General features: G+C 56.1%; 203 protein-coding genes, 1 tRNA gene and 1 pseudogene (2 of these 205 only partly in view). 113 read left to right on the top strand and 92 right to left on the bottom strand.

The features are described 5' to 3' along the window. On the bottom strand, positions 1–2,986 hold the 5' portion of the coding sequence (locus tag NC979_RS05900) for a YrzE family protein (protein ID WP_190518387.1). It extends 89 nt beyond the left edge of the window; the window shows 2,986 of its 3,075 coding nt (coding positions 1–2,986); the start codon lies at positions 2,984–2,986; its stop codon lies beyond the left edge, outside the window. Positions 2,987–3,629: 643 nt separating this feature from the next. On the opposite strand from NC979_RS05900, the gene NC979_RS05895 reads away from it, so the two are divergent. From NC979_RS05895 to NC979_RS05865, 7 genes are all read left to right on the top strand, one after another. Then, a complete protein-coding gene (locus tag NC979_RS05895; protein ID WP_190518386.1) occupies positions 3,630–3,812 on the top strand; it encodes a CsbD family protein in 183 nt (60 codons plus the stop codon). Between the two features lie 442 nt (positions 3,813–4,254). Next, positions 4,255–5,058: an SDR family NAD(P)-dependent oxidoreductase gene (locus tag NC979_RS05890; protein ID WP_190518385.1), complete on the top strand. Its 804-nt coding sequence runs from the start codon at positions 4,255–4,257 to the stop codon at positions 5,056–5,058. 100 nt (positions 5,059–5,158) lie between these two features. Next, positions 5,159–6,487, top strand: coding sequence for an MFS transporter (locus NC979_RS05885; protein ID WP_190518383.1), 1,329 nt, complete (start codon positions 5,159–5,161; stop codon positions 6,485–6,487). 102 nt (positions 6,488–6,589) lie between these two features. Beyond that, positions 6,590–6,940: a hypothetical protein gene (locus tag NC979_RS05880; RefSeq protein WP_190518381.1), complete on the top strand. Its 351-nt coding sequence runs from the start codon at positions 6,590–6,592 to the stop codon at positions 6,938–6,940. A 143-nt stretch (positions 6,941–7,083) separates the two neighbouring features. Next, entirely contained in the window at positions 7,084–7,359 is a 276-nt protein-coding gene (locus NC979_RS05875; RefSeq protein ID WP_190518378.1) for an AtpZ/AtpI family protein, read from the top strand. 202 nt (positions 7,360–7,561) lie between these two features. Beyond that, a complete protein-coding gene (locus NC979_RS05870; protein ID WP_190518376.1) occupies positions 7,562–8,155 on the top strand; it encodes a DUF3177 family protein in 594 nt (197 codons plus the stop codon). 6 nt (positions 8,156–8,161) lie between these two features. After that, positions 8,162–8,455, top strand: coding sequence for a DUF7734 family protein (locus NC979_RS05865; protein ID WP_190518374.1), 294 nt, complete (start codon positions 8,162–8,164; stop codon positions 8,453–8,455). Positions 8,456–8,576: 121 nt separating this feature from the next. On the opposite strand, the gene glmU is transcribed toward NC979_RS05865, so the two are convergent. The 9 genes and pseudogenes from glmU to NC979_RS05820 all read right to left on the bottom strand — a co-directional run bounded on the left by glmU (position 8,577) and on the right by NC979_RS05820 (position 16,025). Beyond that, positions 8,577–9,950, bottom strand: a complete 1,374-nt coding sequence (gene glmU / locus NC979_RS05860) for a bifunctional UDP-N-acetylglucosamine diphosphorylase/glucosamine-1-phosphate N-acetyltransferase GlmU (protein ID WP_190518372.1) — start codon at positions 9,948–9,950, stop codon at positions 8,577–8,579. Positions 9,951–10,038: 88 nt separating this feature from the next. After that, positions 10,039–10,968 (bottom strand): FTR1 family iron permease, encoded by a 930-nt coding sequence (locus NC979_RS05855; protein ID WP_431191022.1) that lies wholly within the window; start codon positions 10,966–10,968, stop codon positions 10,039–10,041. Between the two features lie 109 nt (positions 10,969–11,077). Further along, complete coding sequence (gene ggt, locus NC979_RS05850) at positions 11,078–12,658, bottom strand: gamma-glutamyltransferase (RefSeq protein ID WP_190518370.1); 1,581 nt, start codon at positions 12,656–12,658, stop codon at positions 11,078–11,080. Positions 12,659–12,684: 26 nt separating this feature from the next. After that, positions 12,685–13,261 (bottom strand): annotated as a pseudogene (locus NC979_RS05845) (Uma2 family endonuclease). Positions 13,262–13,328: 67 nt separating this feature from the next. Next, positions 13,329–13,616, bottom strand: coding sequence for a DUF3288 family protein (locus tag NC979_RS05840; RefSeq protein ID WP_190518369.1), 288 nt, complete (start codon positions 13,614–13,616; stop codon positions 13,329–13,331). A gap of 52 nt (positions 13,617–13,668) precedes the next feature. Next, positions 13,669–14,001: a DUF5615 family PIN-like protein gene (locus NC979_RS05835; protein WP_190518368.1), complete on the bottom strand. Its 333-nt coding sequence runs from the start codon at positions 13,999–14,001 to the stop codon at positions 13,669–13,671. Positions 14,002–14,003: 2 nt separating this feature from the next. Further along, positions 14,004–14,351 (bottom strand): DUF433 domain-containing protein, encoded by a 348-nt coding sequence (locus NC979_RS05830; RefSeq protein ID WP_190518367.1) that lies wholly within the window; start codon positions 14,349–14,351, stop codon positions 14,004–14,006. A gap of 8 nt (positions 14,352–14,359) precedes the next feature. Further along, positions 14,360–15,475: a tRNA 2-thiouridine(34) synthase MnmA gene (mnmA, locus tag NC979_RS05825; RefSeq protein WP_190518366.1), complete on the bottom strand. Its 1,116-nt coding sequence runs from the start codon at positions 15,473–15,475 to the stop codon at positions 14,360–14,362. Positions 15,476–15,602: 127 nt separating this feature from the next. Beyond that, entirely contained in the window at positions 15,603–16,025 is a 423-nt protein-coding gene (locus NC979_RS05820) for a heavy metal-responsive transcriptional regulator (protein ID WP_190518365.1), read from the bottom strand. A gap of 206 nt (positions 16,026–16,231) precedes the next feature. On the opposite strand from NC979_RS05820, the gene NC979_RS05815 reads away from it, so the two are divergent. From NC979_RS05815 to NC979_RS05805, 3 genes are all read left to right on the top strand, one after another. Next, positions 16,232–16,822, top strand: a complete 591-nt coding sequence (locus NC979_RS05815) for a thioredoxin-like domain-containing protein (protein WP_190518362.1) — start codon at positions 16,232–16,234, stop codon at positions 16,820–16,822. 196 nt (positions 16,823–17,018) lie between these two features. Beyond that, the gene (locus NC979_RS05810; protein WP_242023978.1) at positions 17,019–18,920 is read left to right on the top strand and encodes an ArsA family ATPase; all 1,902 of its coding nucleotides are present in this window, start codon (positions 17,019–17,021) and stop codon (positions 18,918–18,920) included. Between the two features lie 230 nt (positions 18,921–19,150). After that, on the top strand, positions 19,151–19,714 hold the full coding sequence (locus tag NC979_RS05805; protein ID WP_190518360.1) for a response regulator: 564 nt from the start codon (positions 19,151–19,153) through the stop codon (positions 19,712–19,714). A gap of 102 nt (positions 19,715–19,816) precedes the next feature. On the opposite strand, the gene NC979_RS05800 is transcribed toward NC979_RS05805, so the two are convergent. From NC979_RS05800 to NC979_RS05785, 4 genes are all read right to left on the bottom strand, one after another. Then, positions 19,817–21,628 carry a mechanosensitive ion channel family protein gene (locus NC979_RS05800; RefSeq protein WP_190518358.1) on the bottom strand — a complete coding sequence of 604 codons (1,812 nt, stop codon included), beginning with the start codon at positions 21,626–21,628 and terminating at the stop codon, positions 19,817–19,819. Positions 21,629–21,868: 240 nt separating this feature from the next. Then, positions 21,869–22,855, bottom strand: coding sequence for a c-type cytochrome biogenesis protein CcsB (gene ccsB, locus NC979_RS05795; protein ID WP_190518356.1), 987 nt, complete (start codon positions 22,853–22,855; stop codon positions 21,869–21,871). An 86-nt stretch (positions 22,856–22,941) separates the two neighbouring features. Beyond that, the gene (locus tag NC979_RS05790) at positions 22,942–24,729 is read right to left on the bottom strand and encodes a DUF3352 domain-containing protein (RefSeq protein WP_190518354.1); all 1,788 of its coding nucleotides are present in this window, start codon (positions 24,727–24,729) and stop codon (positions 22,942–22,944) included. A 74-nt stretch (positions 24,730–24,803) separates the two neighbouring features. Further along, entirely contained in the window at positions 24,804–25,373 is a 570-nt protein-coding gene (locus tag NC979_RS05785; protein WP_190518352.1) for a hypothetical protein, read from the bottom strand. A 370-nt stretch (positions 25,374–25,743) separates the two neighbouring features. Here NC979_RS05785 and NC979_RS05780 point away from each other — a divergent pair, with 370 nt between their 5' ends. After that, a complete protein-coding gene (locus NC979_RS05780; RefSeq protein ID WP_190518350.1) occupies positions 25,744–27,405 on the top strand; it encodes an FAD-binding domain-containing protein in 1,662 nt (553 codons plus the stop codon). Here the strand turns inward: NC979_RS05780 and NC979_RS05775 are convergent. The 3 genes from NC979_RS05775 to NC979_RS05765 all read right to left on the bottom strand — a co-directional run bounded on the left by NC979_RS05775 (position 27,398) and on the right by NC979_RS05765 (position 31,163). Further along, entirely contained in the window at positions 27,398–28,966 is a 1,569-nt protein-coding gene (locus tag NC979_RS05775) for an endo-1,4-beta-xylanase (RefSeq protein ID WP_190518348.1), read from the bottom strand. The two genes, NC979_RS05780 and NC979_RS05775, sit on opposite strands and share 8 nt — an antisense overlap. Continuing rightward, positions 28,963–29,616, bottom strand: a complete 654-nt coding sequence (locus tag NC979_RS05770) for a type I restriction endonuclease subunit R (protein WP_190518346.1) — start codon at positions 29,614–29,616, stop codon at positions 28,963–28,965. Before NC979_RS05770 ends, NC979_RS05775 begins: the two co-directional genes overlap by 4 nt. A gap of 182 nt (positions 29,617–29,798) precedes the next feature. Then, positions 29,799–31,163, bottom strand: a complete 1,365-nt coding sequence (locus NC979_RS05765; protein ID WP_190518343.1) for a GH1 family beta-glucosidase — start codon at positions 31,161–31,163, stop codon at positions 29,799–29,801. Positions 31,164–31,594: 431 nt separating this feature from the next. Between NC979_RS05765 and NC979_RS05760 the strand changes: the two genes are divergently transcribed. The 5 genes from NC979_RS05760 to NC979_RS05740 all read left to right on the top strand — a co-directional run bounded on the left by NC979_RS05760 (position 31,595) and on the right by NC979_RS05740 (position 36,104). Then, a complete protein-coding gene (locus NC979_RS05760; RefSeq protein WP_190518341.1) occupies positions 31,595–33,040 on the top strand; it encodes an acyltransferase family protein in 1,446 nt (481 codons plus the stop codon). A gap of 18 nt (positions 33,041–33,058) precedes the next feature. Then, positions 33,059–34,495, top strand: coding sequence for a glycosyltransferase family 2 protein (locus NC979_RS05755; RefSeq protein WP_190518339.1), 1,437 nt, complete (start codon positions 33,059–33,061; stop codon positions 34,493–34,495). Positions 34,496–34,627: 132 nt separating this feature from the next. Further along, a complete protein-coding gene (locus NC979_RS05750; RefSeq protein ID WP_190518336.1) occupies positions 34,628–35,359 on the top strand; it encodes a nuclease-related domain-containing protein in 732 nt (243 codons plus the stop codon). Next, positions 35,356–35,760 carry a DUF433 domain-containing protein gene (locus NC979_RS05745; RefSeq protein ID WP_431191021.1) on the top strand — a complete coding sequence of 135 codons (405 nt, stop codon included), beginning with the start codon at positions 35,356–35,358 and terminating at the stop codon, positions 35,758–35,760. The genes NC979_RS05750 and NC979_RS05745 overlap by 4 nt, the downstream gene beginning before the upstream one ends. A 2-nt stretch (positions 35,761–35,762) precedes the next feature. Next, positions 35,763–36,104 (top strand): DUF5615 family PIN-like protein, encoded by a 342-nt coding sequence (locus NC979_RS05740; RefSeq protein ID WP_190518334.1) that lies wholly within the window; start codon positions 35,763–35,765, stop codon positions 36,102–36,104. A 29-nt stretch (positions 36,105–36,133) separates the two neighbouring features. On the opposite strand, the gene NC979_RS05735 is transcribed toward NC979_RS05740, so the two are convergent. Beyond that, on the bottom strand, positions 36,134–36,589 hold the full coding sequence (locus NC979_RS05735) for a GNAT family N-acetyltransferase (RefSeq protein WP_190518332.1): 456 nt from the start codon (positions 36,587–36,589) through the stop codon (positions 36,134–36,136). Between the two features lie 37 nt (positions 36,590–36,626). Then, positions 36,627–37,337 (bottom strand): TIGR02466 family protein, encoded by a 711-nt coding sequence (locus NC979_RS05730; protein WP_190518331.1) that lies wholly within the window; start codon positions 37,335–37,337, stop codon positions 36,627–36,629. Positions 37,338–37,504: 167 nt separating this feature from the next. Here NC979_RS05730 and NC979_RS05725 point away from each other — a divergent pair, with 167 nt between their 5' ends. Further along, positions 37,505–38,194: a glycerophosphodiester phosphodiesterase family protein gene (locus NC979_RS05725; protein WP_190518329.1), complete on the top strand. Its 690-nt coding sequence runs from the start codon at positions 37,505–37,507 to the stop codon at positions 38,192–38,194. A 117-nt stretch (positions 38,195–38,311) separates the two neighbouring features. After that, a complete protein-coding gene (locus NC979_RS05720) occupies positions 38,312–39,139 on the top strand; it encodes a TIGR04283 family arsenosugar biosynthesis glycosyltransferase (RefSeq protein ID WP_347403926.1) in 828 nt (275 codons plus the stop codon). 17 nt (positions 39,140–39,156) lie between these two features. On the opposite strand, the gene NC979_RS05715 is transcribed toward NC979_RS05720, so the two are convergent. The 3 genes from NC979_RS05715 to NC979_RS05705 form a co-directional block, all read right to left on the bottom strand. Next, positions 39,157–39,420, bottom strand: a complete 264-nt coding sequence (locus NC979_RS05715) for a hypothetical protein (RefSeq protein WP_431191020.1) — start codon at positions 39,418–39,420, stop codon at positions 39,157–39,159. A 34-nt stretch (positions 39,421–39,454) separates the two neighbouring features. After that, entirely contained in the window at positions 39,455–39,751 is a 297-nt protein-coding gene (locus NC979_RS05710) for a BrnT family toxin (RefSeq protein WP_190518325.1), read from the bottom strand. Between the two features lie 67 nt (positions 39,752–39,818). Then, positions 39,819–40,937: a geranylgeranyl reductase family protein gene (locus tag NC979_RS05705; protein ID WP_190518323.1), complete on the bottom strand. Its 1,119-nt coding sequence runs from the start codon at positions 40,935–40,937 to the stop codon at positions 39,819–39,821. Between the two features lie 213 nt (positions 40,938–41,150). Between NC979_RS05705 and NC979_RS05700 the strand changes: the two genes are divergently transcribed. Genes NC979_RS05700 through NC979_RS05680 form a run of 5 tightly spaced genes read left to right on the top strand, consistent with a single transcriptional unit; the run spans position 41,151 to position 44,774 of the window. After that, positions 41,151–42,032 (top strand): DUF4382 domain-containing protein, encoded by an 882-nt coding sequence (locus NC979_RS05700; protein WP_199308791.1) that lies wholly within the window; start codon positions 41,151–41,153, stop codon positions 42,030–42,032. Beyond that, positions 42,029–42,517 carry a carboxypeptidase-like regulatory domain-containing protein gene (locus NC979_RS05695; RefSeq protein WP_190518320.1) on the top strand — a complete coding sequence of 163 codons (489 nt, stop codon included), beginning with the start codon at positions 42,029–42,031 and terminating at the stop codon, positions 42,515–42,517. The genes NC979_RS05700 and NC979_RS05695 overlap by 4 nt, the downstream gene beginning before the upstream one ends. Next, positions 42,517–43,161 (top strand): cobalt transporter CbiM, encoded by a 645-nt coding sequence (gene cbiM / locus NC979_RS05690; protein ID WP_190518318.1) that lies wholly within the window; start codon positions 42,517–42,519, stop codon positions 43,159–43,161. The genes NC979_RS05695 and cbiM overlap by 1 nt, the downstream gene beginning before the upstream one ends. Before the next feature lie 6 nt (positions 43,162–43,167). Then, complete coding sequence (gene cbiQ, locus NC979_RS05685) at positions 43,168–43,965, top strand: cobalt ECF transporter T component CbiQ (RefSeq protein WP_190518315.1); 798 nt, start codon at positions 43,168–43,170, stop codon at positions 43,963–43,965. Between the two features lie 11 nt (positions 43,966–43,976). Next, positions 43,977–44,774, top strand: coding sequence for an energy-coupling factor ABC transporter ATP-binding protein (locus NC979_RS05680; RefSeq protein ID WP_190518313.1), 798 nt, complete (start codon positions 43,977–43,979; stop codon positions 44,772–44,774). Between the two features lie 258 nt (positions 44,775–45,032). On the opposite strand, the gene nrdJ is transcribed toward NC979_RS05680, so the two are convergent. After that, entirely contained in the window at positions 45,033–47,216 is a 2,184-nt protein-coding gene (gene nrdJ / locus NC979_RS05675; RefSeq protein ID WP_190518311.1) for a ribonucleoside-triphosphate reductase, adenosylcobalamin-dependent, read from the bottom strand. A gap of 334 nt (positions 47,217–47,550) precedes the next feature. Between nrdJ and NC979_RS05670 the strand changes: the two genes are divergently transcribed. Further along, positions 47,551–47,700 (top strand): hypothetical protein, encoded by a 150-nt coding sequence (locus tag NC979_RS05670; RefSeq protein ID WP_190518309.1) that lies wholly within the window; start codon positions 47,551–47,553, stop codon positions 47,698–47,700. Between the two features lie 120 nt (positions 47,701–47,820). Here NC979_RS05670 and NC979_RS05665 read toward each other — a convergent pair whose 3' ends face one another. Both NC979_RS05665 and NC979_RS05660 read right to left on the bottom strand, forming a co-directional pair. After that, positions 47,821–49,440, bottom strand: a complete 1,620-nt coding sequence (locus NC979_RS05665) for a B12-binding domain-containing radical SAM protein (protein ID WP_190518307.1) — start codon at positions 49,438–49,440, stop codon at positions 47,821–47,823. Positions 49,441–49,638: 198 nt separating this feature from the next. Further along, the gene (locus NC979_RS05660) at positions 49,639–50,991 is read right to left on the bottom strand and encodes a RecQ family ATP-dependent DNA helicase (RefSeq protein ID WP_347403925.1); all 1,353 of its coding nucleotides are present in this window, start codon (positions 50,989–50,991) and stop codon (positions 49,639–49,641) included. A 302-nt stretch (positions 50,992–51,293) separates the two neighbouring features. Between NC979_RS05660 and NC979_RS05655 the strand changes: the two genes are divergently transcribed. Further along, entirely contained in the window at positions 51,294–52,070 is a 777-nt protein-coding gene (locus tag NC979_RS05655) for a GAF domain-containing protein (protein WP_190518305.1), read from the top strand. A 120-nt stretch (positions 52,071–52,190) separates the two neighbouring features. On the opposite strand, the gene NC979_RS05650 is transcribed toward NC979_RS05655, so the two are convergent. Beyond that, positions 52,191–52,469: a hypothetical protein gene (locus tag NC979_RS05650; protein WP_190518303.1), complete on the bottom strand. Its 279-nt coding sequence runs from the start codon at positions 52,467–52,469 to the stop codon at positions 52,191–52,193. A gap of 1,648 nt (positions 52,470–54,117) precedes the next feature. On the opposite strand from NC979_RS05650, the gene NC979_RS05645 reads away from it, so the two are divergent. Together NC979_RS05645 and NC979_RS05640 are read left to right on the top strand one after the other, a co-directional pair. Continuing rightward, the gene (locus tag NC979_RS05645; protein WP_190518301.1) at positions 54,118–55,488 is read left to right on the top strand and encodes a hypothetical protein; all 1,371 of its coding nucleotides are present in this window, start codon (positions 54,118–54,120) and stop codon (positions 55,486–55,488) included. Further along, positions 55,485–55,694 (top strand): hypothetical protein, encoded by a 210-nt coding sequence (locus tag NC979_RS05640; protein WP_190518299.1) that lies wholly within the window; start codon positions 55,485–55,487, stop codon positions 55,692–55,694. The genes NC979_RS05645 and NC979_RS05640 overlap by 4 nt, the downstream gene beginning before the upstream one ends. Before the next feature lie 310 nt (positions 55,695–56,004). On the opposite strand, the gene NC979_RS05635 is transcribed toward NC979_RS05640, so the two are convergent. The 7 genes from NC979_RS05635 to NC979_RS05605 all read right to left on the bottom strand — a co-directional run bounded on the left by NC979_RS05635 (position 56,005) and on the right by NC979_RS05605 (position 63,268). Next, complete coding sequence (locus tag NC979_RS05635) at positions 56,005–57,054, bottom strand: P63C domain-containing protein (protein WP_190518297.1); 1,050 nt, start codon at positions 57,052–57,054, stop codon at positions 56,005–56,007. 199 nt (positions 57,055–57,253) lie between these two features. Next, the gene (locus tag NC979_RS05630; RefSeq protein WP_190518295.1) at positions 57,254–58,096 is read right to left on the bottom strand and encodes a DUF6262 family protein; all 843 of its coding nucleotides are present in this window, start codon (positions 58,094–58,096) and stop codon (positions 57,254–57,256) included. After that, entirely contained in the window at positions 58,080–59,684 is a 1,605-nt protein-coding gene (locus NC979_RS05625; RefSeq protein WP_190518293.1) for a tyrosine-type recombinase/integrase, read from the bottom strand. Before NC979_RS05625 ends, NC979_RS05630 begins: the two co-directional genes overlap by 17 nt. Next, positions 59,635–60,777 (bottom strand): tyrosine-type recombinase/integrase, encoded by a 1,143-nt coding sequence (locus NC979_RS05620; RefSeq protein WP_190518291.1) that lies wholly within the window; start codon positions 60,775–60,777, stop codon positions 59,635–59,637. The genes NC979_RS05625 and NC979_RS05620 overlap by 50 nt, the downstream gene beginning before the upstream one ends. Before the next feature lie 95 nt (positions 60,778–60,872). After that, positions 60,873–61,040, bottom strand: coding sequence for a hypothetical protein (locus tag NC979_RS05615; RefSeq protein WP_190519043.1), 168 nt, complete (start codon positions 61,038–61,040; stop codon positions 60,873–60,875). A gap of 171 nt (positions 61,041–61,211) precedes the next feature. Then, complete coding sequence (locus NC979_RS05610) at positions 61,212–62,039, bottom strand: porin family protein (protein ID WP_190518289.1); 828 nt, start codon at positions 62,037–62,039, stop codon at positions 61,212–61,214. 293 nt (positions 62,040–62,332) lie between these two features. Further along, positions 62,333–63,268 (bottom strand): serine hydrolase, encoded by a 936-nt coding sequence (locus tag NC979_RS05605; RefSeq protein WP_190518286.1) that lies wholly within the window; start codon positions 63,266–63,268, stop codon positions 62,333–62,335. A 233-nt stretch (positions 63,269–63,501) separates the two neighbouring features. Here NC979_RS05605 and NC979_RS05600 point away from each other — a divergent pair, with 233 nt between their 5' ends. The 7 genes from NC979_RS05600 (at position 63,502) to NC979_RS05570 (ending at position 70,675) form a co-directional block, all read left to right on the top strand. Further along, positions 63,502–64,257, top strand: a complete 756-nt coding sequence (locus tag NC979_RS05600; protein ID WP_190518284.1) for a dienelactone hydrolase family protein — start codon at positions 63,502–63,504, stop codon at positions 64,255–64,257. Positions 64,258–64,517: 260 nt separating this feature from the next. Continuing rightward, positions 64,518–67,085: a GAF domain-containing protein gene (locus tag NC979_RS05595; protein ID WP_190518282.1), complete on the top strand. Its 2,568-nt coding sequence runs from the start codon at positions 64,518–64,520 to the stop codon at positions 67,083–67,085. Between the two features lie 192 nt (positions 67,086–67,277). Then, positions 67,278–68,222: an acetyl-CoA carboxylase, carboxyltransferase subunit beta gene (accD, locus tag NC979_RS05590; protein WP_190518280.1), complete on the top strand. Its 945-nt coding sequence runs from the start codon at positions 67,278–67,280 to the stop codon at positions 68,220–68,222. Between the two features lie 199 nt (positions 68,223–68,421). Further along, complete coding sequence (gene psbV, locus NC979_RS05585; protein WP_190518277.1) at positions 68,422–68,928, top strand: photosystem II cytochrome c-550; 507 nt, start codon at positions 68,422–68,424, stop codon at positions 68,926–68,928. A gap of 221 nt (positions 68,929–69,149) precedes the next feature. Continuing rightward, positions 69,150–69,566 carry a plastocyanin gene (gene petE, locus NC979_RS05580; RefSeq protein ID WP_073606532.1) on the top strand — a complete coding sequence of 139 codons (417 nt, stop codon included), beginning with the start codon at positions 69,150–69,152 and terminating at the stop codon, positions 69,564–69,566. Positions 69,567–69,719: 153 nt separating this feature from the next. Further along, on the top strand, positions 69,720–70,169 hold the full coding sequence (locus NC979_RS05575; RefSeq protein WP_190518275.1) for a GNAT family N-acetyltransferase: 450 nt from the start codon (positions 69,720–69,722) through the stop codon (positions 70,167–70,169). A gap of 26 nt (positions 70,170–70,195) precedes the next feature. Further along, positions 70,196–70,675, top strand: a complete 480-nt coding sequence (locus NC979_RS05570) for an OsmC family protein (RefSeq protein WP_190518273.1) — start codon at positions 70,196–70,198, stop codon at positions 70,673–70,675. A 33-nt stretch (positions 70,676–70,708) separates the two neighbouring features. On the opposite strand, the gene NC979_RS05565 is transcribed toward NC979_RS05570, so the two are convergent. Both NC979_RS05565 and NC979_RS05560 read right to left on the bottom strand, forming a co-directional pair. Continuing rightward, positions 70,709–71,722: an alpha/beta fold hydrolase gene (locus NC979_RS05565; RefSeq protein WP_431191019.1), complete on the bottom strand. Its 1,014-nt coding sequence runs from the start codon at positions 71,720–71,722 to the stop codon at positions 70,709–70,711. After that, positions 71,722–72,657, bottom strand: a complete 936-nt coding sequence (locus tag NC979_RS05560) for a fatty acid desaturase (RefSeq protein WP_190518271.1) — start codon at positions 72,655–72,657, stop codon at positions 71,722–71,724. Before NC979_RS05560 ends, NC979_RS05565 begins: the two co-directional genes overlap by 1 nt. A 237-nt stretch (positions 72,658–72,894) precedes the next feature. Here NC979_RS05560 and NC979_RS05555 point away from each other — a divergent pair, with 237 nt between their 5' ends. Together NC979_RS05555 and NC979_RS05550 are read left to right on the top strand one after the other, a co-directional pair. Next, positions 72,895–73,611, top strand: coding sequence for a GntR family transcriptional regulator (locus NC979_RS05555; protein WP_190518268.1), 717 nt, complete (start codon positions 72,895–72,897; stop codon positions 73,609–73,611). Between the two features lie 149 nt (positions 73,612–73,760). Then, positions 73,761–74,288 (top strand): alpha/beta hydrolase, encoded by a 528-nt coding sequence (locus NC979_RS05550; RefSeq protein ID WP_190518266.1) that lies wholly within the window; start codon positions 73,761–73,763, stop codon positions 74,286–74,288. Positions 74,289–74,313: 25 nt separating this feature from the next. Here the strand turns inward: NC979_RS05550 and NC979_RS05545 are convergent, their stop codons facing one another. Next, positions 74,314–74,475 carry a hypothetical protein gene (locus NC979_RS05545; protein WP_190518264.1) on the bottom strand — a complete coding sequence of 54 codons (162 nt, stop codon included), beginning with the start codon at positions 74,473–74,475 and terminating at the stop codon, positions 74,314–74,316. Between the two features lie 342 nt (positions 74,476–74,817). Between NC979_RS05545 and gap the strand changes: the two genes are divergently transcribed. Continuing rightward, on the top strand, positions 74,818–75,870 hold the full coding sequence (gene gap / locus NC979_RS05540) for a type I glyceraldehyde-3-phosphate dehydrogenase (RefSeq protein WP_190518261.1): 1,053 nt from the start codon (positions 74,818–74,820) through the stop codon (positions 75,868–75,870). A gap of 195 nt (positions 75,871–76,065) precedes the next feature. On the opposite strand, the gene NC979_RS05535 is transcribed toward gap, so the two are convergent. Next, positions 76,066–76,827 (bottom strand): metallophosphoesterase family protein, encoded by a 762-nt coding sequence (locus NC979_RS05535; RefSeq protein WP_190518259.1) that lies wholly within the window; start codon positions 76,825–76,827, stop codon positions 76,066–76,068. Positions 76,828–77,096: 269 nt separating this feature from the next. Between NC979_RS05535 and NC979_RS05530 the strand changes: the two genes are divergently transcribed. After that, positions 77,097–77,432, top strand: coding sequence for a slr1601 family putative cell division protein (locus NC979_RS05530; RefSeq protein WP_190518257.1), 336 nt, complete (start codon positions 77,097–77,099; stop codon positions 77,430–77,432). A gap of 230 nt (positions 77,433–77,662) precedes the next feature. Here NC979_RS05530 and NC979_RS05525 read toward each other — a convergent pair whose 3' ends face one another. After that, positions 77,663–77,995, bottom strand: a complete 333-nt coding sequence (locus tag NC979_RS05525; protein WP_190518255.1) for a hypothetical protein — start codon at positions 77,993–77,995, stop codon at positions 77,663–77,665. 381 nt (positions 77,996–78,376) lie between these two features. Between NC979_RS05525 and NC979_RS05520 the strand changes: the two genes are divergently transcribed. Both NC979_RS05520 and NC979_RS05515 read left to right on the top strand, forming a co-directional pair. Next, positions 78,377–85,129, top strand: coding sequence for a HAMP domain-containing protein (locus NC979_RS05520; RefSeq protein WP_190518252.1), 6,753 nt, complete (start codon positions 78,377–78,379; stop codon positions 85,127–85,129). 89 nt (positions 85,130–85,218) lie between these two features. After that, entirely contained in the window at positions 85,219–86,922 is a 1,704-nt protein-coding gene (locus NC979_RS05515) for a response regulator (RefSeq protein WP_190518249.1), read from the top strand. Positions 86,923–87,083: 161 nt separating this feature from the next. Here the strand turns inward: NC979_RS05515 and argC are convergent, their stop codons facing one another. Next, on the bottom strand, positions 87,084–88,148 hold the full coding sequence (gene argC / locus NC979_RS05510; RefSeq protein WP_190518247.1) for an N-acetyl-gamma-glutamyl-phosphate reductase: 1,065 nt from the start codon (positions 88,146–88,148) through the stop codon (positions 87,084–87,086). Between the two features lie 285 nt (positions 88,149–88,433). Here argC and ribBA point away from each other — a divergent pair, with 285 nt between their 5' ends. Continuing rightward, complete coding sequence (ribBA, locus tag NC979_RS05505) at positions 88,434–90,200, top strand: bifunctional 3,4-dihydroxy-2-butanone-4-phosphate synthase/GTP cyclohydrolase II (protein ID WP_431191018.1); 1,767 nt, start codon at positions 88,434–88,436, stop codon at positions 90,198–90,200. 215 nt (positions 90,201–90,415) lie between these two features. Beyond that, on the top strand, positions 90,416–92,062 hold the full coding sequence (locus tag NC979_RS05500; protein WP_190518245.1) for a tetratricopeptide repeat protein: 1,647 nt from the start codon (positions 90,416–90,418) through the stop codon (positions 92,060–92,062). A 121-nt stretch (positions 92,063–92,183) separates the two neighbouring features. Here the strand turns inward: NC979_RS05500 and NC979_RS05495 are convergent, their stop codons facing one another. Both NC979_RS05495 and NC979_RS05490 read right to left on the bottom strand, forming a co-directional pair. Beyond that, on the bottom strand, positions 92,184–94,847 hold the full coding sequence (locus NC979_RS05495; RefSeq protein ID WP_190518242.1) for a DUF3536 domain-containing protein: 2,664 nt from the start codon (positions 94,845–94,847) through the stop codon (positions 92,184–92,186). Positions 94,848–95,258: 411 nt separating this feature from the next. Further along, a complete protein-coding gene (locus tag NC979_RS05490; RefSeq protein ID WP_190518240.1) occupies positions 95,259–96,650 on the bottom strand; it encodes a sensor histidine kinase in 1,392 nt (463 codons plus the stop codon). Between the two features lie 420 nt (positions 96,651–97,070). Here NC979_RS05490 and NC979_RS05485 point away from each other — a divergent pair, with 420 nt between their 5' ends. From NC979_RS05485 to NC979_RS05470, 4 genes are all read left to right on the top strand, one after another. Next, entirely contained in the window at positions 97,071–98,129 is a 1,059-nt protein-coding gene (locus NC979_RS05485; protein WP_347403924.1) for an MBL fold metallo-hydrolase, read from the top strand. 174 nt (positions 98,130–98,303) lie between these two features. Further along, a complete protein-coding gene (gene hpsL, locus NC979_RS05480; protein WP_190518237.1) occupies positions 98,304–99,992 on the top strand; it encodes a hormogonium polysaccharide biosynthesis protein HpsL in 1,689 nt (562 codons plus the stop codon). Positions 99,993–100,165: 173 nt separating this feature from the next. Then, the gene (locus tag NC979_RS05475; RefSeq protein WP_190518235.1) at positions 100,166–100,552 is read left to right on the top strand and encodes a hypothetical protein; all 387 of its coding nucleotides are present in this window, start codon (positions 100,166–100,168) and stop codon (positions 100,550–100,552) included. 84 nt (positions 100,553–100,636) lie between these two features. Further along, positions 100,637–101,557 (top strand): aminoglycoside phosphotransferase family protein, encoded by a 921-nt coding sequence (locus NC979_RS05470; RefSeq protein WP_190518233.1) that lies wholly within the window; start codon positions 100,637–100,639, stop codon positions 101,555–101,557. A 41-nt stretch (positions 101,558–101,598) separates the two neighbouring features. Here the strand turns inward: NC979_RS05470 and NC979_RS05465 are convergent, their stop codons facing one another. Together NC979_RS05465 and purT are read right to left on the bottom strand one after the other, a co-directional pair. Then, positions 101,599–102,882: an ABC transporter substrate-binding protein gene (locus tag NC979_RS05465; RefSeq protein WP_190518231.1), complete on the bottom strand. Its 1,284-nt coding sequence runs from the start codon at positions 102,880–102,882 to the stop codon at positions 101,599–101,601. Between the two features lie 92 nt (positions 102,883–102,974). Beyond that, a complete protein-coding gene (gene purT, locus NC979_RS05460) occupies positions 102,975–104,192 on the bottom strand; it encodes a formate-dependent phosphoribosylglycinamide formyltransferase (RefSeq protein ID WP_190518229.1) in 1,218 nt (405 codons plus the stop codon). Positions 104,193–104,621: 429 nt separating this feature from the next. Here purT and pilM point away from each other — a divergent pair, with 429 nt between their 5' ends. The 4 genes from pilM to NC979_RS05440 all read left to right on the top strand — a co-directional run bounded on the left by pilM (position 104,622) and on the right by NC979_RS05440 (position 109,724). After that, complete coding sequence (pilM, locus tag NC979_RS05455; RefSeq protein WP_190518226.1) at positions 104,622–105,722, top strand: type IV pilus assembly protein PilM; 1,101 nt, start codon at positions 104,622–104,624, stop codon at positions 105,720–105,722. Positions 105,723–105,724: 2 nt separating this feature from the next. After that, positions 105,725–106,504 carry a PilN domain-containing protein gene (locus tag NC979_RS05450; protein ID WP_190518224.1) on the top strand — a complete coding sequence of 260 codons (780 nt, stop codon included), beginning with the start codon at positions 105,725–105,727 and terminating at the stop codon, positions 106,502–106,504. After that, complete coding sequence (locus NC979_RS05445) at positions 106,501–107,406, top strand: hypothetical protein (RefSeq protein ID WP_190518222.1); 906 nt, start codon at positions 106,501–106,503, stop codon at positions 107,404–107,406. The genes NC979_RS05450 and NC979_RS05445 overlap by 4 nt, the downstream gene beginning before the upstream one ends. A 110-nt stretch (positions 107,407–107,516) precedes the next feature. Then, on the top strand, positions 107,517–109,724 hold the full coding sequence (locus tag NC979_RS05440) for an AMIN domain-containing protein (protein WP_347403923.1): 2,208 nt from the start codon (positions 107,517–107,519) through the stop codon (positions 109,722–109,724). A gap of 261 nt (positions 109,725–109,985) precedes the next feature. Here NC979_RS05440 and NC979_RS05435 read toward each other — a convergent pair whose 3' ends face one another. Continuing rightward, positions 109,986–110,543: a hypothetical protein gene (locus NC979_RS05435; RefSeq protein ID WP_190518220.1), complete on the bottom strand. Its 558-nt coding sequence runs from the start codon at positions 110,541–110,543 to the stop codon at positions 109,986–109,988. Between the two features lie 250 nt (positions 110,544–110,793). Here NC979_RS05435 and NC979_RS05430 point away from each other — a divergent pair, with 250 nt between their 5' ends. From NC979_RS05430 to NC979_RS05410, 5 genes are all read left to right on the top strand, one after another. Next, positions 110,794–111,912, top strand: coding sequence for an ABC transporter ATP-binding protein (locus tag NC979_RS05430; protein WP_190518218.1), 1,119 nt, complete (start codon positions 110,794–110,796; stop codon positions 111,910–111,912). A gap of 149 nt (positions 111,913–112,061) precedes the next feature. Beyond that, on the top strand, positions 112,062–113,198 hold the full coding sequence (locus NC979_RS05425) for a polyamine ABC transporter substrate-binding protein (RefSeq protein WP_190518216.1): 1,137 nt from the start codon (positions 112,062–112,064) through the stop codon (positions 113,196–113,198). Between the two features lie 157 nt (positions 113,199–113,355). Beyond that, positions 113,356–114,258, top strand: coding sequence for an ABC transporter permease (locus NC979_RS05420; RefSeq protein ID WP_190518214.1), 903 nt, complete (start codon positions 113,356–113,358; stop codon positions 114,256–114,258). A gap of 51 nt (positions 114,259–114,309) precedes the next feature. Next, entirely contained in the window at positions 114,310–115,104 is a 795-nt protein-coding gene (locus tag NC979_RS05415; RefSeq protein ID WP_190518212.1) for an ABC transporter permease, read from the top strand. Between the two features lie 294 nt (positions 115,105–115,398). After that, positions 115,399–115,593: a hypothetical protein gene (locus tag NC979_RS05410; protein ID WP_190518210.1), complete on the top strand. Its 195-nt coding sequence runs from the start codon at positions 115,399–115,401 to the stop codon at positions 115,591–115,593. Positions 115,594–115,757: 164 nt separating this feature from the next. Here NC979_RS05410 and psb35 read toward each other — a convergent pair whose 3' ends face one another. The 5 genes from psb35 to petP form a co-directional block, all read right to left on the bottom strand. After that, on the bottom strand, positions 115,758–115,961 hold the full coding sequence (gene psb35 / locus NC979_RS05405; RefSeq protein WP_190518208.1) for a photosystem II assembly protein Psb35: 204 nt from the start codon (positions 115,959–115,961) through the stop codon (positions 115,758–115,760). A 129-nt stretch (positions 115,962–116,090) separates the two neighbouring features. Next, positions 116,091–118,394, bottom strand: coding sequence for a transglycosylase domain-containing protein (locus tag NC979_RS05400; protein WP_347403922.1), 2,304 nt, complete (start codon positions 118,392–118,394; stop codon positions 116,091–116,093). A gap of 168 nt (positions 118,395–118,562) precedes the next feature. Continuing rightward, the gene (chlG, locus tag NC979_RS05395; RefSeq protein WP_190518203.1) at positions 118,563–119,600 is read right to left on the bottom strand and encodes a chlorophyll synthase ChlG; all 1,038 of its coding nucleotides are present in this window, start codon (positions 119,598–119,600) and stop codon (positions 118,563–118,565) included. Between the two features lie 196 nt (positions 119,601–119,796). Continuing rightward, positions 119,797–120,897: a Get3/ArsA fold putative tail anchor-mediating ATPase NosAFP gene (locus NC979_RS05390; RefSeq protein WP_190518201.1), complete on the bottom strand. Its 1,101-nt coding sequence runs from the start codon at positions 120,895–120,897 to the stop codon at positions 119,797–119,799. A gap of 295 nt (positions 120,898–121,192) precedes the next feature. Next, positions 121,193–121,393, bottom strand: a complete 201-nt coding sequence (gene petP, locus NC979_RS05385; protein WP_073606570.1) for a cytochrome b6f subunit PetP — start codon at positions 121,391–121,393, stop codon at positions 121,193–121,195. 140 nt (positions 121,394–121,533) lie between these two features. On the opposite strand from petP, the gene hisF reads away from it, so the two are divergent. Together hisF and NC979_RS05375 are read left to right on the top strand one after the other, a co-directional pair. Then, positions 121,534–122,304 carry an imidazole glycerol phosphate synthase subunit HisF gene (gene hisF, locus NC979_RS05380; protein WP_190518198.1) on the top strand — a complete coding sequence of 257 codons (771 nt, stop codon included), beginning with the start codon at positions 121,534–121,536 and terminating at the stop codon, positions 122,302–122,304. A 136-nt stretch (positions 122,305–122,440) separates the two neighbouring features. Further along, positions 122,441–122,740, top strand: coding sequence for a hypothetical protein (locus tag NC979_RS05375; RefSeq protein ID WP_190518196.1), 300 nt, complete (start codon positions 122,441–122,443; stop codon positions 122,738–122,740). A gap of 208 nt (positions 122,741–122,948) precedes the next feature. On the opposite strand, the gene NC979_RS05370 is transcribed toward NC979_RS05375, so the two are convergent. Further along, complete coding sequence (locus tag NC979_RS05370; RefSeq protein ID WP_190518194.1) at positions 122,949–123,731, bottom strand: peptidoglycan-binding domain-containing protein; 783 nt, start codon at positions 123,729–123,731, stop codon at positions 122,949–122,951. Between the two features lie 120 nt (positions 123,732–123,851). Between NC979_RS05370 and NC979_RS05365 the strand changes: the two genes are divergently transcribed. The 5 genes from NC979_RS05365 to NC979_RS05345 all read left to right on the top strand — a co-directional run bounded on the left by NC979_RS05365 (position 123,852) and on the right by NC979_RS05345 (position 130,164). Then, a complete protein-coding gene (locus NC979_RS05365; RefSeq protein WP_190518193.1) occupies positions 123,852–124,610 on the top strand; it encodes a hypothetical protein in 759 nt (252 codons plus the stop codon). 148 nt (positions 124,611–124,758) lie between these two features. Next, positions 124,759–127,287, top strand: coding sequence for an HD family phosphohydrolase (locus NC979_RS05360; RefSeq protein ID WP_242023976.1), 2,529 nt, complete (start codon positions 124,759–124,761; stop codon positions 127,285–127,287). A gap of 205 nt (positions 127,288–127,492) precedes the next feature. Continuing rightward, positions 127,493–128,455 (top strand): ABC transporter permease, encoded by a 963-nt coding sequence (locus NC979_RS05355; RefSeq protein WP_190518192.1) that lies wholly within the window; start codon positions 127,493–127,495, stop codon positions 128,453–128,455. Beyond that, positions 128,445–129,356, top strand: coding sequence for an ABC transporter permease (locus NC979_RS05350; protein ID WP_190518191.1), 912 nt, complete (start codon positions 128,445–128,447; stop codon positions 129,354–129,356). Before NC979_RS05355 ends, NC979_RS05350 begins: the two co-directional genes overlap by 11 nt. A 4-nt stretch (positions 129,357–129,360) precedes the next feature. Then, positions 129,361–130,164: a polysaccharide deacetylase family protein gene (locus tag NC979_RS05345; RefSeq protein WP_190518190.1), complete on the top strand. Its 804-nt coding sequence runs from the start codon at positions 129,361–129,363 to the stop codon at positions 130,162–130,164. On the opposite strand, the gene NC979_RS05340 is transcribed toward NC979_RS05345, so the two are convergent. After that, positions 130,085–130,918 (bottom strand): Cof-type HAD-IIB family hydrolase, encoded by an 834-nt coding sequence (locus NC979_RS05340; protein ID WP_190518188.1) that lies wholly within the window; start codon positions 130,916–130,918, stop codon positions 130,085–130,087. The two genes, NC979_RS05345 and NC979_RS05340, sit on opposite strands and share 80 nt — an antisense overlap. Before the next feature lie 180 nt (positions 130,919–131,098). Here NC979_RS05340 and NC979_RS05335 point away from each other — a divergent pair, with 180 nt between their 5' ends. Further along, a complete protein-coding gene (locus NC979_RS05335) occupies positions 131,099–131,476 on the top strand; it encodes a nuclear transport factor 2 family protein (protein WP_190518186.1) in 378 nt (125 codons plus the stop codon). Positions 131,477–131,675: 199 nt separating this feature from the next. Here NC979_RS05335 and NC979_RS05330 read toward each other — a convergent pair whose 3' ends face one another. Continuing rightward, the gene (locus NC979_RS05330) at positions 131,676–132,317 is read right to left on the bottom strand and encodes a TenA family protein (RefSeq protein ID WP_190518184.1); all 642 of its coding nucleotides are present in this window, start codon (positions 132,315–132,317) and stop codon (positions 131,676–131,678) included. Positions 132,318–132,441: 124 nt separating this feature from the next. Continuing rightward, the gene (locus NC979_RS05325) at positions 132,442–133,215 is read right to left on the bottom strand and encodes an HAD-IA family hydrolase (RefSeq protein WP_190518183.1); all 774 of its coding nucleotides are present in this window, start codon (positions 133,213–133,215) and stop codon (positions 132,442–132,444) included. Positions 133,216–133,504: 289 nt separating this feature from the next. Here NC979_RS05325 and NC979_RS05320 point away from each other — a divergent pair, with 289 nt between their 5' ends. The 7 genes from NC979_RS05320 to gorA all read left to right on the top strand — a co-directional run bounded on the left by NC979_RS05320 (position 133,505) and on the right by gorA (position 141,336). After that, positions 133,505–134,500 (top strand): cysteine synthase A, encoded by a 996-nt coding sequence (locus NC979_RS05320; RefSeq protein WP_190518182.1) that lies wholly within the window; start codon positions 133,505–133,507, stop codon positions 134,498–134,500. Between the two features lie 181 nt (positions 134,501–134,681). Beyond that, on the top strand, positions 134,682–135,290 hold the full coding sequence (gene lepB, locus NC979_RS05315; protein WP_431191017.1) for a signal peptidase I: 609 nt from the start codon (positions 134,682–134,684) through the stop codon (positions 135,288–135,290). Between the two features lie 253 nt (positions 135,291–135,543). Beyond that, positions 135,544–137,151, top strand: a complete 1,608-nt coding sequence (gene metG, locus NC979_RS05310; protein ID WP_190518180.1) for a methionine--tRNA ligase — start codon at positions 135,544–135,546, stop codon at positions 137,149–137,151. 80 nt (positions 137,152–137,231) lie between these two features. Further along, a complete protein-coding gene (locus NC979_RS05305; protein ID WP_190518178.1) occupies positions 137,232–137,897 on the top strand; it encodes a LabA-like NYN domain-containing protein in 666 nt (221 codons plus the stop codon). 19 nt (positions 137,898–137,916) lie between these two features. Beyond that, the gene (gene lptC / locus NC979_RS05300) at positions 137,917–139,065 is read left to right on the top strand and encodes an LPS export ABC transporter periplasmic protein LptC (RefSeq protein WP_242023975.1); all 1,149 of its coding nucleotides are present in this window, start codon (positions 137,917–137,919) and stop codon (positions 139,063–139,065) included. Positions 139,066–139,192: 127 nt separating this feature from the next. Further along, entirely contained in the window at positions 139,193–139,828 is a 636-nt protein-coding gene (locus NC979_RS05295) for a TenA family protein (RefSeq protein ID WP_190518176.1), read from the top strand. 152 nt (positions 139,829–139,980) lie between these two features. Beyond that, positions 139,981–141,336: a glutathione-disulfide reductase gene (gene gorA / locus NC979_RS05290; RefSeq protein ID WP_190518174.1), complete on the top strand. Its 1,356-nt coding sequence runs from the start codon at positions 139,981–139,983 to the stop codon at positions 141,334–141,336. Positions 141,337–141,448: 112 nt separating this feature from the next. Here gorA and NC979_RS05285 read toward each other — a convergent pair whose 3' ends face one another. Together NC979_RS05285 and NC979_RS05280 are read right to left on the bottom strand one after the other, a co-directional pair. Further along, complete coding sequence (locus NC979_RS05285; RefSeq protein ID WP_190518172.1) at positions 141,449–141,757, bottom strand: DUF3593 domain-containing protein; 309 nt, start codon at positions 141,755–141,757, stop codon at positions 141,449–141,451. A gap of 217 nt (positions 141,758–141,974) precedes the next feature. Then, positions 141,975–142,289, bottom strand: a complete 315-nt coding sequence (locus NC979_RS05280) for a DUF2499 domain-containing protein (protein WP_190518170.1) — start codon at positions 142,287–142,289, stop codon at positions 141,975–141,977. A 92-nt stretch (positions 142,290–142,381) separates the two neighbouring features. Here NC979_RS05280 and csaB point away from each other — a divergent pair, with 92 nt between their 5' ends. Continuing rightward, the gene (gene csaB, locus NC979_RS05275) at positions 142,382–143,440 is read left to right on the top strand and encodes a polysaccharide pyruvyl transferase CsaB (protein WP_190518168.1); all 1,059 of its coding nucleotides are present in this window, start codon (positions 142,382–142,384) and stop codon (positions 143,438–143,440) included. A 146-nt stretch (positions 143,441–143,586) separates the two neighbouring features. Here the strand turns inward: csaB and NC979_RS05270 are convergent, their stop codons facing one another. After that, positions 143,587–144,051 (bottom strand): glutathione peroxidase, encoded by a 465-nt coding sequence (locus NC979_RS05270; protein WP_190518166.1) that lies wholly within the window; start codon positions 144,049–144,051, stop codon positions 143,587–143,589. Between the two features lie 144 nt (positions 144,052–144,195). Then, positions 144,196–146,565, bottom strand: coding sequence for a putative PEP-binding protein (locus NC979_RS05265; RefSeq protein WP_190518165.1), 2,370 nt, complete (start codon positions 146,563–146,565; stop codon positions 144,196–144,198). A 335-nt stretch (positions 146,566–146,900) separates the two neighbouring features. Here NC979_RS05265 and NC979_RS05260 point away from each other — a divergent pair, with 335 nt between their 5' ends. From NC979_RS05260 to NC979_RS05220, 9 genes are all read left to right on the top strand, one after another. Further along, entirely contained in the window at positions 146,901–147,644 is a 744-nt protein-coding gene (locus NC979_RS05260; protein ID WP_190518164.1) for a ComF family protein, read from the top strand. 104 nt (positions 147,645–147,748) lie between these two features. Then, positions 147,749–147,958 (top strand): hypothetical protein, encoded by a 210-nt coding sequence (locus NC979_RS05255; RefSeq protein ID WP_190518163.1) that lies wholly within the window; start codon positions 147,749–147,751, stop codon positions 147,956–147,958. A 200-nt stretch (positions 147,959–148,158) separates the two neighbouring features. Next, on the top strand, positions 148,159–149,214 hold the full coding sequence (locus NC979_RS05250) for an amino acid ABC transporter substrate-binding protein (RefSeq protein WP_190518162.1): 1,056 nt from the start codon (positions 148,159–148,161) through the stop codon (positions 149,212–149,214). 187 nt (positions 149,215–149,401) lie between these two features. Then, a complete protein-coding gene (locus NC979_RS05245) occupies positions 149,402–150,580 on the top strand; it encodes an amino acid ABC transporter permease (protein WP_190518160.1) in 1,179 nt (392 codons plus the stop codon). A gap of 3 nt (positions 150,581–150,583) precedes the next feature. Continuing rightward, positions 150,584–151,801 (top strand): amino acid ABC transporter permease, encoded by a 1,218-nt coding sequence (locus tag NC979_RS05240; protein WP_190518158.1) that lies wholly within the window; start codon positions 150,584–150,586, stop codon positions 151,799–151,801. Between the two features lie 184 nt (positions 151,802–151,985). Beyond that, positions 151,986–152,765: an amino acid ABC transporter ATP-binding protein gene (locus NC979_RS05235; protein ID WP_190518157.1), complete on the top strand. Its 780-nt coding sequence runs from the start codon at positions 151,986–151,988 to the stop codon at positions 152,763–152,765. A gap of 104 nt (positions 152,766–152,869) precedes the next feature. Further along, positions 152,870–153,256: a C6orf136 family protein gene (locus NC979_RS05230; protein WP_190518156.1), complete on the top strand. Its 387-nt coding sequence runs from the start codon at positions 152,870–152,872 to the stop codon at positions 153,254–153,256. A gap of 141 nt (positions 153,257–153,397) precedes the next feature. Further along, positions 153,398–153,811: a hypothetical protein gene (locus NC979_RS05225; RefSeq protein ID WP_190518155.1), complete on the top strand. Its 414-nt coding sequence runs from the start codon at positions 153,398–153,400 to the stop codon at positions 153,809–153,811. A 188-nt stretch (positions 153,812–153,999) separates the two neighbouring features. Beyond that, a complete protein-coding gene (locus NC979_RS05220; RefSeq protein ID WP_190518154.1) occupies positions 154,000–154,413 on the top strand; it encodes a hypothetical protein in 414 nt (137 codons plus the stop codon). 4 nt (positions 154,414–154,417) lie between these two features. On the opposite strand, the gene serS is transcribed toward NC979_RS05220, so the two are convergent. After that, entirely contained in the window at positions 154,418–155,695 is a 1,278-nt protein-coding gene (gene serS / locus NC979_RS05215) for a serine--tRNA ligase (protein ID WP_190518153.1), read from the bottom strand. Positions 155,696–155,769: 74 nt separating this feature from the next. Then, positions 155,770–156,009: a NifU family protein gene (locus tag NC979_RS05210; RefSeq protein WP_017299982.1), complete on the bottom strand. Its 240-nt coding sequence runs from the start codon at positions 156,007–156,009 to the stop codon at positions 155,770–155,772. 127 nt (positions 156,010–156,136) lie between these two features. Here NC979_RS05210 and NC979_RS05205 point away from each other — a divergent pair, with 127 nt between their 5' ends. Next, positions 156,137–156,541, top strand: a complete 405-nt coding sequence (locus NC979_RS05205; RefSeq protein WP_242021296.1) for a ketosteroid isomerase family protein — start codon at positions 156,137–156,139, stop codon at positions 156,539–156,541. A 494-nt stretch (positions 156,542–157,035) separates the two neighbouring features. Continuing rightward, complete coding sequence (locus NC979_RS05200; RefSeq protein WP_190518942.1) at positions 157,036–157,308, top strand: hypothetical protein; 273 nt, start codon at positions 157,036–157,038, stop codon at positions 157,306–157,308. A gap of 135 nt (positions 157,309–157,443) precedes the next feature. Here NC979_RS05200 and NC979_RS05195 read toward each other — a convergent pair whose 3' ends face one another. Beyond that, complete coding sequence (locus tag NC979_RS05195) at positions 157,444–157,587, bottom strand: chlorophyll a/b-binding protein (RefSeq protein WP_190518150.1); 144 nt, start codon at positions 157,585–157,587, stop codon at positions 157,444–157,446. Positions 157,588–157,764: 177 nt separating this feature from the next. Then, positions 157,765–157,962 carry a chlorophyll a/b-binding protein gene (locus NC979_RS05190; RefSeq protein WP_190518148.1) on the bottom strand — a complete coding sequence of 66 codons (198 nt, stop codon included), beginning with the start codon at positions 157,960–157,962 and terminating at the stop codon, positions 157,765–157,767. Positions 157,963–158,142: 180 nt separating this feature from the next. Here NC979_RS05190 and NC979_RS05185 point away from each other — a divergent pair, with 180 nt between their 5' ends. Beyond that, the gene (locus NC979_RS05185; RefSeq protein WP_190518147.1) at positions 158,143–158,907 is read left to right on the top strand and encodes an SDR family NAD(P)-dependent oxidoreductase; all 765 of its coding nucleotides are present in this window, start codon (positions 158,143–158,145) and stop codon (positions 158,905–158,907) included. Between the two features lie 117 nt (positions 158,908–159,024). Here the strand turns inward: NC979_RS05185 and NC979_RS05180 are convergent, their stop codons facing one another. From NC979_RS05180 to NC979_RS05170, 3 genes are all read right to left on the bottom strand, one after another. Beyond that, entirely contained in the window at positions 159,025–159,561 is a 537-nt protein-coding gene (locus NC979_RS05180) for a CAP domain-containing protein (RefSeq protein WP_242023974.1), read from the bottom strand. A gap of 220 nt (positions 159,562–159,781) precedes the next feature. Continuing rightward, on the bottom strand, positions 159,782–161,017 hold the full coding sequence (gene codA / locus NC979_RS05175; RefSeq protein WP_190518146.1) for a cytosine deaminase: 1,236 nt from the start codon (positions 161,015–161,017) through the stop codon (positions 159,782–159,784). A gap of 201 nt (positions 161,018–161,218) precedes the next feature. Then, a complete protein-coding gene (locus NC979_RS05170; RefSeq protein WP_190518145.1) occupies positions 161,219–161,407 on the bottom strand; it encodes a replication restart DNA helicase PriA in 189 nt (62 codons plus the stop codon). Positions 161,408–161,899: 492 nt separating this feature from the next. Here NC979_RS05170 and NC979_RS05165 point away from each other — a divergent pair, with 492 nt between their 5' ends. Then, positions 161,900–162,763 carry a transglutaminase family protein gene (locus NC979_RS05165; RefSeq protein ID WP_190518144.1) on the top strand — a complete coding sequence of 288 codons (864 nt, stop codon included), beginning with the start codon at positions 161,900–161,902 and terminating at the stop codon, positions 162,761–162,763. Between the two features lie 98 nt (positions 162,764–162,861). Here the strand turns inward: NC979_RS05165 and NC979_RS05160 are convergent, their stop codons facing one another. After that, positions 162,862–164,736 (bottom strand): protein kinase domain-containing protein, encoded by a 1,875-nt coding sequence (locus NC979_RS05160; RefSeq protein ID WP_190518141.1) that lies wholly within the window; start codon positions 164,734–164,736, stop codon positions 162,862–162,864. Positions 164,737–165,125: 389 nt separating this feature from the next. Here NC979_RS05160 and NC979_RS05155 point away from each other — a divergent pair, with 389 nt between their 5' ends. From NC979_RS05155 to NC979_RS05125, 7 genes are all read left to right on the top strand, one after another. After that, entirely contained in the window at positions 165,126–166,859 is a 1,734-nt protein-coding gene (locus NC979_RS05155; RefSeq protein WP_190518139.1) for a putative bifunctional diguanylate cyclase/phosphodiesterase, read from the top strand. Between the two features lie 41 nt (positions 166,860–166,900). Then, the gene (locus tag NC979_RS05150) at positions 166,901–167,269 is read left to right on the top strand and encodes a cupin domain-containing protein (protein WP_190518137.1); all 369 of its coding nucleotides are present in this window, start codon (positions 166,901–166,903) and stop codon (positions 167,267–167,269) included. Between the two features lie 496 nt (positions 167,270–167,765). Next, positions 167,766–169,736, top strand: coding sequence for a long-chain fatty acid--CoA ligase (locus NC979_RS05145; protein ID WP_190518136.1), 1,971 nt, complete (start codon positions 167,766–167,768; stop codon positions 169,734–169,736). Positions 169,737–169,850: 114 nt separating this feature from the next. Next, entirely contained in the window at positions 169,851–170,300 is a 450-nt protein-coding gene (locus NC979_RS05140; protein WP_190518135.1) for a YlqD family protein, read from the top strand. A 129-nt stretch (positions 170,301–170,429) separates the two neighbouring features. Next, complete coding sequence (locus NC979_RS05135) at positions 170,430–171,749, top strand: dihydrolipoamide acetyltransferase family protein (RefSeq protein WP_190518134.1); 1,320 nt, start codon at positions 170,430–170,432, stop codon at positions 171,747–171,749. 2 nt (positions 171,750–171,751) lie between these two features. Then, complete coding sequence (locus tag NC979_RS05130) at positions 171,752–173,203, top strand: amidase (protein ID WP_190518133.1); 1,452 nt, start codon at positions 171,752–171,754, stop codon at positions 173,201–173,203. A 285-nt stretch (positions 173,204–173,488) separates the two neighbouring features. Then, the gene (locus NC979_RS05125; protein WP_190518132.1) at positions 173,489–175,414 is read left to right on the top strand and encodes an SLC13 family permease; all 1,926 of its coding nucleotides are present in this window, start codon (positions 173,489–173,491) and stop codon (positions 175,412–175,414) included. Between the two features lie 101 nt (positions 175,415–175,515). Here the strand turns inward: NC979_RS05125 and NC979_RS05120 are convergent, their stop codons facing one another. Both NC979_RS05120 and NC979_RS05115 read right to left on the bottom strand, forming a co-directional pair. Next, on the bottom strand, positions 175,516–176,061 hold the full coding sequence (locus NC979_RS05120) for a late competence development ComFB family protein (RefSeq protein ID WP_190518130.1): 546 nt from the start codon (positions 176,059–176,061) through the stop codon (positions 175,516–175,518). A gap of 162 nt (positions 176,062–176,223) precedes the next feature. Next, positions 176,224–176,436 carry an Hfq-related RNA-binding protein gene (locus NC979_RS05115; protein WP_190518127.1) on the bottom strand — a complete coding sequence of 71 codons (213 nt, stop codon included), beginning with the start codon at positions 176,434–176,436 and terminating at the stop codon, positions 176,224–176,226. A gap of 261 nt (positions 176,437–176,697) precedes the next feature. Here NC979_RS05115 and dapF point away from each other — a divergent pair, with 261 nt between their 5' ends. After that, complete coding sequence (gene dapF, locus NC979_RS05110; RefSeq protein ID WP_190518125.1) at positions 176,698–177,546, top strand: diaminopimelate epimerase; 849 nt, start codon at positions 176,698–176,700, stop codon at positions 177,544–177,546. A gap of 55 nt (positions 177,547–177,601) precedes the next feature. Here the strand turns inward: dapF and NC979_RS05105 are convergent, their stop codons facing one another. From NC979_RS05105 to NC979_RS05090, 4 genes are all read right to left on the bottom strand, one after another. Beyond that, positions 177,602–178,270: an HAD-IA family hydrolase gene (locus tag NC979_RS05105; protein ID WP_190518123.1), complete on the bottom strand. Its 669-nt coding sequence runs from the start codon at positions 178,268–178,270 to the stop codon at positions 177,602–177,604. Between the two features lie 92 nt (positions 178,271–178,362). After that, positions 178,363–181,299 (bottom strand): aminomethyl-transferring glycine dehydrogenase, encoded by a 2,937-nt coding sequence (gene gcvP, locus NC979_RS05100; protein ID WP_190518120.1) that lies wholly within the window; start codon positions 181,297–181,299, stop codon positions 178,363–178,365. 143 nt (positions 181,300–181,442) lie between these two features. Next, a complete protein-coding gene (locus tag NC979_RS05095) occupies positions 181,443–182,342 on the bottom strand; it encodes an alpha/beta fold hydrolase (protein ID WP_190518118.1) in 900 nt (299 codons plus the stop codon). A 79-nt stretch (positions 182,343–182,421) separates the two neighbouring features. Then, positions 182,422–183,279 (bottom strand): retropepsin-like aspartic protease family protein, encoded by an 858-nt coding sequence (locus NC979_RS05090; RefSeq protein WP_242023973.1) that lies wholly within the window; start codon positions 183,277–183,279, stop codon positions 182,422–182,424. A 215-nt stretch (positions 183,280–183,494) separates the two neighbouring features. On the opposite strand from NC979_RS05090, the gene carA reads away from it, so the two are divergent. From carA to NC979_RS05075, 3 genes are all read left to right on the top strand, one after another. Continuing rightward, on the top strand, positions 183,495–184,658 hold the full coding sequence (carA, locus tag NC979_RS05085; protein ID WP_190518115.1) for a glutamine-hydrolyzing carbamoyl-phosphate synthase small subunit: 1,164 nt from the start codon (positions 183,495–183,497) through the stop codon (positions 184,656–184,658). Between the two features lie 142 nt (positions 184,659–184,800). Next, positions 184,801–185,259 (top strand): STAS domain-containing protein, encoded by a 459-nt coding sequence (locus NC979_RS05080; RefSeq protein ID WP_255524799.1) that lies wholly within the window; start codon positions 184,801–184,803, stop codon positions 185,257–185,259. A 34-nt stretch (positions 185,260–185,293) separates the two neighbouring features. After that, complete coding sequence (locus tag NC979_RS05075) at positions 185,294–185,785, top strand: Mini-ribonuclease 3 (RefSeq protein ID WP_347403921.1); 492 nt, start codon at positions 185,294–185,296, stop codon at positions 185,783–185,785. An 11-nt stretch (positions 185,786–185,796) separates the two neighbouring features. On the opposite strand, the gene recQ is transcribed toward NC979_RS05075, so the two are convergent. Next, entirely contained in the window at positions 185,797–188,013 is a 2,217-nt protein-coding gene (gene recQ, locus NC979_RS05070) for a DNA helicase RecQ (protein WP_190518113.1), read from the bottom strand. Between the two features lie 81 nt (positions 188,014–188,094). Next, on the bottom strand, positions 188,095–188,472 hold the full coding sequence (locus NC979_RS05065) for a tetratricopeptide repeat protein (RefSeq protein WP_190518112.1): 378 nt from the start codon (positions 188,470–188,472) through the stop codon (positions 188,095–188,097). A gap of 443 nt (positions 188,473–188,915) precedes the next feature. Here NC979_RS05065 and NC979_RS05060 point away from each other — a divergent pair, with 443 nt between their 5' ends. The 6 genes from NC979_RS05060 to NC979_RS05035 all read left to right on the top strand — a co-directional run bounded on the left by NC979_RS05060 (position 188,916) and on the right by NC979_RS05035 (position 193,849). Beyond that, positions 188,916–189,272, top strand: coding sequence for a slr0373 family blue light stress response protein (locus NC979_RS05060; protein ID WP_190518110.1), 357 nt, complete (start codon positions 188,916–188,918; stop codon positions 189,270–189,272). Between the two features lie 78 nt (positions 189,273–189,350). After that, a complete protein-coding gene (gene ycf46 / locus NC979_RS05055; protein ID WP_190518108.1) occupies positions 189,351–190,883 on the top strand; it encodes a stress-responsive protein Ycf46 in 1,533 nt (510 codons plus the stop codon). Between the two features lie 136 nt (positions 190,884–191,019). After that, complete coding sequence (locus NC979_RS05050; protein ID WP_073606628.1) at positions 191,020–191,370, top strand: DUF1257 domain-containing protein; 351 nt, start codon at positions 191,020–191,022, stop codon at positions 191,368–191,370. Positions 191,371–191,558: 188 nt separating this feature from the next. Beyond that, the gene (locus NC979_RS05045; RefSeq protein WP_190518106.1) at positions 191,559–192,449 is read left to right on the top strand and encodes a 3'(2'),5'-bisphosphate nucleotidase CysQ family protein; all 891 of its coding nucleotides are present in this window, start codon (positions 191,559–191,561) and stop codon (positions 192,447–192,449) included. 97 nt (positions 192,450–192,546) lie between these two features. Continuing rightward, positions 192,547–193,239 carry a Crp/Fnr family transcriptional regulator gene (locus NC979_RS05040; protein WP_199308788.1) on the top strand — a complete coding sequence of 231 codons (693 nt, stop codon included), beginning with the start codon at positions 192,547–192,549 and terminating at the stop codon, positions 193,237–193,239. Between the two features lie 121 nt (positions 193,240–193,360). Beyond that, entirely contained in the window at positions 193,361–193,849 is a 489-nt protein-coding gene (locus tag NC979_RS05035; protein WP_190518104.1) for a tellurite resistance TerB family protein, read from the top strand. An 11-nt stretch (positions 193,850–193,860) separates the two neighbouring features. Here NC979_RS05035 and nadA read toward each other — a convergent pair whose 3' ends face one another. Beyond that, positions 193,861–194,823, bottom strand: coding sequence for a quinolinate synthase NadA (gene nadA, locus NC979_RS05030; protein ID WP_190518101.1), 963 nt, complete (start codon positions 194,821–194,823; stop codon positions 193,861–193,863). Between the two features lie 225 nt (positions 194,824–195,048). Beyond that, positions 195,049–195,798 carry a response regulator gene (locus NC979_RS05025; RefSeq protein ID WP_190518099.1) on the bottom strand — a complete coding sequence of 250 codons (750 nt, stop codon included), beginning with the start codon at positions 195,796–195,798 and terminating at the stop codon, positions 195,049–195,051. A 378-nt stretch (positions 195,799–196,176) separates the two neighbouring features. Here NC979_RS05025 and NC979_RS05020 point away from each other — a divergent pair, with 378 nt between their 5' ends. Both NC979_RS05020 and NC979_RS05015 read left to right on the top strand, forming a co-directional pair. Continuing rightward, the gene (locus tag NC979_RS05020; protein WP_190518097.1) at positions 196,177–196,566 is read left to right on the top strand and encodes a DNA-binding transcriptional response regulator; all 390 of its coding nucleotides are present in this window, start codon (positions 196,177–196,179) and stop codon (positions 196,564–196,566) included. Between the two features lie 100 nt (positions 196,567–196,666). Then, entirely contained in the window at positions 196,667–196,963 is a 297-nt protein-coding gene (locus tag NC979_RS05015; protein WP_190518094.1) for a hypothetical protein, read from the top strand. On the opposite strand, the gene nagA is transcribed toward NC979_RS05015, so the two are convergent. Continuing rightward, positions 196,943–198,202, bottom strand: coding sequence for an N-acetylglucosamine-6-phosphate deacetylase (gene nagA / locus NC979_RS05010; protein WP_190518092.1), 1,260 nt, complete (start codon positions 198,200–198,202; stop codon positions 196,943–196,945). The genes NC979_RS05015 and nagA overlap by 21 nt on opposite strands. A 4-nt stretch (positions 198,203–198,206) precedes the next feature. Here nagA and NC979_RS05005 point away from each other — a divergent pair, with 4 nt between their 5' ends. After that, entirely contained in the window at positions 198,207–198,632 is a 426-nt protein-coding gene (locus NC979_RS05005) for a VOC family protein (protein ID WP_242023972.1), read from the top strand. Between the two features lie 33 nt (positions 198,633–198,665). Here the strand turns inward: NC979_RS05005 and NC979_RS05000 are convergent, their stop codons facing one another. The 4 genes from NC979_RS05000 to NC979_RS04985 form a co-directional block, all read right to left on the bottom strand. Then, complete coding sequence (locus tag NC979_RS05000; protein ID WP_190518088.1) at positions 198,666–199,061, bottom strand: hypothetical protein; 396 nt, start codon at positions 199,059–199,061, stop codon at positions 198,666–198,668. A gap of 150 nt (positions 199,062–199,211) precedes the next feature. Further along, positions 199,212–199,284 (bottom strand) — tRNA-Glu (locus NC979_RS04995). 129 nt (positions 199,285–199,413) lie between these two features. Continuing rightward, complete coding sequence (locus NC979_RS04990) at positions 199,414–200,376, bottom strand: sensor domain-containing diguanylate cyclase (protein WP_190518086.1); 963 nt, start codon at positions 200,374–200,376, stop codon at positions 199,414–199,416. A gap of 555 nt (positions 200,377–200,931) precedes the next feature. After that, on the bottom strand, positions 200,932–206,196 hold the full coding sequence (locus tag NC979_RS04985; protein WP_190518084.1) for a choice-of-anchor I family protein: 5,265 nt from the start codon (positions 206,194–206,196) through the stop codon (positions 200,932–200,934). 409 nt (positions 206,197–206,605) lie between these two features. Between NC979_RS04985 and galE the strand changes: the two genes are divergently transcribed. After that, the gene (gene galE / locus NC979_RS04980; protein WP_190518082.1) at positions 206,606–207,604 is read left to right on the top strand and encodes a UDP-glucose 4-epimerase GalE; all 999 of its coding nucleotides are present in this window, start codon (positions 206,606–206,608) and stop codon (positions 207,602–207,604) included. A gap of 130 nt (positions 207,605–207,734) precedes the next feature. Here galE and NC979_RS04975 read toward each other — a convergent pair whose 3' ends face one another. From NC979_RS04975 to NC979_RS04935, 9 genes are all read right to left on the bottom strand, one after another. After that, positions 207,735–208,685, bottom strand: coding sequence for a F0F1 ATP synthase subunit gamma (locus NC979_RS04975; protein WP_190518080.1), 951 nt, complete (start codon positions 208,683–208,685; stop codon positions 207,735–207,737). 69 nt (positions 208,686–208,754) lie between these two features. Beyond that, positions 208,755–210,272, bottom strand: a complete 1,518-nt coding sequence (atpA, locus tag NC979_RS04970; protein ID WP_190518078.1) for a F0F1 ATP synthase subunit alpha — start codon at positions 210,270–210,272, stop codon at positions 208,755–208,757. Positions 210,273–210,345: 73 nt separating this feature from the next. Further along, positions 210,346–210,903 carry an ATP synthase F1 subunit delta gene (gene atpH / locus NC979_RS04965; protein ID WP_190518075.1) on the bottom strand — a complete coding sequence of 186 codons (558 nt, stop codon included), beginning with the start codon at positions 210,901–210,903 and terminating at the stop codon, positions 210,346–210,348. A 2-nt stretch (positions 210,904–210,905) separates the two neighbouring features. After that, positions 210,906–211,427: a F0F1 ATP synthase subunit B gene (locus NC979_RS04960; RefSeq protein WP_190518073.1), complete on the bottom strand. Its 522-nt coding sequence runs from the start codon at positions 211,425–211,427 to the stop codon at positions 210,906–210,908. A gap of 66 nt (positions 211,428–211,493) precedes the next feature. Next, positions 211,494–211,985 carry a F0F1 ATP synthase subunit B' gene (locus NC979_RS04955; RefSeq protein WP_190518071.1) on the bottom strand — a complete coding sequence of 164 codons (492 nt, stop codon included), beginning with the start codon at positions 211,983–211,985 and terminating at the stop codon, positions 211,494–211,496. Positions 211,986–212,100: 115 nt separating this feature from the next. After that, the gene (gene atpE / locus NC979_RS04950; protein ID WP_190518068.1) at positions 212,101–212,346 is read right to left on the bottom strand and encodes an ATP synthase F0 subunit C; all 246 of its coding nucleotides are present in this window, start codon (positions 212,344–212,346) and stop codon (positions 212,101–212,103) included. A gap of 161 nt (positions 212,347–212,507) precedes the next feature. Continuing rightward, positions 212,508–213,257 (bottom strand): F0F1 ATP synthase subunit A, encoded by a 750-nt coding sequence (gene atpB / locus NC979_RS04945; protein ID WP_190518066.1) that lies wholly within the window; start codon positions 213,255–213,257, stop codon positions 212,508–212,510. 70 nt (positions 213,258–213,327) lie between these two features. After that, positions 213,328–213,813: an ATP synthase subunit I gene (locus tag NC979_RS04940; protein ID WP_347403919.1), complete on the bottom strand. Its 486-nt coding sequence runs from the start codon at positions 213,811–213,813 to the stop codon at positions 213,328–213,330. 128 nt (positions 213,814–213,941) lie between these two features. After that, entirely contained in the window at positions 213,942–215,168 is a 1,227-nt protein-coding gene (locus tag NC979_RS04935) for a class I SAM-dependent methyltransferase (RefSeq protein WP_190518063.1), read from the bottom strand. 543 nt (positions 215,169–215,711) lie between these two features. Between NC979_RS04935 and NC979_RS04930 the strand changes: the two genes are divergently transcribed. The 7 genes from NC979_RS04930 (at position 215,712) to NC979_RS04900 (ending at position 224,511) form a co-directional block, all read left to right on the top strand. After that, positions 215,712–218,930 carry a phycobilisome rod-core linker polypeptide gene (locus NC979_RS04930; protein ID WP_190518061.1) on the top strand — a complete coding sequence of 1,073 codons (3,219 nt, stop codon included), beginning with the start codon at positions 215,712–215,714 and terminating at the stop codon, positions 218,928–218,930. Positions 218,931–219,329: 399 nt separating this feature from the next. Further along, positions 219,330–219,815 (top strand): allophycocyanin subunit alpha, encoded by a 486-nt coding sequence (apcA, locus tag NC979_RS04925; protein WP_190518058.1) that lies wholly within the window; start codon positions 219,330–219,332, stop codon positions 219,813–219,815. 64 nt (positions 219,816–219,879) lie between these two features. After that, the gene (gene apcB / locus NC979_RS04920) at positions 219,880–220,365 is read left to right on the top strand and encodes an allophycocyanin subunit beta (protein ID WP_073606651.1); all 486 of its coding nucleotides are present in this window, start codon (positions 219,880–219,882) and stop codon (positions 220,363–220,365) included. Positions 220,366–220,615: 250 nt separating this feature from the next. Further along, positions 220,616–220,819 carry a phycobilisome linker polypeptide gene (locus NC979_RS04915; RefSeq protein ID WP_035986291.1) on the top strand — a complete coding sequence of 68 codons (204 nt, stop codon included), beginning with the start codon at positions 220,616–220,618 and terminating at the stop codon, positions 220,817–220,819. A gap of 236 nt (positions 220,820–221,055) precedes the next feature. Beyond that, a complete protein-coding gene (locus tag NC979_RS04910) occupies positions 221,056–222,246 on the top strand; it encodes an FtsW/RodA/SpoVE family cell cycle protein (RefSeq protein WP_190518057.1) in 1,191 nt (396 codons plus the stop codon). A 79-nt stretch (positions 222,247–222,325) separates the two neighbouring features. After that, the gene (locus NC979_RS04905) at positions 222,326–223,090 is read left to right on the top strand and encodes a cytochrome c biogenesis protein CcdA (protein WP_431191016.1); all 765 of its coding nucleotides are present in this window, start codon (positions 222,326–222,328) and stop codon (positions 223,088–223,090) included. A 38-nt stretch (positions 223,091–223,128) separates the two neighbouring features. Beyond that, complete coding sequence (locus NC979_RS04900) at positions 223,129–224,511, top strand: cytochrome c biogenesis protein (RefSeq protein ID WP_190518056.1); 1,383 nt, start codon at positions 223,129–223,131, stop codon at positions 224,509–224,511. Here NC979_RS04900 and NC979_RS04895 read toward each other — a convergent pair. Together NC979_RS04895 and NC979_RS04890 are read right to left on the bottom strand one after the other, a co-directional pair. Beyond that, positions 224,504–225,631: a DUF1517 domain-containing protein gene (locus tag NC979_RS04895; RefSeq protein WP_190518055.1), complete on the bottom strand. Its 1,128-nt coding sequence runs from the start codon at positions 225,629–225,631 to the stop codon at positions 224,504–224,506. The genes NC979_RS04900 and NC979_RS04895 overlap by 8 nt on opposite strands. Positions 225,632–225,873: 242 nt before the next feature. Further along, complete coding sequence (locus tag NC979_RS04890; protein ID WP_190518054.1) at positions 225,874–227,409, bottom strand: N-acetylmuramoyl-L-alanine amidase; 1,536 nt, start codon at positions 227,407–227,409, stop codon at positions 225,874–225,876. A gap of 368 nt (positions 227,410–227,777) precedes the next feature. On the opposite strand from NC979_RS04890, the gene NC979_RS04885 reads away from it, so the two are divergent. After that, positions 227,778–230,189, top strand: coding sequence for a glycoside hydrolase family 9 protein (locus NC979_RS04885; protein ID WP_242023969.1), 2,412 nt, complete (start codon positions 227,778–227,780; stop codon positions 230,187–230,189). Between the two features lie 226 nt (positions 230,190–230,415). Here NC979_RS04885 and folE read toward each other — a convergent pair whose 3' ends face one another. Continuing rightward, on the bottom strand, positions 230,416–230,686 hold the end of the coding sequence (folE, locus tag NC979_RS04880; protein ID WP_190518053.1) for a GTP cyclohydrolase I FolE. It continues 452 nt past the right edge of the window; 271 of the gene's 723 nt are visible here — the last part of the coding sequence; the start codon falls outside the window, past its right edge; the stop codon is at positions 230,416–230,418.

Raw genomic sequence — 230,686 nt, 5'->3', positions numbered from 1 at the left:
CGGTTTTACGGGTGTCTTCCACCTGCTGGTAGGCCTGGTGCTTGATCTCGCTCAAGCGGCTCTCAACCGCATGTTCGAGCTGTTCGGCTTTGCTTAGAGCACTGTTACGGACATCTTCGATCTGGTCGATGATGCGGTTGGCATCGGTCTCTGAGATCGCATCGTGGGAACTCATGAGCGCCACTAGGGTGCCGCGATCGACCTGACCAAGGCGCACTTTAAGAGACTCAAAACCTGCTTGAGGGTCATCTAAAAGCTGCTGTAAGTCGCGGCGGATGCCGTAGTAGTTGAGTTCGGGGCGACCTAGGGAGTCGAGATAGTTGCGAACTCGGGACATAATGCCGCTCACAACCGACGTAACCCGCGCCTGCACATTGCGAATTTGGGTGACGACCTGGTTCCGCACCGACAGCACCTGGTCGACAGCGGCCTCAGCTTCAGCCTGGGTCATATCGGGGCGCTGGGCCAGTAGAGCCACAACGGTATCGCGGTCGATTCTCGACAGGCGAGCTTGCAGACGCTCGGCCCCTAGGCGGGGATCGTTGAGCAGCAGCTTAAGATCGCGCTTAATGTCATCAGGATTCAGCGCTGCTTTATCGGTGTTGCGCAGGTAGTCTTCCAAAGCCGTCTCGAAGGAGACAACCTGGGCCTGGGCCCGACGAGCTAGCCGCTGAGGCATGTGCAGAATATCGCGAACGGTACCCAGCACATCGTCAATAATGCGATTGGCTTCTGCCTCGCTGAGGTCTTCACGCTGGCTGAGCAACTGCACCAAGGTGTCGCGGTCCATGGCCGACAGGCGATCGCGCATGGCCCCCATCCCCGCCTGAGGATTGTTCACCAGCAACTCTAGGTCGCGCTTAATGCCCTCGGGGTTGAGCTCGGGCTTGCCGGTTTCGAGCAGATAGCGCTCGATCGCACTGGTGGCTTCGTCGTACTTAGCCTTGGCCTGGGCCGTTAGTGCGCCGGGCGCATTAACCGTCTTGTACCAGGTCGATTCAACTTGGTCGAGGGTGCGGTTGATCTCAGCTTCGGAGAGGTCTTGACGCTGGTTGAGCAATTGCACTAGGGTGTCGCGATCGAACTGGGCCAGGCGCTGACGCAGGCGATGCACGCCAGCATCGGGTTCGTGCAGCAGGGTAGCAATGTCGGCCTTGATGCCCTCAGGGTTAAGCTCAGCTTTGTTGGTGTTTTGCAGATAGTGCTGCAACCCCATCCATTGGTTCTCAACTCGGGATTTGGCCGCAGATTGCAGCCCAGCGGCATCAGCCCGCACGTTGTTCATCACCCCTTCTAAACGGCTGGCAACAGCCTGTATCTCTGCCTCACTCAGGTCGCCACGGGTGCTCAGGGTCTGAGTAAGAGCCTCATAAGTAAAGGGGGAGAACCGCTCTTGCAGGTCATCAGCATCGGCGTAGGGATCGTCTAGCAGGATGCTAAAGGCGCTGGCACCCGTTTCAGATAGCAGCTCTTCGCGCGGAGTTTGACGCAGGAAAGTATAGACCTTGGTCTGTGCATCCTTAGCCGCTTCGAGACGATAGCGCTCAGAAACTTCGCCCAGGGCTTGGGTCCGCACGACTTCGAGCTGGCGCGAGACCTCGGCAATTTCGCTCTTAGTTAGCAGCCCCCGCGAAGCCAAAAGCTCGGCGAAGAATGATTGATCCAAGTTCATTAGCTCTTGGCGCATCAGACCGGGGTCGGCAAAGGGATCGTAGATGACATCCCAAAACTCTTTCTGCATGCGCTGGGTATTGAGCTGCCATGGGTAGGCGTTGAGCAGGTAGGTCTCAACGTCGGCTCTGACCACACTGTAGCGATCGCTGCCGCTTACCTCGCTGGTGACCGTGTCAACCTGGCTGGTGACCTCGTTCTTAAGCTGCTTGAAGCGATCGCTAATTTTTTGCACGTCTAGGTCAGAGAGGTCGGCTCGACCCATCACAACACCCATCAAGGTGGTTAGCCCCTGGTTGAGCGGGTTAGTCTTAGCCTCCTTACCCTTACGCTGCTGGCGCATTTCGCCAAGAAACTCGTCTAGGCGGCTGCCCAGTGATTCGGCCAACAGTTCCTCTGGGTGGGCTGACTTGAGGTAGTTGACCAGTTCACCCAAGCTGTCGCCGCCGGAAGCTTTACCCAGGGCCTTGCTCCAGGTTCCATAGAGGCGATCGGCAATGCGGCTGGCTTCTTTGCGGGAGAGGTCGGTGCGGCTGCTGACCAGCTTCTCGAAGCTGTCGCGGTTGAGCTGAGATAGGGTGTCGCGATCGGCAATCGAAGTCAGATCAGACTCGCGGAGCAGGCGCTCAAACTCAGCTTCTAACCCTTCGATATCTAAAGAAGGGGAGGCGAGAGAAGTAACGTACTCTTGCAGAGTGTCTTTGATATCTTTACCTGACCAACCGGCAGTGAGTTCGCGGCGCACAGCGGCAGCGGTGGCTTCGGCGGTCTCGATCAGCTGGTTGCTAGCCATCTTGGCACCCATGGCCCCGGTAGCAGCCCCCATCAGCGACTGAAAACTAGAGGTGGCAGTCTTAACCACCGACCCAATTAGCGACCCAACGGTGGTTGAGCTGAACCAAAACAGCAGGCAAAAGTAGGTGCCCCACACCACCAAACCGGTAATGGCCCCAAGCAGCGCACTGCTGTAAAGGCTGAGCTTGACGGCTAAAAAGCAGGCAAAAAAGAGGGCCAAACTAACCGTGATTAAGGTCCAAAGGCCAAATTTGGTGGCAATTTTTTTGTCACCGCTACCAGAGCTGCTGCTACTGCTGCTACTCGATGAAGACTGGCCGATGTAGGTGAGGCCAGCGGCGACCGACAGGTTGGTTAGCAAAAGTTGGAAGCCAAAGGCCAAAATCACGCCCGAAAGTAGGGCGATAAAAAACTGGGGGCCAGAAAAAATTAGGGAGGCCTCTTCAGGGGTGGTAACTCCTGGAGCCACTACCTGGGCCAGAGGGCCACTTAATAGGTTTAATCCAATGTGCTCAATCACGGTACTGTTCCTTTGAGAATTGCAACTGTCTCGATGCCGCTTGGTCTACTCGTTTCTAGTAACTGTTAGTGGAGATACTGAGAATGCAGTTTGGTCTGCCAAAGACTAGAAGGCTATGTGTGAGAATCAGCTTGGGCGATCGCTCCTAGTTCTTCGGAATATAAAACCGATGGAACAAGGCCAGGCTGAAGCCACACAAAAAATAGAGTTATAAATGAAAAAATCTGAGTAGTCTGAGTCGCAACTCTAGATATCTCAGGACAACGATACAGCCTCTAGGCTTACATCAAACTCTATTAGTCGACATAAAGCATCTATCCCGCTGCCTAACTCTTTAGGGGGATAATATGTGAGCGTAAGCTTGTCTGGGTCTAGGATATGGCCAATGGTGGGTTAGCCCTGGGGAAGAGCGATCGCCCCCCAACCCAGTCTGGCACCGCAAAAATTTAGAATCCTGACCCTTGCCCAGCAAAGACCTTAGCCTCTGCTAGCTAGCTCGCCCTATCGGACTAGATCACACCATCTTTTCAACAGCACCACGATCCGATGCCGCTGAAGCAAAGTGTTCCTGCTGGCGGATGGTGTCTACCAATTCGGTTCTTAAGCTGTAAAGGTGAAAAGTGAAGAAATAGAGGATTCACCAATGAGCATTCAAGATAGAGCCGAAGCAACCGGCAAAAATATTCAAGGCAAAGCACAGGAAGCCGCTGGCAAGGTAACCGGCAACACTTCTGATGAAGTGGAAGGTAAGTCTAAGCAGGGTGAATCTAGCGCTCAGCATGCCAAAGAGGATGTCAAAGATCAAGTCAAAAAAATCATTGACTAGTTTTGACTGAAAATTTGTTGTAGATCATTGAAGGGAGAGCACTAAAACTGCTCTCCCTTTTTTGTTTGATCAATTTTTTGGAGTTAAGTGTTTTGGAGCCGAGCAATTCGTTTAGCCTCATTTAGTTAGTTTGCGGTGGAGCGCACAAGCAGGCTGCAAACCACAATATTCAGCTTCTTGTCCAAGGATTGTCTGAAAAAAAGACTAGTCGCCGCAACTCTAATCAGCCGATCTTTCCGCCTCCAGTACTCAAACTTAAGCACTTGCTTTAAAGGGGAAAATCGGGAGACTGTAATCTTTTAATGTCAAGTTATGACTTTTTAACTACCCCTTAACGAATGCTGCTTTCTAGCCTGCACTCTGTTGATAGACAGATTTGTTTCTGAGGTTAAAAATTGTAAAGTTCATAAAAATTTATTTGGAATAGGTTGAGGAGATATTAATGGAGCTTGGCATTAAAGACAAAGTGGCTGTCATCACTGGTGGCGATTCTGGCATTGGCCGCGCTACCGCTAAGCTGTTGGCCAATGAAGGGGTAAAAGTTGCCCTGATTGACAAGACAACGACCCAGCTTCAGGACACGGTCGATGAGGTGAGTGCGATCGGTGAAGCCCTGGCGGTGCAGGCCGATCTGCGCAGTCTAGCCGACATCGAAGCCGCCCAGAAGGAAATTTTGAGCCACTTTGGTCAGGTCGATATCTTGGTCAATTGTGCAGGTATTACTGGGGCTACGGGTGACTTTCTCGACATTGGCGATGACGATTGGCAACAGGCGCTAGACATCAATTTGATGGGCGCTGTGCGCGTGTGCCGCACGTTTATCCCCGCGATGCGAGAGGCAGGCTGGGGACGAGTGGTGCTAGTGGCCTCTGAAGATGCGGTGCAGCCCTACATCGATGAAATGCCCTACTGTGCCTCTAAAGCTGGGGTATTAAACTTTGCCAAAAACTTGTCCAAGGCTTATGCCCAAGACGGCGTGCTGGTGAACTCGGTGGCTCCAGCTTTTATTGCCACTCCAATGACCGACACCATGATGGAGCAGCGGGCTGAAAAAATGGGTACTACCCTTGATCAAGCGATCGCCACTTTTCTCGACGAAGAGCGGCCTCACCTAGAGCTTAAGCGCCGGGGCAAAGCCGAAGAGGTTGCGGCGGTAATTGCATTTCTCTGCTCTCAGCAGTCGAGCTTTGTGGTGGGAGCCAATTACCGAGTCGACGGTGGCTCGGTGGCTGGCGTAGGGTCGTAGAGGGCTTGCTCCAGTCGAAATGCGTCTTGTGAAAGATGTGCTCGGTGCTGTGCCCCTAGCAGGATAAACGAGGTTTAACCCTTACTCCCACGCGATCGCCATGGACCTTGAGCCCCCCAGTCTACGTCTGCTGATCACCATGAATTTGGGCTTTTGGGGGGTGCAGATTGGCAACGGTTTGCAAACCGCTCACGCCAGCGCCGTTTTTGAGAGCTTGGGGGCCGAAGCCAGCCAGCTACCCTTGCTGTGGCTGGGGGCACCGCTGATGGGGCTATTGGCCCAGCCGATTGTCGGAGAACTCAGCGATCGCACCGTCAGCCGCTGGGGCAAGCGGCAGCCCTATTTCCTAGGCGGTGCCGTGATTGGGGCGGCGATGCTGCTGGCAATGCCCCTGGCCACCAGTTTGATTCAGGCGGTGGCGCTGTACTGGGTGTTGCAGCTCGCCCTCAACGTCAGCGTTGCCCCCAGTCGCCCCTTTGTGGGCGATTTGCTTTCACCGGCCCACCGTACCCTCGGCTACTCGCTACAGGGGTTTTGCATCGGGCTCGGCACCATCTGCGCGGCGGGGCTGCCCTGGGTATTAGAGCATGTGTTTCAGCTAGAACCAGTCTCCCACATGGGCATTCCAGACGTGATTCGGGGAGCTTACTGGGTGGGGGCAGCCGTCTGCTTGGTGGGTTCCGTGGCCACCTTTTGGGCTGTGAATGAGCCAGCCCCTCAAGCGATCGCGCGGACTGAGGATGAAGATCGTCTACCAATGCTAGGGGCGATCGCCGAGGCAATGGCAGAACTGCCCCCGATGATGCGGCAGCTAGCAGCAGTGCAAGCCCTGAGCTGGGCCGGCATCTACTGCATCTTTTTGTATCTGCCCAATGCGATCGCCCTTAACGTTTTGGCCAGCCCCGATCGCTCCCTGACCAGCTACTCCCACAACGTAGAATGGGCTGGCCTTTGTACGGCCTTCTATAACCTGGTCTGCCTGGGGGTGTCGTGGGTCATCCCCTCCCTGAGCCAGCGCTGGGGACGGGTAACGGTGCATGCCTGCTGCCTGATGGCGGGCTCGGTGGGGCTGCTGTCGCTGCTGCTGGTGCACAGCCGCTACCCGGTGCTGCTTTCGATGGTCGGGCTGGGCATCGCTTGGGCCAGCATCCTGGCCATTCCTTACTCGCTGCTGATGGATGATCTGGCAGAGGGCCAGAGCGGCGTCTACATGGGGATTTTCAATGGCTTTATCACGCTGCCTCAGATCGCCATGTCGCTGGGGTTTGGCTGGGTGATGAAGACCCTGCTGCAAGACAATCGCCTGTGGGCTCTGGCTCTGGGAGGCATCTTGCTAGGGCTGGCGGCGATACTGATGCTGCGCGTGACAGAACCCGTTAGAACAGCTGAAAACGGAGCGGTCAGCGCCTTGGCCCCAGTGACAAAATAGCTACAACGAGAGACTTAGACCTGCCTCCTTTGAGCGATGTGGCTAGTATCTCAAAAGCAGTAGCTTAGGCTCATGCAAACGCTACTCAAAGAGGTAGACTCCATGGATAATCAGAATTCTGAAGAGCGTAAGCCAATCAGTCAGCCCCTCACTCCCGAGGAAGTTTCCCCAGAGCAGCGGGCGGAGATGAAGCGGGCAATGAGAGAAGACGACCTAGTGCTCAACCCAGGCGATTACGTCGATGGCGAGAAAACCCTGGAAGAAAAGTCCAAGCAGGTGGCTGTTGACACGGCCGATATTACCGGCGATCGCATCGTGGTGCCCACCTATTTCGTCGTCGACGACCCCGAGGAAGGCCAGAAAGCCCTGCACCACATCAAAGATGCAGAAGAAATTTCTGACGTTATTCGCCAAGCCCGCATTGACGAAGACGGCAATCGCACCTGGCGCTAAGGTTTGAGCAGGCCCTTGGTGACAGCTCTAGAGGCTTGGGTTTAGGGTTTAAGGTCTGCCTGTGAACCTTAAACCCTGAGTCTATCTAACCGGTCACCTTTAGCTTGGCAGGCTATCACTGTCTACTTTGGCTACGTTTGACCATGAAAAACAATGCCCGTCAGCCCAACCCCTCTAACCTGTCGGTGAGGGCTCAAAACAGCAGCATGCCTGCTTTTGTGACACGGGTTTCGCTGTCGCTTCTAGGGCTGCCACTAGGGGGATACATTCTCGGTAGCATTGTCGACCAGCAGCTACAAGGGGAAATTTCTTGGGCGATCGCCGCCGCTCTCCTGGGCCTAACCGCAGGGCTAATTAACCTCTGGATGTGGATGAAACGCCCTGCACCCGAGGCCGACGTTTCCTCCACGCGGCTCTAGGAATGAGTTTTGCCCTCGCCAGAAAGGGGGTAGGGCAAATGTTACTCTATAGGCTGGTTTGGCGCATCGCTGAACCAGCTAGCTGCTGTGTTTGCCCTCGACGAGTACTAGGCCAAACGGCCTGCTTCAGCGATCGAGGTGTAGCTTTAGGCCTACGCCAAGATGCGGCTAGCTTGATGGACTGTATCGCTACTGCGCCCCTATGTTAGAACCCTCGCTACTGCGCGCCCTAGTCTGGACGGACTATCGACTGGCGGTTTTATTCACCGTATTTTTGCCCCTAGTGCTGTTGATCTGGGCCTTTGTGCAAAAGAACGAATCCATTCAGCACCTGCTCACCATTTATTGGAGGGTGGCAAGCCTGCTGATGATCACCGTCTATCTAATGATTGGCGGCTTTAACATCAGCTTTTTGTCGGGGCTGATGGCGCGCATCCTGATTCCGGTAGGGCTGTGGTTTTGGGTCGACCTCAATGAAGAAATTCGCGAGCAGCCCGATTCGCTGCTCAAGCTGCTGTTTAGCGCCTGGCGTTGGGCCATCACCATTTACAACATCATTGGCGGGGCGATCGTGCTTGGCTTTTTGCCCTGTGCCTTTTCCAACGCCCGCTTCGGCGCGGCCGACTGCCAAACCTGGCTAGAGCCGCCGCTGCTCTACAAAGAATATTTCCACGCGGGCTATACCAATGGTTTCCTGGGGTTCTTCGGCATTCTAGGGCTGGTCATCTACATGGCGTCTTTGGCCTGGTTTGTGTTTGTGCGCCTGGGCAAGCAGGGCCGCCAAGCAATCAACTAACCCGCCATGGTCCCCGGTTTTCGGCTAGAGCAATTTACCCTCAGGCACCCTCAGCTGGTGCTGCTGGTGCGGGCTGTTATTGACAGTGAAGCCGACGAGGTGCTGATTTTTCGCGGCTTCTCTAGCTCGCTGATGCACCCCACCGCCGCTGACCCTGATGTGCCTGTGCTGCCTGAAGATGCCAAGATCACGGCGATCGACATCATGGTTGGTCCCTACAACCCCACCTCCCCCCAATATCTACATCGCGAGCTTCCCTGGGCCGAGATGCTGCCTTTGTTAGAAGCTGCTGGAGTGTAGGGGTTGATTGAAGGAGGGGCAAGGGTATATGGGTAAGAGGGTATAGGGTGCAAGGTATAAGGATGGGAGCCAAGCTCTGCGCCTTACACCTTGTACCCTGCACCTTACAACCTTTACCCCTCTACTCTTCTGTCTTCTCTTCCCTCAGATGCTTCGGCTGCCACCCTTCATGATTTTTCTGAGGGGCGCGGGAAACGACGAGGCAGTTGTCTGGGGCATCCTTACGCACTACTGACCCAGCAGCGATAGTGACGTCGCTGCCAATGGTGATGGGGGCGACGAGTACGCTGTTGCTGCCGGTTTTGGTGCGATCGCCAATCACAGTCGGGTGCTTTTTATATCCGTCGTAGTTCGCCGTGATCGTCCCCGCTCCCACGTTCACCTTGTTGCCCAAGGTGGCGTCGCCTAGGTACGACAGGTGGGCTACATTAGTGCCCATTCCCAGGGTCGATTTCTTAATCTCTACAAAGTTGCCGATGCGACAGTTGTCGCCTACTACCGCTTCGCCCCGCAGGTGAGTGTAGGGGCCAACCCGCGTACCATTGCCTACGGTGCTGTCGCTAACTACCGAAAAGGCGACAGTAGCGTAGGCCCCAATTTGGCTGTTTTCGATCAGGCTGCCGGGGCCGATGCGGCTGCCGGTGCCCACTACGGTTTTGCCCCGTAGATGGGTCTGGGGCTCGATGATCACATCGGGTTCGAGCTGAACTGTGGTGTCAATAGTGGTGCTGTCGGGGTCGATCAGAGTGACTCCTGCCGCCATCCAGTGGTCTTTGATGCGGTCTTGCAGAATGGCGTAGGCCTCGGCCAGCTGCTTGCGGCTGTTGATGCCGAAGATCTCCTGGCAGTCTTCTACATCCACCGCCATGGCCGGGGTCAGGTCTTTGACGACGTCGGTGAGGTAGTACTCCTGCTGGTCGTTGTCGGCGCTGAGGTAGGGCAACACCGTCATCAGCTGGGTCCAGTTAAAGCAGTAGACCCCAGCATTAATGCGCGGGTTTTGGCGCTGGGCAGGGCTGCAGTCGCGATGCTCGACAATCTCGGTAATCAGGTTTTGCTCGGTGCAAAATACCCGTCCATAGCCCGTCGGGTCGGTGAACTGTGCTGTGAGCAGGGTGGCGGCATTGTCCTTGTCCTGGTGGGTTTTGACCAGGGTTTGAATAGTCTCGGGCCGCAGCAAAGGCACATCGCCATTGAGCACCAGCAGATCGCCGTCAAACCCGTCTAGGTGAGGGATCACCTGCTGCACGGCGTGGCCGGTGCCGAGTTGTTCGGCCTGTTCCACAAAGGTGAGATTGGGAATATGAGCCAGGGCCGCTTTCACTTGGTCTTGGCCAAAGCCGACGACGATGATGGTATGGCTAGGGTTGAGATCGGCTAGCCCATCTAGTACGCGCTCGACCATTGATTTACCCCCCACCGAGTGCAGCACCTTGGGCAGGCTCGATTTCATGCGGGTGCCGCGCCCGGCGGCAAGAATGGCGACAGCGACCATGGGTGATTGTCCTCAGTGGGGATGGCTCGAAGGAGTATATCGCGGTTTGGGGAGGGGTGGGGAGGAGGTGGGTGGATGGGTGGATGGGTTAGGGGGTGGGGGATGGGGTAGTTGTGGGTAGAGAGGGAGTGAGGCTGCGGAAGTAGCGGCTGCCGACGAGGGTTAAGAAGCCCAAGTAGGCAATGATTTGCAGTAGATACAGGTGATCGCGGTAGCCGAGCAGGGTTTTGAGGACGATGCCGGGGAATTGGCGATCGGGCAGAATGGCACTGCCATCCCACACCAGCGGGCCGAGGATACAGGAGCTTTGGGCGAAGCAGAGGTCGGCGGTGGGATTGATTTGGCTGATGGCGGCTAGGGCAGCATCTAGATTCTTAAAAACTGAAACCACTAGGCCGCCGACGATGAGCAGCAGCAGTACACCCATCACCTGAAAGAAGCGCTTGAGGTTGATGCGCAGACCCCAGCGAAACAGGGCTAGGCCAATGAGCACGGCACCGAGCAAACCACCCACAGCCCCCGCTATGGCAGACACACTGGTTTCGACGTTGGTGAAAATAAACAGCACCGTTTCAAACCCTTCGCGCAGCACGGCGATGCAGACCAAGCTAAAGACGCTCCAGCCCGCGGTTTGGGCCTCATCGAGGGCCGATCGCACCGTACCTTCAATTTCGCCTTTGAGGCTGCGAGCCTGGCGAGTCATCCACAGCAGCATCCAGCTCAGCATGATGACGGCGATCGCCCCAAACAGCACATTCAACAGCGGCTTGATCACCGTTTGCAGACTGGGCAGCACCTGCTGAATCTGCTGGAGCCCCAACCCTAGGGCAATGCCGAGCATGACGCTACCGGCTAGCCCTGCGGCAATGCCAGCGTAGGCCCAGGGGTTGAGGCTTTGGCGGTTGGCCTTAGCCAGGCAGGCCAGCACAATGCCAACGACCAGGGCGGCTTCAACCCCTTCGCGCAAGGTAATAAAAAACGTGGGCAGGGCAGCGGTGAGATCCATGGTTGGGGCCATGCTTAGGTTGGGAGAGCTATTGGTATTGTGTCAAACAACCTAGCCCTTTGCTGGGAATCTGGGGCTGCAACGGTCAGATGGCGCGTTTGGATAGAGACGAGCGAGTTCCCTAACTATCGACCACAACCCAGGCTCCGCCCCTTCGGCCATCGCCCACGCCCGAGAGAGTGCCATCGGGATCAACTGCCACGGCATGGACGCCGCCAAAAAACATGCTGGGGGCCTGCCACCAGGTGCAAACGTCATCGCCGGTAATGGCTTGGGCAGCGATCGCCGCCTGCTCATAACCCGGCTCTAAATGCAGTGCGCCCCGTTCCCAGTGGAGCCGGGGCGCACTGACGGCGGCTTCGATATCCATGCCAAAGTCGAGCACGTTCGACACCACCTGCAAAATCGCGGTGCGAATCCGGTTAGACCCGCCAGACCCTAGCACGAGGCGGGGCTTGCCGTCTTGCAGTACCAAGCTGGGGGCCATCATCGACGACATTCGCTGGTTCGTCGGCCACTGGTGAAAGCCCTGGGGGTTGAGGTCTTCTTCGCCCAGCATGTTGTTCATCATGATGCCAGTACCGGGAATGACGTAGGCCGAGCCCTCACCGTTGGAGGTGGTGAGGCTGGCGGCGTTGCCCTCGCCATCGACCGCGCTGATGTGGGTGGTGCTGCCCCACTTGCTGCCCCTCTGGTTGAGAACGGCCTGAAACTGCTCCAGGTAGGGGGTTAGGTGGGTCACACCTAAGAATTCTTGAGCGATCTCGCTACGGTAGAGGTGATCGTCGTAGCCCTTTTGGCGAGCCAGGTTGGTGAGGCCCATCACCTCCCGCAGAACGGCCACGTGGCGCGGGCTACCGTGGGCAGTGAGAGCAGGGGAAGCCTTGGCCAACAGGTGCAGGGCAAAGGCAATCAGCGTGCCGCCAGAGCTGGGGGGCGGGTTGGTGAGCAGGGTGGCGCTGCCGTAGGGTACCGCCAACGGTTCGCGCTCGACGACCTGGTAGGTTTGCAGATCTTCCAGGCTGAGGTAGCCGCCGTGGGCCTGACAGTCTTGGGCGATCACATGGGCCAAATCTCCCCGATAAAACAGGTCAGCTCCCTGCTGCACCAGGTCGTCTAAAAATGCGGCAAAGTCGGGTAGATAAAAGCGATCGCCCGCTGTCAGCAACGTGCCCCCCGGCGCATAGATCGCCCTGGCCTCAGCGGTCGCCGTGAGAATGGAGCCCAAAATTTGAAAGCAGCCAGCGCGAAACGGCTCTACCGCAGTCCCCTGGGTAGCCCAATGTTGGGCAGGGGCTACGATCTGCTGAAGCGGCAAGCGACCCAGCTTTTGGTGAACGTGGAGCAACCCGGCGATCGCCCCCGGCACCGCCATCGACCCCAGGCCAATGTGAAACTCTTGGATGGTGTCGCCAAAGTTGGCGTGGATGGGGTAGAAGTCGGGCGATCGCCACATTTCCCTTGACCGAGGCGTTTGGCAAAAAAAGTCGAACAGTCGGTTTTCGCCTGCCGCCGTGTGGGCCAACAAAAATCCGCCCCCTGCTAGGGAGGTCAAAGACGATTCCACTACGCAGGCGGTGAAGGCGGCGGCGATCGCGGCGTCAAAGGCGTTGCCGCCCTGGCGCAGCATCTCGGCTCCAGCTTCGGCGGTGAGGGCGTGGCCTGCCGCGATCGCGCCTCGATTGGTTTTAGGAATACTCATAGCTGAGTAGTATATCCCTCGCGCTGCTAAGGCAGATTGCCCGCCGCCAAAATCTGCTCCACTGACAGCGACAGCTCAGGAAATGTGGGCGACACCAGGAGCTGATCCCCAAAAAATACGGCTTCGTCGTAGAGCCCTTCATTGAAGGTCAGAATCGTTACCTTAAGTTCTAGCGGATCGACAATCCAATATTCGGGAATCTCTAGGGCAGCGTGTTCTGTGCGCTTGTAACGATAGTCGCGGGTAATGGAGTCGGGGCTAACGACTTCTACAGCAAGCAACGGAGGCGTCTGGGCGATCGCCGCTCGATTCACCAGTTCACCAACTTGTTCTGGTGTTAACACATAGACATCCGTCAACCGCGATTTTCGCACCCCAGTACGCACCCCGGCTTCCCGGAAGCAGAACCAACCTAGACCCAAGGCGGGCGATTTCTGCATCCAGGCACTGCTCAATGAACTTGGCAATCAGCATGTGCCGAAAAGTCGGCGGAGTCATGGCAACCAGCTCTCCATCCACCAGTTCATATCGATTTTCAGTGCCGTCATCGTAGGCAATGTAGTCTTCAAAGCTAAGAAGAGCTGCTGTGGTGGAAGGGCTCATGGGGTTGCTCCGCTTTCCCTAATTGTGCCACGGCTCTAAGAAGGGTAAGAATGCCTGATCGCTATCTCTAGCTCCAGTCTTCGCGGCCCCGGCCTAACCCCTTATAGACCTCGCCCTGCTGGTGGATGGCGCGGGTTTTTTCGAACAGTTCGGCTTCGGTGAGCTGCCAGCGGTTGAGAGCCTTTTTGAGGTCGGTCTGAATGTCGCGGGCACCAGGAAAGCCCTCGTAACGAGTCATTAGCCGAGCCAGCTCGACCAGGTTGAAATCGGTGGCTTCTCCAGCCAAGAGCTGGTTTACCACCTGGCGATCGGTCTTGTACTGGGGGTGTTGCTGGTCTTTAGTGATATCAGCCATAGGACAGTAACCTGGTTCGATGTTTTGTAACAACGTCATGTGCCTGAAACCGCTATCCAGGACGACTAACTCGCAGCAGCTTACCTTGGAGCGACGTCTCATTGCAGATAGCATCGTTAACCCGCTGGGCTAGTCCGAGGAAGTCTCTATTCTCGGAGCAAACAATGATTCCGGCATGGTGAGGATTTAGCTGGTGTAGCTTAATAAAATCACGACGGTTTTGAGTTAAAACAGTGAGCTGATTGGCGATCGCATAGACCAAAACGTTAGGATCAGTCGCTCCTGCTTGCCCGGCTTCTTGAACGGTCACGACGTTGTGGCCAAATCTGCGCAGTGCTTCTACGACAGGACGAGGAAACTGCTCATCAGCGTACAGCCCAGCCATAGCTAAAGTTTAGGGGTACCGTCCGCAGCGTTTTCCTGCTCTTGAAGGGCGATCGCGATTTCCTCCGGGTGGGCATCGGCGTAGGCCCAAACATTGACCAAATCTGCAGCTGTTAGGTGAGGGTAAGACTCTAGCAGTTCTGCATCCGTAGCGCCTTGCTGCCGCAGGCTGATGAATAGCCAAACGGGTAAGCGAGTACTAGCAATGCAAGCGTCACCACCCATTACCTCAGGGATTTTGGTAATGCCCAGGGAAGGCCGACTTAAGGTTTCAGTCAGAATCTGTATGGCGTCTCCCTTTTCTGCAGCGGTGAGGGTTTGAAGCTGGGTTTTCAGCGATTGAGAAGTCATAGGCGCGCTCAATAGCTAAGGGCTTCAGCTTCGGTCACAGGGGCAGATATCTCGGGGACAGCGGCTTCAATTAACCCGCCGCCCAGAACCCGATCGCCGTCGTACCACACCGCCGCCTGACCGGGGGTGACACCAAACTGGGGCTCGTCAAACACAATGCGCACCCGAGCGCCCGTGCCCTCACCCGCCGGTAGCGGCACCAGCGTTGCCTCCACCGCCTCGCTGCGGTAGCGAATCTGCACTGACACCTTCATCGGCTCCTGGGGGGCGGCGATCGACACCCAGTTCACCCGCTGCACAGTGCAGTCGGGCAGGTGGGCATCGCTGCGATCAGCCACAATGACGTGGTTTTTGCCCATGTCAAAGCCCACTACGTAGAGCGGGTTAGCGGCGGCGATGCCCAGGCCCTTGCGCTGGCCGATGGTGTAGTGGTGAATGCCGGTGTGCTGACCGAGAATACGGCCTTCGGTATCGACAATGTCGCCGGGCTTGGGAGCCAAGTATTTATCCAAAAAAGTCTGCATCGAGCCGTGGTGCTCGATCAGGCAAAGGTCTTGGCTATCGGGTTTGGCAGCGGTGTGCAGGCCCAACTCAGTGGCCATACGGCGGGTTTCGGTCTTGGTTTGGTGACCCAGGGGAAAGTCGCAGGCGGCCAACAACTCTTGAGTGAGGTCGTAGAGAAAGTAGGACTGATCTTTGGCCGGGTCGACGGCGCGGCGCAGCTCATAGCGGCCCGTCTCAGTGTTCTGGGTAATGCGGGCGTAGTGACCAGTGGCGATGCGATCGCATCCCAGCTCCTCTTTGGCGTACTGCAACATCGGCCCAAACTTGACCGCCCGGTTGCACTGCGAACAGGGCAGGGGCGTAATGCCGCTGCCGTAGCCTTCTACTAAATAGTTAATAATTTCGCGCTCAAACACCTCGCGGCTATCGACCACGTGGTACTCAATGCCCAAGTCTTCGCAGAGCTTAGCGGCATCGACCATGCCCTCAGAGCAGCACTGGCCCTTGCCCTTCATTAGCCACAAGGTGAGACCCACCACGTCGTACCCCTGCTGGTGCAGGGTTGCCGCTGCTACAGAGCTATCTACGCCGCCGGAGAGCCCAACTACAATCCTTTCCATGGCTGAAATGCTGCGCCTAAATTGCGAGAGAGTGCAGGGGTGAGATCTCACCCGCAAGGGTGATTGATCCAGCTTCCCATTCTAGCTCACGGTCTCTAGCCCTACGGAGAGTTTGCCGTCGCTGAGGCTAAACTGCCAGCGGCACGGTTTCAATCAGCGGGCAAATATCCCCTGGTTGTGGGTGAGGTTGTGACTCGGCCCAGCGATCGCGATATTCCTCTAGGTCGGCCTTAAACGACGTCATCTGCTGAATCTGGTCTTCTAGCTGTTGAATCTTGTCTTGCAGCAGCGATCGCACAAACCCACAGGGCACATCTCCCCGCTGATGCACGTTAAGCACATCTCCCACATCCTCTAGGGAAAAGCCCAGTGCCTGAGCCTTTTTAATGAACTGCACCTGGTGTACCGCTGTGGGTGAATAGTAGCGATAGCCGTTGTCACCGCGCTCCGAGTGCAGCAGGCCTAGACTTTCGTAATAGCGTAGTGCCCCCACCGCGATACCTGTTTGTTTAGCAACATCGCCAATTTTTAGCCGGGTTGCCACAGTCATAGTGAGCCTCCGATATCAACATCCCTATCCTAAACTCTCTAGCTCCCTAGAGGGTCAAGGCTTCCCTTCCCCCCTTACTAATGACTTTCCTCTGTGAAAACGACTAACCGACGCCACTGGCAACTTAGCCATCTCTAGCCCACCCACCGTCTGCCGCCGCTACACTGGTCAACGAGACCTACATTGATAGTTTTGCACTGAGATTTATGACTCGGACTGCACGATCTAAGCGCCGCCGTACCTCTTCTAAAACGCTGTCGTTGATCCTTGGGCCTCTGGGGATCGCGGCGCTCATGGTCGCCCTGCTCGGCGGGCTATGGTACCGCAACCGCCCTCAGTCGGTGGCTTTTGAGCCCAATACCACCGTTGGCGCAGCGGCGATGGCGGCGATCGAGACCTTTCCCGACCAGGGACAGGCTCACGTTAGTCCTGGTCAGGCGGTCAACTACGACAGCGACTTCCCCACCTCTGGCCCCCACGATCCCAATCCTGTTTTGCCGGGGGTCTACACCCAAGAGCAGCGGTTAGAAGAACTGGTGCACTCCATTGAGCATGGCAACATCGTGATCTATGTTGACCAGCCTGGCCAAGCTGCGATGGACACGCTCACGGCTTGGGCCAAAGACTTTCCAGGCCTCTGGGATGGACTGGTAGTGGTGCCCAAGGCCGGTCTGGGCAAAGAAGTCGTGCTCACTGCCTGGACGAAGAAGCTAATTTTGCCCGAATTTGAGCCAGAAGCCGCCGCCACCTTTATCGACGCCTACCGCGGGCGGGGTCCTGAGAACCCAGTGCGGTAGATAGGGGAAGGAGTAAAGATAGGGGAAGTTGCGAACAGAGAAAATCTCCCTTTGATCGGTGATCCCAACGGGAGCAAGCGGTTGTCTGCCCGATGCAGGAGGGTCTTCCCGAGCCACGTCCTTAAGTTTCATGCTGCGGCCAGCGTTGGCCGATGGCCCTGGGCACCCTAGGCTCAATAGTCTGTAAGGTTAGCCAATGCTGACATCATCGCCCCATCAATTGTTTATGGTTAGCGGCAAGGGCGGCGTGGGCAAAACCACTCTTTCCTGTGGGTTCGCGCGGCAGCTGGCCCAGCAGCACCCTGACGAAACGGTGCTGCTGCTCTCCACCGACCCGGCCCACTCCCTTGGGGACGTGTTGCAACTGACGGTGGACAACACCCCTACCCCTCTGCCCGATCTGCCGAACGTACAGGTGCGCGCCCTGGATGCGGCGGCGCTGCTAGAGCAGTTTCGGGCTGACTACGGCACCGTGCTGGAGCTGCTGGTTGAGCGCGGCAGCTTCGTCGAGGGCGATGACCTCAGCCCGGTGTGGGATATGGGCTGGCCCGGCCTCGATGAACTGATGGCCCTACTCGAAATTCAGCGGATTTTGCGCGATCGCGAAGCCGATCGTGTCGTCGTCGATATGGCCCCCAGCGGCCACACCCTCAGCCTGTTTGCCCTGATGGATTTTCTAGATACCCTACTAGAGGCGCTGGGGCAGTTTCAGCAAAAGCACCGCACACTTACCGAAACCCTGGCGGGTCGCTACACCCCTGATCATGCCGACCAGTTCATTGCCGACATGCGCCACGATTTAGAGCAGGGCCGATCGCTGATTCAAGATGGCGATCGCACTGCCTGCTGGGTAATTGGTATTCCTGAGCCGATGAGCTGGGCCGAGAGCGATCGCTTCATCACTGCCTTAGGACGGTTAGGAGTTCCCATCGGGGGACTGGTTATTAACCGCGTGCTGCAAGAATCGGACCAAGTTTTGGACAGCCACCGCCAGGTGCTGGCCGAGTTTGAGGCGATCGCCCAGGGGCAGCCAGTGCTGTGGCTGCCGGCTCAAACCCAGGAACCCTTAGGCGGCATCGCCCTCGATGCTCTCATGCCCCAGCTTATGCCCTTAACCTCAGCGCAGACACTAGCCGATCCTGCTGCCGAGATCTCTCCCATACTCCAATGGCCGCAGCCGATTTCCCCAGGCGTGGAAGACTTTGTCTCAGCAGGGCGACGGCTGATTGTGGTGGGCGGCAAGGGTGGCGTGGGCAAAACCACCGTGTCGGCGGCGCTGAGCTGGGGGCTGGCCGAGCGCCATCCCGAGGCCAACCTGCGGGTCATGTCCATCGACCCGGCCCACTCCTTGGGCGATGCCTTTGGCCAGCCCCTCGGCCACGAACCCACCCTGCTGCTGCCCAACCTCCAGGCCCAGGAAGTCAGCGCCGACATGGTGCTTGACCAGTTTCGCACCGACTACCTGTGGGAACTGGCCGACATGATGGCGGGCGATGGCGACATTGCCAGCGGCATTCAGATGGCCTACGGTCCCGCCGCCTGGCGGCAGATCGTCGCTCAGGCCCTACCTGGCATTGACGAAATGCTCTCGCTGATTACCGTCATGGATTTGCTGGAGCGCAACGAGCAGCAGCTGATTGTGCTCGACACCGCTCCCACTGGCCATCTACTGCGGTTTCTGGAGATGCCTACGGCTTTAGGCGATTGGCTAGGGTGGATCTTCAAGCTCTGGATTAAGTACAAGGATGTAGTGGGCCGGGTGGAGTTTATGGGCCGCCTGCGCACCCTGCGTCAGCGGGTGCTGACTGCCCAAGATAAGCTCAAAGACCCCCAGCACACCGAGTTTATTGGCGTCGTGCAAAATCAATCAGCGATTTTGGCTGAGGCCAGTCGGCTAAACCATACCCTGGGCGGTCGCGGCATTGCCCAGCGCTACATTGTCCATAACCGCTATCAAGTCGGTAGCGACCTGCCCGCTGAGCTATTTCCTCACCAGTGTGTGGTGCGGCTACCGGCGCTAGTGCCCAGCCCTAGCCCGTTTGACCAAGTGAAGCAGGCGGCCCATCTGCTGCTTGCTTCAAAGTCTCCCCAAGCTTAAGGCAGCTAAATTTAGCCCAGCATTTCCAGGCCACCGCTGTCAGTTTTGAAGCCCAGCAGGGCATACTAAAGCCAGTTCTGGGCTAGATTGGGCGGGGCGGTGGCCGGGCATTCAAACCCACACTCGGCGATCGCTATATTCTTCAGCCCTAGCACAGACTTTCCGAAAACCTGAACTATACTTAATGGCACCGCCTACCATGGCCTTCGACACCGCGAGAGGAATCAACTGTGGCAAATCATAGGATTTTGGTCATCGATGATAGCCGGGTGATTCGCATGCGGGTGCGCGACATGCTTCCCCAGGGCAATTTTGAAGTCATTGAAGCCCAAGATGGTGTAGAAGGCATGGATGCCATTCGCAGCCAACGCCCCAACCTGATCATGCTCGACTTCTTGCTGCCCCGCATGAGCGGCTGGGAAGTCTTCCAAGAAATTCAGGCGAATCCAGACCTCCAGAACATTCCCCTGGTGCTGATGTCTGGCCGCAAAGAAGAAGTCACCGAAAAAATTACCGAGCCCTTCGAGTACTTCGAGTTTATTCAAAAGCCCTTTGAGCAAAAAGAACTGATCGAAGCAATCAAAGCGTCGATGGTCAAGGCTCGCAAGCCACGTCGTACCCCCATGACCGCCCCCGCCGCCACGGCTGCAGCGGCGTCATCCGGTGGCGGCGATGTGAGTGCCGCCGAATTCCAAGCTCTTCAGGCTCAGGTGACACAGCTGCAAGGCGAGGTGGCCCAGCTCAAAGGCCAGCTAGGCAAAATGCTGGCCTACATTAAGCAAAAGCTGAAGTAGAGCAGTTAGGGCAGCGGCGATCGCAACAGGCGTTGCGTTGGCGCAGCCGACCGAGACTGGCATTGCACCCTAGGCCTACTCAACTTTCAAGTCATACAACCGTCAGCGGGGTTCAACAGCCCCGCTTTTTGCTGTGCTATGGGCGGCGCCATTGTTGTGGTTATGGTGTTCTGTGTCGTCAGGCAGCTCTGTGAATGCCTGCTGCGGCACCCCGATGGCAATGCCCGCCTTGTCAAAGGCAATACGCAGGCGGCGGCGAAATTCACGCGCCACCAAAAACTGCTTGAGGGGTCGAGTACGGATCCAAATCAAAAGAGTGAGGCCGGCGTGGGTTATGCTCTCAACCCCCAACATTTCGACCGGGTTGAGAATGGCATAGCGCCACTCGGGGTCGCTGGCCATAATCTGGGCAGTTTCGTGTAGAACCCACAGAGCTTCATCGACGTTGGTTCCATAGGCCACATCGACGAGGATGTTGGCCCGCGACCAGCCGCGGCTGAGGTTTTCGACTTGGGCAATGAGGCTGTTGGGCAGGGTGACCAGACGGCCATCTTCGCCGCGAATTTGGGTGATCCGCAGATTCAAGTTTTCCACAATGCCCGTGGTGGTGCCGGTGGTCACCAGGTCGCCGATGGCGTACTGGTCTTCTAGCAAAATCAAAAAGCCGTTGACCAGGTCTTTAACCAAATTCTGAGCGGCAAAGGAAATGGCCAGGGCAGAAATTGCCCCAAAGGCCAGCAGTGACGCTGGGGCAATTCTCAGGGTTTGTAGCACTAGCAGGGTGGCTAGGGCATAGATGACGGCCGTCTTTAGTCCTTTGAGGGCACCAATAATGGTCGAAATGCGCATCGATTTGCGCTGAATGTCGTCCAGATCGCCTAGCTCGTTTTTGCTCCAGGCCTGGGCTACTCGCTCAATGGCCAGGTTGGTCACGCGGTTGAGCAACCCGGTGAAAAACCAGGTCAGCAGCAGCAGCACCGGAATTGAGAACAACCCAAAGGCATAGCTGCGGGTTTGCGGAAAAATGTAGAGCCCGCTGGCGATGCCTGTAACCCACACGAAGGCGATGCCCCAAAACATTAGCCAGCGCAAGAAGGCTACGACCTGAAGCCGCTGGGCCAGGGTGAGCTGGTAGCTAAACACCTGCAAGAGCTGCTGCTCGGGGACATCGGCTCCGGGGGGAATGGGGAGATTATTTTGGTCAGTTTGCTTTTGCTCTAGCTCGCTCTTGCGCCTGCCCAGCACTCGCCAGATGCCGGTTAGCACAAGGGTGAGCAGCAGGCTGGCCAGCAAAATCCAGACGGTGCGGCGAATCTGCCGCCGCCGAGCTTCGGGCAGGCGGCTGTCGACTGCCTGCCGTAGCGAGTCGCGCAGCACGACCTGCCAGCGGTCAGCTAGATCGAGCTGCGACGCCCCGTTGTACTGAGCATCGGTGTCGGTAATGGTGAGCAGGACCCTCGGTTCGACCAAGCCTGCTCCGATCGCAAATAGCACGGGCTGGCCGCTAATGGTTTCAATGCTCACATTAAGGGAGGAGCTATTGACGGCGTTGTCGTCAGATATGGGCGTCAGGGTGCGGTCGACCACCTGGCTGAGATTGGTCTCGATTTGCCGCGCGCGCACTTCAACGGGCACCTCCGCGCCCGATTCGTTGCGGTTAAATACCGCTGGGGAGGCAATATCGAAGAGGGGATCGCCATCGAGGGCGACTACGGTGGTCTCAAGCAGGCCAATGCGCTCGACCCCAGCTGGGGGTAGGGTGCTGTTGCCGCCGAAAGGGTTGGAGATTTGGGCCACGGCTGGGGACAGATCCCAGCTCAGGGTGAGCAGCAGTCCCAGCAGCGCTAGCAGCAGCTGCATCCACCGTTGGGGACGGCTAAACCTAGTCGTCAGTTTAGGTGTGGGTCTGGGCATAGAAGAACGCGATCGCAACGACAGTGCGGGGTAGGTTTACCCCTGGGTTGTTTTAGCATTCTGACAACCTCAGTTGCACAGCCTAGTCCAGAACCCTGTCAAACGTGAACCCCATTTTCCCCGCAGATTCGGATCCAAGATGCAGAAAAGAGGGCTCCAGCGATGCTTGAAACCGTTGGCACGGGGTGCACGATACGATTAAAAAACTGCAGCGGTAAATTCTGCTTGGAAGCGGCGACCTTAGAAAAACCAGCCGTAGCTGTGCAGTCCCTTGCCCAGAATGTTGACCCCCAGGTAGCACACCCACACCACCACAAACCCGGTGGCGGCGAGGATCGCGGGACGACGCCCCTGCCAGCCCTTGGTGATGCGGGCGTGGAGGTAGGCGGCAAACACCAGCCAGGTAATTAGCGCCCAGGTTTCTTTGGGATCCCAGCTCCAGTAGGAGCCCCAGGCTTCGTTGGCCCAAACTGCCCCAGCGATGATGCCGATGGTGAGCAGCGGAAAGCCCAGTCCAATCATGCGGTAGCTGATGTTGTCGAGGGTGTCGGCCAGGGTGAGCCGCTGGGGCGAGAGGGTGACGGTTGCGGGTTTTTCGAGCACCGCCGCGCCCCCGGTGGACATGGTCATCACCGCGGTGGCCTCGGCGGCGTCATCCTCAGCGCGGCGCAGCTTGACGTTGCGAAAGCCGCCGGTGCCGACGGAGCTGCCTTTGAGTTCTACCGCCTGGCCACGGGTGACGAGGAGGAATGCGATCGCCAGCAGGGCCCCTACCAGCAGCGCCGCGTAGCTCAGCAGCATGACGCTGACGTGCATCATCAGCCAGTTCGACTTGAGAGCGGGCACCAGAGGCTCTGAGCCCTGCATGGTGTCGGGCAGGGTCAAAGTGGCAAAGGCGGCGATCGCCATGGCAATCGGCGCGGTGACAGCCCCCACCAAAGAGCTGCGGCTCATGCGCTCGGCCACCAGGTGCATGGCGGTGATACCCCAGGCCAAGGCAAACAGCGATTCGTAAAGGTTGCTCATGGGAAAGTAGCCCCCCTCAATCCATCGGGCACCGAGTAGGGCGGCGATGGTGAGGTTGCCTACGGCCATGGCGGCGGTGCCCAACGATGGCAGAACGGTGACCTTGGGAAACGCCACGCCGCACCAGTAGAGCAGCATTGCCGCAAACAGCACCGCAAAGGATGCATTGTCGAGCCAGCCCTGGAGCGCAATCAAATCCATGTTCGGTAGCCATGAGGAGTCTTTCCTATCGTACCGATTTTTTGGGCCGACTTTTGCCGGTTGAATTGTCGAGACAACGATGGGAGTTATTGGGGAGTGGATGGGGCGGTCTCAGGAGTTGCCTCGGGAGTGGCTTCTGGCGTGGGGGCGGCTTGGGGCTCGGTTCCGCCAGGTAGGGGGCCGGGGCGCTCGCCCCGCTTCAGCGCCGCCGTAACGTCGTAGCGCACCTGGCGATCGCTGAGCACCGTCGCCGTTACCCCGATCGCCTCAATGGCTTCAGAACTCAGCAGTCCATCCTGGGGCAGAGGCGGCAGCAGCAGGTTGTTTTCTACCCCGGTGAGGGTCTCCAAATTGATAAAAAAGTGGCCGTTGTTGGGGCGCGGTGCGTTGCCGGTAGTTACTTGGAAGAGATCATTTTCGCCCAGGCTGCGGTTGGGGGTTGGGGCGACTTGCTCGGCAATGCCCTGACCCACGGTAAAGAAGGCAATGTCGCCGTCGAGCCAGCCGTGGGCCATCACCAACGAGTCGAAGGGGGAGGTCCAACGGGTGACGGGCACACCGCCCAAATCGGTGGTCTCGATCGCAAAGCGGTAGCGGCTCTCCATCACGGCGTCGAGCTGTTCAAAGGTGGCAGTGGCGGCCTCGCGATCGTTGGTCTTGACCATCAGCACCAGCGCTGGATTCGGCAGCGGTGGAGCACTGCCGTCGCCGGCTGGTGGGGGTGGGTTGAGCACCCCCAGGGCAAATTCTCCAGCCATCCAGGGCAGCAGGTTTTCTTGCAGACTTAGGCCAGTAGCGGTTTGCAGCCCTAGGGATAAATCGCTGGCCCGTACTGGCAGCAGGGCTGAGAGCTGCTCGCCAGCCTCAAAGTCTTCCCAAAATTGTTGAAAATCGCCCCCTGACACCGCTACCAGAGTACCCGTGGGCAGTCGCTGGGGCATTTGGTCAGCCTTGTTGCCGGTGGCCAAGGCCTGAGGGCCAGGCTCTAGCCAGCTAATGCCCTGGAGACCAACGCCGCGGCTTTGCAGCGCGATCGCCCCCACCAGCCCCCGTGGAGTCTGAAACGCCCGCAGCCGCTCGGGGGCAATGGGTGGGTCGGCGGCCGCGGCTATGGTTTGCGACAGGGCCGGCACATCCACATAAAAGCGGGCTAGAGGCCGGGTTTCGGTAAGTTGCTCGAAGGCTTTGCCTACTCCAGGGCGAGAGACCAACGACTCGCCCCCCTTGTAGGTGTCGATCGCCCGCTTTAGCAGGGGCAACTGAGGACTGAGCACCGCCGTCTCGGCGTCGAGCACGGCGGCATAGAGGGGGGTGTCTGCTTCACCATTGAGCTGCTGTAGAGTAACGCCGCGGTAGGGGGCGTCTTCTACAGACTCAGCTTTTCCTAGCCGCTCGCCCAGGTCGTTTTGGGCGCGGTTAGCATCGGCAATGGGGATCACCACCAGCAGGTTTGAGGCCAGGGCCAGTTCAGGCGCGGGCAGTGACGGGGGCAAGTCGCTGGGGCTGGTCTCGACGGGCAGCACCGCCAGGCTAATCTCGGGGCCAACCCAGGGCTGAATGTCGCGGGCAAAATCGAGGTCTTGCTCGGCTAGCAGGCGATCGCGCCACTGCACTAGCTGCTGGTCAAACTGGGCCTGGGTAGCCTCGGTACCAAACTGCCGCAGTCGTCGCCACTGAGCTTCATCGCTGCTCAGGGCCACCACCGCCAGCGCATCAGCCGGAATGGCATTGGCACCCGCGGGCAGCGTTTTGGCTAGTTGCCCGTGTCGGGAGGTGGCCCAAAAGGTCAGCGCGCCGCCGCCAATAAAGAGTAGAGCTGCGCCCAGGGGCAACAGCAGCGGAGGCTTTTTCTGCAGCAGCTTAGAATGCAACACGATAGGAGCCTGGCCAATTTGCCTTGCCACTCTAGCAAAGAACTTCGCCAACGAACCACGGATTGCGGCGCGCCCTAGCGAAAGCGAAAGTCGTATCCGGCGTAGCGATCGCCCTCATAGAGCACCACCAGCCAGGTTTGCGGGTCAAACTCCAAGGGGTAGGCCTCGCGCTCAGCGGGTAACCCCGTCTCGGTTTTGCCCGGCGACAGCACGCAGTAGGGCACTTGAAGAAACTCTTGCACCGTAGCCTTGGGCGCTTGTAGCTCGGTTTCTAGCAGCTTTTTGATTTGGTCGCGCGAGACTAGCGCCTTGGGCTGCTCTTGCCGAATGCAGGTAAAGGCCTCGGCCTCTTGCACCTTGGCCTGATCGGGGTTGGGCGAAATCAGCAGGGCGGCCAAAGCGAGCATTGAGCCTCCCGCCATGCCTCCGGCCATGATCACTTGGCGGGGTTGAGGCCGGTCTGCAAAGGTTCCAGGGGCAGTAGTCCGCTGGGGTTGGGGAGCATGGGCATAGGGGCCAGGCTGAGGCCGCACCGATCGCGGCGGCATCGATTGGGGATTCACCGGATGAGGATGCATCGGCTGGGGTTGGGGCTGGGGAGGCTGATAGTGGGCCGACACAGGGTAAGAAGAACGTTGAACCATGGCGTTGACCTTTGCTGTCTACCGTTTGAAATCTAAGGGGGTGCCCAACTTTGCCGAGTGGCCAGAGTAAAGACTCTAGTCATCCCGGCTTCGCTCAATGCGAAACACCAGCACTGGGGATGCTTGAGCACAGCTCTATGCCAGCAATGGGGTGCCATTGAGGCTAGAACGAGATTAGCCGCCGGGGAATATTGCTCCCAAAGGGAGCAGCCGCGAGCAGCGCAAGCGAGTAGGGAATTGCTAAAACCAAGTATAGTACAAGAATACTATTTGGCAAATAGATGGGCCAGTTGTTTTTTGTTACGGTTTGAGAGTTGACTTTTCTTGCTGTCGCTTCCTTGGGGATCGCTGTGGCCGAGTATGGAACGCCATGAACAGAACCATTGTCTGGTTTCGCCGCGACCTGCGCATCTCTGACCATGAACCGCTGCTGCGGGCGGTTGGACGAGGGCTGGTGGTGCCGGTGTTTGTGTTCGATCGCGCCCTGCTGCACCATCCTGAAACCGGCTCGGCTCGGGTGGCGTTTTTGCTGGCCGCTCTGCACGCTCTGGATGCAGACTTGAAAGCCCTGGGCGGACGCCTGATTGTGCGATCGGGCGATCCGGTTCAGGTACTGCCCGCTCTAATTAAAGAAACCGACGCCGACGGCATCTATGCCCACACCGACGTCGAACGCATTTACGGTCGCGTGCGCGATGCTCGCCTCAACCAGGCTCTAGGCCAGCGCGGCATGAAAATTCGCTGGTTTGAGCCCGCCGCCAGCGCCGCCGACCTCATTCCCTATTCCCAATACCGTGAGCTGTGGTATCGAGAGATGGGGCAACCCCTGGTGCCTACACCCCAACAGGTTCCCGTACCGCCAGAGATCCCGAGCGATCCGTTACCTGCCTTGGAAACTCTGGGCCACCGGGCTGACGAAAAGCCGATTCCCCCCGCCAGTACTGCCGCTGCCCGCGCCCTGCTGCAAAGCTTTTTGACCGACAAGGCCGATCGCTACTACTGGCAGCTGTCGTACCCTAGCGCCGAGGCCACTACGGGCCTCAGCCCCCACATTAAATTTGGCGTGATCTCGGTGCGTGAATGTGTGCAGACCATTCGCAACGCGCCCGATTTTGGCGATAACCGAGTGTGCCGCAGTCACCAGCAGCTGATTTCCCGCCTGCGGTGGGGCAACGGATTTACCCAGCGGTTTCGGTATCTGCCGCAGCTAGAGCTGCGATCGCTCTACCGCACTTTTGACGATGATGGCTGGGCCTTTGACCCCGATCTTTACCAGGCTTGGCAGACCGGCCACACCGGCTTCCCGATTGTGGATGCCGCCGCTCGCTGTTTGCATGCGACCGGCGGCTATCTGGCGCTGAACTTTCGCACCCGCGCCATCTATGCCAGCTTTCTCAGCAACCTGGGCGGCATCGACTGGCGCTATGGAGCGCTGCACTTTATGCGTCACTTAATAGATGGTGACTGCCCCATTGACCATTACCAGTGGGCGATGCAGTCGGGGGTGACTCACTGCGTCGATAAAACCTGGACGCGCATCTACAACCCTGGCCAAACGGCGGTCGATCGCTGCGACCCCGAGGGCGAGTTTATCAAGCGCTGGCTGCCAGAGCTGGCGGATGTGCCCCCAGCACAGCTCGGCAACCCGCCGACTCTCTCGGGCTACCCAGCCCCAATTTTGAACTATAAAGCGGCTCGCCAGCGTCGGGTCAAACTGCTCGAAGCCCAGCGGGGTAAGTTTCTCAACGCTAGAAATCTGCTGCCTCACCTGGCGCAGATGCCGAAGGATTTAACGCCCTTTGGTACGGAGGTCTATGGGGGTGAAGTGGCTTGGGCTGAGGATGCGATCGCCGATCTCTTCCCCGCCGCGCTGCCGTTGGCTGATCTGGATGTAGCGCAAGCGGCGGCTCTGCGCACCTGGTTTGTAGCCCGTGTCAATGTGCTACCGCCGAAGTCGCGGCGACGAAAGCCGCAGGCCCCAGCTACAGATCCCAATATTCGCCAGCTCACGTTACTGGGGGACATCAAATAGCCCAGGCTTTTTTGAGCCCTTGGAGTCGGTAATAGGCAGCTTTAGGCTGGTTTTCGCGGTTGAGCAGCCCGCCAAAGGGCCAGAAAACGGCTTGGTCTGACAAATCCCACCAGGAGACCACTTCAATCTCGGGTTTGCTGTAGCCCAGAGTGTAGATTTGCTCGACCCAGTCGGCCTGAACCTGCTCGTTCCAGGGGGCGTGCCACATGCCCAAAGCTTCGCCCATGATGGACGTTTCATCGGTGCCAGTGTTGGAAGAACAGCCCATTTCGGTGATGTGGATGGGCTTGCCTAGGGTGACGAAGCGATCGAGCAGGCGATCGATTTCGAACATATCCTGGTCAGGATAGTAGAGCTGTAGGCCAATCACCTCGAAGTCGATAGCAGCGGCCAGGCAAGCTTTGAGGTACTGATAGGGGCTACGCTGGGGCGGGCCGTAGATCGCCACATTGCGAGCCCACGGGCAGCAGCTGTTGACCACCCGCTTCACGGCGGGATAACCCTCTTTAGCGGCTTCGCAGGCCATGCGGGTGAGGTCGAGAAATTGGTCTTGGTCGTAGCCTAACTCGTTGCCCCAGGGGACGATATGGGCCTCATTGATCACGTCGTAGGTGGGGATTTGGCTGCCGTACCGCCGCGTGATCTCCACGATGCGCTGATGCAGGGCTGCTTTAACTTGCTCGTAGGGCAGTAGACGCACCCATTCAGGTACGCTGACCTCGTGAAACCAGGTAAGTGGGTGACCCTTGGGAGCGATGCCCGCCTGCCGTAGCCAGGCTATCTGGGTATCAACTTCGGTGTAGGTGGGTTGGCCCCGCTCAGGTTCAAAGGGTTTCCAGTAGAAGGGCACCGTGGCAGTGGTGAAAAGGGCCTTAAAGCGGCGATCGTACTCCGCTCCCAGGCCGGGGTGGGCAAAGGCGTTACAGCCCAGTTTGAAATTTTGGCGTGGCGGGGTGCGGGCGATGCGCTGGCGGGCGCGGCTGAGGGCGGCTTCTTCTCCAGCCCACAGCCCTTCCACCAAGGCGTTGTTCCACAAGGGAATTTGGGTTTGCAGATCGGGAACCTGGTCAGCCTGAGCGAGCCAGGCTTGAGCGCGGTGAAGGCGATCGCGCACGCTCTGAGGTATGCCAAAACCCTGACGCTGCCAGCAATCGCACGCTTGGCCAACTCGGTGAAGGCGATCGCGCGCAAATGCCCCATTCAGCACCAGTGGAAAATCTGTTGGCGTGAAGCCGCGCCCCCGATTGTCAGCGTAGAGGGTGACATCGCCAAACCCCTCAATGGGCAACTGAAGGGCGATCGCGAAGGGAATTGGCGGCGGCTGGGAGGTGAGAATGCCGTCTTCTACAGTGCGATCGGGATGAGGGATCGGCTCGTCGTTGAGGTCGAGAAAGTAGAGGCGGTTAAGCTCAAACTCAGGCAGCGGATCACCGTTGGGCAGGTAGGCGCGCAGGCTCAACGGCGGTGGGCTGGCGAGAAGTTTGCCATCCGCTTGGCCAAGCCAGTAGGAGGTGACAAGCGCGCTGGCGCTGGTGTAGCGAATAAAGCGGCGACGTCTCATTGAATTGCCTGACCGAGGTATTTCAAAATTTGTAGAACTCCCTCAAGTTCTTGATAAGAGGTCAAGGCGGCAAAAACCCTCGATAGGTTATATCGTCCACCCTGGTTTGTCTCTAGCTTCACAAAAACTGAGTTATCCCCGTTGGTCATGAGGGCGAACCTAGGTTGCTCATGGTTAGGGGTCGCCATCAAGTAGGCCAGGGTCTGGGGTAAAGCAGACCAGACTGAAATGGCCGTCTTTTTTGATTCGAGCACCACCACCCAAAGCTGGTCTTTTAAGACCAATACATCGAGTCGCCCTTGCAGAATTTCCTCTGGGTCTTGCAGGGTAAGCTGAACCGATTCTTCTGCTTTTACTCTAAAGGGTGGGTCGTAGAACCCAGCCAAAGTGAGCAAGGGAGAGGCAAAGAGCAATAAAACCGTGCTTTCGAGCAGGTGGCCTTGCGTTCGCCCCCAAGGGCGGGTCTTGGACCATCGCTGATACAGATAGCGCCGTCGCAGATCAGCCAGTCCAGCTTTCTCGGTGTCACTAAGGCTGGCCAGATCAGTGCTCCACTCCCAAAAGAATGTTTCATCTTCTGTGCGGGTCAGCTGAAACCGCTGCTCGGCCTCTGCCAAGGTTGTAATCGCCTCTGTGATGGCAACCGACATCGCTTTCACCCGCTAGTGTGCCTCTATTTTACTGGCCTACCGCTACCGGCGCGGCTCAGCAGCTGTCATGACGGGGTTGTGAAATAGCAGTATCAGCTTGTTCCGAGGCATGGTTTTTATCATCTAGGTTTGGCCTCGTTGGAGGTAAGGCCGATCAGATTCAACCTTCTATCTGCAACTGACTACACCACGCGATTTTCTTCAATGCAGCGGGCGTACCAGTGGTAGCTGGCTTTGGGAATGCGCTGCTGGGTGGCAAAATCCACATAAGTGATGCCAAAGCGGCGATCGCGTCCATAGGCCCACTCAAAGTTATCCATAAAGGTCCAGAGGAAATAGCCCATCAGTGGATAGCCCTCTTGCACGGCGCGGTGGGCCGATCGCAGGTACTGTTGCAGATACTGAATGCGATCGAGATCCAGCACTTCTCCGGCGGACGTGAGTTCATCCTGGGCGGCGCAGCCATTCTCGCTGATGAAAACGCGTAGCTCGGGGCGCTGAAGGGTATCGCTGATGTGGCGCACGCCCCAGTAGAGGCTGTCGGGCAAGATATGCAGCCAGGGCATGTGCATGCGCGGGTAGCTCTGGGGAAAGGGCAGGTTTTCAAAGCCCCTGGCATTGTCAGCCGCTCTCACATAGACTCCCGTGTAGACATTAAACCCGAGAGAATCCAGCGGTTGGTGAATGGTGGCTAAGTCGCCGGGCAGAATGTCGGGAGCATTCTTGCCCAAGTCTGCCAGCAGTTGGGGATTGTATTCCCCGGTTAGGGCCGGGTAGAGAATGCCGCCGTTGGTGCCCGTTCGGGGAAAGGCCGCCTGGGCCGCCGCGATATCCGCCGGAGTGTCGGTGAGAGGGACGGTGGCGAGGTAGTTATCCACGAGCGCTACTTGGCAGGGCTGGGGCGAGGCGGCACGAATGGCCTGGCAGCCGAGGCCGTGGGCCAGCAGGGCGTGGTGGGAGGTTTGCCAAACTTCTTTGCTGGTTTTGACCACGGTACCGGGGGCCATTTCGGGAACGTGGCCGACGCCGTAACCGATGTGGGTAAAGCAAAAGATTTCGTTGAGGGTCATCCAGTGGGTGACGCGATCGCCCAGCTTTTTCACCACCACCGTGACGTAGTCGGCAAAGTCTTGCGCCATCTGGCGACTGCGCCACGAGCCGTACTCGTCTTCGAGGGCTTGGGGACTATCCCAGTGAAACAGGGTGGCGTGGGGAGTGATGCCAAACTCCAGCAGGGTGTCGACCAGCTCGCTGTAGAAAGCTAAACCGGCATCATTCACCGCGCCGTGTCCCTGGGGGATGACGCGGGGCCAGGAGATGCTGAAGCGGTAGTGGCGCACACCCAGGTCAGCCATCAGGGCGATGTCGTCGCGGAAGCGGTGGAAATGGTCGCAGGCGATCGCCCCGGTATCACCATAGAGCACCCGCCCTGGGGTTTGGCTAAAGACATCCCACACGCTGAGGCCTCTGGCCTCGGCAGCGCCCTCAATTTGGTATGACGCAGTCGCTACCCCCCACTGAAACCCCGGCGGAAATGTGTATACCATCGCTTTGCCCTAATACTGTTTTTGAATACCGCGTTACTCAACTGAGGGACGCTTTGAAAAGCTTGAATGATGGCTTGTTCCCTATGAATAGAGACATAGAGTTTGTTCTAAAGCAGAAGCGGGAACTAAAACCCTGCAAAAAACGTCGCCTCAAAAACTCTCAAAGCTGGCCTCTTTCGCCTAAGTAAATACTACCTAGGGCTGATTTTCATCAAGTTTTATTGCATGTATTCTGAACGAAATGTTACGCTCGCCGCTGCTTGCGCGATCAGTAGGTTTTTCTCAATTGATGGCTATGCCCGAGCGACAGCTTTCCCATGGGTCGCGCCTGTGGGCATAGCGGTGTTTACTGGTTTAACCCACTCTAGTAACCCTTGTATAGATGAGGGTTCAGAGCGCTTCGAGGCCAAACTTACTGAAGTCGTCGGTCTATGTCTCAATTCAATTCTAAGCATTATCAGCCTTCAAAACAACGGCTTAATTGGCTAGAAGGTATTCGGCTATTAGCAGCCGTTGGCATTTTGCTCTATCATGCCCAGCTGCTGTTTACGAAGTATGCTTACACTCCCCAGCCCACTGGGCTGCGAAGCAACTGGGCCACCATTGCCGAGGCCAACGCTCATCTTGGCCAAAATGCGCTGGCTTCTGCGATCGCGCTACCGGTTTGGTTTGGCTTTCAGGCGGTCGACATCTTTATTTTAATTGCTGGCTTTGTGCTGGTTTTGTCACTGCGCAGCAAAGCCCATGCTGTTGGCGCAGGCGAATTTATTCAAAGTCGCCTGCTGCGAATTCTCTGGCCGTTTTGGACCGTAGCCTGGCTGGCCTATCCCATTCTTTGGCTGATTGGGATTGCCACTAACAGCTACCGACCGTCGCCGTGGGATACCTTTGCTGGGGCTACATTTCCGCTGCTGTTTGGCTTTGACGGCGAGCGTTTGTTGGCGACCAGCGGCCCCTGGTGGTTTATTCCCCTAATTATTAGCTTCACGCTAATTTCTCCCATCCTCTGGCAACTTTTAAACCGCTGGGGAACCCGCAATTTGCTGCTAGTGAGTTTAGTAGTCACGTTGCTCTATCGCTATGCAGCGGTCTACCACTTTGGCGGGCATCTGACCTACTCCATGCTTGACACGCCCAACAACTGGCTGCCCTTTGTCTCATTTGTGGCCAAGCTGAGCACTTTTGTCGTCGGCATGGCCATGGCAGAGGCTTACTGCCAGCACCGTGGCCCCTTATTTTGGCAGCCTCAGCGGCTGCTTTGGATTGGGCTACTGGTCTACGCTGCGGGCTTTGTAGCGCAGTTCTATCGAATGGGCTGGGTGGTCTGCGATCTGCTGTTACCCATCGGTTTTGTCATGATTGCGGCGGTGGTACTGCGATCGCTCAGCAATGTGCCGGCGCTGTCAGCGGCTATGGGGCGGCTGGGTGTCCACAGCTATAGCTACTTCTTAATCCATGGCTTTGTGATCGATCGCACGATCAACCTGTGGGTGCAAGATAGCGTTTGGCGCTACTGGGTTGCTCTACCGCTAATGGTCGTTGGCACCCTAGCGTTGGCCATGATTGCCGATGCGGCGTGCCCCTTCATTCAGCGCAGCGCTGTGCAGCTATGGCGCGACATTGACTATGTGCTGATGCAAGACCCAACGGCTGAAGGTGCTAGCTGGTGTCCGGTGGTGGGCGATCGCGTCAGCTACAAGGGCAGCCGAGACTGGATTGTGCAGAAGATTGAAACTCTGCTCGACGAAGGCGAATCCTATCTTTGCCAAATTTCAGAGGGTCGCCGCACAATCTGGGTCAACGCCAACCATTTAAGCCTGGTTGAAGCTACGTCGAGGGTGCACAGCCCCTACGCGCCAATTAAAACTGTTGTTTAAGCCAGGAGTTGCACTGTAGTGACCAAAACGTGGTCTAGCGAAATTCAAAAGGTCATCTTTACCCACGTGCTGCTGATTGGCCTGCCCACCGTTTTTTATGGATATTTGCTGCTTAGCGGCTGGGGTTTGATGGGGCCACGGGCTGTGGTATTGACGCTTTTTTTGTTCAATGCGGTGATTATCATCGTCGAGTCGAGCAATGCGTTATTTCGCCGGTTTGCAACCCATCGCCATCGGCTTAGCCCTCCGTCAGAGCAGACCCGAAACCAGGTCAAAGCCTGGATGGGAGTGCGAGGGGCTGAGTACCCCTCTCCCCTCGATCCGGTGCCCCGCTGCTCATTTTTAGTGGCCGCCTACTTGCCCAACGAGCAGAACATTATCGTTGAGACTCTGCACCATTTGCTCACTCACATCGAGCGACCGGCGGACGGGTTAGAAATTATTTTGGCCTACAACACGCCTGTGGATTTGCCCATTGAGGCTGAGCTACATCAGCTGGCCAGGCAGCATGATGAGCTGATCATTTTGCGGGTCGAAGGCAGCCGATCTAAGGCCGAAAATATGAATGCCGCCCTCGACATTGCGACGGGAGAAGTCACCTGTGTTCTCGATGCCGATCACCATCCCAGTGCCGACTGTTTTAGGCGGGCGTGGCACTGGATTGCTCAGGGGTACGATGTTATTCAAGGCCGCAACGTCATTCGCAACCATGACGAAAACTTTCTGGCTCAAAACGTGGCGATCGAGTTTGAGCAGATGTACGGCATTAGTCACGCGGCGAAGTCGTTTCTGACTGACACCAGCATCTTTGGTGGCTCGAACGGCTACTGGCGAACCTTGGTGCTCAAACAAATTCGCTTCGACCCCAACCGATTGACTGAAGATATTGACGCCTCTTTGAGAACGCTGCTTAACGGCTACAAAATTTTGCACGATCGCAGTATCGTAACCAGTGAGCTAGCGCCCGCCTCGCTCAAAACACTTTGGTTTCAGCGCAAACGCTGGGCCCACGGCTGGCTAGAAGTGTCGCTGCTCTATCAGCGCCGGTTGTGGCGATCGCCTCACTTCAACAACTGGCAAAAATTCTACTGGACGTATCTGCTCTACTACTGCGAATCTTTCGCCCTAATTTCGCTACAGCTCTTGCCGGTGCTGCTGGCCTTTTTGCTGGTGCCCGGTGCGGTGTCGGGCCAGATGCAAGTTTATTTTTGGGTTGCCGGTGGCCTGTCGCTTTTCAGCGGGGTTTACCAAATTCTAGCAACGGCAAAGGTTGCGTCTAGGCGTTATCCGCTGACTTACTACATTAAGCATGTGCTGTTTTTGCCTTTCTACGTCACCCTCAAAAACTCGATCGCGATCGTCGCTATCTACGACTACCTCAATGGAGAAAATACCTGGGTTGTGACCCCTCGCGATACGCGATCGCAGAAGCGGTATCGCCTTAAGCAGGGGTAAGGGTTTCGGTTGGTTTCGCGCCATGTATCTGGGGCATACTCTCAGCGTGCCTAGCAGCTCGCCCCAGGAAGTTTATCAACTATGAAGCTAAACGCCCGTAGGCAACGGGTATCCCCCCTAAAAGACAAACCTTTGCGGAACCCAGGGCAATCCCTTGATGAAGAGCTACAGCGTTTGTGGGATGAAGACCTCAACACGTGGCTGAGCCTGTTTTTGCTGCCCATCATCTTTACCGCATACGAGTGGTGGCGTGCAGTGAGCAACACCCCGCCGCAGCCTTTAGGAGCCCTCATAGTCACCATCCCAATTTCGAGCTGTGCCTGCTTTCGGCTCTACCGATTGAGACTACAGCTCAGGCGCCTGAGGATGGCGCGAGATGGAGAGAAGGCGGTTGGACAATACCTGTCAGATTTGAGAGAAAAAGGTTACCGAGTCTTTCATGACATTGTGGGAAAGGGATTCAACGTCGATCACGTGGTGATTTGCGATCGCGGCATTTTCACCATCGAGACCAAAACCTACAGCAAACCATCGTCTGGAAAATCCACTATTCACTTCGATGGCGAAACCATTCAAGTTAACGGCCAGCTGATGGAGCGCAATGCGGTTGAGCAAGCTAAGGCACAGGCCTACTGGGTCGCAGAAGTACTGAAGGAAAGTACCGGCAGATCTTTTGCTGTTAAGCCAGTGGTGGTTTTTCCAGGATGGTTTGTGGAGTCGTCTAAGACAAAAGGGCCCTCTGACCTCTGGGTGCTGAACCCCAAAGCGCTGCCCAGTTTTATCGATAACGAACCGCAACGGGTTGCCCCAGAAGATGTCAAGCTCGCGGCTTACCATCTATCTCGCTACATTCGTACCTCTTGAAACTGGAGTTAGTTCAAACTCCAGCGGCTCTCAACCAGCATCTTCTACAATTTGATGATGTAGAGCTAACGATGATGACCCTCGACCAACTCCAAACCGAACTGCTAGCGCTTTCGCCCCAAGAAAAAGCGCAAGTCATTCAACTGCTGGTCTCTAGCCTCAGCGGTACCTGGGTTGGCATTGAGAAAACCCCTGGCGTTATGGGCGGCGATGCCTGCATTCGTCAAACCCGCATTCCTGTCTGGCTGCTAGTTAGCCTTCGCCAGCAGGGCGCAACCGAAGCCTTTCTTTTAGAAGATTATCCCGACCTCACTGCCGCAGACCTCACCAATGCCTGGCTCTACGCCAGCACCCACCAATCCGAAATTGAAGTTGCCCTTCAACGGCAAGCGGCAGCCTGAGCATGGCTCAACTCTACGCCGATGAGGGTTATCCTCGCCAAGTCAGCCGGCTGCTCAAAGACTTAGGGCATGACGTGCTGACCGTTCAAGAGGCAGGACAAGGGAATAAACGCATCCCCGATGAAACAGTGTTAGCTTTCGCTATCAGTCAAAATCGAGCTGTGCTAACCGTTAACCGAGGTGACTTTATTCGGCTGCACAACCAAGATTCTGAGCACGCTGGCATTATCGTTTGTACAGAAGACATCGATCGCCAGGGGCTTGCTAACCGAGTACACCAAGCGATTCTTGAAGCAGGAATTTTGGCAGGACAATTGATTCGCGTAAATCGTCCCAATTCCTGAATTGTGGCTACGACATTCTGACGCTGTGGCTAAAGGCTTTTCTCCATAAAGGAGCTGTTGGGGTCGTTGGTGTAGTCACCAAAAGGACCTCGGTACTCAAAGCCGTAGCGCTCGTACAGGGTGCGGGCCGGGGCAAAAGCAGGGAAAGAGCCCGTTTCTAGATACAGATGGGTGTAGCTCCGATGCCGAGCGACATCAATAATGTGTTCTAAAATGCTAGAGGCGATGCCCTTGCGGCGATGGGCAGCAGGGGTTCGCATCGACTTAACTTCGCCGCTGGTGAGGTCGAGTTCCTTCAGCGCGCCGCAGCCCAGAAGGTCATCACCGTCCCAGGCCGTCCAGAAGGTGATGTTTGGTGCCCTCAGCTTCTCCAAATCCAGCGCGTGAACGCTGCCGGGGGGCGTAATCTCGTGCATGTTTTCCAGATGCTCGCGCAGCAAGGCGATAATCTGCGGCCCGGTCAGATCGTCTTCGCGGATGTGCATTCGGCTCACCTCCCTAACGTGTTGGGAAATTTTACCGTTAGGAAATCTGACCAAACCGTTGCCACTGAACCGGGGGCGGCATGAGAAATTCGTAGGCCCCTGCCGCTTGCCCCGGCGCGGCGGTGAGCACAATGTCAAACGAGAGCGACAGGCGCAGCTCGTCGGTGTGGTTGGGCGTTACCCCGTGGCGCTGTTTGGCGGGGAAGACAATCAGCCGCCCTTCGGTGGGCAGGTAGAGAGCCTGGTCTTGGTTGAGGTAATTCCAGGTAGAAATGATGTCGGTGTTTTCGCTGCCCAAGCCGGGGCTGACCTCGTTGGGGCGGGCATCGTCTAAAAAGGTGAGACAGCCAGCGGCATCAGTGCCCGACTCGGGCACGGCGACGTAATACACAGCGCTGACGTGGGCAGTGTTGTGGCAGTGGGCACCGACCTCCTGCTGGGGACGCGATACCACGGGCCAGGCCCGCTGAATGTAGAGATCGATCTGGCTGAGGTCGAGGCCTAGCTCGGTGAGGTAGTTCAACACATGGGTTCCGACCTGGGCCACCACCCAGCTAAAGCGGGGATCGGTGTGCACTTTTTCGACGCCGTGCAGGTCGCCCGTCCAGGCCATTTCGGGAAAGTTGCGGGGTTCGCTGCCGTTGGCTTCTAGGTCAAGAATGGCCTCGGAGAGAGCCGCTTTGTGCTGGGCTGCATCGGGCAGGTCGCTGTAGTAGACGGCGAGGGGAAACCAAGTATCGACGGGCATTGGGGAGATGGGGGAGTTAGGGAGATGAGGGAGTGGGAAGGGAAGCCTTCAGTGAGGGCAAACGGGGTTGGCGCGGGTCTCTGCTGGATTGTACTGTTTAGTCTTGATATAGCTCGACCGACCAGTTTAGAACATTGCTCAGCTTATCAGCCTAGGAGAGGCCAGCGATGGAGTGGATTACGACCCGACCCATTGCCCACCGGGGCCTGCATCACGGGACAGCAGTGCCAGAGAATTCGCTGGCAGCCTTTGAGGCGGCGATCGCTGCTCACCACCCCATCGAACTTGACGTGCAGCTACTGGCCGATGGCAATCTAGTTGTGTTCCACGATCGCGATCTGAAGCGGCTAACGGGCAAAAAAGTCCGTATTGCTGAGCAAACGTTGGTCACGCTCAAGCGCTATCGCCTCTACGACACAGACCAAACCATTCCTGCGCTGGCTGAGGTTCTGTCTTGTGTTGAGGGGCGAGTGCCGCTGCTAATCGAAATTAAAAACAAAAAGAAAGTTGGCCCGCTGGAGCAAGCTCTAGTCAAAACTCTGGACAGCTACCGGGGGGAGTTTGCGGTGCAGTCGTTTAACCCGCGATCGCTCCAGTGGTTTAAGCGCCACGCTCCCGAAATTATGCGCGGCCAGCTAGCTAGCAAGCCGCAGCAGTTTTTGCGCAGCAACCTATTGCTTACCTGGGCCAGTTCCCCGCAGTTTATTTCCTATAACGTCAAGGCGCTACCGACGTTACCCACCACTCTAGCCCGCCGCTACTTTAACCTGCCCCTGCTGGCCTGGACGGTGCGCAGCCAGGCCGAATGCGATCGCGCCATTCAGTACGCCGACAACTACATTTTTGACCAGTTTTAGCCCAGCCTCGGCAAACATCAACTTACTCCTCATCCCCTCTGAGGGCCAAGCTGGGTAGATTATCGAAACGCTCACTGGTATTGCGGTATGCCCCTCTCGATCAAAGGTTTATGGGCTGTGGCCAAGGTTCAGATGCACCTGGCGCTAGGGTTACTCACGTCTCGTCAAGCCGGCGGCCCCTTAACCCAATCGTCGAGCCTGGCGGAGCACTATCCCGACTCCGTGGCCTCAAGCACCGATGAAACCCCATCGCAGCCCGCAATCTCTGTCGTGATCCCAGCTTTGAATGAGGCGAGACAGTTGCCAGCGGTGCTAAACACGATCCATCCATTCAGCCCTGTGGAGGTGATTGTGGTGGATGGCGGCAGCGCAGATGGTACTGCCGAAGTGGCCGAGGCTCTGGGGGCCAGGGTAGTCAGGTCGGTTCCGGGGCGATCGCACCAGCTCAACTGTGGGGCTGCCGCCGCCACCGGCCCCCTGCTGCTGTTTCTCCATGCCGACACCCGCCTGCCCAAGGGGTTCGATCGCACCATTCGGCAAACCCTGGCTCAGCCTGGGGTGGCTGCCGGAGCCTTTCGCCTCGCCATCGACGGCCCTGGCCGAGGCCTGCGCTGGGTGGAATGGGGGGTGAATTTGCGATCGCGCCTTCTGCAAATGCCCTACGGCGACCAGGCGATCTTTCTCAAAGCCGAGGTCTTTCACAATATGGATGGCTTCCCCGACCTGCCGATGATGGAAGACTTTGAGCTGATGCGGCGGCTGCGCAAAGTGGGGAAGGTGGCGATCGCACCTAGTGCTGTGGTGACGAGCGATCGTCGCTGGCGCACCCTCGGCATTCTCCGTACCACCCTGGCGAATCAGGCAATGATTGCTGGCTACCTACTCGGCGTTGATCCCCACCAGCTCGCCCGCTGGTATCGCCGCTTGGGGAAACCCAGGCACTGAGCGACACAAGTTAAGTCTTAGGAATCGCTCAGCCCATTGGCCACAGGTTTAATCACTTCTTGCAGAGCTGCTTGCAGCACGTCATCACTGACACCATGCCGTCTCAAGCTTGCAACTAGCTCAGATACATGATCCCCTTCAAGTCGCTCTAAATCGACCCGTAACCCTTGACCAATATAGGCCCGAGCTAAAGGTTGATACCCAGAGAAGCCGAGTAGAGGGGCAATCCGTTTAAGGTCTTCAATCACGTCTTCAGGCATGCGAATGGTGATTGTTGTCATAGGCCGATTTCTGTCTAGCCGTTTCTTCAAATCATCAGCTTTCATAGTATTCACGCTCCTGGCGGGTTGCCCTTCGGGCCGAGATAATCCGAATGGTGTCGCTTTCTCGCTCAATGTAGACAACGTATAGAAGGTTCCAATGCGTATCTAAACCGATGACGGCATCACGTGCTTCATCGTTACGGCTGGCATCAACCACCACCAGCAAGGGGTCAAAGAATACTTGCGCAGCCTGCTGAAACGTTACACCGTCGTGCTTTTGAGGGTTGAGCTGAGCCTTTTCATCATTCCAGACAAAGGAGACTCCATTGAGTACGAAGTAAACGTCCATACCTTGAAATTGTAGCTAGTTCGTAATGACAACGTCAATACGTTTTAGTTAAGCAAGCCCCACCCATCTACCCCGATAACAACCCGCCGCTCAGCCGCTTCATCACCCGACCGGCAATATCGGCGTAGCGCACCTCGCCTGCCAAAATCTGCCCCAGCCGCTGGGTGGCTGTAGGTCGCTTAATGCCCACCCGGTAACCAATTCCCGGCACGCGAAAGAATAACCCCGCAATGCGCTTGGCCCAGGGCATATCTTCGCCCCAGGTAGCGTGCATGGTGGCGGTGTAGTCAGCCAGGGCTTGGGAATCGCCGCCCAGGGCTGCATGAATCGCTTCGGCGGCCCGCACGCCGCTAATCATGCCGGGGCGAATGCCTTCGGCACTGAGCGGATCGACAATGGCAGCGGCTTCGCCCACTAGCACTGCCCGATGGGTGTGCAAAGGATGGTTGCCATCCCACAGCTTCAGCGGGTGGCTGTAGACCGTACCCTGATCGAGGCTTGTCCCAAAGGACTGGCTGTATTTTTCCAAGGCTTTTCTGTAGTCTGCCGGGGCTTGGCCCAAGAAGGTCGCCGCCCCAATCGAGTAACCGTCTGCTTTGGGGAAGTTCCAGGCGCAGCCCTGCTTAACGAGGCCAAATTCAAAGTTGATGGCGCAGTCATCCCCCAGGGGGGCAGGCACTTCCAACACGCTGGCGGTGCGCAGCGTTAGCTCAGGGAAGCCCAGCCATTTGGCCATGGGACCGGTAGCGCCGTCGGCCGCCACGAGGTAGGCCGCTTCTAGCGTGCCAGCCGTAGTGGTTACCTGCCAATAGTCGCCTTGGTTGGCGATCGCCGTAACAGCCGTACCATCCTTCAGCTGTGCCCCCAGCTTTTGCGCCTGCTGCACCAAAAAGTGGTCAAAGACTTCGCGCTTCACCATCCAGATTGGGTCGGTGGTCGCGAGTTCGGCCTCAATGGGGTCGCCTAGCTTGTATGTATAGCGCACTCGGCGCATGGGGCGATCGATCGCCGGGGCAAAGTCAAAGTCAAAAAATTCCGCCACGCTGGGTGACACTGCACCGCTACAGGGCTTGTAGCGGGGTAGCGAATCCTTTTCTACGATCAGCACCGAGTGCCCCTGCTTGGCCAGGTGGTAGGCAGTAGATGCTCCGGCGGGGCCGGCCCCTACAACAATAACGTCGTACATCGGGTTCCTAAAACGGTAGATGGGGCACAGGGGGCTTGCCCTCATCCTACCGTTTTAGCGGTTTGGGAAAACCAGCCTTAAAAATAGGTGCCCCCCCTGGGCATTGCGCGTTTAGGAAGCTCGGGGTTAAGTAAACAGGTTGAGACGTAGTGAGATAAAGCCTAACTCTCGACGACTGCCCCCTGGCGCTGAGCCATTTACTTTTTAGGTACTATGCAACGCAATTTCTTTAAAGCTCTCAAGGTTAGTGCGTTGGGCTGTTTGGCCTTAGGCGTGCTGGCTAGCTGCGGTGGCGAAAGCCCCACCGCCACGGCCCCTGAGGCCGAACCCACCGAACCTACCGAAACCGCCAGCACCGAGGGCGAAACCGGCACGTTGGTGATTCGCGCCAATGGCGAAGATTTTGTGCGCCAGGGGTTCACTACTAAAGACGGCTGGAAAATCGAGTTTGACAACCTCTACGTGTCTTTGGCCGATATCACCGCTGCCCAAACCGATCCTCCCTTTGACCCTGAGGTGAACGATACCCTGGAGGCCAAAGCCGAAGTCAAGGTTGACGGTACCCAAGTGGTCGATCTGGCCGAGGGCGATGAAGCGGCTGAGCCCGTGGCCGTGGGTGAAGTAGAGGCTCCGGCGGGGCGCTTTAATGCCCTGGCCTGGCGCATGGTGCCTGCCGAGAGCGGCCCTTCAGAGGGCTACTCCATCTGGATGCAGGGTACAGCCACCAAAGAGGGCGAAGAGATTCCGTTTACCGTCAAGGTGAATGAAGAGCTGGCCTTTACCTGCGGCGATTTCGTGGGCGACGATCGCAAGGGCATTCTCACCGCTGGAGAAGAAGCTGACCTAGAAGCTACCTTCCATTTTGACCACCTGTTTGGCGATGGTAGTGCCCCCGCTGACGACGGCATCAATACTGGTGCCCTGGGCTTTGGGCCCCTGGCGGCCCTGGCCGAAAATGGCGTGGTCGATGTCGATAGCTCGGCCCTCCAAGCGGAGTTATCGGAGGCCGATTACACCGCTTTTCTCTCGATCTTGCCCAGCCTGGGCCACGTGGGCGAAGGCCACTGTGCAGAAACTAAGCTGGCTACCCTATGAAACTAAACCTGACGTTGGCGTTAACTGTAGGCTTGGCTGGCTGGGCGTTGCCGGCGATTGCCCATGGCGTCACGGTGGAGCATCGCCAGATCAGCAGCGTTGAGATCAACGCTCAATTTGAGACTGGAGAGCCGATGGCCAACGCCCAGGTGCTGGTCTATGCTCCAGACCAGCCCGCCGAACCCTGGCAACAGGGCACCACCGACGACCAAGGAAAGTTCAGCTTTACCCCAGACGCAGCCCAGCCTGGCAGTTGGGAAGTCATGGTGCGCCAGGCTGGTCACGGGGTAGTGACCACCATTCCGGTAGGGAATTCCTCTCCTGAGAACTCTACTTCTGACCCTGGGACAGAGGCGGCAGACGAGCCCAATTCTTTAATCTCTCGTAGTACTGGCCTATCTCCAGTGCAGCAGGGTATTACTATTGGCTCTGTAATCTGGGGCTTTATCGGCACCGCTCTATTTTTTGCCAGAGGCAAGCGCTAGTGCACATTCCCGACGGAATCTTACCAGCCCAGGTCTGCGCGGCTGGGTACGCCATGACTGGAGTAGCAACCTGGTATTCCCTGCGACAGATTAACCGGAAGCCCGACCCCGCTGCCGAAATTCCAAAGGCGTCGCTGTTGACGGCGGCGTTTTTTGTGGCCTCTTCTATTTATATTCCGGTGCCGCCCGCTAGCGTCCACCTGATTTTGAACGGGCTACTGGGGGTGGTGCTGGGCTATTTTGCTTTTCCGGCCATTCTGATTGGCCTATTTTTTCAAGCACTGGTCATTGGCCATGGGGGCATCACCACCCTGGGGGTAAATGCGGCGATGATGGGCATTCCGGCATTGCTGGCGTACCACATTTTTCAGGGCCGTAACACGGTGGGCAAGATGCTCAAAGAGCCGACTCGCACGGGGGTGTTTTCTTTTTTGGGCGGTGCCCTAGGCCTGGGGATCGCGGCCCTGATCTTTCTGGCGCTGATTATTTTCAACATTCCCGCCGAGCTCAATGCGGGGGCGGAGCGGGCGGCGGTGCTGACGCTGTCGGTGGGTCACGTGCCCCTGGCCGTTATCGAAGGAATATTTACGACCATGCTGGTGCTGTTTTTGCGTCGGGTAAAGCCCGAGTTGCTGGAGGGTTAGGCCACCATGGGAGCTGCTAGTCTCGATACCTATGTACACCGTGAGTCGGTGATCCACCGCTGGTCGCCCCGACTGAAGCTAGTTAGCTTAGTGGCGCTGATGTTTGCCTTTGCCATGGTGCGTCAGCTCACCCTGGTGCCCTGGATGTTGGGGTTGGCAGCCATGCTCTACGGGCTCTCGGGGCTGCCGGTGTCGTTTTTGCGTCAGCGGCTGAGCTATCCAGGGCTATTTATTCTGTCGCTGGTGGTGGTGCTGCCGCTGACGGTGGGCGATACGGTGCTGGGTCAGTGGGGCTGGCTGACTCTGCGCCAAGAGGGGTTGCAGGCGACGCTGCTAATTGTGGGGCGGTTTTTGTCGATTTTGACCCTGGGGTTTATCTTGCTGGGGACGACGCCGTTTTTGACGCTGCTACACGCGATGCGATCGCTCGGTCTGCCTACCATCTTGGCGGATATGACGCTGCTCTCGTACCGCTACCTATTTGAAATTGCCGCCATGCTGGCTACCATGCAGCAGGCCATGCGGCTGCGGGGCTTTGGCCAGCGGCGGCAGCGCTGGCTGCGGATAAACGGTCAGATGATGCAGCAGCTAGCCATGCTGGCCGGCAATCTGCTGATTCGCAGCTATGAGCAGTCTGATCGAGTCTACCGGGCCATGCGCCTGCGGGGCTACGGCTATGGAGGCAAGGTAGCGGTGGGGCAGAGCGCTGCAGCGCAGCCCAGCACCCTAAGCTGGGGGCTAGCGGCGGTGGTGCTGACGGCAGCGGTCAGCCTAGTAATCGCTGAAGGACTTTTGCGCCTGTGAGGGATACGCCAATGATGAATTCAATTTCGACTGGGTTTGACCCCTTAGCCATGGCTCAAAAGCCTCAACGAGAGGCGCTCGCGGCCCGCGATCTCAGCTTTGGCTACCCTGACCAGCCCGAGGTGCTGGGGAATATTTCGCTGACCATTAGCGAGGGCGATCGCGTCGGCATTATTGGCCACAACGGCTGCGGCAAGACCACTCTATTTATGTTGCTGTGCGGCGTGTTCACCCCCGCCGCCGGGGAAATTTACCTGTTTGGTGAACCGCTCAAGCCTGGTCAGTTTCGCCCTGAAGTCGCTCTGTTGTTCCAAGACCCGGACGACCAGCTGTTTTCTGCCTCGGTGCGCGATGATATTGCCTTTGGCCCTCAGAATATGGGCCTTGACCCGGCAGAGGTAGAGGCGCGGGTTTCCCAAGCTGCTGATATGGCTGGCATCGCCCACCTGCTCGATCGCCTGCCCCACCACCTGTCAGGGGGCGAAAAACAGATGGTGGCGATCGCCGGTCTTTTGGCCATGACCCCCCAGATCATTCTCTACGACGAACCCACCGCTAGCCTCGATCTGCGTACCCGTCGCCGCCTGATTCGCTTTCTGCAAAACTCTACCGAGACCGTGCTGATCTCCTCCCACGATCTGGAGTTTGTGCTGGAGGTGTGCGATCGCGTCATTCTGATCGACGAGGGCCGCATTATTGCCGACGGCTGCCCCCGCCGGATTATGGGCGATCGGGCACTGATGGAAGCCCACGGACTGGAGAAGCCCCACTCGCTGATTCCCCATATTGATCCCCACCATGGGGGGTAGGGAGTAGGAGGGTAGGAGGTAGGGGGTGCAGGTTTTGAATCGTTTTTTCTGCGTTTGGATGTGATACAGCCATATTTGGGGTAAAGCTAGCAAAAGAATGAAAAATGAAAAAAGTGTCGGTTGGGCTTAAATCCTGTTCTTTTGGGCTGTCCTAGCCTAGGCTTCACCTAATGCCCGAACTAAGGAAAAAGGGGTTCCTGACCTGTGCAGGAACCCCTTTCGCTATCTCTCTAGTCTCAACGGGCTAACAGGCTGGATCTAATCCGGCTTTTTCTCCGGCATCATGCACTTGTCGGAGTCGCAGCCAGCGGGGCCAGCTTCGATCAGCTCGCCTGCGTCGTAGCGCGATAGGGCAGCGTGGAAGTTTTCGGTGCCGCGCCGCGCTTCTACCTGCTGTTTGAGGGCCTCGAACGTAGCCTTGTCGATGGGCTCGAAGGGCAGACGGGGGAAAGTTTGCAGGTCGTCGAACCGGGCCAGCAGGGCGGCGGAAATGTAGCCTTCATCGTTTTGAATGGTTTGGTAGATGCGCTCGGCCAGCGACTCTAGCTCCGGTTCGCGAAACTCGATGGTGGCCGAGGTGTTGTGGGTAGTGTAGTGTTTCTGCACCTGCATGTAGAAGTCGAACTGGGCCGCCGCCGAGAATTTCTCAATGGCGATTTCGTCTGCCCCCGGTAGGTTGGCCCAGGGCACCTCGACCGGAATTTCCACCAGCCACTCGGTGCAGCGGGGATCAAAGGGATCGTCGAGCAACCCGCCGTTCTCGTCCTTATCTGACTGGGAGGGCACGATGGAGTAGCCGTAGTCGATACAGGCCATTGCTACGGGATCATTTTTGCGGAAGGTGATGCGGCGAATGAAGCGCTGGGCCTTGGGGGGGTGCCAGCCGGGGCTAGCGCCCGTGAGCAGCGATTTGGTGCCCGCCGGCTGTACTGTGGTGCAGCGGTTGGGGCGAACTAGGTTATGGCGATCGCAATATTCCCCCACCACTCGGTGCACAATATCCTTCCACCGAGTCAGAAATTCTTTCTCTTTGGCCTTGAAGTCAAGTCCCTGCATGGTGTTGGGGCGGCCTGCCTCCCACCAGCGCAGCCACTCGACCCCAAAGGCAATCACGAAGAAGTCAAATAGGCCGGTGAAGGAGACACCGACGATCGGGTCTTCCAGGCGCGACTTTTGGTAGCGGGGTTCCTGGAACTGGTGGTTGAGCAGCACCGCTACAGACAGTGCCGCTGCGGTAAAGGCGTCTTCCTGATCCTTTAAGTTCTTTGGATCGAGCTGGTTGAGGTGTACTTCCGCCAGATTGCAGTGGAAGTTGGCCCCCAGGATCTCACCGCAGGGGTTGAGACCGTAGCGATCGTCGGCTCCGGCCCGGCGCTTCGCTTCCCCAGCCCACTGGATTGCGCCTTCGCCCGAGTAGAACTGCTTGCGAACCGAATCGATGCAGTCTTGCAGACTGGGCTTAGTGTGGAAGACGCGAGTGTGGTTGGCCATGCGCAGCACGTCGCGCTCGGGGTCGATGCGCCAGTTGCCCTCGGCGTCCTGCTGCCAGAGGTTGTCTTTAGCGCTGGCGGCCAACTCGTCGTTGCTGTCGAACTGACGCATACCCGCGCTGCGGCGGATGTTGCCGGCTACTACGCAGGCGGCGGCTTCGTCGATCAGCAGGCAGCACTCAACAGAATTGAGCTGACGGCCCAGAGCCTTGTTGAGAATGTTGGCGCAGCGATCGTAGAGCAGCGATAACCGGACGGGATTGGCCACACCGCCAAAGCCCTTGAGCTTTTCGCCAGCGGGGCGCACGTCGCGCAGGTCGATAGTGACGCTGACATCTCCCGTGAAGCGATCGTCGGTGGACAGCTCCAGCAGGGTTTCGTAGGATTTCACCCAGCCCTGACGGCTGTCGCCGACGCGAATGGCTACCTGGTTGCCCTCAATGGTGACTTCGGTGACTTCGCGGCGCTCACTTACCGGGGTTTCGCCAATGTCGCCGGCCATGGTGACGATCAGCCGGTTGCGAATGACGGGAATTTGGTTGATGTACTTGGGTTCGAGAATTGCCCCGGTGCCGCAGCCCATCATGGCCAGATCCATCATCAGGCCGAAGGCGCGCCAGTCAACCACGTCGGTGCTGGTGCAGTTATAGGCCCCGGAAAAGTTTTCGGGCTGCTTGCTCCAGTCGGTGCCGCCCACCCACAGCCAGCGACCAGAGGGTAGCGCCTTAGCCTGGCGCTGCATGCGGTTGAGTAATGCTGTCTCTTCGGCGGTGAGGTTACCGAGTTCGACCAGACCGGCTAGGGTGCGATCGCATACCTGATCCCAGGTTTCGCGCTGCCCCTCTACCACCTCGCCCCGACGGCTGTAGGTGCGATAAAACACGGGAAACGCCGCCGGAGCTGCCTCAGGGAATGGCCCCTGTAACCGGGTACGGGGAAGTTCTTGAACCATGGGATCAGCCTTTTGCTAGCAAGAGAGTACGTAGATCGGCGCATCGCCCACACCCAGCGGTAGAAACCCACATGCATCGGTAGATTCTCGCCTGAGCCGAGTAAAGCGCCCCAATGGTCGATCATCATACCCGATTATTTTTAGATGTAGCGTTTAACAACTCAATTTCCTCCAGATATAGCGCTAAATCTAGAAGCTCCTGGCTGCATGGAGTTCAATTCATCAGGATCTCAAGTTGTGTTGCAAGGTCAACCCTGATCCCAAGGTTTTTGTCATTATTAAATTAGGATCCAAAACTTTCTATATAAGCCGTTTCTAAACAGTGAGAGGCCCCATGGAAAAAGTTTGCTGGGAGCAGTTTAAGCACCGCTACGAAGGCCCCGACGGCCAGCTTAAAGCCTGGGCTGACTATCAACGGGCCTATCAACAGTGGCGGCGATCGTGCCTGACAGATGCGGCGCCCCTGGGGCCGAGCCATCAGTAACGTCTTCTTCCATTTTTAGAAGTTTCGACTACCCCTTAACCCGTGCCAAAAAATGGCCGAGAGGCTTAAAGTCCCTCGGCCATTTTGCAATGACTTCCTCACGTAGCGCTAGGGCTAAATCTAGCTGACGGGCACCGCCATAGCTTCAGTTTCGGCAGCTGTCGCTGTCTGATCGGTGAATTGCTTGGCTTCTAGATAAGCCGCTAGCTGCTCCTCAATGTTCTGCCGCACGATCTGGCGGAAGTCGATGAAGTGCTCAGCCTGGGCGCACACCGACACGTAGTTAGCTACCACCGCTGGGTAGCGCCACAGCATAATGGCCAGGTTGATCCAAAACCGTAGCCGGGTCTTGCGCATCACGCCCTGCCGCCACACGACAATTAAAAAGGCGCGAATGGTGACCCAGTTGATATCAGGAGTACCAGCGGAGGCGGTGCGGTTTTTGTAGTTGCGCTTTTGGGCCTCGCCCAGCATTAAAAAGTGGCGGAACGTGCGGTTGAGCACCGTCAGCGGGTCGTAGAGATCCCAAAACACCTGAATGTATTCTTCGGTGATTTCTTCGATGGGCCGGGTGGGCACAAAGTTCATCAGGGTGGTTTGGTTGATGTCGGCGCTCTTGCTCAGCAAGCGGCCTTCTTTCTCTAAACGGTGGGACAGGGCTGTGTCGGGCAGGGCTTGCAGCATGCTCACCAGCGCCGTGGGGATAGCGGTCTGCTCAACAAACTCGTAGATGCGCCGACCGGCCCCAGACTTTTCGCCGTCAAAGCCGACGATCAGCCCGGCCATCACCCGCAGCCCCGCCTGGGCGATGGAGATCACCGACTCCGAGAGGGGGTCGCGCATGTTCTGAAATTTTTTGGTCATGTTCAGGCTCTCGTCATCAGGGGTTTCAATTCCTAAAAAGACGGTGCCGAAGTTGCAGTCGACCATCATCTGCATCAGTTCTGGATCTTGGGCCAGGTCTACCGAGGCCTCGGTGGCAAAGGAGAAGGGATAGCCGTGCTCCTCCATCCAGGGTTTCATGGCCTTGAGCAGGAGTTTGACGTTGCGCTTGTTGCCGATGAAGTTGTCGTCGACCATGAAGATGCTGCGCCGCCAGCCCAGGTCGTAGAGGCATTGCAGCTCGGCCAGCAACTGCTCGGGGTCTTTGGTACGGGGCTTGCGGCCGTAGAGCACGATGATGTCGCAAAACTCGCACTGAAAGGGGCAGCCGCGAGAGAACTGCACCGACATCTCGGCGTAGGCGTCCATTTCCAACAGGTCATAGCGGGGCACGGGGGTGCTGGTGACATCGGGCTTCTCGCCGCCGGAGCGGAAGGTGCCGCTGCGATCGCCTCGTTCCACCGCCTCTACAAACATGGGTAGGGTAATTTCCCCTTCATCGAGCACCAGAAAATCAGCTCCGGCAGCTTCAGATTCTTGGGGAATAGCGGTGGGGTAAGGGCCGCCCACCGCTACCAACTTGCCGTAGCGCTTAGCGGTCTGTACGGCGTCTAAAAAGTCTACGCGGTGGACAATCATTGCCGAGATGATGACAATGTCGGCCCAGCGCCACTCGTCGTCGCGCACCTCCCGCACATTGCGGTCTACCAACTTGTAGTCCCAGGTTTGGGGCAAAATCGCCGCTACGGTCACTAGCCCTAAGGGGGGCAACTGCGCTTTCAGCCCAACCAGCTCTAGCGTTTTGTCAAACGACCAAAAGCTTTGAGGAAAGCGTGGATAAACCAAAAGAATATTCATAGAGACCGTATGGGTATCCTCGCCATGCTACGGGAGTTATCTGAAATAATCAAACGCAAAACTTGAGAATGTGATACCTAACGGTAACAAAAACTTTAGAAAAACCTAAGGTATGGATCCTCAACTTGTCAATTTTGCTGACCGTGATCAAATGTGGGTATCGGTTTGTGCATCACTTAAAGACGGGAGAACTCGCGATTAGTTCGCGGACGACCGACGAGTTTTGGCCGGAGAATGACAGTTGTCGCAATGCCCACAACCTCCTAGACGCTGCGCCTCGCTGCGAAAACCAAAGGCTACGAGCAGAGCCTGCCAGCGACAGTGACGGCTGTGGAGGAATTGATGCATCTGCTGGCTGGCTGACTCCTGCGATCGCACCGGTTGCGCCGACCGGTCGATGAGCTGGTACTGAAACGGGCTCATCCACTCCAGCTGGCCAACGCTGTGCAGCCACGATAGGGAAATAGCCCCGTGCTCAAACTGCTGGCTAATGTCGCGCACGTCTCCCTCAGGCGGAATTTGGGTGACTAGGCGCTGGGCTTTTTGCTGTAGAGCCTGGGTTTGAGTCTCAAAGAATTTGGCCCGCTGGCGATCGCCCGGCTCCAGCCAACCCATCGGCTCGCTTACTATAGTTAGCGCCTCGGCGGTGTTACCATCGCGCCCGGCTCTCCCCACCTCCTGCACGTACTCAGTAATGGTGCAGGGGGCTTGGTAGTGGACCACCCAGCGAGTTGACTGTTTGTTAACGCCCATGCCAAAGGCCGAGGTGCAGACCACAAACTGAAGTTTGTCGGCCATCCAGTCAGCCTCAATCTGGCGGCGATCGCGGCTGCTCAACCCGGCGTGGTATGGCGCTACCCGATAGCGATCGCCCAACTGCTGGGCGATCGCCTCGCTATCTTTGCGAGTGCGCACATAGACTAACCCCGCCTGGTTGGAGTGCTGCTGAAGGTAGCGCTTTAACACGCCCTTGCGCTGGCCCTCGCTGACCACAGCCTTCACTCGCAGATTTAAGTTAGGACGGTGGGGATTAAGCCGCACAACCTGGGGCGACTGAAGCTGTAGCACTTCGCGCAGGACGGTTTGGGCCTCGGGATCGGCGGTGGCGGTAAAAGCCGCAATGGGCAGGGTGCTACCAGCTGGGCGGCAGTCCAGCAGCGCTTTTCTCACCGTCCCCAAGCGGCGATAGGCGGGGCGAAAAGTTTCACCCCACTGCACCAGGCAGTGGGCTTCATCCAAAATTAGGCCATTGAGCCGGAGTTTCGGTTGGCAGAGCCGTTCCCAGACGGGCGGACTAAACAAGGTCTCAGGCGAAACGTAGAGCAGCCGCAGTTCTTGACGTTCTAGTGCCCTGAGGGTGCGGTGCCGCACGGGTGGTGGCAGCTGACTGTGGAGGGTGGCAGCGGGCAGGGCTTTGTCTTGCAGCTCTTGCACCTGGTTTTCCATCAACGCCACCAGGGGCGAAACCACCAGCGTCAGGCCCGACTGCAGCAGCGCCGGTAGTTGAAAGCAAACCGATTTTCCGCCCCGTCTTATCTTGAGCCAAATCACTGAAACCCTTATTTCAAGAGTCTTTCAGCTCGTTGATATATATACAAAGTAAACTTGATTCACGCTGAGATTGCCATTGTCTACTGACCAGAGTTTGTCATTATCCTTGCTTAAACTGAGTTATTGACAAACACAGGCGGCAATTGTCTTAGGCATTTTGCCCAATTTTTTTGCGCTAGCAAACTTTATATAGCCTAAATGGATCTACTCAATGGAACAAGCCAATATCTGCTTAACTTAGCTTCTTTATGCGATAATTGCTTAGATTTATTGATTTATAGGCTTTAAAGTACCTGTATGCTATGCGCAGACAGTTAACGCCAACCCTTATATTTGCGGCTTCTGCGGCCGTCACTGGAGTGATTGGTAATAAAGCAGATGTTTTCGTAGACAAAGTCTTACCTTTTCTTGGGAAGTCATTGACATTTGATGTTGGTACGCTTGTATGTATCTTAGTTTTGTTTAGTGGCCCCCTGACATACACGGTCATCAGACATCAAGCGGCTTTGAGATTAGTATCAGACATGCATAGACTAGATGATAGTTTATTCAGACTTATTCCTTCACTATACAAAGCTTCTGAGGCTTCTGAAAAAGAGGATATAAGAAAGAAGTCTGTAAAAAAGTTGATGACAGACCTAGTTAAACTAGAAACTTTTAATACTTGTGGCGTAGCTTTGTACTGCCGAAAAGCTCAAAGTGACTATTTAACAACTTGGCTGCGATACTCTACACCGAACGAAACTGATGATGTAGCTCTTACCTTCTTTATAGGAGATGACAGCTTACAGGGAAGCCCATCTGGGAGTCGTGGAATTGCAGGTTTAACATTTCTTGATAACCAAATACATATAGTTCATTTCGACAAGAATGGCGATGCAGATGATAACCGCTACATAGAATCTCCTGCTGGACGCATCGGCTATCGTTCTCTTATTTGCGCTGCTATCCCCAGTGAAAACGGCAACCTTGGCGTTCTATGCCTTTACAGTAGCCACCAAGATAGCTTTGATCGTCGAGGGATGCGCGATGTAATACAAGGAATTGCTGATAGATTTTCGGTACTAATGGAAGCATGATTCTAGGTAATGATGATACATGAGTCCGTTAAAGCTATTAAAGCTATGCATTTTTACAAACACCAAAAGACCGCTGAATGATTTCACTCAGCGGTCTTTTGGTGTTTGTAATCTTCTAAATCATTTTGAGAGCTTCCTCTCGTTTGGATCTACTAGCTTCTGAAGAGCATTACATAATATAGAAGCTAGGGTAGATATATGGTAGGCAGCTTCACCATAATCTGTTGATAAGTCTTCTTCTATCTTTTCGAGTTCGGCCTTAGTGACTTTACCTTTTAGGTAATCTGATGAAGCCTCTTTTAAAAGATGGCTACGCTGATTAGTAGATAACTCGTTCCGGGAAGTATCTGAAGACTCGTCTTTATTAGAGTATTTTGACCCTTCCTTATCCCGCAGCATATGTAAAGTTCTCACTTGTCAATATTCATGAGCCAATGCCACACCAAAAATAACTGATCTATTTAATCTAGAAACTGAGAGCGAGATAAGGCTACAAACTGGACCCTTTCAAGACCCCATGCACCCTTAAGTTCTTAGTCCCTGCGTGATCAAAAGATCAATTCAAGTAGATTCGCCCATTCTCGACCCTGACAAACCTGTCGTCAATACCTAGAAACGAGGTACGACTAACTACGTTCAGCCTCCTATTATACAAATATCATCACCTCACTCGATTGCTAATGTCTTGATAAAAGTTTTCCCCAAAAACGCCTCTAATGGCGGAAACTCGTGAAAATCTGTGGAAAACATGCAACTCAACTGTGGAAAACCTGTGGATAAGTTCCAACATATTTGACAGGTTTCGCGGAAATTGTTATCAAATCTTAACAAACTGGAAGTAGATTTAAGTCCTAAATCGACAGGAATCTTGAGGAAATCTTAACTTACATAAAATTCTCACTCCATGCGTGACTCATAGGCAAGCATGGAGTGACAGAGTCCTATCTCCACACGAATGCCTTGCCAATGTTCATTGAGATACGGCAACAGATACACTCTCAAATTAACGCTCCTGCACCGGAGAGCCTCTATTGATGGATAGGTTTCTAAAGACTCTGCTTCATCATGTCTACTAGCACGTTCGTGACCTTACTCCGCCACATGGTGCTCTCCCAGGCGTAGACGATGAACATGAGATCGATCAGTAGCAGGCCAATGATGAGCAGCCGAATGGCACGGGAGTTAGGCGCATAAGGGCATATTGAAGGTGAGTCGAAGAGTGAGGCCTATTATGCCCAACGACCCAGAGGCAGTCTATGACGGAGAACAAATCCCTTCTCCTCTGGCACGTCACACACTAGAGCAGCGGCTAGACATGCTTGACTGGCACCCGCTGTTTACAGGTCGCTGTCCTGCTTGCGAGATGCCACTACTTCAGCCAGAGCCGCCCAGGGCTCATTGGGACTGTATATGTGGATGGACTAATAAGATTAAATGTTGACTCTGATAAATAAGCTAGCGTAGACAATCTCTGGATAGTCTTCAGCATTTGCTTCGCTGTTCCGGTGCTCATAAGGGCAAACGCAGCATCGTCTATGTCTAACGAGGTTACGCTAGGAAGGTTACTGAAGTCTTGGCACTGAATAAAATTTACACAGATACCCTCAAAGCCTATGACACCCACACAGAAAGCCAAAGCCCTCAAGAAGCTCAAACGACTACTTCGGAAGAAGACGCACAGGAACGCTCTTCACAGGGGCACCGGCACGGGGGCTATGCCACAGATGGTAACCCTACGACCGGAACCACCCAGGGAGCCGGATGCGTTCTACGGCAGAGAGTAAATCTCTTCTCCTCCAAAGCAACACGCGCCAGAGCAGTGCATAGTAATGCTTGATTGGCATCCTCTCTTCACTGGCCGCTGTCCCCGATGTGAGATGACGCTACTTTAGGTAGAGCCGTCTAAGGTCCACTGGGACTGTGGATGGTAGCTGATTCGGTTTGAGTTTAATATTTTTCACCAATATAAATATATACTTAGCGAGAACATTAGCATCTTGACAGCTTGAATTGTAGTGACGAACATAGTACTTTACTCCTTCATTAAATGACTACTGAAGTTGCCATTATAAATAGACAGGCTATAGCTTTGGCTGCCGATAGTGCGGTAACGATTAGCCTAGTGGTAGGCAACAGACTTGCAGGAGGCACAAAAATTTTCAATACTGCAAATAAACTATTTTCTCTGTCGCGTTTTGAGCCTATAGGGGTAATGGTTTATGGAGATGCAAGTCTTACAGGAGTACCTTGGGAATCTTTAATAAAGGTTTATAGGGCAAAACTTGGCAAAACCTATTTTCCTACCATTAGCGCTTATGCTGAAGATTTTCTCAACTTTTTATCAAATAACACTCATTATTTTCTGCCCGAAGACCAAGAGCGAAGTTTTAGGGCGGTCATCCTTAGCACTTTCTTCAACATCAAGCAAAACATAGAAAAAGAACTACTTGGGATAAAAAAAGAAAGCAAGGATGGGAAAGTGACATCTACTCGCATCAAGACGATAATAGACGAAGCAATAGACGACTGCTTCAATTATCTTGACAAAAAGAAATTTGCGGCGGGATTTGATAAGACCTTTGCGACCAGTTTAATATCTGAAAATGATGCAGTCACTAATGAATTAATGGATCAAGTGTTTGAGGATTTGAAAATCAATAAGTCTAACAAGAGCAAACTTCATAAAATCGCGGGACTTTCTGTATGCAAAGATGATTTTTCGTCCGGTTACTCCGGCATTGTAATAGCCGGATTTGGGAGGGATGAAATGGTTCCAGATCTTAAGCCGTATAAAATACAAGGAGTTTTTCAAGGTAAAGTCAAATACGCTTTTGACAGCTCTAAAGAATACTCAAACCGACCGCATTCGAGTATTATTCCATTTGCCCAAGAGGACGTAATCTATACTTTTGTTGCGGGGCTGTCAAGCCACCTTCTAAACATACAAGTCCAATCTATAGAAAGAATACTGGCGGCTTGGTTCGATAGCTTTACGAGCGCTATGCTGGCTAACTCTCCAGAAAATATGCCTGAAGACACAAAGGAGAGTGTTAAAAATCAGTCTAAGGAGACAAAGAACGCGCTGGTACACGAGTTCGTTGAAGAAATAAGAAAATACCAACACGATAATTTTATTGAACCTGTTATGCAAACCGTCAGCAACCTTCCGAAGGAGGAATTAGCTGAAATGGCTGAAGCGTTAGTTAGCCTAACCTCTTTGAGAAGGAAAGTTTCCACGGATGAAGAAACTGTCGGCGGCCCAACCGATGTTGCTGTTATCTCTAAAGGCGACGGATTTATCTGGTATAAACGAAAACACTATTTTGACCCATCACTTAATTCCGACTTCTTTGCCAGAAGAAGCATAGTAGAGTATAATGAAGGCAAAAACCCTGGGATGGAAGGCGAAGACTTATGAAACAGAGAAGAGTTGAAAATCAGGAAGTTGTAAGCATAGATGAATGGCTGAAAGAAAATTTCCCGAAGTCATATTCAAAAAATGTTGAGAAAGACCTTTATTCAGAAGAGGATAAGATCACTAAAGAGGCAATTAGAATTGCTGATGCAGTTGTCGAAAAGGTCTTCATGACAAAAAATATTTCACCTAGTTCTATGAAGAAATGACGATTCTGATTGGAGGTAGTTGTTACTATATTCGACCTACTCTTTTTTCCAAAAGAAATGTCACTTCTAATTAGCAATTAGGGCTTCTTTTATTCCTTGCTAATTTGCATAGGTCTAGTTTTGTCTTGTTCCGCTCTTTTTTGGGTCAGATGTTTTGAGCCAAAACGTAGAAGTCAAAGGCTTATAATAGATGTGGACCGCAGGGGATTCGGACCCCTCCTCCAGGGGCTTAGGAGGCCAGGAGGGTACCAGACGCGGCCCATAAGAAACCGAGGGGAATGAGCATTCCCTTCGGTTGTTTCTCTATTTTCTACAGCCCACGCCCGGAATCTTCGCTGAAATCTAGGTCTAGAGGCAAGGTTTCGTTGTATTTTGGATGAATCTTGTCTAATTTTCGTTGAAAGTCTGTATAGCTATCACTTAACTTCATTATAGTTACAACTGAAGATAAGTGTTCTCTTAGTTTGGGATGCCCAATATCAGGCGTTAGCTTTTGGAAGAATCGATGCTTGCGATTACCTGATTTGGTTTTGGGAACTGTATCTCTTAGTTCCTCTAATACTCCAGGAGCTAAGCGCTTGTAAACAATATCATTAGTTATCTTTCCGAAATATTGAGGCCGTTTTACGGTGTCGGTAGGATATGAAAGCCCCCTGAGCCTAAACAGCTCCTCGTAATACTCATTAGGAAATGTCTTGACCCATGCTTGCAATTCTTTTGCAATAAAAGCTTCTAGTATTTGAGACAGGGCATCTGAGGCTCTATCTCTCTGGTACCCAGTAGCTTCGTCAACCAAGGCAACGATGCCTACGTGGGCCAGTGCTCTCATCATAAGCCGAGCTTTCTGAGCTACTTGCTTTTGGCGTGAGCCAAGCCTAATCTCATCATCAGCGTCAATCCACACATCGCAAATTTTTGGGATAATTTCAGCTTTAATACCGTGGGCTAGGCTGCCCCTCTCAGTTCTATATTTCACAGCGATAGACTGCAGATCGCCCAAGTGCCTATCTACAAAGGGTTTGAGAGTTTTGAAGGCCAAAAAATGCGGCACTTCTGCAGCGACATTTTCGGGGCTTCTATTGTTTGCGACCCATCCGCTGTAGTACATATTCATGCCTTCCATGAAATCTGATTGAGTAAGGATACGAGTCCCGTCACTTAGCACAGAGCACGGAAATGTCATATCCCCAATAGTTAACTCCCCCGAATAAACGGCCTTTGGGACATCTTTGTTCCACCTAGCTTCAGCACCCCGCTTTGCTATCTCTCTCCGCTGTTCCAAGGAAAGTTTTTCAGCTCGTGCCTTGCCCCCCTTCGAGCGCCCAGAAGACTGCCCTGCCGATGCTGATTTGCTAGCCATAACTTTTGCTTGCTAATTGATGCAGCAAGCATAGCGCAGCAAGCATAAAAATATTACTCAGCAAGCATTCGTATAAGTTTTTGGAATTTATGTCGAGCCAATGTATAAGTGCAGCATATTAAATGGCTTAGTGTTTCAAGTGTATAAATGTCTTGGTTTTTGGGTATTAAAGACGCAAATACATCAAATTGGACTGGAATTAAGAGCCTAGTGGGTATTGCCTCGTTATTTCTTCAAACGAGTACCACTCTCCATCAGCAGACAAAACAAATTGAGTTCCGTCTTGTTGCATGGCTGCTCTAACCAAGCCCTTGTCATAAGCCCACTTCCACCACTGATTGAACTCTTCCATATCAGCCTTCTCCTGGTAAACCTCATTCGGCCTCCAGCAGTCTCTAACAGCGCTATGGAAGAAACCGCCAGGACTTCTTACTGGCCCTTTAGCCAGTGCTTCCTTAAGTGCCTCAATAGCAGTCTCCAAAATACCCACAGGCGTTTCGGTAATCAGCCGCACTAGGGTTGAATTCATTTCTACACCCAGATCGGCCAGAGCAAGCTGGATACTCTTTGGCTCAGGAGGCGTTGCGTCGGCACTGTTCAAGTGCATTTTTTGTTGCAAGCGCTCAACGTGAGCGTTGAGCCGCTGCACCTCCTTTTCCAGATCGCGGGCTTTTAGAACATGGCTGTAGGCCACCTCGTTTTGTCGCCTCAGATCTTTGTTCTCCGCTTCTAAGCGTTTGATGCGCTCCTTCATCGTTCTAAGCAAGGCATCTTTTGAGGCATCTGAAGCCCGCTGGTTGACTGGGGGCTGTTTTTTGGAGCCAGAAGACTGCGCCCGGAGTTGCTCAATACGAGCTTTAACGTCAGCTTCTTTGTAAAGCCACGCTTTGCTCACTCCAGCCGCCTCAGCAACGGTGTTGAAGTTTATAGGGCGTTTATCCTTAACGAGGCTCTGGATACCTTTCTCGACCTTCTCAAGTGCCTCCTGATGCTTTCTCTGGGCGCTTCGACGCAACCCATCAACACTACGTTCGACAGCCATCTTCGGCACCTCCCTCAAGTCCGTTGATGATGTTGTCTAAGCTGATCAGCTTTTTCTCGTTCATCTCAACTATCCGCTGCCAGCCGTTAGCTTTGGCTTTGTCGATAACCTTCAGCGTCTCCTCTCTTTCCTGTTGATGAGTAGGTAGGTGCTCAGAGGTTGTTCGGAAGTGTGTACAGGTTAAGCAAGCGTTTGCGTGAGGACATCCCTTAGAGATAGCTGGCAGAGCACACGAGCCATTTGGTAGTGCCTGAGCCTGAATATTCTTCTTGACCCATTGCAGTTCGTGGTCATCAGCCTCAATGTCATTGGGCTCAACCACCTGGCCTGATATGTTCACCACCTTGCCGCGAAATTTGGCGATTTCCTCCTTCATGGTTTGGTCGTGAATTTGTGCGTAAGTAGCCGTCATCTCAGGTGACTCATGCCCGAGATAACGCTGAATGATGTGCTGCGGCACACCATTGTTGATCATTCGAGTGCCGACGGTGTGCCGAAACTGATGGGTCTGGAAGTGCCAGAGCTTCCCACTTTCATCACAGATGCTGTGCTGCTTAGCAAGCTTGTTAAGGTACTTTGCGAAAGTTATCCGGCTCATTAGCTTGGCTCTTGGCCGGAAGCCAGTGCCACAATAGGTAGTGCAGAATAGGTACTCGTAAGGCTCATTCAAGTGCTCCTGGATGTACTGACGCTGCTCCTGAATGACTCGGACTACCTCCTTAGATACTGGGATGGTGAGTTCCTTCTTGAGCTTGAACTGGTAGTAGCGCAGGAACCAATCACCAGCACGGTCTTGCAGTAAGCAATCCGGCTTCAGGTGGAGCAACTCAGAGATTCGCATCCCACATTCTTGAATTACCAACACCATCCGCATAACCGGATCTGGCAGGTCATCCAGGTGCCGATTGAGCTGCTGCATCACAACTTCCGGGATGTACCGGGGGATTGCTTTAGGGCGCTTAGGATAGTCCTCTCGCCGGATTAAATACCTTGTGACTGGCAACCAATCGTTGTGATAGCACAGTTCTAGAAAGTCTCGTAAATCCCCTATAAGGTGAGCCCGTGTTGTTGCTGCTATTTTTTGACCTGCCAAGTAAGCCAAAAAGTCAATGATAATCTCACGGCTCACCTGAGCTGGCTCGATGGAGGGGTGCCGTTTGGCAAGGAATACAGAAAACTTGTTGACTGCACCCACCTTGTTTAGGGCTGAGGAAAAGCCTACGGTGCTGAGAGACAGCTTGATGAACGCCTTGCCCGCTTGACGCAACCAAGGCTGAGAGATTTTCGTGAATTTGATGGTGTAGGCCTGCTTGCCGACGCTCGGCGAAATTCCTAGACGGCGGCAGTCCCAAATATCCTTCTGGTACTCATCTTCAGGATTTATGTCAAACAGGTTTGGCGGAATGGGCTCGATAAAAGCCCGCTCACAATCCTTGCACCAGTAAGACTGTCGCTGTTTGCTGGTCGTGACACCTTTTTTGATGCAGTTCCCGCCGTTGCAGTGCTTGCAAAGGATTATGACGTCTGAAGGTTGCTTCCTACGCGGATATCGTCGGCCCTTCTTCTGGGGTTCCGGCTGTAGCGTCATGGTCTCGGCTCTCTAAATATTTCTGGTACGCTTCCTTGAGGTCGCCATCTTGTAGATGGACATAAGTATCGATGGTTGTCTGGATGCTTTGATGGCCTAGCCGCTTCTGGACGTAAGCCATCTGCATGCCATCCCGGACTAGCTCTGTAGCGTGGGTATGGCGCAACATGTGGGGATGAATCGCAATCCCGGTTTTCCTCTTGAGCCGCCTGAATAAATCCATCACGTTGTTATAGGTCATGGCTTCTCCGATGGCCCCGTCCCAGAGGTTCACGAAGACGTAGTCGCTGAAATTGCCCTCCAGAATTTCCATGAATTCCTTCTCCAGGTATTCGGTATAGAGCGCCATCAGCTCTTGCGAGACATGCAGGCTATAAGGATCTCGCGATTTAGCGCGGGCATTGTTGGCGTTATCGTCACGAGGCACGACTTTGATGAGATTGTCCATAGAGGCTATGTCCTCGTGTCTAAGCCCTAGAACCTGGCCTATGCGCATTCCGGATTCGTGGAGCAGGCAAATTAGGAATCGGTCTCTAATTCGAGTGCAAGCGCCAACGATAGCTTCAACCTGCTCTGTACTCAAGGCTTTTGGGTGCTTCTTTGGCACCTTCAGCTTGAGTAGCCGGGTCTTGACAGGCTTACCCTTCGTAATGTGGTGCAGGAACCCTTTGTATCGCCTGCCAGCCATGACTTGTGTGCGGTACAGAGGAATGTGTGGAACGTTGCCACATTTCTCGTGGAAGTCGTAGAGCATGCACACTGAGGAGAGAATCACATTGATGGAAGACTCTGACCGTGCGGCCTCCTGCTCCAGCATGGAGACCACACCTCCAGGGTTGGGGCTTCTGAGCCACATCATGAACTCGGCCAGCTCCGGTAGTCCCACGCCAGTCCATTCAAGGTGCTTGCTCTCCAAGTAATCCCAGTAGAGCTTCAGGTGGTAAGCGTACGCTCTCACTGTGTTTGGTGAGCGGTCAATATTTCGGAGGTAGTCTAAAAATTCTTGGACAGGCTCAATTGGCAAAAAGTCGTCACCAATCAGCACCCAACTAGGGACAGTGGAATCCGGGAGTACAACCTTTTGAACTTTCACGCTGTTTACTTCGTGGACGATAACGAACCGCTATTAGTTAGCATTCCACGATTATAGTATACGCGTATTGTTTTGTTGTTGTTTACTTTATAGAATTAAGAAAGAAGGCTGTAGTTTTCACCGGTGGGCAGCACGACCAAAATATCTTGATGATTGAGCAAAGCCTTAACGATCGCATCTTGGGGTGGGCGAAAGTCGCTATAGCCCCAAATCTGCTGAAACGCCTGGAGCACGCTGGCCCAGGCCATGGACTGTTCTGCCATCGTCACACCCTGAATCGTGCCTTCAGAATGCCCGAATCAGCCCCGCGATTTAGCCCACAGTTGGCAGCTTGCATACAAGGAAGGGGATCGCGCCTAAACACGATCCCCTTCCTAATAAGTGGCTACTGTTGCCTCAGATGGCATTGGCAAACGGGTGATTTATCCGTAGTTCTATTCAAAGATGAAGGGGAAGTTGTAGCCCACGCCCAGGGAGATACCGAGAGCAAAGCCGCTGGTGACTCGGAAGTTGCCTACGGCGTTAAAGGTAAAGTCGCGGGAGATGGGTACGTCGGCCCCAGCGTTGATCAGCAGACCCACATCGCCACTGGTGGGAATATCGACCCCAGCCCCAACGTAGGGCTGAGCACGGAACCCGTTGTAGCTCAAGGTGCTGAAGTTGTAGGTCACCGGAATGGTGAAGCTCGACCGGTTGTTGGTGATGGTCGCCCCAGGCCGCAGCGAGAAGCGAGGCCCAAGGGAGATTTTGCTGATGACGTTGAAACCAAAGCTAGACAGCCCGCTGTCGTTGCGACTGCCGATGCCGATGTTGCCGCCCACGCCCAGGTAAGCGGGGCTGATCTCGTAGGCCGGGCGGGTGGTGCCCTGGGCCAGATCAATAGAATCGTTGGCGGCGGGAGCAACCTCAATGGTGGCCGCCGTCAGAGCCGACTCAATACCAGTGGTGTCGAACGAACCTTGATCAGCGGTAAGCGACTCAGCCTCGGGCAAAGCGAGCAGGCTAGCATCAGACTCCGCTGGCTCCACCGGGGCGATCGCTTCAACGACAGGCACTTCAGCCGCAGCGGGCACTTCAGCGGTGGTGGCTTCGTCAGCTACAACAGGTTCAGTGGTTGCTTCAGTAGAGCTTTCGACTGCTTCAGCTAAGGTATTTTGGGTTGGCTCTAGCTCGGCCAGGTGATTGTGGGCCAGGGCCGGGGCAGCCATACCGGCTACGGCCGCTAGGCTGAGAGCTAGGGAAACTTGCTTGAGATACGCCATGATTCGTTCACTCCTCAGATTTTTGACAATCAAGTCTCATTGGCTAAATGCCAACGATTAATCGCTCTTGAAATCGCAATGTCGTAGTGAGATTCAGGAAAGTTAAAACTATTCCTATCGCTACAGATTCACACACCACATGTGCCTCTGAAATTGGCTGAATTGTACCATCTTCAGCCTAGGGACGAGGCTATGTTAACAACATTCTGCACCTACTTTGGATAGGCGCGACTCTACATTAGGGCAGATCAATATCGAAGGGTGACTAGCATTTTGGAACATTTGCCCTAACCCTATGGACTGACCATGTGCTGAACTATGAGACTGGCCAACCGAGGTAAAATTTGTCTGTTTTTGCTGTGCCCAGAGCTTTCGATAAAAGCTACTAGCAAACCAGGTTCGCCGCTGGGTAGCTCAAAGTAGGCGGCGTCGTGGCGCACCTTGCTGGTATACCCTGCCTTTGAATAGAGTCGAGTGCTCTGGGGTAGGCCTTCCCCCAAAAACCCAGTGAACTGGTCTTCTTCACCGGGTGCTGGCGGGGTAATGGGTTGATGGCGCCCCATCAAAGAGAGCATGGTTTGCGATCGCGCCGCCGACACCGCTACTCCGCCAGCAATGCTGTGAATTAACCGGGCTACGGCGTTGGTGGTAAGCCGATTGCGATTTTCGTAGTGCTCGCCTACAAAAGCTCGCTCGCGACCGTAGGGTCCATCGCCCCAAGGCTTTTGATTCATGTTTACCCCCACCAACTCAGGCCACGGCAACGACTGAAAGAAGCGGTTGATAATGTTGCGTTGGTAACACCAGGTTTCAAAGGGGCCAGGGGGCAGCTCCGGGCCACTGGTGGTGCCGCTCAGCAGATCGACAACTAGGGAAGTCGCGTCGTTGCTAGAGCCCACAATCATGTCCTTGAGTGCCCGGTCCAGCTCTGCCGATGGTTGGATCATTCCTTGCTCAACCCATTCATGGGCAGCTACCAGATAAAACAGCTTCACCACGCTGGCTGGGTAAATCTGCTCAACCCCCCGATAACTGGCCCCCCGAGGGCGGTGTTGCCAAAAATCATCGGTACTCAAAGCCCCGCCAGTATTGACGATGTAGGGCGGGTCATAGACCACCCAGGTCACGGCAATTTGAGTAGGCGTCAACGCAAACTCGGCCCGCACCTGCTCTAATACCTGTTCCAAGGTCGCTTGCAGGTCAGGATCAGGTGCAAAAAATGTCGTCATGCCAGTGCTTGTGTTCTGGGTAACCTCTTGTTGATTAAATCATCCTTCACCATAGCGGTAGATAGGTATGGGGGTGGATGGGTACGAGGGCGGAGTGGATGGGTACGAGGGCGGAGTGGATGGGTACGAGGGCGGAGTGGATTGGTGGGCATGCCGAGCGTCTATGCCCTACTCCTTACCTTTCTCAAATTCGTCCTGGCTCAATATATAGATCGTTCTGTTGGAGGTTGGTGGTGCAAATCAAACGCCGTGAGGTGGGGTTGACTGTAGACGACAGCCTGATGCGGCTTTATGTGGTGGAGCCTGTCGTTTCTGGCCAATATCCTGGCATTTTGTTTTACTCAGACATTTACCAACTGGGAGGGCCAATTTTGCGCTTGGCCGATCGCCTAGCTGGATACGGCTACGTGGTGGTGGCTCCAGAGATCTTTCATCGGCTAGAGCCCATTGGCACTGTGATTGAACCGAATGACTTGGGTCGCCTGCGGGGCAACGACGCCGCCAGCCGCACAGAGGTGGCTCAATACGACGCCGATGCAGCGGCAGCGCTGCACTGGCTTCAAACCTCGGACGCCGTCGCCCCCGGTCAGCTGGGTACAGCGGGCTTTTGCATTGGTGGCCATTTGTCCTGTCGCGCGGCGCTAAACCCTATCGTCAAGGCAGCGGTGTGCTGCTATCCGACTGGCATTCACAGCGGCAAGCTTGGGAGAGATAGGGCCAACACCCTAGAGCGCCTGGGCGAAATTACCGCTCGTCTGCTGCTGGTCTTTGGGGATCAAGATCCCCACGTGCCCGCCGAGGGTCGCGATACGATTCTCAATGCCCTGACCACCGCCAGTGTCGACCATAAAACTCTGATCTACCCCGCCAACCACACCTTCATGCGCGACGATGGCTACCGCTATGACCCCGCCGCCACTGACGCGGCCTGGGCGGAGGTGGTAACCTTTTTGGCCCATGGTTTTGGCACCGCTGCGCCACATTCTTGAGGGCCTGGGTATGTTAGGGCATGGCTAGGGGTCGGGCATTCTGTGCAAATCGCAACTTTCTGTCCTACGACCTAAGGTATACGGTTAGAGTAATAGGTGTTTAGCAGGTTCACTAATACCTCGGTGAGAGGGTTTTGCGGGGAAGGGTTTCCCTTTCGATTTGCCGCTTTTAGAAGATGAGCCTGCACAATCCCTCAACTTATCTAGGCGGCTGACTGCGCCCATTGTTTTCCCATCTGCCACGCTTGAATAGGGTTCCCATGGCACCTCAGATCGATGGCCTTTCCGGGCCGGTCTTCAACCAACGCAGCATGATCACCGCGCTGTCTCTGGCTAACCAAACCAGTTCTCTTACCAATCGGGTGCGCGATCTGCCCACCCCGCAGTTCATCAGTCTGCTTGATCAAATCACAGCAGAGTTTGAGCATTTTCTGCGCGCTATCGACATGATCAACAACGAGTCGTTGGAGGTCATGCTGGAGCAGATTTTGGAGGCGTTTACCCTCAAGATCGGCCAGATTCTTCAGGCTGAGCGCACCACTATTTTCATGGTGGATCAGGAAAAGCAGGAGCTGTGGTCGAAGATTGCCCAGGGGGATGGGGAGCGATCGCTCGAAATCCGTGTGCCTATGGGTAAGGGCATCTCGGGCCACGTGGCTACCCACGTGCTGCCGCTGAATATCCCCGACGCCTACGCCGACGATCGCTTTGACCCTACCCACGACAAAAAGACCGGCTACCGCACTCGCAGCATTCTCTGCATGCCGGTGCTCAGCAAAAAGACCGACAACATTGTGGCGGTGGTGCAGCTGCTCAACAAGCTCAACCATGCTCCCTTCGACGAGCAAGACGAGCGCCACTTTAAAGAATTTGCCGAGTCCCTGGGGGTAATTCTCGAAAGCTGCAACTCGTTCTACATCGCTGCCCGCAACCAAAAAGGCGTAGCCGCTTTGCTGAAGGCAATCTCGTCGCTAGAGCAGAGTTTGGATCTAGAGAAGACCCTGCAGTCGGTGATGGGAGAAGCCCGTCAGCTGATGCAGGCCGATCGCAGCACCCTGTGGCTGATCGACGACGAGAGCGGCGATCTGTGGTCAAAGGTAAAATCTGCTGATGGCAAATCGATGATGGAGTTGCGCAATCCTAAAAACAGCGGCATTGTCGGTCATGTCGCCACTACCGGCGAACTCCTCAATATTCCCGATGCTTACCAGGATCCCCGCTTCAACCCCGAACCCGACAAGCGCACCGGCTACCGCACCCGTAATATCCTCTGCATGCCCGTGTTTGACTCAGGCGGCAAGCTGATCGCCGTCACCCAGCTGATCAATAAGGCCCAGGGTACCTTCACCACCTCCGACGAAGCCTTCATGCGGGCCTTCAACATTCAGGCCGGTGTCGCCCTAGAAAATGCCAAGCTGTTTGAGAGTGTCTTGGTCGAAAAGCAGTACCAAAAAGACATTCTGCAAAGCCTTTCCGATGCGGTGATTTCTACCGATATGGAAGGGCGAATCATCACCATCAACGATGCCGCCCTACAGCTGATTGGCTGCCCCGAGGACACCGATCACAGCCGCACGATTCGCGATCGCTGGTGCGCTGCCCTACTCCACCGCCCGGTGTGGGAGGCAATCCCCATTGAGAGCCTGCGGTTTCGCCTCGAAGACAGCCTCGGCAAGGGAGCGCGCCACTACGTGCCGGAGCAGAGTTTGCGGGTGGCGATCGCCCCTGGCCCTGGCACAGAGCTAGACCCGATCTCAACGCTGGCTCTGCCTGACAGCGACAATCCTGCCCTCTACCGACCTTGGGGCGATCCGGCCGCGACCCCGGTACCCCAAGAGGTGGTGCAGATTTTCGAGCGCAGCATCAATCTCACCGTTAATCCCCTCACCAACCCCGAGGGCGGCGTGCTGGGCGGTCTGCTCGTGCTCGAAGACATCAGCCAAGAAAAGCGGATGAAGAGCACCCTCTACCGCTATATGACCCCTGGCGTCGCCGAGCGGGTCATGGCCTTGGGCGACGATCTACTCATGAAAGGCGAGCGCAAAGATGTCACCGTGCTCTTCTCAGATATTCGCGGCTACACTACCCTGACCGAAGACTTGGAAGCCGACAAGGTCGTCGAAATGCTTAACGCCTACTTCGAAACCATGGTCGAGTCGGTGTTCCATTTCGAGGGCACCCTCGATAAGTTTATTGGCGACGCGCTGATGGCGGTGTTTGGTGCGCCTTTGCCCCTGACTAACCACGCCTGGGCCGCTGTGCAAAGCGCCCTCGACATGCGGCGACGGCTAGCCAAATTTAACAACGAGCGCGGGGCTCTAGGGCAACCCAAAATTCGCATTGGCATTGGCGTCAGCTCCGGCGAAGTTGTCTCGGGCAACATCGGCTCCCAGCGCAAAATGGAGTACACCGTGATCGGTGATGGGGTTAACCTCAGCTCCCGCTTAGAGGGGGTGACCAAAGAGTATGGCTGCGACATTGTGATCAGCGAGTACACCTATGCCCTCTGTGCTGACAGAATTTGGGCCCGTGAGCTAGACCGCACCCAGGTTAAGGGCAAACAGCGCGCTGTTGGCATCTACGAACTCATCGACCAGCGCGACGCCCCGCTCACCGCCGATACCGAAGCCTTTCTCGACCTCTACGCCCATGCCCGCAGCGCCTACACCGCCATGCAGTTTGAGCAAGCGCTGCGCCTATTTGAGCAGGCCCAGCAGATGCGCCCCAAGGACAAAGCCGTGACCGTGCACCTGAGCCGCGCCCGACAATACCTAGTGCAGCCGCCCCCGGAAGACTGGGACGGGGTCTATGTCATGACAACAAAGTAGCGAACAGGCCGCAAACTCGGTTTGGCCCTGGTTCTGCCATGGCTCAAATCGGTGCACCAGCGGCCATCACCCAGCATCTGACTCAGCCCATCTATGGGAGCCTATCTATCGAAGAAGGAGCAAACCCGGTAGGATGGGGGTTGTGTTCAAAACGAACACTTTTAGGTCGTTCTGTCGCCGATGAGCCCACGCATGTCTCTGTTCGACTGGTTTGCCAATCGCCGTAAGTCAGGTCCCATTAGCGAAGACCGCCAGGAGCGAGAAATTGCCGATGGTCTCTGGACGAAGTGTGAGCACTGCGACGTCCTCACCTACACCAAAGATTTGCGCACCAACCAGTGGGTCTGTAGCGACTGTGGTCACCACCACCGCATCTTTAGCGACGAGCGCATTCGCCAGCTAATCGACGCCAACACCTGGCAGCCTCTCGACACCCACATTCAGCCTCAAGACCCGCTCAAATTTAAGGATCGCAAGGGTTATGGCGATCGCCTGCGCGATACCCAAGCCAAAACCAAACTCACCGACGCTGTGCAAACCGGCCTAGGCGAGCTAGATGGCCTGCCCATCGCCCTCGGCGTCATGGACTTTCGCTTTATGGGCGGCAGCATGGGCTCGGTAGTCGGCGAAAAACTCACCCGCATGATCGAGCGCGGTACCGCCACTAACCGACCGGTGATCATCGTCTGTGCCTCCGGTGGAGCCCGTATGCAGGAGGGCATGCTCAGTCTGATGCAAATGGCCAAAATTTCGGGCGCGCTCCAGCAGCACCAGGCTGCCAAACTGCTCTACATGCCGGTGCTCACCCACCCCACTACCGGAGGCGTCACCGCCAGCTTCGCCATGCTGGGCGACATCATTTTGGCAGAGCCTAAGGCCACCATTGGCTTTGCTGGTCGCCGCGTCGTCGAGCAAACCCTGCGCGAAAAACTGCCCGACAATTTTCAAACCGCCGAGTACCTGCGCGAACACGGCTTTGTCGACTCGATTGTGCCGCGCACCCAGCTCAAGCAGACCTTGGCTCAGTTGATTCGTCTGCACCAGCCGGTTGCTGCCCCCGCTGCTGTCGAGAACCATACCCCCTGGACCAACGGCCTCAATGCCGCAGAGCCAACTCATATTGGCGTCGATTTATAACGGCGAGCATTGGGAATGGCCCCCTTCGGTGGCATGATAGACATTACGTGAATAATTTAATGGAGAAAACTCCGTTGAATTACATCTAAATCCAAGCCTAGGCGTGGAGTTTTGCCTGATGGGAAACTTCAGAACCTAAGTTGGACTTAACATAGCTGTGTTGATTTCATACCCAAGCCCTATACATTCGAGGAGAACCATGTTGAAGAGATGCATTTGGCTAGTTGCGGTCGCACTCTTCTTTGTCAGCCATCTGGTCATGGGAGACGCTGTCGCGGCTGAGCTAGATGAAGCCACCCGCACCGTACAGCTCAATCCCGACGGAGACACTTATGTGTTGTCTCTAGAGCAGGTGACCCGTGGCCGTCGCCAGTTTAACTACGCCTGTGGCACCTGCCACGTCGGGGGGATCACCAAAACCAACCCCACCGTTGGCCTTGATCCGGACTCCCTAGCCGGTTCCTTGCCTCCCCGCGATAACCTTGAATCCCTGGTGGCCTACCTGAAAGAGCCGATGACCTACGACGGTCTGACCGATATTTCTCAGGTACACCCCAGCAAAAAAAGTGCTGATATCTTCCCCAAAATGCGTAGTTTGACCGAGGAAGATCTCGTGGCGATTTCAGGCCATATTCTGCTTCAGCCCAGGGTAATTGGCGACATGTGGGGAGCTGGTAAAACCCGCTTCTCTGCTCCTCAAGTCTAGGGACGGTTAAGTTATTTGGGAACTTCCCCATCTTTGATGGATTGAACCCTGGAGTTTGCACCTGCGATTTCTGCTCACAGAGTTTCGTAGGTTGCCGGGGACGGCAATTACTCCAGGGCTGAGGCCCCAAGTTACTGCGCAAAGCGGGTAATATGCCATAGGAAGGCTGTTCAACAGCCTCCTGACTGATTGAACTAGAGATACGAGCTTTAGAGGTAGTTATGCAACGTGTATTTCGCGCCGCCCAGCGTTTGGGCTTGGTTATTCTGTCTGCTCTGTTAGTAGTGGGTACTCTCACCCTGGCCTCTGCCCCTGCTGCGGCCACCAACTACGATGTAAAAATGGGTTCTGATGCAGGTCTGCTGGTGTTTGAACCTAGCACCGTCACCGTTAAGCCTGGCGACACCGTGACCTGGGTCAACAACAAAATGGCCCCCCACAACGTCGTGTTTGATGCTGCTGGTGTGCCCGGCGACAAGGCTCTGGCCGACAGCATTTCCCACACCCAGCTGACCTTTGCCCCCGGCGAAAACTACGCTACCACCTTTACCAGCGACATGCCTGCTGGTACCTACACCTACTACTGCGCTCCTCACCGTGGAGCTGGCATGGTAGCCAAGGTTATTCTAGAGAACTAGTCTTCTGACTCTGAGGTGCTTAAAGCCTCAGCTCAATAGTAGTTTTGAAAAAGGGCGTCCCATGGGATGCCTTTTTTTGCTGAGGGATATCCTAATGAGGTTTTCTTCACATTTGCTGTGTACACTACTAGCCCACAAACGCTTGTATAGACTATGCAGGTAAAAGACCTCACCCCAGCAGAATGGCCGTGGCCCCTACTGCTGGATGCCGATCCGTCGCGAGAGCTAGTCGATGCCTACATCCATCAATCGACGGTGATGGGGTTGCTGGAGGGGGATGCTGTAATTGCAGTGGTCGTGCTACTACCGCGCGATCGCCAGGTGATTGAAGTAATGAACATTGCCGTTGCCACCAACCACCAGGGCAAAAAGCTGGGGAAGTTACTGTTGGCGGCAGCCGTGGAGCGATCGCTCCAGCAGGGTGCCAAGCGCATGGTTGTGGGCACCGGCAACTCTGGTATTGCTCAGCTAGCGTTTTACCAAAAGATGGGCTTTCGGCTAGAGTCGATCGATCGTGACTATTTTGTGCGCACCTATCCAGAACCGATTTATGAAAACGGCATTTGGTGCCGCGATCGTGTCATTCTTACCTTAGATTTTTAGCCTGCCTTAATTTCTAGAGGATTAGGATGACCAAATCAAAGCCCCACCTCTATCGGGTAGAAGTAATATGGACGGGCAACACCGGGTCGGGCACCCAGAGCTACGGCACCTACGATCGCGCCCATACCATTACCGCTGACGACAAACCGGCGATCGCGGCCTCTGCCGACCCAGTCTTTCGCGGCGACAAAACCAAATACAATCCCGAAGAGCTGCTGGTTGCCTCGCTGTCGAGCTGCCACATGCTGTGGTATCTGCATTTATGTGCTGAGGCCAAGGTGATTGTCACCCGCTATGTCGACTATCCGATCGGCACGATGATGGAATCGGGGGACGGCGGCGGGCAGTTTTCTAAGGTTTTGCTCAGGCCCATTGTCACCATTACGCCGGAGAGCAACTCAGAGCTGGCAACACAGCTCCACGGGCAGGCTCATCAAAAGTGCTTTATTGCCAATTCGGTCAACTTTCCGGTGCAGTGCGAACCGTCGGTGCAGCTTGAGCCCTAGGTAACTTCTCAATGGCTGCACCTTGGGGAGGGGTTATTGGGTTAGAAGTGCTGCGATCGCCCTCTGAATAAACGCCTCGTCTTCAGGATTCTGGTAGGGGTTACCCGCCCGATGACCCCAAATTGAGGGGATAGGCCGATACTCGGTATTGGGAATCAGCGCTGCCTCGGCTTTGCAATCCTCAGGAGTGAAGTACAGATCGGTGGTGGCAGGCATAACCAACGTTTTGGCGGTGATTGACCCTATCGCTTTGGCATAGTCGCCCTGGTAAACCGGGTTATCGCCCACATCGCAGCGTAGCCAGGTGTCGATCATGGCCAGCAGATTGTGGGGGTTGCGCTGGCGGTAGCCCGCCTCCCAGCCGCGCAGAATGTAGTCTTCGAGGGAGTCGTAGCCCCAGTCTAGGTAGGGCTTAGCTCGGTAATAGGCCTGGGAGGCTGCCCAGCTAGCGTAGATCTGGGCAAAGGTGTGAAAGCCGCGATCGGGAGTGCCCTCAAACCGTTCGCCGTTCCAGGTCGGGTCACTGGTGAGGGCGGCCCGCAGGCTATAGAGAAAGATTTTGTTGTGATCGGTGGTTTTAGCGGTGCCGCAGAGGGCTGCGATGCGCTGCACGCGATCGGGGTAGAGCGCGCCCCAGTGGTAGCCCTGCTGCGCCCCCATCGACCAGCCGTAGACTAGGGCCAGCTGGTCGATGCCCAATTCTTGCGTAACTAGAGCCTGCTGGGCGCGCACGTTGTCGTAGTGGGTGAAGTAGACGCCAGGCTGGGCTACGGCGGGGTAGTTGCTGGGCGAGGTCGAAAGGCCGTTGCCAAACATATTGACCATCACCACGCACCAGCGATTGGGGTCGAGAATGCCGCCGGGACGCACTAACCAGTTAACATCGGTGTGCTGAGCTCCGTAGGAGGTGGGGTAGAGGATGGCGTTGCTGTGACGACTGTTCAGCTCTCCATAAACCTGATACACCACTTCCACTTGGGGCAGTACAACACCGCACTGGAGAGGAAATTCCTGAAGCGTAAACCGCCCCGGTGTGACCATACTCATTAGCTGAAATCCGTCGCAATGCTGCGATGGGCTCGCACATAGCCAGCATCTATGCAGGTGAAGTAGGGCTTGAGCTGTCCGTGGGCCGCTGGCAGCGCCTGAAACGGAATTGATGGGTAGAGGTGGTGCTCAGCGTGGTAGGGCATGTTCCACATCAGCCAACGTAGAGGCCAGAGGGTGAGCGTGGTGCGGGTGTTGATCAGCGGGTTGGCGTCGTTAGGGCAGCCGGTGTGCTCAGCCAGTAGCACAACCCGCAGTAGGGGTTGACCCACCGCCAGCGGTAGCACCCAGTAGGTGAACAAAAACCACGGCTGGCCCAGCAGGGTAGAGACTACCACTACCGCCGCATAGGTCAGCAGCTGAAGTTGCACCGAACGAACCACCTCAGCGTGGGAGCTTTCGGGTAGATAATATAGACCGTCCAGTTGCCCAAAGGCGACTTTGCTGTGGCTGCGCACCTTGCCAATCCACCAGGAAATGCCGCTCATCTGCCAGACGTAGTTGCTTAAGCTGGTAGGCTTGTCGTCTTCTAGCTCAGGGTCTTTGCCGGGGATCTGGGTGTAGCGATGGTGCCACTTGTGGTAGCGCCGGTAAAACGTACTGTTATAAAACGACAGCAGCCCTGCTAGCCAGGCTGCTCCTTCATTGAGACGGGAGTTAGCGAAGGCGGTCCGGTGGCAGCACTCGTGCATGGCACAAAACATTAGCGCTAGGCTGGCCCCGTAGATAACCAGGGCGGGCAGCGCCAGCCCCAAGGGAGCAGTGGCCCAGAGGTAGCCGCTGATGGACATCACTGCTAAGTGGCCCAAAAACTGCCTGGCCCCGGCCCAGTTCGATCGCTGGTTGAGGGTGGCCAAGGCCGCTGCCGATAAGATCTGGCGTGGCTGGCGAGGCAATAGTCTGGCTTCGACGGCAGGGGTAGTATTCGTAAGCATGGTTAACGTTCTGGTAGAAAATGTCTGGGCAACGTCAGATAATTAAGAAATTGGGAAGCAGCCTGTCTGCGAAATGCTCGGTTGCTCAAACCACTATTCCCACAACGACCTACTAACTAAATCGGCCATCACAACGACCCTCTTTCAGCTTGTTATGACAAGTGAGCTTAGCACAATTATTCGGGGTGGCAAAGCCGTTTTGAAGCATGTCTGCCGTTTGTTGATGGTTCCCTGACCATGGCTACTCCGCTACACATCAGCATTTCTGAAAAGCTGCGCCACCAGATCGAATCGGGGGTGTACAAGTCTGGCGATCGCCTGCCCAGTGAGCACCAGCTGATGGAAACCTTTAGCGTCAGCCGCATTACGGCCCGCCAGGCGGTAGCGAATTTGGTGAGTCAGGGGTTGGCGATCGCCTACCGAGGCAAGGGCGTCTTTGTCACCCCGCAAAAAAAGGTTACTTACTCCCTCTCCAGCCCGCTGGTATTTTTAGAGCAAGATATGGCCCGTCAAGGGGTCGCCTTTTCCTTTGAAAACCTGATATTTGAGACTACCCCGGCTCCGGCTGAGGTGGCGACGGTGCTGGGCATTGCTCCTGAATCTCGCGTTTACCAGCAAAAAAAACTCTTCCGCATGGATGGGGTCGCCGGAGCGGTGGATCTGTCGTATCTGATCGCTGATCTGGGCAAGCGGTTAGCCCCCCTGCTCGAACAGCAGATGAGTTTCCCCACCCTCGCCCAAAACGGCATTCCCATCGAGCGTATAGACGGCGTAATTGAGTGCACCCACGCCGACTACGACCTGAGCGGCTACCTGGAAGTGCCCTTGGGCCACGCTCTCATGGTTTACCGCTACACGGCCTACAGCAGTAACCAGCAGCCGGTGCTGCATGGGTCTACCATCTCCCGCGCCGATCGCTTTTGCTATTCTCTCAGCACGCGATCGGGCAGCTAAGGCCGGTGAACTAGCGCTGTATGCCCAGTTTCTGATCTAGCTTAGAGAAACTGGGCGACTCAGTCAGCCTCGTTATACTGATCACACAGGTCAGGCCGCAACCTTTGGGGAAGCCCTGACGTCAGCAGATAAATCGGTAGGAGGTCGCGATGCAACATCGAACCCATCAAGTTATAACGGCAGTGGCGTTAACCGGCCTGGGCTTAGGAGCTTTGGTTGCTCCAGCGGGGGCGGCTGAGTCAGTGCGCCTCAACTACCGAGGGTTTAGCCGCACGGTGCCTGTGGCGTTATTGACTGCCCTAGCTGAAACCGGTGACTCCTCCGGCTCGCTTGGCGGGCTGCTCAACCAGGCAGGGCAGAACCCAGCGGATCTGCGATCGCTGCTAACTCGCCCTCTGCCTGTTAACTCAGTTGTGCTCGATCGCTCCCTCAACAGCGGCCCTGGAGAGTGGGCCCTCGATCAGCTCGGTGACTCTATACATACGAGTAAAGGCGAGGCCGATCGCCAGGCGCTGCGAGCGGCCTTGGTGCTATCCGCTAGCGACGATAGCCATATCACCCTGCTAGAGGTGCTGCAACAGTACCCCACCGAAGAAGTAGTGCTGGAGGGCGATCGCATTCAGGATGCCTACAATAGTCTGGCCAGTTTTCTGCGGCCCCTGTCAATTTTTCTATAACCGCCGCTTGAGAACCCCTAGCAGCTCAACGGTTCAAAAGCGAAACCGCTACCATCCCCACCACAATCGCTACCACCAATAGCGTCAGTGGCTCCAGCTTGAACTCTGAGCTTTTGCTAGAGCCCGTGGCGTAAAAGAATGCGGCAAACACCATCAATATCACAACTAGATCCAGGCCAGTAAACACAATGCATTCTCCTATGGCTGACTGGAACCTAATGCCCAGCGGTAGCGGCAAAAACTGTGCTTGACCACAAGTGCAGATCTGGCTACAGCTGTTTCGTTTTGCTACCGACTTAACTCAGTATTTTAGTCGTCCTAGCAAAAACTGAACTCTGAAATAAAAGCGTAGATCTCGCCCTAACAGAAGTTTTCCCCATAGCATTTCTCCTGTGGGGAGTGCGGGATATTTGTCAAGGGGTCATGAGTTTTTTGGTCACCGTTCACGCCAGCGCCCCTGTTTAAGCAGGATTACAGCTCAATAGCTAACCGTCACTCCCCAGCAATCTACGTAAAGGATATTCCAACTATGACGACCCTAAAAGTTGGCATTAATGGGTTTGGTCGCATTGGTCGCCTGGTACTGCGCGGCGGCATCAAAAACCCCAATCTTGAGTTTGTCGGTATCAACGACCTTGTGCCCCCCGAGAACCTCGCTTACCTACTCAAATATGACTCCACCCACGGCCGTTTCGACGGCACTGTTGAAGCCGTAGCCGACGGTATTGTCGTAGACGGCAAAAAAATTCCCTGCATGGCCATGCGCAACCCAGCCGAACTGCCCTGGGGAGATCTCGGTGCTGACTACGTGGTCGAATCTACCGGCCTGTTTACCACCTTTGATACGGCTCATCAACACATCGACGCTGGTGCCAAGCGGGTGATTCTCTCTGCTCCCACCAAAGACCCCGACCGCGTACATACCCTAGTGGTTGGCGTCAATCACGACACCTTTAATCCTGCCAATGACATCATTGTGTCAAACGCCAGCTGCACCACCAACTGTCTTGCTCCTGTCGCCAAAGTCCTTAACGACGCCTTTGGTCTAACTGAAGGGCTCATGACCACTGTTCATGCGGCTACTGCTAGCCAACCCACCGTCGATGGCCCCTCTAAAAAAGACTTTCGCGGCGGTCGCGGGGCTGGTCAAAATATCATCCCTGCCTCTACCGGGGCGGCCAAGGCCGTGACCCTGGTGCTGCCAGAACTCAAGGGCAAACTCACCGGTATGGCGTTTCGAGTGCCAACCCCCAACGTATCGGTGGTCGACCTTACTTTTAGAACGGAGCGGCCCACTAGCTATGAGGCCATCTGTACAGCGGTCAAAGCCGCCGCCGAAGGCCCCATGAACGGTATTTTGAGCTATACCGAAGACGCTGTAGTCTCTAGCGATTTTATTACTGACCCCCACTCCAGCACCTTTGACGCTGGGGCAGGCATTGGCTTAAGCGAGAATTTCTTTAAGGTAGTGGCTTGGTACGACAACGAGTGGGGCTACTCGATGCGGGTGGTCGATCTCATGCTCTACATGGCTCAAAAAGAAGGCATTCTCTCTGGCATCAAAATCCCCGCCACGGTGTAGACCAACAAAATACAGCAGTGGCCCCTGCGCTTAGGATACAAATCCTGACTACTGGCAAAAACTGGGGCAGCGCCTTGGCAGATTACTATTGCTTCAAGGGGTGAGGACATCTAGCCTCACCCCTTGAAGTGATGGTTATACCTGAGGCAAAGCCCTTTGCCTATCCTGCCTAGGCTGAGGTCGCGCAGTGTCTCCCTAAAACGCGGCGCGGGTGGCCATGTCGCGGGGGCGTTTTTTGATCATCGTGGGGTCGAGGTAGGTGATTGCTTCGGCGCACGATCGCACCCGTTCAATCGGCTCAAACACATTCACCTGGTAGACGATCTGGTTATCCCAGTCGAGGGCAGTAAGCCAGCCGCTGCGGGGGTGGTAAACACCCGTGTCAATATCGAGCCAGCCGCGCCCAGCGACAATTTGGCCAGGGTCTACGCCGGGGAAGGTAAAGGTAATGGTGTGGCCTGTGATGATCAGCTTGTCGGAGAAAAAGGGTGTCAGGCTGCTGTGGAAGGTTTCGCGGATCCAGCACATTTCATAGCTGCTCTGCTCGGCGATAGGCAGCATAGGGTTAACCCCAGCATGAACTAGCCACAGATCGCCTAGGTCAATGTAAAGGGGCAGCTGGCGCAGCCAGTCGAGGTGGTCTTCAAGGGTGGCGGCAGACCCGTGGTAGCTGGTCAGGGTGGCCTGGCCACCGCTAAAGATCCAGCCTTGGAGGGTGGGTGGGTTGATTTTGCCGTCGACAAAGGTGTCGAGAATCAGCTGCTCGTGGTTGCCCCGCACGCAGCCAGCGGCATTACGGCGCACAAAGTCGACCACATCAGCGCTCTTAGGGCCGCGATCGATTAGGTCACCGACACAGTAGACTTTATCGTCGGGTTCTGGGGCGATCGCCTCCCACAGCCGCTGAAGGCCGTCAAAGTGACCGTGAATGTCGCCAATAAAAATGCGTCGGGGCATGGGGTAGGAAATCCATTACCTTTATTATGCCTTAACCCCCAACTCAACTCCTGGTTTTTCGTAATGCTTAGGTGTTTAAAGGCAATTCAACACAGAGTTTCTAACTGAAGTTAGAGATTTAGGATTGTTTAAAGGTAAAACGCTTACTTCTAAGGGCAGATGAGGTTTATTCTCATTGTTCTCAGGCATAATAAAGGCCAGCTTAAAGCACTTACCCCATGCACCAGTCCCGATCTCGTAGCTCGCTGCCTACGTCTTCTGCAAATCGAATGCCTGCTCAGCGGCGACGAGGACGGCGGTCAGCACAACCCTGGCGGCGCTTAGCTCGTCATACTCCAGTCTTTGAGCTGAGTGCTCGGTTAGGAGTGAACTGTTTTTTAGGGTTGGTAGCAGGCGTGTCGCTGGTGCGATTGGTGCCCTATCTTCAAACTCAGGTGCAGCAACTCGAGACAGTGCGCCATGAGCTTGATCAAGCAGAGGTAACCCACGCTCGCCTAAGGGCTGATTTTGATCGCTACTTTGACCCAACCCAAGCCGGTCGGGTAATTCAAGAGCAAACGGGCTATCGCACCAAGTCAGAACGACAGGTGGTCTGGACGGATTAAGCGAGCATAGACGGTAAATGCAAGCTCCCGCTGAATACAATGCTTGCAGTCTTACTTGCTTCACCGATAGTGCCACCTCCTTGGCCTGAACATATTGCGATGCTTAATGTCCAAGCCAAAGAGGTGGCAATGGATGAATACAAATCAGTCTGTTTGATTCAAAACAGCTCTGATTAATAACTCACAACTTTGTAAGAAGCAAAAAAAGCTTGGACTAATCTACAAAAAAATTATTTTTGCTGCGATTGCAAATCTGTCATCAATATGTTGATCCGCTCGGCGACATCGGCTTTTGCATCTGGATCAGAATCATGCAAAAACACGTCTAGCACAAACCAACGACACAGCGGCGGGTCAATAAAAATTAATCTTAGAATCAGTTGATTCAAAACCTCTGTCACGAGCTCATCCGGTAAGCGCCGAATTTCATCTCGAATGGCTAAGGCCGTCTCTAAGTCTCGGCTCTCACCGACTTTTGTTACAGCTTGAACCACAGCCTCAACCAGTTGGGGTAAATTGATTCCCGACTGACTCAATTCGTTAGGTAAAGGTTGATCGTCCAAGGGAATTGCGTGTTAGAAGGTGAGATAGTAGAAAGGCTGGTGTAGGCAATAGCTAACTGACAGTCGGATATGTAATCACATCCATTGCCAACTACTCGCTGTATAGCCTGCAAGCAACTATCGTTTAAATACCAAGCATAATAGATAACTTACCCAAATTGGGCTAAGACTGCTGTATTGGCATCTCTCTTTGGGCTGATCTATGAAAATTTAGCCTTCTATCCAAGGTGTGAAGCCGATTCTATCCTTTGAGGTAGATGATTCATAAGGGGAAGTATGTTTGCCCCTTGGGAAAACCTTTCACCGCAGAAAATTACTACCTCGCTGTCTCAACCGTCATCCTCTAACCACCATCCTTACCAAAAGCAGTCGTAGAAGTTTATGACAACCGCTCAAACCCTCACTGAGACCAATAGCTTCGACCTGAAGCAACTGCTTAAAGTTTTGACTGAAGTGAAGAAAGGAAACTTCTCAGTGCGAATGCCGGTTGATCAGACGGGTATCGCAGGAAAAGTTGCCGATACGCTCAATGACATCATTGACAAGAACGAGCAGATCACCACAGAGCTAGAGCGGATCAGTGGAGTGGTAGGGAAAGAGGGTAAGACGAATGAACGGGCTTCGTTGGGGGGAGCGAAAGGATCGTGGAAAGCCTGTGAAGGGTCAATCAACACGCTGATTGTGGATTTAGTGCAGCCGATGGCGGCGATTACACGGGTGATTCGATCTGTGGCCAATGGTGACCTGTCGCAGGCGATCGCAACCGAGATCGAAGGGCGATCGCTACAGGGGGAGTTTCTGCAAACGGCACAAATCGTTAACACAATGGTGGCCCAGCTGCAGTCCTTTGCTTCTGAGGTGACGCGGGTAGCGCGGGAAGTGGGAACTGAAGGTAAGTTGGGCGTGCAGGCCGAAGTCAAAGGGGTGGCCGGCACCTGGAAGGATTTGACCGATAACGTCAACTCGATGGCGGGGAACCTGACGGCGCAGGTGCGGAACATTGCCGAAGTGACGACGGCAGTGGCAAACGGCGACCTATCCAAGAAAATTACGGTCGATGTCAAAGGCGAAATTCTGGACCTGAAAAGCACCATCAACATCATGGTGGATCAGCTCAACTCCTTTGCTTCGGAAGTAACCCGGGTAGCGCGGGAGGTGGGCACCGAAGGAAAACTGGGTGTACAGGCGCAAGTGCCTGGGGTGGCTGGCACCTGGAAGGATTTGACCGACTCCGTGAACTCCATGGCAGGGAACCTGACGGCGCAGGTGCGGAACATTGCCGAAGTGACGACCGCTGTGGCCAACGGTGATTTGTCCAAGAAAATTACGGTCGATGTTAAAGGTGAAATTCTCGACCTGAAGAGCACCATCAACACCATGGTGGATCAACTCAACTCCTTTGCTTCGGAAGTAACCCGGGTGGCGCGAGAAGTGGGAGCTGAGGGTAAGTTGGGCGGACAGGCCGAGGTGCGCGGCGTGGCTGGCACCTGGAAAGACCTGACCGACTCAGTAAACTTCATGGCGGGCAACCTGACCGGCCAGGTGCGAAACATTGCAGAGGTAGCAACGGCGATCGCCAACGGCGACCTGTCCCGCAAAATCACGGTGGATGTCAAAGGTGAGATTCTGGAGCTGAAAAACACTGTCAACACCATGGTGGATCAGCTGAACTCCTTTGCCTCTGAGGTGACGCGGGTGGCGCGGGAGGTGGGCACCGAAGGCAAACTGGGCGTGCAGGCGGAAGTAAAAGGGGTGGCCGGCACCTGGAAAGACCTGACCGACAACGTAAACCTGATGGCGGGCAATTTGACCGGTCAGGTGCGAAACATTGCTGAGGTGGCAACGGCGATCGCCAACGGCGACCTGTCCCGCAAAATTACGGTCGATGTCAAAGGTGAAATTCTGGAGCTAAAAAACACCGTCAATACGATGGTGGATCAGCTCAACTCCTTTGCCTCTGAGGTAACGCGGGTAGCGCGGGAAGTGGGTGCCGATGGAAAACTGGGCGGGCAGGCGCAAGTGCGTGGTGTTGCCGGCACCTGGAAGGATTTGACCGACTCAGTAAACTTCATGGCGGGTAGTTTGACCGCGCAGGTGCGGAATATTGCCGAAGTGACAACGGCGGTGGCGAACGGTGACCTGTCTAAAAAGATCACGGTCGATGTTAAGGGCGAAATTCTCGACCTGAAAAGCACCATCAACATCATGGTGGATCAGCTCAACTCCTTCGCCTCTGAGGTAACGCGGGTGGCGCGGGAAGTGGGAACTGAAGGAAAACTGGGCGTACAGGCCGAGGTGCGCGGTGTTGCCGGCACCTGGAAGGACTTGACGGACTCCGTGAACTCGATGGCGGGCAACCTGACAGCGCAGGTGCGGAATATTGCCGATGTGACAACGGCGGTGGCCAACGGCGATTTGTCTAAGAAAATCACGGTGGATGTTAAAGGTGAAATTCTGGAACTGAAGAACACGATCAATACGATGGTGGATCAACTCAGTTCCTTTGCCTCTGAGGTAACACGGGTAGCACGGGAAGTGGGAACGGAAGGGAAACTGGGCGTACAGGCGGAAGTTCCTGGCGTTGCCGGCACCTGGAAAGACTTGACCGACAATGTGAACTCGATGGCCGGCAACCTGACCGGGCAGGTGCGAAACATTGCTGACGTGGCAACGGCGATCGCCACCGGCGACCTGTCCAAGAAGATTACCGTGCAGGTGAAAGGTGAAATCTTAGAACTGAAAAACACCATCAACATCATGGTGGATCAGCTCAGCTCCTTTGCCTCAGAGGTAACGCGAGTAGCGCGGGAGGTGGGTGCCGAAGGCAAGCTGGGGGTGCAGGCTGATGTCCGCGGCGTTGCCGGCACCTGGAAAGATCTAACCGATTCAGTAAACTTCATGGCCGGCAGTTTGACGGCGCAGGTGCGGAACATCGCGGCAGTGACGACGGCCGTGGCCAATGGCGACTTGTCCAAGAAAATCACGGTGGATGTCAAGGGCGAAATTTTGGAACTGAAAAATACCGTCAATACGATGGTGGATCAGTTAAATTCCTTTGCCTCGGAAGTAACGCGGGTGGCGCGGGAAGTGGGCGCTGAAGGGAAGTTGGGCGTGCAGGCGCAAGTCCCCGGTGTGGCTGGCACCTGGAAAGATCTGACCGACTCGGTAAACTTCATGGCGGGTAGTTTGACGGCGCAGGTGCGGAACATTGCCGAAGTGACAACGGCGGTGGCAAACGGCGATCTCTCCAAGAAGATCACGGTAGACGTAAAAGGTGAAATTCTCGACCTGAAGAGCACCATCAACATCATGGTGGACCAACTCAACTCCTTCGCCTCTGAGGTAACGCGAGTAGCGCGGGAAGTGGGAACCGAAGGAAAATTGGGTGTACAGGCGCAGGTGTCTGGGGTTGCCGGTACCTGGAAAGATTTGACCGACTCGGTAAACTCAATGGCGGGCAACCTGACGGCGCAGGTGCGCAACATTGCCGAGGTCTCAACCGCGATCGCCAACGGCGACCTGTCTAAGAAAATTACCGTGGATGTGCGCGGTGAGATTTTTGAACTGAAAAATACCGTCAACACGATGGTGGATCAACTGAGTTCCTTTGCCTCCGAGGTAACTCGGGTGGCGCGGGAAGTGGGCACCGAAGGCAAACTGGGCGGTCAAGCCCAGGTGATTGGCGTGGCGGGCATCTGGAAAGACCTGACCGATAACGTGAACTCAATGGCCGGCAATCTGACGGCGCAGGTCCGAGGCATCGCTAAAGTCGTGACAGCCGTCGCCAACGGCAACCTGAAACAGAAGTTGATGTTGGATGCCAAGGGGGAAATTGAAACCCTGGCAGACACGATCAACGAGATGATCGACACGCTGGCAACCTTCGCCGACCAGGTGACAACCGTTGCACGGGAAGTAGGAATCGAAGGAAAACTGGGTGGTCAGGCGAAAGTGCCGGGGGCCTCAGGCACCTGGCGGGATCTGACCGACAACGTAAACGAGCTGGCGGCAAACTTGACGACCCAGGTACGAGCGATTGCCGAAGTGGCCACCGCCGTGACTAAGGGCGATTTGACGCGGGTGATCGCGGTTGAGGCCCAGGGCGAAGTTGCCATCTTGAAAGACAACGTCAACCAGATGATCGCCAACCTGCGCGAAACCACCCAGAAAAACATCGAGCAAGACTGGCTCAAAACCAACCTGGCAAAATTTACGCGGATGCTGCAGGGACAGCGCGATCTGGAAACGGTTTCCAAGCTGATCTTGTCCGAACTGGCTCCCCTGGTATCCGCCCAACACGGCGTCTTCTACCTGCTAGAAACCAGCGAGATCCATCCCCCGTTCCTGAAATTGCTCAGCACCTACGCCTATCGAGAGCGCAAGAGTCTAGCCAATCGCTTCTATCTCGGAGAAGGCTTGGTCGGACAATGTGCCCTAGAAAAAGAGCGCATTCTGGTCACTGAGGTGCCCTCAGACTACATCAGGATCAACTCTGGACTGGGTGAAGCTTCGCCGATGAATGTGGTCGTGTTGCCCGTTCTGTTTGAAGGACAGGTGACGGCCGTAGTCGAACTAGCTTCCTTCAACCACTTCAATGAAATTCACCTCACTTTCTTCGACCAATTGACCGAAAGTATCGCGATCGTCCTCAACACGATCGCCGCCAGCATGCGAACCGAGGAACTGCTGAAACAGTCCCAATCTCTGGCGGAAGAAATGCAAGGTCAGCAAACTGAGCTCACCGACACCAACCGGCGTTTGGAGCAACAGGCCCAATCCTTGAAAGCGTCAGAAGACTTACTCAAGAGTCAGCAAGAGCAGCTACAGCGGACCAACGAAGAACTGCAAGAGAAAGCCGAACTATTGGCGAAGCAGAACAGCGAAGTAGAGCGCAAAAACAGCGAAATCGAGCAGGCACGATTGTCTTTGGAAGAAAAAGCTGAACAGCTAGCGCTCACTTCTAAATACAAATCTGAGTTTCTGGCAAACATGTCCCACGAACTCAGAACTCCGCTGAACAGCTTGCTGATTTTGGCGCGGCTCCTATCTGACAACAGTGAGAGCAACTTGACCCACAAACAGGTGGAATATTCTCAGACTATTTACTCTGCCGGAAATGACTTGCTCGGGCTGATTAACGACATCCTCGATCTAGCGAAGATTGAATCCGGCACAATCTCAGTGAATGCCGAGCCTATCCTGTTTGCCGATCTGCAAGTGCATCTAGAGCGCACCTTCCGTCAGGTTGCCGTCGATCGCAAACTTGATTTTCACATGCACTTCAGCGAGCAACTGCCACGCACACTTTACACCGATGCCAAGCGGCTGCAACAGGTATTAAAAAACTTGCTGGCAAACGCCTTCAAGTTCACAGAGCGGGGACAGGTAGAGTTAGAAGTCAGCGTCGTCACCCAGGGTTGGAGCCTAGAGAAAGCCAGATTAAATCAGGCGGATCAGGTGATTGCCTTTGCGGTGACCGATACGGGCATCGGCATTGCTCCAGAGAAACAGCAGATTATTTTCGAAGCCTTCCAGCAAGAAGATGGGACAACGAGCCGCCGCTATGGAGGCACCGGCTTGGGCTTGTCGATTAGCCGAGAAATCGCCCAACTTTTGGGAGGTGAAATTCGCCTGACGAGTGAACTGGATCAGGGCAGCACGTTCACCCTATATTTGCCAGTGACCTATGTGGATCGCCATGAGAATGGGGAGACAGGCAGACGGGAAGGTCGGGAGCAAAGAACTATTTCGGTAGAAGCCCGCAGAGCGCCAACTCCAAATGGCTCTACGGCTTACTCGGCTAGCTCGGCGACTGCCCTGCGCCCCACAGAAGTCGCGTCACCCGCCCCGTCAGAGGGCATCCGAGCTGCTATTCCGGTCACCGCAACTCAAGTGGGTACCTTTTCAGTTGATCCAACCCTAGAGGACGATCGCGTTTCGATCGAACCCAATGATCGCTCTTTGCTGATCATCGAAGATGACGTTAACTTCGCCCGCATCTTGCTTGATCTGTCGCGGGAACACGGCTTCAAAGGCTTAGTGGCCACCCGGGGAGATGTGGGATTACAGATGGCGCGAGAATTTCAACCCTCTGCCATCATGCTTGACATCCGGTTACCCATTTTGGACGGCTGGACCGTGCTGAACTACCTCAAGCACGACCCTGATACCCGCCACATTCCAGTTCACATTATGACCGTGGAAGATGGGCAAGATCGCAGCCTGCGGCAGGGCGCGATCGCCTACCTCCAAAAACCCGTCAGCAGTGAATCTCTGCTCAATGCCCTGGCCAGCATGAAAGAGTTTGTAGAACGGTTAGTCAAGAGCTTGTTAGTAGTAGAAGACGACGACCAGCAACGCCAAAGCATCGTCGATTTGATTGGAAATAGCGATGTTAGCATCACAGCAGTTGCAACCGCTGCCGAAACCCTAGCCGCTATTCGCGACCAACAGTTTGATTGTGTAGTCCTCGATCTGCTGCTGCCCGATGCTAAGGATTTTGAGCTACTCGAACAAATCAAGCGCGAGCCGAACTTAGGTCGCCTGCCGATCATTGTCTACACGGGCAAAGATCTGACCGCTCAGGAAGAAACAGAATTGCATCGCCTGTCCGACACCTTGATCATCAAGGATGCGCGATCGCCCGAACGTCTGCTCGATGAAACCAGTTTGTTCCTCCATCGGATTCAGGCAAACTTACCTGAGCACCAACGGTTGATGCTAGAACAAGTACGGCGGAACGATCCGATTTTGGCAGACAAAAAAGTGCTGATTGTGGATGATGACGTTCGCAATATCTTCGCCCTTACCAGCCTGCTAGAGCGTCAGCAAATGCAGGTGCTCTACGCCGAAAGCGGCAGAGATGGCATCAATACTTTGCAGGCAAATCCTGATATTGATGTGGTGCTGATGGATATTATGATGCCTGGAATGGACGGTTACGAAACCATGGGGGCAATTCGCCAGATTGGCCAGTTTGCCGATCTACCGATGATTGCCCTCACGGCCAAAGCCATGAAAGGCGATCGCGAAAAATGTCTAGAAGCAGGTGCAAACGATTACATTACTAAACCAGTCGAAATGGAGCAACTGCTGTCTCTACTGCGAGTTTGGCTCTCCCGGTCTAGAGACTAGATGCTAGAGGGTGAGAACTGGGCTGCTCTCACCCTCAATTCAGACTTTGCTTGGCAGTTTATCCTCTCCATCCTCCAATTTTCCACACTATGCCCTTTGAACCCAAAGCCAACATTCTTCTAATTGACGATCGAATAGAAAATTTGATCGCCCTAGAAGAAATTTTGTGCAAATTGGGGCAGAACCTCGTGACCGCCCAGTCCGGAAAAGAAGCGCTGCGCTGCTTGCTGAATCAGGATTTTGCTGCAATTTTATTGGATGTGGAAATGCCAGGAATGGATGGGTTTGAAACCGCATCCATGATTCGGCAACGAGAGCGATCGCAGCATACACCAATCATCTTTGTCACCGCTTTTGGTACTGACGATCAGTTGCAGATGAGAGGTTATGCGTTGGGTGCAGTGGATTATTTACTTAAACCAATTAATCCCGAAATTCTCATTTCTAAAGTCTCTGTATTTGTTGAACTGTTCAAGAAGACCCAGGAGATCCAGCGGCAATCAGCGGAATTGGCCATGCAGAAGGTCGAGATTATCCAAGAACAGCTTGCTCGTCAACAAGCAGAAGCTGCCAACCGCATGAAAGATGAATTCATGGCGATCGTTTCCCATGAATTACGAACCCCGCTCAACGCGATCTTAGGCTGGTCAAAACTGTTGTTAGCAGGCAAACTTGACGAGAGCGCGACCAGCCGTGCGCTCGAAACGATTAATCGCAATGCCCTGTCTCAAGCGCAACTCATCGATGACATCTTGGATGTCGCCCGCCTAACCAGCGGCAGAGTGAAAATTCATCGACAGCCGGTCAACTTACTCAATTTGATTTCAGACGAACTGGAGTCTATTCGTCCTGCGGCCAACGAAAAAGGTATTCAACTGACGGGTGAGTTTACGTCCGATCACTGCATCGTCAGCGGTGACATCCAGCGCCTACAGCAAATTCTTCGCAACTTACTCTCAAACGCCATCAAATTCACGCCAGAAAGTGGGCAAGTTGAGGTGGGGTTAAAGCGAATCATAAGCAATGAGTCAGGGATAATTGGCAGAAACCAAGAGTCACAACAAGCGACCCAACGCCCTTTACCAGTCACTGCATTTGCCCAAATCACTGTAGCTGACACCGGCATCGGCATTGACCCGGATTTTATACCTCAAATTTTTGAGTACTTTCGCCAAGCAGATTCGTCTTCCACCCGCTCTCATGATGGGTTAGGGCTAGGATTGGCGATCGTCCGCCAACTCGTTGAGCTTCACGGCGGCAAAATTGACGCTGCCAGTGAGGGCAAGGACAAAGGCTCGACCTTCACCATCTTTCTGCCGTTGCACAATCCAACCCAACTTGACCCATCTGCCGAGATGCCAAACCCGGAGTCATTGCCTAGCGATTTAGCCCTAGAAAATATCTCTGTTTTAGTGGTAGATGACAATGTTGATAATCGAAACTATTTAATCACTGCGCTGGAGCTAGCGGGTGCTCAAGTCACAGCGGTGGCGAGTGGACAAGAGGTGATAGATTACCTACAACACTCGCATCCCGATGTGTTGTTAAGTGACATTGCCATGCCCGACGAAAATGGTTATGAACTACTGCAACGAGTTCGGATGGTTGAGCAAGAGCGGGGGAGGACAATCCCGGCGATCGCCCTAACGGCCTATGCCAAGCAAGAGGATCGACATCAAGCACTCTCAAGTGGCTTCCAACAATTCCTTGCCAAACCCATTGATCCAGTTCAGTTGATTGAAGTCGTAGCAAAGGCAGCTAGAGCGAAAGTCGGCAAGCTGACAGCCCTCTAAACATGCATTAGATCTCTTTGCTAGTCTTTGACAACTAATACTAAATCCTTTCGGCTAACCCCCGATTCAGAAGGGCGAATGCGATAGAGCCTCCTTGGCTACGCCTACGCCTCTACGGTTTAGCCTCTTGGAAATCGGGGTTATATGATTCGGATTTAGTATTAGGGATAAAAGGTAGTGGTCGGTAGACCAAGAGATTCTTCGAGGCCCATCATCAGGTTGAGGCATTGTACCGCTTGAGATGCCTGGCCTTTCATCAGGTTGTCGATCGCAGACATGACGATCACGCGGCCGGTGCGGGGGTCGGTTTCAAGGCCGATGTAGCAGCGGTTGGTGCCCCAGGCCCACTTGGTTTGAGGGTAGGTGCCGCTGGGCAGCACCGTCACCCAAGGAGAAGAGCGGTAGAAGGCACTGTAGATGGTGAGCAGATCGTCGCGCACCAGGCCGGGGTCTCGCAAGGTGGCGTAGATGGTGGCCAAAATGCCCCGCACCATCGGAATGAGGTGGGGTGTAAACTGCACCATCACTTCTTGACTGGCCAAGCCAGTACATATGGCTTCAATTTCGGGTGTATGACGGTGGCGGGCAACGCCGTAGGCCCCTAAAGAGTTGCTAGCCTCAGCCAACAACATGCCGGTTTTGGCCACTCGACCACCGCCAGAGGTGCCAGATTTGGCATCAATAATGAGAGTTTCGGGCTGGGCAAGCCCCTGCTTGAGCAGCGGAGCAATGCCGAGCAGGCTGGCGGTGGGGTAGCAGCCGGGGCAGCCCACCAGGCGGGCGTTACGAATGCGATCGCGAAATAGCTCAGGCAGCCCATACACGGCTTCTCCCGCAAGGCTCTGGTCGCTGCGATCGCCTCCGTACCACGACTGGTAGGTGTTCAAATTTTCAAAGCGGTAGTCGGCGGAGAGGTCAAGCACCCGACAGCCCCGCTCCAGCAGCGTTGGGGCCATGGTGTGAGCCAGCCCGTTGGGTAACGACAGAAACACAACCTGGCAACGCTGGGCAATTTCGCCCAAATCTACGGCTTCCACCGTCAAATTGACGGAACCTGCTAGATGAGGGTAGATATCGGTGTAGGGCTGTCCGGCGCTGCTGTCGCCCCCCAAGTAGACCAACTCTACCCCTGGATGCTGGGTAAGCAGCCGCACCAACTGCACCCCGCCGTAGCCCGACGCGCCCACAATGCCGACTTTGATTTTTCCGACGGGTGACTCGCTCATGGTTCTGGGGCTGGTTGGTTGAGGAATATATAGAGGGAGTAGGGCAGCTCTGGGGCGCGATCGCTAACCTGGTTAGCCCCTTCCCCTTAGATCAGCACTGTAATAGTAAACCAGTAATCTCCAATTCAACATGGTGGCTTCGGATGCTGTTACTGGTCTGTCAGCTAAGGTCGATGGTGCTAGATTTACCGCTGATCTTAGGGATGCGGCTATTCTCTCTATGAAGCGCAGGTCATAAAGCTAGAATTTTAGAAGCCAACGTTCTTTCTACAGGTTCGCCCCACCGTGCTCAACCCAGAATCGGAGATGCCGCCCGCCCTTCGTCAGTCCCCCTCCGACCTCGAACTGCCCTCCGATTTTCAGTTCGATTCCATTGAGTCGGCGCTCCACGACCTAGCGGCCGGCAAGTCGATTGTGGTAGTGGATGACGAAAACCGCGAGAACGAAGGGGACGTGATCTGCGCCGCCCAGTTTGCCACCCCCGACATCATTAACTTCATGGCAGTGGAAGCGCGGGGGCTAATCTGCCTGGCGATGACCGGCGAACGGCTCGACCAGCTGGATCTTCCTCTGATGGTCAGCCCCAGCGCCTTCGAAGACGAAAACGAGCAGACCGCCTTCACCGTCAGCATCGACGCTGCCCTAAGCTGGGGCGTCACCACGGGCATTTCTGCCGACGATCGCGCCCGCACCATTCAGGTCGCCATCAACCCCAATGCTCGCCCCCAAGACCTGCGCCGTCCAGGGCATATTTTCCCTTTGCGGGCTAAGGATGGCGGCGTGCTGAAGCGAGCCGGTCATACTGAAGCCGGGGTCGATCTGGCTCGGCTGGCGGGGCTCTATCCCGCCGGGGTGATCTGCGAAATTCAAAACCCTGACGGGTCGATGGCGCGATTGCCCGAGTTGGTCAACTATGCCAAAGCCTTTGGCCTCAAGCTGATCAGCATTGCTGATTTAATTCACTACCGCCTTCAGCACGAGCGCTTTGTGCAGCGCGAGGCGGTGGCCAGCATGCCCACCCAGTTTGGCGACTTTGCCATCTACGCCTACCGCAACCTGCTCGATGGCTCTGAGCATGTGGCCATGGTGAAGGGCGACCCGGCCACCTTTGCCGATCAGTCGGTCATGGTGCGCGTCCACTCTGAGTGCCTCACGGGGGACGCTTTTGGCTCTCTGCGCTGCGACTGCCGCATGCAGCTCCAGGCGGCGCTAAAAATGATCGATGCGGCCGGGCGTGGCGTAGTGGTCTACCTGCGCCAGGAGGGGCGCGGCATTGGCCTGGTCAACAAGCTCAAAGCTTACTCTCTGCAAGATATGGGCCTTGATACGGTTGAGGCCAACGAGAAGTTGGGCCTGCCCGTAGACCAGCGCAACTACGGCATTGGGGCACAAATTCTCAATGACATCGGCGTACAGAAATTTTGCCTGATTACCAACAACCCTCGCAAAATTGCGGGTATCAAGGGCTATGGCTTGGATATGGTGAGCCGGGTGCCGCTGATTATTGAGGCTACTGCCTATAATTCGGGCTACTTGGCTACCAAAGCCCAAAAGCTGGGACATCTACTGGTGCAGACATACCTGGCAACGGTGGCTATCCATTGGCGCAGCGGCGACTTGCCGGTGCAGGAGCGCTACCAAAAGTTAGAGCACCTGCGCGAACTAGCCCACAGTCAGGGGCTGTTGCTGCAAGAAGAAGCCCGACCGGTGGCGGCAGCGCTGTTTAGCCAGCCGGATCTGATTGTGAATCTAGGGCTAGATACCTTGCCTGTGGAGGGGTCTGAGGTGTGGTACCACGACTGTGAGCAGCCGCAGATGAATGCGATCGCCACCCTACTCGACAAACTCGCCGCTTGGCCCGAAATTGACCAGCTCGCGTTCTTAATCTCTGGCGGCAGCGACCCCTTCAGCGGCTTGCAGGTGGGTCTCGATCGCCAAGTCTTTCACCACGACGCGGTGCCAACTCCCGAAACCGTTAAACCTTCCGACCTCTGCGGTAGCTTGGAAAGCCAGCGCATCTACGTATTCTCCAGCCATATTCCAGCTGATTAGTTAGGCTAACCCTCATCCTAAATTTGTATAAATATTCTTGGATAATATTCCGGAGATGAGGAAAATGTTTGTGTAATTTCTCCTTGAAAGAAATCACACGAAAAGGGTCGGTGTAGTGAGTTATTAATTGACTCGGTGCAAGCAGCAGACTGTAGCTGCTTGATTGCAGAGTGGGTAATATAGTTTCAAGAATCTAAACTGAATATTACGTACAGATGGATAACAGTGAGCTACAGAAAAGGCACTTTGCTGCCCTTAAAGGGAAATATCAAGTGGGTCAGTACAAAAGTTCTGCGTCTGATGCTTTTCTGTATCTGATCTTAAGGAAAGCTGAACTGAACATTCAGATAACAAGTATTGAGTTTCAATGGTTAGTAGAGAATCGCCTCTTTAAAGCTATTGAAATTATTTCCTTGCAGCAATATCAGGCAGAGGATCTAAAAAGACTAGAAGTTGAATTTTTGTCTCTGCGTCCTAAATATTATGTTCCTGAGGAACTAGCTCTTTCAATTGACAGCCCAGTTTATTCAATAATTTGGAAATTGGATGCTGGCAGTATTCCTGTAAACTCAGAGCTTGAGCTGCTGTCCAGTTGTGGCCTTTCGGTAACAGTTGATTTAATTCAAGATATTATAAATTTCTCAAAATTTAAGGTTAGCTATAGGGCAAGCAAACATCCAGATCATTTTCCTGAAGAACCTCTTTACTCAATTTTGAAGAAACTTGACCTGAGAGAGCAACTATCTGACCTAGAGGCTGATTGGCTTTTAAAGCATGATTTTGACGAAACACTAGAAATCTATTGGCAGCAGGAAGATGAAAGAAAAGCTATAGCTGAGTTCTTAGACTTGAAAGCTAGATACCATATTGATTCTTTCCTAGACGTATCTATTTCTAGTCCGCTCTATTCTATTCTGAAAAAATTAAAGGAAAAACAAGAACTTCAGGATAGTGAATGTGAATGGCTGGAGCAGCAGGCGCTAACTCAGTTGGCCTCGGTTGATCGAAATCGTAAGGACACGAATTTATTCAAAGAACTTAAAGTTAAATATCAAGCAAATCAATACAAGGATTCCGATCCCTCTGGCAAATTATTCCCGCTTCTTAGAGATATAGAATCCAAAACAACTGAAGACGATATTCGATGGTTGCTATCCGAAGGACTTACTGAAACAGCAGAGATTGCTAAAGGGTTTCACTTTAAACTATTGAAAGCGAAGTATCAGATCTTAGGGCAATTAACGATTGATCCCTTTTATGAAATCATGCTTAAACTTGAGCGTCGGGAACGACTCGACCCCAAGCAGGTGATTCAGCTAATTGAAGAAGGTCGTCTTTCTCGACATGGGAAAATAGCAACTGCACACTACGAGCTAGAGGCAATTTTTTATGAAAAAGAATATCAAAGAACTAAAAATATGTGGAACTTGCCGAGTGCGAGTAGTAGTTGGCGTAAGGCAGATGAACCTCAAAATGCACTGAAAGTCACAGAAAAATTGGACTGGCACAAAGTCCAAGAATCTGATTTGAAATCAGCTCTATGGGTGACAAGAGGTGCGGCTTTTCGAGATCTTAGTCGTTTGGATGAGTCGGAACGGTGTGCATCGCAAGCAATGGAATGTCAACCTGACAGTCACCAGCCCTACACCCTGTTGGGTGCGATTTGCTACGACAGGAGTGAATACGAAAAGGGTGATCAGTGGTTTGAGATGGCAGCAGACCGTGGGGCCGACGATACTGACAATGAGATTGAAAGAATTGTCAGAATGACAAAAGACAGAAACAAGCGTCGAGAAATTGCAGAGTATCTTCTTGAAAAGAATCCAGGTCGTTATGGTTGGGCAAGTTCATATCTTAGGTAGGAGAAACTAGTGTTCTGCTACAAGTCTCGGAGCGTGCCTGCTACCTCCATCCTTCTATAAGAACACTTTCCAAACGCTACGTCAAAGTAGACACAATCTACCAATTTCTTCTCAAGGGTTCCTAAGCAGGTCGACCGGGATCGAGGTGATCTAGCGCTTTCAGCACTGCGCCCACATCCATTGACAAGTATTCGCCGAGGCAAAGGATGTCATTGACCTGAGCACGGCTGTCGGATCCGAGAGGTTTTCTCGACACCGCTGCCTGCTTGAGCAGGGCAAATACCTGGCGGTTGAGGTGCTGGTAATACAACTCTTGGGGGCGCTCTAACGAAAGGCCCAAGTTGAGCTGCTGGCCGAGGTTGACTAGGCGCCCTAGCCAGTCCACATCGGCGGCGAGGGATTCTGTCGGTGCCTGGTTGAGAATTTGCCAGACCGATCGCCCGATCAGCCGCTCCAGCATGGGCTTGGCCGCCGCTAGAGACAGGGAGGCATTGCAGGTGCTAGCTTCGGTGGCGATCGCCTCCAGCTCATTCAAATAGTCTTCTCCCTGGCGCAGGGGGCTGGCGGTGGGGTCGCTGGTCTCGCGTTCGAGCGACTGGAGTACTTCCATCGCCCGGTGGCTGAGGGCAATATCGGCGGCCACCTGCAGCTCGCGGGGCACGGGCAGGCCGTCGCGGTGGAAAGCCCGCAGCACGCCGTAGTTGTCGCGGTAGACCTGGGCGTAGAGCTGGTCGAGGCGCAGTAGGGTGTCTTGAGAGAGCAGGCCCATCATGCGGTGGCGCTCTTCGGCAAACAGGTCTTGCAGGCCGTAGGTATGGGGGCCAAAGGCGCTGTTGATGGCAAGAATCACCTGGGCGGCGCTGGCTTGGCTGAGGCTTTCAAACACGGCAGCTTTGGCCTGGGTGTAGTCGAGGCGCGATCGCATGCTTTTGATGCCGCAGTGGAAGTCCCAGCCGCCCAGATGCACAACGGCGAAGGCCAGGTTGAGGCTTTCGCGGGTAATGGTAGAGGTAATTTCGACCTGCCCCACCGCTAGGGAGATGGGCCCCATGCGCTGGCGGCGGTAGTCGTGCTGCTCGACGGTATAGCAGTAAACGGTCTGCTCGCGGTGGTAGTCGGTAAATAGCGACCCCATGGCGTAGTGGGCCACCACCTGCTCTAGCGTGATGCGGGAGGGTTTGACTAGGGCTTCGTAAACGCCGGAGCCGTGGATGAATTCGCTAATGTTGCTGGGGGCTTGACCAAGGCGCTTCACAAATTCGGCTTCTAGAGAGACCCCTGAGACTTCGCCGGCCAGCTCCATGGCGCGGGCGGCGTAGCGCAGAATTTGGGTGCCCTCGGGACGCGAGAGTTCTTCAAAGAACCAGCCGCAGCTGGTGTACATAAACAGGGCATGGCGCTGCATTTCGAGCAGTTGCAGGGCGGTGACCCGCTCGATGGCTGAGAGTTTGTGGGTTTGGTGGGTGGCAAAGAAGGCGTCGAGGGTGTCGGGGCTGCGATCGCCCATTACCGCCACGTAGGCATTGCGCGCCGCCCAGGGATCGCGCAGCAGCTCAGCACTATGCGATTCGTACACAGCCACTAGCTGGTCGCGCAGCCAGTCGAGGGTGTCGCGCAGGGGGCGTCGCCACTGCTGGTGCCATTCGCCGCCGCCGCCACAGCCGCAGTCATCCTGCCAGCGATCGACGCCGTGGGAGCAGCTCCAGGCGGTGACGGGCTTAAGCTCAGCTTCCCATGTGGGTGGGTGGGTGGTCAGGTAGTGGGCGTAGTTAGTCACCGTCCAGCCTTGGCGGGGAAACTCGTCGGTGAGGGCATAGGCGAGAGCTTTTTCGGCCCCGCCCCGGTGGTGGCCAAAGGTTTCGCCATCGGTAGCCACCGAGATCAGCTGAAAGGGCCGGTGATCCCCGTGGATAGCCTGGCCGATGCGCCCGACGAAATGCTGGGACGAACTCAGCACGTCGTTAAAGCCCATGTCGCGAGAGATGGGGCCGTCGTAGAAAAAGATATCGATGTAGCGGCTGGGGTCGGGGCTGCCGTCAGCATTTTTGAGAAAGCAGCGGTAGGGGCGGCTGGGATCAATCTGGCCACCGCCGACCTCTTGCCAGGTGTCGCGCTCGCCGTTGTAGCTGACCATGGGGCGACAGCGCTGCACCTGCGACGGCGCGAGAATTGTGAACTTGATCCCCTCGGCGTGGAGCACGTCCAACGTTGGGTAATCGATCGCAGTTTCGGCCAGCCAAATGCCCTCGGGGTTGCGGCCAAAGCGGCGGCGAAAATCCTCAATGCCCCAGTGCACCTGGGTGACTTTGTCGCGGGGGTTGGCTAGGGGCAAAATGATGTGGTTGTAGACCTGGGCGATCGCATTCCCATGCCCGCTCAGCCGGGCACAACTGTTGCGATCGGCGTCGATAATGCGCTGGTACGTCTCCAGGTCGTGGCGCTCCATCCAGCTCAGCAGGGTGGGGCCAATGTTAAAGCTGATGTACTCAAAGGTGTTGACGATGCGCACGACTTCGCCGCGATCGTTGAGAATGCGGGCGTAGGCGTTGGGCCGATAGCACTCGTGGTGAATGCGCTCATTCCAGTTGTGGAAGGGGGCGGCGCTGGGCTGCTTCTCGATCGCATCGAGGTAGGGATTCTCGCGGGGCGGCTGGTAAAAGTGGCCGTGCACGCAAACAAAAACCCCGGTGCTAACAGCGGGGATCAAGCCATCGTGGGGGCCATCATAGGCCGTAGGGACCGCAGAGCTAGCCTGCAATGCCGAATGCTGGAGTGAATCAGCCATAGGAAAAAAATGAGTGAGGAGTTGGACACAGTGGCCAGCCTAATCATGGGCTGTGCTACCACCGGGGAACGGATTCAAAAAAACTTGGGAAGCCGGGATCAAAGCCCAGAGGACGATGCGGCTGCGTGAGGAAAGGCTAAAAGGCTGCCAATGCCGTAGGGTCACCTGGGGATCAGCAGGAACCAAGCTGGGCATACCGGGGAACTGAGGGCGACAGACGCTGTGGACGTGTTTTCTAACCCAACATTTGCTGATTTTAACCCTCTTTATGAAAGTTAACCGCTCGCGCTTAACCTCCGTTGATGTTTGTCAACTGGGCAAACGAGCTAAACCCCACCGTATAAACTACGGCAATTGGACAGTTGACTCATCCCTCGCGGGAGAGAAGCAGGGCTGTAGAACTGGCTGAGTCTATCCGCCCACGCCTCCTTGGGGCAGCACGACGGTAACTGTAGTTCCCACTTGGGGCTGGCTGTCGAGGTGAATGTGGCCGCGGTGGGTGTCAACAATTACCTTGGCGATCGCCAGCCCCAGACCCGTTCCCTGCTCCCCACTGCGCAACCGCGACGGGTCGGCTCGGTAAAAGCGATCGAAGGCATGGGCGATCGCTTCGCTGTCCATGCCAATGCCCGTATCTTGCACAACTACCTGAACCCCTAGCTGTCCCTGGTGCTTGGTGGGCTTGACCTTGACCGTCACGGTGCCGCCACTGGGGGTGTACTGCACCGCATTGCTGATCAGGTTGGTAAACAGGCGGGTGAGCTGGCCGGGATCGCCCAAAATCGTGGAGCTAGCGGTGGGGGGAGCAGTCAGTAGCGCTGCGTTTTTAGACCGCTGTTTGCCAAAACTTTTACCAAAACCGTCTTCCGCGACTGCCACTTTTAGCGCGATCTGGCGTTCGGTAGCCATCACCTGCTGCTCCTCCAGCACATCCTCCAGCAGCCCCTCCAAACTGACAGAAGCGGGAGCGAAGGCAATCAGCCCACTCTCCTGACGGGCCAAAAACAGCAGGTCATCCACCAGCCGCCCTAGCCGCCGAGTGAGGCGCTCAATCACCTGAAACTGCTTTTGCTGAATATCTACGTCAGGGTTGGGGTCTGACAGCGCTACCTGGGCATTGGTCTGGATCACGGCGATCGGGTTGCGCAACTCGTGGGAGGCGTCGGCGGTGAACTGCTTGAGCTGCTGGTACGAGTCGCGCACAGGGGCGATCGCGATCCCCGACAGCAGCCAGCCGATCGCCGCCACCGCTGCCACCATCAAGCTAGTGCCCAGAGCTAAATCCACAATCAAGCGCCGACTGGGCTTGGTTACCTCAAACCAGGGGTGGCTGACCCGTAGATAACCCAGCACTTGGCCGTCGGCCTGCACTCGCTCAGTAATCTGCCGAAAGAAAGTCTCTTGCCCCACCCGCACCGTTTCGCCTGCTGGGTTGACGTGAAGGGGCACGGGCTGGAGGTCTGCAAAGGTAGACCACAGCAGTTGCCCACCGGGGCCAAACCACTCTAGGTCAATATGGTCGTCTTCGACGGCGCGGGCGTTGTCGCGAAAACTGGCTTCTACGTTGACCCGCAGCGGCGGACCATCGGTATCGATGGTGGCAAAGGTATGATCCCCGGCAGCGTCGGGTTCTATGACCAGCGATCGCTCCACAATCTCCACCACGTGGTTCAGCGTGTCATCCACCCGCTCGACCAGCGTGGTGCGCACGTAGAGATAAAAGCCGCTGGCAAACAGCAGCAGCAGCACCGCCGTCACCGCCGTATACCAAAGCGCAAGCCGCCGCCGAGTCGCCTGAAACATAGACATCTAGGACAATTTTTGAGTGACGAAGTTGAGCATTGATGCAGCTAACTCTATTAACCATAGAGAACTTTGCCCTGCCGAAGTGCTTGGCAGACTAGGGAAGTGACTACGTTCTTTTTGCGCTCGACCTCTTCACGAGTCATGACCAAAATATCTTTGCAGGCGTAGGAGCCAAACAAAATGACCTGCTCTGGTTGAAGGGAGCTACTAGGCGATGAACAATTTGATCGAGCAGATCGGTGGTGAGCGGTTGCACTGGCTACCTGGCCCGAGTGAGATGGGCGGCGATCGATTGCAATCGCTAACCTCATCCTAATCCAGCAGCCTACGACGGCAAATCTCCTGCTTTACCATGGTGAAGATATGTGGGGAAATTCCCTGAGAGGGGCCTGTCATTGAGTATTGAGGAGACGATTCGTGTCCAATTTTTTAGCTGCTGCAAAGCGTTCAAAACGGTGGAGCCTCAAGCGGTTGAGCCTGATGACTCTCGTCGCCACGGCTACTCTTGGCTTTTCTCTCTGGCTGGGTGGGCTGCATTTGCCATCCTCGACTGCCCTGGCCCAAGACGAACCCGCTGTCGAGCGGGCCAACCCCACCAACGCCACGACCTACCGTTTCACGGTGGGCGACTATAGCGCAACGGTCGTGAGCGACGGTACGCTGACGTTCCCGGTAGGATTCTTTGTGCCCAACGCTGATCCTGATGCGGCGGCGGCAGCCCTGACGGACAACTTTTTGCCGACCGACAGTGTCTTAGCCCATCTCAACGTGCTGTATCTAGAAACCGATGAGCATAAGGTGCTGATCGATACTGGGGCAGGCAACACCTTTGGCCCCACCGTGGGCTATTTGGCCAGCAACCTGGCAGCCGCAGGCATTGCCCCCGCCACCATTGACACCGTCATTTTGACCCACGCTCACCCCGACCACATCGGCGGCATTCTCGACGACAGCGGCAACCCGGTATTTGCCAACGCCAGCTACTACATCTCTGAGACCGAGTGGAATTTTTGGACGGCACCAACGGTGGAAATGCCCAACTCGCTGGTGGATGTGGATACCCAGGCAAATACGGTGGCAGTAGCGCAGGAGTGGCTAGGGGCGATCGCCGATCGCACCACCCGCTTTGCCTTAGGTGATGAGATTATTCCCGGCATTGTCTCAGTACCTTCGGTGGGCCACACCCCTGGCCAAGCCTCATACCTGATTACCTCCGGCGACGATAGCCTGCTGGCTACCGGCGATGTGTTCTTTAGCGACCCGCTGAACCTAGAGAACCCCGACTGGGAAGTGGCGTTTGACACCGACCCCACTCAGGGCGTAGCCACGCGGAAACAATTGTTGGAGACGGTTACGGGCGATCGCCGCAAATTACTGGTACCCCACATGCCCTTTCCCGGCCTCGGCCACGTGCGTGCCCAGGGCGATGCCTACGGTTGGGAGCCGATTGTGTGGGATTTTGGCTTTGAGTCGTAGGTTCTAAGTTTGGAACTCGTTCAGATATTTAGACCTCAAGAAAAGTAGTGAGCGGACCCAGATGAAGAATTTGGGTCCGCTTGTGGTTGTGGAATATGTAGCGATAGGACGAGCGCTGCTCAAAGTGTTGAGCTAGAGGCTACCCTGACGTTACAAGCCCCATGGGATCGTGCCGTGGTAGATACTCCCCAGCCCCAAGCAAAAGCACCTCGGCCCCGACGGCGAGGCAAAGGCAAAGAGGATACTGCAGATCAAGTGCCTCCCCTCAGCCGCAAAGAAGAGCGGGCGAAGAAGCGCCAGGCCCAAAAGGCGCGCAAAGAATTAATTCACTACCTGGCGGCGACGCTGTTTGTAGCGGGGCTGATTGGGGTGCTGCTGGCGCTGCTGGGTGAACCTAAGCTGGCGCTGGCGGCGGTTGTGGCGATCGCCTGTCTTGCCCTCTCCTTCAAATATCCTCGCCAGGCAATCTATGGGCTGATCATCTATGTGCCCTTTAGCGGCACCGTCACCTACGCGCTTGGGGGCAGCGGCATTTTGCAGTTGGCTAAAGATGCCATCTACATTCCGGCACTCCTGGGCGTAATTCAGTTTTGCCGCCGTACTCGGCAGCCGCTGATTATTCCACCGCTGATCAAAGTGCCGCTGCTGGTGCTGCTAGGGTTGTGCAGTTTGACTATGCTCGTGGTCAACGGCGGGCAGCAGCTTGATGCAGCTGGGGGCGAGGTGCCGATTTTGATTGGGGTGCTGGGCCTGAAGGTGCTAATCGGCTATGTGCTGATTATTCCGTGCATTTATTATTTGCTTCGCGATCGCGAAGACGTCTACTTCCTTTTGCGCCTGCAAGTGGTGCTGATTTTGGTCTGCTGCGGCCTCGGGTTCATTCAGTACATGATGCTGCGCTTGGGCATTTGCCAGGGCACCATCGGCGAGGGCGAAGACCTGTTCAAGGCATCGCTAGAGTCGCGCTGTTTCGTCGGTGGGTCGCTGTTGTACACCCCGGCGCAGGGGCAAATTCGGCTGCCCGGCACGTTTAACGCCCCCTGGCAGTGGGGCTGGTTTTTGATTTCGAGCGGCTTCTTTGCCTTTGGGACTGCTTTTAGCGATCGCAGTCCCCTATGGCGCATCGTAGGTCTGGGATCATTAGCAGCGGTGGGGGTGATGGCGGTGGTCTCTGGTCAACGCATCGCCCTAGCCCTGGTACCGGTAACCATCGTCGGCCTGCTGATTCTTACGGGTCAGGTGGCCAACCTGAAGCGCTTTCTCCCCATCGGCATCGGTCTGGCGCTGATCTTGAGTGTGTTTATGGCCCAAAACCCGGCGGTGGTTAATGAACGGTGGGCAAGTTTTCAAAGCCGCTGGAGCGCCTCGCCGCCCCATGAGTTTATTGTGCAGCAGTTTGAGTGGGCGCAGAAACAGCAGGAAGGTATCTTAGGCCGAGGGGTGGGTCGCGCCACCAACGCCGCCCGCATCTTTGGCAAAACCGAGCTGGTCGAAACCTACCACCCTAAACTGATGTACGAGATCGGCCCTCTGGGTCTGCTGGCTACCTTAGCGGTGTACCTCACTCTGACCGTCGCCACCTTTAAAGCCTATCGCTCCATCAAAGACCCCAACCTGCGGGGCTACGGCGCTTCCATGTGGGTATTTGTGCTGTTTATTAGCATCTTTCCCTACTACTACCCGCTGGATGTGGATCCGGTAAATGTGTATTACTGGCTGGCGGCGGGCATTGTGCTCAAACTGCCCGAAATCGACCAAAAAGAGCGGTTGCAGCAGCGTCTAGAAGAAGCCAGTCGCCGCCGCAAGCTCACCCCCCGCGAGAAAAAGCAGCTTCAAAAACAGGAAACGATCGTGTTTGAGTAGGTGTGCCTCAATGGGTAGGTTCTCCCCTCAGGGGCCGACGGTTCGCGCAACTTAACGCGCCTCACAGGAGTGAGCGTGGTAAAACTCAGGGAAAGCAGTGAATTAGTCTATAGTACGCTTGAACCAAGCTAGACTATACTCTCCCCATCCACGGTTTCTACGGAGACGGCTCAATGGCACAGGCAAAAGGTAACGGCGCGGTTGCAAAGGCAGACACCGCCACTCTAGATTTAGACACTGCGGCTCCAGCCGCTGACGACGGCAAAGACACCGTTGTTGAATCGGTTGATCATGACCAGATCGACGACCTGTTCAAAGACCTCAAGACCTTGCTGAGCACCGTCGAAAAGCTGCAAAAAGCCCGGCAAGACGTGGGTGATATCAAGCCTCTAATTGTGCGACTGCTCGACGGCGAACTAGTATCTGGAGACGATCTAGAAGAATTGCGCGGCGGCATTAGCGGCCTTTCTAAGCTGTTGAAGCTCTACAGCGATTACCAAGGAGCACTGGAGCGCGCCCAACCGGCCCGAGCGATTCTGGATCAGCTGCTCAAGTCGTAATTATTTGCAGGGTGTCCTTGGCCGGTCTGTAGTCAGGTGGCTAGCTATTCAAATGCTCCACCGTCATGCACCCGGGAACTGGCTATGCTGCCAAAAGATTTTGGGCGTTTAGCTAAAACACCAGACGTTGAAGTCTTCATCGACGACGTTCTCGTTCGACGGTTGCTGCACGACCAGCACCCCGATTTGGCGCGCCTAGACATTGTGCTAGTTGATTCAGGTTGGGATAATGCCATGTTTCGCTTGGGCGACTACCTCGCGGTCCGCCTCCCCCGCCGCCAGATCGCCGCTGCCCTAATCGAGCATGAGCAGACTTGGCTGCCGCGCCTTGCCGCTCAATTGTCGATCGCCGTTCCTGCCTCCTACCGCTTGGGCGTCCCGGCCTGCGGCTACCCCTGGCGGTGGAGTGTCTTGCCCTGGCTAAGCGGTCGCCCCGCCGATCTAGAACCGCCCCATCCCAGCCAGGCAAACTGCTTCGGGGAATTCCTTCGGGCCCTGCACACTCCCGTGCCAGCCGATGCGCCCAAAAATCCCTTTCGTGGCGTGCCGTTGAAGGACCGGGCGGCGGCAGTTGCAGAACGCCTGACCCGCCTAAAGACCAAAACCGATTTGATCACACCTGCCCTCAAAACCCTGTGGCAGTCAGCTTTGGATGCGCCGATCGCCACCCCGGCAACCTGGCTCCACGGCGATCTTCACCCCCGCAATATTCTGGTCGAAAACGGCCTGCTGACCGGCATCATCGACTGGGGCGACATCACCTCGGGCGATCGCGCTACCGACCTGGCGGCGGTGTGGATGCTGTTTGAGGATGGGATGGTTAGACGAAGGGCGATCGCCGCCTATGGCCCCATTTCTGAGGCCACCCTACAGCGAGCCCTGGGATGGGCGATTTTCTTTGGCGTGGTGCTGCTGGATACCGGGCTGGTCGATCACTCGGGATATGCTGCAATCGGTGAGAAAACGCTGCGACGAATTGCCGAAGCTGGAGACAGCGGCATCTAGCCGAGCTTTGGCAAAGGGAACATCGCTGCCCAGAGACATCACTACCGAGCGTTCCACGCTGCGGCTGCATCACTGACCGCCTGGTCTACTGGTTTTTGGCCCAGCATCGCCGCTTGCAGGTTGTCGTAGATGATTGCTTGCAGCTCTTTAACCCCATCCATAGCGGGAATTAGCACCTCGGCCTGGTTCATCTGCTCGGCGCTGACCGATCGCGCCTTCTCTACACCCTTGGTGCCCTCGGCAGCAAAGTAGCCATCCTCAAGCGCTCCAGTGGTGGAAGGCAGGACGTTGGCGGCTTTGGCAAAGCTGAGTTGGTTAGCGTCGTTGGTGACGTACAGCGCAAAATCCAGCGCTGCATCGGGCACGTCGGTACCCGCCGGAATCACCACATTCATCACCGCGACGTTGGTCTTGCCGGTGTCGCCGGTAATCTGGGGTCCGCTGCCGGTGACGGTGGCAATGTCGGGGGCGTTGGCCTCAATGGTGGGGAAAAACTCTGCCCCGGTAGACAGCAGCGCTACTTCCCCAGCCTGAAACAGTTCGATCGCCCGGCGATGGCCTTGGGTCAGTACCTCCTGGGGCAGCAGTTCTTGCTGGTAGAGGTCAGTCCAATACTGAAAGACGGCGCGGCCCGCGTCGGTGTCGAAGGCGGCCTGGCCCTGGTCATCCACCAGCTCGACCCCCATCTGCACAAAGGATTGCAGCACGTCGGCAGAATCTTCGGGCACAAAGGTGGTGAAGTAGGCGTACTTGCCAGTTTTTTCTTTCACCTGGCGAGCTACCTCGGCTAGCTCAGCGTAGGTGGTGGGCGGAGCCACCCCGGCCTCGTCCAAGAGGGCCTGGTTGTGCAGAGTGACGTTGGTAGTCAGATACCAGGGAATGCCAAAGCTCTGGCCGTTAAGCGTGTTGGCCTCCCAAATGTTGGGCAGGTAGACCTGCTTGGCCTCGGCGGGCACTTTGTCATCCAGCGGCATCCAGGCGTTGCGGCTAGCCAGCTGAGCGGCAAAGTCGGGGTTGAGGTTGACCACATCAGGGGCCGTGCCCGCGGTGACGGCGGTCAGAATTTTGCTTTGCATGTCAGCCCAGGGCACATCGACCCAGCGTACGGTGGTGTCGGGATTTTGCGCCTCGTAGTCGGCGATCAGCCCGTTGAAGTAGTCGGTAAAGTCGGGCTGGAGCTGCATCGTCCAAAACTCGACCTCTTGACTGCCGCCCTCAGCAGGGGCAGTAGCGTTGGGCTGCCCACCCCCGCACGCCACGAGCCAGCTCATCATTAGGCCCAGTAGGGCAAACAGACCAAAGCGGGCGTAGAGGCGAAGTCTCATGGCGAAAAAAGAAGGAAGAACGAAGGGGCAAACAGGGCGCACCCAGTTACGGTTGTTCATTTTCGCTTAATTTGTGCAGTTGTGGCGGGGGTTTATAGAATCACCTGGACGGCGCTGGCGCAGGCGATCGCCCGCTCTTTAGCCTCTTCCACCGTCTCGCCCAATGCCAGGGCCACCCCCATGCGGCGGTTGGGGTGAGCGGTGGGCTTGCCAAACAGCCGCACCTTGCTGGTGGGCACTTGTAAGGCTTTATCCAGGCCAGAATACTGAGGATTGTCGCTCTTCCCAGATGCCAAAATCACCGCCGAGGCCCCCGGCTGCATCAGGGTAATCTCGCCGATGGGCAGACCCATAATCGCCCGTACGTGCAGCTCAAACTCCGACTGGTGCTGGCTCACCATCGTCACCATGCCGGTGTCGTGGGGGCGGGGGCTGACCTCGCTAAAGTACACGGTTTGAGGTTGATCCGCTTCTCCAGCAATGAATAGCTCCACCCCAAACAGTCCCCAGCCGCCCAGGGCATCGGTGACCGCTTTCGCCATCTCCTGACAGGCTGCTAAGGTGTCGGGGTGCAGGGCGCAGGGCTGCCAAGACTCGCGGTAGTCGCCCGCCTCCTGGCGGTGGCCGATAGGAGGGCAAAAGTGGGTGCCGTCGATCGCCCGCACCGTCAGCAGCGTGATCTCCGTGTCGAAGGGCACAAAGCCCTCAACAATGACGCGATCGCTCTTGCCCCGACCCGCTTCTCCTGCATAGCTCCACGCCGCCAACACCTCAGATTCCTGACGTACCGTGCTCTGGCCCTTGCCCGACGAACTCATAATCGGCTTGACCACGCAGGGCAGACCGATGGCTTCTATAGCCTCTAAATACTCCGCCTCAGTGCCGGCAAAGCGAAAGGGCGAAGTCTTGAGGCCCAGTTCTTCTGCCGCCAGCCGCCGAATGCCCTCGCGGTTCATAGTCAGCTGGGTGGCGCGGGCGGTGGGGATGACTCGCCAGCCTTCGGCTTCTAGCGCTACTAAAGTATCGGTGGCGATCGCCTCCACCTCCGGCACGATCAGCCCTGGCTGCTCCTGCTCGATCACCTGCCGCAATGCCGCACTATCGAGCATGTCAATCACGTGGCGGCGGTGAGCTACTGTCATCGCTGGGGCTTGGTCGTAGCGATCGACGGCAATTACCTCCAGCCCTAAGCGCACCGCTTCAAGGGCCACCTCACGACCCAGCTCACCCGACCCCAGCAGCATCAACCGCTGGGCATCGTCGTTTAAGGGAGTGCCCAGGGGTGCTAGGGGCGATGGAGGAGTAGTCATAACAAGTTGCTCCAGGCGGATAAGAAAGACAGCGCGTAAAGAAATACAGCGACAGGGCCATAGTTTCTCAATATTAAGTGCTCACTTTTCAGAATTGTGTGTAACATCGCTGGTGATACCAAGCTTTAGTTGGGTGGTATTACCTCAGGAGCAACGGCGAGACCATTAGGTGTGCGGGCAGGAGATACATCATCGGCTATCTCTCAGCCCAGAAAAAGTGCTTAGAAAGAAAAGTGGAAAATCTGAATTAAATTGTGTACCATTCGTTAGCACTTTTCCCCTAGGGATAATTGCTGGGCCGCTGAATCTCTTCTTGAGTACCTGAAAAGGTCTTTTTGGGAAGGAAGAAACGGGCTCGTTTGGGTCTGCTTGGTTGTCACTTTGGCCGGGCAGGTTTTCTATATACCCACCTGTTTTTCGGATACTACCGTGGATAGTCTCAAAGCCATTTTTAGTCGCAAGCCTCGGGGAGTTGGCATTGAGCTAACCCCTGAAAGAGTTAATTTGGCCCGCCTAAAAAAGCAGGGAGCCTCGCTTAAATTAGAAGCCTTGGCCTCGGTAGAACTGGCCGAGGGCATTTACGAGGAAGGCCAAATCTTAGACACCGCCGCCATGGCCGACGCCATTCAAACGGTGCTCGCTGAAAGCAAGCTCAAGGTCAGGCAGGCCACCACTGCTATTCCAGGGCGGGCGATTACCCGCGTCATTCCTGTGCCCGCCGAGCTCGACGACGACGAGCTGCGCGAAATGGTGCTCAACCAAGAGGCCAGTCTCTATCTGCCCTTCCCCCGCGAGGAGGCCGATGTTGACTATCAAAAACTCGGCTATTTTGTCGACGAAGATGGCATTGAGAAGGTGCAGGTGCTGCTGGTAGCGGTGCGTAAAGACCTCACCGATCCATATATTGAAGTGTTTCAGCAGGCGGGGCTGGCGCTCAACGTGCTTGAGACCTCCAGCTTTGCCCTGATTCGCACGATTCGGGAGCAGCTGCGGCAGTTTACGCCCCAGGAGGCCGCCGCCGTAGTCGATATCGAGTTTGAAAACACCGAAATCTCCATTGTGGTTGACGGGGTGCCCCACTTCTCGCGCACCGTACCCATTGGCACTTTTCAAATTCAAAGCGCCCTCAGCCGCGCCATGAATTTACCTCCCTCCCGCAACACGGAGCTGCTCCAGGGCATGACGGTGCCTATTCAAACGATGGATACCGTGGGTGCGCCCCAGATGGGCAACACCAACCCTGGCACTACTGCCATGCTGCGGGTGCTAGGCGAGCTGTCTGACGAACTGCGCCGCTCCATCGACTTCTACCTCAACCAGGGCGAAGACATGGAGGTGGCGCAGCTGCTGCTGGCCGGACCGGGAGCTTCCATTGGTCAGCTCGACGAGTTTCTGGCCCAGCGGCTGAGTCTGCCTGCCAGCCAAATTGACCCGATCTCAGCGCTGTCGTTGGAAGTGGCTGAGGATATTCCCGAGAGTCAGCGGGCAGGGTTGGCAACGGTAATCGGTCTTGGCATGCGGGAGGTGTAGCTATGTACGGTCTCGATATTAATTTTCTCAAGGACCGCGAAGTTCGCGTCTTTGAGGCCAGACCCCGAGCTCGGGGTGGCGGCGGGGTAGCCCCGGGCGATCGCAGACCGCTAGTTTTGGGGTTGGCGGTGGCGCTGATACCCTTGGCGTTGGTGGGGGGCTACTGGGCGGTGACGAAAAGTCAGGTCAACCAGCTTCGGGCTCGTAGTGCCGAACTAGACGCCGAGACGGCTCAGCTACAGAGTCAGCTCCAGGAGATTAGCGGTATTCAGGGGCAGATCGACCTCATTCGATCTGAAATCAACGCTTTCGTGACGGTCTTCAACGATATTCTCCCTTGGTCGGCGCTGCTGCAAGATATTCGCACCCGCACTCCGGCCCGCGTTCAAATCGTTGGCCTCAGCCAGACCACGACCACCCCCGAAGCAACTGATCCCAACGTTGTGCCGGAGTCGTCTGAGGGAATTTCCATCAACGGTGTGGCCTGTTCCTACGACGAGATCAACGATTTTGCCCTGGTACTACAGCGATCGCCCCTGTTGCAGTCCGAGACTGTAGCGATTAGTCAGGCCCAGCAGCAACCCACTCTGCTCGACCCCCAAACCCAGGGCCGCTGCCCAGGCACTGCCGTGGGTGATCCTGACTTTTTGATCGACTACACCATCGGAGCCAACATTACTGATACCCCAGCCTCCCAGCTGGTGGATGAGCTAGAGCGCCAGGGTACTGTCGGTTTAGTAACCCGTATTCAGGCCCTGAGAGAAAAAGGAGTGATCGAATGACCGCATCGGGTGATTTCCTTCCCGCCGACGACCAGGCCTTAGACGTCGGCCCCACTTACCCTACAGCCTTTGGTATTGAGCTCACCCCCAAGGTGCAGGGAATTGGCATAGCAGTATTGGGGTTGATCGGCTCCTTTGTCCTCTATAACTTTGTGGTCAAGCCTGTAGTAGAGCAAAAAACTGCTCTGGAGGGTGAAGTTGCCCAAAAGCAGGCTCAGGTTGACCAGCAACGGGCCAGTCTTCAAGACCGCGCTGCGCTACAGGCTGAACTAAACTCGGCCCTGGAGCAGCGGGTGGGCGTTTACAGCCTGTTGGGTGGCGCTCAAACCCTCGACACTCTGCTGCTCGACATCAATCAGCAGATTCAGAACAGCAACGCTGCGATCGCCGATGTGCTGCGGGCCGACTCAGCTCGCCTCGACAACGCCCAGCTAGCTGCTCTGGGGCTCACCCGAGAACAAATTCAGCGGGTCAAGACCCAGTTTGCCGCTACTCCCCAGGTGCAAAAGCAACTCTTCTCTTCGGAGCTGCTGCGCTTTAATCCCAGCCCGGCGGAGCCGGTTACTGACCTTGGCCCAGAGCTCAACGGCAAGCTAGAGCGCGTCACCGTCGATGTATCGATGCAGGCGTTGTTTCCCCAGACGCTCAGCATCATGCGCAATATTGAGCGCTTAGAGCCGCTGATCATCATTAAAGATGTGCAGCAGAGTATTGCGCCGCCGCCGGCTGATACCACCGAAGAGGAGCTCCTAGGCATTAGCCGACTGCTGCTCACCGACTACACCCTCGAAGTGCTCGTGCCCGTCGGCGACCCGAGCGTACCGCCCGAGCCACCACCGCCGCCTGCCCCCGCCGAGGGTGCAGCCCCCGTCGAAGGTGCGCCTCCACCTGAAGGCGGCTAAACCCAACCTTTCCAGCCCCGTTGCTACTGCTACCCCAGTGGCCTAATCTACCCACCTAGCCCAGTCAAACCCCGCGCGGCCCAGCCGCATCTGTGATGGAGGAGTGAACCGTGAACCGTCTAATGAACCTGCAACCATTTTTGCTTGGCAGCACCCTCGTTGCCCTAGCTGCCCAGCCTGGCCTGGCCTCAGTAACCAGCATTACTAACGTCCGCCTAAACCCCACCGCCACGGGATTAGACCTGGTTTTTGAAACCCAGGGAGGCGATAACAGCAGCGTTTTTACAGTCAGTCAGGGCAATACCCTGCAGGCCGATATTACCCGTGCTCAGCTCAACCTGCCCGATGGAGGCAGCTTCAACCAGGCTAACCCTGCCCCCGGCATCAGTCAGGTATCCGTGGTTCCCCTCGATGCCAACAGCGTTCGCATCACCGTTAGTGGCACCAGCCAGCCCCCCACTGGGGCAGTAGAATCCAGCGATAATCAGGTAGTGCTATCGATCCGCAACGATGGCGAGACCGCCCAAGCCCCTACCCCAGTGCCTGCTGAGATCGAGACTGTGCCTGCTCCGGCTGCTCCCCCCGCTGTGGCCCAAGCCGCTCCAGAGCCATCTCCTGAAGCTGCCCCAGAGCCGGCTCCCGAAGCCGCCCCAGAGGTGCCGACCCCAGCCAGCCCCGATGTGCTGGTACCCAACCCTGAAGTCACCATCGACGGTGCCCCCGTGCCTCGTCCCCAGGTGCAGCAAACACCTCCCTTTTTGCCCCGTGCTGTAGCGCCGCCAATTGGCGACATTGCTGTAGCGGAGGGAGTGCCCTCCTTCAACAACATCAACTTAGGTAGCAACGAGCGGATTCCCAAGCTGCTGCTGCGGGATGCCCCAGCCCGCGAGGTTTTGTCGCTTCTGGCTCGGGCTGCAGGACTCAACCTAGTGTTTACTCCCGCCGGAGGAGGAGCTGAGGCTGGGGCAGAAGGGGCCAGCGCCGATGGTCCGCCCGTCAGTCTAGATATTGAAAATGAGTCTGTGCAGGATGTGTTTAACCACGTTCTGCGAGTCACTGGCTTGCAGGCTAACCGAGTAGGCCGCAGTGTCTATGTTGGCCCCACTCTGCCAGTTTCAGCTCAGAATGTCTCTGCTAGAACCCTACGGCTGAATCAAGTTGACGCCACTGTGGCCACCAACTTTCTGGTAGCCCTAGGTGCGGAGAGCGCCGTCAGCCGAGAGCGCCTAGTCACTAACGTCAATGCTGTGACCGTTGCAGAGGGAACCCCCCCAATTACGGAAACCCAGACTTCAACGGTTGATCAGATTGAGGTGAGCCGAGTTGACTATGAAGATAGCCAAGGAATTCTTCGCGGGTTGCAGGTAGTTGCTGACGAGCGCACTAACTCAGTGACGCTCGTTGGCCGGGCTGATCTGATCGCTATTGCCACCGAGCAGCTCACCCGCATTGACCTGCGTAGACGGCAGGTTGCGGTCAACGTCAGAGTCATTGATATCGATCTCAACTCCCTCGATGCCTTTGGCACCAGCTTCTCGTTCCAGAACGGGCTGTTTGGGGTACTCAGCTCTGGCGGTCTCGGTATTCTCAATATTGGCGATGGTGGTACTCCCAACCCTGCAAGCCAGGCAACCCCCACGGGCACACCTATCCTGCCACGTACGTTAGGTGGCCCCGGTACCAATGCCACCTCCGGCAACTTCTTGGCTCAGCTGCTGGGAACGGTGCAAAACGGCAACGGCAAGATTATTACTGACCCCACTTTGATTGTGCAAGAGGGCCAGACGGCTACGGTTCAGCTAACTCAGGATGTGGTAACTGAGCTGACGCAAACCATCGAGGTGACCGAGACGGGAACCCTGACCACCTTGGATATTGAAACTGAGCCGGCCGGCTTGATTCTGCAAATTGACGTCGATCGCATCGATGACAATGGCTTTGTGTCGCTCTCGGTAGCGCCTAGTATCTCGGCACCAACCGACAGCTTTACCAGTGACGCGGGTACGTTCTTCCTGCTATCAGAGCGCCAAATTAGCTCTGGTCAGGTGCGAATTCGCGATGGTCAAACCCTGCTGCTTTCCGGCATTATCCAAGAGTCGGAGCGCAATAGCGTCAACAAAATTCCCATTTTGGGCGATATTCCCATTTTGGGAGCGCTGTTCCGCAGCACGGTAACCGATAACCAGCGGCGAGAACTAATTGTGCTACTGACGCCGCAAATATTAGACGACTCGGATCAGTCGACCTTTGGGTATCAGTACACCCCCAGTGAGTCTGTGCAAGAGATTCTAGAAAATCGAGGTCGTCAGGAAGAATAAGCTGGTTTCTTCCCGAGGAATGACTATTTCGGTGGGTTAAGGTTCACGGTTCTTTTGTAAAGAAGACGGTTAATTAAAGGGGCAGAAGCACTTATTGTCGCTTTTGCCCCAATTTTTTCTCTGCTTCTATAGCGCTCGCCAAGTTAAGCCATCCTGCATCACCCTCGATCGTAATGGTCCATAGCCATCGCGCTGCCTCCGTTTTATCGGTGGTAATGGCTTATGTCCTCAGAGTCGTCGATTTGCAACAGGGCTGAGTGCCTACTCGGCAAAGTAGCCGCCGTACATAACGTATTCGTCGCTCTGAAGTTGGTCCGCGTTGGTGTAAAAGGCGACCTCAATGGAGTTGGCTGCGTTGGCGTCGGCCTTAGGAATGAGCTTGATGTAGCGGTTTTGGGTGTCGTAAAAGCTGGGGTTGGCCCCCAACTCCAGCAAGTAGCCGTCTTCGGTGCTGACTAAAGTGTAGGGGCTGGTTTGGCCGCTGCCCCACTGCACTTGGTCGGGGGTTAGAGTCATGGGGCCAAAGGCGAGCAGTACGTCGCTGAGGGGCTGCCACTCTTTGATGAGGGAGTTAGGCAGAGTGGCGGTAGGCGTAGTTGCCGGGGCGGCTGGAGTAGCTGTTGGCGGCTCGGTGGGCTGTGCGGCGGGCTCAGGGGCAGAGTCGGTAGGAGCTGCTGGAGCAGGGTTGATAGCTTCGTTCTGGGGTGAGGAGTTGGGCCGGCAGCCGACGATCGCAACCCCAGCGGCGATCGCCATGGCCCACCTTGCTAGGGTAGACCGACGGCGCTGAAGCGGCGAATGGTCAGGTTTCGCGGGCATAACTGTACTCCCGAGCACTATTTGGTGCCATGGTAACGTTTTGCTGACTTGTCGATGCCGTATTTTTGGCGGCTAAGACGCGGAATAATGGCTTTTTTGGGGCAGGATGCGTTGGCGATCGCCAAGGTGGGTAAAGTAGAGGCAGTGCTGCTCTGGCCTCGGTCTGAACTAGGGCGGTGGTTGTGATCGGAGCGATTTGTCTATACCAGGGGCGATCGCTACAGTTGGGGTGAACCCAGGAGACATGGCTATGGCTCAGACGGTGCGTTCTGCGGCGGTGACGGCGACACCAGCAACCCAGGCAGATGTTGAGTTGCGGCGGGTAGTTAAGGCCTTTGGAACAGAGGTAGCCGTGCGCGACCTCGACCTGACGGTGCACCAGGGCGAATTCTTTAGTATCTTGGGCCCTTCAGGCTGCGGCAAAACCACAACCCTGCGTCTAATCGCAGGTTTTGAAACTCCCACCGCTGGCGATGTCCTGATTCAGGGGGCCAATGTGAGCACGGTGCCCGCCCACCGTCGCCCTGTTAATACTGTCTTTCAAAGCTATGCTCTCTTTGACCATATGACGGTTAAAGACAACATTGCCTTTGGCCTCAAAATTCGTCGCATGGGGTCGCTCCAAGTGCGCGATCGCGTTGCCGAAGCCCTGCGCCTGGTGCGTATGGAATCTATGGCTGCCCGTTATCCCGCCCAGCTTTCTGGTGGGCAGCAGCAGCGGGTGGCCCTGGCCCGCGCCTTGGTTAACCATCCAGCGGTGATGCTGCTCGATGAGCCCCTCGGCGCTTTAGATCAAAAGCTGCGCAAGCAGATGCAGGTCGAGCTAGCCAACCTGCACCGTCAGCTGGGCATTTCCTTTATTATGGTCACCCATGACCAAGAGGAGGCCCTGTCGCTCTCTGACCGCATCGCCGTGATGAACAATGGCCAGATCGAGCAAATCGGCACCCCCAGCGATATCTATGATCGTCCTCGCACCGCCTTTGTTGCTGATTTTATTGGCGATACCAATCTGCTGTCCGGGCGCATCGATCAGACCTACCCCAGCCAGGTGCAGGTCACCACTGACAGTGGTTTGCGAGTGCTGGCCTGCTCGGCCGGCAGCAGCGATGCCCAGACCGTGGTTGTGAGCGTGCGACCCGAAAAAATCAACCTCAGTCTCAGCGCGCCGGCCACCGCCAACAACTGCTACCAGGGACACATCACCCATCTGATGTACCTCGGTACGCACCTGCACTGCGTGGTGCGATTGGGCTCAGGCGAGACCCTGATGGTGCGCCAGCCCAACCGGGCCGAATCGCTGGGCGTCGATGCTGCTGTGTATGTGCACTGGGCTGCCGACGATTGCCTAGTGCTCGACCCAGCCTGAGGACATGTTGATCTAGGCAGGCGATCGCAGCGCGCGCGTTACCCCGGGCTGATCGCCATATACTTAGAAGCTAAAGATAAGGTCGCTCCCTCTGAGTGCTAAAGTCGGCGTCGACCACTGCTATTCCTAGCCCCCTAGCCTCCCGGAGAATGCCTGTGCCTGGAACGCGACTACAAACTCCCTCCTTCTCGCGCCTTTCTGCCGTGAGCCGGCGGCGGTTTTTGCAGGGGTCAGCAGCGGTCATGGCAAGCCTAGCGGCGACCAACTGTCGCCAAAACCTGGCGGGGCCACCGGCGGGCGGGGGCGCAAACGACGGCACTCTGCACATTTACACCTGGGCCAACTACACCGATGATGGCCTGGCCCAAGCCTTTACCGAACGCACAGGCATTCCGGTGGTGGTCGATATTTACGATTCTAATGAGGTCATGCTCACCCGCCTGCAAGCGGGGGGCGGCGACGCCTACAGCATCATCTATCCCTCCGACTACATGGTGTCGGAAATGCTGGAGCTAGACCTGCTCACCGAACTCGATCAAAGTCGCCTCACCGGATTAGAAAACCTTAGAGCACAGTGGAGCAACCCCGCCTACGACCCCAACAACGCTCACAGTGTGCCTTTCTGCTGGGGCACCACAGGTCTGCTCTACAACCGTGAGGCCTCCCCCGGCGAACCCACCGACTGGGACTTTCTTTGGGATAACCAGGCCAAGCTCTCCCGCCGCATCACCATGTTGGACGATATGCGCGAAACCCTAGGAGCCACCCTCAAATCGCTGGGCTACTCCTACAACTCCAACAATCTAGCGGAGATTGAAGCGGCTTACAACCGTCTGCTAGAGCTGAGACCCCATATCGCTGCCTTTAAGACCACAGGCTTTGAGAATGAGTTGCTCAGTGGTGACCTGAGTGTGTCGATGGCCTACTCCAGCGATGCGATCGCCCTCACCCTCGAAGATGACCGTATGCAGTACATCATTCCCGCCAGCGGGGCGTCGCTGTGGACCGATACCCTGGCTATCCCCGCCACCGCTCCCAACGTTGATGCCGCCTACCAGTGGATTAACTTCCTGCTGGAGCCAGAGGTGGCCAGTGCCGCCGTGGAGCGCTTGTTCTTTGCCACCGCTAACCAGGCTGCCTTTGACCTGCTGCCTGCCGAAATTCAAAACAACGCTGACCTGTACCCCTCCGATGAGATTTTGGCTAAGAGCGAAGGCATTGTGGCTGTCAATACCGCCAGCACCGATCTCTTTGACCAATTTTGGACTGAAGTGACCAGCGCTTGAGGGGTAGATGGGTAGGTAAGTGGATGGGTAGATGGGTAGATGGGTGGATGGGTGGGTTAAATAAATGATGAACGAAGCAGTAGCAGTTCGAATGCCCTATCTCTACCCATTCATTCCCTGCCCATCCACTCCCTAACCCATCTATCCCCATTCCCCTATGACCCCTGCCCCTTCACCGACTCCCGCTGTAACCTGGGCCGATCGCTTCGCTCCTCGGCGCTGGCTGGGGCCGGTGGCACTGCTGGGGCCAGCGGGGGTGTGGTTACTGGTGCTGCTGGTGCTGCCCACCTTGCTAATTCTTGAGATCAGCCTAGTGCCGGGGCTGCGGTTGGGGCAGCCCAGCGGCGGTTATGGTCTAGGCAACTACCTGCAAATTTTGCAGCCGGTATATCTGCGAGTGATCGGGCGATCGGTGGCGTTTGCGGTGGGCTCCACGGCGCTGTGCCTACTGCTGGGGTTTCCGGTGGCCTACTGGCTGGCGCTGATGTCGCCCCAGCGCTGGCGCAACCTGCTGTTGGTAGCCTTTATTCTGCCCCTGTGGACCTCGTCGCTGCTGCGGGCCTACGCCTGGACGACCATTCTGCGCCCTAGCGGCGTGCTTAACGCGATGCTGACGGCGATCGGGCTACCCGCCCAAAATTGGCTAAACACGCCTACGGCGGTGTTTATTGGCCTGACCTACAGCTTTTTGCCCTATATGGTGCTGATTCTCTACGCATCACTTGAGAAGCTCGACACCCGCTTATTAGAGGCAGCCGCTGACCTGGGGGCCACCCCCCGCCAAAGCTTTTGGAAAATTACCGTACCCCAAACCCTACCCGGCATCGCCGCCGCCAGTCTGCTGGTGTTCATCAGCACCCTCAGCGATTTTGTGGTGCCTACACTGCTTGGGGGCGCCTCATCAATGAATATTTCGCGGCTCATCTACAACCAGTTTCTTGGTCCTACCCGCGCTTGGGGATTTGGCTCAGCCCTCAGCATGGTGCTGATCTTGGCGGTCAGTCTGGCGATCGCCCTCCTCATCCGCTACGGCGATCGCAACACCGTCGCTGAAACCTAAGCTCGCCCCCTACCCATCCACCCTCCTACCCTCCCACCCATCCCCCTCCCCATGCCCTCCCGCTCCGTCACCTGGCCCAGCCTCTTCACCGCGCTGATGTACGCCTTCATGTACTTCCCGATCATTGTGCTGGGGGCGTACAGCTTTAGCGACTCGCGCTACAGCGCCAGCTGGGGAGGCTTTAGCCTGCGGTGGTACCGAGCGCTGTTTAGCGATCGCCGCCTGCTGGCCGCCCTGCAAGATAGTCTGATCATCGCGATCGTAGCAGTGGCCATTTCGGCGGTGCTGGGCACGCTAATGGCGATTGGCCTAGCCCGCCACTGGTTCCCAGGCAAAGGGCTATATCGGGGCATGTCGTATCTGCCGCTGATTATTCCTGATATTGCGATCGCGGTGGCAACCCTAGTTTTTTTGGCATCGGTAGCGGTGCCCCTCAGCCTGGGCACCATCATCGCCGCGCATATGGTATTTTGCCTGGCCTACATTGCGGTGGTGGTGTCTAGCCGCATCCAGCGCCTCGACCCCAACCTCGAAGAAGCTGCCCTAGATCTGGGGGCAACCCATACCCAGGCGATGCTCAAAGTGCTGCTACCCCAGCTAGCACCCGGTATTTTGGCGGGCTGTCTATTGGCCTTTGTGCTCAGCATGGATGACCTGCTGATCTCTAGCTTTACCGCTGGGGGCGGTGCTAACCCTCTGCCCATTGAGATCTTTAGCCGGGTACGCACTGGCGTCAAGCCCGACATCAATGCCCTGAGCGTGATGCTAATTTTGGGCTCAGCTCTGCTGGCCGGAATAGCTGAATATGTGCGCTATTGGGGCGATCGCCAGCGCCAGAAAATCTAGGGCCACAATCGACCTGCCGGTCTGGGGAACCTGCTGGGAGGTTTGAGCTTCTATAGAGGAAATGCAATAGTCAGGCCGCTCACCTCATTGGGTTTGATTAATTTGTGTCGCTCAATTCAGCAGTGGCTCGCTTACTGCATAGAAGCTGTTTTGTGGTGATTTAAACCACAACCAGAGCTGCTTTCTATCACCGTTTGACCAGCTTAGGATCATGCTTGGCAAAAGGCTGTATCACTCTTTAATTGAGAGTTACAGGTGATATTGGGTATAGCCTCAATAGCTCGGGTCGTCACTATGCCTCAAACCACTAGCCAGTCGCTTAAAGCTCTCGTCGATCAAATCTTTGCCGAACGCCGCATAAGTCGCCAAGTGCAGCGAGAGTTGATGGAGATTCTGCTCAGCCAACCCACTCTGAGCAATCAAGACCATGCGACGGCCCAGCGGGTGTTTGATGCGATTCGTCAGGGACGACTACGGGTGGTTGATTAATATTGTCTAGCTGATGACTTGCCCTACCAAAGACAGGCCGCAACAAAAAAGTTAAAACAAACGCCGCCCAAGCTCGTAGCTCAGACGGCAGCGCGATCGCTAGAACGCCATCCCAAATGCCTCTAGCCTACGGTGAGGCCGAAGCTGTAGCGGTTTCGGATGGTCTACTCTTTGCCTTCCTCTGCATCAACAGTAGGAACGAAGTCAGGCTTCTCTTTGTTTTCCCAACCTGCGGGGCGCTTGGAGTTATACCAGGCGACGGAGCCAAGGGTAACTGCGGCGATAAAGCCCACTACATACACCAGCACAAGAGATGAACCTGCACCAGCCTCACCTGCGGTCGCTGCGGTCGCAAAATAGAGTGACATAGCTAACTAAACTCCAAAATCAGTTGTGTATCATCCTACGACGGCAGGTTACTACCAGGGATCACCCCCAGGTCTGACCCTTGGGAGGTCTGTAGGCTTGTGTTAAACCCTAACTCTCTACCCCAAGGCCTATTCCCCACCGGCTGGCGGCGGCGCTTCGAGGGGCGGCGGCGGTGCCACAAGTGGCGGTGGGGCCGGAGCGGGAGCTGGAGCCGGGGGAGCGGGAGCCGGCGGGGCCGGGGCCGGGGCTGGAGCTGGGGCCGGAGCCGGGGCCGGGGGATCTTCTGTCACAACAGGGGCTGCTGGTTCGGGTGCTGCTGGTGGGCTGCTGTTATAGCTTCTGTTAGAAGCGGGTGCCGGGGCCGCCGCTGGTTCACCGCCACCGCCAGAACTACTTTCTGACCGTCGCGATCGGCGGCTTTCCCCGCCACCGGAGCTAGAGGCCGCCTCTGACGATCGCGACGGGCCGTTTTCAGCTACCACCCGACCGGGCTTGACCGGGCTGAGGGTAATGCTGCCCTCACGCCCACCCAGCCGAGGTAGGCTGGGAAACTCCTCGACGGGAATATCGTCGGTGAGCTTAGCCATAAAATTGCGCCACACCCCAGCGGCCATACTACTAGCGCCGCTGGTGGGGGTATTGTCATCGTTGCCCATCCACACGCCAGCCACCAGCTGGGGAATATAACCGACGAACCACAAATCACGATACTCCTCGGAGGTGCCAGTCTTGCCCGCGACTGGCCGCCCTATATAGGCATTGCTGCCGGTGCCGCCCTCCACAACTCCGCGCAGCATCCAGGTCATAATGGCGGCGCTGTCGGCATCGATCGCCTGCTCCGACTCGTTAGGGCGCTCGTAGATCACCTCGCCGCTGCTGTTCAGCACTCGGCGAATGCCGTGGGCGGGGCGATGAATGCCTTTGTTAGCCAGAGTGCCATAGGCGCTGGTGAGCTCTAGCAGGTTGACCTCAGAGGTGCCCAGGGCGAGGGAATAGGCGGGCAGCAGCGGTGACTCAATACCCATGCGCTCTGCTAGCTTCACCACCGGGTCAAAGCCCACATCCACCAGTAGCTTCACCGCGACAATGTTGACCGAGTTGCGCAGGGCCTGGAGCAAATCCATGCTGCCGCTGTAGTTTTTGCCGTAGTTCTTCGGCTCGTAGCCGTCAACTACGTAGCGGGCATCCATGTAGCTTCTGTAGGGTGATATGCCCCCGGCGATCGCCGCTGCATACACAAACGTCTTAAATGTAGAGCCCGGCTGTCGCTGCGCCTGGGTCACCCGGTTGAACTGGTTTTCACTGGTGAAGTCGGTGCCCCCCACCATGGCTTTAATTTCGCCGTTGCGAGGATCCACCGCCACCAGCGATACCTGCCCCACATTCTGCCAACCGCTGTAGTTGGCGACGGCCTCCTCAACGGTTTCCTCAGCCCGGCGTTGCCAAACTACGTTGAGGGTGGTTTCTACCGTCAACCCGCCTGCTTCTAGCTGGTCGGGGGGCAGCAGCGCCTCTAGCTGTTTTTGGACGTAAATCGTGAAGTAGGGGAACTCGCTGTAGAGAAACTTAGGCTGGTTAGGGGCCACCTCCACCTCCGCCGTGATCGCTTCTTCGGCTTCGACGCCACTGATGGCTCCGGTCGCCAACATGCGGCGAATAACTCGGTTGCGCTGGCTGCTGGCAGCTTCAGCATTCACCGTTGGCGAATACAGGCTGGGGGCAGGGGCCATACCGGCAATCATGGCGGCCTCGGCCACAGTGAGCTGGTCAATGGTTTTGCCGAAGTACACCCAGGAGGCGTCGGCTACACCGTAGGCTCCAGAGCCCAAATAGACCAGGTTGAGATAGCGCTCAATAATCTGCTCTTTAGTCAAGCCCTCTTCAAGCTTGGAGGCCATCATGGCCTCTTTGATCTTGCGCTGAAAGCTTCGCTCTTGGTCGAGAAAGACGATGCGAGCCAGCTGCTGGGTAATGGTGCTAGCCCCTTCCACCAGATCGCGGTTTCGCACGTTGGCCCAGACGGCGCGGGCGATGCCCCGGTAGTCAACGCCGCTGTGCTCGTAGAATCGCTGGTCTTCCGAAGCAATGAACGCCTGCACCAGGTGCTTGGGCATGGCGTCGTAGGTGATGGTTTCACGGGAGGCGGGGCCCAGCTTTTGCAAAATCACCCCGTCCGCCGACGTCATGGTGATGGTGCCGTCGCGCTGGTAGGTGAGGGCTTGAGTAGGATCGGGTAGGTTGGCGTTAGTCGCCTCAATGACGCGGTAGGCGCGGGTGCCGCCTCCGGCTATGCTCGCCCCGGCCAGTAGCACTGCCCAGAACAGGGGGCGCAAAAACAGCGGCCGATAGCTACGCGGTGACTCTGGCTTTTCGCCCGATGGCCCAGGTTGAGACTCCACCCGCTGAGGAGAGACTCGCGAACCCTTGACCACACCGCTCCCAGATCTGCTGCGTCCTGAGGGCCGCGACGACTTCCTCGAAGGAAACGGCAGCCGGGTTAACCAAGATCGAGCCATAGCAGCGTTGCCTTTCACATCCTCTGTGAACTGTATGGGGTTTCGGTCATTTCTTCAAGGGTACAGCCGTGATTACGCGGATCCCTAAAGCGTCGTATGCCCCAAGGCCAGCCCTGTTACCAGCATACCTAACACCAAAAAAGGCTGGGCGCTGGCCTGATATTTGACGTCGTTGCCCAGAGGGTCGCGCAGAAAATACATATCTTGGAAGGTGATCTGGGGAATGATCAGCAGCACCAGCAGCACCGCGTAGAGGTTCTGGTGAATCGCCATCAGGTAGGCGGCGACGCCCCCCTGAAAAATGTCGATCGCCAGTACGCAAATCCAGGCGGCAGTGGTGATGCCAAACATCACCGGCAGCGACTTGAGGCCCATCTGGCGATCGCCCTCCACGCTCTTAAAGTCGTTAACCACCGCAATGCCCAAGCCCGCCAGACTGTAGAACAGAGTGAGCACCACAATCTTCCAGGTGAGGGTGCCAAACAGGGCGTGGCCCGCCCACCAGGGCAGCGCGATGTAGCTGGCCCCTAGGGCGTAGTTGCCCAACCAGCCGTTCTGCTTGAGTTTCAGCGGTGGGGCTGAGTAGATATACGATATGAACGAGCCACCAATAGCCAGGGCGGTAATGATTGGGAAGCTATGCCCAGCCCAGCGATCGAGGCTAAAGGCAATGGCGATGCCGGCCACCAGCAGCACCAGAATTTGGGTCACCACCTGGGGAATGGAAATTGCCCCCGAGGGGATGGGGCGGTAGGGCTCGTTGATAGCGTCGATGTCGCGATCGTAGAAATCGTTGAGGGTTTGGGTGTAGCCCGTCAGCAGCGGCCCCGCAAATAGCATGCAGGCGGCGGCGATCAGCACGTGCTCTAAACTCCAGCGGTAGTTGCCCGAGGAGGCCGCCCCGCACACCACGCCCCAAATCAGCGGAATCCAGGTGATCGGCTTCATCAGCTGAAGGCGAATCTTCCAGATCGAGGTTTCGCCCGACTTGGCACCCTTCATACCCAAGAGCTGGCGGGCGGCATTGCCCTGGGCTTCGGGTGCGATTTCAGCAGCAATCTCAGCAGCAGGGGTTTGGTCTGGAGCGTCGTTGACCGGAGTGGAGGACGGTGGTTCAGCCATGGTGATGGAATGCTACGGGTCGATACAACGTCGATCGGAACTTAGGTAAAACTAGGGCGATCGCGCAACCTCCCCATGAGGGGAACGCGATCACTACCCACGGTGCCACATTTTTCGGGTCAGAATCAAACCCTGATCAAGGGGAGGGGAGATTTTCCTCCGAACCTGTGACATTGAGCACTTAGCCGCGAGCGCCCTAGCTAAAGGAAATCACCAGGTGCTGGTCTTGAAACTTGGCTCCGGCCACCGCTTTGCCCTGGAGGGTAGGGGGCAGCAGCAGGTTGCGCCGCTGATCGCCCGCTTCGATGGTGACCTCGGGGCCATACTGGGTGAGCTTGACCTGGGTTTTGTCGAAGCTGGGTAGGAAGAGTCTCACGGTCTTGGCCGCCGCATCTACGCTGACCGGGCGTGGTGCCGATGTCGCCCACTGAGCCGGGTCGGGCAGGGCGGCGATCGCGCTTTCCCAGCCCTGATCGACTACCGAGGGCAGCGCCACCTGGGGCAGGGGGGCAAAGGCTGCGGCCTGCTCATCGCCCAGGTCGCCGCCATTCACCACCACGCCGCCTACGGTAAGGCCAATCTGCTGAGCGCTGCCCCACAGGTAGCGGGCCGTCGCCACCGACCCAGGGGTGGGCGTCGTGACTAAGAAAGCTGCCATGCGACTCGGATCGGTCACTGCTTGGCGACCTTCTTCAAGCTGCGATCGCACCTGTCCAGTGGGCTGATCGAGCACATCCCCTGACCAGTCAACAGCGAGCACCGCTGCGGCCATGGGCTGCAAAAAGGGCGACAGCACCCGCCCTACATCGGACTGCTGAAACACACCGCGAAACCGCCGCAGATACCAATCCAAAATTTCGGGCATGCCCAGCATGCGCAGGGTCGCCAGGGCGTCGCTGCCGTCGTAAATGATCACGTCGTAGCGATCGCTGGCATTGAGCTGCCGCAGGGTGTTTAGAGCCAGGGCACTATCCATGCCCGGCATCACTCCCAGCTCTTGACCATAGACCGCCTTGAGAAAGGGCGTGCGCAGATACTGAGATTCCAGGGCTTTAACCTCATCCCAGCTTTGCTCTAGCAGCGCTGCGCTTTGAAACTGCATGACCCACAGGTTGGACTTTAGCTCCTGGGGTTCCACGCTTAGAGCCTGTTCCAACAGCAGCGCCGGTGCTGGCGTCACATCTTGAATGGCCAGCAGCACCCGCTGTCCAGACCGCGCCCGCTGTTTTGCGGCGGCAATGGCTACAGTCGTACTGCCGCTGCCGCCCTTACCCAAGTAGGTGAGAATTAATGCCATAGAAAAACGGGGCCTTTGCGTTAGTCAGGTCGTCGCTGCTCCCCTGATTGCCAAGGATGCGTTGAAGCAAAACTGCTCTGCATCCAAGTCAAAACCAAGGGAATCAATACCGATCATCTCGGGGCCTGATAGCTGTGGAATCTCTCCAAAAGAGGAGATTGGCTTCAGATTTTCCCCTTTTCGCTTTCAGAACCCCACATTTAGAAGCCTAGCGCCTGCCCCCTTGAGCAAGGGGGCAAACGGTATTATTCAAGGAGCGTAGCAGCCGTAAAAGCCGCCTCAGCGCAGCTGCCCACTACTGAACTGCAGACAGCTCATCTTCAAAGAACCAGGTGGTGTAGCTATCCTCAAACTCGACCACGACGCCAACGTCGCTGCCGTCCACCATTTTGAATTGGCTCACGACGCCGCGCTTGCCGAGGTAAGCTGCCACATTCTTAGAAACCCGATCGCGAAGACGGGATACTTTCACCTTCTGGCCAATCTCTAAAGCCATGCTCAATAAGGGCTCCAACTGCGTTTCCAACGATAAACCAAGAGACAGTGTATCAGCGTCTTGACCCCTGATGATCGTCATAATCCTCTATTGTGGAACCGGGGAATGGGTTAATTTGCCATTAGGGCAAGGAGAACGCAATGCTGGCCAAACGGATTGTGCCCTGTCTCGATGTGAAAGCCGGCCGGGTGGTAAAAGGGGTCAACTTTGTCGACCTGCGCGATGCGGGCGATCCGGTGGAGCTAGCCCAGGCCTATAACCAAGCGGGAGCCGATGAACTGGTGTTTCTCGACATCACCGCCACCCACGAGGACCGCGACATCATCTATGACGTGGTTTACCGCACGGCGGAGCAGGTGTTCATTCCTCTCACGGTGGGTGGGGGCGTACAATCCTTAGAGACCATTAAAAAATTGTTACGGGCCGGAGCCGACAAAGTCAGCATTAACTCGGCGGCGGTGAAGCGGCCTGAGCTGATCAAAGAGGCCAGCGATCGCTTCGGCGCCCAGTGCATTGTGGTGGCGATCGACGCCCGCCGCCGCCTTGATTCCAGCAATCCCGGTTGGGATGTCTATGTGCGCGGCGGTCGCGAGAATACAGGGCTTGATGCCTTAGCTTGGGCTGAGGAAGTCGTCAGCCAAGGAGCAGGCGAATTGTTGGTTACTAGCATGGATGCCGATGGTACCCAGGCGGGTTACGACCTCGATCTCACTCGCGCTATTGCCGATCGCGTACCGGTGCCGGTAATTGCCTCGGGTGGGGCCGGTAACTGCGACCACATTCACCAGGCTCTTACCGAGGGGAAAGCCGAAGCGGCCCTGCTGGCCTCGCTGCTACACTACGGGCAGCTGACGGTGCAGCAGGTGAAGGAGCATTTGCGCGATCGCCAGGTACCCGTGCGTTTGACTTAGTCTTCTCCCTTTACCAGGCAAACCTAAAGACATTCTGTGGATGCTACGCCAGTTTTATGAATGCCTGTTACGATGTGTAACATATAGACTCAGTCATTAATCTGACTATTCATATCGTTACAACAGTTATTGTTCCATGCTGCTGCTCATCCTGACTATTGTTATTGCTTTGGTGGCTTGGGCGCTCCGCCTCATGGAGCAGGCCGTCAAAGGTCAGGAATTTTCCCTGATGTTGGCGGGCTTCTTAGTAGCATCTTCTGCTGCTGCCTTGATGGGGGTCTACTTCCTGATGGGTAACTACATGATCTATATGGATCATGCTGGCCAGCAGATGTCCACTATGGAAGCTCTAGATATTCCCTATTTCACCTACGCCAGCGCTACGCTGCCTGAGTCGGCCAATACTTTAAATGACTGGTTCGTTCAACCAGACTAATATTGCGCCTGCCAGCACTACGCTTAAGCCGCCGAGGAATTTACGTTTTCGGCGGCTTTTTAGTGGCCGTTTGCGGTAGACAACTATGCCTTAGATGCAGCCGTTTTAGCGCTGGCCCACCATGACCTGGTTAAGAATTAGGACCGCTGACCGTTACCCTGAGCCTGCTGTAGCAGGTTCAGGCTCGACTGTAACTCTACAGCACTATTTAATTGAGCGCTCGCCACGTGGCTGGGCCAACAATGCCGTCTACGGTTAGGTTATTGGCGGCCTGGGCAGCACGCACGGCAGCCTCGGTTTGGCTGCCGAACACCCCATCGACGGTACCGTTGTAAAATTTCTTGGTGCGCAGGCGCTGCTGGAGCTGCCGCACGGCGTCTCCTTCCATGCCAGGGCGCAGCACAGGGAGAGCGGCTGGGGTACCGCTGCTAGGGGTTGCGGGAGTGGTCGTGGCTGGGGGAGTAGTTGCCGGTGGGGTTGTACTGCCAGGAGCCGTAGCCGAGGGAGTGGTTGCTGGTGGGGTTGTACTGCTAGGGGCCGTGGCTGTTGGTGGGTTGGCCTCTCCTGGCGGGGTCGGGAATAGGCGACTCCAGGTGGCGGGACCAACAATGCCATCGGCGGTGACGCTCGCAGCGGTTTGAAACCGTCGGGCGGCGGCGGCGGTGTCTTCTTGGTAGACGCCAGTTACCGGGCCGGGGTAGTAGCCTAGCAGTATCAGCATGGACTGTAGTTCTCGTACCGACTCTCCCTGGCTGCCCAGCTGGAGGGTAGGCCGGACAATGCGACCGCCGCTCACCGTGGGTGTAGCGGGTTGGCTAGCCGGGGGCTTTTCCTCAGCTGGGGCTTGAGCCCAGGTGACGGAAGCGGTTAGGCTTACGCCGAGGGCAATGGCGCAGCCTCCCCAAAAGGGAATCGCAGCGACTGCTCCCCAGACGCGCTGGCTGGCCCCCCCTGGAGTCATCCGTTGTATAAAAGGGGAGACGCGGAACATAGACTTGGCTCCAGGCAGGGTAACAGAACGCAAGAGAACCCCAAGGGCTTGACAGCAAGCATTATAGGATTGCTGTCAGCAAATAGACTACTACACCCCTCAAAATTCAACAGGGTCTTCATGGGGATGATTCAAGCCGGTTCACAATACGATCGCCTGATGGCGGCCCTGGAAGCTGTAGTGATTAGCGATCGCAGCGCTCCTCGTCCCAGTGTCACCGAAGATTTGGGGTGGCAGGAGGGCCTGCTACAAGCGACCGCCGTCTGCGCTAGGGGAGAGCGGCTGCTGTCGCAGCGCTGGCAAACCCATTTTCAGTCGCTGACCAGCCCGGCGGTGGTGATTAACGCCCTACCCTATCTGTGGGTAATGGCCGATGTCCATGGCCACCACCGGGGCGCGGTACATCGTTGGGTAGAAGAGCTGGAGCTGTGCCCAACGGCGGCGGTGGCCTGCGAGCAGATGTTTGCCGTCCTGTGCCAACAGATGGGAGCCGCTCACAGCCTCAGTGCTCTAGCCCGCGTTCTGCCCGGTGCAACAAGCTCTTGGGATGACGCTGGCCTTGTAGCACAGGCCCTTAACCTAGTGGTCCAGAGCCAGGGGCAGTTTGCGATCGCCTTAGGACTGGCTCGTCATCGAGAATGGTCGGCGACGGCGATTGCCTTAGTGGGTCTGCTGACGGGGCTGGCTAGCGGTCGTGCTGGGCTAGGTGCTGCGCTGCGCCAGCGCTGGCTACTTGACTACCACCCTGCCCAGCCCGACCCCTGGCGGGAGGTAGATGCCGATGCCTTGGCGGTCCTGGCAACGACGCTGCATCGCCGTTGGGCGGGAATAGCGCCCCCCATCCTATCCTCCACTTTGCCCCTGGGATTGAGGGGCTGACTTGACGGGTGCAGGCGCTGACCACAGCCGCCGCCTATAATAGCTTCTGAGAGGTCCTGATTGAGTTCAAAGCCCTGACGGTTGCAGAGAAGCGGTGCTCTTATAGCTTTAGTCTGGGGTTCCCCCGGCCTCTGCCCGCCCCCTTTAAATGTCTCAATTTATGAAGGCAATTCAGGACATTGTGGCTGCGGTCGAGCGCTGGTGGGCCCTAGAGCAGCAGGCTATGAAGCGGACTACACCACGTTCTACGCTGTCGCCGCGATCGCTAGCCCTGAATGTGGAGGCGGTGGATACGGAGGCGATCGCTACCTCAGCCCAACGCCGTTTTGAGGGCTGGCCTCAGCCCTGTCGCCCCCTGCGTCGACGCAAAAATATCCGCCATCCCCAGTTTGCCTTTGCGATCGCTGCGCTAGGGCTGACGGCCATTCTGGGGCAGCGTTTCTACAATCAGCCAGGATTGCAGGTGGGCAGCATTGCCCCCAATACCGTGCTGGCCCCAAGCACGGTGCGAGTAGAAGACAAAGAAACCACCGAAGAGCGTCGTCGCGATGCCCGCAACGGTGCCCTTCAAGTGCTCCGGGTTGACCCCACCGTTGATGACTCGGTACTGCGATCGCTCAACGCTTTGATGGATCAGGTGGGCGATATTCGCCGCCAGGCTGGTGGGGTGCCCTTTGTGCCCACCAGCAAACTGTCGACTCAGGTGCAGGTTTATCTGCGCCGCTCCGACGATGCTACTTGGCTCAAGCTGCGCAGCCTTATCGACCCCCTGGCTGACGACAGCGCCAGGGGCGAGCAGGTGCCCTTAGCAATGCTGCTGCGCAACCAAACCATCACCCCCGATCAGCAGATAGCCCTGGGGGAACTGTGGGCCTACGGTCAGCGGTCTAGTAGTCAAGAGCTGGCAAAACTGCTGACGGCGGTGGAAAAGTCTCGCCAGAGCTATCAAGAGGCGATGGCCAATTTAACCCTGCTGGCGGCCCAGGCTGAAGGTGTTGCCGAGGCTCCTCCCCTGTTTGATCTGCCACTGCAAGACTGGGTCAACGCTCAAGTCGAGATTCGCAAAGCCGCAGAGCGCATGCTAGCCCAGGGCATTCATGCTGGACTGCCGCCCGAAATGCTCGACCGGGCGGCCTACCTTCAGCTCAAAGACACCTTGCCTCGCCCAATCGAGCCGCTGGCTCGCCAGCTCTTGCTCTCAACCCTAGAGCCAAACCTGGTCGAAGATAGCGATCGCACTCGGCAGCAGGCTGACATGGCCGCAGAGGCCGTGAAGCCGGTAATCATAGAGGTGCAGCAGGGCGAGCTAATTGTCTCGTCTGGAGAACCCATCAGCCAAGAACAGTTTGTGCTGCTCGACAGCTTTAACCTCAGCCAGCGCCGCTTTAACTACTGGGGACTGGCCATGTTTGGCGGGCTAGTGGCGGGTGGGGTGGGTCTGTTTTTGCTGGTTGAGCACTGGGTGCCCCAGCGGCTGCGTCAAAAAGACTATTTGCTGCTGTCGGCGATGGTGGTCAGCACTGGAGTGATGCAAATTTTTGGAGTGGCGGCCTATGGGCTACCGGCCATTGGTCTTTTGGCGGGCAGCTTCTACGGCCCGGTGCTGGGCGGCACGCTGGTGGTGCTGGTGGCAGTGCTGCTGCCGGTGGGGTCGGCAGTAAGCAGCATTTCGTTTATGGCGGGGGCGGCAGGGGCTCTGGTGTGCAGTCTGCTGGCGAGCCGCATGCGATCGCGCGAAGAGCTGGCCCTGCTGGGCGGTGGTGTCGGCCTCACTCAGGGCGTGGTTTACCTGCTGCTGACTCTGGTAGTGAGCCCAGTGTCTTTAATTTCTGCTGGGTCAGTTATGCTCACCGGGGCTGCTCTTCAGGGCATCTATGGCGTGATTTCTAGCATTGCCGCCCAAGGCCTGAGCCCCTACCTAGAGCACCTATTTGACCTAGTTACCCCAATTCGCCTAGCTGAGCTATCGAGCCCCAACCGCCCCATGCTGAAGCGGCTGGCCTCCGAAGCGCCGGGCACCTTTCAGCACACGGTGTTTGTGTCGAGCCTGGCCGAGGCCGCTGCCCGCGCCCTGGGCTGCAACGTCGAGCTGGTGCGGGCCGGTACGCTCTACCACGACATCGGCAAAATGCACGACCCTCAGGGCTTTATCGAAAACCAGATGGGCGGCCCCAACAAGCACGACGAACTCAACGACCCCTGGCTCAGCGCCACCATTATTAAAAAGCACGTTACCGAGGGCATTGTGATGGCCCGCAAATGCCGGCTGCCTAAGGCGGTGCGATCGTTCATCCCCGAGCACCAGGGCACGATGCTGATCAGCTACTTCTACCACCAAGCGCAAGAATTGGCCAAACATGAACCGGCCCTGACGGTGCAAGAATCTGACTTCCGCTACGATGGCCCCATTCCTCAATCGCCTGAGACCGGCATTGTCATGCTGGCTGACTCCTGCGAGGCAGCGCTGCGATCGCTTACCAACGCCACCCCCGACGAGGCTTTAGCCATGGTCAACCGTATTCTCCGCGCCCGCTGGAAAGATAACCAGCTGGTAGAATCGGGCCTCACCCGCGACCACATGACCCTAATCGCTGAGATTTTTGTGCAGGTGTGGCAGCAGTATAACCACAAGCGGATTGCCTACCCGAAGGCGGCACTGGCTCCGAGGGCGGGGTAGGGGAGTGGATGGGTGGGAGAGTGGGAGGGTGGATGAGTGGGTAAGTGAAGCGATGGAAAGGGGAAGAGGCTGGGCCGCGCAGCGATGAAAATACCGGGCCGTGCAGCGGTGAAGATACCACTAATTCCCTTTCCAATCCCCTATCCCTTTACCCATCCACCCTCCTACCCCCTACCCATCCACCCTCCTACCCATCTACCTGCCAATGCTTGGCTACCTACTCAAACGCCTGCTGATCGCTATTCCCACGCTGCTAGCGATTAGCGCGGTGATCTTCTTCATTCTGGCGCTGGCACCCAGCAATCCCCTGGGGGATTTGGCGACGAATCCGGCGATTACACCGGAGGTGCGGGAGAATATTATGCGATCGCTCGGTCTTGACCAGCCTATTCCCATTCGCTATCTGAAATGGACGGTGGCGTTGTTTAGCGGCAACCTGGGCTATTCGTTTACCAGTCGGCTGCCGGTGGCGGAGCTGATTGCCCAACGGTTGCCGGTGACGCTGTGGGTGATTGGGGTGGCCTATCTGTTAAGCGTGGCCCTGGCTCTGCCCCTGGGTATTGTGGCGGCGCTGCGGCACAATACCTGGGTTGACCGGGCGATTACGACGCTGGCGTTTATGGGGTTTTCGACGCCGCCGTTTTTTTCGGGGCTGGTGCTGATAATTGTGCTGAGCGTGCGGCTAGGGTGGTTGCCCTTTATCTACGACAACCAGCTGGTAGTGAGCGATGCCGCGACCTTGGGGCGGTGGCTGAAGCAGTCAATTATGCCGATCACAACCCTGGTGCTGTTTCAAACGGCGGTGCTGCTGCGCTTTGTGCGAGCTGCCATGCTTGAAGAAATTCCGCAGAACTATGTCAAAACGGCTCGGGCGAAGGGGCTGGGCCGCTGGCGTATCGTCACGTTGCACATGCTGCGCAACGCGCTGATTCCGGTGGTGACGCTGGTGGCGCTGGACATACCAACGATTTTTACGGGGGCGCTGGTGACAGAGCAAGTGTTTCGGGTGCCGGGGATTGGGGCGCTGCTGATCGAGTCGATCTACCGCAGCGATACGCCGGTGGTGATGGGAATTGCGTTTATCTACGCGGTGCTGGTGGTGGCGTTTAACTTGGTAGCCGACATTCTCTACGGCATCATTGACCCTCGGGTGCGCTATGGCCACTAATACCGACCTAGCGCCGGGAGCTGTGGCTCCTGTGGGAAGCAAAAACCGGGTATGGGAGCGGTTGTGGGGCGATCGCACGGCCCAACTTGCCCTGGTGGTGCTGGGGATTTTGATGCTGGCGATCGCCCTCGGCCCCATCCTCTACCCTGGCTCTCCCAGCACCATCGACTTTGGCCGCGCCTTTTTGCCGCCTGGTTCGGGTCAGCCCTTTGGCACCAACGACCTGGGCCAAGATCAACTGGCGCGGCTGCTGATCGGGGGCCGCATTTCGCTAGCGGTGGGGCTAGCGGCTACCCTGGTGGGCATTAGTTTAGGGGTGGCTATTGGTGCTCTAGCCGGATTCTGCGGCGGCTGGGTGGATGTTGTTTTGATGCGGGTCACCGACCTGTTTTTGGCACTGCCGCAGCTGCCGCTGGTGTTGCTGGTGGTCTATCTGCTGGGCGACCCGGTGCGCCGTGCCCTGGGGCCAGAGCGGGGCATTTTTTTGCTGATTGTGCTGCTGATTGGCGGCCTGAGCTGGATGTCGGTAGCTCGTCTGGTGCGGGCTGGGTTCTTGAGCCTGAGGCAGCGCACCTTTGTGCAGGCGGCCGTGGCATTGGGGGCGAGACCCTGGGGAATTGTTAAAACCCATCTGCTGCCCAACATCCTCGGGCCGGTGATTGTGGCGGCGACTATTGGTGTTGGCAACGCCCTCTTGGCCGAGTCGACCCTGAGTTTTTTAGGGGTTGGATTTCCCCCTGACGTGCCCACCTGGGGACGCATGCTCTACGATGCCCAAAACTATATTGAGAGCGCTCCCTACCTGGTGTTGGCCCCTGGCCTAGCAATTTTTCTCACAGTCCTTTGCATCAACACGCTGGGCGATCGCCTCCGCGATAGTCTAGATCCTACCAGCCGCTAATGCTATGGCTCCTCCCCACCATCAACTGCTGACCCAGGTCGCCCGGATGTTTCCGGATGCGCTGTTCTATGCGCCGACTAAAGCTCCCCTCGTGGCGCTGACCATTGACGATGTGCCGACACCGGGCGATCGCGACGATGCCTCTACCCGACTGATTCTCAACGCGTTGGATACCTACAACCGCACCGCCAAACAGCCGGTGCGCGCCACGTTCTTCGTCATTACCGACCACCTCAACCCTGGCAGCACCATTCTGCAAGACATTCTCGCTAGCGGCCACGAAATTGCTAACCACGGCACCACCGACACTACCCCAGCTATCTTGCAGCCGGCTCAGTTTGCTCGCCACTTTCAAGAGGCCCACGATCGCATCACCGACCTGATTCAGCAACCCCTGCGCTGGTATCGCCCTGGGCGGGGCCTCTACAACCGGGCCATGGTTGATCACATTCGGCTTGCTCCCGGTTACGAGTCGCTAGTGGCCTTAGCTTCAATGATTCCCTTCGACACTATGCGAAGCCTTAGCAAGCCCAACCTCAATACCTGGTACCTGGCGCAGTTTATTTTTCCGGGGGCAATTTTTGTCATGCACGGCGGCTCGATGGAGCGCTGCGTTCAAACCGCTTACGCCCTACCTACTCTGCTGGCGCTGATCGATCGCCAGGGCTACCGCGTTGGCACCCTCTCGGAACTGTATGACAGCCTGCCGGTCGACAGCCCGACCCAACCTACAGCAGAAACTCCCGCAGCGCCACCGCCACCCCATCCGCCTCAACCCCCGGTGCCACCCAGTCAGCCCCCTGCTTAACCGGCTCCGGGGCATCGCCCATGGCTACGCCAATGCCCGCGTAGCGTAGCATTTCGAGGTCGTTGTAGTTGTCGCCCACGGTCATCACCTGGTCGGGCTTGAGGCCCAGCAGGTCTTCGGCCAAAAACCGCACCGCCTCGCCCTTGTTGGCCTTGGGATGGGTGGCCTCGACAAAATACTCCACCGATCGCGTCAGATACAGGTCATCGAGAGGGTAGCGCTGCCCCAGATCGCTGAGAATATCGGTTAGTAAGTCCACGTTTTCGCTCAGGGTCAGCACCTTGGTAGTTTCAATGGCGACGTTGCCCGTCAGAAGCGCGGCCAGATCTCCTGCTGCGATCGGATTAACGCCCGATCGCACAGCGTAGGCCTTAGTGTCTTCAATAATCGCCCGCACGTGGAGCTGGTCGTCGATGTAGAGGTGAATCGACAGGTCGTTGTTGGCCTCCATCGGCGCCAGGTAGGCAAGAATTTCGAGGGCCAGCCGCCGGGGCAGCGGGGTGTGGCGGTGCAATTTCTGCGTGTTGGGGTCTTTAATGAACGCTCCCTGGTAGGCCATCAGCGGCAGGGTAGAGCCAACCACCTCGTAGAACCGCAGGGCCGATTGGTACATGCGGCCAGTGGCGATCGCCACCGCAATCCCCCGCTGCTGCACCTCTCGCACCGCCTCCAGCACCGGCTCGCTGATCTGGTTAGACACGCCAGCCAGGGTGCCATCGATGTCGAGCACGAGTAGACGAATATCGGCGGTCATGGGTCAACCAGTAGAGGGTTCCGCGTCTATTATCTCTGGCCGAGACAATTTCACCACTAGTGAACAGTGCAATAGCCACACTAAATGGCATCATCACAGTCCCAAAAGCAATTGGCGGAGGCACATTGATAGAGCGATCGGTAATGATTAGCTAAATGTAGTCAGGACTGTGCAAGAAATATGGATTCAGAAATTGAAACTCAAATTCGCGAGTGTGAGGCGCGACTTTACACCGCAATGTCAGCCTCCGACGTAGCTGAATTAGATCTGCTCATTGCCGACGATCTACTTTTCGCTGGGCCAACTGGTGAACTGGCAACCAAAGCGATGGATTTAGACTTGCATCGTACTGGTGGTACTCAGTTTCACGAGTTTGTGCCTAAGGGGTTAGAGATACGAATTTTGAGCGAACACTTTGCTCTTGCGTCGGCTCACATTTTCTTGAGCGGCACGTATTTAGGAAATGCCTTCGCGGGGGATTACCGCTACATGAGAGTTTGGCGTAGACACAAAAGCGGTTGGCAAATTGTTGGTGGCAGCGTTACCGCGATGGTTTGAATGTTTAAACTTTCTGAGATTTGCCCAGTGGTGAACGTTAGAGTTGTTGGAAGCTATTACCTGGACAGCGATCGCCTGCATACAAAACCTGGCAACTAGCAGAGACATTTGACCTGCTACCCTCTAGGCTATCAGCCGCTATCAATGCGCTAAAACCTTGTCCTACCTACGTTTATCTCTTGAGCCATCCTTAAGGATGTCATTCTTGTGGTTGTAAGCTGTCCATCTGCCAAGCGGCCTCAAAAAAGGCGAGTTCGCATTCCATTGCATAGCGGTAGGCCGTCTGGTTGCTGGCGTCATCTGCTGTTGAATCATCCATCAGCGTTTCGAGCTGCGCGGCCAAGGGTTCAAACTGGTCGCTGCTGTAGGTGTCAATCCAGGGGCTGTATCGGTGGGGCGGCGGGCTAAGCTTTGCCAGAGACTGACCCAAAAAAGCGTAAAGCCGCATGCAGGGAGCCATCGCCACCGCCGTTGCTCTAGGCGCTTGACCCCAGGCGGTGCTGAGCAAAAAATCGGTGTAGCGACGAGTGGCGGCACCAGGGGTAACGGTAGTTAGGTCTACTCCCCATTCCTGGGCGTAGCCGCCGTGCAGACTTAGCTCGGCCAGCACCCCGTCGGCCAGCTGATGAAATACCTGAAAGTCTTGCCAGGTTTCCGCTTTGGCGGCAGCGATGCTGTAGGCACGGGCAAAGGCTTCAAGAAAAAAGGCGTCTTGCCCCACGTAGTAGGCAAATTTTTCCACCGGCAGGGTGCCGTCGCCAATGCCCTGGACAAAAGGATGGTGCAGGCAAGCCTGGGCTAGGTCGTCGTTGGCTTGCCAGAGGGCTAGGAAGAGGGACATGGGAATGGATGGGTAGATGGGTGGATGGGTGAAGGGGTAGGGAGATGGCTGAGATACTTAAGGTAGGGGCGCATGGCGTGTCTATGAGGGAGGCTTGCCAAAAAACTTGGGTCTATGAAAGTCTTTACCCTTGGGCGGCTTGGGGCGACAACAGTGCCTGGGCCAGATCTAAAGAGAAATAGTAGGCGTTGTTGGCCTTGCCCCAAAGGACTTCAAAGGGGAGGCTGGGTTCGCCCAAATGACTGATGACGAGGCGAGCGCCGGGCAGAGCATAGTTGCGGGTGTAGTCGTTGACGGTAACCACGGTGGGGAGCCCGGCGGCAGTCGCGGCTTCTAGGCCCTGTGGGCTGTCTTCAATCACCAAACAGGTGGCGGGGTTGAGATTCATCGCGTCGATCACCAGATTGTAGATGTCGGGGGCAGGTTTTTTGGTGGGCACCATATCTCCGGCCGCGATCAGCTCAAACCAGGTGGGTGAGTCTGGCCCCAGCAGGTGCTCGAGCAGAGGGATGACGCTGTCTTTGGCGCTGGTGGTGGCGATCGCCAACCGCACCCCCTCTCTCTGGGCCGCTTCAATCAGCCGCCGCACCCCTGGCCGCAGCGGAATCACGTGGCTCTCGACCAGAGCTTGAAAGTGCTTGGCCTTGGCTTGGTGTAGGGCCACCACTAGTTCGTCGATATTCTCAGTTTCAAACTTGGGCTGGTAGCGCTGAACGTAGTGGCGAATCCGCTCTTTGCCCCCCGCGACCCGCAGTAGCTGCCCGTAGAGACCCACGGGCCAGTGCCAGCGCAGACCAAACTCTTGAAACGCTTGGTTAAAGGCAACGCGGTGGCCATCGCGCTCGGTTTCGGCCAGGGTGCCATCGACATCAAAAATTAGCGCCTCAAGGGTTTTCATCGTGGCACAAGGCAGGGGGCAAGGATAATAGCGTAAGCGATCGCAACAATAAACCAAATCTACGTCTAGAAGGGCCAAATCCAGAAGGGGAATTTTGCCGGTCAGAAAACTCTACCGATAAGCTGAACTTGTCAATAGAACCTCAGAAAACTGCCAATTCTAGCCGAGAAGCCAGCCGTTTCACCGTAGGATGAAGAGGTAACCTGCACTGAGGATATAGCCTTAGTCAGGCTCTAGGCTGGGCGATTGCTTGGCCCCGAACAGGCTGTTGTCAACGGTTACGAAAGGCATGGATATCAAACAAGGTTTTGTCGCCACAGTTGGCAACACTCCCCTCATTCGCCTCAACAGCGTGAGCGAGGCCACCGGCTGCGACATTCTGGGCAAAGCAGAGTTTCTCAACCCCGGCGGCTCGGTTAAAGATCGCGCTGCGCTCTACATTGTCGAAGACGCTGAAAGAAAGGGACTGCTCAAGCCCGGCGGCACCGTGGTGGAAGGCACCGCCGGCAACACCGGTATTGGCATGGCCCACATCTGCAATGCCAAGGGCTACCGCTGCCTCATCGTCATCCCCGACACCCAATCGCAAGAAAAAATCGATCTGCTGCGCACCCTCGGTGCTGAGGTCCGCACCGTACCCGCCGTGCCCTATCGCGACCCCAACAATTACGTGAGGCTCTCAGGTCGCTTAGCGGCGGAGTTCGACAACGCCGTTTGGGCCAACCAGTTCGACAATTTGGCCAACCGCTTGGCCCACTATGAAACTACCGGCCCCGAAATCTGGGCGCAGACCGGGGGCACCATTGACGGCTGGGTGGCGGCTACGGGTACCGGTGGCACCTACGCTGGCGTAGCCATGTTTCTGAAAGAGAAAAACCCCAGCATTCGTTGCGTAGTGGCTGACCCCATGGGCAGCGGCCTCTATAGCTACGTCAAAACCGGCGAAGTCCACATCGAGGGCAGCTCCATTACCGAGGGCATTGGCAACAGCCGCATCACCGCCAACATGGAGGGGGTGCCCATCGACGATGCTATTCAAATCGAAGACCCCGAAGCGCTGCGCACCATCTATCAGCTGCTCTATAACGACGGGCTGTTCATGGGTGGATCAGTAGGCATCAACGTAGCGGCGGCGGTAAAACTAGCCCAGCAGCTTGGCCCCGGCCACAAAATTGTTACCGTGCTGTGCGATGGCGGCTCCCGTTACCAGTCGCGCATCTACAGCCGTCCCTGGCTAGAAGAAAAGGGGCTGTGGTCTGAGGATTTGGCTCCCGCCACCACCTAAAAAAGCGCTTTGAGGAAGCTAAATCTGTTGTCTGTTACCTCTGTAACCAACCGTCCACCCGAGACAGATGGTTGCAAAGTAGATCGACTACACTAGGACAGGCCTAGCGGGTATGTCTGGGGCGGCTCTGCCCTGGGAGCTACTGGGGCTAATCTTTCTCTGTATCTTCGGGGACACACCTGTGACCGATCAGTCTGATAAATCTTCGCTGCCGCCCGAGTCATCCCCCAATGCAGGTCCGACTCAAAAGCAGCAGGCACCCCAACCAAATCCCTGGGTGGAAGGGCTGCAAACCATTGTGCTGAGTGTGTTCTTGGCTTTGGGTATCCGACATTTTGTGGCAGAGGCGCGCTACATTCCCTCGGGCTCAATGGAGCCCACGCTGCAAATTAACGATCGCCTAGTGATCGAAAAGATTAGCTATCACCTCAACCCCCCCGAACATGGGGATGTTGTAGTGTTTTGGCCGCCCGACAGCCTCACGCCCCCCGGAAAGCGCCGAGACGCGTTTATCAAGCGCATTATTGGTTTGCCGGGTGACGTGGTCGAGGTACGCAATGGTGAGGTGATTCGCAATGGTGAGGTGCTGACTGAGCCCTACATCAAAGCTGCGCCTGATTACCAGTGGGGGCCTGAAGAAGTGCCCGAAGCTTCGTATTTAGTGCTGGGCGACAACCGCAACAGCAGCTACGACAGCCACGCCTGGGGATTTGTGCCCCAGGAAAACATCATTGGTAAAGCAGTGGTACGGTTTTGGCCGCCCGATCGCCTGGGCCTGCTTGACGATTGATTGACAATTTTTAGGGCGGGGGTCAAGCCAGATGCTTAAAACTTCTGGGGCTTATTCAGGGAACCTTAACATAGCAGTCTAAGATTCTAGCTTGGGCTTTTGGGTTTGCAAGGGGCCTCGGTTTAGCTTTTTCCTGGCGCTGCTATCCTTAGTATTTGTCGGGTTTAGTCTACAGCCTTTTGTCTAGAGGCTAGCGCGCCGATCGTTGCTGTTATCTCTGGGCCCCTGAGTGGGCTGATGTTTCAGTTTTTGTATGACTTTTACCCCTGTCGACCAACCGCCCTTTGCTATTACTACGCCGCTGTATTACGTCAACGGCTTGCCCCATATCGGCAGCGCCTACACCACCATTGCCGCCGACGTAGTGGCTCGATTCTATCGGCTGATGGGGCATCCGGTGCTGATGATTACCGGCACCGATGAACACGGCCAAAAAATTCAGCGCACTGCCGAAGAGCGCGGTGTTTCACCCCAGGAACATTGCGACGAGTTTGTGGCTGGGTTTGAGCGTCTGTGGGAATTGCTGAACATCGACTGCGATCGCTTCATTCGCACCACTGTCCCCCGCCACAACACCATCGTCAACGAGTTTTTTCAGCGCCTGTGGGATCAGGGAGACATCTATAAGGGCCAGCAGCAGGGCTGGTACTGTGTTTCCTGCGAAGAGTTTAAAGAAGAGCGCGATCTGCTGCCCAACCAGCACTGCGCCATTCACACCAACAAGCCGGTGGAGTGGCGTGATGAGTCAAACTACTTTTTCAAGCTGTCGAAATATCAAGATCAGCTAGAGCAGCTCTACGCTAATCAGCCTGACTTTATTCAGCCTGAGGCCCGTCGCAACGAGGTGCTGGGCTTTGTGAAACAGGGATTGCAAGACTTCTCAATTTCGCGCATCAACCTCGATTGGGGTTTTCCGGTACCTACCGATCCTGAGCAAACCCTCTATGTCTGGTTTGACGCATTACTAGGTTACCTGACGGCTCTGCAAGACCCCAGCGAACCACCGAGCCTGGAGCAGGCAGTGGCCAAGTGGTGGCCTATTAATATTCACCTGACCGGAAAAGACATTCTGCGGTTTCACGCCATCTCCTGGCCAGCCATGCTGATGTCGGCGGGGCTGCCGCTGCCAGGGCGGGTATTTAGCCACGGCTTTTTGACTAAAGACGGCCAAAAAATGGGCAAGAGCCAGGGCAACACCCTGGACCCAGTGGCACTGGTGGAAACCTACGGCCCCGATGCGGTGCGCTACTACTTTCTGCGCGAAATCGAGTTTGGCAAGGATGGCGATTTTAACGAAACCCGCTTCATCAATGTGCTGAATGCTGACCTGGCCAACGATCTGGGCAATCTGCTCAACCGCACCTTGAAGATGGCTGGGCGCTATTGTGATGGCCATGTGCCTGACGTTGATCCGCAAAGCATTGCGGCTGACCATTCTCTGCGGGCGATCGGCACAGCGCTGCCTAAAACTGTCTTTGAGGCTTACACTCACCTGGCCTTTAGCCAAGCCTGTACCGCAATTTTGGCGCTAGTGCAGGCCAGCAACAAGTTCCTTGATGAGCAAGCTCCCTGGAGTCTCTATAAACAGGGCAAACAGGCCGAAACCGAAGCCGTTCTATACGCCGTGCTGGAGTCGGTGCGGCAGGCCGCCTACTTGCTGTCACCGATGATCCCTGGCATTAGCAACCAAATTTATGCTCAGCTCGGCTTTGCCATAGATTTTGACGACAAAGCCATCGGTCAGCAGATTAGCTATGCCGACCATGCTGCCTGGGGCTATTTGCCCCCTGCTCAGATTTTGGGAGAAGCCTCCCCCGTATTTCAGCGCCTGGAACTGCCCGAACCCGTGGGCAGCCCCTAGCCTAAAACCGCTCCATCTCGTTTCACGTTTGTTTTTAGCTCGCTTGTTTTCAAATCGATTTAACACCCTAATAAAAACCCATGTTAGATAGTCACAGCCACTCCTTAAACAACCACTCTTTACTTGGCGAAGACGCCATCTTCACCCCTGAGCAAGTGCTCGAAAATCGGGGTCGGGTAGCCATTTTTATTGATGGTTCGAACCTGTTCTACGCGGCTCTGCAATTGGGCATTGAGATTGACTACACCAAGCTGCTGTGCAAGCTCACGGCTGGCTCGCGGCTGTTCCGCTCGTTTTTCTACACTGGAGTAGACCGCACGAACGAAAAGCAGCAGGGCTTTTTGCTGTGGATGCGGCGCAACGGCTACCGGGTGATTGCCAAAGACCTGGTGCAGCTGCCCGACGGCTCGAAAAAAGCCAATCTCGATGTCGAAATAGCGGTAGATTTGGTGGCCTTGGTCGGCTACTACGACACCGCTGTGCTGGTCAGCGGTGATGGCGATCTGGCCTACGCTGCCGATGCCGCTAGCTACCGGGGGGCGCGGGTCGAGGTGGTGAGTCTGCGATCGATGACCAGCGATAGTTTGATCAATGTGGCCGATCGCTACATCGATCTCGAAGGGATCAAAGACGACATCAGAAAAATGCCCCGCAACTCTGCAGGTCACAGTTACACCTACCGCCCTCTGTCTAACCTAGCGGCTGCCGACGATGCGGTAGATGACGGCGTGACAATCAGCGAGTAGTGTTTACAGGCGCAGCACCATGGCACGATGGCGGCAGTTGATGATTAGTGGTGCTGCGATCGCAGCTCTGGCCGTGGGGTTGTATAGCCTGATCGGTCCTGGGTTTGGCCCAAAGCCGAACACTGAAGGCCCGGCTGCTGGAGACCCAGCACCGGGCCTGACCCTGCGGGATGTCACCCTAGAGCAGCCCGATGAGCAGGGGCAGCTGCTCTGGCGGGTTAAGGGTAAGGAGGTCACCTACAGCCCTGACCAGCAGGTAGCGTTTATTACGCGTCCCGATGGCGACCTGTTTCAGGACGGCGAAGTTATCTATCAAGTGGTGGCCGACACCGGCGAGGTGCGCGAAAACGGCAGCGTAATTTTGCTGCGCGGCAATATTGTGGCCACTGGTGTTAAGAATGGCTCTGTGCTGCGGGGCAACGAAATGGAGTGGCGGCCTCAGAACGATGTGCTGATCATGCGCGACCAAATTACCGGTACCCACCCGCAGCTGCGGGCTGTGGCCGACGAGGCGCGGGTGTTTAACCGCGAAAACCGCATGGAGCTAGCCGGTAACGTGGTAGCCAGTACGGTGGCCGATTCTAAAACCGAGCCCTGGCTGAAGCTGCAGGCCCAGGAACTCGCCTGGTTTTGGGAGGAAGAACGCATCGACAGTGCTCAACCTCTGCGGGTAGAGCAGTTTAAGCAAAACGCGATTACCGATGTGGTAGTTGGCCAGCGCGGCACGGTAAACCTAGCTACGCAGCTGGTAAACCTGCGCGGGCAGGTGGCCATGCAGATGCTGGATATTCCGCTCAATATGGCCAGCGAAGCTCTAGATTGGCAGGTGGCCGAAGAGCAGGTAACCGTCAACCAGCCCCTCACTCTGATCCATCCCGAAAATAAAATCAGGGTTACCGCCCGCCAGGGCCGCATGGATTTGGCGGCGCAGCAAATTTTTCTCTCCCAAGATGTAGTGGCTGTGGGCGAAGCTAACCAAGCCCGCATGACCAGCGATCGCCTCAACTGGAACGTAGACACCCAAACCTTAGTCGCTGAGGGTGGCGTTAACTATCGCCAGGTCAACCCCAACGTCAACCTCAACGGTGTGCGCGCTGTAGGCCGCATTGATGATCAGACCATAGTGGTTGACGGGGGCCGCGTTGTGACCGAGATCGTGCCGAATTAGGCGATGGGATGTGGGGTGTCAGGGGGCAGGTGTAGGGTGTAGGGTGTGCGGTACAAGGTGTCAGGCCAAGTTGAAACCCGAACCCTATACCTAATCCCCAATACCCCTCATCCCTAAGAAAATTTCCATGCCTCTGACCTGTCAATCTCTCCTGCAAGCCCACCCCACCGCCTGGCACAGCGCCACTACCCACTCGTTTCTAACCGGCTGTCAAAGCGGCACTCTGCATCCCGCTCAGTTCAACACCTGGCTGGTGCAGGATTTTTTGTTTGTCAAAGACTTTACCCGCATGGTGGGGCGGGTGCTGGGGGCAGCCCCCGATGACCACATTGATGGGCTGCTGGCAGGGCTGGGTGCTCTGAAAGACGAGCTGCTGTGGTTTGAGGCTAAGGCCGCCGAGCGATCGCTCGACCTGTCTACCTCACCCCAGCCCACCTGCCAGCGCTACTGTGAGTTTATGGCTGGCCTGGCCCAGCAGCCCTATGCGGTGCAGGCTACTGCTCTATGGGCCATTGAGTATGCCTACAATCAGGGCTGGCAGCTACCCGGCCCCATGCCCGAGCCCTACACCGAGTTCGCCGATCGCTGGGGCAATCCCGGCTTTACCGACTACGTGCACCTGCTGGCAACCCAGGCCGATGCCGCCCTGGCCACCGCTAGCCCAGAGGTTGAGGCCCAGACTGAAGCCGCCTTTTTGCAGGTGGCTGATCTCGAAGCCGACTTCTGGCAAATGGCCTTTACCGCTGCTGAGGCTGTTCAATAAAGCGTTTGGTCTCATGGCTCATAGCTCAGGGTGAGCGGTTTACCTGGCAATCGCGCTCCTGAAGGCGATCGCCGTAAACTGTGCCTAACTGAGGATGTTTTTAAGATAGATTGCGGTCAATCCTAGAGAGCGATACTACCCTAGGAAATGCTGTGACCTACGACTTTGATTTACTGGTAATTGGTGGGGGCTCTGGCGGTATAGCGGCGGCACGGCGGGCTGCCAGCCACGGTGCCCATGTGGGTCTAGTGGAGGCAAGGCAGCTGGGTGGCACCTGCGTCAATCGCGGTTGTTTGCCCAAAAAGCTGATGGTGTATGCGGCTCAGTTTGCAGAACAGGCTGAAGTGGCCACCAGCTACGGCTGGACTGTCGGCGAGCGACAGTTTGACTGGCCCACCCTAATCGCCGCCGTCGATCAGGAAGTGCAGCGCCTCAGGGGTGTCTATCAAGACCTGCTCGACAAATCAGGTGTAGAAATTTTTCGCCACCAGGCTCAGTTCGTCGATGAGCACACCCTAGCTATGGGTGAAACCACCGTCACCGCCGCCAGAATTTTGATTGCTGCCGGCGGTCAACCTACCCGGCCCGACAACATTTCTGGTATTGAGCACGCTATCACCTCCGACGATATCTTTCATCTGCCCCAGCAGCCAAAGCGCATGGTCATTATTGGCGGTGGATATATCGGCTGCGAATTTGCGAGCATTCTCACTGGGTTGGGCACCGAAGTTACCCAAATTATTCAAGGTGACAAAGTCCTGAGCGGTTTTGATGACGATCTACGCAACGAAATTCACGGGGCGATGCAGCGACAGGGCATCACGATGGTGACCCACAGCGAACAGATTGCGATCGCCCCCGGCGAGTCAGGCTTAACCCTGACCGTGACTACCGAGCAGGGGCAAAAGACCGTACTCAGCGATGCGGTGAGTTTGGCGGCCACCGGGCGCAACCCCAACGTGAAGGGCCTAGGGCTAGAGAATACCGGTGTCACCCTTAACCACGGGGCGATCGCCGTCGACGCCCACTACCGCACTACCGTCCCCCACATCTTTGCTATCGGCGATGTTATCGATCGCGTCAGCCTCACCCCCGTAGCGATCCGGGAGGGCCGCCTATTCGCTGACGCCGAATTTGGCCACCAAGCCGTCACCCTCGACTACGGCACCATTCCTACCGCTGTGTTCACCACACCTGAGATGGGCACCGTTGGCTTTACCGAAGCAGAAGCCGCCAAAAAGTTTGGCAAAGACGAAATTCAAACCTATTGCTCCCGCTTTCAGCCTCTGTACTACCGGCCCTCTGACCGAGAGCCCCAGGGCCTGATTAAGCTAGTGGTGCAAAAATCTACCGACCGAGTGCTAGGGGCGCATATGGTGTGCAACCACGCCGCAGAGCTCATGCAGGGGGTTGCGATCGCCGTGACCATGGGTGCCACCAAAGCCGATTTTGATACCACCCTGCCAATTCACCCCAGCACCGCCGAGGAGCTGATCGGCCTGGGATAGGACAGATGGGGAAGATGAGGGAATAGGGGGATGAGGCGATAGAAGAATGAAGCACAATCTTGATGCTGATCTCCTTACCCTTCCCTACTACCCTATCCGCATCCCTTCGCACCTAATCGCCCTCCACCTGCGCCCCAGCTCGATGCTGCACAACCGCCTGGCGAAACCCCAGCACCACAAGAATATTTGACAGCGTCAAAAACGCCTCTGCACTGCCGTGGAGCCAGTCCACGTTGGCCAGCTCCTGCCCGAGTCCCACCTTGGCATAAATGCCTGCTGGAATGGTTACTGCCACAAACACTAGCAGCGCGTAGAAGCCAGTCAGCGCCAACCGCGGTGTCTCCTGGGTACGGCTCATAAACCAGAGAAACCCTAGGTAGGGGAAGAGGGACATGGCGAAGAGAGTGTTTTTGTCGAGCATGAGGGGAGTGGGGAGTAGATAGGTAGGAGAGTTTAGGTAGACAATCTTTTATTCGAAATTCGTAATCCCAAAGTTCACTAGTAGTCTGCCAAGCCGATGGTGATGGGTTGGCGAGGGTCTAAGGTTCACAGCAGTCCTTGAACCGTATACCTTAAACCCTGAACCCTAGACCGCTGGAGCCTGCCACATTTAGCGTTCTCAAGTATTAATTTTGGGCTCACTTTGGGCTGGCGGCTGAAATGCTGCTCTGTCGCCAGATCCACCAGGCGGCGAGACATAGGGTGCAGTTGCCGATCACGGTCATCGCGGCCTGTAGGGTGACTAGCCAGGCTAGACCAGAGGCATTGTCGAATAGGTGCCAGGTGCAGGCGGCCATGGCGCTCACCAAAGCAGGAAACATGCCGATCGCCAGCCAGCGCCACACGGGCCGCTGGGTCACGGTGGCAAATTGCCAAATAAACCACATCGCCGCCATCCACTCCAGCACACTTGAAATATGAATCATCCAGGTGGGTAGCGAGAGCGCGTGCATGGAGTTCAGGGCGTAACAACAGCCTCTATTGTAGAGAGGTCAGTGTATGGCGTATAGCGTTTAACCCACGGGTTAACCAGGGGCAGGTGAGCATGCGAGCGGTTTTGTGTGGCTACTATGGTATGGGCAACGGCGGCGATGAAGCTCTACTCGCTACCCTGCTGCAAATGCTGCCTGCGGGGGTAACGCCCGTGGTGCTGTCGGGCAACCCCGTCGAAACCGCCCAGCGCTATGGTGTAGAAACTGTGCCCCGCAAGGCTCTGGGGCCAGTCATTCGCGCTCTGCGGGGGGCTGAGGTGCTGATTTGGGGCGGTGGCAGTCTGCTGCAAGATGCCACCAGTCTGCAAAACCCCATTTACTATGGCGGGCTGATGGTGCTAGCTCAGTGGTTAGGGCTCAAAACTATTGCCTGGGGGCAAGGTATTGGCCCTCTCAACCACCCTCTCAGTCAGGGGCTGGGTCGCTACGCCCTGGGGCATTGCAATGCCGTCAGCGTGAGAGACAACGGGTCGGCAGCGTGGCTGGCTCGCTGGCAGGTGCCGGGTATGCAGGCCCCAGACCCAGTGTGGGCTTTGGATGCCGCGCCAGTAAACGGACTATGGGATTTGCCTGCCCCTCGGGTGGCCGTTGCCCTGCGTCCCCACCCCTGGCTGACCGAAAGTCGCCTAGACCAGTTCACCCAAGCTCTAGCCTCGTTTCAGAAGGCGACCCAGACCTGCCTGCTGCTAGTGCCCTTTCAGCCGAGCAAAGACATGCCCATTGCCGAATACATTCAGCCGCGGCTACCTGGCCCTAGCCGCATCTATGCTTTAGATAACCCACACCAGCTCAAGGGGCTGTTTCGTGGCGTCGAGATGACGCTGGGCATGCGGCTGCACGCCCTGATTATGGCGGCGGCTGAGGGCTGTCGCTGCTTTGGGCTCAGCTACGACCCCAAGGTCAGCCACCTGATGACCGACCTCGATCTGCCGGGGTTTGACCTCAACCCTCAGGCAGTGAGCCACCGCTGGCCAGATACCCCTGAGCAAATGACCAAAGCTTGGCTAGAGGTATATGCCAACGGCGACCCGCTGTCGCCTGAACAAATCAGTTCGCGAGTGGATCGCGCCCTGATGCACCAAGACCTGCTGCGGGACGTGCTGTCGCCGTGATCTTTGCCTCAAGGAAGGTTTAGGCCGATCGCAAAGCCCTGACTTTGCTATTTGGGTTTACAGGTTGAACCGTTCAAACGGTCTAACCTGTAAACCGGCTCTAAGTTGCCTCGGGCCAGGAATGCTCCTTTGAACGCGATCGCACCTTAGCCTAAGGCCTGCTCGATCGCAGCTTTGAGTTCGGGGTCGTTGGGAGGGGTTTGAGGCTCAAAGCGCCCGATCACCTGGCCGTCGCGACCGACCAAAAACTTGCCAAAGTTCCAGCCGATGTCGGGGCCTTCGCCAACGAGAAACTGGTAGAGGGGGCTGCGATCGGGGCCGTTGACATCCTGCTTTTCGAGCAGGGTAAAGTCAACGTCGTATTTGGTTTTGGTGAAATCTTTGATTTCCTCAGGACTGCCGGGTTCTTGCTTGCCAAACTGGTTGCAGGGCACGCCTACGATCACAAGGCCGCGATCGCCGTAGGCCTTATCCAGTTCTACCAGGCCGCTGTACTGGGGCGTCAGGCCGCATTTGCTGGCCACATTTACAAAGAGAATTACCTTGTCAGCTAGCACCTCGGGAGCCAAAGGGGCACCGTCTAGGGTGGCGAGGTTAGAAGGAAGAGACATAGGGGGTAATGGTCTGCACAACGTTGTTATTATCGGTCATCCCTGCCGGTTGTTGGGCCAATTCCCTCCCAACCCTGGACAACGTTGCTCTGTCCCTACTGTTCTCTCAGAAACCTACACCAACGGCTTCGCAAGAACCATCCTTCACCCCCCCACTCCCTCACTCTCCCCACCATTCTCCGCCTGCCAAATTGCCTCCAGCGTAAAGGGTAGAGCCGCTGCTTCTACCGAAATGGAGTTAATTCCCCAGCCGACTAGGTCGGCGATCAGTTCGGGGTGGCGTACCGGAGCCTGGCCGCAGATCGAGCAGAGCAGGCCGTTGCGGCGGGCCTCCTGTACCAGGTGGGCCATGGCTAGGCGCACTACCGGGTGGCGCTCGTCGTAGGCGGAGGCTATGGTGGGCTGGTCGCGATCGATGGCTAGCAGTAGCTGGGTGAGGTCGTTGGAACCGATGGCAATGCCCTGGATACCCGCCTGAGCGTAGGCGGGCAGCAAAAACAGCACCGAGGGCACCTCGGCCATGATCCACAGCGCAAAGCCGGTGGTGTCGGTGAGGCCAGCGCGCTCGACTCGCTGGCGGCAAGCAATGGCTTCTTCAACGCTGCGAACAAAGGGCAAAATCAGCTGTAGGTTGCCATAGCCAGCCTGTTGCAGGGTGGCTAATGCCCTCAGCTCAACCTGAAATAGGCGATCGTCAATCTCGTAGCTCAGGGTGCCGCGTAACCCCAGCATCGGATTGGGTTCCACTGGAGGGCTGCCCCGCAGGGCCTGCCATTCGTGCGATCGCAGATCGAGGCTGCGGTAGCGTAAGGGTCTGGGGCCTAGGGTCTGCAAAATCGGCTCTAACTGCTGCACCAGTCGACTTTGCAGCTCTGCTTCCTGACCCTGGTTGACCCAGTCCCACGGGTGGCGCCCCTCCAGCACCTCCAGCAGTAGCCATTCCGATCGCAGTAGTCCAATACCCGCGACATGGTTGAGAGAAAGGTTGGCCAGGCCCTGGCGCTGGCTGAGGTTGACCATGACATGGGTGCGCAGTCGGTGGTAGCGACCCGGTTGATCGGTGGGTAGCGATTCAGGTGCCGGGGCCACCGGGGGACGAAATGACGCGGCAGCCTCGTCAGTGAGGCCATAGACCACACCGCGATCGCCGTCTAGCCATAGCACCATGCCGCTCTCTAGCAGCTGAGTGGCGTGGGGGGCACCCACCACCGCCGGAATGCCGACCTCTCTCGCCAAAATAGCCGCATGGCAGGTGGCGCCGCCGCGCTCGGTGACAATGCCCGCTACCGATGGCAGCTGAAAAAAGACATCGGGTTGCAGGTCAGGCAGCACCACAATGCAGCCCGCGGGGAGCGGTCTCGGCAAGTCTTGGGGCTGTTGGGCAACCACGGCGACCCCTTGAATGCATCCCGCTGCAGCCCCAATACCGCGTACGACTGTGCTAGCTGAGGGCAGTAGGGGGGGCTGAGCCCGCGCCGTGGCTGGAGGGGATCGCACTGGGTCCGCAGCCGTCACTGCAGGATGGGGCCAAGGGCCGGCTTCGGTAATGATCAGAGTTGGCTGGTCGGGGTTAGCGCTGGGATGCAGCAGCCATTCTAGGCGTACCCCTGCCTCACCCATGGCCGTATGGGCCCGTTCTGCAACCTGCACTAGCCGGGCGAGCTGCTCATGGCTGAGGGGGGCACTCAGCTTGGGGCGATCGCGCTCGATCACCTGAATGGGTTGGGCACTGGCCAAGGGGCGAGGGCGATACTTAGAGGCGGGCATGAGCTGGTAAACGCGCTCTTGAAACCCTGGTAGCCAGATGGCTTCAGCGATTTTGCTAGAGCTGACCCAGCAGGAGGCTGGAATAGCTTCTCCCTGGGTGAGAGCCATCCCTAGCCCCGCTACCGCAGTCACGGTAATTTGCTCTTGGCTCAGAATGAGCGTGCCGGACACCAGGGCTGGATACACCGGCATAACCAGTGTGGCCAGGCTCAGATCGCGCAGTCGCTGGCAGTGAAGATCCCAGACCGGTAGACAGCGAGCCGTTAGCGCCTGGCTCCAAAACTGTGGCAGCACCCCAACCAAATCTGCCTGGTCGGCTTCGATCTGGGCCGACAACAGGCCAGGGCTTAGCAATCTAGACGCTGCCTGCTCTAAGCCTAGACCATCTACCCAGAGCGATGCGCGCAGCATCCAAGCGGCGGGGATAAAGCCATCGGGCTCTGGACAAGCTAGCCCCTCGGCTGCGATCGCCGCGATTGTAGGAATGTCTCGCAGAGCTTTTTGCCATTGCTGGCTGCTCTGCTGTAGAGTCTTAAACCCGTTTTGGCACACTGGAGCCAGCCGATCGCCGTCGCCGTTGGGCCAGACCATCTGCTCCAAACCGTAGTGCCAGGCTGCTGCCGTCAGTACGCAACCCTGAGCCACGGGTAGCCCCTGCTGCTCGAGCAAGCCCAGGTAATAGGCTTTCTGCCCGACGTCCCGCAGATCAGCGATGTTCAGCGTATGCAGTTGTCGAAGCCACGTCATGCTGGGATACAGGGCTAGCCCTCAGCTGTTGTCTGAGGGAGGTGGCCAAGGTATTCGGTTTTATAACGCCAGAACCGTTGGCCCCTGCGGCTGCTTAGCCTGCCCCAACTCTAGATTGGCGGTACCGAGGAGCGATCGCAACGAAGCGCTTTATCTGAAGTCAATATCTTATATCTATGAGTTTACGCGATGGCCATCGTCTTCGCCCTCTACCTTGCTAGTGGGAATGATGCTTTCCCAACGGAGATCCCTATTTCTACCCTCGCCCCGGCCCGCTGTGGCTCCGACAATAGATCCAGCGCCATCTCGGCCATTTAGCTATTAGGGCAGATCGCATGCACAGCCGCTCCTCCGTTCAGACCTGGCTCAGCCAGGGCAAACGCCAGATGCTCAGCCTGTTTTTGGCCGAGCCCTGCCCTCTGTGTCAGCGAGCGACGCCCGCAGTGCTCTGCCCCAGCTGCTGTCGCCAGGTGCAGCAGTGCCAGGCGCCAACGCCCTGCGATCGCAGTATTCCAGATTTGGCGGTACTGAGCTGGGGACGTTACGAAGACAGCCTGCGCCAGGCCATCGGCAGCCTCAAATACAGTGGCCACACTGGCCTAGCTCAGTTTTTGGGCACCGAGCTGGGGCAAACCTGGCTTGATCACAACCCTGGCTCTAGGGCATCGTCTCGCCCGGTGGCGATCGTCCCCATTCCCCTCCACCCCACCCGATTGCAGCAGCGGGGCTTTAACCAAGCCGACCTGATCGGCCAGTGGTTTTGTCGGCTAACTGGGCTGCCGCTATACAGCCATGGCCTCTTGCGCGTGCAGTCCACGCAGGCTCAGCACAGCCTCAACCGCCTCAGCCGTCAGCAAAATCTAGCTCAGGCCTTTGCCGTCGCCCCAGCCCACATCAAGACTCTCCAACGATCTACGGTATGGCTGCTCGACGATATCTTTACCACTGGGGCTACTGCTCAGTCTGCGGCCCAGGTTCTGCGACGCAGCGGCATCGCTGTGGAAGGCATCTGCACCGTCGCCCGCCCAACGGTTTGGGCCACCCCCGTTGAGCCCAAAAGAACTTCGCCCCTTAGATAGATGCTGGCTATGGCACTCTTAGGAAATATTAATAATTTATTAGTCCTCTTGCGCCAGAAGGCTAGTGCACTAATATAAATCTAAAGAAATTATTAACAGCTGCTATGAACCCTCAGCTTCTGAGACACCTGTGGTCTTTGGTAGAACGGTCCCAGGGCAGTCATCTTCTCGCCCTAGATGACAACGGTTTAGTGTGCTGGCTGTTAGAGCAATTCACTGGGCAGCAGCCAATCAACCAGGCCGAAACCGATCAGCTGCATCACTACATTCGCAACAAAATTCCTCTGATTCGCGACCTGGCGCAGGAGCACTAAACCAATTTCACTAGGCGCGAGTGTTGAGGCTCTCCTAAACCGTCAAGTAGATGGATCCGGGAGGGTTTGGATTCCCCGCCAGTATATTGTTATCTTTGATGCAAAATGAAAACCCAAACCGTTGGAGTGTTAACCAAGTGCAACACTCCAACGGTTTGGGTATAAGTTTTGCAGTGTCTTTTGTGAGTGAGGATTGATTCATGCGCAAGTGGGGTTTTCTTGCAGCTGCCCTCGGGCTAACGCTGGCCGCCTGTGGTGGCGGAACCACTACCACCAACGCCGATGGGGAGGCCGCTCCTGCTGGTGGTGGCCGTCTTGACGTTGTTAAAGGGCGTGGACAGCTAATTTGTGGCGTGGATGGTGGTATTCCAGGCTTTAGCTTTGTGGATGAAAGCGGCACCTACACTGGTCTCGACGTCGACATTTGCAAGGCCGTAGCCGCCGCCGTTTTGGGCGATGCCGAAGCCGTAGAATATCGCCGTTTAGACTCGACTGAGCGCTTTACGGCTCTCTCGGGGGGTGAAGTTGATATGCTCTCGCGCAACACCACCTGGACCATCAGCCGTGACACCAGCGTGGGCCTTGAGTTTGCGCCCACTACCTTCTTCGATGGTCAGGGGATGTTGGTGCGTGCAGACAGCGGTATCGCTGGTTTGGAAGATTTCGCCGGTAAGGCCATCTGTGTGGAAACCGGTACCACCACTGAGCTCAACCTGACTGACCAAATGCGTCAGCTCGGGGTCGATTTTGAACCGGTGGTATTTCAAGATGCTGATGCCGCCTATGCTGCCTATGACGAAGGTCGCTGCGAGGGCATGACCTCTGACAAATCGCAGCTGGTGGCCCGCCGCAGCACCCTGCCCAACCCCGACGAGCATACCCTGCTCGAAGTCACCATGTCTAAAGAGCCTCTGGGCCCTGTGACCACCAACAACGACTCCAGCTGGTACGACGTCGTCAAATGGGTCACCTATGGGTTGATTCAGGCCGAAGAGTTTGGCATTACCTCTGAGAATATTGCCACCTTTGAAGCCACTGAAAACCCGGATATCGCTCGCTTCCTGGGTCAAGAGGGCACTCTGGGCACCGATATGGGGTTGCCCAACGACTTCATGGTGAAGGTGATTACCCAGGTGGGCAACTACGGCGAAGTCTACGATCGCAACGTAGGGGCTGACTCTGAGTTTGCCCTGGAGCGCGGCCAAAACGCCCTGTGGAGCGAGGGTGGCCTGATGTACTCTCCCCCCTTCCGCTAGGGAAGGCCGGCTGATTGGTAGGAGGCTCTAGCCCCCACCGCAGCTTTCTACTCCAAACTACCCGTTGAAAGGCGCAGCTAGACTGCGCCTTTTTCATAAATCCTTGTAACAAATTGAACTTTTCTTGACATCCCTCTTGGATTATTTTGCTTAAAGCTTTTGCACTGACTCAACGCAGGTGACGTAAATGGCCCACGATAGCGGTAGCAGATCCTTCGACTTGAAGGCGATGCTGCGGGATGAGCGCTTTTGGAAGATTGCCTTCCAGGTGATTACGCTGCTCGTTGTCCTGCTCTTGCTGAGCTTTTTCTTGGGCAATTTGAATCGCAACCTGATTCAGCAGGGGCGGGCCTTTGGGTTTAGCTTTTTGCGGAACCCGGCTGGCTTTAGCATTGGCGAAAGCTTGATTCAGTATCGCCCTAACGACCCCTACTGGCGGGCGCTGATGGTGGGTTTGGGCAATACTTTGACCCTGGTAGTAGGCGGTATTGTTTTGACCACTTTGCTAGGCGTAGTAGCTGGAGTGGCAAGCTTTTCTAAGAACTGGCTGTTGCAAAAGCTCAGCCGTGTCTATGTGGGGCTGGTGCAAAATATTCCGCTGTTGTTGCAGCTGTTCTTTTGGTATTTCGCTATCTTTGGTGCCCTGCCCAACCCGGCTAACCAGATTGGGATACTGGGGCTGGCTTTTCTCAACAACCGAGGGGTTTATATTCCTTGGGCCAGTAGTGCGCTGCTGGCAATATTGGGCATTGCGGCTACGGTTGGGGCGGCGATCGCCGCCCTTTTCCTCTGGCGCTGGCGCACCAAAATTCGCATTGAGACTGGGGTCGGCGGCCAGGCTCAGTCCATTGCTCTGGCGGTAGTGGCGTTAGCCTGGCTGGCCATTATCACCCTGGGTATGAACTGGACTGTACCGGAGGGCGTTGAGGGAGGTGGCGTTACCGGTGGCCTGCGTCTGTCGCGGGAGTATGTCGCCTCTCTGACGGCGCTGGTGTTCTATACCTCTGCGTTTGTGGCAGAGATTGTGCGGGCCGGTATTCAGTCGGTATCGAAGGGGCAGTGGGAAGCTGCCCGCACCCTGGGGCTAAATGCGGGCATGGTAATGCGGCTGGTGGTGTTTCCCCAGGCCCTGCGGGTGATCATTCCACCCATGAACAGTCAGTACATGAACCTGACTAAAAACTCCAGCCTGGCCTTTGCGATCGCCTTTCCTGAAATTTATTCGATCGCCACCACCACCTACAACCAAACTGGCCGACCGGTTGAAGTTTTTGTGGTCATGATGGCCACCTATTTAACCCTCTGTCTACTCATAACTGTAGTGATGAACCAATTCAACCGATCTGTGCAGTTTAAGGAGCGCTAAGCTATGACCTCCGTAACGCCTGACTCTCTCTCCTCTGCACCCCCTGAGATATTGGCTCTGGGACCGGTAGCTTGGGCCAAAAAAAATCTGTTTAGCGACTGGTTCAACAGCCTACTGACCGTCGTTATTGTCGGCATCCTCGGCTGGGGTATTTTTCGCCTTGCTTCTTGGGCTTTAACCGTCGCCCAATGGCAGGTCATACCCAATAACTTCGGCCTGTTTATGACCGGAACCTTTCCCTCAGGGCTATATGCCCGTATTTGGGCTCTGCTGGCTGTGGTTTGTGGTTTGGCAGGGCTGTCATGGGGAGTGCTGGGGCGCAATGTCTCTACTCTGTTTAGCCGCAGCGTGCTGATTGGCCTGGGGCTAGTATGTGCCTTTATTGTGCTGTTTCCGCCGACTCGACCCAGTTCCTTGAAGCTGCTGCCGATGGTGGCACTGGTGGCGATCGCCGCCGCCGCGGGCCGCCAGGTAGGGCGAAAATTCCCGGGCATTGGCAAATGGGTGTCCCTAGCCTGGTTTTTGTCGTACTTCGTAGCCCTGTGGCTGATTGGCGGTGGCCTTGGGCTCACCCCCGTGTCCACCAACGATTGGGGCGGGCTGGTGCTGACGCTGTTTACCGCCGTGAGCGGTATTGTGCTGTGCTTTCCGCTGGGGCTGCTGCTGGCCTTGGGGCGGCGCAGTGCGCTGCCGGTGGTGCGCTTGCTGTCTACCGTATACATTGAGCTGGTGCGGGGTGTGCCCCTGGTGGCCTTTCTATTCATGGGGCAGGTGATGATTCCGCTATTTTTGCCAATTGGGTCGCGACCCGATCGCATTTTACGGGCGGTCATTGCGCTGGCTCTGTTTAGCGCGGCCTACCTGGCCGAAAACGTGCGGGCGGGCTTGCAGGCGGTGCCTCGCGGTCAGCGCGAGGCTGCCATGTCTTTGGGGCTCAACACCCCCACCACCCTGGGCCTGATTATTCTGCCCCAGGCGCTCAAGATAGCAATTCCGGCGATCGTGGGGCAGTTTATTAGTCTGTTTCAAGACACGACGCTGCTATCGATTGTAGGTCTGGCAGAGCTGCTGGGTATTGGTAAATCAATCTTGGCCAACCCGGCTTATCTAGGACGCTACGCCGAGGTCTATCTGTTCCTAGCGGTGATCTACTGGTTCTTTTGCTACGCCATGTCCTTGGCCAGCCGCAAAATTGAGGAGAAGCTCAACACTGAACACTAGCTGCTTTGGCAAAATATCTCTCCGTGTAACAGTTGACAGTCTGAAATCTAGAAACCTTCTAGGGTTAAGGCAAAATAGCATTATCTTGCGCTAGCGCCCCGGCCTGTTGGGTTTAGCTAGGTTGAAAACGTTCATTTCGTGAGTTGTTAGCAGCCCCGAGGGCGCGATAAAGAGGAAACCTTTCATGACACAGTTTCAGACGGAGCAACCATCGGCCCACGCTACCAGCACCGAGCCAGTGATCGTCGCCCGCGACGTGGAAAAGTGGTATGACAACGGTTTCCACGTGCTCAAGGGCGTCAGCATGACGGTCTACAAGGGCGAAGTGCTGGTGGTGATGGGGCCGTCTGGGTCAGGTAAGTCGACGTTTATTCGCACCTTCAATGCCCTAGAGCCCTATCAGAAGGGCTCTATTGAGGTCGATGGCATCACGATTTCCCACGACCTGAAAAATATTGAGGCCATCCGCCGTGAGGTGGGCATGGTATTTCAACAGTTCAACCTGTTCCCTCACCTGACGGTGCTGCAAAACGTGACTTTAGCCCCCATCTGGGTGCGCCGCTGGCCCAAGGCCAAGGCCCAAGAAGTCGCCATGCAGCTGCTAGAGCGGGTGGGCATTTTAGAGCAGGCCCACAAGTTCCCCGGTCAGCTGTCGGGGGGGCAGCAGCAACGGGTGGCGATCGCCCGTTCCCTCGCCATGCAGCCCAAAGTCATGCTGTTCGACGAACCCACCTCTGCCCTCGACCCTGAGATGGTACGCGAGGTGCTCGATGTCATGCGAGGCCTAGCCAAGACTGGCATCACGATGGTGTGCGTCACCCACGAGGTGGGTTTTGCCCGTGAGGTGGCCGATCGCGTCGTGCTCATGGATGGCGGCTACCTCATCGAAGAAAACACCCCCCAAGAGTTTTTCAGCAACCCCCGCGAAGACCGCACCCAAAAGTTTCTTTCTCAGATTTTGTAGATATAGGACAAAACCTTGTCCTCTGCACAGTTGGTAATAGGACTTTGGTCTAGATGAGGCAAACTTAGGGTTAAGCTACGGCATTGCCCTGAGGGCTCAACCCCATGGATATTCTTGAACAGATTCGCATCGACTACGAACGGTTCCCCTGCGACCAGAGCTACCACCTCTACGCTGAGGATGTGTACTTTAAAGACCCGCTAAACAAGTTTCGCGGCGTCGATCGCTACCGGCTCATGATTGGCTTCATCAGCCACTGGTTTAAGGATGTCAATCTGCAACTGCACGGAATCGAGTACTCCAGCCCCAGCCAGATTGACACCCGCTGGACGCTGAGTTGGATAGCTCCGGTACCTTGGCAGCCGCGCATGAGCATCCCCGGTCGCAGTGAGCTTGGGCTAGGGGAAGATGGCAAGGTGATATCCCACATTGACTATTGGGATTGTTCTCGACTGTCGGTGCTCAAGCAGTTGTTTGCTTTGCGAGCCTAAGTTTTAAATTTCTTCAAGTTGTTGCACATCGAATTAAGCAACTTGAATGCGCCTCAACGGGTGGAAGGTCTGCGGGTAAGCTAGGGACATTGATGGGCAAAATTACTGCCACAATCGATGTGAGATCTGTAAAGGATAGCTATGAGGCTGCTACAAAAGGTGTTGGCTGGGGTTTGTCTATCTCTTGGGCTGTTCATTGTGCTTGCGTTAACAGCTGAGATCCTTAACCCTACCAATGACGCTGAGGATCGAGCGGACTCTGTCGCGGCGCTGCTGGTTGTTGGGCTGCCACCGACCGCTCTAGGTGCCTGGCTGATCTGGAACTTGCGCCAGCAACACGAGCGATCGCTGGAAACCCTCGCCGATCAGCAAGAGCAGCGGTTTCTCCAGCTCCTTCAAGACCACAAAGGCGACCTGACAGTGCTTCAGTTTGCCACCGCAACCCAACTGTCGCTCGAAGAGTCCAAAGTTTACCTCGACGAAAAAGCGCAGCAGCTAAATGCCTCGTTCGACGTTTTAGACAACGGAGCCGTAGTCTATCGCTTTCCCCTATAGGCGTCTATGAGCCGGATGGATAGGTCTGCCCGACTGAGTCTCTGGTGGGATGGTCATAGCTTGCCAAGGTAACTCAGTTGCTTCTTATTATGGAGAGGGTTGGACGTGGCTAATCTCTGTAGGCTAGATAGAGAAACAAGGGCTACGATAACCGTCAAAGTCGAGAGCGACCGGTAGAGGAGACGGCTATGCGGATGTTACAGAAGGCCTTAGCTGGAACTTGCCTGCTGTTTGGCCTATCAATTACCCTTCTAGCGACAACCCAACTAGTTAGCCCCGACGACGATTGGGAAGACAGGGCCGAGACTGGTTTAGCGTTGGTCATGTTTGGCGTCGCTCCCACGGCACTGGGCTCCTGGCTAGCGTGGAATCTGCGCCACAGCAATCAGCAAACATCCCAATCACTGTCACTACAGCAAGAGCAGATGTTTTTGCAGCTGCTTCAAAACCAAGAGGGAGACCTCACCATTATTCAGTTTGCTGCCGCCGCGCAGATGCCGGTTGAGCAGGCCAAAGCGTTCCTCGATCAAAAAGCTCAGGTGCTCAACGCGTCTTTTGATGTCAAAGATACTGGGGCGATCGTCTATCGCTTTCCTCTGTAGGCGTCTACAGATACTCGCGGTTGAGGTAGGGTTGCAGCACCTCAGGCACTCGCACCGAGCCGTTGGCCTCCTGGTAGTTTTCGAGAATGGCGGCCATGGTGCGGCCAATGGCTAGGCCAGATCCGTTGAGGGTGTGTACGTACTGAGTGCCTTTTTGCCCAGCTTCCTTGAAGCGCAGATTAGCGCGGCGGGCCTGAAAGTCTAGACAGTTCGAGCAGCTAGAAATCTCCCGATAGCTGTCGGAAGAGGGCATCCACACTTCGAGGTCGTAGGTTTTGCAGCTGGAGAAACCCAGATCGCCAGTGCAAAGCGCCAGCACTCGGTAAGGCAGCTTGAGCTGTTGCAGAATGTCTTCGGCATCGCCCACCAGCGCCTCTAGCTCGTCGAAGGAGGTGTCCGGGTGAACGAATTTGTACATCTCCACCTTATTGAACTGGTGAAGACGAATTAGCCCGCGCGTGTCTTTGCCGTAGCTGCCGGCCTCGCGACGAAAGCAGGGAGTATAGGCGCAATAGTGAATTGGCAGCTGATCAGAAGCAAGGATGTCGTCACGGTGCAGGTTGGTGAGGGGCACCTCGGCGGTGGGAGTAAGCCACAGGTCATCGTTGCGGCACTGAAAGCTTTCTTCAGCAAACTTGGGCAGCTGGCCTGAGGCGGTTAGCGCGGCAGAGTTTACTAGGTAAGGAGGAATGACTTCGTAGTAGCCTGCTTTGGTGTGGCGATCGAGCATGAACGAAATTAGCGCCCGTTCCAATGCCGCACCTGCGCCTTTTAAAACGACAAAGCGGCTCTGGGCAATCTTCTCAGCAGCGCGCTTAAAGTCAAGAATGCCAAGGGTTTCGCCAATTTCCCAATGGGGCTTGGCGGGCTGTTGGGGCAGATACTCGTCGCCCCAGCAGCGCACTTCGACATTTTCGGTTTCGTCTTTACCGACGGGGGTGGTGTCGCTAGGCAGGTTGGGCAAGCCCAGCAGAATGGCCTCGATCTGGGCCTTGATCTCGCGCTCCTGGGGTTCCAGGGTTTGCAGCTCAGTTTTGACCTGGTTGCCTTCGTCTTTAAGGGCGGTGACTTCTGGACCGTTGGGAGCGGCCCCGGCTTTGATAGTCTGACCGACCTGCTTGCCGATCTCGTTGCCGCGGGCCTGGAGCTGCGATCGCACCGTTTCGATCTGGCGTTGCTGCTGGTCTAGCTCTAGCAGCGGGGTCAAATCATACTTGCCCCGCTTACCCAGAGCAGACTGCACCCGCTCCGGGTTTTCTCGTATTTGCTTTAGATCTAGCACAGCAGCCCTCTACAATCTGAAATCTGATTTTTTGACAAAAAACTCCTTGCCAATAAATCAGAATATCAGCATTCCTAAAATACCTGCTCGATCTCAGCGATTTCAGGAATAAACTCGCGCAGGCGACGCTCAATGCCCATGCGCAGCGTCATGGCCGAGCTGGGGCAAGAGCCACAGGCGCCCTGCAGACGGAGTTTGACCACTGGGCCGTCGATTTCGACCAGCTCAACATTGCCGCCGTCGGCCAGTAGGTATGGGCGCAGTTCATCCAAAACCTGTTCCACGTTGGGAGGGGTAAGTGCAAGCGTTTCCATGGGCTATAGCTACCAAAAGTATTGAGAGGCCATCTCCATTCTAAGGATTTTGGCCCCAAACCAGAGCCTGATCTAATCCACAGATCTCCCCAGTGATAAAAGCTATCTCTTCCCTAGCGCAATCTCTATGGGAAACAACATGGGGTTTGATGCCAAGCAAATGGGCAGCTACACCCGCGTTTCTGAACCGGTTCCGCCGCCCCAGGATATGGCTAAGCGCAGCCAAGTCACCATTGAGGGGGTCACCAACCCTACCGTGCTGGCCTCCATGGACAACCTCAATGCCAACGACTTCAACGAGCTGATTGAACTTTTCACCCCTGACGGTGCGCTACAGCTTCCCTTTCAGCGCCTCATTACCGGCAAAGAAGGCATTCTTCGGTTCTTTCAGGAAGATTGCCAAAATCTCAAGCTGATTCCAGAGCGCGGAGTCACCGAGCAGGCGGAAGATGGCTTTACCCAAATCAAGGTGACCGGCAAGGTGCAGACGCCTTGGTTTGGCGCTGGCGTTGGCATGAATATTGCCTGGTGATTTTTGCTCAACCCCGAGGGCAAGATTTTCTTTGTCGCCATTGACCTGCTGGCCTCACCGAAGGAACTGCTTAACCTGGTTCGCTAGGACGATGGTTGTAGAGGGTGGGTTAGCCGGGCGATCGCCAGCCTGAGGGTCTAATTCAACCTAGGCTCACTTGAGGCTGGCTCATCGCTGGCTACCCGTGTATCCTTTCCTGGCTGTTGGGTCTCTCCCGAAACGGAAGACCCAGCAGCCAGCATTGTTTTGGGTCTGGCCAAGGTAGGTGTAGGGCGGTGGCTAAGGCTCGCTCAGCGTCCAATCAACATTGCAAAGTTTTGCAACATGTCTCTAATATAGAAAAACGTTAAACAAAATCATTGGCTGAGTAATGGCTTAGCCGATGGCGGTTATGGCATTTTTAACGATCTTTTCTCGAGATTCTTTTTTTAAAGTTGCAATGCATACCAGTGAACTCTAGTGGTATCTGAGGAAAATGACTTGCTAAGGCAGCGATCGCAACGGCCTATAGCCGCGAGATCAACGGATTAGTCCAGGTTGTGCGCGATCGCGCCAACAGCCTCAACAGCATGGATGACCTTTGGCAACTCCACGACTTTCTTAGCGCGCGCCGTCACGAACTCGACGGCAAATATGACGATCGCGAGTCGGCGCTGCTGTTTGTCTTTTCGAGTTTTGTGAAAGAAGGCTGGCTGAGCTTAGACGAGCTAGAGGGGCTAGACCCAGCCAAACTATCGCAGATTACTGCCCTCACCCGCATGTTCTAATCCGGTTCGCAGATTCAGAACGGGCTGCTTAATTTTGGCAAGTTTGGAATTACATAAATGAAGGGGAGGCGCTAAAACTAGCGCCTCCCCTTTCATCTGTTATTTAGTTTTTTAACCTATGGGGTTGTAGAAACTTTACATGAGGCCGATTTGGGACAGAATGCCTTGCCCGGTTAGAAACTCGGTAGCTACACCAATGACGAAGCCTAGCATGGCTAGACGGCCGTTCCAGGTTTCTGCAAAGTCTACAAAGCCGAACTTGGTTTGGTTGGTTTCCATGGTGGATATTTCCTAAGTGATAAGAGGGCCAAAAATCAATATCCTGTTACTTAACGTAACACAGGTGTTTTCGATTGTGGGTATGGAAACAATGACTTTTTGATTAGGGTAATTTAATCGCTAAGGCCGTTAGCGCTAGCCCAAACTCAGCAAAGGCCTTGGCTATAGATGAGTTAGTCAAGTAACAATGCCGTGGCCTGTGGCTGCTTCAAACAGCACCGCCGATGCAAAGCCCAGCATCGCTAGACGACCATTGAGCTTCTCAGGGTATTCGTTAAAGCCAAACTGCTGACTGTCATCGACGTAAACTTTTGGTTCAACGGCAAAGTTATTCAGACGACCGCCCTCTTCGGTGGTGTAACCGCTAGTGGTCATAGGTTGTTCTCCTTTGCTTTGTGGCTCGATTGTGACTCAATGTAAACAAATATTGCAATACTCTTTACATTTTTGATGAATTAAGCTGCGCTGTACATTGGCTATAGCTGCCCTGTCCCCGGTTGCGAAGAGCAGGGCAGCGGCAAAACTCTGGGCGCTGAACTACTAACGGCAAAGGTTATGACTTTGATTGATTTGCAGGGCAGCACGGTGTTGGTTACGGGAGCCTCGCGAGGAATTGGGTCTGCGATCGCTCGCACTCTACACGATGCTGGAGCGGCAGTTATTCTTCACTACAGTCAAGGTGAGGCCGAGGCTGAACAGCTCGCCACTGACCTAGGGCACGAGCGCACTCACTTGGTTCAGGCTGACTTGGCGGTGCCGGGGGCGGCCCTAGTGTTGTGGGAACAGTCCTTGGCCTGGCGAAGCAGCGTGGATGCTGTGATTAACAATGCCGCGACGATGCCCGCCGCCTCGATTACGGCTGAGTGGGAGCAGTGGGCAACGGCCTGGCAAGACACGCTTCAGGTCAACCTTGTGGCTATGGCCGATCTGTGTCGAGAGGCGATTCGCTACTTTCAGACTCAAGGGGGCGGCACGTTGGTTAATTTGGCTAGTCGGGCGGCGTTTCGGGGTGATGGGCCAGAGTTTATGGCCTATGCGGCGTCGAAGGGTGGGGTGATCGGGTTGACTCGTACGATCGCGAAGGGGTTTGCGGCGGATGGGGTGCGGGCCTATGCGATCGCGCCGGGTTTTGTGCGTACCGATCGCATTGAGCAGGTGATGGCGGAGCGGGGGGCGGAGTATGTGACGCGGGATATTCCGATGGGGGCACCGGCGGAGCCGCAGGATATTGCCAATTTGGTGGTGTTTTTGGTGGCGGGGTTAGCGCCCCATGCGACGGGGGCGACGTTTGATGTGAATGGGGCGTCTTATTTTCACTAGCTAGCGCATCAGGATAAAAGAATATACCCCAGAGAACGGCATAGCTCTATGCCCTTGAGAGGAAGCAAAATTCTCGGATATTTCGTAGCTAGAATTACACCAGGAGAGGCCTTTGCTCTAGAAAGGCTTCTGCCCTTGGTAATTGCCAGGAGGTGAATAGCGGCATACCAATACGTCCTGACCGTTGCCCGTGGCTAATCCACAACCGACCTCGGTGGTGTCTCTCCAGACAATCTGGGTGTAATGACCCACATCCGTCCAATTGCCGGTTGTTGAGAGATTCGGAAAGGCTGCATCTGGAATAAAGTACTCTTGCTCGTCTCCCCAAGACCTCACCATGTCAGCTAAAGAATAAGCACCTGCAGTACCCTGCCACAGATTCTCCCCATATCCATTGCCATCACTATGCGCAAAGGTATTTGTAGATGACAAGCGATCGGCCCAAGCTTGAGAAGAGTTGGCTAGGCTTTCTGACCACTCCAGAGGTGGCACTCCAACTTCAAAACGATAGAGATTATGAGCTTCCAGTAGGCTGTCTGACAGCGAGCTACTGGTAGGCTCTGAGACTGGGGTGATGGTTGAATCTGGTTTGGGTTCTGGGCTAGGACTAGAAGTTGGGGTTGTGCATCCTACAAGAGCAGTCAATCCAAGCATTGGCACTACGACCGCTAAGCCTTGCAATCTCATATACTTCAACCGTCAAGCGTCACCAGCATGATATAGCTCCGGCTATTATCCACGCTAAAAAAGTTAGATTCCGCAAAGGTCTATAGAAATACCGCAAACCTCCTGAGCACCGCTAGAAATATGGAGTGATCAGAGAGCGTTTCGAGGCTAGCTCCATAACTACGGCATCCAGAGCTACTTTATCCTCCTACGCATGCCACTTCACCTCTGCTGGCTTCGTCTGCACTAGCAGCTTGCCTTGGGCGAAAACATGAGTGGCGGTGGCGCGGCGGCAAATGGCGTCGTAGGGGCTGTCGGCATCGAGAACGATGAGGTTGGCGGGTTTGCCGACTTCGAGGCCGTAGGAGTTTTTTAGGGCGAGGGTTTTGGCGCCGTTGGTGGTGATCATGGCATAGCAGGCGGCGATTTCATCCTGGCCGGTCATTTGACAGACATGGACGGCCATGGAGGCGACATCGAGCATATTGCCGGTGCCTAGGTTGTACCAGGGGTCTTGCACGCAGTCGTGGCCGAGGCTGACGTTGATGCCCTGCTGCCAGAGTTCTTTGACGCGGGTGACGCCGCGCCGTTTGGGGTAGGTGTCGGTGCGGCCCTGGAGGGTGATGTTGATCAAGGGGTTGGCGATGAAATTGATCTGCGATCGCGCCAGCAGACCCATGAGCTTGAAGGCGTAGGCGTTGTTGTAGCTGGCAAAGGCGGTGGTGTGGCTGGCGGTGACTCGTGGCCCAAGGCCCGAGCGCACGGCGCAGGCGGCGACTACTTCTAAAAAGCGCGACTGGTCGTCGTCGATTTCGTCGCAGTGGATGTCGATCAGGCGATCGTAGCGCTGCGCCAGCTCAAAAATGCGGTGTACCGACTGCACGCCGTCTTCGCGGGTCATTTCGTAGTGGGGAATGCCACCGACGGCGTCGGCTCCTAGCTTAAGGGATTCTTCCATTAATTCAAGATTGCCGGGGCTGCCGTAGAGGCCGTCTTGGGGAAAGGCAACAACCTGCACGGTGATCCAATCTTTGACAGTGTCGCGGACTTCGAGCAGGGCTTTGAGGGCAGTGAGGCTGGTTTCGCTGATGTCGGCATGGGTGCGCACAAAGAGCACTCCCTGCTGGGCCTGGAGTTTGAGGGTGGCGATCGCCCGCGCTTTAACATCTTCTAGGGTGAGGGACTGTTTGCGATCGTGCCAGATCTCAATGCCCTCAAATAGGGTGCCACTTTGGTTCCAGCGGGGCTGTCCTGCTGTCAGTGCCGAGTCAAGGTGAATATGCGATTCTACGAAGGGTGGGCTTACCAGCCTGCCGCCCAGGGCAAATTCCTGGGCGGCTGAGATGGCCAAATTGGGTTCTATTGCCTGTATGCGGCCATCTTCAAGGCCGATATCAACTGACTCGCCGCTGGGCAACTTACCGTTTCGCAAAATCATGTCCATGGCTAGCCCCTTTGGCGCAGTTTGCCCTATCGCTATGGCCTCGACTATACCAACTTCGCCCCAGCCAGAGACATCCCCAGTGAGCGCCCCCTATTAAAAATCCCCGACGCTGCCGCTGAGGCAATGCCGGGGATAACAAATTTGAGATTACCTAGGGGGGAAGAACCCTAGGGGGTTGCCGGTCAATTGGTCGAGCCTAAGCTAGCAAGCTGAAGCGGCGAATATACCTGGTGCGTGGGCTTCAATCACATTGCCGGTGACGGCGCAGGTAATCATGAGGTAGTCACAAGCGGCGCACTGAGTTTGCACCTGCTGGTCGGGGTAAGTGTGATGCCTTTCGGCTAGGTGTCCACAGTTGGGGCAGTGTACTTGTTGAGAATGACCAATCATTTTGTAACTCCGGCAGCTTTTTGACAGAACAATTAAGGGATATTATTGGGGTTAGATCTTATTAAAAAGAACTCCCGCAATGGACAAAACATCACGGGAATTACCTGAGTGGCACTCAAAAAATACAGGCCAAAATCTCATCTTCCCTGATGTTTATTATCGCCTCGTTTATTAGAGGGGTAAGTTTATTTTATAAATCCTTAATCTTGGGATCAAGCTTGGGGCAATGATCCCCGCCTTTAGATAGAGCTAGCAAGCCAAGGATTGATACGGCTGTTTACAATTCTGAGTCGACGGATATCGATCGGTTATCGTGCTTACCCTTTAATCTCCGAGTTCGGATCCCGCCTTTTTGTTCTGATTTCGGGGATCGCTAGTTTTTTGTTGACTCTTGTAGTTAGGCTCAGAAGCAGAAAACAAGTTTGTCTAGCTTGGTGTGACGTTATTGCCTGTCTGTGCTCTGCTAGGTTTCTGCTCAATTCTTATTTGGCTATGCGCTATCAAATTCGCCACCTAACCCGCTACTGCTATCAGCAGCCCGTTACCTTGCGGCCCCACACCCTGCGCCTGCGACCCCGTAGTGACGGTGCTCAGCAGCTGCGGCATTTTACCCTTGAGGTTGTCCCAAAGCCAACTCAGCAGAGCGCGATCGCAGACACTGACGGCAACAGCACCGTGGGTTTGTGGTTTGCGCCCAACCCGGTAGAGCAGTTTGAGATTATCACTACTGCTGAGGTTGAGACCTACCGCACCAACCCCTTTGATTACCTGGCTGAGCCCTGGGCCACCACGTTGCTTATCGATTACCCCACCAGCCTGCGAACCACACTAGCGCCCTACTTGGCTTCAGTCAGCGTTCCCACCCTTGGGCCAGGAGTGATCGACCTGGCCCAGACGCTGGCTCACGAGGTAGAGGGCAACGTCGGCCTTTTTTTGACCGCTTTAGTGGGCCGCATTTACGAAACTTGTGAGTACACCAACCGACCGACGGGCGCTCCCTGGCCAGGGGGCATCACCTGGGGCAAAAAGCAGGGCAGCTGCCGCGACTTTGCCGTGCTGTTCATGGAAGCCTGCTGGGCGGTAGGAGTGGCGGCTCGCTTTGTCAGCGGTTATGAGGAGGGCGATCGCACAATGCTCGATCGCGACCTACATGCCTGGGCTGAGGCCTACGTACCGGGCGGAGGCTGGCGCGCTTTTGACCCCACCCAAGGCCTAGCGGTCAGCGATCGCCACATTGCCCTAGTGGCTAGCCCCTTTCCGGCGCAAACTCTGCCTGTCAGCGGCACGACTCAAGAGGGGAGCCGGGTGGGCTCTAGTCTAGAGACCGAGATTCGGGTAGAGGTACTGGGGGATTAGAAGGCGGGGAAGGTTAGGGAGATGAGGAGGGTGAGGAGGTGGAGAAGGTGAGAGTGCAGAACTTTCCATCAACCCATTACCCCATCACCCCGTCACCCTCATCTCCCCAAAGTTTGCCGCGCCCGCTTGCGCAACTCCTTAGCCGGACCGTAGTCGGGGTCAATCTGCAGGGCTTTCTCGAGGGCAATGATCGACTGATCGTAGCGTTGGAGGTCCCAGGTAGCCTCGCCGCGCACGGTCCAGGCCTCGACCGACTCGCGGTTGCGGGCGATCGCCTGGTCGATGGCAGCAATGGCCTCGGCGGAGCGACCTAGCTTTTGCAGCACGCGACCTCGGTCGAGCCAAGCCTCAAACATAGCTGGCATCTGGCGGTTAGTGCTCTCATACAGCTCTAGGGCGGCCAGCAGCTTGCCTTGCTGTTCTTCTGCATTGCCCTTGCTGCGGACAGCCTCAGGGTAGTAGGTGCTGTAGGCCAGAGCGTCGTCGCAGGCAACTATGGCCTCCAGAGGCCGTTTGAGGGCAATGAGGGCTCGGCAGCGCCCTAGGTAGGCTGGCGCATAGTCGGGCTGGCTCTCAACCGCTTGGTTGTAGGTGACGAGGGCATCGGGGTAGCGGCCCTGGTAGCGCAGGCGATCGCCCTGGCGGGTTAGGTAGACTGCTTTCTCTTCGGGGGGCAGCAGCAGACCAAAATCGGTGGTCAGGGTAGGAATTGCCGTTGCTTGAAACGGTACGGCAGCCCCTGGGGTCGGTTCAAAGGCAATGGTGAGGCCGCTGCGCCAGAGCACTAGCAGGCTAATCGCCCCGATTAAACTGCTGACCACCATCGATCGGTGGCGATGGGACTTCAACTCCTCTACTGCCAGATCTGAAGACACCAGCGGCACCGCTCCACTGGCACCGTAGGCTAAATCGACTGGAAACAGTGAAGTGGATTCTTGATCATCGGCAAAGGCCGTGGGCTCCGAGGTTTCGGTGGGGCCTACGGCGGTGTCGCTGTCGTCTCCCGGAAACGTTGGCCCTCGACCGTTGGCTCCCTTCATCCAAGTTTGGTAGATTTGGGTGCCCAGCAGGCCGTGCAGGGGGTTAGGCAGATTTTGTAGGGCTTCGAGGGCTTCTTGAGCAGTGGGGTAGCGATCGCGAAAGTCGTAGCGCACCATTTTGTCGAGCACTGCCGCCAGCGACGATGACACCGTCGGGGCATGGTGGCGCCAGGACAGCTCGCTGGTGATGGGGTCTTCTTCGATTTTTTGAGGATGGATGCCGGTCAAGGCCCGAATGCCGAGAATGCCCACGGCATACACGTCGCTGCTAAAACGAGGCTTGCCCGCATACTGCTCGTTGGGCATATAGCCGTGGGTACCAATAGCCACGGTGATGTTAGTGGCACCGGTCTCGGCGTCTAGCAGCGGCGATGAGGTGACCTGCTTGACCGCCCCAAAGTCGATCAGCACCAGCTTGCCGTCGCGGTGGCGGCGGATCAGGTTGGAGGGCTTAACGTCGCGGTGAATCACCTGCTGGCGGTGGACAAAGGAGAGAATTTCCAGAACCTCCTGGAGCAGCAGCACCACCCGCGTTTCTGACCAGGGTTTGCCCTCTTCGACCTGCCGATTGAGGCGGCTGCCCTCAATGTATTCCTGAGCCAGATAAAACTCTTGGCCCTCTTCAAAGTGGGCCATCAGCGCTGGAATTTGGGGATGGTTGCCCAACTGATAGAGCACCCGAGCTTCGGTGTCGAACAGCCGTCGGGCCATATCGAGCGTGCCGGTGTCTTTGTCCTGTACCTTGAGCTGCTTGATCACACACCGAGGATGGTTCGGCAGGTGTATATCGGTCACCAAAAAGGTGCGGCTGAACCCCCCTGACCCCAGCCGTCGGACAACTTGGTACCGTCCTCCCAGTAATGTTTGCTCCATGCTGCCCAGAATGTCTTTGTCAGCCTGGTCATTTAACTGCAGACCTAAAACTAAACCCATTGCCCAGCGGCAGGCCAGCTAGCTTGGTTGCCCATAGCTTCAGCAAAGCCTTCGGCAATACTAGCCAGCTTCAGGATTTCGCTTCGGCTCCGAGGTCAGTCTGTTGTGTAGAACTGTCGCGTCAAATCTCTCCACCGATGCACCAGCTTTAGTTTAGGGCTTGACTGGCTTCCTTGAGCTGACCCCAGGGGCAGCCCCTGGCGACCTTACACATCCTTTACAGCACTTTATCTTAATCTCAAGCCAAATCAGGGCTTTACGCTTAAGGGCGCGATCGCCCCAGGCGAGCCCCAGCTAGTATTTTGGGCAAGCTAAATCTACCAGGTGCGATCGCCCCCATCAGTAGCCTGACTCTGGATTTTCACTACCTCCCCTTCACTTCTGGCCCTATGTCACAGCCCTCTTGCCCCGATGCCGAGATGTACCTGGCCGTGCTGAGCGCCCTGCCCGATGCGGTCGTTGTGGTTGACCTAAATGGGGCGCTGCTATTTTGCAACGCGGCGGCCAAGGCACTGCTTCCCGGGGGAATTGCTGGGTTAGGGGGCAGCGGCAGCCAGCCAGGTTATCAGATGCTCGATCCGCAACAGCAGCCCCTAGCCGCGCCTGAGCTGCCCTTAAATCGAGTGCTCGCTGGTCAGAGCCTGCACAACGAAGAATTGCTCTTGGCCGCGGGGCAGCCTCCCCAGACCCACTGGGTGGCCTGTAGCGGTGGGCTATCTTCTGGTATGGCGCTGCTGACCCTGCGCGATGTTTCCGCCGCCAAACAGCAGGAAGCTAGTTTGGTGCAGCAGGCTTTCTATGACCCGCTCACAGGGCTACCTAACCGCCATTTGTTGATCGATCGTCTAGGCCAGGCCCTAGCCTGTGCCCAGGATGACCCTCACCGGGTGACGGCGCTGCTGGTTATCGGTTTAGAGCAGTTTAAGCTGATCAACGACAACCTAGGGCACCAGGTGGGCGACGAAATGCTAGTCGAACTAGGGACCCGCCTCCAGGCCCAGGTTGGTCCGGACAACACCGTTGCGCGGCTGGGGAGAGACGAGTTTGCTGTATTGCTAGATAATCTGACCAGCCAGGCTAGTGCGATCGCGCTAACTGAAACCATTCACGCGATAGTGCAGCAACCCTTTGGGCTGCAGCCACAGCAGGTTTATGTCAATGCCAGCATTGGTGTTGCCTTTGGCTCTGAGACCTATCAAAACCCATTCGACTGGCTGCGCGATGCCGATACGGCCATGGAGCAAATCAAAGAGCATCCTGACCTGGGCTGGCAGGTGTTTGACAGTTCTCTCAGGGTGCAACAAGATCTGCGCCTGCAAACCGAAGTTGACCTCCGCCAGGCCCTCGATCGCGGTGAGCTACGGCTGCACTATCAGCCCATCGTCATCATCAGCAACGAAGAAATTTGCGGCTTTGAGGCTCTGGTGCGGTGGCAGCATCCCACCCGAGGGCTGCTGATGCCGGGGGAGTTTATTCACATTGCCGAGACCAGCGGGCTGATTATTCCCCTGGGCTGGTGGGTGCTGACCGAAGCCTGTCGGCAGATGCAGGTGTGGACTGAGCAATACCCAGCTATGGCTGAGTTTACGGTGAGCGTCAATATGTCGAGTAAACAGTTTTCGCAGCAGAATATCGTTGAGAAAATTCAGAAAATTTTGGACGACACCGGCTTTGTGGCCCGTCGACTCAAAATTGAGCTGACTGAAGGGGTGCTGATCGACCACTCCGACGGCATTATTGCTACCCTCCAGCAGATCAGGGCCCTAGGCATTAAGCTGCTGGTGGATGACTTTGGCACGGGCTATTCTTCTCTGAGCTATTTGCATCGCTTCCCCTTTGACTGCCTCAAGATCGATCGCTCCTTCATTGAAAACGCCGACCAAGACTTTGAAAAGCTGGAGATTTTGCAGTCGGTGGTGCGCTTAGCCTGGAACCTGGGCCTCGATGTGGTTGCCGAAGGGGTAGAGACCCCGCGCCACCATGCCCAGCTCAAGGCGCTGCGGTGCGAGCTGGGTCAGGGTTATCTGTTTTCCCGTCCCCTAGCGCCCGCCGCCGTGGAGGTTATGATGGCGGAGAAAGCCGCCTCTTTGTCTAACCTTCCCACTGTCACCCGCCCCACCTAAGCTGGCGCGGCTGGCAGAAGGGTGCTCTAACTGCCGCTGCTATGCTGATTCGTAAACTGCTTGACTGCCCTGAATTTGTTGCCGGTGACGGTACCCAGCTGCGAGAGCTGTTGCACCCCGACAAGCAAGACCTTGCCCTACGCTACAGTTTGGCCCACGCAGTATTGCCCGTGGGGCAGGTGTCTACTCCTCACGCCCTCACCACTTCTGAGGTGTATTACATTCTGGCAGGGCAGGGGGAAATGTCTATTGACGGCGAAACTAGCTTGGTCGAGCCGGGGGACGCCGTGTACATTCCGCCCCATGCCCGCCAACATATTCGCAACACCGGAGATAGCCCACTGGTGTTCATTTGCCTAGTTGACCCTGCCTGGCGCCAAGAAGACGAGACGGTGTTTGAGGCTGGCTAGCGTGAGCGTAGTATGAGGGGCCTCCAGACAGCTTGGCGAAGCGCAGTTTGAAGTAGCTGCCAGTAGGCTTTGACCCGCTGCCCCAGGCTGCGGCGGGGTGGTTTGAGGCTACAGCGTCTGAGCTGCCCGAGCAGTTGGGCCAAGGCAGCGTCCCCCTCGGCTAGCTGGGCGGCTAAGCAGTGGGGTTTGTTTTGGCAAGAGGTGCATAACATGAGCACTTGAGTCTCGCTGGACTCGAATACAGAACTTGGCGGAATGGTGTCAGCGGTTGCTGGCCGTCTATACCCTGACTATTTATATTTTGCGCCGCCAAAAATAAAAGCTGTTCACGATGAGCTGAATACAGTCTGAAGGTTTGCGATCGCACCCAATCTCTCTCCCCAGCCAGTTCAACTTCTGGAAGGGGCAATGTTAAGGCCTACAAGCTTTAGGGCTAGCCTTGAGTCAGGCTGCGGTAGGATTACCGCAGGCTTTTTCTAAACTCTTGGTGGCCGCTATGCCCGTATCTACAACTGCATTGCAAGAGGTGCGACAGCGCGATCGCGCCTGCTTAGAAGCCCACAATCCTTACGAACGGCTCCAAGCCCTGCACGAAGTTTGGCCGATTGCGGCGGAGAAATACGGTGATACGGTGGCCCTCAACGACCCCCACTACAAGCCCGCCGCCACCCTCACCTACCGTCAACTGGCTGAGGCCATTCGCACCTTCGCCAGCGGCTTGCAGGCCCTGGGGGTCGAAAACCGTGCCCACGTGGCCCTGTTTGCCGACAACAGCCACCGCTGGTTCATTGCTGACCAGGGCATTATGACTGCCGGCGGCATGAACGCTGTGCGCAGCGCCACCGCCGAGAAAGAAGAGTTAGCCTACATTGCCGAGCACAGCGAGAGCACGGTGCTGGTGGTAGAAACCTTGGCGCTGCTGAAGCGACTGCGCGATCGCATCGACACCCTGCCCATTCCCCTGGTGATTCTGCTGTCGGACGAGGAACCGCCCGAGGGCGATCGCCTCAAGATTCTCAACTTTGGTCAGCTGATGGCCTTGGGGAGCAATCATCCTTACACCCCAGTGCCCATCAAGCCCGAAGATTTGGCCACGCTGATCTATACCTCCGGCACCACCGGCCAGCCGAAGGGGGTGATGCTCAGCCACCGCAACCTGCTGCACCAGATCAACACCCTGGAGGCGGTGGTGCAGCCCAAACCGGGCGATCGCGTGGTGGGCATTTTGCCCTCCTGGCACAGCTTTGAGCGCACCGCCGAATACTTTTTGCTGTCGCGGGGCTGCACCCAGACCTACAGCAGCATTCGCCACCTCAAGGCCGACCTCAAGGCGACCAAACCTCAGTACATGGTGGGGGTGCCCCGCCTGTGGGAGTCGATTTACGAAGGGGCGCAAAAGCAGTTTCGCGAACAAACCCCTGGCAAGCAAAAGCTGATCTTCACCTTTTTTGGCCTTAGCCAGCGCTACGTCGAAAACCTCTGGCGCTACCAGGATATGAAAATCGACGAGCCTGGCCTGCCATCCCTGAAGCGACTGGGTTCAGGAATAGCCGCCCTGGCCCTGTGGCCCCTGCATCAGCTGGGCAAAAAGCTGGTCTACGGCAAAGTGCGCGAGGCGACCGGCGGTCAGGTGAAGCAGCTGATCAGCGGCGGCGGCTCTCTGGCTCGGCACATCGACATTTTCTTTGAAATCATCGGCGTACCCCTGCTAGTGGGCTACGGCCTCACCGAAACGGCTCCGGTGCTCTCGGCCCGTCGCCCCTGGCGCAACCTGCGTGGGGCAGCAGGGCAACCCATCCCCTTCACCGAAATCAAGGTGGTGGATCCTGAAACTCGCCAAGATCTACCCCAGGGCGACCAGGGGCTAGTGCTGGCGCGGGGACCGCAGATTATGGAGGGCTACTACCGTAACCCTGAGGCCACCCAAAAGGCCATCAACCCCGAGGGCTGGTTTGACACGGGCGACCTGGGCTGGATCAGCCGCGATGGCAACGTGGTGCTCACCGGACGGGCCAAGGACACCATCGTGCTCACTAACGGCGAAAACATTGAGCCGCAGCCCATCGAAGACGCCTGCATTCGCAGCAAATACATCGACCAGATTATGCTGGTGGGTCAAGATCAGCGATCGCTCGGTGCTCTGATCGTGCCTAACATAGAGGCTTTGCAGGACTGGGCGGCCACTCACTCGCTGTTCGTGGCGGTGCCGGGCGATGACACCCCCGCCTCCGCCGACTGCACCGCCATTACCCTCGACGATGAACGGGTGCAGAAGCTGTTTCGCGATGAGCTGGGTCGCGAGGTTAAAGATCGCCCTGGCTATCGCCCCGACGATCGCGTCGGCCCCTTCCGCCTGGTTCTCGAACCCTTCTCCGTCGACAACGGCTTGCTCACCCAAACCCTAAAAGTCCGCCGTCCCGTGGTTACGGCCCGGTATCGCGATATGATTGACGCGATGTTTGTGTAGCTGTCGGTGGTGTAAAAACTTCACCAACCTGCGGTTGTGCCACGCAGAATAGTCCGGCCATGCCTGCTGGTGGTCGTAGTCCGTATTGGTAATTTCTTTATTGCGTCAAAGATTATGGATGAGAATCAAACGCTGCTGCTCAAGCGGGTGGTCAACATTAAAGCCATTGTGACTCCCCTGTGGAAAGAAGAAGCCCAAAAGCAGCTACAGACCCAAATTAACCAAGTTGACGGTCGTCTGCAGCAGCTCGAAATGCAAGGCCAGCGCATGGTAGCCGAGCTGCAAAAACAGGCCGAAGGGCAGCCCACCAGCGGCACCATTCAGCAGCAGATGGGCAATATTCAGAATCAGCTCAACCAAGACAAGAGCAAGCTGCTCCAGCAAAAGAACCAGAGCCTACAGCAGCTCCAGGAAGTGCAGACCATCGCGGTCGATGCCGAAGTGGAGCAGGGCAAGGTCGAGAGCTTTTTTAATGTCTCGGTGGGTGACAATCTGGTGCGCAAGCTCCAGGTCGAAATTTTGATCAAGGACGGCGTGATTCAAGAGATTCGCGGCGAACTCTAATCTAGGCGCGTTTCAGCTCGCCCCCGTTTGAACGCTTTAAAAGCTCGAACGGTTCAGCCTTGGGGATAGAATAAATCCTTGGCATCTCTGCTGCTCTGTCGTTTTAACTCTGTTTCGGAAGTCACCTCCATGATTCGCGAAGTCTTTATGCCTGCCCTCAGCTCAACTATGACCGAAGGCAAGATTGTGTCTTGGGTCAAAGCCCCCGGCGATAGGGTGGAAAAAGGCGAAACGGTGGTGATTGTCGAGTCCGACAAGGCCGATATGGATGTGGAGTCGTTCCACGAAGGGATTTTGGCCGCCATTGTGGTGGAGGCGGGCGGCACGGCTCCGGTGGGTGAGGCGATCGCTCTGTTGGCCGAAACCGAAGCCGAAGTTGAAACCGCCAAACAGCAGGCCGCTGCTAAATCCGGTACTGCCGGAGGTGACTCTGCCCCCAATCCTGAAGCTGCTGCCCCGGTCGCCGTGGTCGAAGCTCCAGCCCCTGCCGCCCAAAATGGGGCGTCCTCCGGCCGTAGCGATCGAGTGGTTATTTCTCCCCGCGCCCGCAAGCTGGCCAAAGACCTCAAGGTAGACCTCACTAGCCTGCAGGGCAGCGGCCCCCACGGTCGCATTGTGGCTCAAGATGTAGAGCTAGCAGCGGGTAAAAATCCTACTGTCACCGGGCCGGTGGCAACGCCCTTGGCAGCGGTAGTGCCGCCAGTGTCTGTGGCTCCCGCTGCCGCCCCTATGACTCCCGCCGCTGCTCCAGCTCCGGCCCCCAGTGCAGCACCTCTGGGCCAGGTCGTGCCCTTCAACACCCTGCAGCAGGCCGTCATTCGCAACATGGTGGCCAGTCTGGCGGTACCCACCTTCCACGTGGGCTACACCATCACCACCGACAGTTTGGATGCCCTCTACAAGCAAATCAAGTCTAAAGGGGTGACCATGACTGCGCTGCTGGCCAAGGCCGTAGCCGTCACTCTGCAAAAGCACCCCCTACTCAATGCCGGCTTCACCGACCAAGGCGTGCAGTACCACTCAGGCATCAATATTGCCGTGGCAGTAGCCATGGAAGGCGGCGGGCTGATTACCCCGGTGCTGAAGAATGCCGACCAGTACGACATCTACTCGCTGTCGCGCACCTGGGCCGATCTAGTGGCGCGATCGCGCTCCAAGCAGCTTCAGCCTGATGAGTACACCTCTGGCACCTTTACCCTGTCGAACCTGGGCATGTTCGGGGTCGATCGCTTTGACGCGATTTTGCCGCCGGGGCAGGGCTCAATTTTGGCGATCGGGGCCTCTCGCCCCACGGTGGCCGCCACCCCGGAGGGCTTGATGGGCGTCAAGCGCCAGATGCAGGTCAACATCACCTGCGATCACCGCGTCATCTACGGGGCCGATGCTGCCGCTTTCCTCAAGGATCTGGCCAACGTGATTGAAAACAATCCCCAGTCCTTAACCCTGTAGCTATGAAGTCAGTCGATCTTGCCTTCTTGCCCGCCCTCGAACAAGCTCGGCTGATTCGCAATAAAGACATTTCGCCCCTAGAGCTAGCGGAAATTTATCTGGAGCGCATCGAGCGGCTCAACCCGGCTCTGGGAGCCTACGTGACGGTGATGGCAGAACAGGCTCTGGCCGATGCTAGGGCTAAAACCGAGCATTTGGTGAGCAATCCTGAGGATTTGCCGCCGTTGTTTGGGGTAACGGTCTCGGTCAAAGATCTGAACCCAGTGGAGGGGGTGGCCTGCGCCTATGGACTCAGGGCCGCCTGTAATCTTATCGCCCCCGAAGACGACTACATCGTCGGCAAGCTGCGTCAGGCAGGGATGATTATTTTGGGCAAAACCGCCACTTCCCAGCTCGGTTCGCTGCCCTACACTGAGCCACCGGGCTTTCCGCCCGCCCGCAACCCGTGGAATTTGAACTACACGCCGGGGGGCTCCAGCGGCGGAGCGGCAGCGGCCTTGGCGGCGGGACTGTGCGCAATTTCCCAAGGCTCGGATGGCGGCGGTTCGCTGCGCGGCCCGGCCTTTTGCTGCGGCCTAGTGGGCATGAAGGCTTCTCGGGGACGGATCAGCTTTTCACCTATAGGAGAGCGGCTCAACGGGCTGGCGGTCAACGGCCCTCTGGGACGTACCGTGGCTGACACAGCTGCTCTGTTAGATGTGCTCAGCGGCTACGAAGTGGGCGACCCCTACTGGCTGCCCGATCCAGAGCCGTCGTTTTTGGCCGGGCTGGATACGCCGCCCAAACCGCTGCGAATTGGTTACGCTACCCGGCTTGACCCAATTGGCGAGGTTGACCCCGTCTGCCGCCAAGCCATCTACGAAACCGTCCAGCAGGTCGAAGATCTGGGCCACAGGGCTGAAGAGGTGATTTTTCCCAACCTGGCAGACTTGATCGAGCCCTTTGTGGTGGTGTGGCAATCGGTACTGACCGAGGTGGGCGTGCCCTGGGTAGTCATGGAAAAGATGAATCGCTGGCTCTACTGGCGGGCCTGGCGAATTAACAGCGGCGCCTATCTGCGATCGGTGGCCAAGCTCCAGCAAGTGGCTCGCCAGGTCGTGAGATTTTGTCAGCCCTACGATGTATTGATTTTGCCGGTGTTTATGCACCCCACGATCAAAGTTGGTGAGTGGAAGGGGCTGCGATCGCCCAAAGTGCTTGAAAATGTCATTAACTGGGTGGCCCCCTGTCCACCCTTTAACGCCAGCGGCCAGCCCGCCCTGGCGATTCCCCGAGGCTTTGCCCCCAACGGATTGCCCATCGGCGTGCAGCTGGTAGGTCGTCCTGCCGATGAAGCCACTTTGCTAGCCCTGGCCGCGCAGCTTGAGCAAGTTAGCCCTTGGAGCAACCAGCGGCCTGCATTTGCTACAGAAGTTGGCGGCCCCGAACCCAGAGATGCCGCCCCAATTGTATAGGGGCAAGGTTTTGCTGTCGCTGTTGTTTCGCATCGCTCCCTGGGGCTAACGCCAAGCCAGATTAATTCGCAGTGCTCTCACTGTTAAGATAAATGGAGTGAGAACCTGTTGCAATTCAAAATGAATTTTACGGCAATTGTCCTCGTCTGAGATGAGCGCTCGGCAATCCCCTTTGCAGTGGTCATCGGCTCAATTTGCCGATATGGCGGTTAGCCGTTTCAGCGATCGAGCGGGCACTATAGCTTCAATTTCCCCTGTTTGGGTAGTATCCCCGGTTGGCTTCTTATGGAATACGATCCCCTCCAGGACAGGCAGCGATACGATACATTTTTGGTTGAAAAAACGGTTCACAAGGACGTCCTTGTCGCTGCTCTGGTCATTGGATTAGTCGTCATTGCGGGGGGTGCCCTAAGCCTAGGACCAGTGACGCTGCCGGAGCAGCTCGCCTGGGAGGGCTGGTTATCGATTGGAGTGACACTGGGCGCTTTTGTGCTCAACACCCTCACCCCCCTACCAGCTGATGCCATTTTTTTGGCGGCTCTGGCCATTCTGTTGCTAACTGGGGTGCTCGACACGGCTACTGCCCTGGCCGGGTTTAGCAACCCCGGCATGATGACGGTGGGCGTGCTGTACATCGTTGTTGCTGGGCTTCAGCAAACCGGCGGGTTAGACATAATTTCTCGTGCGGTGTTGGGCCTACCCAAGGGGCAAACCACAGCGCTACTGCGGCTAATTCTGCCGGTGCTGGGCATGAGTGCCTTTCTCAACAACACGCCGGTTGTGGCGATGTTTATCCCAGTGGTCAGCGACTGGTGCCGCAAGCTGCGCATTAGTCCCTCTAAGCTGATGATTCCGCTTAGCTATGCGGCGATTATGGGGGGTATGTGCACGTTGATTGGCACCAGCACCAACCTGGTGGTCAACGGGCTGCTGGTGTCTGAAACTGACTACCCAGGGCTAAAGCTGTTTGATCTGGTGCCAGTAGGGGTGCCCTGTGCGATCGCCGGTACCCTCATGCTAGTTTTGGCCCAACGCTGGCTGTTGCCCCAGCGCAAGCCCGCCATTACCGACACTGATGACCCGCGAGAGTATACCGTCGAAATGGTAGTCGAAAACCACAGCCCCCTGGCGGGTAAAACCGTCGAACAGGCTGGGTTACGCCATCTGCCGGGGCTGTATCTGACCGAAATTCAGCGGGCAGGGCGGCTGTTAACCGCCATTGGCCCCCAGGAGATGCTACAAGAGCAAGACCAACTGGTGTTTGTGGGCATGGTTGACTCGATTGTTGACCTTAACCAAATTCGGGGATTGCAGCCTGCCACTGACCAGGTGTTTAAGCTCGATACCCCGCGCACCGAGCGTACCCTGGTGGAAGCGGTGGTGTCGAACACCTGTCCGCTGGTGGGCATCACCATTCGCCAGGGCAAGTTTCGCAGCCGCTACGGGGCGGTGGTGCTGGCAGTGGGCCGCAATGGTGAGCGCTTGTCGGGCAAAATCGGCGATATTCGGCTTCAGACGGGCGATACCCTGCTGTTAGAAGCCAATCCCTCGTTTTTAGAGGAGCGTCGGGCTTCCCGTGATTTCTACCTGGTTAGTGAGGTGCCCAACTCCGACCCGCTACGCCACGATCGCGCCCCTGTGGCTCTAGTCATCTTAGTGCTCATGGTAGCCTTAGCCACCTTTGGCTGGATGGAGATGCTCAATGCTGCCACCTTAGCCGCCCTATTGATTATCATCACCGGCTGCTGCTCATTTCAGCAGGGCTTGCGCGCCATTGACTGGTCGGTGCTGCTGGTGGTGGCCGCCGCCCTGGGGCTGGGCAAGGCCTTGGAGGTCACAGGAGCCGCCGACGTGCTGGCGAGCGGGGTGCTGGGCCTGGCTGGCGATAACCCCTGGGTGGCCCTGGCGATTGTCTACGGCGTAACCACCGTCCTCACTGAGGTGATTACTAACAACGCGGCGGCGGCGGTGGTGTTTCCCATTGCGCTGTCGCTGTCCCAGAGTTTGGGGGTGAGCTTCATTCCCTTTGTGGTGGCGCTGATGATTGCTGCTTCTGCCAGTTTTAGCACCCCGATTGGCTATCAGACCAACCTCATGGTCTATGGCCCCGGTGGCTATAAATTTACCGATTTTCTGCGGGTGGGCATTCCCTTTAACCTGGCCTTTTGGGTGCTAACGGTGCTCATTGCTCCGCGGGTGTATCCGTTCTAGCTTTAAAAATAAACTAGGGCCGCGATCGCGCCAAGCTGGCTAGATCTGGCCCTGGTAAAAAAACTGGAGAGTAAGCTGGGGCCACTGCCCTAAAAGACTTGCTAAGCCTTGGGTGCTGGCTCAAACTTATGGGCATGGTCTTGCAGCAGCGAGCTGACTTGGCTGAGCACGTTGTCGCCAGTTTTCTTCTGGATGATTTGGCGCTCGGGGTAAAAGTCGGGCTTGTCGAGGTTGCGGGAGATGGCTTGCTGCACCTGGTCGGCAATTAGGGCAGACAGCTCACCTCGGGCATTTTCGCGCTGAAAGTTAGCGCCTTCTTCAGTAGTCGCGTAGAGGGGCGGTAGCCGGTTGAGGGCGTAGGCCGCGATGTCGCCCAAATCGAGGGTTTTGTCGGAGGTAGACTCGATCTCGGCTACCCGCGAAATCGCCTCGGTCAGCACCAGTTCTTCCATCACGTTGATGAACTGCTTGCGGGGCACAGCCACCACTTCGCCGGTGAGCAGGGCCCCCATTAGGCGATCGAGCGCCATATATTCTTCAATCGAAAGCTCAGCAGCGGTGTCGCAAATGCGACCTACTTCGGCCTCCATAGCGGGGGTAAGGTAGCCGTCTTGTAGGGCTTGTTCAACAATTTTTTCGATAGTCATTTGGCCAAAAGCTCCATGAAACTGGCGGATTAACGGCTTTTACTGGAAATCAGGGGACCGGAACATTAACAGGGGTTAGGCATCCACCTGGGGTTAGTTTTCCCCAATCAATTCGGCAGACCACAGAAACATGTGAAGACTGCTTGGGGGCACAGCGACGAATTAAGAATATTTTAGGAAGCCAATAGCCTGCTTCCAAATTTGGTGCTTGCTCTGGTCTTCGGTTTGTATGCAGATGCACTGGGGGTCTTGCCATACGACCCGACCAGTAATAACGTCGCCGGTGATGAGCTTGACCTCAATCGGGGCGTTATCGCGAATTAGATTTTGAACCTGTCGCACGCTCGGCAACCCGGTGGCAAATTCTTGAGACATGGTACTAGGCCACTGAACTTATGCTGGTCTTACGGTACCCCGTTTAGCAGGGCTAGGTTACAAGGCGAGGGAATTTATTAAGGAAGGTGGGGGAGATGAGGAGGTGGGGAAGGTGAGGGGAATGGGGAAGATTGATGCTGTCTCAATCTCAATCCAGGTCGTTGCGAATCCAATTTTTTCTATCTCCCTTATCTCCCCTACCTCCTCCATCTCCTAAATTTGGCCGATAATTAAGTCTCACTCATTCAGCGGCGGCGCGTTATGGAATTTAGCAAGTACCACGGCTTGGGAAACGACTTTATTTTGGTGGATAACCGTCACCAAGTGGAGCCAGTCATCAGTTCTGAGACGGCGGTGCAGTGGTGCGATCGCCATTTTGGCATTGGTGCTGACGGGGTAATTTTTGCGCTGCCGGGGCAGGGGGGCACTGATTACACCATGCGCATTTATAACTCCGACGGCTCGGAGCCGGAGATGTGCGGTAACGGCATTCGCTGTATGGCCAAGTTCCTAGAAACCTTAGAAACCGCCGATGGCACGGCCCCCCAGGCACCCCACACCTACCGGATTCATACCCTGGCGGGGCTGATTTCGCCCACCCTGCAACCCGATGGCCAGGTGACGGTCGATATGGGGCCGCCCTACCTGCTAGCGCAGGAGATTCCGACTACCCTGGCGGCGGCTGATCAGAAGGTGGTTGCTGTACCGCTGACGGTAGCCGAGCAAACTTGGGAGGTGACCTGCGTCAGTATGGGCAACCCCCACTGCATTACGTTTGTGGAGGATGTGGAGGCGATCGCGCTAGAAAATCTTGGCCCTCAGTTCGAGCACCACAGTGTGTTTCCCCAGCGGATCAATACCGAGTTTATTCAAGTCGTGCGGCCCGACTATCTCAAAATGCGCGTGTGGGAGCGGGGGGCAGGCATTACCCTGGCCTGTGGCACTGGGGCCTGCGCCTCGCTGGTGGCGGGGGTGCTGAATGGGGTGTGCGATCGCGCCGCCACGGTTGAACTCCCTGGTGGCCCCCTCTACATTGAGTGGTCAGCCACCGACAATCGCGTTTACATGACTGGCCCTGCGGAGTTGGCCTTTAAGGGCACCAGAGTTTAGGGCGCTAGTAGCTGAGTCGTGCGGGTGGGTCAGTGACGCAAAGAGTCTACCCTACTCAAGGCTGTCCACTCACTGGTCGTTTGACTAGGATGCCGTGAAGTCCAGCGGCTTTGGCCCCTTCAAAATCGTCAGTTTTGCTGTCGCCGATGTGCCAGGCTTGGCTGGCGTCGCAGCGGTGCTTTTGCAGTGCGGTAGCAAAAATTAGTGGGTCGGGCTTGGCTGCCCCAGCCTCAGACGATAGCGTAACTGAGCTGAAATAGGTGGCTAGATTGAGTTCTTCGAGCACTTGATACAGCCGGGTGTCGAAGTTTGAGATCACCCCCAGGGTGATGCCGCGCCGCCGCCAGCGATCGAGGGCCGGGGGCACGTCGGGGTAGAGTTCCCAGGGGGCGGCGGTGGCAAAATAGGCGTAGAGGTCGGCAAAGAAGCTGTCAAAGTCTACGAAGCGATCGAGCACCCCAGCACTGCTAAAGGTCTGCTGGGCAATTACCCGCCACCAGCGATACTCTTGTTCGGGTACCGCAGCGGGGTCACTGCCGGGGAAAGCCATTTCTGGGGCCGCTCTAAAAGCCCTGAAAAACGCTTGATTTAAGGTCGCAGGGTCAGCCTCAATGCCTTGGTGCTGGGCAAGGTCGGCGTAGACAGCGCCAACGCTACCCGCTACCCCAAACAGCGTGCCAACCGCATCTAAAAAAATCACTCGAGGTTGCGGAGAATTAGCCATTACGGTGAACGTCTAGCAACTTAACAGCTTCAGCTTAAGGGCAAAGCCCCAGCTTGCAGCGATTTTGAGGAATTTCGGAGCGAGAAAACCTCTCAGGCTTCGCTGTAGGTATCCATGCCGGCACAGGAGCAAATCAGGTTGCGATCGCCGTAGGCCTGATCAATGCGGTTCACCGCTGGCCAAAACTTGGCGCTGCGGGTGAACGGTGTCGGAAACACCGCCTGCTCTCGGCTGTAGGGGCGGTCCCAGTCAGACACCAGATCGACTGCTGTGTGAGGGGCATTTTTTAGCAGGTTGTTGTCGCGATCGCTCTCCCCGGTCTCAATCGCGCGAATTTCCTCGCGAATGGCAATCATTGCATCGCAGAAGCGATCTAGCTCTGCCTTTGCTTCACTTTCGGTGGGTTCTACCATCAGCGTTCCCGCCACCGGCCACGACATAGTTGGTGGGTGAAAACCGTAGTCGATCAGCCGTTTGGCCACATCTTCGACCCCAACATCCGCCGACTTTTTGAAGGGGCGTACGTCGAGAATGCACTCGTGGGCTACCCGTCCGTTCTGCCCGGTGTAGAGAATGTCGTAGTGCCCCGCTAATCTCTGGGCAATGTAGTTGGCGTTGAGAATGGCAATTTCTGTGGCCCACGTTAGCCCCGCGCCGCCCATCATGGCAATATACATCCACGAAATCGGTAGAATGCTGGCGCTGCCCCAGGGAGCCGACGTTACCGCGCCGATGCCCTGCTTGCCGCTGACGCCGCTCGTTAGACTGTGCCCCGGCAGGTAGGGCACTAGGTGAGCTTTCACCCCGATTGGGCCAACTCCCGGTCCGCCGCCACCGTGGGGAATGCAGAAGGTTTTGTGCAGGTTGAGGTGGCAGACATCGGCCCCAAAGTCGGCGGGGCGGCAGAGACCCACCTGGGCATTCATGTTGGCTCCATCCATATAGACCTGGCCGCCGTGGGTGTGGATGATCGCACAGATTTCGGCAATGCCCGCCTCAAATACCCCGTGGGTGGAGGGGTAGGTAACCATCAGCGCTGACAAATTCTCACTGTGCTTTTCGGCCTTGGCCTGTAGGTCGGTCACATCGATGTTGCCGTCTTCGTCGCAGGCAACGGGGACGACCTTCATACCGGCCATGACTGCGCTGGCGGGGTTGGTGCCGTGGGCCGACTGGGGAATTAGGCAGACGTTGCGGTGGTAGTCACCCCGCTGCTGGTGATATTCGCGGATCACTAGCAGGCCCGCGTATTCACCCTGGGCTCCGGCGTTGGGTTGGAGCGAAACGCCGTCAAACCCGGTGATTTCGGCTAGCCAAGTTTCTAAATCGGCGAACAGCTGCCGATAGCCAGGGGTTTGCTCGCTGGGCGCAAAGGGGTGAATCTGGCCAAACTCCGGCCAGGTGATGGGCACCATCTCAGCGGTGGCGTTGAGCTTCATGGTGCATGACCCCAGCGGAATCATCGCCGTCGCTAGGGAAAGATCTTTGTTTTGCAGGCGATAGAGGTACCGCAGCATCTCTGTTTCGGAGTGGTAGCGGTTGAATGTGGGGTGGGTGAGGTAGGGGGTGGTACGGGTGAGGGCGTGGGGGAGTGAGGGGGTGAGGGAGTGAGTGAATTTTGAATTCTGAATTTTGAATTCTGAATTTGGATCGCCGGTGAAGACGGTGATTAGGTCTTGAAGATCTGCTTCGGTGACGGTCTCGTCGAGGGCAACGATCAGGGTTTCAGCGTCGAGTATGCGCAGGTTGATGCGGTGCTCGGCGGCGCGAGCGAGGATGGCGGCTTGGCGATCGCCCACCGTAACTCGCAACGTATCAAATACTGGCTCTTTGCCCAGCTCAAAGCCAGCCTCGGTGAGGGCGGCAGCGAGGGTTTGGGTCTGGTAATGGATGCGGGAGGCGATCGCTCTTAACCCCTCTGGCCCGTGATACACCGCATACATGCTGGCCATAATCGCCAGCAGTACCTGAGCGGTGCAAATATTGCTGGTGGCGGCGTCGCGGCGAATGTGCTGTTCGCGGGTTTGCAGAGTGAGGCGCAGGGCCGGGTTGCCGTAGGTGTCTTTAGAGACGCCCACCAAGCGGCCGGGCAGTTTGCGAGCAAAGCTGTTGCGAGTGGCAAAGAAGGCGGCGTGGGGGCCGCCAAAGCCCAGGGGCACCCCAAAGCGCTGGGTGTTGCCAACCACAATGTCAGCGCCAAATTCACCGGGGGGGCGCAGCAGGGTCAGGCTGAGCAGATCGGCGGCGACGGTGACCAGAGCATGGTTGGCGTGAGCCTGGCTGACAAAGTCTTCATAGTTGTAAATGGCCCCATCGGTGGCGGGGTATTGCAGCAGCACCCCAAACACTGGAGTGTCGAAGCTAAAGATTTGGTGGTCGCCCACAACGACCTCAATGCCTAGGGGGAGGGCACGGGTTTTGACCACATCAATAGTTTGCAGATGGCAGGCGGCGGAGACCCAGAAGGTTTTGGCATCTTTTTGCTTGCGGGCGTTGAAGGCCAAGGTCATGGCCTCGGCGGCGGCAGTGCCCTCGTCGAGCAGGGAGGCGTTGGCAATTTCCATGCCGGTCAGGTCGGTGACCAAGGTTTGGAAGTTGAGCAGGGCTTCGAGGCGACCCTGGGAAATTTCGGGCTGGTAGGGAGTGTATTGGGTGTACCAGCCGGGATTTTCAAGCACGTTGCGCTGAACCACTGCCGGTGTGAAAGTGTTGGCATAGCCCAGGCCGAGGTATGACCGCCACACTTGATTTTGATTGGCGAGGGTTTTGAGCTGGGCTAGAGCTGTGGCTTCGTCCGCTCCCTCGGGCAGCTTGAGGGCATGGGGTAGCCGAATTGCCGCAGGCACAGTGGCGTCAATCAGCTCATTCAAGGTGGCATAGCCCAGGGCCGCGAGCATAGCCTCTGTATCGTTAGTGGTTGGCCCCAAATGGCGTGCTGCAAAGGGGCTGAGGGGGGCAGCAGGCGCGGTGCCGTTCGTCTTTAAAGTGGCGGTATCAACGGTGCTGGTCTGGGGAAAAAGTTGCGTCATACACGTTTGCGGATGGCTCCAAATGGTTGGGGTTGCCTCGATCGCGCCCAGGATCTAAGCGCCTCTTCATTCATATCTTGAAACATTGGCGATAAATTTGCTGCCCGTTGGCACCCTCAAGGGACAAGTTTCGGACTATTAGGTCAGGATGTGGGGACGAGTTGGGCGACAAAGGGGGCGATCGCCGCCGCCGTCTCTTGAGGTTTTTCCAGGTGGGGCACATGGCCACAGTTGGGAATCCAAACCAGCTTGCAGCCGGCGATCGCCCGCTCAAACCGCCGCGCGTCTTTTATGCCCAAAATTTTGTCCTGCTCGCCCCAGATCACCAGGGTAGGGCAGGCGATTGCGGGAATTTTGGTGGTCAAAAAGTTGTAGCCGCCGCTCTTAGTGAAGGCAATCAGGGCCTCCTGCCAGCCAGGGCACTGGAGGTGCAGGGCGGCGCACAGTTCTGCATCGGCGGTGACGAAGGTTTTGTCGAAGTAGGCCTGACGGCTAATGCTACGCCGCACCCTAGGACTGCGCAAAAAGGCCGTGGCCCAGCTATCCAGTGGCGGCACCATTAGGTTGCCCATGGCAGGGCCAGCGGCAAAGCCAGCGGCATCAATCAGCACTAGGCCAGCTACGGCCTCGGGGTAGGTCAGGGCAAAGTCGATGGCGGCGGCCCCGCCCATTGAGGCCCCTACTAACACCACCGGACGGTTGATCTGCTGTTGCCAAAAGCTGTACAGGTGCAGCTTGATGGCCCCAGGCGAGAGATTAGGGATGAGAGTGCGATCGCTAAACCCAAACCCCAGCAAATCGACGGCCCAGGCTTGGGAGCCCAGCAGCGGCAGCAGCCGGCGAAACTCAAGCAGCGAGCTGTCAAATCCAGGGATCAGCAGCAGAGGCGGTGTGTTGCCGCCATCCGTTCCTGCCACGTAGGCTGTGGGAATAGCGACGTCAGCGAGCAGTGTGTTGATTGCCGCCACCTGTACTTGGGCTGCCATTGCGATCGAGGTGGGTTCACTTAGCCCCGCAGCGGCGGGCAATACAGAGACAGCCATAGGTGAAGATAGTGCGAAACCTGCTGCCTATTCTCACGCATTCTTAGTCTCTGAGCCAGGCTACCCCAGAGATTTGTTCTCACTGGTGCAGGTTGATCTGGTGAGACCCAATAGCGATGCCATATTCACCGTAGACGTCCTGCCCTAGCAGGCCGTAGCTGCCGCCGATAGCGACTATCACCTGTTCGCGACGGAGGCCACCCAATTCCACGGCATCCACATAGCCAACAGGCAGGCTCACCACGCTGCCGTCAGCGATTCTGGCCTGGATTGCGCCCACAATGGTGACCCCCACCGCCTGGGCCATCTCGGCGGTAATTAAGGTGCCGGTGGCCCCGGTGTCAAACAGCATGGGGAAGGTCTGAGCACCGCTGCTGCCCTTTAGGGTAACGGCCACAATCGGTGTGCCTCCCTGCCGCCCCTGAATCGGGATTTGGGCCGCCAACCCAGCCGGTAAAACTGCCTTGGGGGCAGGGGCAAGGGCCGCCGCTGGCACGATAGAACCCGTGGCCCGCCTCTGAGCCGCCGTCAGGTGTTGTTTATACTCCTGGGCCTTGGTTTGGGCCTGAGCGTGGTTGGGGCTGTTGCTAGGCACCTGCTCCATCAAGCCGATCGCCTGCTGCCAGCGACTGGCGGCCAGCTGCCAATCAGCCTTAGACTGGGCCGACTGACCAATGGCGACAGCGCTAGTAGCCCGATTCACCGCCTCTCGAAAGGAATCTGGGGTCGGGGCGGGTGGCACCGGAGCCGACTCGGCGGCGATGGGTAAAACGAGCGGTTCAGGGGCGGTAGCCGCCTCAGAGGCCTCGGTAGACACCTCGGCGGGACCAACCGGCAGCAATGTATTTAATGTATTGACAGACAGGCCGCAGCCTACCAAACCGAAGGCCACAGTGGACAGCATGAACCTACTTGCGATCGCCCTGGCACTTCCCATAGCTGTTGCTCCACTGTTCCAATTGCTCACGTAAACACCAGGATTCCCCATCCTCTCGCTATCGGTGACATGTCCCGCGCAGGAGAAGGTCAAGACCACGTTGAGCTAGCTACTAATTTGGGGAGAATTACCTCTCAATGAAATAGCGATCAAATGGCTGAAAGCCGTCCTTTAGCCTTAGGATAATAGCGATTCTTAGCGCTGAACAAATCGCCATGGTTTTTCCTGATGCCCCTCCCGCAGTGCTTGTATTGGCCGACGGCTCGGTGTTTCGGGGCTGGTCGTTTGGGGCACCGGGCACCGTTATGGGTGAGGTCGTCTTCAACACCGGCATGACAGGATATCAAGAAGTCATGACCGACCCCAGCTACTGTGGCCAGATTGTTACCTTCACCTACCCCGAGCTGGGCAACACCGGCGTTAACCCCGACGACGAAGAGTCGAGTCGGCCCCATATTAAGGGTGCGATCGCCCGCAACATCTGCGAAATCCCCAGCAACTGGCGCTCCACTCAGTCGTTGCCCAACTACCTTAAGACCCACAAAATTCCCGGCATTTTTGGCATCGACACCCGCGCCCTCACCCGCAAGCTACGCACGGCAGGGGCGATGAATGGAGCCATTTCTACCACCGTGCTCGACCCCCAAGAGCTGCTACGCCAGCTCCAGGATGCACCCTCAATGGCTGGTCTCAACCTGGTCGATCAGGTCACCACCGAGCAAACCTATGAGTGGACTGAGGTTACCGACGATGCCTGGGCCTTTGGTCCCACCGTTCCAGCCCCAGGCGAAGGTGCTCCACTAACCGTAGTTGCCGTTGACTTTGGGGTGAAGCGCAACATTCTGCGCCGCCTGGCTAGCTATGGCTGTCGGGTGGTTGTAGTGCCCGCCAGCGCTACTGCTGAGCAAATTATGAGCTATCAGCCCGACGGTATTTTCCTGTCAAATGGCCCTGGTGACCCGGCGGCGGTGACTAAGGCCCCAGAGCTAGTGCAGGCGCTTTTAGACTACTCGCTCCCCACCTTCGGCATTTGCATGGGCCATCAGATCCTGGGGCTCTCACTGGGGGCATCTACGTTTAAGCTACGGTTTGGCCATCGGGGGCTAAACCAACCTTGCGGTTTAGAACGCCAGGTGGAGATTACCAGTCAAAATCACGGCTTTGCCCTCGACGCGGCCTCAATTCCTGAAGACACGGTGACGGTGACCCATCTCAACCTCAACGATCAGACCGTAGCAGGGCTAGCCCACAAGACTCTGCCCCTGTTCTCAGTGCAATATCACCCTGAGGCCAGCCCTGGTCCCCACGATGCCGACTACCTTTTCGCCAAGTTCGTTGACTCCATGCGCACCCATCGCCAGCAACAGTTGCCTGTTTAATGGTGACTATTGCCACGCCAGTTGAGAGGGTTCTTAATCAGGTTGGCAAAATTTAGCCAAACCGCTATATGCTATCTGTCTACAGTAGGGCAGCAACCCTGATTCAAATCTGACTCAGGCTACAAGCTTTGCGGTCAATCGGTTGGGGTACGGTTTCACCCCTTGCGGTCAGCAGTATCCTGACCTATATTTAACGTCGAATTGGAGCACGAGGAGGTTTCCCATCGCTGAATCTCTAACCCTGACCGTAAGCTTACGAGGCACCCGCGATGTCAGGGGAACCTATCAACTTTTTCGCCTCACGGGCTTGTTAGACGCTTTCTCAGAACCTGCTTTTCGCAAGGTAATGACCAAGTACGTCGAAGCGGGACCGAACAATATCATTTTAGATTTGGCAACTATCGACTTTGTCGATAGCTCTGGTCTTGGTGCCCTGGTGCAGCTCGTCAAAAAAGCGACCACCGAAGGTGGCACCGTGCAGGTGGTGACAAACCCCCGCGTTACCCAAACTGTGAAGCTGGTGCGGCTAGAGAAGTTTCTGTCGCTACAGCCCTCGGTTGAAGATGCGATCGCCCACCTCGAAAATCCGCCCAGTGAATAACCCTAGGTCTTTATTGGCCTAGCCAGAGGTAGCTGTGGCTGACCTAACCCCCGAGCCTTCGGCCAGCCTGCTGCGGCTGCTACAGTTTGGTGCCCATAGTCCTGCTGGATCTCTGACCCTAGAGCAGGTCAACGCCCTATCTCCCGTGGCCCTTGCCTATATTGGTGATGCGGTCTATGAACTGTTTGTGCGGGGGAGTTTTTTGCTGCCTCCCAAGCGTATTCAGGCCTTTCATCAGCAGGTCGTCAATCAGGTTCGAGCTGAGCAGCAGGCCCGTCAAGTTCAGCAGCTCTTGCCGCTGCTCACTGCTGCTGAACAAGACCTATTGCGCCGGGGACGCAATGCCTCGTCTCGTGGTCCCCGCCGGGTTGACAGCCAAATTTATCAGCAGTCCACTGCGTTTGAGGCTTTAATCGGTTATCTCTACCTAACCGATCAAAACCGTCTCGCAGAGCTGCTTAACACCATAGAGCTGTCAGTTACACCTTCTAACTCCCAGGCTTCCTCAGAAAACCCGCCCGGTTGAAAGTGGTTTGTTCATGGCTGTTGTTCCATCTGCCAAGCGGCGCGTACCAGGCGAATGTCTTCGTAGCTAAAGGTGGAACCGAGGCAATCGCGCATTTCTGTCAGCGACCCCTGCTCCATTTCTGTCAGCACATCAATAATGGCCCGCTGGCGATCGGCGCTGACCAACTGATCGATATCCACCGTTTCACCCTGGCGAATTAGCTGTTCTAAATGACTGGCGACGGTGGTGACTTTAAGCCCGCGCTGGGCGGCAACCTCTTGGATAGATAGCCCCTGGCGGTGAAGCTCTAACGTTTGGCGGTGGGTGTCGCCAACGCCCTGACGGCGTTCTCGGGCTGGGCGAGACCTGCCTTTGGCGGCTCCAAGGTCAGACTCTAGTCCGTAGTCGGCGCAGAACTGACGGATGGCATCGGTAAACACCTCGCCATACTGAACCAATTTGCGGCTGCCCACCCCCGAAACCTGACCAAAAGCCTCCATGGTCTGGGGCCGAGTCTGAGCCATTTGCCGCAGGGCTGACTCCGGAAACACGACGTAGGGAGGCACACTCTGCTGATCCGCCAGTTTTTTGCGCAGGGCTTTAAGCACAGTTAAGAGCTGGGCCACCTCAGGAGTGTCCTCAAGCGTGGACACTTCGGCGGGGCCAGGGGTAAAATCCTTCGGTACGGCTACCTCTACGGAAATTTGCTTGCGCAGGACCTGCCAACTGGCAGCATTGAGTTTGAGCACCGGGTAGCCATCGGTGGTTTCATCGACCAGGCGCTGGTGAAGGAGCGATCGCCCCAGCAACCGCCACTCGTCTACCGATCGATCCTTGCCAATGCCGTGGGTTGAGAGCTGATCGTGGCGCAGATCCACAATCTTCTGCTTTTGTGAACCGCGCAGCACATCGATGATGTGGGCCATGCCAAACCGCTCCTGACAGCGGGCCACGCAGGAGAGAAACTTCTGCGCCTCAACAGTCCAGTCCTCCACTGGCGGCGGGTTGGTGCAGTTATCGCACTGGTGACACGGTCCCTCTAGGTGTTCGCCTAAGGTTTCGCCAAAATAGCTCAGTTGTACCCGGCGGCGGCACACCGTGGTTTCAGCGTAGTCCACCATCTGTCTAAGCTGCTGGCGGGCAATGCGCTGCTCGGCTTCATCGGGCTTTTGGCTGATCAAATAGTCCGCCGTGGTCACATCGCCGTAAGCCAGGTACAGCGTGCAATGAGCCGGTTCACCGTCGCGTCCGGCCCGCCCGCTCTCCTGGTAATAGCCCTCAATGTTGCGAGGAATGTCGTAGTGGATGACAAACCGCACGTCGGGTTTGTTGATGCCCATGCCGAAAGCCACCGTAGCTACCATCAGCCGCACATCATCGCGAATAAACCGAGTTTGGTTTTCCCGCCGCACATCATCCGCTAAGCCAGCATGGTAGGGCAGCACTGACTCCCCATCCTCCCTTAGTCGCTGGGCTAGCTCATCGACTCGCTTGCGGCTGAGGCAGTAGATGATTCCAGACCCTTGGTGCTGTTTGACCTGCTGCCTCAGCTCCTGATAGCCGTCGCGGCTTTTGGGGCGCACCTCGTAAAATAGGTTGGGCCGGTTGAAACTTGACACCTGCACTAGCGGGTCGCGCAGCCGCAACTGCTGGGCAATATCGACCCGCACCCGCTCGGTGGCAGTGGCCGTTAGCCCCATCACTCCAATTTGGGGAAACTTCTCCCGCAGCACCGACATCTGCCGGTATTCGGGGCGAAAGTCATGCCCCCACTCCGACACGCAGTGGGCTTCATCAATGGCAAAGCCGCTCACACCTACGGTTTGGATCAGCTGCCCCAGCAGCCCAAAAAAGCCCGGACTCATCAATCGCTCGGGTGACACGTACAGCAGCTTAATTTTGCCTGCCAGTAGGTCGGCTTCTCGCTGACGAATGGTGGCGAAGTCAAGGGAACTGTTCAGGCAGGTGGCAGCCACGCCGTTATCGGTCAGGCTGTCGACCTGGTCCTGCATCAGGGCAATCAGCGGCGAGATTACCACCATCACCCCTAGCTTGAGCAGGGCGGGCAGCTGGTAGCACAGCGACTTGCCGCCCCCAGTGGGCATGATTACCAGAGCATCTTGATTCTTCAGCACCGCCTCGATCACCGATCGCTGCCCTGGGCGAAACTCGTCGTAGCCAAAATGATGTTTTAGAGCCGTCTCCAACGAGGGAAACGCCGCTGTGGGTGATGCGACCCCAACCATAACCAACGCTCAGAGAATGATCTTCGTGCGTTCAAGTGTACTCTTTTAAGGAAGGAGACACCCTAGTGAAGCTTGAATTAATCAGGATTGGTTAACCTGGGCGTAGCTGGTGTAAGCCTCTTTGTACTGGCCCAGCCGGTGTAGGGCCACACCTCGGTAGAGCCACCCCTGGGGATGATCGGGGGCGATCGCCAAAATTCGATCAGCTACTCCCAGAGCTTGCTGAGGCTGCCCCAAATGAATCAAACACACCGCTTGATAAACCAGAGCTGTCACCTGGTCAGGAGCAAGAATGGCGGCCTCTTCAAAGCACCGCAGGGCGCGATCGTAGTCCCCAGCATCAGCCAGCTTTTCTCCCTCCCCATACCACTGCTGAAAGACGCCATCCTGAGGTGAAGATGGCGTGGCTACTTGGGAGCTTAGGGTAGCGGGCATACCCTGGGCGGCAGTAGGTTTCATAGCTAGTGGAGACATAGGTACAGAACAACCACAGCATTCCCTACCATCGACGGCAGAGCCCAACTGTAGGGATTGAACTTGAGCCATGGCCATAGCAACGACGGCGGGAACTTTTACCCTACAAACCGCTTCGCTCTGGTCACTCTAACGAGCATATCGGCCTGCTCCAAGGAAATTCTCTGGCTGTCGTATAAGTTTACGTCCCTGCTCAAAGGGCGATTTTCTCGCTAGGGTAACTGTAACTGCCTTGGCTAAACCCTATCTCTACCTAGGTTTAGAAGCACGGGCATGCTTAGTTGGTTAGGCAATGGAGGTTAAGGAATATGGTTGTATGTAAAGCAATGTTACAAGAATGACGTCATGACAGTATGCTGGCTTGACAGCCTGGAGCAGGCCGCTTAAGGTGACTACATACCCGGGTCACACCTATTTAGAAAAGCGCTATGGAAGAGCAGAAAGCTACTAAGGTCACGCTGTATTTACCCCCCGACCTGCACCGTCAGTTAAAGATTCGCTCTGCTGTCGAGGGCGAGGCCATGTCTTCCATTGCTAAGCGCGCCATTGATTTTTACCTGGCCCACGGTGACGTAGTTGCTGAGAGCCTAGAGTCTTCCTTTGGTCAGACCCATCGTATTCATAGCTGTCCGAGCTGTGCATCCCCTGTGGTGCTGCGTGAGGGTGAGCTGGTTGAGATTGCTAGCATTGGTGCGGCTCAGGGTAGTCCAATAGGTGATGCCATTGTGCCTGAGGTTGCTGCCAATCCCGGTTCCCGAGAGGAAGGAGAGCTGGTTGTTTGCTAGGTACAGATTTGGCTGCTCTGGTTGTAGTTAGCTAGACAGCAGTTTCACTGCCCCACACGCCTGAGAAGGGATATGGTCATGCGAGAGGATTTGAACGTACTGGTACAAGCCCAATATCCTCTGATCTATTTGGTCACCTTCGAGGAAGAACGGGCTGAGCAAACCATCGCCGCTGTGGCTCGTCATCTTGCCAGGGACCCTGAAATTAAGGCTCCCATGCGGGTCTTTACCTGGACAATGACCCGAGGCATGGTTGAGGTTGGCTCCCCAGGAACTGGTACCCAAAACAACAACACGGTTTCTCCCGAGGCGGCGGTGGAGTGGGTTATACGACAGCGAGAACCTGGCATTTTTATCTTCAAAGACCTGCACCCCTTTAAAGATTCTCCAGCGGTAACTCGTTGCCTGCGTGACTCTATCGTGGCGCTCAAGGGTACCCGCAAAACCATCGTATTGATGTCGCCGGTTCAGGAAATCCCCATCGAGCTTGAGAAAGAGGTTGTCCTGCTTGACTTCCCGCTGCCCGATATGGCAGAACTCGACGAAGTGCTCTCCACAGAGATGAACCGTGCCCGCGGCAACAGCATCTCTACTGAGGAGCGTGAGAAGCTGCTGAAGGCCGCCTTAGGCCTTACCCGCGACGAGGCTGAGAAAGTCTACCGCAAGGCGCGGGTGATGGCTAAGCGTCTTACCGCCGAAGAAGTTGATATTGTTCTCTCTGAGAAGAAGCAGCTGATTCGCCGCAACGGCATTCTTGAGTTTATGGATGTGGATGAGACCCTAGATTCCGTAGGTGGTCTCGAAGAACTCAAGCACTGGCTTCAGCAGCGATCTGATGCCTTTACCGAGCGGGCGCGGGAGTACGGCCTGCCCCAGCCCAAAGGCATGCTGATTTTGGGGGTGCCGGGTTGTGGTAAGTCGCTAATTGCTAAGACTACCTCTCGGCTCTGGGGCCTGCCTCTGCTGCGCCTCGACTTGGGTCGAGTGTACGACGGCTCTACGGTAGGCCGCTCTGAGGCTAACCTGCGCAACGCTCTACGCACCGCCGAATCAATTTCTCCTGCCATTTTATTTATCGACGAAATCGATAAAGCCTTTGGTGGAGCCGGTGGCTCATCCGACTCTGACGGGGGAACCTCAAGCCGAATCTTTGGCACCTTCCTCACCTGGATGCAGGAGAAAACCTCGCCGGTGTTTGTAATGGCCACGGCTAACCGGGTCGAAAAGCTGCCCGGTGAGTTTCTACGCAAGGGCCGGTTCGACGAGATCTTCTTTGTCGACCTGCCCAACGCCGAAGAGCGCAAAGATATTTTTCAAATCCATTTGCAAAAGCGCCGTCGCGACATTGAGCGCTTTGACCTCGACCAGTTGACCAAGGTCTGCGATGGATTTTCCGGAGCTGAAATTGAGCAGGGGCTGATTTCGGCCATGTATGAAGCGTTTGCCCAAGGACGTGAATTCACTCAACTCGACATTATTGCGGCCATTCGCGCCACGATGCCGCTGTCGAAGACTATGAGTGAGCAGGTCACCGCCTTGCGGGACTGGGCCCGCCAGCGGGCCCGTCCGGCGGCAGCCTCCGTCGCTGAGTATCAGCGAATGGAGTTTTAAAGGCTTTCCTCCCGGCGGTATCCGGGGGAAGGGCTAGCATTTGCTAGCAGTTAGTATCCAGATAGCCCGTGGCTAACTGGTTTTGTCTCTCTCAAACCTCGTTGTCTCTCTCAATTTCCCTACAGGAGGAAACACCATGTCTCACTTCAGCACCCTTCGCACCAAAGTGACCGATGCTGAGATTCTCAAGCAGTCGCTGTCTGACTTGGGTATTGCCACTAAGACCGAAGCTGATGTTCGCGGTTACAACGGCCAGCGTGTGCGCGCCGACCTTGTCGCCGTTCTGGATGGTGAGTACGATCTGGGTTGGTCTCGTAATGCCGATGGCTCCTTTGATCTGATCGCTGACCTCTGGGGTGTTGCCAAAAAGCACAACCAGACTGAGTTGATCAACTCCATCAACCAAAAGTACGCAGTCAACAAGACCCTGGCTGAGGTTAAGCGTCCTGGTTTGCAGAACGCCAACGTCAAGCTGGTGCTTCAGTAAGTCTGCATCGCGTTCCTGAAGTGGGCTGGTTAGCTTGTGCTGACCAGCCCATTTTTTGTATCTATGGTCGGTAGTGTTCTGCTACCGGGCCAGATTACACTAACGGAGTGATCAGATCTTCCGACTGGGCGATCGCCCCTGATCTATCTCTACCTCCCCAGCATCGGGGTTCTGTGGTCTAGCCTGGTATGCCGCCCATCCGCCCCGCCGATCTGTCGGCTCTGCATCAGCTATTGATTGCCTGTGGTGACTATGCCAGCCAGCAGCCCAAACATTCGTTTCAGGTGTTTGAAAAAGGCGTGGACGACTATGTGACTACGGTCGATCAGCTGCTAGATCAAAAGCTGCTGGCGGGTATGCAGGCGATCTTTCCAGAAGACGGCATTATTACTGAAGAAAACCGAGCCACGGTGCAGCAGTTTCGGCAGGGCGAGGGGCAGGGGCTGTCTTCTACCGGCGATCGCTCCCTGTGGTTCGTGGACCCTATCGACGGCACTGACGATTTTATTCAAGGCGGAGACCATTACGCGGTGATGGTAGGGCAAGTCGTGGCTGGCATTCCTCAAGCAGGCTGGATTTATGCGCCAGTCACGCGGCATCTGGTATGGGGTGGTCCAGGCTGGGGTCTGTTTGAGCAGACGGGCGGTGGTGTACCTCAGCCCCTAATGCCCCGAGAGCCTGTTTTTGACCCAACCAAAGCTTGGTCTATGGTGATTGGCGATAAGGATGAGCGCCGGTTTGGCGCTGCGATCGCCCGTCGTTTTCCTAACGTTCAGTTTCTCTCCTTGGGCAGCTTTGGACTGAAGGTGTTGGCAGTGATTACTGGCCGGGCGGGCTTATACGTCTACCTCAACGGTCGGGTCAAGCTGTGGGACACTACTGGCCCCCTGGCTTTAGCCGAGGCGGCGGGGCTAATCTGCTGCGACCTGGCTGGGCAGCCGATTCGCTTCACGGAGCCCGATATAGCTCCCCAGACCCTAGCTCACCATCAGCCCATTGTGGTGGGCTGGCCTAGCTATGTAGAGGCGCTGCGATCGCCCCTGAGTGACGTTGTCAGTGCGATCGGGCTGCCTAGGTAGTGTCGCTATTTTGGTCAATTTAAGATTCTGGGTACCATGGACGGTATAGGCCGATCGTGGTCTTGTCTAGCTAGTCCTGAGCCGTCACCCTTTAACCATGCCTTTTATGCAAGCCGATACGCTGAGCGAACAATACCCTCTGTTGCAAGGGGCGAGCCCCGAAACCGTAGAGTGGCTGCTGTCTGTAGCCACTCGCCATGACTACCCAGCCAACCGAGCTGTAGTTATGGAAGATGCTTGGGGTAATGCCGTTTACTTTATAGAATCCGGCTGGGTTAAAGTTCGCCGCCATGCTGAAGATAGTTCCATTACCCTGGCGGTGCTAGGCAGAGGCGACTTCTTTGGTGAAATGGCCATTCTAGACGAGTCACCCCGCTCCACCGATGTCGTCGCTATGACCGCTGTCAAGCTGATGAGCATTTCAGCACAGCGATTTCTTCAAACCCTGTCTAAGGACTCCCAGTTACACCATCGGCTGCTGCAAATTATGGTGCAGCGGCTGCGTCAGACCAACTTGCGCTTCCAGCTACGTCATCAGCCCCCTGCGGTTAAACTGGCTGCCACCATCACGGCGATCCAGGAGGCCTACGGTGAGCCAGTAGATGACGGTGTCGACCTGTTCAACATTCCCCGCAAAGACCTAGCCGACTTGGCCGACATCACCCCCGAAGAAGCCAACAAAATTATGGCCAAGCTAGTCGAAAAAGGCTGGATTGTTGAAGACAATGCCCGCTCAGTGCTGCACCTCAAAAATACGCGTCAGCTAGCCCATTTAGCCGGGCGACTATAGCAAGTCGCCCCTCATCTACCTGAATTTGTAGAGATTGCTAAAGTTAGCTAGCCTCTCTAAATCTCCATGGTAGGTTGTCATCATCAGCTGCCCGACGTAGTTCACTACCCCGGAGATTGCTATGCCTATTCAACCTCCCCTGCCTCCGTCCATCACCCCCAGCCAGATGACTCTGCTGCGCATTGCATCAACCATGGCTTGGAGCGACGGCCACCTGGCCGACGAAGAAGTGGGTGTCATGCTCGATCAGTTCAGCCGTCTGTTTGCCAGCGATGCTGGTCAGCAGGCTGCGCTGCGGGATGAGTTGCGCGACTACTTAATGCAAAACCTGCCCCTAGAAGAACTAGTGCCCAAGCTTACCCGCCCTGCCGAGCGAGAGCTGGTGCTTAAACTGGGCCGCCAGGTGATTAGTGCTAGTGCCCGTACTCCCGGCGAAGAGCTGATCAATCAACAGGAAGCAGATGCCTACAACCGTTTAGTGTCGCTGCTTGATTTGCCCGATGAGGTTGTACAGCGCATCGAGCAAGACACCAGTTCCTTGGATACAGACCATGACAGCCTAATTGATCAGCTGGCGGCCGAGTTGAAGAGCTTTGTTCAGGGATCCTAGGGCTAGCTGAATTAAGGCGCACTGAGGTCTAGCATCCGTTGGATAGGCTTCAGTGCTTGGCGCTGTAGCTCTGGGTCTAAAACAATCTCGGGCTGGCGATACTTCATTGCGAGGTAAAGCTTTTCTAAGGTGTTGAGGCGCATATGGGGGCATTCATTGCAGGCGCAGGATGCTGTGGGCGGTGCTGGAATGAAGACCTTGCCTGGGGCTTGTTTCTCCATCTGGTGAATAATGCCTGGTTCTGTCACCACTATGAACTCAGACTTGGGGCTTTGTTGGGCGTACTTGAGCAAGGCTGTTGTTGACCCGACAAAATGGGCATGGCGCAGCACCGCCGCTTCGCACTCGGGGTGGGCAATCACCTCAGCTTCGGGGTGATTCATCTGAAGTTGTACCAGCTTCTTTTCTGAAAACGTTTCGTGTACCATGCAGCTGCCCTGCCACAGCACCATGTCTCGGCCGGTCTGCTGCATCACGTAGCGGCCCAAATTTTGGTCGGGGGCAAAAATAATCTTTTGCTCAGGTGGCAGCTGCTGCACAATGCTGACCGCATTGGAGCTGGTGCAAATAATGTCACTCATGGCCTTGATGACGGCCGTACAGTTGATGTATGAGATCACTAGGTGATCGGGGTGCGCGGCTTTAAACGCCGCAAAGGCATCAGGAGGGCAGCTGTCAGCCAAAGAGCAGCCTGCGTTGAGGTCGGGCAGCAGGACTTGCTTATCGGGATTGAGAATCTTGGCAGTCTCAGCCATGAAGTGCACCCCTGCAAACACGATTACATCAGCACTGGTATCGGCTGCCTGGCGAGATAACCCCAAAGAATCGCCAATGTAGTCAGCTACATCTTGAATATCAGACTCTTGGTAATAGTGCGCTAAAACAACAGCATTCAGCTCTTGCTTAAGAGCGTTGATGACGTCAACCAAATCGTGGGTTGGGGATGCGGCAATGGGCGAAAGAGTTGTAAACACAGGGTTGGCACGGCAGCATGAAAGGATTTCTGAATTATAGTTCAATTCACCAAAACTCGCCACAGCTGACTTTGGGGCCTATTTCTTTAGGCCGCCTGGGTACTCAACCAACCAGTCGCTCTAAGTAAATATCAATCGCGATGTAATGGGGATTTAACCATAGTTTTATGGTTCTTGAGGCGTTGCTTTGGCTCTGCTAGCTAATTCAAGCCGCTATAAACTGTCTTAACTCAAATAGGAAGAGGCTAGGGAGGCGCCAACCCGAGGGCTATGGCCGTTAGACTCGGCGGAAACGCGCTCAACATTGAAGCGATAGCCCACGTTGCGCACTGTTTGAATGATATTAGGCTGCCTCGGGTCAACCTCAATCTTTTTGCGTAGGGAGAGAATGTGGGTGTCGACGGTTCTAGGATTGTCGATCGCATCAGGCCAAGCGCGCCGCAGTAAATCGGTACGGCTCAGGGGAGAGCCGGCCGCTTGAGTCAGCACGTATAGCAGGCTAAATTCCTGGGGGGTCAAATCGATGTAGTCGCCGCGAAAGTTGACGCGCCGCTGCACTAGGTCAATGTTCAAGTCGCCATAAGTGAGAGATGCTGGCGCACTCATCAGCCGTACGCGCCGGGTTAGCGCCTCGACTCGGGCCAAAAATTCCTGCATGCCGAAGGGCTTGGTCATGTAGTCGTCGGCTCCGGCTCTTAGTCCGGTCACGATATCGGTTTCTGTATTGCAGGCCGAGAGAATCATAATCAGGGGTTGCCCCTGGCTGTGCAACCACTTACACAGCTCAACACCGTCCCCGTCGGGAAGTTGCGAGTCTAAAATGACTAAGTCTGGCTGTCGGCTCTGAAAAAGGTCACGAGTGCGGACAACATCTGCCGACTGAAAAACCCTGTAGCCAGCTTGCTGAAGATGCCAGCCCAGGAGCGATCGCAAATGGGGGTTGCCCTCAATAATCTGTACCGATACAGCGCCCACTGGGTTTCGTTATAAACGGCAAATTTTACTTGCTAAACATAGCAAAGGCCCCTAGGGGTTTTTGTAGCTAGGGTTACCCAACCATGACCTAGGGTGTGTGGCGAAATCGAGGGCTAATCGTACAGAACGTTATTAATAGCTGAATGGCCGGTAATTTTTGGCTCAATAATTTGCATAACTTAATTATAGTTTTGCTTTTGCAATGTGAGGGCTTTGGCATGCCTTTAGACAGACTAAAAAAAACGGAAGATTGAAATAAGTCTAAGTTTCTAAAATGGCGTGAAAACCCTAGTCTATAGTTCAAAAAAAGCGGTCTTATGTTGATAAACGCTGTTTTTGGACTAGCTAAGATGGAAGTCAATTGCGTCGTTTGCAGCCATGACCTTAACTCGTGACTATATCCTTGTGCTCGACCCAGAGTGTGATCACCGTGACGACGCTCATTCTTTAGAGACTGACCTGCAGTACCCCGTGTTTGTGGCTAGTTCTGCCGAGCAAGCGGTTACCCGCGTCAACCAGGGAGCACCCTGTCTCGTTATTTTGGTCGGCAATAATTTTCAAGATTGGTCACCACCGTTAGTGAATCACCTGCGACAGCATGGGCAGGCTCCTGATATGACGATCGTGGCTTTAACAGACTCGACCAGCCCGCAATGGAACTACAGCGAAGATACTCCAGGGCTAGATGGATTGCTGGTGCAGCCGCTCAGTATGGACATTTTGCGATCGCTAGTCGAATCTGCCTTTGCCCGCACTATTTGTCAATAAAGCAAGTTGCCATACTCCAAGCCACACCCTTACATCTGCCTAGTTTCAGTATTCCCTAGACCAACTGGGTATGCTGAAACTAGGTCAAGAGAGAGCTTCAATGCTGCCAAAGGTTTTGCCCGAAAATCGAGTTCAGGTATTTAAGTTTTGGTTTAACGGTGCCCTGCAGGATGGCACCCATCACTACAATGAACTGTACTATCGGGCCTTAACTGTCGAAGCCGACAAACGTACAAGGCTATATCACCTAGCCTGTAAATTTTCAGAGCAGCGAGCTGGGGCGTTGGTGTCTGTTGCCGAGGACCAGTGCAGCCTGTGGATTAGCTTGCGCAGCCAGAAAATGGCCGCTCAATTGCTTCAGCAGCGAGTGGCAGGCCTACCTCGTCCTCACATCTAAGGGTTCTGACTGTTTTTCCAGGTCTGTTGTAGACCAAGCCAGTACGCCTTGATCAATTACCCCTTTTACGGTGAACGTGTCAGCGTCAAATAGGGTTATGTTGGCCTGGTAGCCCGGAGACAATAGCCCAAGACTGTGGTCAACTCCGATGGCTCGGGCTGGGTATAGAGTCGCCATCCGCAGGGATTCTGCCAGGGGAATGCCCACTCGACGCACGCAGTTCTCTATGGCGTCTATCAGTGTCAGCGCTGCTCCCCCAAGGGTGCCATCGGCAGAGACGCACTTGCCGTCTCGATAAAACACTTCCTGCCCGCCGATGACGAAGGATTCTAGAGTGGTGCCTACGGGGGGTGTGGCGTCGGTAACGAGCACCAGATGGTCTTGTTTGATCCGATGCGCTAGGTCGATAGAACTATAGTGAACATGGTGTCCATCCACAATGACGCCGGCATAGACATCGGCCTGGCTCAACACCGCCCCAACCAGACCAGGACTACGCCCTTGCCATCCAGACATGGCATTAAACAAGTGCGTGACCATACCAACTCCAGCCTCAAAGCCGACCAATGCCTCCTCAAAGCTAGCCTCAGAGTGCCCGGCAGATACCAAAATGCCTGCTTCAGCCAGCTGCCGAATGTATTCTGGGGAGACAACTTCGGGGGCTAACGTGACCAGCTTGACCACCTCTGGCCCAGCCTGGGCTATGCGATCGATCATGGCCCTATCGGCAGAGCGAATATGGGCTTGACTGTGAATTCCTCCTCGCTTGGAGTTGAGATAGGGGCCTTCTAAATGGAGCCCCAAGACTTGATATGGCTGCTGCTGACGGTACTGAGCTACTAGGGCCATAGCGTCGTCCATCGCCTGGTCAGTAGTTGTGATTAATGTGGGCAAAAAACTCGTAGTGCCGCTCTGCAGGTTGGTGCGGTGCATGGTTTCAAGGGTGTCGGCGGTGATGGCGTCATTGAACATCACGCCGCCGCAGCCATTGAGCTGTAGATCAATAAGGCCGGGGGCCACTGCCCAGCCCTGACCGTCGAGATAAGGTAAGTCTGACGGCAGTTGGGCCTCAGGTACAAGGTCTAAAATACGGCTACCCTCTATCACCAACGCGTAGTTTTGCAGCACCCTCCGGCCGGTGTAGAGAGTACAGTGGTTAAGGGCATAGCGAGGGTAGATGGCTCCTGTAGCGGGCTTAGAACTATTGACGCTAGGCTCAGTCGTAAACCTAGAGGACATGGCAATGCTTCGCCCCTTTCATGTGGCGTTTCCAGTGTACGACCTGAACAGCACACGTCACTTCTATGAAACCGTGCTGGGCTGCTCGGTAGGGCGCACGTCATCGACCTGGATTGACTTTAATCTGTTTGGCCACCAGATCACGGCTCATCAAGCTGAGCCTCAATCCGTCGTGCCTACTAATGCGGTGGATGGTCACAACGTACCGGTTAGCCACTGGGGCGTTATTCTCACCCCGGCTGAATGGCACGCCTTGGCCGACCGCCTGCGCCAAGCCCAGGTAGAGTTTTTAATCGAGCCCTATCAACGGTTTGTGGGCGAGGTCGGAGAGCAGTTTACGCTATTTATCACTGACCCCAGCGGTAACGCCTTAGAATTTAAGGCTTTTGCCCAAGACGAAAGCATTTTTGCCCCAGCGGGGGTGTCGTAAAGCGGAGACTATTACAGCTGATGGATGCTAGGCCTAGCGCTTCCAAGGTCGCCCTCGATAGATGCCCTCGATTTTCTCGTCGGGCAGCGGTGGCGGATTCTCGGGCTGACTGGCACTATATCGAATGCCTCGATAAATAAGCTCCTTGCTCTCAGATGCTAAGGCTGAGGAACTGTCTGTGATGCTTACTTCTGCCTGCTTTGGCTGGGGCGAAGTCGCAGTTTTCTGGGCACTCACATTGGTAGGCACTACGGCACTGCCCACCTCGGTAACTGACTCAATGGCCAAAATTTGCCGCTGCAATCCATAGAGGGCGGCTAAGAGACCAAACAGCAGCAGCTGCCAAGGAGCCTCCACTAATCCCACGACGATTAGCGCGATCGCCGAGACAATGCCGACAGCGGTTGCTAGTAGCGTAATGAAGGTCATAGATTCCCCTCTGCAAAAGGTTGAACCCGTTGGGTGATCCTTACAGTACTGGAAGTGACAGAGCTTGTCACCTGACCTAGAGTCAGGTCTATACCGTAAAAAACAAAACCTTGCAGTAAAAACTGCAAGGCTCTAGCGCTATTAAAGCTATACCCCCAGGGGAATTCGAATCCCCGTCGCCTCCGTGAAAGGGAGGTGTCCTAGGCCTCTAGACGATGGGGGCCTATTTTTCAACACTCCCCAGTATAGATAACAGGTGTACCCTTGTCAAACTGGTTTGTGTTGTTGTGGCCAACGGTGGTGACCAGCTGAATATTACTATAACTGCCTGTGACCACTTTTAATCACGTAGTTAACGGTTTTTTTGTTGGCTAGCAGGCTTGCGGCTGTACATGGCGCGATCGGCATTGGCCCAAGCCCATCGCAGCCCTTGGCTAGGGTGGCGGCCCGCAATTCCCACCGTGGCATGAAGCTGGCTTTCTCCTAGGGCTTTCTCGAGTTGGTGCCTAATCAGTTCTCCCTCAACTAAAGGACACTCCACACAGAGCATGGCAAATTCATCGCCACCAGTGCGGGCGACGGTATCCTGTTTGCGGGTTACTTGCTTAAGCAGCTCCCCAGTGCGCTGTAAAATCTGGTCTCCAGCGGCGTGGCCTTGGCTGTCGTTGATTGCTTGGAGGCCGTTGATGTCAACGACGATGATGCTGGCGGGGTAACCATAGATGGCGCAGCGTTCTTCTTCGCTGTCTAAAAGCTGGTCCCAACCGCGACGGTTGTAGAGCCCAGTGAGCCCATCGGTCAAGGCTTCTGTTTGCAAATGCTCGGCTAGTCGTGCCTGCTCTGCGGATTTTATATCGGCGTGAAGAATGCGGCTGAGCAGCTGGGCCAAAAGCTCGATTAAGGGCAGCTCCTGCTGAATGACTTGGGGCTGAGGCAGCGGGTCGATGGCGCAAAGGGTGCCAAATAAGGTGCCATCCTCCTTTAACAGTGGTACACCCACGTAGGCTCCAATTTTGACTTGTTGTCCAATGGGGGCTTCGGCGTAGGCCACTACCGCCTCAGAAGAAGGGGCAATGCGAGGGCCTTCTCCTTTGATCATGCGAGAGCAAAAGGAGTCAGACCAGCGAAAAACGTCTCCGGCTTTGACGCCGTAGCCTGTGTCGTCGGCTTGTAAGACAATCCAGTCTTCACCCTCAGTGCGCGTTACCATCCACAGGTCAAATCCAAGCCGATCGTGAAGATGGTTTAAAACGGCTAGGGCTGCGGTATTAAAGTCGAGCAGTTGACTAGCATCAATACTAGGTATAAATGTCATCAATGGCGCTTTTAAAGTGGATTCTCAAAGCTCTATTCTCTATCAAAATATTGCCCATTGTTCAGGTAAGTTATCAAGAACAGAATCTTTTGGGCGAGCTTGCCTAAGCGTTGAAATAATTAGTAGTTGAAGCTACAGCTTTGAGTGGTTTTTGGCTTGAAATGCCTACTCAAGAGGAACCGTGGCTATCTGCCAGCGCTAATTTAGGTTTGGGAAAAGTGTAAAAGCGGTTGCCAAACATGGGGCGATCGCCAGCATAGTTTGCTGCTTAGCGGTAAAGCTAATGACTTGAGTTAAAGATAGATAGGCCAAATTGAAGAAATATTTCTCCTGCAGTGTATATCTTGATAATGGCGTAATAATTTGTTGCGATCGCTAAGTTTTGAAGCTGTTGTGCCTCGGCTAAATCTTCCTAATCTAGCTGACGTGGGGTGCAGAACCGTGTTGTAATGGCCATATAAAAGCAGGCCCAAAAACTGAGCCTGCTGCTTTCAAGATTTACTTAACCAACCAATTAGCGGTTAGCTAATTGTTAACACTAAGTGCTACTGACTTTCAGACAGATACGGCAACCTTCACAACGATGTCGTTAAAGTCATTGTCGCCGCCGCCAAACAGATCCTCAAACCCGATCGCGCCATCGATAACGCGGATGTGCTCAACCCCGTCAGCGTTGGCGCTGCCAAAGGCAAAGTACACCTCGTTAGAGTTGAAGCTGTCCAAGTTACCGTTGGCGATGAGGAAGGGCGCGTAGAGGCTACCTCCGGCTACCGTTGACTCAAAGACCGATGTGGTGAGGTTGGCAGTAGTTAGGGCCACAGCCTCGGCGCGGTTTGCCAATGCCGCCTCGGTATACCCCGATTGACCGGGCGTCACGTCGGCACTACCGTCACCGTTGAGGTCAATGCCGCCGTTAAGATCGGCAATCTGGTATAAGCCCACAAAGTTGTCGAAAGCTGCCTCCCGGTTGACGGAGAAGGTGGTGGTTACATCCCCAGTAATGTCGCGCAGGTCAAGCAAAAAGTCAGATACCTCCTCGCCAGGGACATCGGGTGCTAAGGCTTCGAGGGCGCTGGCGTCAAACACCGTGGTGCTGCCGCTGACCTCGTTGGCCACAATCACCAGAGGGCTACCATTGGGACTCTCGGCAGCGGGGATAAACACCAGTCCCTCAGCGCCTAGATCGCTAGCAGTACCGGCTTCGGCATCGCCTGCAAAATCGCGATTGTTGACGAAATCAACGAAGAACGCTTCAGCAGGGTTGGTGATGTCGTAGGTCATCACACCGCCAAACCGCTCTAGGCCGATGAAGGCGTAGGTGCGCCCATCGACTTCACCGATGGTTACGCCTTCGGGTTCAGGCCCCTTGTTGTCGCTGCGGCTGTCGAAGGAGCCATTCTCGCTGTTGTCGGCATTAAATTCGGTGGGGAACAGCTCGGCGATAGTCTGCTCGAACTCGGCACCGCTGTCATAGACCAGATTGCCCTGCGTATTCCAGATGGAGAAGGATCGGCCCCCAAAGGCGTAGAGTTCGTCGTAGTCGCCGTCGCCGTCGGTGTCACCTAGGGTGGTGGTCACGGTGAGGCGACCTAGAACCTCGTCAGCCTGAAGTTCAGCGGCGTTGGGGAACGCCACCGGATCTAGGGCTAAATCCTTCACCCGCGCTTCTTCGGCAAAGGTGTCGTACTCACGGGCATCCCCTTCGTTGGCGGTGACGATGTAGGTTTCGCCACCAGCCTCATAGAGGGAAATGGCATCGGGTAAATACAGGCCAAACACAGGGAGCTTCTGAATGTTGATGGCATCGTCGCGATCGCTAGCATCGAGACCGTTACCTCGCAGGGTGAGCAGCCCCAGAGTTGGCGTTTCCGCGTTGGGATCGGGGGTAAATGTGCCTGTGGCAGGGTCGATAGTAATGCCTGCAACGGTGAAGTCGTTGTCATTGACAACGGCTAGGGTGTTGCTGTCGACAATGGTCAACCCTTCCACCTTCTCCACTGTGTCGTAACCCGCTGCCGCTAGGTCGACGTGCAGGGTTTTGTTGATGGGTTTAATCCCTGCTGCAGCTAGTTCTGCCGCAGTCATTTGATCCACAGTCTTGCCGTCAATCGGGTCATCCAGTCCGGTGATATCGGTGGCATCACCCAGGCTAAAGCGATAGATCTTTTTCTGAATATCGCTCAAGGGGTCGCTGTCGATCGCATCATCATCCCGCTCCAGCACCAAAAATTCCCCATTGCCGATCGCCACAGCATCGCCGATTTTATCGGCCCGGCTATCCGTCTCACTCACCGCTGGCCCATTGTCCATCTGGTAGAGGAACTGGCGCGTGGTCTGGGTGGTGGGGTCAAACTCCACAATTCGAATATTGGTCGAGCCGTTGAGTACGCCATTGCTCAGGGTGTCCGGGTTACGAATTGGGCTTTGTACAAAGGCGTACACCTTACCGTCCTGGAAGGCGACCCCTTCAAACCCTCGGTTCTGGCGGCGTTGCGCCAAAACTGCAGGTAGTGCCTCGGTGCCAAAGGTGCCCTCGGCTTCTCCGACGGCAGCGGCTGTCCCTTCAGGCACGAAGCGATCGATCAAGACCCCGCTGCTGTCAAAGTGGTAGATTGCCGGACGGTATTCATCCACCATCCAGAAGGTGCCATCGGGGGCCGTAACAATGCCTTCTAGGTCGGCCCCTAGGGCATCGCGCTTCAAGACATTGCCTTGCAGATCAACCGGCACTTCATCGTTGTAGGGCTGGCTGGCATTGTCGCTAATGGCGGTGTTGGGCAAACCGGTGAGCAAATCACCCGGTGCCGATTGCAGTTGAATGCGCTCGGTGAGGGCAAGGGCGCCAGTGCTGCGATCGAGCTCAAACCGGATGATCTCCGGTGCAAAGTCGGGCAGCAGGAAGGGACGGTTGATGCCGGTCGGTTCGCCGTTGGGGCCGCGATCGGTATGGGTAATGAACTTTAGATTGCCGTTGGCCGTATAGCCCTCAAAGGTGAGGCCAGAGAAGCCCCCTAGCGGAATCTCCTGGCCAGCAGCCGTGGTCCCTAAAACCGGCAGATCGGTGAACTCGTAGGTCTCTAATTGGGTCACCGTAGGCTGATTATGGTTCTTCACACCTAACGGCAGAATATCGGTTACCGTACCTGAGGCAATGTCGACTACCGCCAGGGCGTTGTTTTCCTGCAGCGCTACGTAGGCTGTGCTAGAGTCGCCAGTCACCGCAATGTACTCAGGCTCAACATCCTGGGCAACAGTGGCGTTGGGGCCAAAAATTCGCACGCCGTCGGCTACCAGGGCGTCACGCTGAGCGTTGAAGACGGTGAAGTCGGCGGTGGTGACATTGGCCTGCGTGAGGTTAGCGACACCTCCAGACAGGTCGATGATGCTGATCGAACCCTCGGGGTCAATGGTGTAATCAGCGTTGGGTTCCCCTTCATTGGCTACCAGCACCCTAGTGCCATCAGGGGTAAAGGTCAGCATGTCGGGCAGAGCGCCCACGGTAACGGCGTTCAAGAAATTGCCGTCGATGTCAAAGAACACCACGCTGCCGGGGTCGGTTTTTTCAGCGCTTTCAATGGCTACGGCTACGATACCGTTGCTAATTGCCACGCTGTTGGCCCCAGCCCCGTAGGCCGAGGGGTCAATGTCAAACAGCTTAGTAGGGTTGCTAGGATCGCTAATATCCAAAACCTCCACGGACGGAACCTGGGCGTTGACTACAAACAGCCGCTGAGAGTCCGGGTCGTGGACCACGATTTCAGCGGCGCTAGCGTCAAACACTCCGGTCTCATAGGTGCCCAGGGGTACTAGCAGCGATGCGGGATCGACGCCGGGTTCAGTGGGTTCAGTAGGATCCGTTGGATCGACAGGGCCAGCATCGTCAACCACGCCATCGCTGCGGAATGCCAGGTTTTGAATACGGCTGTCTAGCTCGCGGCCTGTCTCAGCGGCGGCAAAAGGCGTTTCTGCACCAAAATTGTCGAACAGATACTCCGCTAGAGCATCCTGCTCGCTGAAATCGGGGGCAAAGGTAGCGTTACCTGTGGCCGTGGCCGTCTCATTCACTAGGTCAACCCGGCTGGTGGTGTCGCCCGTGGGGAAAGGATAGCCATCGCCTCCGTCAGCCAAGAAGCTGAGGGTTACCATGCGAAAGGTGCGGCTAGGGTCGCCCACAATTTCGCCGTTTTGCACCACTACATCAATGTCGGTGCCGTCTTCAGCCTCGATCGCCAAAGATTGAACGCGGTTACCGGGCTCAGCCGTAACATCAAAGCTAAAAGAAAACCCACCGATTTGAGGGAACTGACCGGGAGACACGCTGTCATCCAAGCTGCTGGCCGAAACGCCGTGTTCAACTAGCGCCAGCAGTTCCTCTGCGGTGACCGTGATCAGCGAGAGGGCGTTGTTAAATGACAGGGCATTAGCCACGTCGTTTTGAGAGATACCGCCGGCGGGTTTTACTCCAGGGATTTCTTCATTGGGCAACAGCTCAGCGTCACCCGTACCGCCTGCAGGCACCAGCGTTTGGCCAATGTTATTGCGAATGCCGCCGCCGTTTTTGAGCGAAATGACTGCCGTCGGGTCAACTTCCTTAGCAATCGCCAGGTTGGCATCGGCGGTGAGATTGCCGAGATTGGTTTCTTGGGTGCGTACCGCGCCCCGGTTGCCGTTGAGAAATACTTCGCTGACGCCAAACACGTTGCTCTCGGTGGCAATAATTGCCTCGCGCAGGGCAGCGGTAATTGCTGCGATCGCCGGATCCGTCAGTCCTTCACCGCCTACAGCGGCAACGCCTGCCTCGTCGGTGGCGTAGGCTCCGCTGACAGTTGGGTCGTAGCTTTCGGGCAGGAGCACGCCGTTTTCGTCGAAGTCAACCACTAGACGACCGACATACTTGTAGTTGCCGTCGGTGTTGACTACGGCGATGGGGTTGCCGTCGGCACCGGTTTGAATAATAGGGTAAATGCCTTGGTTGGTATCGTTGGCGCGGGGGCGATCGTTCTCGTCAAAGAGGCGAGTGTTGGAGCCACCGGCAACGATGATATCGACATTCGATAGCCGCTGGGCCAGCTCTTGCTCGATGGCGATCTGCTGCATGTGGGCCAGCAGCACAACTTTGTCAATGTCGGAGTTGGCGGCTAGCAGGGCATCGATATCGGCCTGAATTTCGGCAGCCAGGGCGTCGAGCTGTTCGGGTGTGGGGCTGCTGTCAAAGGGCTGGGGCAGTACTGTGACAGTACCAGGGTTAGAGATGCGCACATTGACGTTGCTGATGGTAGGAGTTGTGGCCCCCACCACGCCGATGCGCTCGCCATTGACCTCGATTACTGTAGAGGCGGCGATGCCGTTAGGCCGAGGAGCGGCAGCATCGGGCACGACTAGATCGGCCAGGTTGGCGTCGGTGCTGAAGTCGAGGTTGCCGCTTAGGTAAGGAAACGCTGTTCCAGTAAATGATTCGTCGATTTCTGTGGTTGGATCATCTTCGCTACCACCAATCAGATCGGCCACCAGAGCAGTACCTTGGTCAAACTCATGGTTGCCAAAAGCGATCGCCTGAAAGCCTAAAGCATTTTGAATTAAAATATCGCCGCGCCCGGCACCGCCAAACGCGTCAGTGCTGGCATTGAAAAATACGCCAGGAATGTACGCATCCCCGGACGACAAAATTAGCGTATTGGCAAAGCCTGCTACGCCGTCACCATCAATATCTTGATTTTTTAGGGCATTTAATACGGCTGAGAACCGAGAAGCATCGTCAAGGGCGGTAATATTGCCCTCTTGATCAGCGGCGTGGAAGAGTTGGAGCGTGAAGTCAGCCATAGATAACACTTGGGGGTCACATCGGGTAGCCAATGCTACGGAGTTATCTTCGGCTATTACTCACGGCAGCACTTAATGGCAAGGCTAAGTGGCTAGTAAGCTTTGATTAAAAATTGCTTAACGGGCGGGCTTTTCAAGCGTCTTCAGCTGAGTTTTTAACGTTGCTGAATTGAAGTATGCGTATGAAGGGATAAATGGCTGTTTGCCCTTAAGAGAGACGTTGCAGTTTTGATTCGTACCTGTATTCAACGACCCAAATTTTCATAAGGAAGCAAACTGCGGAGATGAAAAGTTAATGACCCAAGCCTAGAGCTAAGGACAGGCATTGGGCCACGCTTTAGAATGACCTCACCGGGACACCCAACACGCTAATGCCCTAGCGGCACCAAACAACCTAGAGAAATTTCCTATGACAACTGATCTAAAAACAATTTTGGTTACGGGAGGCGCTGGCTACATTGGCAGCCACGCGGTCATGGCGCTTCAGCAGGCTGGCTACAGAGTGCTAATTCTAGACAACTTGGTCTATGGCCATCGGGACCTAGTGGAGACGGCTCTGAAGGCTGAGCTAATTGTCGGCAGTACCCTAGACAAGGCGCTGCTCAAGGATGTCTTTAACCGCTATGACATCAGTGCAGTTATGCATTTCTCGGCCTACGCCTACGTTGGAGAGTCGGTAAGCGATCCCAGCAAATACTACGAAAACAACGTGGTTGGTACTCTATCGCTGCTCGATGCCATGGTGGAGGCAGGCGTCAAAACCTTTGTGTTCTCGTCTACCTGTGCCACCTACGGTGTACCTCAGGAGATGCCCATCACCGAGACCCATCCCCAAAACCCCATCAATCCCTATGGCATGACTAAGCTGATGGTGGAGCGAATTCTGACCGACTACGACAAGGCTTACGATTTCAAGTCAGTACGGTTTCGCTATTTCAATGCTGCTGGTGCCCATCCCAACGGCCTGCTGGGCGAAGACCATAACCCTGAAACTCACCTCATTCCCCTAGTGCTGCAAACTGCCTTGGGTAAGCGAGAGTCGATCAGCGTTTTTGGTACCGATTACCCTACCCCCGATGGCACTTGTGTGCGCGACTATATCCACGTCTGCGATCTGGCCGATGCACACATTCTGGGGTTGGAGTATTTGCTTAAGGGGGGTGAGAGCGCCGTTTTCAATCTTGGTAACGGCAGCGGTTTCTCGGTGCGGGAGGTGATCGATGCAGCTGTGCGGATCACTGGTAAGTCGATCCCGGTGGTCGAGGTGGAACGTCGCCCTGGCGATCCACCGGCGCTGGTTGGTAGCAGCGATCGCGCCCGCAGCATCTTAGGCTGGAACCCACAGTACGTTGACATTGACACCATCTTGACCCACGCCTGGGCTTGGCACCAAAAGCGCCACGGCTAGGAAATTTCTGCCTTGGTGGCTGCGCGAAGGTATTCACGCAGTATTGCCAGAGGCGAAAGCTCCCGGATGCACAAAAAAGGCCCCTCACAATTGTGAGGGGCCTAGGATCGTGAATGTAGGTTTTACTGACTTAGTTGAGGGAGTTAGCCCCAGCAACTACTTCAAGAATTTCCTGGGTAATGGCGGCCTGACGGGCCTTGTTGTAGGTCAGGTTCAGAGTCTTAGCCAACTCCTTGGCGTTGTCGCTGGCGTTGTTCATAGCGGTCATCCGGGCCGCTAGTTCGCTAGCAGCGGACTCCTGCAGCGCTCGCAGGATCTGGTTATTCAAGTACAGCGGCAGCAGCGCATCCAGAATTTGCACTGGATCTTGTTCGAAGATCATGTCCTGGGGAAACTCCGCCGGAGCTGGCCCTGCCATTCTCTCCCGCTCTACCTTAAAGACACCACCTTTCGTGGTGAGCCGGAAAATCTCGTCGTCAGGTACCTCTAGCCCTTGGGGGTCTAGGGGCAGCAGGGTTTGAATTACCGGACGAGAGCTGACCAGCGACACAAAGCGGGTGTAAACCAGCTCAACCCGATCAACTTCGTCGGACAGAAACAGCGACAGCAGCTCGTCAGCAATGGTCGAGGCTTCGGACGCGATGGGAATTTGCTCTAGGCCAGTGAAGCTGGCTTCAATAGGCTGGTCGCGACGCTTAAAGTACTGGCTGGCCTTGCGCCCCACCAAAATAAAGCGGTAGTTTAAGCCTTCAGCAGCCAGTTCCTGAGCTCGAATCTCAGCCTTGCGAATGACGTTGGTGTTGTAGCCGCCGCAAAGGCCGCGATCGCCGGAGATCACTAGCAGCGCCACTGTCTTCACCTCACGCTGCTTTAGCAGCGGCAGGTCGGTCTCTTCGAATCTGAGACGGCTTTGCAGACCGTAGAGCACCTGAGCTAAGCGATCGGCGAAGGGGCGGGTAGCAATCACCTGCTCCTGGGCACGGCGTACCTTAGCGGCCGCCACTAGGCGCATAGCCTCGGTAATCTTACGGGTATTTTTTACAGACTTAATGCGGTCTCGAATCGCTTTTAAGTTAGGCATAGTGGATCCCTAAGGGGTCGTCGAGAGCCGGGGCGTTGGCTCATGCAACACCCCGGCTAGAACAGGAGGTTAGACTGCCGCCAAAAAGGCTTGTTTGGTTTCAGCGATCGCTTCTTTGAGCAGGGTCTCGCTCTCGTCGCCAAGCTTCTTCTCGCTGCGAATCAGCTCCGCAAACCTGGGCTTGTTGTTGCGGATATAGTCACGCAGAGACTTCGAGAAAGCCACCACCTGCTCCACAGGCACCTCATCCATAAAGCCGTTAATACCGGCATAGATAATCGCCACTTGCTCTTCCACCGGTAGGGGCGAGTACTGGGGCTGCTTCAGCAGTTCCCGCAGGCGCTGACCGCGCGCCAGCTGCTTCTGGGTAGCGGCATCTAAGTCAGAGGCAAACTGAGAGAAGGCTTGAAGTTCGTCGAACTGAGCCAGCTCCAGCTTCACCTTACCGGCCACCTGCTTCATGGCCTTGATCTGGGCTGCAGACCCTACCCGAGACACCGAAATACCGGCGTTGATTGCAGGGCGCAGACCTGAGTTAAATAGGTCAGAGGACAGGAAGATCTGACCGTCGGTAATCGAAATTACGTTGGTAGGAATGTAGGCTGACACGTCGCCTGCCTGGGTTTCAATCACGGGCAGGGCGGTCATGCTGCCCTCGCCCAGCTCGGGGCTGAGCTTAGCGGCCCGCTCTAGCAGGCGAGAGTGCAGGTAGAACACGTCGCCAGGGTAGGCTTCACGACCGGGCGGACGGCGCAGCAGCAGCGACATCTGGCGGTAGGCTTGAGCCTGCTTGGTCAGGTCATCGTAGATGATCAGAGTAGCTTTGCCCTTGTACATGAAGTACTCGGCTAGGCTGGCGCCAGTGTAGGGAGCCAGATACTGAAGCGGTGCCGGGTCGTTGGCGCTGGCGGTGACCACAATGGTGTAGTCAAGGGCACCGCGATCGCGCAACACGTCCACAATTTGAGCGACGGAAGAGGCCTTCTGACCAATCGCTACATAGACGCACACCACGTCCTCAGACTTTTGGTTGAGGATGGTGTCGATGGCGATCGCAGTCTTGCCGGTCTGACGGTCGCCAATGATCAGCTCGCGCTGGCCCCGTCCGATGGGAATCATGGCGTCGATGGCGGTAATGCCGGTCTGCATTGGCTCGTACACCGACTTCCGGGCAATGATGCCGGGGGCCGGAGACTCAATGAGGCGGGTTTCGGTGGTCTGCACATCGCCTTTGCCGTCAATGGGACGACCCAGAGCATCGACCACGCGGCCTAGCATAGCCTCACCGACGGGCACCGATGCAATTTTGCCGGTAGCGGTAACGGCGCTACCTTCTCTAATGTTGACGCCGTCGCCCATCAGCACCGCGCCCACGTTGTCTTCTTCCAGGTTGAGGGCGATACCTACGGTGCCGTCTTCAAACTCCAGCAACTCGCCAGACATGGCGTTCTCGAGGCCGTAGATGCGAGCGATCCCGTCGCCCACCTGCAGCACTGTACCCACATTGGAGACCTTGACCTCCTGGTTGTACTGCTCGATTTGCTGCTTAATAATGCTGCTAATTTCGTCAGGTCTGATACTAACCATAGGACTTGCTCTGGATAAACCTACATAAACACGAGACGTCAGAGAAACTGCCCAATCAGGGGGCAGGTTGCCGCTAGGCGGATGTCGCTAGCTGCATGCCAATGCGGCGTAGCTGGCCCCGCAGGCTAGCGTCAATCACCTGAGAGCCGACCTTAATGATTAATCCACCAATTAAAGATGGATCAACAGTTACGGATAGCTCGACACTGTTGGCACCGGTCATGGCCTTCACGCGATCGCGAATAGCATTTTGCTGGTCGTCAGACAGCTCAACTGCCGCTGTAACATCGGCCAAAACCGTGTTGTTTCGCTCCCGCAGCAGGGCTTGGTACTGCTGAAGAATAGGCTTTAAGAACGCTACTCGGCTGCGGTCAACCAGCAGCAGTAAAAAACTCAGCAGAAAACCGCTCACTTTGCCTTCCGAAACCTGGCGTAGTACGCCCTTTTTAGCGTCGGCAGACATCAACGGACTCATTAAAAAGCCGGTTAGCTCTTTGGAGCTGTCCAGCACCTCCAGCAGGTCAGCTACCTCGACACCCACCTGGTCAATAGCGTTGTTGTCGGCGGCAACCGACATCAGCGCCTTGGCATAGGGGGCCGCAATTTCAGAATTCAGCGTAGTGTCGTTCATAGCTATTCTCCTTGAAGCAGGGCAATGCTGGAATCGACCAGTCGCCGCTGCAAGTCGTCATTTAACTGACCGGGTAGAGCGGCTTCACTGCGCTCGATCGCCAGGGCCGCAATCCGCTGCTGTAGCTCTCGCATCACCCGCGCCTCTTGGGAGGTTAGATCTTGGGCGGCGGTAGCCCGCATCCGTTCTACATCGGTTTGAGACTGAGCCAAAATGGCCTCTCGAGTTCGCTCCGCCGAGGTTTGAGCCTCGGTCAAAATTTTCTTGGCTTCTGACTGAGCCTGAGCCAGCTTTTGCTGCTGCTCTGCCAAAGCGGCAGCGGCTTCCTTCTTGCGCTGCTCAGCCTCTGCGATCGCCGTAGTAATAGCCGATTGGCGAGTTGATAGGGTCTTCCCTAGAAACTTGCCGCCAAAGTAATACAGCACGCCAATGATAATGACCAGATTAATTAGGTTGGTTTCTAGGATGTTGAAATCCACACCAAACCCACCTTCTTCCGCCGCTAATAACCAACCAATAGTCATATCCCTACTTTCCGTCAACGATGCGGGCAATTCCAGGGGTTAAATCACCCCGTCATCACCGATAGCTTAGGCCGCCAAAGAACCCAGCAGCTTGTCCAAAATCTGTTGGCTCAGCCCATCTACCTGTTGCTCCAGGGTAGCCATGGCCTGATTCTTCTGCTCATCTAGTTCCCGCTGCACCTGCTCTCGCTGGGCTTGGGCCTCTTGCTGAGCCGTAGCAACGGTTTGAGCCGCAATCTTTTGCGCTTCTTCCTGGGCTTCGGCAATCACCGCTTGGGCTTGGCGGCGGGTTTCGGCCAGTTCTTGCTGATACTGTTTGGCAATTTGCTCAGCTTTGGCCAAACGCTCTGCCGCATCAACCTGGTTGGAACTAATGTAACCGTCGCGCTCGTCTAAGACTTTGCCCAGGGGCTTGTAAAACAATATGTTGAGCGCTACCGCTAGCAGCACAAACTGTACGGCCATCAGCGGCAGAGTAGCATCCAGGTCAAAAAGACCACCGCCTTCCTCAACTGCCTCGGCGGTTTCAACCGCCAGTAACCAAACAAAATTCATCATTGTGGATATGCCCTTTCACTCGGCCCAGGGCCAGCACTACAAGGTGACATCGCGAATTTGAACTTCGACAGGCAGGGAAAAGTATTGAACCTTATCCCTGCCCAACGTTTCGAATCTACGAGAAGGGGTTGGCAAACAGCAGCACCAGAGCTACCACTAGACCGTAGATGGTCAGTGCTTCCATGAATGCCAAGCTCAGCAGCAGGGTGCCGCGAATCTTGCCTTCAGCCTCGGGTTGGCGAGCAATACCTTCTACCGCTTGACCAGCTGCATTACCTTGACCAATACCAGGGCCGATAGCTGCCAGACCAACGGCTAGAGCAGCTGCAATTACGGAAGCGGCAGCGATAATAGGATCCATGTCTTTACCTCGATTTGGAGAATCAACAACTCGTTAAACAGGTCGTAGACAACGCTCGATAGGCGTTTCTTATACTGCGGCCCTAAGACCACGTCGGCTGGCAGCACCTGCCCTACCAGCCAATATCAAACTGAATGCCCTCAAGAGGAAATCACTGAGGGTCATCCATGCTCTTCACCACCATGCCCCTCGATCGCCTCGCCGATGTAGGCCGCTGCTAGGGTTGCAAAGATCAGCGCCTGAATGGCACTGGTAAACAAACCTAAGACCATCACTGGTAGCGGCACGAAGAGAGGCACCAGCAAGACCAGCACAGCGACCACCAGCTCATCAGCAAGGATGTTTCCAAACAGACGGAAACTTAGGGAGAGGGGCTTGGTGAAATCTTCCAAAATATTGATGGGCAGCAGAATGGGAGTGGGTTCGATGTACTTGGCAAAATACCCCAGCCCGCGATTGCTAAACCCGGCATAAAAGTAAGCTAAGGACGTCAACAGCGCCAGGGCCACGGTGGTATTGATGTCGTTAGTTGGAGCAGCTAACTCACCCGACGGCAGATGAATTAACTTCCAAGGAATCAGCGCCCCCGACCAATTGGAGACAAAGATAAACAGGAACAGCGTGCCCACAAAGGGAACCCAGGGCCGGTACTCTTTTTCGCCAATCTGGTTTTTGGCTAGGTCGCGGATAAACTCTAGAGCGTACTCCATGAAGTTCTGGAGGCCGGAAGGTACCCGCTGAATGTTGCGGGTGGCCAAAAATGAAACCAACAGCAGAGCGCCAATCACAAACCAGGAGGTCAAAAAGACCTGGCCGTGGAGTTTAAGGCCGCCGAGCTGCCAGTACAAATGCTGGCCAACCTCTAGCTTTGCCAGGACTAAGGGATGAATCATTAGCATATTGAGCGCCATCTCTTAAATCGACTTCTCCTTAAGACCTGCCAGGAAAAAGCATGCTATGCTTGGGAACCACCGATCTAGGTTAACCAGACGCCTGGGAAGATCCCGATGGTGATTTTGGCAGCACCGCAGTCCAGAGGGTGTAAGCAATTAACGCCCCCTTGTAGGTCAAAAACCCTAGAAAAACGGGTACGACCTGAAGCTGCTGCCACTCAGTAGCCACTAAAACCAAACCAACCACTAGGGCTAGTCGGCCGCTGCCTAGCCTTGAGCTTCCGCGCCCAATGTTGGCCACGCTTTTTGCCAACATCCTCAAGTAAACCACACCGCCGCACGCTCCTATTAAATAATTCAGAGCAATTGGGAGAGAGTAGGCTAACCAGACGCTAAAAAAGATTACGCCGGTAAATGCCAGCGTGGTCAACAGCAGATTTTGCTGTAGCTGGTAGTACTCTTCCATGGCTGTCGTCGAAGCCGGAGGGAGACTTTGACCTTCGGTTTGACCGGGGTCTACTTCTGCCTCGACCTGCTCGACAGGGTCAGTGTGTTCGGAGGGCAATGGGGCCACGAAAGCGCCTAATCCTTAGCCGTTAAAGGGTTTCGCCCGCCTGAACGGGCCGCATACGATCATATCACGGCAATAATACTTAATAGACGCTTCTCAAAAGTAAATCCGCCTTCCTCAGCCAATCTTGGTCAAGTCTGCTGGGATGGTTTTAGCAAAATGAGCTGCCTCTGCTGCATCTGCCGTACTGCTTCAAGGCTTGCCCCGCTTTGGGATAGCAGATCGGCAACGCTGGCCTGAGGCTGATCAGCAGCGTAACCATTGTGACTGTCGCAGTCCTGTAAAAACTCAAACTCTATCTGGTCTAAGGAGATGATCTGGTAGTTGTGGTCGAAGATGCTTTGGCTGGGCCAGCCTTCCATGCAAGGGTTGCGGGTGGGAGTGGCTGACAGTAGAGCGGCGTCCTCGTCCCAGCTGAATCGTGGGTAGGGGGGGCGAGCTAGGAACCACTCGAAGTGAGTGATCTCAGGATCTAGTAGTTCTACTAGGCGATACTGATCTTTCTCAGGCAGCTGCTTGGCGCGATCGAGCAGGGCTGGATCTGATGCCAGCAGGCGATCGAGCTGCCAAACTTGAGGGTTGGAAAAACCGACGAATTCTAGACCCGAGGCGTCAATTAGCTCAAATAGGCTATCTATGGTGTAATCCACTTCCTGCGGGTGGACGTACATGTCGGCAAAGCATTCGTCTCGGTGGTTTTCCATCGCCCAGCGATCGCGCTCTCGCTGCTTCAATCGATTTCCCTCAGGTAGGCTAGCGAAGATCTGTCGCCCCACCTGTACGCCGTCGCGGTAGTCGCCGCGCTGGCTGCCTTGAACCAGGGCGATCGCCCGCTGCATCAGCGAGATTTCCCAACGACCAGTGGCGGCGTATACAAATAGGTGAATAAAGCCGCCGGGAGCGAGCTTGGTGGTTAAGGCTTGGAGTCCCCGTAATGGATCGGGCATGTGGTGGATGACGCCGACGCAGTTGATCCAGTCGAACTCTCCTTCGATTTGGTCTACATCGTAGATGCTGAGCTGGCGAAACTGAACGTTGGTGGCCCCTGACCGGCGACAGCGCTCGGTGGCAGTGGCGATCGCCCGCTCACTTAGATCAATGCCCAGCACCTCAGCGTCTGGGTTGAGATGGCTAATGTATTCAGTACTCACCCCAGTGCCACACCCCGCATCCAGTACCCGCACCTGATTGCTGTTTGGGGCTGCCCCCGTGCAAAAGCTGTGCACGGTCGGCCAGTACCAGCGCCAGTTATACCCCGGTGGGGCTTCATCCAAAAAAGGTTCTGGCGGAAAAGGGTAGGTGTTGTACAGGCTGGCTACTGCATCGCTGACCGTCTGGGTCTTTGTCGAGTCGTCCATAGCTAATCTGTCGGTTCAATTCACGTGGTTTGGTCAAACGCTAGAAAATCGCTGCCCTGCGATAGAGGGGTAGAAAAAACTCGTCCTGGGGGCTAGGGCTGTATCACGGGCGATCGTTACAGGTGATCGGCAGAGCAAGTCCTTCCTAAAAGAGACTTTGAGGCTCCAGTCGCCTCAGCTTTATCACGAAACGTTACAAAACTTATCCGCCTTCTCAGGGGTGTAGTGGCCGTCATCTATGATGACCAAAGACATTTAGCTGGCGGGATGTTACACAGTTTTTAATAATCTGTGTTGCTGTCGTGAAACGGTTTAATCTGATTCCAGGTTCAGTAAACAGCCCGCCATTCATAGATACCGCATTCAGTGCCCTGCTTGAATGCGTGGCTGGTGAGGTTAACAACGCTTTACCTTCAAGTGGGTTCAGTGATTTTACGCTGGTTCAGGGAGTCCTGAGCGTTGCCTAGTCCTACGCCCTTCAACCCGATTGATAGATTCTTTTTTGATGCCGTCATTGTCCGCATAGGGAGCCTTTGAAAACGCATGAGTGTTAAAGCAAGTGGTGGAAGTGCACCGGCGCGGCCCCAGCTCTACCAAACTCTGCCAGTGGCCACGATTTCCCAGGCCGAGCAGCAAGACCGCTACATGGGCCGGGGAGAGCTAGATGAGCTATCAGGCTTTTTTGGTTCTGGTCTTAAGCGGGTTCAGATTGCCGAAACCTTGACCCGTTACTCCGAATTGATTGTTTCCCAGGCGGCCAACCGCATCTTTACCGGAGGGTCTCCTCTGGCCTACCTGGAGCGAGTCGATAGCGAATCACCTATTGAAAAAACTCGGGCTGGCACTGTTCTAGACGAAACAGAGGCTTCCCGACTGGGCACCTCGACCTTTATCGAGAGCAGCAGTGGTGGGCTGTTCCAAAACCTATTCAATTCCACCCCCACTGGGCCTGTGCCCGCTGGGTTTCGCCCCATTAGCGTGTCTCGCTATGGCCCCAGCAACATGCAGAAGTCTCTGCGTGATATGAGCTGGTTTCTGCGCTATGTAACCTACGCCATTGTGGCGGGCGACCCCAACATCATTGCGGTCAACGTACGCGGCCTCCGCGAAATCATCGAGAACGCCTGTTCTTCGGCAGCAACGATCGTCGCCATTCAAACCATGAAGGCGGGGTCTCTGCGCTACGTGAATAGCGATCCAGAGGCTAAAGACATCGTCACCCAGTACTTTGATGTACTGCTGAGCGAGTTTAAGGCCCCGACCCCGTCAAACAAAGTACGCCAGCGTTCATCCAGCGACCTGCAAGGTCTGGAGCTGCCTCAGATCTACTTCAACGCGGCTGAGCGTCGGCCCAAGTACGCCATGAAGCCAGGGCTATCGGCGGGTGAGAAGAACGATGTCGTGAAGGCTGCGTACCGTCAGATCTTCGAGCGCGATATCACCCGTGCCTACTCGCTGTCGGTCTCTGATCTGGAGTCGAAGGTGAAGAACGGCGAAATCTCCATGAAGGAGTTCGTGCGTCGCCTGGCCAAGTCGCCCCTGTACCGCAAGAATTTCTACGACCCATACATCAATAGCCGCGCTCTAGAACTGGCTTTCCGCCACATTCTCGGCCGTGCGCCTAGCTCCCGCGAGGAGGTGCGCGACTACTTCTCCATCGTGTCTAGCGGTGGTCTGGCAGCTCTGATCGACGCCCTAGTGGACTCTAAAGAGTACTCCGACTACTTTGGGGAAGAAACGGTACCCTACCTGCGCGGTCTGGGCCAAGAAGCTCAGGAGTGCCGCAATTGGGGTCCTCAGTTTGACCTGTTTAACTACAGCGCTCCTTTCCGCAAGAAGCCGCAGTTCATTACGCTGTTCGCGGCCTACGAGCAGCCCCTGCCCGATCAGCACCCCTACGGTTCTGGCAACGACCCGCTAGAGATCCAGTTTGGGGCGATCTTCCCGAAAGAGACCCGCAATGTTAGCGCGACTCCTGCATTCTTTAACAAAGACACCCGCCGCATTCTGATTCACCGTGGCGCGGGCATCAACAACCAATTGAGCAATCCCGCTGCCCGGCCTGAGAATCCGGGTTCGCTGGGGGCCAAGGTGTTCAAGCTGGATCAAGTTCCTAGAACTGGCAACACCCAAAACAGCGTCCGTTACTCCGAAAGCTCGACCCAGACGATCATTAGTGCGGCTTACCGTCAGGTGTTTGGCCGTGAGGTGTACTCGGGTCAGCGCTCCAAGGTTGCTGAGATCAAGCTGGAGAACGGCGAAATCTCCATGAAGGAGTTCATTCGGGCGATCGCTAAGTCCGAAGCGTTCCGCAAGACCTATTGGTCATCGCTGTATGTGATGAAGGCAGTGGAGTACATTCACCGTCGCTTGCTAGGTCGCCCTACCTATGGGCGTAAGGAAACCAACGCCTACTTCGACATTTGTGCCAAGAAAGGCTTCTATGCCTTGATTGACTCAATTATCGAAAGCCAGGAGTATGCCGAAGCTTTTGGGGAAGATACCGTACCCTATGAGCGCTATGTGACTCCCAAAGGTCTGGCTCTACGCAGCATGCGGGCCGGTTCTCTGGCCGAGAAAGGCATGGTGCCTGTGGCCGATACCAGCGTTCCCCGCTTTGTGGAACTGGGTACAGTTACCGAAGACCGTGCCATCCCTGAGGTGCAGCGCCGTCTAAACCAGGGTGTTAATCGCCAGCGTCAGCAGACTAAGGTGTTCAAGCTCACCTCTCTGGCTGATAAGCCCAACCTCAAGCTGGTTACCGCCGCTGCCTACCGGCAAATCTTCGAGCGAGACATTGCTCCTTATATTGTTAAGAGCGAGTTCACCGCCCTAGAGAGCAAGCTGGGCAACGGCGAGATCAGCATGAAGGAGTTCATTGAGGGGTTAGGCACCTCAACTCTATACATCAAAGAGTTCTACGCGCCCTACCCCAATACCCAAGTGATTGAGTTTGGTACCAAGCATTTCTTGGGTCGTGCCCCGCAGGATCAGGCGGAAATTCGCAAGTACAATCAGGTGTTAGCTAGCGAAGGCATTCGTGGGTTTATTCGCTCGATGCTCAACACCCCTGAATACGCCGAAAGCTTTGGGGAAGATACCGTGCCCTATCGCCGCTATCCCACTCTGCCAGCGGCCAACTTCCCCAATACGGAGAAGCTGTACAATCGGCTCACCAAGCAAAATCGCGATCTCATCGTGCCTAGCTTTGTCAGTTCCAAAAACACTGTCAATGTGGCCGATATGCCTTTGATGGCCGATGCGGTAGCTTCCCAGGCGGCCAATGCTGCGGAACTAGCCGCAACGGTAGGACGCTCCTCCGTAGAGGCTGACGTGGTTGCCGTCGCCCCTGCGGCTCGGCTCTATCGTCTACAAGCCGGGGCTAGCCCTGAGCAGGTAGACCAAGTGCTCACTGCCGTTTACCGTCAGGTGATGGTGCTGCCCGAGGGAGAGATCCCAGCTGAGTGGCGATTGCCTGAAGCTGAGGCGTTGGTTAAGAGCGATCGCATTACCCTGCGTGAGTTTATTCGCCAGCTAATTCAGTCCCCTGCCTATCAAACCCGGTTCGTTGCCGCCTACCCAGCACCCAAGCTCGTAGCCATTATGGGCCGCCAGCTGCTGGGGCGGACCCTAGAGGATGCCGCCGAGTACAGTGCTATTGCAGCCCAACAGGGCACTATGGCTGTTGCCGAAGCTATGCTCGGCTCGGCTGAGTACCTGCGATACTTTGGCGAGCAGGGTGTGCCCTACCGTCGCGTCTAGACCGTTATTCAATAGGTGGGGTGGTCTCAATCTCCCCCCACCTATTCATCCAACAACTTGTTAATTAACGGCTTTTTGGCAGAGGCATTGTCTCGTCAGTAGTTCTTCTTAACTCTGTTACGAAATATTAAAACCGGGTACTAATTTGCACCCGGTTTATAGTTTTTTGAGGATTTAGGATTTTCCCTGAGTCTCTACAGTGCTGTTGCCGTCTGGCTTCAAGAAACTGAGGAAAACTGTTACAAAATATTTCGCGGCTTTGAAGAAGGCTTACGCAATACCGGACAATTAATCGGGAAGGCCGCCAGAACTGAGGTTCTTTAATAGAGTTAGCTCTGGCTCCGCACCCTTAAATGCCAGTTTCATACATCTGGTCATATTTTTCGGAGGAATCCATCAATGAGTATTGTCACGAAGTCAATCGTGAATGCCGATGCCGAGGCTCGTTACCTCAGCCCCGGTGAGTTGGATCGCATCAAGGGATTTGTCACCTCTGGTGAGCGTCGTCTGCGGATTGCTCAGGTGCTAACCGAATCCCGCGAGCGCATCGTTAAGGAAGCTGGCAATCAGCTGTTCCAGAAGCGCCCTGACATTGTTTCTCCCGGTGGCAACGCCTACGGTGAAGAGATGACCGCCACCTGCCTGCGCGACATGGACTACTACCTGCGTCTCGTCACCTACGGTGTGGTCGCTGGTGACGTTACCCCTATCGAAGAAATCGGTCTGGTGGGCGTACGTGAAATGTACAACTCCCTGGGCACTCCTATCCCCGCTGTGGCTGAGTCTGTGCGCTCCATGAAGGCTGTCGCAACTGGGCTGCTATCCAGCGAAGATGCTGCTGAAGCCGCATCCTACTTCGACTATGTTGTCGGCGCTATGCAGTAGTCGCAGCTGCGCTACTCCGTCGATTCGTTGTTGAGATTACGTCAGTTCTAAGGAAGCTTCACCAATGCAAGACGCAATTACCTCTGTTATCAATTCCTCCGACGTGCAGGGCAAGTACCTGGACGGTTCCGCTCTCGACAAGCTCAAGGCTTACTTCCAAACCGGTGAGCTGCGCGTTCGTGCCGCTAGCACCATCAGCGCTAACGCTGCTGAAATCGTGAAAGAAGCTGTGGCCAAGTCCCTGCTGTACTCCGATATTACCCGTCCTGGCGGCAACATGTACACCACCCGTCGCTATGCAGCCTGCATCCGCGACCTGGACTACTACCTGCGCTACGCCACCTACGCCATGCTGGCTGGGGACCCCTCCATCCTGGATGAGCGTGTGCTCAACGGTCTCAAGGAGACCTACAACTCCCTGGGCGTACCCATCGGCGCTACCGTCAACTCCATCCAAGCCATGAAAGAAGTGACCGCTAGCCTAGTGGGTGCTGATGCTGGTAAGGAAATGGGCGTTTACTTCGACTACATCTCCTCTGGCTTGAGCTAGTCCAGGCTCATCCATTGCGCTTTGGCCGTAGGCCAGAGCGAACCTAGGCCAGAGTCAGGGGCGAGTGTTGAGGACACTAGGTTGTGCTGTATTGTCTTCCTGCTGTCCATAGCATTGGCTTTCGACTCTGGCTTTTCAGTGTTCATACCAAGTCCAGCTTGGAAACTGTGTTTTCCTAACGGTAAAACTTCATTTTTGGACTTGGCTTTGGTTTACATCTGTCCAGTGATTAACAGGAGAGTTTTCGACCATGCGCATGTTTAAAGTCACCGCTTGCGTTCCCAGTCAAACCAGGATTCGCACCCAACGGGAGCTGCAAAATACTTTCTTTACCAAGCTGGTGCCCTACGAGAACTGGTTCAAAGAGCAGCAGCGCATTCAAAAAATGGGCGGCAAAATCGTTAAGGTTGAGCTGGCAACTGGTCGGCAGGGTGCCAACACCGGTTTGCTCTAACGCGCCTACTTCAGCAAAGCGTCTGATAAAAATTTTTACTGCTTTTTTTCATGCTGCGATACGTGCAGGGTCGGCCTAAGGGTCAGCCCTGCCGTTGTGTTTTTAGGGGTACTTTCACGTCTCTAGGACATGCTCTGTAGACTCGAAAATATACTCAAAATCTTGAGCGGCTTTCGACCCCCTCAGTTATACTGGGCCCTTGAAAGACTTGGCCCTTAGGCACGTGGGGTAATAGGGTGAACATTGCTCAGTTGGTTCCATGGATTGACCCCACGGTAGGCCAGTGGTCAGCGGAAGCGCGCTGGCTGCGTTGGTTGACCTTTGTCTGGCTGGGCAGCGGTCTACTAATATTGTTCTCAGCGTCTTATGCAGTGTCCGTGACGGAGCATGGCTATGGACTGCACTATGTGATGGTGCAGCTGCTGTGGGTTGCGATTGGTTTGGTAATTTTTAACCGTATTGTTCATACCTCTCTGGATCGGCTTATTCAGGGGTCAGGTATTGTGCTGCTGATGCTGGTTGGTTTGGTAAGCCTGACTCTGGTGCCCTCCTTGGGGGTAACGGTGAATGGGGCTACTCGCTGGCTGCCTTTGGGCCCGTTTATGATTCAGCCTTCGGAGCTGCTTAAGCCCTGCTTGGTGTTACAGGGGGCACGACTGTTTGGGCGATGGCCACAGCTCACTTGGCAAACACGGCTTACCTGGTTGGGCATTTTTGTCGCTATTTTGGGGCTGATTTTGTTGCAGCCCAACCTGAGTACAGCGGCTATTTGCGGCTTAACGCTTTGGCTAATTGCTCTGGCGGCGGGGTTGCCCTATCTGTATCTGCTGCTAACGGCGGGAGGGGGACTGCTGACTGCGACAGTAAGTGTCAGCCTCAAGACCTATCAGCGCCAGCGAATAGTCTCGTTTTTGGACCCCTGGGCTGATCCAGGTAACCAGGGGTATCAGCTAGTGCAGAGTCTGTTAGCTGTTGGCTCTGGCGGGTTTTGGGGCCAGGGTTTTGGGCTGTCTCAGCAAAAGCTGTACTCGCTACCTATTCAATACACTGACTTTATTTTTTCGGTATTTGCTGAGGAGTTTGGCTTTGTGGGTTGCTTAGTGTTGCTGACGGTTTTAGGAGTTTATGCTTCTTTAGCTCTGTTGGTAGCGCTACGTTTGAAGCAACCCCTGCACCGCTTGGTAGCGGTGGGTGCGATGGTGCTGTTGGTGGGGCAAGCGCTGCTCAATATGGGTGTGGCTACAGGGCTTCTGCCGACGACAGGACTGCCCTTTCCGCTGTTGAGCTATGGAGGTAGCTCGATGGTGGCTAGCTTGGCAACAGCGGCGCTGTTGGTGCGGGCGGCGCGGGAGATTAATCTGGATACGCCGGTACCTCTACGGCGACGATGGTCTAAGGCGGGTCCTCAAGAGCCCCTGCCCCTGTAAGTATTTGACAGCGGCAGTACGCTTTCTTGACGCAAAAATCTGAGAGCGGGTTGCAGGATTGTTACAATAGTGAGTGCCTTTGCGTCTCACTACCCCGCTGATGTCTGAGAGTCTGCAAATTTATTTATACGAAATCGCCCAGTGGGCCAATCAGCTGGTGAGTGATCAGCTCACTCAGGTGTCTTGGGTGAGCCTATCAGTGGTGGGATTAGCGGGGCTCTTAACCAGCCTATCTCCCTGTCTGCTATCGATGCTGCCGATTATGGTGGGCTACATGGGCGGCTATGAGGAAGGTGGGCGGGGTGGTGCGATCGCGCGATCGCTCTCCTTCGCCCTAGGCCTCGCCACCACCCTGGCTCTGTTGGGCTTGATCGCTGGGCTCTTTGGCTACGTCTATGGTCAGGTGGCTTGGGGGCTACCGATTGTGGTGAGCCTAGTGGCGATCGTGATGGGGCTAAATCTGTTAGGAGTCATTCCCTTAGCTCTGCCCGCGGGCGTTGGCCCCACCTTTGAAAATTTGAACTTACCGCCCTGGCTGCGGGCCTATGCTTTGGGGCTCACCTTTGGCATTGTGGCGTCGCCCTGTAGCACCCCAGTGCTAGCTACCCTCCTAGCCTGGATCTCAACCACGAAGGATCCGGTGTTGGGCGGGGCCCTGCTGCTAGCCTATGCCGTGGGCTATGTAACGCCGCTAGTGCTGGCGGGCACCTTCACTGCTTCTCTAAAGCGACTGCTGGATTTGCGTCAGTGGTCGAGTTGGGTGACACCGGCAAGTGGGGCTCTGCTACTGGGGTTTGGGGTATTTTCACTGCTGTCTCGGCTGCTGCCGACCAGTTTGGTGTAATTGTCTGAAAACTATGTCACCCGTTTCTGAGGGATACTATGGCTCCGTCTGAAGCTCCTCAACCGACTTTCTGGGACGGGGTGCGCGACTACTTTAGACAAGATCTGCTGCCGCTGCTGGCCGATCTGCGGTTGGCAATTGTGCTGCTGCTGGCGATCGCGGCCTTTAGCATCAGCGGTACGGTCATCGAGCAGGGCCAAACCCTGGAGTTTTACCAGACTAACTATCCCCAAGATCCGGCTCTGTTTGGGTTTTTGAGTTGGAAGGTAATTCTTACCCTTGGGCTAGATCACGTCTACCGAACCTGGTGGTTTTTGGCGCTGCTAATTGTGTTTGGTGCCAGCCTAACCGCCTGCACGTTTACCCGCCAGTTCCCGGCTCTGGGGGCAGCTCAAAAGTGGAAGTATTACACTCAGCCCCGCCAGTTTCAAAAACTGGCTCTGAGTGCTGAGCTAGCTGAAACTGACCTCGCCTCCTTGGTAAACAGATTGTCCCAAAAGCGCTATCGGGTATTTCAGGAGGGCAATCAGCTCTACGGACGTAAGGGCATTGTGGGCCGCATTGGGCCTATTGTGGTGCACGCCAGCATGCTGCTGATTTTGGCAGGGGCTATTTTAGGGGCCATGACCGGCTTTTTTGCCCAAGAGATCGTGCCCAGCGGCGAGACCTTTCAAATTCGCAATATTTTTGATGCTGGTCCCTGGGCCGAGGCCCAAATCCCCAAAGACTGGTCGGTGCGGGTGAACCGATTTTGGATTGACTACAGTCCTGAAGGCAATATCGATCAGTTCTATTCCGATCTATCGGTGCTAGACCGGACGGGTAACGAGATCGATCGCAAGACCATCTTTGTCAACCAGCCCCTGCGCCACAAGGGCGTGACCCTCTACCAAGCCGATTGGGGAGTGGCGGCGGTGCAGGTTAAGCTCAACAACAGCCCGGTGCTGCAACTGCCGATGCAGCAGCTCGAGAATGACGGTCCGCGCTTTTGGGGTACTTGGCTGCCGACGAAACCCGATATGAGCGAAGGCGTGACCCTGCTGGCCAGCGATCTTCAAGGTTCTGTGCTGATTTACGACAACGCTGGACAGCTGATTTCTACGGTTCGTAAAGGCATGGCGGCAGAGATCAATGGCGTTAGGCTCTCGCTGATAGACGTGGTGGGCAGCACGGGTCTGCAAATTAAGGCTGATCCAGGCATTCCTCTGGTTTACGGTGGCTTTGGCCTGCTGATGCTGGGGGTGATCATGAGCTACGTGTCGCACTCCCAAGTGTGGGCGCTGGCGCAGGAGGGCACGGTATACGTGGGTGGCAGAACGAACCGCGCCCAGGTAGCCTTTGAGCGCGAGTTACTTGCCCTGCTGGAAGCTGTTTCTGCCGATTCTAACGAGGCCAAATTAGCTGAGGCTTCAGTTAGCTGATTTGGGTGAGGTCGGGGTAGGCGGCCAGCATTTGGTCATAGCTGAGGCTATCGCTGGCATCTTGGGGTGTCCAGAGCAGTTCGTAGACCAGCAGATAGTCGGGAGTGACGCCGCCAAGCCGTCTCAGAGATGTCTGAAGATCGCTGGCAGAATGGATCGGCTGAGTGACAAGGGGCTGATCATCGGCGGTGCCCACAATTAGCGTTACCACGATGTAGGCCGCTGGGTCGGCATCAGGCTTAGGCTGGTAGGTTTGGCGGCTGACCTGGCCACCGACGTTAACTAAGGTTTCGCGGCTGAATTTGCTGCGCTCGGTAACAGAGAGCTGCTCAAAGACCTGGGAGGCCTGAGCGCGGGAGCGAACGGTTTGGTTGGTAACTTTGGCATGGGACCAGTATTCGGGCGATCGCAGTAGGGCCAGCACCGTCTCTTGCAGCAGCCGATTCAGCCCTGGCTTAGTACCAATATCGCTGCGGGCGGCGATAGTCTCTAGCTCAGTCTGAAGATCGCGGGCCTGGGACAGCAGCGCTACCTGGAGCTGAGTTATGGTGACGACATCGTTGGTCAGCTCGTTGCCGCTGTCTACAACTTGGATGCCCCGGCCAAATCCACTAGCCCCCAACCGCATCAAATTTGTGATTAAAGGCAGGACCGTAAAGCCCAGCACCGCCAGCAAAAACAATAGACCTACATCGCCGCCGATCGCGATTCCGCCGCCAGGGTAGCCGCCCACATAGCCGCCGGGATAGCCACCCACATAACCGCCAGGCACTGGCACAATCACTGGACCGCCGCTAGGGTAGGAGGGATAGCCGCCACCATAGCCTGGGCCGCCATAGCTCGGACCCCCTGCAGGGGGCAGCGCACCACCGCCGCCGGAAAAACCTCCTCCAGGTGCGCCGCCGCCGGAGGGGCTGCCAAAGTCACCACCGCGAGCCCGGCCGCCCGATACTCCCTGAGGCGTAGTGCCGGTAGACAAAAGCCCCTGGGCTTCGGCAAGGCGAGCCGTTTCGCTGCGCCGCTCAACAAAAAATCCTAGGCAGCTCAGGGTTAGCATCAGCACAATCAGGCAATAGACATTGCGGTTGTGGTGATCGAGCGATCGCGGGGCCTTAGCCATGATCCTTCTCCTGCTTGGACTAGGGGAGGCGGTACTGTACAAAAAGTTGTTGGACAAACCAACGCGAAAATTTACCCTATGGGCGAATCTAGGGTTCAAAGACCAGGATTTTATCACTAGTTCCTAAGGGCCCGCGCCCTCCGGTTTATCTATGTACCTAGGCAGAGTGAGGGCTTTAGTCCGTGTGTTGGCTCCGTTGCCGTTGAGCGGCCGTGCCTAACCGAGCATCATTCACCGTGGCCTCAAAGCTGGCTACCTAAATAGTTAAGAATCCCTTGGGCAATGGACTGCCCCATCTGCGCCTGCCAGCGCGGATCGCTGAGTTTGGGGGCATCAATGGCGCCGGTCACAAAACCAATTTCAATTAGGGCCGCGGGCATAGCGGTGCGGCGTAGCACCAGAAACCGCGCCTGGCGGACGCCGCGATCGTTCATGGCCATGGTGCTGAGCACCTGGCGCTGGAGAGCGGCTGCCAGCACTTGCCCAGTATCGGAGTAGTAGTAGGTTTCGAGCCCATTCACCTCTGGGCGCTGCATATTCACCGCGTTGGCATGGATGCTGACAAACACCGTGGCCCGAGCCGCTGTCGCCATGTCGGCCCGAGGCTGCAGATCGACGGTTTGATCACTCTGGCGAGTCATCTGCACGGCAATACCCTGGGCCTGCAGCACGGCGGCTGTGTGCTGGGCCACCGCTAGCACCACCCCTTTTTCTTGCAGGCCGCCAATGCCCACTGCCCCAGGGTCAACGCCGCCGTGGCCTGGGTCGAGCACGACCAATACCTGACCTCGGGCGGCGGGGCTGGGAGTAGGCGTTGGAGCGACGACCGGTGCGGGAACCGCCGCTGCGGGTGGGCGGGATTGTGCGATCGGCGGCGGTGTCGTCACCGGGTTCAGCACGGGCAGCACGACTGTAGTGGGCGGGGCCGCAATTTGGTTGGGGGCAACGCCGATGGGGGTTACCCAAATGCCGCCGTTGGCTACGGGCGTGATTTGCCAATCGGGGCTAAAGCCATCGAGGGTGAGGGTGAGGCGAATGGCGGGCGGGGCGGTGGCAAACTGACTAATACTCCAGCGATGGATGCCGTAGCGCCCCTGGGGCAATGCTTCGGGGGTGAGGCCAGGGGCAATAGCCGCGTCTAGCAGGTCAATGACAATCTGGCGTGACTGACTAGCATCGCGAGTGCGGTACACACGCACCTGAGGTGTGGCCCCAGCAGTGGGAATAAAGAAACCCTCTGCGGTAGTTTGAACGCCGCGCAGTACGGTGGCCGTTGCCCTGACAGCGGCAGTGTTGACTTGGTTGCGGCTGATCAGCGGCGGTAGCGGTTCGGCCCCAGCTGCTGTCAGCGGGCGGGGTCTAGCTGCTTTAGAAAAATCTGGAATGCTCAAGCCGTCATCGGCTGCGATCGCCGGCGTCGAACCCGGGAGCTGCACCACCCACTGCTGGCTAGTCAGGCCCCACACTTTTACCTGCTTGGGGTCGAGGCTGTAGTTAGGGTTGAGCTCGAGTACCATGCGGGTGGTTTGGGCGTCGGCTTGGGTAACGCGTACCGCCGCGACCGCTCCGCCCACGAACTGATTGCCTAGGGCTTCTTCAGTCAAAATGCCCGGTAGATCGATGACCAATCGCTGAGGATCGCTGAGCCAGCTAACCTGAGGCTCTACCCCGCTTTCGGTAGAAAACACCAGACGGTTTTGGCTAGTGTCAAACTCCCAAGCTTGAAGCCGTGCGCTGGCTTTGGCCGGTAGGCTGCCAAACAGGCATACCCCAGCCACCCCAACTACTCCAGTAAAAAGCTGCCTTAGCCGCAATCGGGCCGATCTCCCACACACCACAGAATTCAGCCGCGCCTTTAAGCGATCGCAAACCGTTTGCGGCGCTACCCATTCTGCTTATGGGCTGTAAGTTCTAGTCCGCAAGCAGTGGTCCTTTAAAAGAAAAGGCTGAATCGGCTTAGATATTAGCTCACTTTTAATGAAGCAATAGCCCAATTGTTTAGCTGGGATAAAACTTTGGCACCGCTTGAAGATGAGACTTCACACTCACTGGCGCAGTTTGTACTATGGCCCTAGGGTTTGGCAGGGCGTAGTGAGCCGTTGCTCGCCTCGTTGCTGTGGTCACTTGCCCAGGAGAGCTGCTGAAAATGTTGTTTACTACTGTACGTCGCTGGCCTCGCCGGGCTGCGTTTTTGCTTGGGCTGCTGACATTTCTGATGGCTTGCACAGCCGGTAGTAACTGGTTGCCCAGCGCTAATTCGGCGCAGCCCGCTGTGACGGTAGCCGTGGTTAGCCCTGAGGTGATTGTGGTCTCCCTGCGCCAGGGCGCCATAACCCACGCTCGCCAGGAGCCCTACCGTCCCCAGCCCCAAGACAAGCTAGAAACTACGGGTAACGACACTTGGGTGCTGCGGCAGGGGCAGGCTCTGGGTACCTTGGTGAGCGCTGATCAATCTGTGCTCTACGGCTTCGACAGCTATAGTGAGGAGCCGTTTAATGCCAATCGCGCCAGCCAACCGCACGGTTATCGCATTCAGTCCCAGGGTGACCCTAGCTACCGGCAGCCCGTAACGCCGACAGAGGTATACCGCAAAAGCAAGCCTATAGACACGGCCCAGGTTAGCCGAGACAATCGCCGCTGGGCTATGGAGCATCGGTTCTACCTGCGGTTGCCCACGCCCCTGACCCCAGGACAAACCTACCAGGTTCAGATCACGGGGCAGGAGCTACCGCCCCTAGCTCTGGCCTACCAGCCCGATCGCCAAATCAGCGAGGCCGTCCACGTATCCGCCCTGGGGTTTCGCCCCGATGACTCGCTTAAAGTAGGGTTTCTGTCGACCTGGATGGGTACGGGCGGTGGGCTGAGCTATCCCGAAGGCCTATCGTTTCAAGTCATTGACGAAGCGACGAACCAGGTGGCGTTGAGCGGAAAGGCTAGCCGCCGCTATCGCCGTGAAGAGGTAGAAGATGGCCGCGATCGCACCTATACCCTCACCGATGTTGACCAACTCGACTTTAGTGCCCTCACCCAGCCTGGGCAGTATCGGCTCTGCGTAGACACAGTCGGCTGCTCTAACTCCTTTGCAGTAGCTGAAAATAGTTGGCAGCAGGCCTTTTATGTAGCGGCCCGCGGGTTCTATCACCAGCGCAGCGGCATTGCCCTAGAGCCGCCCTACACCGATATTGAGCGCCCCCGTCCCTTCCACCCCGACGATGGGGTCAAGGTTTACCAATCCACTACTGGACTGATGGATACGGGCAACGGCCTCAACGCCCAGGGGACTGACGAGGGTAACTTTGCCAATCTGGTAAAGGGCAAGACCGATCAGGTAGTAGCCAACGCCTGGGGCGGCTACTTCGATGCCGGCGACTGGGACCGCCGCATTCAGCACCTGGATGTGGCTCGCTGGCTGCTCGAACTGCTCGAACTATTCCCTGAGCCCTTAAGCGATCTGGCGCTCAATATTCCGGAGTCGGCCAACGATCGCCCCGACCTGCTAGATGAGGCGCTGTGGGGAGTCGACTTCTATCGCCGTTTGCAAACTCCCGAAGGCGGCGTGCGCGGCGGCATTGAGTCGGCAGAGCACCCCAAGCGGGGTGAAACCAGCTGGCAAGAGTCGCTGCCGATTATGGCCTACGCCCCCGACCCGTGGAGCAGCTACATTTACGCTGGGGTGGCGGCCCGCACGGCTAGACTGCTGGAAACCTATGTCCCTGACCAGGCCGGGGGCTATCGCGACAGCGCCCTCGCAGCCATGGCCTGGGCCGAGGCCCGTCATCAAGCCGGAATTCAGGCTCAGGAATGGCCCCGCCACCGTATAGAGGCCGACCGCGCCCTGGCGGCCCTAGAGCTTTATAACCTCACGGGCGATCGCCTCTGGCACGATCGCTTTGTCGCCGCGCGATCGGCCATTCCTGCTGAGGCTCGCGGCGACTACCGAATAGCCGCCCCCCAGCGAGAATTCAACTTTCTTTACAGCCGCCTACCCGCTGACCAGGTCGACGCAGAACTCCAGGCCGAGCTGCGGGCCTCGCTTTTGGCTGAGGCTGACGCCGCTGTGGAGACGGGGGAAACCACGGCTTTTGGCTGGACTAAGGTGCTCCCGACAACCCCCGTTGGCTGGGGCGATGGACTTGGGGCTCCTAAGGCGCGAATCCTGCTGCGGGCCCACGCGCTGACCGGTAGCGATCGTTACCTCAATGCTGCTCTGCTAGCCTGCCAGTTTTCCGCCGGGGCCAACCCCGACAACATGACCTATACCACCGGCCTGGGCCACAAGTCGCCCCAAAATCCCCTAATTCTTGATCAGCGTATTACCGGCGACCTGCTGCCAGGCATCACCCTCTACGGCCCCATTGACAACGACTTTTACGGCTCTGAATGGTTTTTTGATGTGCTGGAGTCGGTGGCGGTCCCCCCAGCTCGGCAGTGGCCTTCGGTGGAGACCTACTTCGACATCTACTACGTGCCCAATATCAACGAATTCACGGTCATGCAGAGTATGGGCGACACAGCCTACGCGTGGGGCTACCTAGCGGGGCGCTCAGCCTCAAAATAGGTATTAAAAAACCGGGTTTTTGTTCGCGATCCAATTACTGGATCCAGCGTACAAAAGCCCGGTTTTTAAGAACTATCGCCTTGGTTAGTCTGCGAGCTATTGCAAGTGTCCATTGGATTAGGACAGGTTCGACGTAGGGGCATTGCACTGCAATGCCCCTACCAGAGGATTCCGCCTGTCAAGGTGTCCTGACTAAATCCAACTGCTGCAATAGGAGCCGGTCAGTTTAGAAGAACGAGGGCTGGTGACGGATCAGGCTAAGAAACTCTTCGCGGGTCTTAGAATCTTCTTGAAAAGACCCCAGCATGGCGCTGGTCACCGTCCAGGAGCCGGGCTTTTGTACCCCTCGCATCACCATGCACATGTGGCTAGCTTCCACCACCACGGCTACGCCCTTAGGGTCTAAAATTTCCTGCACCGCTTCGGCAATCTGGCGGTTGAGGCGCTCCTGCACTTGAAGGCGGCGCGAATACATCTCTACAATGCGGGCCAGCTTG

It is taken from the genome of Leptolyngbya subtilissima AS-A7, assembly GCF_039962255.1.
In the GTDB taxonomy this organism is placed as follows: domain Bacteria; phylum Cyanobacteriota; class Cyanobacteriia; order Phormidesmidales; family Phormidesmidaceae; genus Nodosilinea.
The sequence above is the reverse complement of the archived record's forward strand: the minus strand, read 5'-3'. Positions and strand labels throughout refer to the sequence as shown.

Bases quoted from the DNA above. Each gene is read 5' to 3' on its own strand.
- NC979_RS05820 (WP_190518365.1), bottom strand. From the start codon at position 16,025: ATGACTGTGGCAACCCGGCTAAAAATTGGCGATGTTGCTAAACAAACA.
- NC979_RS04895 (WP_190518055.1), bottom strand. From the start codon at position 225,631: ATGGCTAAGGCCCCGCGATCGCTCGATCACCACAACCGCAATGTCTAT.
- NC979_RS05155 (WP_190518139.1), top strand. From the start codon at position 165,126: ATGTCACAGCCCTCTTGCCCCGATGCCGAGATGTACCTGGCCGTGCTG.
- nrdJ (WP_190518311.1), bottom strand. From the start codon at position 47,216: ATGGTTCAAGAACTTCCCCGTACCCGGTTACAGGGGCCATTCCCTGAG.
- NC979_RS05780 (WP_190518350.1), top strand. From the start codon at position 25,744: ATGAACAGAACCATTGTCTGGTTTCGCCGCGACCTGCGCATCTCTGAC.
- NC979_RS05180 (WP_242023974.1), bottom strand. From the start codon at position 159,561: ATGCTTGGATTGACTGCTCTTGTAGGATGCACAACCCCAACTTCTAGT.
- apcA (WP_190518058.1), top strand. From the start codon at position 219,330: ATGAGTATTGTCACGAAGTCAATCGTGAATGCCGATGCCGAGGCTCGT.
- NC979_RS05020 (WP_190518097.1), top strand. From the start codon at position 196,177: ATGACCTTAACTCGTGACTATATCCTTGTGCTCGACCCAGAGTGTGAT.
- NC979_RS05475 (WP_190518235.1), top strand. From the start codon at position 100,166: ATGGCACAGGCAAAAGGTAACGGCGCGGTTGCAAAGGCAGACACCGCC.
- NC979_RS05670 (WP_190518309.1), top strand. From the start codon at position 47,551: ATGGAAAAAGTTTGCTGGGAGCAGTTTAAGCACCGCTACGAAGGCCCC.
- NC979_RS05765 (WP_190518343.1), bottom strand. From the start codon at position 31,163: ATGGTATACACATTTCCGCCGGGGTTTCAGTGGGGGGTAGCGACTGCG.
- NC979_RS05830 (WP_190518367.1), bottom strand. From the start codon at position 14,351: ATGACTTCTCAATCGCTGAAAACCCAGCTTCAAACCCTCACCGCTGCA.
- NC979_RS05095 (WP_190518118.1), bottom strand. From the start codon at position 182,342: ATGGCTGTCTCTGTATTGCCCGCCGCTGCGGGGCTAAGTGAACCCACC.
- NC979_RS05520 (WP_190518252.1), top strand. From the start codon at position 78,377: ATGACAACCGCTCAAACCCTCACTGAGACCAATAGCTTCGACCTGAAG.
- NC979_RS05610 (WP_190518289.1), bottom strand. From the start codon at position 62,039: ATGGCGTATCTCAAGCAAGTTTCCCTAGCTCTCAGCCTAGCGGCCGTA.
- NC979_RS05060 (WP_190518110.1), top strand. From the start codon at position 188,916: ATGGAAGAGCAGAAAGCTACTAAGGTCACGCTGTATTTACCCCCCGAC.
- NC979_RS05725 (WP_190518329.1), top strand. From the start codon at position 37,505: ATGGAGTGGATTACGACCCGACCCATTGCCCACCGGGGCCTGCATCAC.
- ccsB (WP_190518356.1), bottom strand. From the start codon at position 22,855: ATGGATTTGATTGCGCTCCAGGGCTGGCTCGACAATGCATCCTTTGCG.
- NC979_RS05005 (WP_242023972.1), top strand. From the start codon at position 198,207: ATGCTTCGCCCCTTTCATGTGGCGTTTCCAGTGTACGACCTGAACAGC.
- gap (WP_190518261.1), top strand. From the start codon at position 74,818: ATGACGACCCTAAAAGTTGGCATTAATGGGTTTGGTCGCATTGGTCGC.
- chlG (WP_190518203.1), bottom strand. From the start codon at position 119,600: ATGGCTGAACCACCGTCCTCCACTCCGGTCAACGACGCTCCAGACCAA.
- NC979_RS05365 (WP_190518193.1), top strand. From the start codon at position 123,852: ATGGGGATGATTCAAGCCGGTTCACAATACGATCGCCTGATGGCGGCC.
- cbiQ (WP_190518315.1), top strand. From the start codon at position 43,168: ATGGGAGCTGCTAGTCTCGATACCTATGTACACCGTGAGTCGGTGATC.
- NC979_RS05880 (WP_190518381.1), top strand. From the start codon at position 6,590: ATGGATAATCAGAATTCTGAAGAGCGTAAGCCAATCAGTCAGCCCCTC.
- NC979_RS05245 (WP_190518160.1), top strand. From the start codon at position 149,402: ATGGCCCACGATAGCGGTAGCAGATCCTTCGACTTGAAGGCGATGCTG.
- NC979_RS05160 (WP_190518141.1), bottom strand. From the start codon at position 164,736: ATGGGTTTAGTTTTAGGTCTGCAGTTAAATGACCAGGCTGACAAAGAC.
- csaB (WP_190518168.1), top strand. From the start codon at position 142,382: ATGCGAGCGGTTTTGTGTGGCTACTATGGTATGGGCAACGGCGGCGAT.
- codA (WP_190518146.1), bottom strand. From the start codon at position 161,017: ATGGACATGATTTTGCGAAACGGTAAGTTGCCCAGCGGCGAGTCAGTT.
- NC979_RS04900 (WP_190518056.1), top strand. From the start codon at position 223,129: ATGGCTCCGTCTGAAGCTCCTCAACCGACTTTCTGGGACGGGGTGCGC.
- NC979_RS05425 (WP_190518216.1), top strand. From the start codon at position 112,062: ATGCCTGTGCCTGGAACGCGACTACAAACTCCCTCCTTCTCGCGCCTT.
- NC979_RS05225 (WP_190518155.1), top strand. From the start codon at position 153,398: ATGAGGCTGCTACAAAAGGTGTTGGCTGGGGTTTGTCTATCTCTTGGG.
- atpH (WP_190518075.1), bottom strand. From the start codon at position 210,903: ATGAACGACACTACGCTGAATTCTGAAATTGCGGCCCCCTATGCCAAG.
- NC979_RS05325 (WP_190518183.1), bottom strand. From the start codon at position 133,215: ATGAAAACCCTTGAGGCGCTAATTTTTGATGTCGATGGCACCCTGGCC.
- atpA (WP_190518078.1), bottom strand. From the start codon at position 210,272: ATGGTTAGTATCAGACCTGACGAAATTAGCAGCATTATTAAGCAGCAA.
- atpB (WP_190518066.1), bottom strand. From the start codon at position 213,257: ATGGCGCTCAATATGCTAATGATTCATCCCTTAGTCCTGGCAAAGCTA.
- psbV (WP_190518277.1), top strand. From the start codon at position 68,422: ATGTTGAAGAGATGCATTTGGCTAGTTGCGGTCGCACTCTTCTTTGTC.
- NC979_RS05350 (WP_190518191.1), top strand. From the start codon at position 128,445: ATGGCCACTAATACCGACCTAGCGCCGGGAGCTGTGGCTCCTGTGGGA.
- NC979_RS05450 (WP_190518224.1), top strand. From the start codon at position 105,725: ATGTACGGTCTCGATATTAATTTTCTCAAGGACCGCGAAGTTCGCGTC.
- NC979_RS05800 (WP_190518358.1), bottom strand. From the start codon at position 21,628: ATGCCCAGACCCACACCTAAACTGACGACTAGGTTTAGCCGTCCCCAA.
- NC979_RS05190 (WP_190518148.1), bottom strand. From the start codon at position 157,962: ATGACCACTAGCGGTTACACCACCGAAGAGGGCGGTCGTCTGAATAAC.
- NC979_RS05375 (WP_190518196.1), top strand. From the start codon at position 122,441: ATGCTGCTGCTCATCCTGACTATTGTTATTGCTTTGGTGGCTTGGGCG.
- NC979_RS05635 (WP_190518297.1), bottom strand. From the start codon at position 57,054: ATGGCTAGCAAATCAGCATCGGCAGGGCAGTCTTCTGGGCGCTCGAAG.
- NC979_RS05140 (WP_190518135.1), top strand. From the start codon at position 169,851: ATGGATGAGAATCAAACGCTGCTGCTCAAGCGGGTGGTCAACATTAAA.
- NC979_RS05330 (WP_190518184.1), bottom strand. From the start codon at position 132,317: ATGTCCCTCTTCCTAGCCCTCTGGCAAGCCAACGACGACCTAGCCCAG.
- NC979_RS05885 (WP_190518383.1), top strand. From the start codon at position 5,159: ATGGACCTTGAGCCCCCCAGTCTACGTCTGCTGATCACCATGAATTTG.
- NC979_RS05555 (WP_190518268.1), top strand. From the start codon at position 72,895: ATGGCTACTCCGCTACACATCAGCATTTCTGAAAAGCTGCGCCACCAG.
- NC979_RS05665 (WP_190518307.1), bottom strand. From the start codon at position 49,440: ATGAATATTCTTTTGGTTTATCCACGCTTTCCTCAAAGCTTTTGGTCG.
- NC979_RS05065 (WP_190518112.1), bottom strand. From the start codon at position 188,472: ATGAAACCTACTGCCGCCCAGGGTATGCCCGCTACCCTAAGCTCCCAA.
- NC979_RS05530 (WP_190518257.1), top strand. From the start codon at position 77,097: ATGCCTGCTCAGCGGCGACGAGGACGGCGGTCAGCACAACCCTGGCGG.
- NC979_RS05170 (WP_190518145.1), bottom strand. From the start codon at position 161,407: ATGATTGGTCATTCTCAACAAGTACACTGCCCCAACTGTGGACACCTA.
- NC979_RS05345 (WP_190518190.1), top strand. From the start codon at position 129,361: ATGGCTCCTCCCCACCATCAACTGCTGACCCAGGTCGCCCGGATGTTT.
- NC979_RS05415 (WP_190518212.1), top strand. From the start codon at position 114,310: ATGCCCTCCCGCTCCGTCACCTGGCCCAGCCTCTTCACCGCGCTGATG.
- NC979_RS05630 (WP_190518295.1), bottom strand. From the start codon at position 58,096: ATGGCTGTCGAACGTAGTGTTGATGGGTTGCGTCGAAGCGCCCAGAGA.
- NC979_RS05240 (WP_190518158.1), top strand. From the start codon at position 150,584: ATGACCTCCGTAACGCCTGACTCTCTCTCCTCTGCACCCCCTGAGATA.
- NC979_RS05770 (WP_190518346.1), bottom strand. From the start codon at position 29,616: ATGTCGGTTGCCATCACAGAGGCGATTACAACCTTGGCAGAGGCCGAG.
- NC979_RS05410 (WP_190518210.1), top strand. From the start codon at position 115,399: ATGCCTCAAACCACTAGCCAGTCGCTTAAAGCTCTCGTCGATCAAATC.
- NC979_RS05840 (WP_190518369.1), bottom strand. From the start codon at position 13,616: ATGGCTGATATCACTAAAGACCAGCAACACCCCCAGTACAAGACCGAT.
- NC979_RS05810 (WP_242023978.1), top strand. From the start codon at position 17,019: ATGCTGACATCATCGCCCCATCAATTGTTTATGGTTAGCGGCAAGGGC.
- NC979_RS05605 (WP_190518286.1), bottom strand. From the start codon at position 63,268: ATGACGACATTTTTTGCACCTGATCCTGACCTGCAAGCGACCTTGGAA.
- glmU (WP_190518372.1), bottom strand. From the start codon at position 9,950: ATGGTCGCTGTCGCCATTCTTGCCGCCGGGCGCGGCACCCGCATGAAA.
- NC979_RS05230 (WP_190518156.1), top strand. From the start codon at position 152,870: ATGGATATTCTTGAACAGATTCGCATCGACTACGAACGGTTCCCCTGC.
- NC979_RS05870 (WP_190518376.1), top strand. From the start codon at position 7,562: ATGTTAGAACCCTCGCTACTGCGCGCCCTAGTCTGGACGGACTATCGA.
- NC979_RS05135 (WP_190518134.1), top strand. From the start codon at position 170,430: ATGATTCGCGAAGTCTTTATGCCTGCCCTCAGCTCAACTATGACCGAA.
- NC979_RS05595 (WP_190518282.1), top strand. From the start codon at position 64,518: ATGGCACCTCAGATCGATGGCCTTTCCGGGCCGGTCTTCAACCAACGC.
- carA (WP_190518115.1), top strand. From the start codon at position 183,495: ATGGTTTTTCCTGATGCCCCTCCCGCAGTGCTTGTATTGGCCGACGGC.
- NC979_RS04990 (WP_190518086.1), bottom strand. From the start codon at position 200,376: ATGACATTTATACCTAGTATTGATGCTAGTCAACTGCTCGACTTTAAT.
- NC979_RS04930 (WP_190518061.1), top strand. From the start codon at position 215,712: ATGAGTGTTAAAGCAAGTGGTGGAAGTGCACCGGCGCGGCCCCAGCTC.
- NC979_RS05565 (WP_431191019.1), bottom strand. From the start codon at position 71,722: ATGAGTATGGTCACACCGGGGCGGTTTACGCTTCAGGAATTTCCTCTC.
- NC979_RS05645 (WP_190518301.1), top strand. From the start codon at position 54,118: ATGACTACTGAAGTTGCCATTATAAATAGACAGGCTATAGCTTTGGCT.
- NC979_RS05335 (WP_190518186.1), top strand. From the start codon at position 131,099: ATGGATTCAGAAATTGAAACTCAAATTCGCGAGTGTGAGGCGCGACTT.
- NC979_RS05730 (WP_190518331.1), bottom strand. From the start codon at position 37,337: ATGCCCGTCGATACTTGGTTTCCCCTCGCCGTCTACTACAGCGACCTG.
- NC979_RS05340 (WP_190518188.1), bottom strand. From the start codon at position 130,918: ATGACCGCCGATATTCGTCTACTCGTGCTCGACATCGATGGCACCCTG.
- NC979_RS05615 (WP_190519043.1), bottom strand. From the start codon at position 61,040: ATGGCAGAACAGTCCATGGCCTGGGCCAGCGTGCTCCAGGCGTTTCAG.
- NC979_RS05640 (WP_190518299.1), top strand. From the start codon at position 55,485: ATGAAACAGAGAAGAGTTGAAAATCAGGAAGTTGTAAGCATAGATGAA.
- petP (WP_073606570.1), bottom strand. From the start codon at position 121,393: ATGGCTTTAGAGATTGGCCAGAAGGTGAAAGTATCCCGTCTTCGCGAT.
- NC979_RS05715 (WP_431191020.1), bottom strand. From the start codon at position 39,420: ATGACAACAATCACCATTCGCATGCCTGAAGACGTGATTGAAGACCTT.
- atpE (WP_190518068.1), bottom strand. From the start codon at position 212,346: ATGGATCCTATTATCGCTGCCGCTTCCGTAATTGCAGCTGCTCTAGCC.
- NC979_RS05305 (WP_190518178.1), top strand. From the start codon at position 137,232: ATGTTAGATAGTCACAGCCACTCCTTAAACAACCACTCTTTACTTGGC.
- NC979_RS05740 (WP_190518334.1), top strand. From the start codon at position 35,763: ATGGCTCAACTCTACGCCGATGAGGGTTATCCTCGCCAAGTCAGCCGG.
- NC979_RS05355 (WP_190518192.1), top strand. From the start codon at position 127,493: ATGCTTGGCTACCTACTCAAACGCCTGCTGATCGCTATTCCCACGCTG.
- psb35 (WP_190518208.1), bottom strand. From the start codon at position 115,961: ATGTCACTCTATTTTGCGACCGCAGCGACCGCAGGTGAGGCTGGTGCA.
- NC979_RS05255 (WP_190518163.1), top strand. From the start codon at position 147,749: ATGAACCCTCAGCTTCTGAGACACCTGTGGTCTTTGGTAGAACGGTCC.
- NC979_RS05735 (WP_190518332.1), bottom strand. From the start codon at position 36,589: ATGCACATCCGCGAAGACGATCTGACCGGGCCGCAGATTATCGCCTTG.
- NC979_RS05855 (WP_431191022.1), bottom strand. From the start codon at position 10,968: ATGGCCCCAACCATGGATCTCACCGCTGCCCTGCCCACGTTTTTTATT.
- NC979_RS05370 (WP_190518194.1), bottom strand. From the start codon at position 123,731: ATGTTCCGCGTCTCCCCTTTTATACAACGGATGACTCCAGGGGGGGCC.
- NC979_RS05130 (WP_190518133.1), top strand. From the start codon at position 171,752: ATGAAGTCAGTCGATCTTGCCTTCTTGCCCGCCCTCGAACAAGCTCGG.
- NC979_RS05150 (WP_190518137.1), top strand. From the start codon at position 166,901: ATGCTGATTCGTAAACTGCTTGACTGCCCTGAATTTGTTGCCGGTGAC.
- petE (WP_073606532.1), top strand. From the start codon at position 69,150: ATGCAACGTGTATTTCGCGCCGCCCAGCGTTTGGGCTTGGTTATTCTG.
- NC979_RS05575 (WP_190518275.1), top strand. From the start codon at position 69,720: ATGCAGGTAAAAGACCTCACCCCAGCAGAATGGCCGTGGCCCCTACTG.
- NC979_RS05650 (WP_190518303.1), bottom strand. From the start codon at position 52,469: ATGCTGCGGGATAAGGAAGGGTCAAAATACTCTAATAAAGACGAGTCT.
- NC979_RS05120 (WP_190518130.1), bottom strand. From the start codon at position 176,061: ATGACTATCGAAAAAATTGTTGAACAAGCCCTACAAGACGGCTACCTT.
- NC979_RS05490 (WP_190518240.1), bottom strand. From the start codon at position 96,650: ATGTTTCAGGCGACTCGGCGGCGGCTTGCGCTTTGGTATACGGCGGTG.
- NC979_RS05815 (WP_190518362.1), top strand. From the start codon at position 16,232: ATGACTCGGACTGCACGATCTAAGCGCCGCCGTACCTCTTCTAAAACG.
- NC979_RS05125 (WP_190518132.1), top strand. From the start codon at position 173,489: ATGGAATACGATCCCCTCCAGGACAGGCAGCGATACGATACATTTTTG.
- NC979_RS05285 (WP_190518172.1), bottom strand. From the start codon at position 141,757: ATGCTCGACAAAAACACTCTCTTCGCCATGTCCCTCTTCCCCTACCTA.
- hisF (WP_190518198.1), top strand. From the start codon at position 121,534: ATGCTGGCCAAACGGATTGTGCCCTGTCTCGATGTGAAAGCCGGCCGG.
- NC979_RS05165 (WP_190518144.1), top strand. From the start codon at position 161,900: ATGCGCTATCAAATTCGCCACCTAACCCGCTACTGCTATCAGCAGCCC.
- dapF (WP_190518125.1), top strand. From the start codon at position 176,698: ATGGAATTTAGCAAGTACCACGGCTTGGGAAACGACTTTATTTTGGTG.
- NC979_RS05235 (WP_190518157.1), top strand. From the start codon at position 151,986: ATGACACAGTTTCAGACGGAGCAACCATCGGCCCACGCTACCAGCACC.
- NC979_RS05430 (WP_190518218.1), top strand. From the start codon at position 110,794: ATGGCTCAGACGGTGCGTTCTGCGGCGGTGACGGCGACACCAGCAACC.
- NC979_RS05115 (WP_190518127.1), bottom strand. From the start codon at position 176,436: ATGTCTCAAGAATTTGCCACCGGGTTGCCGAGCGTGCGACAGGTTCAA.
- NC979_RS04915 (WP_035986291.1), top strand. From the start codon at position 220,616: ATGCGCATGTTTAAAGTCACCGCTTGCGTTCCCAGTCAAACCAGGATT.
- NC979_RS05470 (WP_190518233.1), top strand. From the start codon at position 100,637: ATGCTGCCAAAAGATTTTGGGCGTTTAGCTAAAACACCAGACGTTGAA.
- lptC (WP_242023975.1), top strand. From the start codon at position 137,917: ATGGCACGATGGCGGCAGTTGATGATTAGTGGTGCTGCGATCGCAGCT.
- NC979_RS05495 (WP_190518242.1), bottom strand. From the start codon at position 94,847: ATGGCTGATTCACTCCAGCATTCGGCATTGCAGGCTAGCTCTGCGGTC.
- NC979_RS05500 (WP_190518245.1), top strand. From the start codon at position 90,416: ATGGATAACAGTGAGCTACAGAAAAGGCACTTTGCTGCCCTTAAAGGG.
- mnmA (WP_190518366.1), bottom strand. From the start codon at position 15,475: ATGGAAAGGATTGTAGTTGGGCTCTCCGGCGGCGTAGATAGCTCTGTA.
- NC979_RS04935 (WP_190518063.1), bottom strand. From the start codon at position 215,168: ATGGACGACTCGACAAAGACCCAGACGGTCAGCGATGCAGTAGCCAGC.
- NC979_RS04975 (WP_190518080.1), bottom strand. From the start codon at position 208,685: ATGCCTAACTTAAAAGCGATTCGAGACCGCATTAAGTCTGTAAAAAAT.
- NC979_RS05710 (WP_190518325.1), bottom strand. From the start codon at position 39,751: ATGGACGTTTACTTCGTACTCAATGGAGTCTCCTTTGTCTGGAATGAT.
- NC979_RS05295 (WP_190518176.1), top strand. From the start codon at position 139,193: ATGCCTCTGACCTGTCAATCTCTCCTGCAAGCCCACCCCACCGCCTGG.
- NC979_RS05705 (WP_190518323.1), bottom strand. From the start codon at position 40,937: ATGTACGACGTTATTGTTGTAGGGGCCGGCCCCGCCGGAGCATCTACT.
- NC979_RS05205 (WP_242021296.1), top strand. From the start codon at position 156,137: ATGGGAAACAACATGGGGTTTGATGCCAAGCAAATGGGCAGCTACACC.
- NC979_RS05035 (WP_190518104.1), top strand. From the start codon at position 193,361: ATGCCTATTCAACCTCCCCTGCCTCCGTCCATCACCCCCAGCCAGATG.
- NC979_RS05760 (WP_190518341.1), top strand. From the start codon at position 31,595: ATGTCTCAATTCAATTCTAAGCATTATCAGCCTTCAAAACAACGGCTT.
- purT (WP_190518229.1), bottom strand. From the start codon at position 104,192: ATGACTACTCCTCCATCGCCCCTAGCACCCCTGGGCACTCCCTTAAAC.
- nagA (WP_190518092.1), bottom strand. From the start codon at position 198,202: ATGTCCTCTAGGTTTACGACTGAGCCTAGCGTCAATAGTTCTAAGCCC.
- NC979_RS05420 (WP_190518214.1), top strand. From the start codon at position 113,356: ATGACCCCTGCCCCTTCACCGACTCCCGCTGTAACCTGGGCCGATCGC.
- NC979_RS05890 (WP_190518385.1), top strand. From the start codon at position 4,255: ATGGAGCTTGGCATTAAAGACAAAGTGGCTGTCATCACTGGTGGCGAT.
- NC979_RS05695 (WP_190518320.1), top strand. From the start codon at position 42,029: ATGAAACTAAACCTGACGTTGGCGTTAACTGTAGGCTTGGCTGGCTGG.
- NC979_RS05625 (WP_190518293.1), bottom strand. From the start codon at position 59,684: ATGACGCTACAGCCGGAACCCCAGAAGAAGGGCCGACGATATCCGCGT.
- argC (WP_190518247.1), bottom strand. From the start codon at position 88,148: ATGAGCGAGTCACCCGTCGGAAAAATCAAAGTCGGCATTGTGGGCGCG.
- NC979_RS05535 (WP_190518259.1), bottom strand. From the start codon at position 76,827: ATGCCCCGACGCATTTTTATTGGCGACATTCACGGTCACTTTGACGGC.
- NC979_RS05260 (WP_190518164.1), top strand. From the start codon at position 146,901: ATGCACAGCCGCTCCTCCGTTCAGACCTGGCTCAGCCAGGGCAAACGC.
- NC979_RS05560 (WP_190518271.1), bottom strand. From the start codon at position 72,657: ATGCTTACGAATACTACCCCTGCCGTCGAAGCCAGACTATTGCCTCGC.
- NC979_RS05360 (WP_242023976.1), top strand. From the start codon at position 124,759: ATGTCTCAATTTATGAAGGCAATTCAGGACATTGTGGCTGCGGTCGAG.
- ggt (WP_190518370.1), bottom strand. From the start codon at position 12,658: ATGAGTATTCCTAAAACCAATCGAGGCGCGATCGCGGCAGGCCACGCC.
- NC979_RS05040 (WP_199308788.1), top strand. From the start codon at position 192,547: ATGCCTTTTATGCAAGCCGATACGCTGAGCGAACAATACCCTCTGTTG.
- metG (WP_190518180.1), top strand. From the start codon at position 135,544: ATGACTTTTACCCCTGTCGACCAACCGCCCTTTGCTATTACTACGCCG.
- NC979_RS04955 (WP_190518071.1), bottom strand. From the start codon at position 211,985: ATGATGAATTTTGTTTGGTTACTGGCGGTTGAAACCGCCGAGGCAGTT.
- NC979_RS05210 (WP_017299982.1), bottom strand. From the start codon at position 156,009: ATGGAAACGCTTGCACTTACCCCTCCCAACGTGGAACAGGTTTTGGAT.
- NC979_RS05220 (WP_190518154.1), top strand. From the start codon at position 154,000: ATGCGGATGTTACAGAAGGCCTTAGCTGGAACTTGCCTGCTGTTTGGC.
- NC979_RS05320 (WP_190518182.1), top strand. From the start codon at position 133,505: ATGGATATCAAACAAGGTTTTGTCGCCACAGTTGGCAACACTCCCCTC.
- NC979_RS05185 (WP_190518147.1), top strand. From the start codon at position 158,143: ATGACTTTGATTGATTTGCAGGGCAGCACGGTGTTGGTTACGGGAGCC.
- NC979_RS05465 (WP_190518231.1), bottom strand. From the start codon at position 102,882: ATGAGACTTCGCCTCTACGCCCGCTTTGGTCTGTTTGCCCTACTGGGC.
- NC979_RS05700 (WP_199308791.1), top strand. From the start codon at position 41,151: ATGCAACGCAATTTCTTTAAAGCTCTCAAGGTTAGTGCGTTGGGCTGT.
- NC979_RS05390 (WP_190518201.1), bottom strand. From the start codon at position 120,897: ATGGCATTAATTCTCACCTACTTGGGTAAGGGCGGCAGCGGCAGTACG.
- NC979_RS05145 (WP_190518136.1), top strand. From the start codon at position 167,766: ATGCCCGTATCTACAACTGCATTGCAAGAGGTGCGACAGCGCGATCGC.
- NC979_RS05785 (WP_190518352.1), bottom strand. From the start codon at position 25,373: ATGGTTCAACGTTCTTCTTACCCTGTGTCGGCCCACTATCAGCCTCCC.
- NC979_RS05680 (WP_190518313.1), top strand. From the start codon at position 43,977: ATGATGAATTCAATTTCGACTGGGTTTGACCCCTTAGCCATGGCTCAA.
- NC979_RS05000 (WP_190518088.1), bottom strand. From the start codon at position 199,061: ATGACCTTCATTACGCTACTAGCAACCGCTGTCGGCATTGTCTCGGCG.
- NC979_RS05045 (WP_190518106.1), top strand. From the start codon at position 191,559: ATGCCGCCCATCCGCCCCGCCGATCTGTCGGCTCTGCATCAGCTATTG.
- NC979_RS05875 (WP_190518378.1), top strand. From the start codon at position 7,084: ATGAAAAACAATGCCCGTCAGCCCAACCCCTCTAACCTGTCGGTGAGG.
- NC979_RS05570 (WP_190518273.1), top strand. From the start codon at position 70,196: ATGACCAAATCAAAGCCCCACCTCTATCGGGTAGAAGTAATATGGACG.
- gcvP (WP_190518120.1), bottom strand. From the start codon at position 181,299: ATGACGCAACTTTTTCCCCAGACCAGCACCGTTGATACCGCCACTTTA.
- NC979_RS05270 (WP_190518166.1), bottom strand. From the start codon at position 144,051: ATGTCTCTTCCTTCTAACCTCGCCACCCTAGACGGTGCCCCTTTGGCT.
- NC979_RS05090 (WP_242023973.1), bottom strand. From the start codon at position 183,279: ATGGGAAGTGCCAGGGCGATCGCAAGTAGGTTCATGCTGTCCACTGTG.
- NC979_RS05655 (WP_190518305.1), top strand. From the start codon at position 51,294: ATGCGCAGACAGTTAACGCCAACCCTTATATTTGCGGCTTCTGCGGCC.
- NC979_RS04960 (WP_190518073.1), bottom strand. From the start codon at position 211,427: ATGACTATTGGTTGGTTATTAGCGGCGGAAGAAGGTGGGTTTGGTGTG.
- NC979_RS05050 (WP_073606628.1), top strand. From the start codon at position 191,020: ATGTCTCACTTCAGCACCCTTCGCACCAAAGTGACCGATGCTGAGATT.
- NC979_RS05550 (WP_190518266.1), top strand. From the start codon at position 73,761: ATGCAACATCGAACCCATCAAGTTATAACGGCAGTGGCGTTAACCGGC.
- NC979_RS04885 (WP_242023969.1), top strand. From the start codon at position 227,778: ATGTTGTTTACTACTGTACGTCGCTGGCCTCGCCGGGCTGCGTTTTTG.
- NC979_RS05105 (WP_190518123.1), bottom strand. From the start codon at position 178,270: ATGGCTAATTCTCCGCAACCTCGAGTGATTTTTTTAGATGCGGTTGGC.
- NC979_RS05265 (WP_190518165.1), bottom strand. From the start codon at position 146,565: ATGACGTGGCTTCGACAACTGCATACGCTGAACATCGCTGATCTGCGG.
- NC979_RS05895 (WP_190518386.1), top strand. From the start codon at position 3,630: ATGAGCATTCAAGATAGAGCCGAAGCAACCGGCAAAAATATTCAAGGC.
- NC979_RS05250 (WP_190518162.1), top strand. From the start codon at position 148,159: ATGCGCAAGTGGGGTTTTCTTGCAGCTGCCCTCGGGCTAACGCTGGCC.
- NC979_RS05015 (WP_190518094.1), top strand. From the start codon at position 196,667: ATGCTGCCAAAGGTTTTGCCCGAAAATCGAGTTCAGGTATTTAAGTTT.
- NC979_RS05445 (WP_190518222.1), top strand. From the start codon at position 106,501: ATGACCGCATCGGGTGATTTCCTTCCCGCCGACGACCAGGCCTTAGAC.
- NC979_RS05775 (WP_190518348.1), bottom strand. From the start codon at position 28,966: ATGAGACGTCGCCGCTTTATTCGCTACACCAGCGCCAGCGCGCTTGTC.
- accD (WP_190518280.1), top strand. From the start codon at position 67,278: ATGTCTCTGTTCGACTGGTTTGCCAATCGCCGTAAGTCAGGTCCCATT.
- ycf46 (WP_190518108.1), top strand. From the start codon at position 189,351: ATGCGAGAGGATTTGAACGTACTGGTACAAGCCCAATATCCTCTGATC.
- galE (WP_190518082.1), top strand. From the start codon at position 206,606: ATGACAACTGATCTAAAAACAATTTTGGTTACGGGAGGCGCTGGCTAC.
- NC979_RS05865 (WP_190518374.1), top strand. From the start codon at position 8,162: ATGGTCCCCGGTTTTCGGCTAGAGCAATTTACCCTCAGGCACCCTCAG.
- NC979_RS05435 (WP_190518220.1), bottom strand. From the start codon at position 110,543: ATGCCCGCGAAACCTGACCATTCGCCGCTTCAGCGCCGTCGGTCTACC.
- apcB (WP_073606651.1), top strand. From the start codon at position 219,880: ATGCAAGACGCAATTACCTCTGTTATCAATTCCTCCGACGTGCAGGGC.
- NC979_RS05280 (WP_190518170.1), bottom strand. From the start codon at position 142,289: ATGCACGCGCTCTCGCTACCCACCTGGATGATTCATATTTCAAGTGTG.
- NC979_RS05835 (WP_190518368.1), bottom strand. From the start codon at position 14,001: ATGGCTGGGCTGTACGCTGATGAGCAGTTTCCTCGTCCTGTCGTAGAA.
- NC979_RS05515 (WP_190518249.1), top strand. From the start codon at position 85,219: ATGCCCTTTGAACCCAAAGCCAACATTCTTCTAATTGACGATCGAATA.
- NC979_RS04985 (WP_190518084.1), bottom strand. From the start codon at position 206,196: ATGGCTGACTTCACGCTCCAACTCTTCCACGCCGCTGATCAAGAGGGC.
- NC979_RS05195 (WP_190518150.1), bottom strand. From the start codon at position 157,587: ATGGAAACCAACCAAACCAAGTTCGGCTTTGTAGACTTTGCAGAAACC.
- recQ (WP_190518113.1), bottom strand. From the start codon at position 188,013: ATGGTTGGGGTCGCATCACCCACAGCGGCGTTTCCCTCGTTGGAGACG.